Here is a 170,032-nt window from a genome sequence, read left to right on the forward strand (position 1 = left end):
CGCCAGGTGCTGGTGGTCCGGGACCCTGCCGGCCGCCGCCCGCTCCCCCGCGTGCCGGGCGGGCCACGGTTCGCTGACTGGCACGACGCCCTGACCCAGGCCCGGCCCGACCCGGCAGCAACTGCCCGCCGCTCCCCCGCCGCCCGGGACGCCGCGCAGCTGCTGTTCACCTCAGGGACCTCCGGTGAGCCGAAGGGGGTGCTCCACCGCCACGGGACCTTGAGCCGCGCCGCGGCCATGGAGGCCTCCCATCTGGGACTGACCAGCGACGACGCCGTGTTCATTCCGTCCCCGCTGGCCCACCAGACCGGGTTTCTTTACGGCATGTGGCTCTCCTTCGTGCTGGGGTGCCCGCAGATCCTGCAGGGAACGTGGGACGCGAAGCGGGCACTGCAGCTGATGCACGGCTGGCGGGCCACGTTTGTGCAGGCGGCCACCCCCTTCCTGACCGATCTGGTGCAGGCCGTGGACGCCGGGGCAGCCGCCCCCGCCAGCCTGCGCATCTTCGTCAACACCGGTGCGGCGGTTCCGCGGCACCTTGCCGAGCGGGCCACCCGCATCCTGGGCGCCAGCATCTGCGGTGCGTTCGGCACCACCGAAACCTGCCTGGGCACCCTGGCCGCGCCCCGGGACGAACCAGCCAAGGTATGGGGCACCGACGGGCGGCCGCTGGCAGGGGTACAGACCCGGATTGTCGACGACGACGGGCGCCTCCTGCCGCCCGGGGCCGAGGGCAACTTCGAGCTGACCAGCCCCACCGTGTTCGAGGGCTATCTTGACCGCCCCGACCTGACCAAGGAGGCCTTCACCGAAGACGGCTGGTACCGCACGGGCGACACCGCAGTCATGGACCAGGCCGGTTATCTGCGGATCACCGGACGGGTCCGGGACATCATCAACCGGGGCGGCGAAAAGATCCCTGTGGCCGAGATCGAACAGCTGCTCTACCGCCATCCGTCCGTGCGGGACGTGGCACTGGCTGCCATGCCCGATGCACGGCTGGGCGAACGGGCCTGCGCCTTTGTGGTTCCCGCACCCGGCGCGGTTGTGCGGCTTCAGGACCTGACCGGCTTCCTGGACCGCCACCGCGTGTCGAAGCACTACTGGCCGGAACGCCTGGAGCTCCTGGACGCCATTCCACGCAATGCCGTCGGCAAGATCCAGAAGTTCCTGCTGCGGGACATGGCCCGGCAGTTTCCGGCACCCGGCCGTCCCGGTCCGGACGCCGCGGCCGTCCCCGACCGCACCGAGCAGAATGGGAGCCCACAGTGAGCAGCACAGCCATCACCGCCGACGGCCGCGGCAGCAGCATCCCCGATTCGGAGTACCGGGACCTGCTCTCTGCAGTAACGGCTTGGGTGGAAGGTCCGGGTGAAGCCTGGGCCGAACACATCGAGGCCGCGGGGAAAGTGCCGGATGCCCTGTGGAAGGAACTGCGCGAGGCGGGCTTCCTCTCACTGGCGGCACCTGTCCAGCTGGGCGGGCGGGGCCTGAGCTTTGTCCAGTGGATGGGCCTGATGGAAGTGTTCTCCCGGTCCCACGCCTCCATCCGCATGATTGTCCACGTGGTCAACGGAACCTGGCGTGCCATGAATCCCTACGCCACCGACGCCCAGCGGGAACAGTTCCTGCGTCCGGCCGTGGCCGGGGACCTGGTGGTGGCTTTCACCCTCACCGAGCCTGGCAACGGCACGGGCGCGGACATCACGGCCAGTGTGCGCCGCGACGGGGACATGTACTACCTGACCGGCCGCAAGCACCTGATCACGTTCGGCGTGCGCTGCGACTACTGGCTGCTGTTTGCCCGGTTGCAGGGCAGCTCCGGCAAGGAGGGGACCGTGGCGCTGCTCGTGGACCGGCATGCTTCCGGCGTCGACGTCCAGGACACGTCCGAGACCCTCGGTGTGCGGGGCACCGACCATGCGTCGCTGACCTTCACAAATACCCCCGTTCCGGTGTCTCACCGGCTCGGGGCCGAAGGAGACGGCCTGGCCGTGGCGCTCGGCGGATTCCTTACTCCCAGCCGCATCTCGGTGGCCATGAGCTGCGTGGGGCTGGCACAGCGCGCCCAGCAGCTCGCCGTCGGCTACGCCTTGGAGCGCACCACGTTCGGACAGCCGCTGGCGTCCCGCCAGGCCATCGCGTTCGCCCTGGCCGAGAACGCCGCCGATATTGAAGCCGCCCGGGCGCTTACCCTCACTGCGGCGAATGCCTGGCAGGACGGCAGCGGGACGGCAGCGTCCCTGTCCTCCATGGCCAAGCTGACTGCGGTGGACATGCTCACCCGGGTCACGGACAAGGCCCTGCAGGTGCACGGCGGAATCGGCTATTGGAAGTCGATGCCCATTGAGCGGGTCTACCGGGATGCGCGGGCGCAACGGTTCGAGGAAGGAACCAACGAGATCCAGAAAACGGTGATAGCCAGAGACCTCTTCCGCCGTGCCCAGGCTCCGGCTGCCGACGACGCCGTGGCCGCCGCCGTCCCGGATCCCGCCGCTTCCCCCGCCGCCTTGCAGTGATGCCGTTCCGGACCGGGTCCTCCTCCTCGCCGTCTGCGGGTCTCACCCGCGTCTTCTCCCCCGTGGACATCGGCCGCCTGCACCTGCCGCACCGGATCGTAATGGGGTCCATGCACCTGAACCGGGAGGACGATCCGGCCGCGCTGGCCGGGTTCTACCGCGAACGCGCAGCCGGAGGGGCCGCGCTCATCGTCACCGGCGGTGCTGCAGTGAACCGCGCCGGAGCCGGCGGACCCAACTACCTGCTCATCAACGAACCGGGTGCCGGCGCACTGTTGTCCCCGGCCCTGGACGCCGTGCACGGGGCCGGCGGCCGCCTGGCCCTCCAGCTCTTCCACGCCGGCCGCTACGCGTTTGAGTCCACCTACGGCCTGCGTCCGGTGGCGCCGTCGGAGGTCTGGTCCGGTTTCTCCCGGGCGCTGCCCGCAGCCATGACGGAACAGCAGATCGAGGACACGATCGCCGCGTTCGCGGCCGGCGCTTCCACCGCGCGGGAACTGGGCTTCGACGCCGTGGAAATCATGGGCTCGGAAGGTTACCTGATCAACCAGTTCGCCTCGCCGCTGACAAATCTGCGCGAGGACCGGTGGGGCGGCGACGCCGAACGCCGGCAGGCCTTTCCCCTGGCCGTCCTGGCCGCTGTGCGTGCGGCAGCCGGGCCGGATTTTCCGGTGATCTGCCGGACCTCCGGCGCAGACTTCGTGAACGGCTCGAGCACGCGCGGGGAGTCCGCGGGGCTCGCCGTCGCCCTGGCCGGCGTCGGGGCGGACGCACTGAACATCGGCATCGGCTGGCACGAGTCCACCGTGCCTTCCGTCCAGGCCCTGGTGCCGCACGGACGGTGGATGGAAGTCTCCGGGGGTATCCGTGCCGCCGTCGCCGCGGCCGGGCTGCGCGTCCCGGTGATCGGCAGCAACCGGATCAACTCCCTGGCGCTGGCCGAGCAAGCCCTGGCTGCAGGCCACGCCGACCTGGTGTCCATGGCACGTCCGTTCCTTGCCGATCCCCGGATCATCGAGAAGACCCGGCACGGGAACGCCGGCCTGGTCAACACCTGCATTGCCTGCAACGAGGCGTGCATCGACCGCTCGCTGGGCACGGACCCGGTCTCCTGCCTGGTCAATCCCCGTGCCGGCCGGGAAACCGCGTTCCCGGTGCAGCGCCGCAGAGCGTCCCGGCAGGCCCCCGCGGTGGCGGTGGTCGGGGCAGGGCCGGCAGGTATGCAGGCCGCCGCCACGCTGGCCGACGCCGGGCACCGCGTGGACCTGTACGAGGAGGAAGCCGTCATCGGAGGCCAGTTCCGCCTGGCCGGCAAGGTGCCCGGGAAGACCGACTTCCTGGCGACCATACGGTACTTCAGCCGCGAACTCCCCCGGCTGGGGGTGCACGTGCTGACCGGGACGGCACCCGTTGCGGCGGACCTGGCCGGCTACCGGCACGTGCTGCTGGCCACGGGGGTCCGGCCGCGTCCAGTGCCGCTGCCCCGCACGGGAAGCGTCCGGGTGGTGGATTACCGCCGGGCCTTCGCCGCGCCCGGCACGCTGGGACGCCGGGTGGTGATCATCGGCGCCGGCGGCATCGGCGTGGACCTGGCCCGCCTCCTGGCGGACCCATCCTCCGGCGGCCCGCGGGACATCACCATCCTGCGCCGCGGTCCCCGGATCGGGGCGGGCATCGGCCCTTCCACCCGCTGGGCCGTGCTGCAGGAGATCCGGAATGCCGGGGTGCGGTCCCTGCCCGGAACCGTTCCGCTGGAAGTGGCACCGGACGGCCTTCGAGTCCGGGATGCAACGGGGCGCCGGGCGCTGCTGCCGGCCGACGACGTCGTCCTCGCCGCCGGGCAGGTGCCGCACAATCCGTTGCAGGCGGCCCTCGAGACCACCGGGACCGGCTGTACGGTAATCGGCGGCGCGCTGGACGCCTCGGGACTGAACGCCGTCCGTGCCTTCGAGCAGGGACTGACTGCAGCCACCAGCCTGGCCCGGACCTTGCCGCGCGGTACGGCTTCACCGCGCAGCCGGGCCCCGTCGCCTGACAGGGCCTTAACGCAGCAGGACCCCGCTGCCGAAGCAACGGGGCCCTGCTAAGAACCGAAAAGGTTCAGGCTAAACCATCAAATTACTTGATGATCTTGGTGACGCGGCCTGATCCAACGGTGCGGCCGCCTTCGCGGATAGCGAAGCCGAGGCCCTCTTCCATAGCGATCGGCTGGATGAGCTCAACGGTCATCTCAGTGTTATCGCCGGGCATAACCATTTCAGTGCCCTCGGGGAGGGTGATGACGCCGGTTACGTCCGTGGTGCGGAAGTAGAACTGCGGGCGGTAGTTCGAGTAGAACGGGTTGTGGCGTCCGCCTTCATCCTTGGACAGGATGTAGACGTTGGCCTCGAAGTCGGTGTGCGGGGTGATGGAACCCGGCTTCACGACAACCTGGCCACGCTCTACGTCTTCGCGCTTGATGCCGCGGAGCAGCAGGCCACAGTTCTCGCCGGCCCATGCTTCGTCAAGCTGCTTGTGGAACATCTCGATACCGGTAACCGTGGTCTTCTGGACCGGACGGATGCCGACGATCTCGACCTCGGAGTTGATGGCGAGGGTACCGCGCTCGGCGCGGCCCGTGACAACGGTTCCACGACCGGTGATCGTGAAGACGTCCTCGATCGGCATCAGGAACGGCTTGTCCTTGTCGCGGATCGGGTCCGGCACGTTGTTGTCAACGGCTTCCATCAGCTCTTCGACGGAAGCAACCCACTTGGGATCGCCTTCCAGAGCCTTCAGGCCCGAAACGCGGACGACGGGAGCGTTGTCGCCGTCGAATTCCTGGGAGCTCAGCAGTTCGCGAACTTCCATTTCCACGAGGTCGAGCAGTTCTTCGTCGTCCACCATGTCGGACTTGTTCAGTGCGACCAGCAGGTAGGGAACGCCCACCTGGCGGGCGAGCAGAACGTGCTCGCGGGTCTGTGCCATCGGACCGTCAGTAGCGGCAACCACGAGGATTGCGCCGTCCATCTGAGCTGCACCAGTGATCATGTTCTTGATGTAGTCAGCGTGGCCGGGGGCGTCAACGTGTGCGTAGTGACGCTTCTCGGTCTGGTACTCGATGTGCGAGATGTTGATGGTGATACCGCGCTGGCGCTCTTCAGGTGCAGAGTCGATAGCAGCGAAATCGCGCTTTTCGTTCAGATCAGGGTACTTGTCAGCAAGCACCTTCGAAATGGCAGCGGTCAACGTGGTCTTGCCATGGTCAACGTGACCAATGGTGCCGATGTTGACGTGCGGCTTAGTCCGCTCGAACTTTGCCTTCGCCACGGGTTCCTCCTAGAGAGTTAGAAGACTCAATCTCCAGCCGCGCTTTTCGCAACTGAAACTGATGTAAGTCTACTGGGGGCTGTTTATTTGATGAAATTGCCGATTTCCGCAGCAGCCTGGCGAGGCCGCTCAGTTTGGCTATGCGCCCGGTCCGGGCAGAAGCCCGGACCAGGCACACACGGCGGGTGTCCCGGCCGAAACCGTTCCACCCTCCAAGTTTTACTCGCCGCGCGTCTTCTGGATGATCTCGTCGGCAACTGCCTTCGGGACCTCGGCGTAGCTGTTGAAGGACATCGAGTACACGGCGCGGCCCTGGGTCTTGGACCGCAGGTCGCCGATGTAGCCGAACATGCCGGACAGCGGGACGTGTGCCCGGATGACCTTTACGCCGGCTGCATCTTCCATGGACTGCATCTGCCCGCGGCGGGAGTTGATGTCACCGATGACTTCACCCATGTATTCCTCAGGGGTGCGGACTTCTACATCCATCATCGGTTCCAGCAGGACCGGGCTGGCCATCCGTGCGGCTTCCTTGAAGGCCTGGCGTCCGGCAATCTTGAACGCCATTTCCGAGGAGTCGACGTCGTGGTATGCGCCGTCAAGCAGCGTTGCCTTGATGCCGACAACCGGGTAACCGGCGAGCACACCGTCGGTGAGGGCGCTCTGGATACCCTGGTCAACGCTGGGGATGTATTCGCGCGGAACACGACCACCGGTGACCTTGTTCTCGAACTCGTAGAACGTGCCGTCGGAGGTATCCAGGGGCTCGATCGCAATCTGGATCTTTGCGAACTGACCCGAACCACCGGTCTGCTTCTTGTGCGTGTAGTCGTGCTTGGCGACTGCACGGCGGATGGTTTCGCGGTAGGCCACCTGGGGCTTGCCCACGTTGGCTTCGACGCGGAATTCGCGGCGCATGCGGTCCACCAGGATGTCCAGGTGGAGCTCGCCCATGCCGGCGATGATCGTCTGGCCGGTGTCTTCGTCGAGGGAGACCTGGAAGGTCGGATCCTCTTCGGAGAGCTTCTGGATGGCCGTGGAGAGCTTCTCCTGGTCACCCTTGGTCTTCGGCTCGATGGCCACGGAAATCACGGGCTCCGGGAAGCTCATGGATTCCAGCACGATCGGGTCCTGCAGGTCGCACAGGGTATCGCCCGTGGTCGTATCCTTCAGGCCGATGGCGGCGTAGATGTGACCCGTGGTGATTTCCTCCACCGGGTTTTCCTTGTTGGCGTGCATCTGGAAGAGCTTTCCGATGCGCTCCTTCTTCTGCTTGGTCGCGTTCATGACCTGGGCGCCGGAAGCAGCGTGACCGGAGTACACGCGGATGTAGGTCAGGCGGCCGAAGAACGGGTGCGTGACAACCTTGAATGCCAGTGCGGAGAACGGTGCGTTGGCATCAGCGGCACGCTCCAGGACGATTTCCTCGTCGCGGATGTCGTGGCCCTTGATGTTCGGCACGTCCAGCGGGCTGGGCAGGTAGTCGACGACGGCGTCCAGCATCGGCTGCACACCGCGGTTCTTGAAGGCGGAGCCACACAGAACCGGGTAGACCTCTGAGTTGATGGTGAGCTTACGGATGCCGGCCTTCAGCTCGGCAACAGTGAGCTCTTCACCTTCGAGGTACTTGTTCATCAGTTCGTCGCTGGCTTCAGCAACGGTCTCGACCAGCTGTGCGCGGTACTCTTCGGCCTTTTCCTGCAGGTCTGCGGGGATCGGCTCGATTTCGTACTTGGCGCCCATGGTCACGTCACCCTTGGCGTCGCCGCGCCAGGTCAGGGCACGCATTTCGAGGAGGTCGACGACGCCCTCGAATTCGCTCTCGGAACCGATCGGCAGCTGCAGAACCAGCGGCTTGGCACCCAGGCGGTTGATGATGGTGTCCACGGTGAAGTAGAAGTCAGCGCCCAGCTTGTCCATCTTGTTGACGAAGCAGATACGCGGCACGTCGTACTTATCGGCCTGGCGCCAAACGGTCTCGGACTGCGGCTCAACGCCTTCCTTGCCGTCGAAGACAGCAACGGCGCCGTCGAGGACGCGCAGGGACCGCTCAACCTCAACGGTGAAGTCAACGTGACCCGGGGTGTCGATGATGTTGATCTGGTTGTTGTCCCAGTAACACGTGGTAGCTGCGGAGGTAATGGTGATACCCCGCTCCTGCTCCTGTGCCATCCAGTCCATCGTGGACGCACCGTCGTGGGTCTCACCGATCTTGTGATTGACACCTGTGTAGAACAGGATGCGCTCGGTTGTAGTCGTCTTGCCGGCATCGATGTGGGCCATGATGCCGATGTTGCGGACCTTGTTCAGGTCGGTAAGCACGTCCAGTGCCACGGTTTCTCCCTTTTTTGGTTTGCTTCCGTCAACGGCGCTTTATCCGGCTTGGGCCCTGCGGCCCGCTTTCGCGGGCTGCAGGGCCGGTAGCCGCTTGCCGTCGGCTGAGCTAATTACCAGCGGTAGTGAGCGAAGGCCTTGTTGGACTCAGCCATCTTGTGGGTGTCCTCGCGGCGCTTCACAGCTGCACCAAGACCGTTGGAAGCGTCCAGGATTTCGTTGCGCAGACGCTCGGTCATGGTCTTCTCGCGGCGGGCCTTGGAGTAGCCAACCAGCCAGCGCAGGGCCAGTGCGGTTGCACGGCCCGGCTTGACCTCGACGGGAACCTGGTAGGTGGCGCCGCCGACGCGGCGGGACTTGACCTCAAGGCTGGGCTTGATGTTGTCCATGGCCTTCTTCAGGGCTGCAACCGGATCCTGCCCGGTCTTCTCCTGTGCGCCTGCAAGTGCACCGTAAACGATGCGCTCTGCGGTGGACTTCTTGCCGTCGATGAGGACCTTGTTGATCAGCTGCGTGACCAGCGGGGAACCGTAGACGGGATCCAGTACGAGCGGCCGCTTGGGGGCCGGACCCTTGCGGGGCATATTACTTCTTCTCCATCTTCGCGCCGTAGCGGCTGCGAGCCTGCTTGCGGTTCTTGACACCCTGGGTATCGAGGGCACCGCGGACAATCTTGTAGCGGACACCGGGAAGGTCCTTCACACGGCCGCCGCGCACCAGCACGATGGAGTGTTCCTGAAGGTTGTGACCCACACCGGGGATGTAAGCGGTTACTTCGATGCCGCCGTTGAGGCGGACACGTGCAACCTTACGCAGAGCCGAGTTCGGCTTCTTCGGGGTGGTGGTGTAAACGCGGGTGCAGACACCACGGCGCATCGGGCTGCCCTGGAGGGCAGGAGCCTTGGTCTTGGAGACCTTGGGTGAGCGGCCCTTGCGGACCAGCTGCTGAATCGTAGGCACTTTCGTGTTCTCCGTTTTTTCTCGAGATAATTCTCTGGTTGCCCCGCCCCGCTGCCGGCTGGAAACCAACTACGGGGGCGACGCGCTTAAAGTCGTTGCCGCAATGCCCCGAGAAGTTCCGATACTCTCGCCGAAAGCGACCGTAGGCGTGCAAAAGTGTGGCATTCGTTGCGCAAGAAGCCCGCAACCCGGAAACAGGCCCGCCCATTCCTTACGGAATGCATTCCCCCGAGTATCTCACCACGGGGGGCACGCGAGCGGCCTTCATCCACTGCCACACAAACAATTGGTTTTTAGTCTAGCAGACTTAAGCCGGTCCCGGCGAAGATGAGCCGGGGATCACAACCGGTTCGCTGACGGCGATCACTGGCCGGACACTGACCGGGCCGCTAGCTGCGGGCAGCCAGGGCCGCCGTGATGGTGGCCGATGCCCGCTGCAGGTGCGGCAGCACCCGCGCCGCGGCTTCCTCCAGTGTAGGCGCATCCGTACCGAGGCCCGCCTGCATCGAGGTGTTCAGGGCCGCGACCACCTGCCCGCGGGGGTCGAACACCGGGACCGCCACCGAGCGCAGTCCCTGTTCCAGTTCCTGGTCCACTACCGCCCAACCCTGCTCGCGGACCCGCGCCACCACGTCCCGCAACCGGTCCCGGTCCGTCACGGTCCGCTCGGTCAGCGGCTGCAGCGCGACCGTGGCGGCATATTCCTCGAACCGCTGCTGTGGAAGGCCTGCCAGCAGCACCCGGCCCATGGACGTGGCGTAGGCGGGGAACCTCGTGCCCACGCTGATCCCCACGGTCATCAGGCGGCGGGTGTGGATCCGGGCCACGTAGACAATCTCGTCCCCGTCCAGGATCGAGGCGGAGGTGGATTCGGAGATGTCCCGGGACAGGTCTTCGAGCACCGGCTGGGCCAGCTGCGGCAGGGACTGTCCGGACAGATAGGAATAGCCCAGCTGCAGCACCAGGGCCGTCAGTTCGAAAGTCCGGCCGTCGGTACGCATGTAGCCCAGCTCCACCAGGGTGAGCAGGAAGCGCCGGGCGGTGGCCCGGGTCAGGCCGGTACGGCGGGAGACCTCGCTGAGCGTCATCTGCACGTGATCAGCGTCAAAGGCCCTGATCACCACCAGGCCCCGGGCCAGCGACTGGACAAACTGGTCGCTGGCCGGTGCGGTACTGCTCATGTGTCCCCCATGGTGTCTGCCTAGCTGGCGGCAGCGTCGCTGATCAGGTCAATGTCCATTCTGGCGGCGAGCTCCTCGAAGGTGGTACCGAAGGTCTCGCGGACGTGGACGCCGTCTTCCTTCAGGAGGAAGACCGCTTCATTAGTGTAGACGCGGGTGACGCATCCGACGCCGGTGAGCGGGTAGCTGCACTCCTTCACGAGCTTGCTGACGCCCTCCCGGGTGAACAGGCTCATCATCACGTAAACGTCCTTTGCGCCGGTGGCCAGGTCCATGGCGCCGCCGACGGCGGGGATGGCGTCCGGTGCTCCGGTGTGCCAGTTGGCGAGGTCGCCGGCAGCCGAGACTTGGAAGGCGCCCAGTACGCAGACGTCAAGGTGCCCGCCGCGCATGATGGCGAAGGAGTCCGCGTGGTGGAAGTAGGCGGCTCCGGGCAGTTCCGTGACCGGGATCTTTCCGGCGTTGATCAGGTCCGGGTCCACGTCGTCGCCGTGTGCTTCCGGGCCCATGCCGAGCATGCCGTTTTCCGTGTGCAGGGTGACGTTCTGTTCCGGCCGCAGGTAGTTCGAGACCAGGGTGGGCTGCCCGATGCCCAGGTTCACGAAGGAGCCGGGGGCAATATCGGCAGCAACGAGGGCCGCCAGGGCGTTCTTGTCCAGCTTTTCGGTGGTGGTGCTCATGCTGCGGCCGGTACTTTCTCCCGGTCCACGCGGACCAGGCTGTTGACGTAGATGCCGGGGGTGACCACGACCTCGGGGTCCAGTCCGCCGACGTCGACGATGTCACGGACCTGCACAATGGCGTGTTTGGCTGCGGCGGCCATGATCGGCCCGAAATTCCGTGCGGTCTTGCGGTACACAAGGTTGCCGGCCCGATCGGCCTTCAGCGCCTTCACGAGGGCGAAGTCTGCATGCAACGGGGTCTCGAACACGTAGCCGCGGCCGTCGATCATGCGGGTCTCCTTTCCCTCCGCCAGCGGCGTGCCGTAGGCGGTGGGCGTGAAGAAGCCGCCGATGCCGGCTCCGGCGGCCCGGATCCGTTCGGCCAGGTTGCCCTGCGGCACCAGCTCAAGCTCGATTTCGCCCGCCCGGTACTTCGCGTCGAAGACCTGCGAGTCGGACTGCCGCGGGAAGGAGCAAATGATCTTCCGGACCCGGCCGGCTCCGATGAGCGCGGCCAGGCCGTGTTCGCCGTTTCCTGCGTTGTTGTTCACCACGGTCAGGTCCGTGGCGCCCTGGCGCAGCAGCGCCTCGATCAGTTCCACGGGCTGCCCGGCGCGGCCGAACCCGCCGATCATAATGGTGGCGCCGTCGTGGATGGGCGCCACGGCCTCGTCCACGTCCTGCACAATGTTGAGCACTGTGTTTCCTTGCCTCTTTGGTAACGGGTAGCGGGTCAGTTTGCGTTTTCGAGCACCACGGCCAGGCCCTGGCCGACGCCGATGCAGATGGCGGCCAAGCCCCAGCGTTCGCCGGATTCCTGCAGCCGCCGGGCCAGCGTGCCCAGGATCCGGGTGCCGGAGGCGCCCAGCGGGTGCCCGATGGCCACTGCCCCGCCCCAGGCGTTCACGATGGCGGGGTCCACGTCCCAGGCGTCCAGGCAGGCCAGGGACTGCGCGGCGAAGGCTTCGTTCAGCTCCACGGCGCCAACCTCGCCCCAGCTGATGCCTGCCCGCTTGAGGGCAATGTTTGCCGCTTCCACCGGCGCGTAGCCGAAGAACTGCGGCTCGTTGGCGGCGGCTCCGCGCCCGGCGATCCGGGCGAGCGGTGGCAGGCCCAGGATGTCCGCGGCGTTTTCGCTGCCGAGCCAGGCTGCCGAGGCGCCGTCGTTCAGCGGCGAGGCGTTGCCCGCGGTGACCGTGCCGCCGGTTTCGTCGTCGGAGGCCGGGCGGAAGACGGTGCGCAGGGTGGACAGTTTCTCCACGGTGGAGCCGGCCCGGATGCTTTCGTCACGGTCCAGGTCCACGCCGTCAACGGCGACCGTGAGGTTCGCGTATTTCCCCTCGTCCCAGGCCTTGGCCGCCAGCGTGTGCGAGGCTGCGGCGAATTCGTCCTGGCGTTCCCGGCTGATGCCGTACTTCTGGCGCAACTGTTCGGTGGCTTCGCCCAGGGACACCGTCCATTCGGACGGCATGGCGGGGTTGACGAGCCGCCAGCCCAGCGTGGTGGAGGCGAGGGTCTGGTCGCCGGCCGGATACGGCTTCTCATTCTTGGGCAGCACCCAGGGGGCCCGGCTCATGGATTCGACGCCGCCAATGAGCATCAGGTCCGCTTCGTTGGTGTTGATCTGCCGGGAGGCGATCAGTGCGGCATCGAGCGAGGACCCGCAGAGCCGGTTGACCGTGGTGCCCGGGATGGAGGTGGGCAGCCCTGCCAGCAGCGTCGCCATCCGGGCCACGTTGCGGTTTTCCTCGCCGGCGCCGTTGGCGTTGCCGAACACCACCTCGTCGATCCGCTCCGGGTCCAGGCCGGGAGCGCGGGAGACCGAGGCCTTGATGACCTGGGCCGCCAGGTCATCGGGGCGCACGCCGGCCAGCGCTCCCCCGAACCTGCCGAAGGGGGTGCGGACTGCGTCATAGATATAGGCCTGGTTCACCGTTACTCCTTGGAACTGACTGGGAAGCTGACTCGGGAAAGCATGGAACGCTACTGCGCGGCGTCGATTTCGCGAAACACGGCCTGCGCCGTTTTGAAAGCGGAGTTGGCCGCCGGAACGCCGCAGTAGATGGCGGATTGGAGCACCACCTCCTTGATCTCATCCCGGCTCAAGCCGTTGCGCAGTGCAGCCTTCACGTGCATGGCGAACTCCTCCAGGTGCCCGTGGGCAATCAGGGCGGTGAGGGTGATCGCGCTGCGCATGGTCCGCGGCAGTCCGGGCCGGGTCCAGATGGTGCCCCAGGCGTACTGGGTGATCAGATCCTGGAAGTCGGTGGTGAATTCGTCCTTGCCGGCGTTGGCCCGGTCCACGTGGTCGGAACCGAGTACCTCGCGGCGTACGGCCATGCCCTCGTTGTAGACGTCCTGCCGGCTCTTGCTGCCGTCTGCGATCACTGTGTTATTTCCCTTCCTGATACTGGGCGCCGAAGAAGTCCTTCAGCAGTTCGGCCGTGCGTGCGGGCTGCTCGGCGGGCACCAGGTGTGCGGCGTCGTCGAGGACAGCGGCGCTGCCATTGGCCGCCCGGTCGGCGATGAGGTGGGCGAACGACGGCGGGGTGACCTCGTCGTCGGCGCCCGCCACCGCGAGGACGGGCACGGTGATGTCGGCCAGGCGTCCGCGGACGTCGAAGGCGGCCAGCGCCGAGCAGCAGTAGGCATAGGAGAACCGGTCGGCGTCCTGCAGCGAGTGCAGCAGGGCTGCAGCCACGGCCGGTTCCCGTTCCATAAAGCCGGGGGCGAACCAGCGCTGCCCGGATCCGACGATCTGCGTGGGCGTGCCCTGCCGGCGGACGGTTTCGGCACGGTCCTCCCAGGCCCCGGCGTCGCCGATCTTCGCACCCGAACACATCACGGCCAGGCCGTCGAACAGCGGTCCGTGGTCCAGGCCCAGCTGAAGTCCCACGGCACCGCCCAGGGACACTCCGGCGTAAAAAAGCGGTGTGTCGGCGGGGATGTCTCCGGCACCCCGGAGATCGCTGACCAGGCCGGCGACGGCGGCGGCAAGTTCCCCGATGCTGAAGGCGTCACCGGCGGCCGGGCTCGCCCCGTGGCCGGGAAGGTCCCAGCCGATCACCGTGAAGGTGTCCAGGGCGGCTGCCGCCCGGTTCCAAAGCGGCACGACGGCGGTTCCCAGGGAGGGGCCGGCAATCAGGACGGGGGCTGCGGCTCCGGCGTCGGAGAGGCGGGTGGCCGTGAGGGCGGGGAGGCTCATGCGGAGGGCTTTCCGGGGTAGGCCGCGGTGATCCGGTCGATCAGGGCGGAGCTTTCCCCTAGGTATTCGGCGGGGTCGAGGATGCTCTTGAGTTCGGCGTCGGACAGGACCGAGACCGGGACGGCGCGGCGCAGCAGCTCTTCGAAAGGCTCGGCCTGCGACCCGGCCACGGCTTCGGCAATAATGTCCTTCCCGGTGCCCGGCAGGCCGTTGTCGGAGAGGTGGCTGTCCAGCAGCGGAGCCACCACGGCCATGATTTTTTCGCTGACCACCAGCGGACCGGCGGCTGCAAGGTTCCGGGCCACGGCCCGGGTATCCACCTGCAGGCCGGCGGACAGCTCGGCGAGCTTGGCGGCCGCTCCCCCGGCCAGGCGGAGCAGGGAGCGCAGCGCCTGCCACTCCACGTGCCAGGAGCCGCTGGGACGCTCGTCGTCGGCTGCCGCGGCGGCTGCCTGCAGCTGCACGCCGTGCCCGGGAGCCGCCAGGGCTGCGCTGCGGATGAGGACGGAAAGCACGGGGTTCTGCTTCTGCGGCATGGCCGAGGAGCCGCCGCGGCCGGCGGCCCGGGGTTCGGAGACCTCGCCGATTTCCGGCCGGCTGAGCAGCAGGACGTCATTGGCGACTTTCCCGGCCGCGGCAGTGAAGTCCTGCAGGGCCGCGCCCAGGGCGGTGACGGGCAGCCGGTTGGTCTGCCACGGGGCCACAGGGTGGACCAGTCCGAGGGCATCGGCAAGCTGCCTGGTGAGCTCGAAGGTGCGTACGCCACCGGCAGCCGTGGCGAGGGCGGCGAGGGTGCCCGAGGCCCCGCCCCACTGCAGCTGCAGATTGCCGGCGGCGGCACGCAGGTTATGGGTGGCCTGGCCGACTCCGTGCAGCCACTGGGCGGCCCGCAGGCCGAAGGTGGAGGGCAGGGAGTGCTGGGTGAGGGTCCGGGCCACGCAGAGCGTTTGGGCATGCCGGCGCGCCAGTTCCGCCAGGGCAGCGGCGGCCCGGTCGGCGTCGGCGAGGATGGCCTGCAGTGCGCGGCCGGCCATCAGCATCAGGGCAGTATCCAGGATGTCCTGGCTGGTGGCGCTGCGGTGAATGGCGGCGGCAGCTGCCTCGGCGGCTGTGTGTCCGCCTGCACGGACCCGGGCGCGGAGGTCCGCAAGCAGGGGGATGACCGGGTTTCCGCCGCCCTGCGCCCGGTGCGCCAGGGACGCGGCGTCGTAGAGCGGGGCGCGGCTGGCCGCCTCCACGGCTGCGGGCGCCCCCGGGTCCGCCAGTCCGGCCCCGGCCAGCACCCGCACCCATGCCAGCTCAACATCCAGGAGGGCCTGGAGCAGCGCCCTGTCGCCCGTGAGCGAGGCGACGGCGGTGCCTGCCCACGCCGGTGCGAGCAGCCCGTAGTCGGCGCTGTCAGCGTCCGTGCCGTCCTGGTCCATGGTGCCGGTTTCCATCCTGTCCGCTTTCACTGTCTAGGCGCCCGGGTAGGCAAGGAACACGGTCTCGTTCTCGCCCTGCAGGCAGATGTTCCAGCGCAGCCCGCCGTCGGCTTCGCGGGTGGCAATGAGGGTGCGGCGGCGGTCCCGGGGCAGCGCGGACAGCAGCGCATCACGGGCCAGCGCGTCCTCGTCGTCGGGCAGGTACATCCGGGTGTGCAGCTTGTTCAGCAGGCCGCGGGCGAAAATGACAACGGAGATGAAGGGCGCGGCGCCTTCTTCGACGGGCCCGGGGTTCACGGTGGTGAACGTGTAGTTTCCGACGTTGTCCACGGCGGTGCGGCCCCAGCCGGTGAAGGTGTATCCGTCACGGACCAGCGAGCCGGTGTGCCGGGGAATGTTTCCCTCGGCGTCGGCCTGCCAGATCTCCAGCAGGGCATCGGGAATGGTGTTGCCGGCGCCGTCGGTGACCGTTCCCTGCAGCCGGACACTGCCGGGCGTGCCGGGCGGCAGCAGCTGGTTGTCCTTCTCGAAGGGCAGGGCGTAGCCGTAGAAGGGGCCGATGGTCTGTCCGGGGGTTGCGGTCAGCTTCTGATCGCTCATTACTCTGCGTCCTCGTCTTCCATCCAGGTGCGGTTGCTGCCGCTGAGCACAATGTCCCAGTTGTAGCCGGTGGCCCACTCGTGCGACGTGATGTTGTGGTCATAGGTGGCTACCAGGCGTTCGCGGGCCTTGGGGTCGGTGATCGACTGGTAGATGGGGTCCAGGGCAAACAGCGGATCGCCGGGGAAGTACATCTGCGTGATCATGCGCTGGGTGAAGTCGGTGCCGAAGAGCGAAAAGTGGATGTGCGCGGGACGCCAGGCGTTGTAGTGGTTCTTCCACGGGTACGGACCGGGCTTGATGGTGGTGAACTCGTAGAAGCCGTCATCGGTGGTGATGCAGCGTCCCACGCCGGTGAAGTTCGGATCCAGCGGCGCCGGGTGCTGGTCCCGCTTGTGGATGTAGCGGCCGGCGGAGTTGGCCTGCCAGATCTCCACCAGCTGGTTGCGCACGGGCCGGCCGTCGCCGTCGAGGATGCGTCCGCGGACAATGATCCGCTCGCCCATGGGTTCGCCGTTGTGCTGGATGGTCAGGTCGCTCTCGAGTGCGTGGACGTCCTGGTGGCCGAACGCGGGCGACCACAGTTCAATGGTCTCCGGATCCACGTGGTGCGGGTCCTTGGTGGGGTGGCGCAGGAGGGAGCTGCGGTAGGGATGGAAGTCGATGCGGGGCTGGGTTTCTACAGCCGCGCCGTCGTCAACCGTCTTGCGGTATTCACCGTGGACTTCGGCGATTTCCGCCGAGATCTGCTCCTGGGACGCTTCGGCCGCATCCAGTTTTTCGACGACATGGCTGTTCGAGAAGAGGCCCTCTTCCTGGTCCATGGTTCTTCCTTTCGATGAAGCGCGCCGTCGCGCTCCGGCTATCATCCAAGCATCGGCGTGGTCGACACCACATTACACCTGGTGTTCGTTTTAAGTACACATGTTCGTAATGCGAACGACTTCTTTACGTGTTGGGCCATCCCGTATAGGCCTCGGCCAGGTAGGCGCTGCCATGGCGGGACGCCACCACGCCGGCGAGCTCCCCCAGTGCGCGCTTGCGCTCAAAGGGACCGGCGTCCGCCCGGGTATGCAGCATCGAAGTCATCCAGTAGCTGAAGTTCTGTGCGCGCCAGACCCGCTGCAGGGCCGTGTCGCTGTAGCCCTCCAGCAGGTCGGTAGAGCCGTCGGCGTAGAAGGCCCTGATGGCCTCGAAGAGGACCCGCACATCGGCCAGTGCAAGGTTCAGCCCCTTGGCTCCCGTGGGCGGAACGGTATGCCCGGCATCGCCGGCCAGGTACAGGTTCCCGTACCGCAGCGGCTCGCAGACGTAGCTGCGGAACTTCAGGACGGTCTTGTCAAAGATGGGGCCGCGCTTGAGTTCGAATCCGTCCGGTCCGTCCACGCGGGCCTGGAGTTCGTCCCAGATCTGCTCTTCGCTCCAGGCCTCCGGGTCCTCGTTCGGATCGCACTGGAAGTACATCCGCTGGACGGTGTCACTGCGCTGGCTGATCAGCGCGAAACCCCGGTCGGAGGCGGCGTAGATCAGTTCCGGTGCGCTGGGAGGGGCTTCGGTGAGGATCCCGAACCAGGCGAAGGGGTATTCGATGAAGTTGTCCGTCCGCTCCTCCGCCGGGATGCTCCGTTTGCAGATTCCCCCCGATCCGTCGGTGCCCGCCAGGATGTCGCAATGGATTTCGTATTCCCTGCCGTCCGCGTCGGTGAAGCGGATCTTCGGGGTGTCCGTAGCCAGGTCGGCAATGGCGGTGTCAGTGACGCCGTAGCGGACATCGCCGCCGTCGCGGGCCCGGGCCGCTGCCAGGTCTGTGAAGACCTCGTTCTGCGGGTAGAGCCAGACGGACTCCCCCACCAGCTCTTCGAAGTCGATGCGGTGGCTCTCCCCGCCGAAGCGCAGGTCGATACCTTCGTGCCGGTATCCCTGGGTGAGCACCCGGCTGCCGACCCCGGTCTCGGTGAGCATCTTGACGCTGCCGTGTTCCAGGATCCCGGCGCGGTGGGTGGTCCGGATGGTTTCGTGGTCCCGCTTCTCCACCACGATGCTGGATATACCCGACCTTGCCAGCAGGTGCGAAAGCATCAGGCCGGCAGGGCCGCCGCCGACGATGCCGACCTGCGTCTTGAGGATTGTGCGTTCTGCACCCATCTGTCACTCCCTTGAACCCTGTAGCGGACACTACATCCCAGTGTGACTGCCGGCACAGAGCCACCCCCAACATCATTCTCATTGAATGGGAAAGCGGCTCAGCGCGCGTAGTAGGGTCCTGCCGCTCCCGCATGCACGCCCAGACCGCGGGAAATGCCGCGGGCCGCGGTCATCAAGGCAGGAACCGTAGCGGAAAGCTGTTCCGCGCCGGTGGGAACCACGACGCCGAGTGCCGCCACGGCCGTGCCGCCGGACCCGAACACCGGCACGGCAATACCGGTGGTATCCGGGACGACGGCGCCGGGCAGGCTGGCGCAGCCCTCGAGCCGGATACGGGTCCAGGCTCCCCTCAAGGCCTGCTCCTGCTCCGAGCCGAGGGAGCGCCGCTGCAGATAGGACTCCTGCACGTGCCGGGGCGAGTGGGCCATCATGGCCATGCCGGAGGAGGAAACATGCACCGGCAGCCGGCCGGCCACCTTGGCATGGTTCAGGACGGAGCCATGGCTGGAGAGCCGCTCGATGAACAGCACCTCGTCGAAGCGCAGCACCGAAAGCTGGGTGTGCTGGCGGACCACCGCCTGAATGTCCTCCATAAAGGGCATGGCCACCTGTTTCAGGCCGAGGGCCGCGGAGCTGCGGTTGGCCAGTTCCCAGAGCCGCAGCCCCAGCCGGACACCGCCGTCGGATTCCTTCTGCAGGAACCCGTGCCCGGCCAGTTCCTTCACCAGGCGGTGCGTGGTGGACAGCGGGAGGGATGCCCGGCGGGCCAGTTCGGCCACCGGCATACAGGCGTGGTCTTCGTCGAAGGCGCTGATGATCCGCACAATCCGGCTGGTCATCGACTCGCCGGTAGGGGAATTCGCCATGGCACCAAGTCTGGCATATCCGCGTCGAGCGCCGCCCGCGGCTTAAACGCGGCAGGTCCCGCACCCTGGGGGTGCGGGACCTGCCGTTGGTTGCGCTTTCCTTAGCGGAAGTCGCTGCCCATGTCGTAGTCATCCAGCGGGATGGCGTGGAACTCGGGGCTGAGTCCGCCGTCAACGCCGGCGTAGTCGAAGTCGCTGAAGGCGCTCGGGCCGGTGAACAGATTGGCCTTTGCTTCCTCGGTCGGCTCGACAGTGACCTCGGTGTAACGGGGCAGGCCCGTTCCGGCCGGGATCAGCTTACCGATGATGACGTTCTCCTTGAGGCCGAGCAGCGGATCGCTCTTGCCTTCCATGGCCGCCTGCGTCAGGACGCGGGTGGTCTCCTGGAAGGAAGCTGCGGACAGCCAGGACTCGGTGGCCAGGGAGGCCTTGGTGATACCCATCAGTTCCGGACGGCCCGAAGCAGGCTTCTTGCCTTCCGAAACCACGCGGCGGTTCTCGCTCTCGAAGCGGCGGCGTTCGGTCAGCTCACCGGGGAGCAGATCCGAGTCGCCGGACTCGATGACGGTGACGCGGCGCAGCATCTGCCGGACGATAACCTCGACGTGCTTGTCGTGGATACCCACACCCTGGCTGCGGTACACGCGCTGGACTTCGTCCACCAGGAACTCCTGTGCCTTGCGCGGGCCGAGGATACGGAGGATCTGCTTGGGATCCACCGCACCGAAGACCAGCTGCTGGCCAACCTCGACGTGGTCGCCGTCGGCAACCAGAAGGCGGGCACGGCGCAGGACCGGGTACGCGATTTCCTCGGAGCCGTCATCGGGAGTGACAACCAGACGCATCTGGCGGTCGGTCTCTTCGATGGTGACCCGGCCCGCGGTCTCGGAGATCGGAGCAACACCCTTAGGCGTACGTGCTTCGAAGAGCTCCTGGATACGGGGCAGACCCTGGGTGATGTCCTCAGCGGAAGCAACACCACCGGTGTGGAAGGTACGCATGGTCAGCTGGGTACCCGGCTCACCGATGGACTGTGCGGCAATGATGCCCACGGCCTCGCCGATGTCCACGGTCTTACCCGTGGCCAGGGAGCGGCCGTAGCAGAGTGCACAGGTACCGACGGCGGACTCACAGGTGAGTACGGAGCGGACCTTGATGTCGGTGACACCGGCTTCGAACAGCTTCGCGATGAGCACGTCGCCAACGTCGTCGCCGCCCTTGGCCAGGACGTTGCCCTGGGCATCGGTGACGTCGGTGGCCAGCGTACGGGCGTACGCCGAGTTCTCGACCTCTTCGTGCAGCTGCAGTTCACCGTTGGCGTCCGGAACCGCGATGGTCACGTTCAGGCCGCGCTCGGTACCGCAGTCTTCCTCGCGGACAATGACGTCCTGCGAGACGTCCACCAGACGACGGGTCAGGTAACCCGAGTTGGCGGTACGCAGGGCGGTATCGGCAAGACCCTTACGGGCACCGTGGGTGGCGATGAAGTATTCCAGCACCGACAGGCCCTCACGGTAGGAGGACTTGATCGGGCGCGGGATGATCTCGCCCTTCGGGTTTGCCACCAGGCCGCGGATACCGGCAATCTGCCGGACCTGCAGCCAGTTACCACGGGCACCGGAGGACACCATGCGGTTGATGTTGTTGAACGTGGGCATGTTCGCCCGCATTGCGGCAGCAACCTCGTTGGTGGCCTTGTTCCAGATGTCGATCAGTTCCTGGCGGCGCTCGTCTTCAGCGATCAGGCCCTTGCCGTACTGGCTTTCAACCTTGGCAGCCTGGGCTTCGTAGCCTTCCATAATGGCCGGCTTGTCGATCGGCGCGGCGATATCGGAGATGGCAACGGTGACGCCCGAGCGGGTGGCCCAGTAGAAACCGGCGTCCTTCAGGTTGTCCAGCGTGGCAGCCGTGGTGACCTTCGGGTAGCGCTCGGCAAGATCGTTGACGATTGCCGAGAGCTGGCCCTTGTCCGCAACCTTCTCTACCCACGGGTAATCCGCCGGCAGGGTCTGGTTGAAGATGACCTGTCCGAGGGAAGTTTCGATGAGGGCAGGAGTGCCCTCTTCCCAACCTTCCGGAGCGGGCTGGTCGGCGCTGGGGACAAAGCCGTCAACGCGCATCTTCACGACCGAGTTCAGGTGCAGCTCGCCCATGTCGAAGGCCATGATGGCTTCGGCCATGGAACCGAACACGCGTCCTTCACCGGCAGCACCTTCACGCTTTGTGGTGAGGTGGTGCAGGCCGATGATCATATCCTGCGAAGGCAGGGTGACCGGGCGGCCGTCGGACGGCTTCAGGATGTTGTTCGAGGACAGCATCAGGATGCGTGCCTCAGCCTGGGCTTCGGGGCTCAGCGGCAGGTGCACTGCCATCTGGTCACCGTCGAAGTCAGCGTTGAAAGCGCCGCAGACCAGCGGGTGGAGCTGGAGTGCCTTGCCTTCGACCAGCTGCGGCTCGAAGGCCTGGATGCCGAGGCGGTGCAGGGTGGGTGCACGGTTGAGCAGCACCGGGTGTTCGGTGATGATCTCTTCCAGTACGTCCCAGACCTGCGGACGGAAACGCTCGACCATACGCTTGGCGCTCTTGATGTTCTGTGCGTGGTTGAGGTCAACCAGACGCTTCATCACGAACGGCTTGAAGAGCTCCAGCGCCATCTGCTTGGGCAGGCCGCACTGGTGCAGCTTCAGCTGCGGGCCAACGACGATCACGGAACGGCCGGAGTAGTCAACGCGCTTACCCAGCAGGTTCTGGCGGAAGCGGCCCTGCTTGCCCTTGAGCATGTCGGACAGCGACTTCAGCGGACGGTTGCCCGGTCCGGTGACCGGACGGCCGCGGCGGCCGTTGTCGAACAGGGAGTCAACAGCTTCCTGGAGCATGCGCTTTTCGTTGTTCACGATGATCTCGGGGGCACCGAGGTCCAGCAGGCGCTTCAGGCGGTTGTTGCGGTTGATGACACGGCGGTACAGGTCGTTGAGGTCGGACGTCGCGAAACGGCCGCCGTCGAGCTGGACCATCGGGCGCAGTTCCGGCGGGATGACCGGGACGGCGTCCAGGACCATGCCCAGCGGGCTGTTCGAGGTGGTCAGGAACGCGTTGACAACCTTCAGGCGCTTCAGGGCACGCGTCTTGCGCTGGCCCTTGCCGTTCTGGATGATGTCGCGCAGTGCCTCGGACTCGGCCTGCATGTCGAAGTCCTCAAGACGCTTCTTGATGGCTTCGGCACCCATGGAGCCTTCGAAGTACAGGCCGTAGCGGTCACGCAGTTCGCGGTAGAGGCCTTCGTCGCCTTCGAGGTCGCCGACCTTGAGGTTCTTGAACCGGTCCCAGACCTGCTCGAGGCGCTCGATGTTGTGGTCGGCGTCGCGGCGCACCTTGGCCATCTGGCGGTCGGCGGAGTCGCGGGCCTTCTTCTTGTCGGCAGCCTTGGCGCCTTCGCCTTCGAGGCGGGCAAGCTCGCCTTCCAGGTCCTTGGCGATCGCGGCAATGTCGGAGTCGCGCTGGTCGACGAGGTGCTTGCGCTCCAGGTCGTGCTCGGCCTGCAGGTTCGGCAGTTCGGCGTGGCGGTTCTCTTCGTCAACCGAGGTGATCATGTAGGCAGCGAAGTAGATGACCTTTTCCAGGTCCTTCGGTGCCAGGTCCAGCAGGTAGCCCAGGCGGGAGGGAACACCCTTGAAGTACCAGATGTGGGTCACGGGAGCGGCGAGCTCGATGTGGCCCATGCGCTCACGGCGCACCTTGGCACGGGTGACCTCGACGCCGCAGCGCTCACAGATGATGCCCTTGAAGCGTACGCGCTTGTACTTGCCGCAGTAGCATTCCCAGTCGCGGGACGGACCGAAGATCTTTTCGCAGAAAAGACCGTCCTTCTCCGGCTTCAGGGTTCGGTAGTTGATGGTTTCCGGCTTCTTGACCTCGCCGTAAGACCATCCGCGGATTTCTTCCGCGGTGGCAAGGCCGATTCGCATGAGGCCGAACGTGGAATCGTTGGACATGGGTCCCTGTTCTCTCTTGTTCTCTAAATCTGAATGTCTCGGGTGCGGAAGAGGTTGCGTGGCCCCTGCGGGGCTTGGAACGGCGGCTACGAAATTTCCCGCTCGCAGAACTCGCGGAAAATATTAAAGCCGCCTTCCTCCAAGCCCCTCCGGGGCCGGCCGTCGGTCCGGACCGTCAGGCCCGGACCAACTTCCTGCTAAACCTCTTCGACGGAGCTCGGCTCTGCGCGGGACAGATCGATGCCCAGTTCTTCCGCGGCCCGGAAGACTTCTTCATCCGAGTCACGCATTTCAATCGTGTTGCCTTCGGTGGAGAGGACTTCCACGTTCAGGCAGAGCGACTGCATTTCCTTGATCAGGACCTTGAACGATTCCGGAACGCCGGGCTCCGGGATGTTCTCGCCCTTGACGATGGCTTCGTAGACCTTCACGCGGCCGTGGATGTCATCGGACTTGATCGTGAGCAGTTCCTGCAGCGTGTAGGCGGCGCCGTACGCTTCCAGGGCCCAGACTTCCATTTCACCGAAGCGCTGTCCGCCGAACTGTGCCTTACCACCCAGCGGCTGCTGCGTGATCATGGAGTACGGTCCGGTGGAGCGGGCGTGGATCTTGTCATCCACCAGGTGGTGCAGCTTCAGGATGTACATGTAGCCGACCGAGATCGGGTCCGGGAACGGCTGGCCGGAGCGGCCGTCGAACATCCGGGCCTTGCCCGAGGCACCGATCAGGCGGTTGCCGTCACGGGTCACGTTGGTGGAATCGAGCAGGCCGGTGATTTCATCCTCGCTGGCACCGTCGAAGACCGGGGTGGCAACCGTGGTGGGGCCGGTCTCGCGGGGCAGGTTCGGCAGGTCCTTGACCCAGTCCGGCTCGCCCTCGATCTTCCAGCCCTGCTTGGCAGCCCAGCCCAAGTGGATTTCCAGGACCTGACCGACGTTCATTCGACCTGGAACACCCAGCGGGTTCAGGATGATGTCGACCGGGGTTCCGTCTTCCATGAACGGCATGTCTTCGATCGGGAGGATCTTGGAGATGACGCCCTTGTTGCCGTGGCGGCCGGCCAGCTTGTCGCCGTCCGTGATCTTGCGCTTGTGGGCCACGTAGACGCGCACCAGCTGGTTTACGCCCGGGGGCAGCTCGTCGTCGTTGTCACGGTCGAAGATGCGCACGCCGATGACGGTTCCGGACTCGCCGTGGGGAACCTTCAGGGAGGTGTCGCGGACTTCGCGGCTCTTCTCGCCGAAGATGGCGCGCAGCAGGCGCTCCTCGGGGGTCAGTTCCGTTTCGCCCTTCGGGGTGACGCGGCCAACCAGGATGTCGCCGGCTTCAACCTCGGCACCGATGTGGATGATGCCGCGCTCGTCGAGCTGCGACAGCACCTCCTCGGAGACGTTCGGGATGTCGCGGGTGATTTCCTCGGCACCAAGCTTGGTGTCGCGGGCGTCAACCTCGTGCTCCTCGATGTGGATGGAGGTCAGGACATCGTCGGAGACCATGCGCTGGGACAGGATGATGGCATCTTCGTAGTTGTGGCCTTCCCATGACATGAATGCCACGAGCAGGTTCTTACCAAGGGCCAGTTCACCCTGGTCCGTTGCGGGACCGTCGGCGATGATGCTGTTGACCTCAACCCGGGCGCCTTCGGAGACCAGCACACGCTGGTTGTAGGCGTTGCCCTGGTTGGAGCGCTCGAACTTCATGATCGGGTAGCTGGTCTCGGTGCCGTCGTCGTTCATGACGGTGACGAGGTCAGCGGAAACCTCGGTGACAACACCGGGCTTCTTGGCGGTGACGGAGTCGCCGGCGTCCACTGCCGTGTACTTCTCCATGCCGGTGCCCACCACGGGACGCTCGGAACGGAGCAGCGGCACGGCCTGGCGCTGCATGTTCGCACCCATGAGGGCGCGGTTGGCGTCGTCGTGCTCCAGGAACGGAATCAGGGCCGTAGCCACCGACACCATCTGGCGCGGGGAGACGTCCATGTACTCGACCTCGTCGGGCTCGACGAGGACGGGCTCGCCGGAACCGCCGCGGGCACGGACGAGGACGAGGTCCTCGGCGAAGTGCTGGTCGGCACGCAGCGGAGCGTTTGCCTGGGCAATGGTGCGCTCAACTTCGTCATCGGCGGTCAGGTAGTCGACCTTGTCGGTGACGACGCCGTTTTCGACCTTGCGGTACGGGGTTTCGATGAAGCCGAAGGCGTTGATGCGGCCGTAGGAAGCCAGCGAACCGATCAGGCCGATGTTCGGGCCTTCAGGGGTTTCGATGGGGCACATGCGGCCGTAGTGGGACGGGTGGACGTCTCGGACTTCCATGCCTGCACGGTCACGGGACAGACCGCCCGGGCCCAGTGCGGACAGGCGGCGCTTGTGCGTCAGGCCGGCCAGCGGGTTGTTCTGGTCCATGAACTGTGAGAGCTGGGAGGTTCCGAAGAACTCCTTGATCGCAGCCACCACGGGACGGATGTTGATCAGGGTCTGCGGCGTGATGGCCTCGACGTCCTGGGTGGTCATCCGTTCGCGGACCACACGCTCCATGCGGGACAGGCCCGTGCGGATCTGGTTTTCGATCAGTTCACCGACGGCGCGGATGCGGCGGTTGCCGAAGTGGTCGATGTCGTCGACCTCCACGCGGATCTCGACGTCTTCGCCGTCGCGCTTGCCCGGAACGGTCTTTTCGCCGGCGTGCAGTGCAACGAGGAACTTGATCATGGCGACAATGTCGTCATTGTTCAGCACGGAGGCGTCGGAGTCCGTCAGGGGCTTGTCGATGCCCAGCTTGCGGTTGATCTTGTAACGGCCAACCTTCGCCAGGTCGTAGCGCTTCGGGTTGAAGTACAGGTTCTCCAGCAGCGTCTTGGCAGCCTCGACCGTGGGCGGCTCGCCCGGACGCAGCTTGCGGTAGATGTCCAGCAGGGCATCTTCCTGGGTTTCCGTGGGGTCCTTTTCCAGGGTGGCACGGATGGAGTCGTACTCGCCGAAGGTCTCGAGGATCTGGCCTTCGGTCCAGCCGAGTGCCTTCAGCAGCACCGTGACGGACTGCTTGCGCTTGCGGTCCAGGCGGACGCCCACCTGGTCGCGCTTGTCGATTTCGAGTTCAAACCATGCACCGCGGGAAGGAATGATCTTCGCGGTGTAGATGTCCTTGTCACTGGTCTTGTCCGCGGTGCGCTCGAAGTAGGCGCCCGGGGAACGGACCAGCTGGGAAACAACAACACGCTCGGTGCCGTTGATGACGAACGTTCCCTTGTCGGTCATCAGGGGGAAGTCGCCCATGAACACGGTCTGCTGCTTGATTTCGCCCGTGTTGTTGTTCATGAACTCGGCCTTAACGTACAGCGGGGCCGAGTACGTTGCGTCCCGGTCCTTGCACTCGGCCATGGTGTACTTCGGGTCGGCAAACTCCGGCTCCGAGAAGCTCAGGGACATGGTGCCCTGGAAGTCTTCGATCGGGGAGATTTCCTCGAAGATGTCAGCCAGACCGGAAGTGGTGGCAATACCCTGTTCGCCGGTCTCCCGTGCCTTTTCAACGCGCGCCTTCCAGCGCTCGTTGCCGACGAGCCAGTCGAAGCTGTCCGTCTGCAGGGCAAGAAGATTGGGAACGTCAAGCGGTTCGTGAATCTTTGCGAATGAAATCCGGGAAGCTGCGTTCTCCGGATTAGTAGCGGTTTCGTTATTAGAGGTGCTCGAGGCGACCAAGAGGGATCCTTCCACAGACCTTCAGGCGTGTTTCGCGCTTCCTCCCCTGCACTGCACGGACCGAGTCCGTGTGCGTCCCGGTGTCCGGCAATGGGCACATCCGAGGGTTACGGATACTGCCCGGCACGGAACATAGCCCACCGCTATATGAAGGCTGAAGGTTAACAGGAGGAAGCAAATATCCACTATAGGGCATTATGGGCAGACAAGTCTACCCGGTTTCGTCAACCCTGTTGCGCTCAACCCGGCTGGTACGCGCCGGAAGGGATTCCAGCCGCGTCCGCTCAGGGAGCTACAGGCAACACCGGCGCACCGTTCACGCATCGGATACACACACCTTACCGCAAAGATGCCGGGTTGTGGGTGCCTGAGCGTGTGCACCGCCTCCGGACGGTGTGACACCGCTCTCCCCCGCTGCGTCCGGTTGGCGTACCCTTGAGCGGAGTGTTCACTGATCAGTGCCCGCCGGGGAGCGTTCCGGTTGATGGCCGGTCGATGTCCACCCAGACTGACGCATTCAATGACGAATACACCGACGAAAGCGAATGAACCCGCCATGAGCAACTCCCAAGCCCCCGGGGCAGCCGCCATGACCGAAGTGGTAATTGTCGGGGGCGCACGTACCCCGCAGGGCAGGCTCAACGGCCAGCTGGCCCCCTTTACCGCCGTGGACCTTGGCGCCTTTGCCATTGCCGGCGCCCTGGACAAGGCCGGAGTTCCGGCCGGTGACGTCAACGCCGTCATCATGGGCCACGTGGTCCAGGCCGGCTGCGGACAGAACCCCGCCCGCCAGTCCTCCATCAAGGCCGGCATCGGCTGGAACGTCCCCACCGTCACCATCAACAAGGTCTGCCTCTCCGGGCTGGCTGCGGTGATTGACGCGGCCCGGCTGATCCGCGGCGGCGAAGCCACCGTGGTGGTGGCCGGCGGCCAGGAATCCATGACCCGCGGGCCGCACCTGCTGCCCGGTTCCCGCCAGGGCTGGAACTACGGCAACATTTCCGCCCTTGATGCCGTGGCACACGACGGCCTGACCGATGCCTTCGACAACGACTCCATGGGTATTTCCACCGAGCGCGGCAACACGAAGCTCGCCATCAAGCGGCTGGAACAGGACGAAGTGGCCGCAGCCTCGCACCAGCGGGCCGCCGCTGCCATGGCAGCCGGCATTTTTGACGCCGAAATCGTTCCCGTCACCGTTCCGCAACGCAAGGGCGAGCCCCTGGTGCTGACCAGCGATGAGGGGGTGCGCCCGGCCACCACCGTGGACACCCTCGCCGGCCTGCGTCCCGCCTTCGACCCGGAGGGCACCATCACCGCCGGCAACTCCTCGCCGCTGTCCGACGGCGCCGCCGCCCTGGTGCTGACCACGCGCGCCTACGCCGAGGAGCACGGCCTGCAGGTCCTCGCCTCGGTGGGTCTGCCCGGCCAGGTGGCAGGACCGGACAACACCCTGCACTCCCAGCCGTCCAACGCGCTCTTCGCCGCACTGGAGCGTGCCGGATGGAATGCCTCGGACCTGGACTTCATCGAAATCAACGAGGCTTTCGGCGCCGTGGCCGTCCAGTCCCTGAATGAACTGGGCATGGACCTTGAGCAGTGCAACCTGCACGGCGGAGCCATCGCCCTGGGTCATCCGATCGGTGCGTCCGGTGCCCGGCTCGCCCTCACCGCGGCGCACGAGCTGTTCCGGCGCGGCTCCGGCCGGGCCGGCGTCGCACTCTGCGGCGGAGGCGGACAGGGCGAGGCACTGCTGCTCTTCCGCGAAGAGTCCTAGGCCCCGGATACGGGGACCCGCTTCACCGGAGAAGGGCCAGGGCCGCCGTCGCCGCCACCACCGTGGCGACGGCGGCCACCCCGCTTGCGGCGATGAAGCGTCCCCAGCGCACGGCCACACCCATGGAGCGCATGCGGTCGTACCACAGGAGGGTGGCCAGCGACCCCCACGGGGTGATGATGGCGCCCAGGTTGACCCCCACCAGCAGCGCCGCCAGGCGGAGCGGGCTCTCGGCGGTTGGTTCCAGCGCCAGATAGGCGGGCAGGTTGTTCACGGCGTTGGAGGCCAGTGCCCCGGCACCGGCCAGCTGCAGCAGGTCCCCGATGCCCTCCCCTCCCCCGGCGGCCTCGGCCAGCAGGGCACCCAGGCCGTGGCTGTGCGCCGTCTGCACCAGGACAAACAGGCTCACCGCCAGGACCACCGGCAGCACCGGCAGCATGTCCCAGGTGAAGGCGCTGCGCCGGCGGAGCAGGAAACCGGCAACGAGGATCACGGCCGCCGCGGTGGCCGGAATGGCAACCTGGATCCCGCTCACCAGCGCGGGAAGCAGCAGGGCCACCACCACCCCGCTGAGCACCAGCAGTCCCCGGTCGGGGACCTGGACCGGATCCGACGGCGGGGTGTACCGGCCGTGCAGGAAGCGCCGGAAGGCAAGCCAGAGCAGCGCCGCCGGAACCACGATCCCGGCCACGGACGGAGCCCAGACCGTGGACGCGTACTCCAGCGGATGCAGTCCGGCCTTCTGCTGGGCGAGCAGGTTGGTGAGGTTGGAGACGGGCAGCAGCAGCGAGGCCGTATTCGCCAGCCATACAGTGCTGAGGGCGAAGACGATGGGCGGAAGCCGGGCTTCCACCGCCAGGGCCACCACCAGCGGGGTGATCAGCACAACGGCGGTGTCCAGGGACAGGAAGACGCTCGAGACAGTGGTCAGCGCCAGTACCAGGAGCCACAGCGCAAAGGTGCGGCCCCGCCCCAGCCGGGCGGTGAACCGGGTCAGGATCCGGAACAGGCCGGCGTCGTCGGCCAGATGGCTGACCACTGTAGCCGCCGTCACGAACAGCAGGATGGGCCCGATGCGGGCCCAGAGGGCCGCAAACTCCGGCGCCGGCAGTGCACCGGTGAGGACGCAGGCTGCCGCGGCCGCAGCCAGAACCCCCGGTATCAGGATCCGTACCATCCCCGTGCTTTCCTCGTTGTCTGCCGCTGCCTGCGGCTGGTCCGGACACAGAAAGACCCCGTCCGCCGGACGGGGCCTTTCCAGAATTCCACAGCCTGGGCTGCGAAAGGAGTACTACTTGACGGTGACGGTGGCGCCGGCAGCTTCGAGAGCTTCCTTGGCCTTGTCAGCGGTTTCCTTGTTGGCGCCTTCGAGGATGGCCTTGGGAGCGCTGTCAACCAGGTCCTTGGCTTCCTTCAGACCCAGGGAGGTCAGGGCGCGGACTTCCTTGATCACTGCGATCTTCTTGTCGCCGGCAGCTTCGAGGATGACGTCGAATTCGGTCTTCTCTTCAGCAGCGTCAGCGGCGCCGCCTGCAGCGGGACCGGCAACTGCAACAGCAGCAGCGGTGACGTCGAAGGTCTCTTCGAAGAGCTTCACGAAGTCGGAGAGCTCGATGATGGACAGTTCCTTGAAAGCTTCAATGAGCTCTTCGTTGGTGAGCTTCGCCATGGTGTGGCGTCCTTCCTATAGTTGGTGCACGCAGGCACCGGAGATTGGATGAGAAGAGTGTCTACTCTTCGGTGGCTGCTTCTGCGGCCGGAGCTTCTTCTGCAGCGGCCGGAGCCTCTTCTGCAGCGGGAGCAGCGGCTGCGCCGCCCTCCTCTTCGAGCTTCATACGCAGTGCATCGGCCGTACGTGCCAGCATCGACATCGGCGCCTTGAGGACACCGGCGACGCGTGCAAGCTGGAACTCACGGGACTCAAGGGCAGCCAGTGCGGCTACACCGGAGGCATCCAGGGCGTTGCCCTCGAAGATACCGGTCTTGATGATGAGCTGCGGGTTGGTCTTGGCAAAATCCGTCAGGCTCTTTGCAGCTGCAACTGCGTCACCCTTGATGAAGGCGATTGCAGTAGGTCCGGCAAGCTGGCCATCGAACGCGTCGATGCCGGCTTCCTTGGCTGCAATGCCAGTCAGGGTGTTCTTGACGACCGAGTACTTGGTGTCCTGGCCGAGCGAACGACGCAGCTCCTTGAGCTGTGCAACGGTGAGCCCGCGGTATTCGGTTAGGACAGCAGCGGTCGATTCCTTGAAATCAGTGGTGATTTCCTCGACTGCTGACACCTTTGTTGGCGTTGCCATAACCCTCCTTCCGGGGAAATAGTGCCGGTGGATCGGGTCCCGAACATAAAAAACGCCCCGGGCAGATGCACGGGGCTTCCCTCAACGGACTTTACGTCCGGAGTTCAGTTCGTTCACCTGCGCAGGCCGCCCTTTAGGCAAGGGACTTTCGGATGTTTCTCCAACCGGTTTCCACACGCGGAGGGCTGAAGGTTCAGCCTTGCGGTGGGATTGAATGCACATCGACCGACGGTCTTTGGTAGTTCAAGAGTACGGGAGAATCCGGTGAAGGCCAAATCCCGCCGGCGGGCGGTTGGCCGTCCGGCGGATACGGCCTCAGGCGGGCTGCAACGGGGCGTCACCCCGGGATGAGCTGCTTCTGCCACTCCCCCGCGTAGCCGACGGCGCGGAACCCCAGCTGCTCGTTGATGGAGAGCATGTACCGGTTCTCCTCGGCGTTCCAGGTGTAGACGCGTTCCGCTTCGGGAACACTTTCCTGCAGGCGGGCCAGATTCACCGCCTTCAGGAGCATGCCGAGCCGGTGGCCCCGATGGTCCGCCAAGACCAGGGTGTCGTCCTGGTAGGCCACGGACAGATTGTTGCGGAAGACCTCCAGGACGGTATGCCCGGCCAACGCACCGGACGGAATGTGGCGCACGGCGCTGACCAGCGACTCATAATCCATTTCCACGGCCCGCTCCTCTTCCTCGCGTACCCGCGCCTCATCCCAGGCCTCTTCGGCCAGGTCCAGGCCGCCCTGCGGTGCATCGGTGCTCATCTTCTGCCGCAGCAGCGCATAGGCCCCCACCAGATCCGGAGGGCATGCGCCCCGCCAGAACACCAGTTCATAACCTGCCTCTGCTGCCGCCGCGGTCTGCTCCTGAACCCGCGCCCCGCCGTCGTAGTCCGCGAGGTCCAGGCGGCTGACCCGGTCCACCAGTTCCGGCCGGAAGCCGAGCTTGGAAGCAAAGGAAGAGGCGGCGTCGTCCGGAATGAACCCGTCTGTGCCTTCACGGGCCGTGCCGGCGTCCGCCGCGTGCTCCGTCTCGGTCATCAGCATGCGCCTGCCGTCGGCGGCGGCCATCTGCTCGGCGGCACGATACAGCGCCGTGCCAATCCCCTGCCGCCGGGCGCCGGGGGCAACCACAATATTGACGGTTCCGGTGTGCGGATTGTCGGTGAGGGGAAGATTCAACTGGGCCACACCCAGGATCCCGCCCGTTTCACCGGCCCGCGCCGTCAGGAGCGTGCGCCGCCGGGTGTTCGTGCTGCTCCGGCCCGCGAGCTGGGCCTGCGCCGTTCCGTAGAAGTCGTCGTTGCCCCAGATCTCGCGTTGCTGGGCATTCATCAGCTCCGCAACGGCCAGGAAGTCCGCGCCGCCCGGCCCGTCCAAGCTGGCAGGGACCGCAAACGGTGCGATGGAAATCGGTGTCATGGGCCACATCCTGCCGTAGAACAGCCCCCGCGCAAAACCCGGTACAGGCCCGGCACGCAAAAAGGCGGCCGCAGCGAAAAGCTGCGGCCGCCTTCAACGGAAGGGAAACCCTTCCGAAGATCCTTGAAGACTATGCGTCTGCGAGAACCTTGGTGACGTTGGGGTCAACGGCGATGCTCGGGCCGAACGTGGTGGACACGGTGGCCTTCTGGATGTAGCGGCCCTTGGCAGCCGACGGCTTCAGGCGAAGGACCTCTTCCAGGGCAGCCGCGTAGTTCTCGGCCAGCTTCTGGGAATCGAAGGACACCTTGCCGATGATGAAGTGAAGGTTGGAGTGCTTGTCGACGCGGAAGTCGATCTTGCCGCCCTTGATGTCCGAAACAGCCTTGGCAACGTTCGGGGTAACCGTGCCGGTCTTCGGGTTCGGCATGAGGTTACGCGGGCCGAGCACGCGGCCCAGGCGGCCGACCTTGCCCATCATGTCCGGGGTAGCCACTGCTGCGTCGAAGTCGGTCCAGCCTGCTGCAACCTTTTCGATCATGTCATCGGAGCCAACGAAGTCGGCGCCGGCAGCGATTGCTGCTTCAGCCTTCTCGCCGGTTGCGAAAACGAGGACGCGGGCCGTCTTACCGGTGCCGTTGGGCAGGTTGACCGTGCCGCGGACCATCTGGTCAGCCTTGCGGGGGTCAACGCCCAGGCGGAAAGCCACCTCAACGGTTGCGTCGAACTTGGAAGGGTTGGTGTCCTTCGCCAGCTCTACAGCCTCGACCGGTGCGTACAGCTTGTCCGCATCGATCTTGGCTGCAGCTGCTTCATATGCTTTGCTGCGCTTTGCCATCTGCTTTTTCTCCTTGTGCAGTTGTGGTCTGTCGGACCGCGCCCGGCCCTGCCACGCGCCGGGATCCCCTTCAGGGGAACCGGCATTTATGTGAAATTGAAATGCAGGGGGCTTTAGCCCTCTACGGTGATACCCATCGAACGGGCGGTGCCGGCGATGATCTTGGCAGCTGCCTGGACATCGTTGGCGTTGAGGTCTTCCATCTTCATGGTGGCGATCTCTTCGACCTGGGCCTGGGTCAGGTTGGCAACCTTGGCGGTGTGCGGGGTTGCGGAACCCTTGGCCACGCCGGCAGCCTTCTTGATCAGCTGTGCAGCCGGAGGAGTCTTCGTGATGAAGGTGAAGGAACGATCTTCGTAAACCGTGATTTCAACCGGGATAACGTTGCCGCGCTGGGATTCCGTTGCAGCGTTGTACGCCTTGCAGAATTCCATGATGTTGACACCGTGCTGGCCAAGTGCCGGACCGATCGGAGGAGCCGGGTTGGCGGCACCTGCGTTGATCTGCAGCTTGATGAGGCCGGTGACCTTTTTCTTGGGGGCCATGAAAGGGTCCTTCTCTAAATTATGTTCCCGAAGGACAGGAGCGTCCATCCGGGTTGGTGGCCGCCATGGCTTGGTGGCCGGACGTTGCCTGCAGGTTAAAGCGGACCTGCGGACAGCGAAGTCTGAAAGCTACTGGAGCTTGGTGACCTGGCCGAAGCCAAGGGTCACCGGAGTCTCGCGCTCGAAGATGGTCACGAGGACCACCAGCTGCTGGGACTCGGGCTTGATCTCGGAGATCGTGGCCTGCAGGGTCTCGAACGGTCCTTCGTTGACCGTTACGGGTTCGCCGACCTCGAAGTCCACGGCAATGTTGGCCGACTGCTGTGCGGCAGGCTTGCCGGACTCGGTCTTCGGCGCAACAACGGTGTGCTCGAGCATCGAGAACACTTCGTTGAGGCTCAGCGGGGTCGGGTTGTGGGCATTGCCCACGAAGCCGGTCACGCCGGGGGTGTGGCGGACAACGCCCCACGATTCGTCGGTCAGGTTCATGCGGACCAGGACGTAGCCCGGAATCCGGACCCGGTTCACGATCTTCCGGGTGGTGTTCTTGATCTCGACGACTTCTTCCATCGGGACCTGGATTTCGAAGATGTCCTCTTCCATGTCCAGGGTCTGGATGCGCGTCTCGAGGTTGGACTTCACGCGGTTTTCGTAGCCGGCGTAGGAGTGGATGACGTACCAGTCACCCTCCTGGCGGCGCAGCTTGGCCTTGAAGGCAACTACGGGGTCTTCCTCGGGCTCTTGGTCAGCCGCGGAAACCTCGGAATCAGCAGCGGCAACCTCTTCGGTGGCTTCTGCTTCGTCTGCCGATGCATCAACAGCAGCGGGCGCCTCGTCGACGTCGGCTGCGGTCATTTCATCCTCGGTATCCAGATCAGCGGCATTGTCATTGATCTGTGATTCGAGTTCTTGCTCGGACACGTAGATTCCTGCTTTCTTCTTCAGAGCATTATCGGTTTTGGCACTAGCTCATGGTCTCCGGTTCCGTATCCCGCAGGCGGAACGCAGGGTCTGGGGCTAGCTTTCGCCGCCACCCTCACCGAAGATCCACAGTGCGCCGGCGCCAAAGACAAAGTCGAGAACCGTCACGATAACCATCATCACGATCACGAAGGCCAGGACCACCAGGGTGTACCTGAGCAGCTCCTTGCGGGTGGGGGTAACCACCTTCTTCAGCTCCGCAACCACCTGACGCAGGAAGAGCGCGATCGCCGCGAAGAAGCCGCGCTTCTTGGGCCCGCTGGAGGGGTGTCCCTTGGAGCTGCTGGCAGCTGTCTCGGTCACCTTCGCCTCACTCATCTGTGTAGGTACACGGTCACGGCACAAACCGGAATTGTGCGTTTCCATGAAGGACTGCTGAGCTGCCGGATGACAGTTCTGCGCAGGGCAGACAGGACTCGAACCTGCAACCTGCGGTTTTGGAGACCGCTGCGCTACCAATTGCGCCACTACCCTATGGAGGAAATACATCCCACCAGCACTATTGTAGCCACACCGATCCGGCTGATTATTCCAAAATAATCCCGACCGACGGGCACAAAGCAGTGTGGTGAGGAGAACCACCGAGGAACCAGTCTACGCAATCTTTGCGCTCACGTCGAACCGGGCACGCGGGCGGTGCAGGGACACACAACTGCAGCGCGGGAGCGGACCGCATAAACTGGGGAGCGCCGCCGTCGCCGGACCCCGGTCCGGACGCGGCGCAACGTAAGCTGCCGCCCCACATCAGACGGGAACCCCATGTCTTCCACCGGCCGTATTTCAGAGCGCATCGCGTCCATTGCCGAGTCCGCAACACTCGCAGTGGATGCCAAGGCCAAGGCACTCAAGGCCGCCGGCCGTCCGGTGATCGGTTTCGGCGCCGGCGAGCCGGATTTCCCGACCCCGGAGTACATCGTCGACGCCGCCGTCGAGGCTGCCCGCCAGCCCCGCTTCCACCGTTACTCTCCCGCGGGCGGGCTGCCCGAGCTGAAGCAGGCCATTGCAGCGAAGACGCTGCGTGATTCCGGCTACGCCGTCGACCCGGCGCAGGTCCTGGTGACCAACGGCGGCAAGCAGGCCGTCTACGAGTCCTTCGCCACCCTGGTGAACCCCGGGGACGAAGTGCTGGTGCCCACCCCCTACTGGACCACGTACCCGGAGGCCATCCGGCTGGCCGGCGGCGTTCCGGTGGAGGTCTTCGCCGGACCCGAGCAGGGCTACCTGGTCACGGTGGACCAGCTGGAGGCGGCCTGCACCGACGCCACCAAGGTGCTGCTGTTCGTTTCTCCCTCCAATCCCACCGGCGCCGTCTACCCGCCGGAGCAGGTTGCCGAAATCGGCCGCTGGGCCGCCGCCCGCGGACTGTGGGTCATTACGGACGAGATCTACGAACACCTGACGTACGACGGCGTGCCCTTCACCTCCATCGCCACGGCGGCACCTGAGCTGGGCGACAAGGTGGTTGTGCTCAACGGCGTTGCCAAGACCTACGCCATGACCGGATGGCGGGTTGGCTGGATGATCGCCGCCCCGGACGTCATCAAGGCCGCCACCAATCTGCAGTCCCACCTGTCTTCCAATGTCTCCAACGTCTCGCAGATGGCTGCCCTGGCAGCGGTTTCCGGGCCCCTGACCGCCGTGGATGAAATGAAGCAGGCCTTTGACCGCCGCCGCCGCGCCATGGTGGAGGCACTGAACTCGATCGACGGCGTGGAGTGCCCCATGCCCGAAGGCGCCTTCTACGCCTACGCAGACGTCCGCGGACTGCTCGGCCGCCGGTTCCCGGGCAAGAACGGCCCGGTGCGCCCGCAGAGCTCGGCCGAGCTGGCCGCCCTGATCCTGGACACCGTGGAGGTGGCCGTGGTTCCCGGCGAGGCCTTCGGACCCTCCGGCTACCTGCGCCTGTCCTACGCCCTGGGCGACGAGGACCTGGCCACCGGCATGGCGCGGCTGCAGGACTTCCTGGGCAGGGCCGAAGACTAGACGGGCGGAAGGCTAAAGCAGGCGGCGGTCCGCAGCCCAGCGGGTGAGTTCGTGCCGGGAGGAGAGCTGCAGCTTGCGCAGCACCGATGACACGTGGGTTTCCACGGTCTTGACCGAGATGAACAGCTCGCGGGCCACTTCCTTGTAGCTGTAGCCGCGGGCGATCAGCCGCATCACTTCCAGTTCCCGTGCGGAGAGGCGGTCCAGCTCGTCATCGACGGAGGCCACGCTCGCGGTGCCGAAGGCGTCCAGCACGAATCCGGCCAGCCGCGGGGAGAACACGGCGTCGCCGCCGGCAACACGGATGACGGCGTCGGAAATCTCCGGGCCTGAAATGGTTTTGGTGACGTAGCCGCGCGCGCCGGCCCGGATCACGGTAACCACGTCCTCCGCCGCGTCGGACACGCTCAGCGCCAGGAAGCGGGTTTCCCCGAGCAGCCCGGCACACCCGGCCAGGACTTCCGCGCCGCCTCCCCCGCTGCCGCCGGGCAGATGGACATCCAGCAGCACCACGGCCGGACGGTGCTCGGTGATAACGGCCACGGCGGATTCAACGCTGTCGGCCTCGGCCACCACGTTGATCCGCGCATCGAGGTCCGCCCGGAGCCCGGATCGGAAGATCGCGTGGTCGTCCACCACAACGACGTCGATGGGCTGGTGGGTCTGGAACGTCATTTCTGCCTTGCTTCCTGGGTGGATGGTGCTTGCGGGGCGGATGGTGCTTCCGTCGGGGACGGTTCGACGGGCTGGCTGGTGGACGCACGGTGCGTAGCGGACGCCCCGTGCGCCGCAGGTGCGGGTTTGGCGCCGGTCGCTTCCCCTGCCGGGGACGTTCCCCGGGCCGCCGCTGCATTTCGGGCGAAGCTTTCGCGGGCGCCCGCGCCAGGCGAACCGGTCCCGGATCCGTTCTCAGCGTGTCTGGGCAGCGGGAGCACCAGGCGGACTTCGGTTCCACCCGGTGTGCTGCGGATTTGTGCGCTCCCCCCGGCCCGTTCCATGCGGCCGATGATGGATCCCCGCACGCCTATCCGGTCCGGCGGAACGGCCGCCAGGTCAAAGCCGGAGCCGCGGTCCCGGACAAAAACTTCCAACTGATCCGGCCGGCACTCGACATAAACAGATACCGTGCCACCGGCGTGCTGGGCCGCGTTCAGCACAGCCGCCCGGGTGGCGGAAGCAAGGGCTTCCGTCCGTTCGTCGAGCTCTGCGTCGGAAACCGCCACCAGTTCGATCGGATGCCCGTAGGCATCCTCGATTTCCGCAGCGATACGCCGCAGGCACTGAACCAGGTGGTCCTCGGCGCGGGCCCGGTCGGAATAGAGCCACTGCCGCAGTTCCCTTTCCTGGGCACGTGCGAGCCGGATAACGTCCTGTTCGGAGCCGGCGCGTTTCTGGATCAGGGCCAGGGTCTGCAGTACTGAGTCATGCAGGTGCGCCGCTATTTCCGCGCGTTCCGTCTGCCGGATCCTGCCTGAGCGCTCCGCCTCCAGATCCCGCCAGTGCTTCACCGCCCACGGGGTGAAGACCAGTGCCACCCCGGCCAGGACCGCGGCGGAGGCCAACAGCCCGGCCATCAGCACATCCCAGCTCACGGACCCGGAAACCACCACGAGGACACCGGCCACCACCAGCAGCAGCCCGGCGGCCAACCGTACCAGGCCGGAGGCACGGTCCGCGCCGGCACTGTTCATCAGGCCGGCACGGCGCCGTTCGTCCAGCTGTGTCCACGCCAGCACGGCGCCGCCGGCAATGGCGGCGAACGGAATAAACAATCCCCAGTTCAGGTCCGCCCCGAGCCGCTGGGCCAGGAACGCGGCGGCCACCAGGAGCAGCGCCAGGCCGGCCAGCACTTCCCGCTGCCCTGCCTTGCCCAGTCCGGCGGCAAGTCCCACACCCGGCCCTCCGTTCGGGCCTCCAGTGGCAGGAGTGCCCTCCCGCAGTGCCCGGGCATAGTTATCCGCAATGCTTCGGGGACTGGCCTGGACCTGCTCCTTCTTTTCCCGTTCCTCCTGCGTGGGCACCATGATCCACAGCCACCCGTACAGCACAAAACCGGCACCGGCGCCCAGGCACATAACGGCCATGGCAATCCGGGTCAGCTTTACCGGCCAGCCCAGATGCGCGGCAAGGCCGGCGCAGACACCGGCGATAATCCGCTCGCGGGGACGCACCAGGGGTTCTCTCATGGTCCTATCCAAGCACGCAGCGGCCCCGGAACAGCGTCCCGGAGTCAACTTTCGGCGTTCTTCAGGGGCGGTTCAGGGCCCGCTCAGGGTAGTCCCTGATGCCGGGAGCGGGCGGCGCACGGAAGACTGGTTCCATGAATCCTTCCCCATCATCAGCTTCCGGACCCGAAGACCCGGCACGCGCCCCGGAACAGCAGCCGGCGGGCCCCGGTCCCGCTTCCTCCGGCACACCCGGCCGGCCCGGCGTGCACAACGGTTTCTACGCCTGGCTTCGGTCGCTCGGCGTGGTCCGCGCACCGGACCGTTGGTTCGGCGGCGTGGCCGGCGGAGTCGCCGCCAGGACCGGACTGGACCCAGTACTCATCCGCGGACTGTTTGTAGTGCTGGGCGTCTTCGGTGTGGGATTCCTGGCCTACGGTGTCGCCTGGGCACTGCTGCCGGAACCGGATGGCCGGATCCATGTAGAGGAAGCGGTCCGGGGCAACTGGACCTCCGGCATGACCGGTGCCCTGGTCTTCACGGTCCTCGGGATGGGCGGGCCGGGAGCCTCCGTCCTTGGCGGCGACTCATGGTTCGGCGCCGTCACCTGGACCCTTTTCTGGATTGGTACGGGCATCGCGGCGCTCTACTGGTTCTCCGGTGAAAAGGGCCGGGCATACGTCCAGAACCACCTGTCCGCGGGGCACAGCAGCACCTCCGCAGCCGGGCCTGCCAGGAGCAACCAGGCCTCCACGGGCCAGGCGGCCGGCGGGCATACGGTGTCGCTGGCCAAGAGCGGCATCCCAACGCCCGACCCCGCCTTCGGCGTCCCCTCCACTGAGCCGATTCCCGGCACAGCCACGGGACCCCTGCCGCCGGTCCCCGGCGCGGCTCCGGTCGAAGCGCCCGTCCCGGCGCGGGTTCCCCACGGAAACAAAGCTGCACGGACACCCGGAGCCTCGGGCCCGTACGTCGCGTGCCTCTTTGGGGCGGCCCTGCTGGCCGCCGGCGCGGTCCTTGCCCTGGATTACGTCAACGTGCTGGCCCTCGGCTCGCCTGTTTCCGTTGCCCTGGCAGCGGCCGCCGCCGTCTTCGGAATCGGCGTCGTAATCCTGGGGCTCGCCGGCCGGCATTCCGGCGGAATCGGTTCGGCTGCCGTGGCTGCCCTGGTGGCAGCACTGCTCACCCAAGGAAGCTGGGCAAATGCCAACCTTGTGGTCGGCAGCAATGCCGACTGGGCCCCTGCGGACTCAGCCCAGGCCGTGGGCGGATACACGTCCCTGGCAGCCAACGGAACGGTGGACCTCAGGGAAACCGACCTCGCCGGAGACACCGAGATTCCGGTTAGCGTGGCAGCCGGCAACCTGAACGTACTGGTTCCGGAAGATTCGCCGGTGACCGTCAGGTTCGGCATGGCCGCCGGGAATGTCGAAGTAAGCAACGGAACGGACCGCCATGATTACAGCGGTCTGTGGCAGCCCACATCCGAACGCACCATTAATGACGGCGCCGACGGCGACCGGATCACCATCGACGTCCGCGGGCTCGCCGGAAACGTACTAGTCACCACTGAAGAAAGCGACCTGTAGCCATGGATAACGAGAAGGACTACCTCGGCCGGCAGTACGCACCCAGCAGTCCGGACATGGCCGATTTGTATCCGGCCGGCCTGTACCCGGTGGGACCCGACGAAGCCCGTACCGACGCAGCCCGATCCGGCACGGCCGGTGCGGACAGTGCAGGTCCAGGCGGTGCCAGGGCGGTCCCTGCGGATCCGGCGTCGGACGGGGCACACACGGAACCTGCTCCAAAACGGCAGGTCCAGGTGGGCACTGTGGTCTGGGGCCTGGTCCTGGTGGTCCTGGCCGTCCTGCTGCTGCTGGTGAACACCGTGAACCTGTCAGTGGATCCGGTACTGCTCGTCCTTTGCCTCGCCCTGGGCGCCGGGCTGGCGCTGCTGGCGGGCGGTTTCCTGGCCGCCGCCGCGCGGGGCCGGAAGCGGTAAGCGGCCGGCGCAGCACCGCAAAAAAGTTTCCTAATTCAACACAATCAGATAAGGCTTGGTACATGGAAAAGTTCTTCGACCTCCTGCGTTCCTCCCCCATCAAACGGCGCAAGGGCTGGGCCGGCGGCATCTGCGCCGGCATTGCCGCCACCTTCGGCTGGGACGTGTCCCTGGTGCGCATCGGCGTCCTCCTCAGTTTCCTGCTCCCGTTCGTGGGTCTGGGCACCTACCTCGTGGCCTGGCTGCTGCTGCCGAAAACGGACGGAACCATCCTCCTGCAGCAACTGGTGGGTGTCCGGGCTTAGTTGCCGCCGGAAGGCTGGCTAGAATCTAGAGCAGCATCGGACCACCGCCAGCAGATCCAGGGGTAATGACATGAAGATCGGTATTCTCACCAGCGGTGGCGACTGCCCCGGACTGAACGCGGTGATCCGCGGTGCAGTGCTGAAGGGCATCAAGGAATACGAAGGAATCGAGTTTGTCGGCTTCCGCGACGGTTGGCGCGGCGTGGTGGACGGCGACATCATGGATCTGCCCCGCTCCCGCGTCCGCGGCATCTCCAAGCAGGGCGGAACCATCCTCGGCACCTCCCGCACCAATCCGTTTGAAGGCCCCAACGGCGGACCGGAAAAGATCAAGGCCACCCTTGACCGCCTGGGTATCGACGCCGTCATCGCCATCGGCGGCGAGGGCACCCTGGCTGCCGCACAGCGCCTGACCGACGCCGGCCTGCAGATCGTGGGCGTGCCGAAGACAGTGGACAACGACCTTGATGCCACGGACTACACCTTCGGCTTCGACACCGCGGTGGAGATTGCCACGGAGGCCTGCGACCGGCTGCGTACCACCGGCGAATCGCACCATCGCTGCATGGTGGCCGAGGTCATGGGCCGGCACGTGGGCTGGATTGCCCTGCATTCGGGCATGGCGGCCGGCGCCCACGCCATCCTTATCCCGGAGCACCCGGTGAGCCTGGACCAGATTGCCCAGTGGGTGAACGAAGCCCACGAACGCGGACGCGCCCCGCTGGTGGTTGTCGCGGAAGGCTTTGTCACCACCGACATGGAATCGCCGCATTCCGAGCGCGGACTGGACAGCTTCGGCCGTCCCCGTCTGGGCGGCATCGGCGAACTGCTGGCCCCGGAGATCGAAGCCCGAACCGGCATTGAAACCCGGGCCACCGTGCTGGGGCACATCCAGCGCGGCGGAGTGCCCACCGCCTATGACCGTGTCCTGGCCACCCGGCTGGGCATGGCCGCCGTCGACTCCGTGGTGGACGGCCTGTGGGGAACCATGGTCTCGCTGCACGGCACCGACATTGTGCACGTGGGATTCGAAAAGGCCCTCGGAAACCTCAAGACCGTTCCCGAGCACCGCTACGACGAAGCCGCCATCCTCTTCGGCTAGCTCCGCCCCGGGCACGGTGGACGCGGTTTCCTGTGCGTTTCATGAGTATTCCGCCGCCCCGGCCCTGCATTTGCGTGGGCGGACGGGGCGCGGTGTAGGTTGAAATGCATGAACCTGGATTCAGGAACTATCGCGATTATCCAGCTTGCCTGGTCCCGCCACCTTGGGCTGGAGGACAATGCACTGGCCGGGACGGATAGCGGCGAACGCATTTACAGCGTCCGCGACCAGGCCGAAACCGTCTGCTTCCTCCGTCTCTTCGGCACCGAGGTTTTCAGCGGTCCGGAGTGGGCTGCGGACCGGGCCCGCAGCAAAAGCGCGGCGGAGCTGACCCGCCATTCCGCCCTGGTGCAGATGTCCATGGAGCACGGAGGGCGGACGCTGGGCGCGGAGCAGCTCTTTTTCGCCGACTCCTTCCCCTCGGTGGCCCCGCTGGAGGAACTGGCCGTGGCCAATGACCCCGAACTGGCCGTGGCACTGGAACGGCTGTGCCCGCCGGACGATGTTGCCGAAGCGGGCCTGGCCGGCAAAGAGGACCACTTCATCCTCGTTGACGATTCCCTTGACGAGCCCCGGCCCGTGGCGGGTGCCGGCTACAGCATCACAGACGGGATCCTCGCGGATATGTGCGTGCTCACCGCACCCGAATACCGGCTGCGCGGCCTGGGCAGCTACATCAGCTCCATTGCCCTGGAAGACGCCATGGCAGGCGGTCTGATCCCGCAGTGGCGGGCCCGCCTCGACAATGTGGGCGCGGCCCGCACCGCCGTGGGCTCCGGATTCATTCCCGCCGGCGTGCGCACCTCGGTGGCCCTGTCCGTCTAGCCGGCACACGTTCCGCAGCTCCCGGTTTCCGTCCGGGCAGGTTCAGTGCCGGGCAGGTTCAGCGCCGGGCACATTGGAACCGGCTCAGCCGAGCATCTCCAGCATCTCGGCGCGCTTGAAGAACCCGGCGGTATCGCGCGCCGTGGGGGAACCGGCGTCGGGGTCCGCACCGGAAGCCAGCAGGATGCGGAAAACCTCCAGGTAGCCCTTGAACGCGGCACCGGCCAGCGGTGTCTGCCCGCGGTCGTTCTGCGCGTTGACGTCGGCTCCGCGTTCGGCCAGCAGGGCCGTCAGCCCGGTGTGGCCGTGGTAGGAGGCAAGCATCACCAGGTTGTCGCCGGCACCGTTGGTGAGGTTCACCGGAACCCCGGCATCCAGGTACTGGCGGATCCCTTCGATGTCACCGGCGCGGGCCGCGTCAAAGACCAGGCCGGCCAGTTCGATGACGTCGTTGTCGATTTCCGGCCGGGGTTCCGGGGCGCTCATGAATCTCCTCTTGCTGTGGGTTCGGTCTGTCGTGCGGCGGGCTACGGCCGCGGTGCCTTCAGGAAGCCCGTGGCCCGGCCCACCACGGCTCCGGCGTCCGGAGCCACAATGGGTTCCTGGGCGGCAGCGTAAAGCTCGCCGCCGTCGTCGACCACCAGCGGCACGGTCGGGTCAACGGACCGCTTGATCACGGCCAGGCCCACCGGGCCCATTTCGTAGTGCGCGCCGACGGAGGTCAGCGTGCCGACCTTGCGGTCGCCGAGCATCACCGGGCTGCCCGCTGCGGGCAGGGTGTGCTGGGAGCCGTCCAGCTGCAGGAACACCAGGCGGCGCGGCGGGTGGCCCAGGTTGTGCACCCGTGCCACGGTCTCCTGCCCCTTGTAGCAGCCCTTTGCCAGGTGGACGGCGGTGCGGATGAGGTCCAGTTCATGCGGGATGGTCTTGTCGTCGGTTTCCGCTCCCAGACGAGGACGCCAGGCGGCAATGCGCAGCGCTTCGGCGGCCATGGCTCCGGCCAGGGTGCGTCCGGAGGCATCCATGGCGGCTTCGAAGCCGTCCCGCGGAATCAGGTACTCGTGCCAGGGCCGTTCCAGCCCGGGATGGGTGTCCTCCGCGACGGCGGTGTAGGCGAAACCACCGGAACCGATGTGCGGCCACGGATCGGTCCAGCGCAGGTACTGCTCCCAGGCGGGCACTTCCGTGGTGCTGCCGGCTACCGCCCAGTCAGCGGTGGCGTCGGCAACCTCCACCCGGAGCATGAACTTCATCCGCTCCAGCCATTCGGCCAGCCCGGCGGCTTCGGCGGCTTCCACCAGCATCCAGGCCGTCTCGCCGTCGTCGATGATCCGGGCGTCGTAGTCGATGCGGCCCTGGACGCTGAGCAGCAGCAGTTCCGAGCTCGTGCCGGGCTGCAGGTTGGTCACCTGCTGCGAGGAAAGCGTGTTCAGCCAGCTCAGCCGGTCTTCGCCGCGGACGGTGACCACGCCGCGGTAGGAGAGGTCGACGACGGCGGTTCCGCGCGCGAGAGCGCGCTGTTCACGCAGCGGATCGCCGTAGTGCGCCGCGGTACCCGCGTCGAGGCCGCCGGCTTCAACGGCACCGTGGCGGGAAAGCAGGGGACTGGAATACGTCATGGAAGGTGCAACGTCCTTGCCTTGCGGGGCTATTCCCGCCGTCAGGAGGTCTTCTTGAGGATGGCGGAGGCATGGGCCTTGAGGTTTTCACCCTCCGAGGCGACATCCCAGCGCCAGTACAGATCGCCGTTGACCAGGCCGAAGATGCGGGTGGCGGCCGTGTATTCCTTGGAATTTACGCCGCGCATCACCAGGTCGGTGGCCAGCTGGATCTGTGGTCCCTTGATCTGCCCGTAGTACAGCTCGGCAATGCCGCCGGGATGCACAATGGTGGCCGTGATGTCGAAGCCGCCGTTGTCATTGCGCAGTTCTTCGACTTCGTCGGCGCTGCGCAGCGCCGGCACGATGTCGGCGGGAACCAGGCCGGGGCCGCCGTCGGCGTCGTTGAGGGGACGGTCCAGGGCCCAGAAACCGGTCTCCACTGCCAGTGGACGCAGCCGGGTGCCCTGCTCATCGGTGAGCCAGCTTTCCGCCGTGTACTGCAGGTAGGGCAGGCCGTTCTGGGTGAACGTGACCTTTTGGCTGAAGTGCTCGGAATCGGCTTCGCCTTCGCCAAGCCGCCCGGATCCTTCCCAGGTGCCGATAAGCCAGGAGAGCGGAACCAGTTCCGGCGTCAGGTCGGTGGGGATCTCCATGGGCATGGGGGAACCTGTCCTTCGGTTTTAGTGCCGGCGGGTTTCAGCCGGCCGCACGGGCTGTTTTACTTTTGGCCCTTGTACAGGCGGGAAACAACCAGGCCGGCGAATCCGGCGATAGCCAGGCCGGTGATGCCGAGCAGGGCAAGGAAGAAGATTTCGAGAGCAACCATGGCTACATCCTAACGCGCGGGAGGAACTGTTTCCTTCCCTGCCATTCGATCATGACGGGGAAGGTGCGGGCAAAAGCGGGCCCGGCAACGCGGATCAGGAACCGATGAAGCGGCCGAGGAAGTACACCACGGAGCCGATCACCAGCACCGGGGCCAGGCCCAGGGCCATCTGCCCGGCAGTGCTGGATTTGTCCGCCCGGGAGAGCACCAGGCGCCGGAAGGCCATCACGACGGCGGCAACCACCACACCGGCGAAGGCTGCAGCGGGCCAGGCAATGCCGGCCACCAGCACGGCGGCCAGGGCGGAGCACAGCCCGCCGGCCACCAGGCCCAGCGGTGCCGCCATCCGGTCCGGCAGCGGGATGAGGGACACCGCGACGGCGGCCAGCGCGGCGCTTCCCGTCACGGTCAGCAGGGCGGGGTCTCCGCTGGTGCCGGCCAGTCGGTCCGCGGCCACCCAGCCGGAAGCCATGGCGGTCACCAGCACGCCGGTAATGATGCCGACAATCGATTCAAGGCGGTGGGCCTGCCCGGTGCCGCGGAGCAGCTGGATCAGGAAAACGGCACCCACGCCGACGGCGACGGCGGCGGGCAGCCAGGTCAGCATGGCTGCCGCGGGGGCAAAGAAGGCAGCAGCTGTTGCGCCGGCACCCACCAGGGCCAGCACGGCTCCCTGCGTCTTCCGGGCCGGCACTCCGATCAGGTGCGGCCAGCACAGGCCGGTCAGTGCTGCGGCAGCACCGCCCACCAGGGCCACTGCGGGCACCGAAAGGTAGGAAGCACTCACGATACCGATGATGGCAAGCGCCGCCGGCACCGCTACGCTCCATAGTTTCACCCTAGTTATCCTGCCTTATTACGGCGTGCAGATGAAAAGCGACAGGCCCGCAAAGCCCGATGGGTATACTTTCGATCACTTCCAGCCAAGCGGATCGGCGAAGATTTTGTGCCCAACGGTGTGCGCCCAACATTCGGAGGACCTATGTCGCACATTTTGCTCCTGACCAACAGTTCAGGTGCCTCAGTGAACGTCCTGCCTGCCCTGGAGCTGCTCAACCACAAGGTCCATGTCGTCCCTGCGGAACCCACGGCCCTGCTGGACACCGAGCCCAGCGACGTCATCCTGATCGATGCCCGCAAGGACCTGGTCGGAGCCCGGTCCCTGACCCAGCTGCTGAAGGCCACCGGCCTGGGCACGCCGCTGATCCTGATCCTCACCGAGGGCGGCATGGCCGCCGTCGCGCCCAACTGGCTCTCCGACGACGTCATCCTCGACACCGCCGGTCCGGCGGAACTCGAAGCCCGGTTGCGGCTGGCCTCGGCCCGGGGCGGCAACGGCGCAGAGGATGCCGCCACCGAAATCCACGCCTCCGGCGTCGTCATCGACGAGGCGAGCTACACCGCCCGGGTGAACGGCACGGCCCTGAACCTGACCTACAAGGAATTCGAACTCCTTAAGTACCTGGCGCAGCACCCCGGCCGGGTGTTCACCCGCGACCAACTGCTCCACGAGGTGTGGGGCTATGACTATTACGGCGGCACCCGGACCGTTGATGTCCATGTGCGCCGCCTGCGCGCCAAGCTGGGCCCGGACCATGAAACGCTGATCGGCACGGTACGCAATGTCGGGTACCGCTTCACCCGCTCCCGCGCCGAAACCGCCGCCCCCGCCAGCCAGGATGCCTGACCGCCCCCGGCTGGGGTACCGGCAGGTCCACGCGGCGCAACTCCGGCCGGGCGGGCCAGGCCGCGCTAGGCTTTCGTCATGAGTGAAGAACAGCAGACAGCCTGGCCCGTAGTGGAAACCCGCGGCACGCCGGAGCCGGACGCACTGGCGGACATCCTGGCCCTGGCCGCCGCCGCCCGCGATTCGGACGGGAACCCGCCGCTTTCCGAACAGACGCTGGTAGACCTGCGCTCCCCGGACACGGACCCGGATACCCTCGCGGTCTTCACCACCTACGCCGACGACGGCGCCTCGGGCTCCGGCAGCGGCCGCTGGCTGGCCGGCGTCGCCGTCCTGGTTTCGGAGACTCCCGGCGATGCCGGCGTCCTGGAACTCGTAGTGCATCCGACGTACCGCAACCAGGGCGTGGGCACCGCCCTGGCCCGCGCCGTTGCCGAACGCGCCGCCGGCACCGGTTCACCCCGCCCCTCCGCCTGGTCGCACGGCAACCACGAGGCGGCCGTGCAGCTTGCCGCCCGCTTCGGCTACCGGCCGGTGCGTGACCTGTGGAAAATGCGCCTGGGCCGCGGTGCGCAGGCACTGCCCTCCGCCCCGTTCCCGGACGGGGTGTCGCTGCGTGCCTTTGAGCCGGGCAAGGATGAGCTTCCGTGGCTGGAGGCCAACGCCGCTGCGTTTGCGCACCATCCCGAGCAGGGCTCCATGACCCTGTCGGACCTGCAGGCGCGGATGGCCGAGGACTGGTTCGATCCCGCCGGGTTCCTCCTGGCCGTGGACGGCGACGGGCGGATCCTGGGCTTCCACTGGACCAAGGTGCACCCCGGAGCGGGAGGCCATCCGCCCATTGGCGAGGTGTACGTGGTGGGGGTCAGCCCCGCGGCCCAAGGCATGGGACTGGGCAAGGCCCTGACCATTGCCGGCATCGAGCACCTGCACGCAGCGGGTCTGGATGCGGTGATGCTCTACGTGGACGCGGACAACACCGCCGCCGTGTCCCTGTACCAGCGGTTGGGCTTCGTCCGCTGGGACCAGGACGTGATGTACGCCCCCGCTTAGATTGCACAGCTTGTAATGTTGTTGGGACAGGACACAGCCCCGGCCGCCGGGGCCGTGCCCCCTGTCCCGCCGCCAGCACCCCAGGGAGACACTATGGATTTCGATACCGCCGCCGAGCCCCGCGCGACCTTTGGGTCCGCCGAGGCCATGTCGGCGCCCCGGGCCACGCAGGACCGCATCGACATCCCCGATTTCGGACCCGCACTGGTTCCCAGCGGTGAGATCTCCCCGGAACGCTTCCTGGACCGCGAAATCAGCTGGCTGCACTTCAACGCCAGGGTCCTTGAGTTGGCGGAAGACCCGGATCTGTACCTGCTGGAACGGGTGAACTTCCTGTCCATCTTTGCCTCCAACCTGGACGAGTTCTTCATGGTCCGGGTGGCCGGACTGAAGCGCCGCATCGCCACCGGGCTGGCAGTCCCCTCCGCGGCGGGCATGAGCCCCATTGAACAACTCGAGGAAATCGTGGCGGCCGGCTACCGCCTGCAGCAGCGGCACGCCGACGTATTTGCCCGCCAGATCCGTCCCGCCCTGGCCGGCGAACAGATCTACCTGGTCAGCTGGGACGAACTCGACGACGCCGCGAAAGCGAACCTGCACAAACAGTTCGCTTCCAAGGTCTTCCCCATCCTCACTCCCCTGGCCGTGGACCCGGCCCACCCGTTCCCCTACATTTCCGGGCTTTCCCTGAACCTGGCCGTGGTGGTCCGCAACCCGGTCAGCGGCAAGGAGTTCTTCGCCCGGGTGAAGGTCCCGGACCAGCTTCCCCGGCTGATCTCAGTGGATGGCCCGCGTGCCGGCAACGTGGCCGGGCGCACTGCCCGGTTCATTACCCTCGAAGACGTGATTGCCCAGCACCTGGACCAGCTGTTCCCGGGGATGGACGTCATTGAGCACTACACCTTCCGGGTCACCCGCAACGAGGACCTCGAGGTGGAAGAGGACGACGCCGAGAACCTCCTCCAGGCCCTGGAGAAGGAACTGCTCCGCCGCCGGTTCGGTCCCCCGGTACGCCTGGAGATCACCCCGGACATGAACCCGAACATCCGTGAACTGCTCGAGCGCGAGCTGGGCGTGGAATCGGACGAGGTGTATGTGCTGCCCGCCCCGCTTGACCTGCGCGGATTGTCCGGGATCAGCCGGATCGACCGGACCGACCTGCACTACCCGAAGCAGGTTCCGCACACCAACCGGCACCTGAAGGAGTCCGAGACCTCCAAGCCGGCGAACGTGTTCGCTGCCATGCGCCGTCGGGACATACTGCTGCACCACCCCTACGATTCCTTCTCCACCTCGGTGCAGGCCTTCCTGGAGCAGGCGGCCGCCGATCCCCGGGTCCAGGCCATCAAGCAGACGCTGTACCGCACCTCGGGCGACTCCCCCATTGTCGACGCCCTGATTGATGCGGCCGAGGCCGGCAAGCAGGTCCTGGCGCTGGTGGAGATCAAGGCGCGCTTCGATGAGCAGGCCAATATCTCCTGGGCCCGCAAGCTCGAGCAGGCCGGCGTGCACGTGGTGTACGGCATTGTGGGCCTGAAGACGCACTGCAAGCTTTCCCTGGTGGTCCGGCAGGAAGTGGACGGACTGCGCCGCTACTGCCACATCGGCACGGGCAACTACCACCCACGGACGGCCCGCTACTACGAAGACCTCGGCCTGCTGACGGCAAACGAGCAGGTGGGCGAGGACCTGACCAAGCTGTTCAACCAGCTCTCCGGCTACGCCCCGAAGTCCACCTTCAAGCGGCTCCTGGTGGCGCCTCGCTCCGTCCGTTCGGGCCTGATCGACCGGATTGAGCGGGAGATCGCCAATAAGAAGGCCGGGCTGAATGCCCGGGTCATCATCAAGGTCAATTCCATGGTGGACGAAGCCATCATCGACTCGCTTTACCGTGCCTCCCAGGCCGGAGTGCAGGTGGACGTCATTGTTCGCGGCATCTGCTCGGTCCGTCCCGGTGTGCCGGGCCTGAGCGAGAACATCACCGTGCGTTCGATCCTGGGCCGGTTCCTGGAACACTCACGTGTCTTTGCCTTTGCCAACGGCGGCGATCCGGTGGTCTTCATCGGATCCGCGGACATGATGCACCGCAACCTGGACCGCCGGGTGGAGGCCCTGGTCCAGCTGGCGTCCAAGGACGACGTCGCGGACCTCGTGGCGCTGATGGACCGGTACATGGATCCAGGGACCGCGAGCTGGCACCTGGACGCGGAGGGCATCTGGAACCGCCATCACAAGGACGCCGAGGGTAACCCGCTCCAGGATGTCCAGTCCTGGCTGCTGGCTTCCCGTTCCCGCCAGCGCTCGGTGGCCCGCCGCTGATGGCAGCCACGGAGCCCGGAACGACGCAGACCGCTGCGCCCGAAGATGCACCGATCACGGTGGTGGCCGCCGGCGCGCTGTGCTGGCGCGTGCGGGAAGGCAAGCTGCAGGTCCTGATGATCCACCGCCCCCGCTACGACGACTGGTCCTGGCCGAAGGGCAAGCTGGACGAGGGCGAAACCACCCCTGAGTGCGCCGTCCGCGAGGTCCGGGAGGAAGTGGGGCTCCGCATCAACCTGGGCATCCCGCTGCCGCCCACCGTCTACCCGGTGGCCTCCGGCATGAAGATCGTCCATTACTGGGCCTCCCGTGTTGATTCGGACAAGGCCCGGCCGGACGGCAAGGAAGTGGACGGCATCCGCTGGTGCAGCCCCGAAGAGGCCACCGAGGCACTGACCAATCCCACGGACAAGCTCCCGCTGCAGGAACTGGTGATGGCCTATGACGAGCAGCGCCTGCAGACCTGGCCGCTGATTGTGGTGCGGCATGCCAAGGCCAAGCCGCGGTCCTCCTGGACCCGCGCCGAAGGCGAACGCCCCCTGGTGGCCACCGGACTCCGGCAGGCCATGGCCGTGTCCCGGCTGCTCGTGGCCTGGCGCCCCAAACGAGTGGTCTCCAGCCCCTGGGTCCGCTGCGTGCAGACCGTGAAGCCTTACGTCAAAGCCGAAGGCAGCAAATTCAAGACTGCTGATGCGCTCACCGAGCACAACGCCAAGCGGAAGCCCGGAAAAGCCCGCAACGTGATCGAGGGTCTGTTCGACAAGGCCAAGCCCGTGGCCGTGTGCACCCACCGTCCGGTCCTGCCGCTGGTCTTTGACGTCCTCGCTGCGCACATGCCTGTGGAGATGGCTGCCGGATTGCCGGGCAAGGACCCCTATCTGGCCCCGGGCGAATCGGTGATCTGCCAGGTCAGCTACGCCGACGAGGGCCGCATCGTCTCCCTCGAGAAATACCGGGCGTTCGACGACTGACGGCCCGCCGCGCACCTGCGCCTACCGGGCCGGCAGCGCGGTTTTGCTAGGCTGGCCCCGCGTTAAGGGGGCGCGCATCATGACCGAGACACAGCAACACACCACCATGCCGGGACCGGCCCGCCGCTGGTACGTAGCGGCCGGCGCCGTCGTGCTGGCCACTGCTGCGGCCGGGGCACTGCTCTACCCGGGCCTGCCACAGACCCTGCCGGTGCATTGGAACGGTGCGGGAGAAGCCGACAGCTATGCGCAGAAGTCAGTCTGGTCAGTCTTCGCGTCGCCGCTGATCGCCACCGGGCTGATCCTGTTCCTGCTGGGGACCGCGGCCCTTGTCCCCCGCCTGCCGGCCGCGTCCGCACAGCTGCACACCGCGGAGGAGCAGACCGCCAACCTCCGGGCCACACAGTTCTTCCTGGGGGCCACAACCTTCGGGCTGAGCCTGCTCTTCGCCTGGGTGACCCTGCGGGGCTGGCTCCTGCCGCCGGACGGCAGCGTCCTGGAATTCCTGCTGCCCACCCTCGCCCTGTTCCTGGCCATGGCGGGCATCGGGCTGGCGGCCCGGCGCCGGTACCGCCGGGAAGTTGCCGGCGACGGGCTTCCTGCCGGGCCGTCCACTGCCCCGCCCGGGGTTGATCCCGCCGCCGATCCCGTCTCCGACCCCGGCAACTACCGGGCCGGCATCTACGCCAACCGGGCCGATCCCCGCGTGCTGGTGCCCAAACGGCTGGGGGCAGGCTGGTCTGTGAACGCGGGCCGTCCCGCCGGGCTGGCCTTTTACCTGGTGATCCTCCTGCTCGCCGTGGCCGGGCTTGTGGCGGGAATCGCACTCCCGCTGCTGGCAGGCTGACCTGAACTAGACTGGCCCGGTGAGCATTCCTACCCCGTATGAAGACCTGCTGCGCGACGTCATGGCCAACGGTACGCAGAAGTCGGACCGCACCGGAACCGGCACGCGCAGCGTGTTCGGCCGCCAGATGCGCTTTGACCTCAGCGAGTCCTTTCCGCTGATCACCACCAAGCGTGTGCACTTCAAGTCCGTTGCCCTGGAACTGCTGTGGTTCCTGCGCGGTGATTCAAACGTGCGCTGGCTGCAGGAGCGCGGCGTCAGCATCTGGGATGAGTGGGCGGACGAAGACGGCGAACTCGGGCCCGTGTACGGCGTCCAGTGGCGTTCCTGGCCCACCCCCGACGGCGGGCACATCGACCAGATTGCCAAATTGGTGGAAGGCATCCGGAAGAACCCGGATTCCCGCCGGCACATCGTCACTGCCTGGAACCCGGCCGAGGTGGACAACATGGCATTGCCGCCGTGCCACGCCATGTTCCAGTTCTATGTTGCCGACGGCAGGCTCTCCTGCCAGCTCTACCAGCGCTCCGCGGACACCTTCCTGGGCGTGCCCTTCAACATCGCCTCCTACGCCCTGCTTACCCTCATGGTGGCCCAGCAGACCGGCCTGGAGCCGGGCGAATTCGTGTGGAGCGGCGGCGACGTCCACATTTACGACAACCACGTTGAGCAGGTCCGGGAACAGCTGAGCCGGGAACCGTACCCCTACCCGCAGCTGCGGATCCGGCGCACTCCGGAAAGCATCTTCGACTACACGCTTGAGGACTTCGAAGTCCTCGATTACCGGCACCACCCCGGCATCAAAGCTCCTATCGCGGTTTGAGAGGACATCCATGACTGAGTCACTACCCAACACGTCCGCCTCCGGCACCAGGTACTACCCGGTGGGCGGCGGGTCCGGCGAGGGGGCGTCCCTGCACGACGTACTGCAGGAACTGGGCACGGTTCCCGCCGGGGAGCCCCTGATCGGCATGGTCTGGGCGCAGACGGTCGACGGCGTGATCGGCCGGGACGGCGGAATGCCCTGGCACCTGCCGGAGGACATGGCCCATTTCAAGGCCACCACGGACGGGCACCCTGTGATTATGGGCCGGCGGACCTGGGAATCCTTCCCCGCTAAGTACCGGCCCCTTCCCGGCCGCACCAACATCATTGTGTCCTCAAGCTCCGAGCTGGCCGCCGAGGTGGCGGGTTCAGGAGCAGTGGTCGCCGGCTCCCTCGGCGAGGCCCTGGAAATCGCCGGCACCAGCCCGGGCAGCGACGAGGTTTGGATTATCGGCGGTGCGCAGCTGTACGAGGCTGCCGCCGAAGTGGCCCGGACCGCGGTGGTGACCGTCATCGACACCCAGGCCGAGGGCGACACTTTCGCGCCGGTCCTTGGATCCGACTGGACCTTCACGGGAGTCAGCCCGGCCTCCGGCTGGCGTACGGGCGGTAACGGCACGAACTACCGGATTGCGCTCTGGACCCGCGATGTGGCGGACCGTGACGCAGGCTACCGCGACGGCGGCGCCCAGCTGCCCTAAAGTGGAAACCATGACTTCCTCCTCCGTTCCCACTGCAGGTTTCATCGGCTGGCGAGGCATGGTCGGCTCCGTCCTGATGCAGCGCATGCAGGACGAAGGCGACTTCGGCCTGATCAACCCGGTATTTTTCTCCACCTCCAACGCCGGCGGTGCTGCCCCGTCCTTCGCGTCCGGTGCCGGCCCGCTGCAGGACGCGTACGACGTCGAGGCCCTGGCCAAGCTGCCGATCATTGTCACGGCGCAGGGCGGGGACTATACCTCCGAGGTCTTCCCCAAACTGCGTGCCGCAGGCTGGGACGGCATCTGGATTGATGCGGCCTCCACGCTGCGGATGAACGACGACGCCATCATTGTGCTGGACCCCGTCAACCGCGATGTCATTGACGCGGGCCTGGCCCGCGGCGTGAAGAACTTCGTCGGCGGCAACTGCACCGTGTCCTGCATGCTTATGGGGCTGGGCGGCCTGTTCCGCAACGGCCTGGTGGAGTGGGGCACGTCCATGACCTACCAGGCGGCCTCCGGCGGCGGTGCCCGGCACATGCGTGAGCTGCTGAACCAGTTTGGCACGCTCAATGGTGCGGTGGCCGCGGAACTGGCGGATCCGGCGTCGGCCATCCTGGAGATTGACCGCGCGGTGCTGGCGCAGCAGAAGGATCCCGGCATGGATTCCTCCCGGTTCGGGGTGCCGCTGGCCGGTTCCGTGATCCCGTGGATCGATGCGGACCTGGGCAACGGCATGTCCAAGGAAGAGTGGAAGGGCGGGGCAGAGACCAACAAGATCCTCGGCCGCGACGCTGCGGGGCGGATCCCGTTCGACGGCCTGTGCGTGCGGATCGGCGCCATGCGCTCCCACTCCCAGGCCCTGACCCTGAAGCTCACCGAGGACCTGTCCGTTGAGGAGATCGAAAAGATCATCGACGCGGACAACGAGTGGGCGAAGGTGGTGCCCAACACCAAGGAAGCCACCATGGCCGAACTGACCCCGGTGGCAGTCACCGGCACGCTGCAGGTCCCCGTGGGACGCATCCGCAAGCTGGAGATGGGCCCGGAGTACATCAGCGCCTTCACCATCGGCGACCAGCTGCTCTGGGGCGCGGCCGAGCCGCTGCGCCGCATGCTGCGCATCGCCACCGGCAACCTCTAGGAGCGCGGCACCGGGGGTGCCGGCCGTGGAATTGTGCCGGCCGTGGAACTGTCCCGGCCCGGAATTGTCAGAGCCGGGTGGCAGGTTGTCCTTATGGTGAATCAGCTGCCCGGTCCGGGACACAACGTGGATTTCATCCTCGACACCTTCTTCACGTTCAGCTGCGCCGGCAAGCAGATACCCACGCATGCCCGGTACCTGCGGGTCGCCGCACAGCTGCGGGCGTATCTGGAAGCCGAAGGCGCGTCCGTCCTCTGCCCCGAGGACGCCGCCCTGCTGGCGCTTGAGCGCTGCCTCGAGCCGGAGCGCGCCTTTGCCCGCCTCTTTGGCGCCGCAGAACTTGCGTACGCCCTTACCGGTTTCCTTCAGCCCCGGTGGCTGCTGCCGGACCTGCAGGACAGGCGCACCCAGATCAGCCTGACTCCGCGGCTGGTTCAGTGGCTGTGCAACTGCCATCTGCTGGATCCGGGCCGGCACCGTCCGGCCATCCGCAGCACGCGTGCCGCGGCGGAGGAAGCCAGGAAAGGGCCGGGTGCGGGGGCTGCCGGTCCAGGCGGCGGGCGCGCCGCCTAGAGGGCGCAGTTCACCAGGACCGGTTCAGGGTGCAGCCGGATCCCAAAGACCTTCTCTACGCCCCCGGCCACCGCGCGGGCGACCACCAGGAGGTCCTCCGCGGTAGCTTCTCCCCGGTTGGTGACGGCCAGGCTGTGCTTGGTGGAGAGCGAGGCCCGTCCTGAAGTGCCGTCCGCCGGGTCCAGGCCAAAGCCCTTCCGGAACCCGGCGTTGCTGATGAGCCAGGCGGCGCTGAGCTTTACCTGCCCGGGCTCCGCCACCGGGTAGCGCGGTGCCTCTGCCGGCAGCGTGGCTGCCGTGGCTTCGTCCACAATCGGATTGGTGAAGAAGGACCCGGTGCTGTACGTGTCCGGGTCCGAGGCGTCCAGGACCATTCCCTTTCCGGCCCGCAGCTTCAGGACTTCCCGGCGGACGTCGACGGCGTCGGCGCACTCCCCCAGGTCCGTGTCCAGGGCCCGGGCCAGTTCCGCATACCGGACCGGTGCGCTGGTATGGCCCTTGGCAAGGGTGAATTCCACGCTGAGCACCACGTACCGGGGTGATCCGTTGACGGTACTGCGCTTGAGCAGCGAATCCCGGTACCCGAAGCCAAGGTCCGCATTGTTAAACTCCACCACGCTGCGTTCCCGGCGGTCCCAGGCACGGACCAGCCGGATGGACTGGGAAACGTCCGCGCCGTAGGCACCAACGTTCTGCACGGGGGTGGCACCGGCCAGCCCCGGGATGCCGGAGAGGGCCTCCAGGCCGGAGTACCCCTGGGCGAGGGTGTACGCCACCAGTTCATCCCACGGGTGGCCCGCCTCGGCGCGGAGCACGGTGCTGCCGTCCGCGGCGTCGGTGATCTGCAGTCCGCGGGTGGCTATGCGGATCACTGCACCGTCAAAACCCTGGTCGGAGATCAGCAGGTTGGATCCGCCGCCGATAATCAGCAGGGGTTCCCCGGCCTCATCCGCAGCGCGCACGGCGATGATCAATTCGTCTTCGGTTTCGGCCTCGAGGTAGCGGCGGGCGGGTCCGCCCACGCGGGCGGTGGTCAGCGATGCCAGCGGCATCCGGGTCAAAGCAGTCACCAGACCCGCACCACTGCCTGTGCCTTGACCAGCACTTTCTGTCCGTTGTAGGTCACCGTCAGGTCCACGCGTGCGGTGGAGTTGTCCGGGTCCACGGCGCCGATCACGCCGGTGACCTCCACGACGGCTCCGGGTGCCCCGTCAAGGTCTTCCACCAGGACGGGCCGGGTGAAGCGGGTCTGATAGCCGATCACCGCGCCCGGATCACCGATCCAGTCGCTCACGAGCTGGACGGCGGCGCCCATGGTGAACATGCCGTGGGCAATCACGCCGGGCAGGTCCACCTCACGGGCAAACCGCTCGTTCCAGTGGATGGGGTTGAAGTCGCCGGAGGCGCCGGCATAGCGGACGAGGTCGGCACGGGAAATCTCAAGCGTCGCGGAACCGATCTCGTCGCCCTTGGACAGTTCACTCAGTGCGATGGACATGGCGGTTACTGGCCCTCTCCGCGGACGAGGATGGATGACGTGGTGGTTGCTACCTGCTCGCCCTCGGCGGTGGAGATCTCGGCGCGGGTGGTGATCAGCGCGCCGTCGCCCATGGCCCGGACGGAATCTACGTGCAGCTCGGCTACCAGTTCATCCCCGGCCACAATGGGGCGGTGATGCGTGAAGCGCTGGTCGGCGTGGACCACCCGGGAGAAGTCGATGCCGGCATCGGGGTCGGCAACCAGCAGGGCATCGGCCCGCTGGGCAATGATGATCGCGAACGTGGGCGGGGCAACGACGTCGGCATAGCCCAGTTCGCGCGCACGTGCGACGTCGAAGTGGGCCGGGTTGGTGGCCTTGACCGCTGCGGCGAACTCGCGGATCTTCTCGCGCCCCACCTGGTAAGGCTCCCCCGCCGGGTAGCTGCGGCCCTGCAGGTCGGGATTGATGCTCATTTGCTGTCCCCGGTTCCCTTGATCCGGCGGCGGGTGTCACGCGCACGGACCACCATGCCGCTCAGGTGCGTGCTCAGGCCCACCACAATCAGGGGAAGGGCGATGTACATCATCACCTGGTTATCTGTCAGTGCCCCCAGGAGCACCAGCAGGACCCCGGCGCCGCTGATCGCCAGGGCACTCACTACCAGTTTCCGATACAAGGGCGAGCCGGTTTCCCACGGGGTGTTTAGCATGCCTTCAGAATACAGGGGCGGGCACGGCGGACCAGAACCGGGCTGCCTGCGGGACCGGCACCGGGCCCGCCCGTCCTGCCCGCCGGACTATCGCAGTGCTAGAAAAGGGCTGCCTGCAGGGCCGGCACGGAGGTGCGGTAGTCCCCGGTGCGGAGCCGGCGGCCCTTGAGGCGGGAAAGGTCTGCCATAAACAGGGTCTGCTCGCCGTCCACCCGGACCAGGGCAGCGGACCCCAGGACCGCCTGGATGATCATGCCATGCTCGCCGGCGCCGGGATCGCAGGGGTAGATCCCGCTGTTTGCTTCCAGGACTGTGGCGCACTGCGCCGGCGGATCCCACCGCTCTTCGACGGTGTGGAATCCCTCGATGCCCGTTTGGTCCAGCAGGGTCCGCGCTGAATCGGCGGCCTCGGCGTTGACCGCCTCCAGTTCGGCGACGGCGAGGGGTCTGGTCAACGCCGCCGTTTTGGTTTCGGCGCGGACCGCCTGAGGCAGGCCCAGCAGGGACGTCACGGTATCTTCAAGCACCCGCACGGTCAGGCCGTTGCCGGCGCGGGCAACGTACTGTGCACGGACCGCACCTTGTTCCACCAGGCGCAGCCGCTTGCGCGGGTCCGCCGCGGTACCGACTTTGGTGGACCCGTCCGCAAAGGTGGCCACGTAGAGCCAGTGCGGTCGGTCCAGATAGTGCCGCAGGGTCTCGGGGATGCTGACGGAGCGGTGGCTGTTGTGCATGCCCCGCACCTCGTCACGGGCAAAACACAGGCCGCACTGGTAACCGCGCCCTGCCGGCGCCTGGTCCGGACACGGGCTGTGGGCCTGTCCGCCGTCGCCGGCTATCTGCCAGGAGCCCAGGCAAAAACGCGACGCCGTTCCGTCGGGCCCGGCCAGGACGGAGAACCGCAGTTCCGTTCCCCGCTCCAACCGGAGACTGGCAGGTTTCCCTTCCGGCGTATGCAGGGCCAGCCGGGGGCCGGAGGCGTCCCAGGAGGTACCGGAGCACAGGTACATGCCGGAGGTCCTGCCGGGGTTGCTGTTGAGGTTTCTGTCGGGCATGTCGTCAGGGATCAAGGGGGCAACCAAACGCCAAGGGGTGGGGTAACGGTTTCACGTTACCCCACCCCTTGGCGGTGTTTCGGGAGGCGTCAGGCGTGCTGTCCCTCGTGCTCGCCTTCGGCAATTTCCTCCACGAGCTTGTCGTTGAAGGCCGGGAGGTCATCCGGGTTGCGGCTGGTGACAAAACCCGCGTCAACCACCACTTCCTCGTCGCTCCAGTTCGCGCCGGCGTTCTTCAGGTCGGTGGCCAGCGTGTGGTAGGACGTCATGTCGCGTCCCTTGACGACGCCGGCTTCGATCAGCAGCCAGGGGCCGTGGCAGATCGAGGCAACGGGCTTATGCGCTTCGAAGAAGGCCCGGGCAAACTGCTGGGCATCCTCGTTCACGCGCAGGAAGTCGGCGTTCACCACGCCGCCGGGCAGCACCAGTGCGTCGAACTCGTCGGGATCGGCGTCCGCGACGTCGAGGTCCCTGGTGAAGGTCTCACCCTTGTCCATGCCGTCGAAGCCCTGGATGGTGCCCTGCTTCGGGGAGACCAGGACGGGTTCGCCGCCGGCATCCTTCACCGCTTCCCAGGGGCTCGTCAGCTCGATCTGCTCCACGCCGTCGGTGAGGAGGAACGCTACCTTCTTACCGGAAATGTCATGTTCTGCCATGGTGCCTCCGTTCGTCTTTGCCGGCGCCCTCCTGCGGGGCGGGCACCGGCGGTGCTTCTACGGTTTCCGGAAGCCCTGCGGCTTCCGCTGCACCCCAGCCTATGGAGCCAGGGGGATAATAAGCAACCTTATTTAGCTCTTGGAGAACGCACTGCGTCCGGCCCGCAGCCGGTTCCGGGCTGTTTACAGGCCCTCGGCGACGGCGGCAGCGGCGGCAAGCCAGGCCCGCCGTGCGGCCGGCTTCAGGGAGTCATAGCGGATCTGGCCCTTGCGCAGTGCCGCGTCGTAGGGAATGGTTACGGCCGCCCGGGCCAGCTGGCCGAAGCCCTGGGCCACGGCACGGGCCTGGCTGTCGGTTCCGTTCCGGTCGGACTGGCTCACAATCACGACGGCGTCCCGGGCCAGTTCGGCGTAACGGCCGCCGCGGACCTGCAGTGCCTCCAGCAGCAGTGCACCGGCCTCGGCATGTTCTTCCACGGTGGTGGTGGCTATGACCAGCTGGTCCGTGTGGTCGATCATGCGCAGCCAGCGTTCGGCACTTTCGTCGTTGCCGGAATCCACGATGTTGAGGCGGAAGTACTTGGACGCCACCTCATGGAGGGCATCGAAGTCCTCTGCGGTGATTTTCTGTTCGGAGGCCAGCACGTCCGGCTTGGAGCGGAGGACATCGAACTTGTCCTCGATCTGGTGGTGCACAAACCGGGCCAGCAGGGCGGACTGCGCCGAGGGCGAGAGCAGGTCGGCTGTCTGCGGAAGGAGGTCCATCACGGTAGCCTCATGCGGCCCCTGCTCGGTGCGCCAGCCGAGCGTGCCGCGGGTCTCGTTGTTGTCCCAGGCCAGGACCGGGCCGCCGCCGTTGCGGGCGAACACTGCGGCCAGCATGACGGTGGTGGGTGTTTTGTTGGCCCCGCCCTTGCCGTTGACCACGGATATGGTCCGCGGGCCGGGCCAGTGCTGGCTGACGGCACGCATGTCGCGGCGTTCCTCCAGTTCCTGGGCGGAGGGGGTCATCCGCAGGCCCAGGCCGGTCAGCAGGCCGCGGAAGCCCTTGGACGCAGGGATGGACGCGGGCTGCTGGTCCAGGAACGAGGCACGGCGGCCGCGTTCGCCCCGGGCCTCGGCACGGCTGGCCGCCTGGTGCCCTTCCGGGGCTGCGGCCCATGCCGGAGCTTCGGGCACGGCCGGGGCCACGCCTGCCGCGGCAGCCACGGCGGACTCATCCGGTACTGCGTAGTATTCCGGCTCGTCCGGCGAAGCGTAGTATTCGGGCCTTCCGTCCGGCAGGGGCGGCAGGGCCGCTACCCGGGCGGGTCCGGCGGCGGGCGGCGCGGCCGGTTCACTCCATCCTGCGGCGGCGTGCGCTGACATACCCTCTGCGACGTCGGGACCCAGGCCGTCCGCTGCGGCGGAATCCCCGTACTCCCCTCCGTCGTCACTCCGGGCCGCGAACCCCCGGCCATCGTACTCCCCGGCTTCCCCGTACAGCCGCGCATCATCGCCCGTGCCGAATCCTCCGGCACCGAGTCCGCCGTCGCCACCCCCGTAGCCGACACCGTCCCCCAGATCGCTGCGCCGGTCACCGCTGATCCCGGCACCACTGCTCGGGGGCTGGTTCCACCATTGGTTTTCACTCGCGACCTCCGCCTTCCGGCGCCTGCGCGTCGGCAGGTCGTCCGGATGCCCGGCAGTGATCGGATCGGAAAAATGCTCAGTCATGGAGGTCTTCGTCTTTCGTTCCGTGGGGGTGGCGATTGATCTGGACGGGCCCGGCCCTGGTATCCAACATATTGAGATGTACTTCTGCCCGGTGTGTGGCCTGCGCCGCACCGGCATCCGGGCAAACAAAAAGGGCAGGCACGGAAGTTTGAAAACTTCCGGACCTGCCCTGATGTGTAGCGGTGGGGAGGCTCGATCTCCCGACCTCACGATTATGAGTCGTGCGCTCTAACCAACTGAGCTACACCGCCATAAATGAGTGAAGCCCGCATTCCTAAACGGCCTCTGCAAAACAAACAGCCTTAGCAACGCGGGCCCTCCCATTGAGAGCCCCGACCGGGAATCGATCCCGGGACCTCCATCTTACCAAGATGGCGCTCTACCACTGAGCTATCGGGGCAACGACATAAAACTCTACCAGCACTTTTCGGGAAGATGAAATCGAAACCGGCAAACGTGACAAGTGCCACTTCGGCACCCTTCGCAACATGCTTCCGGGACCCTTGGGGGTAAACTGCACGACGCTTTTCTCAGTATGCTTAGGCTACGAGAAAGCGAGGGCACGTGAACACAGTGCCGAACCATGTTTCAGACGGCCTCTTCCTAGGTGGACGATACCGGCTCCTGAATCAGATCGGGGCCGGCGCCATGGGCACCGTCCACCGGGCCCGGGATGAATTCCTCGGCCGCGACGTAGCAGTGAAGATCATCCGCCCGTCGGCCACCAGCGAGGTGGATCTGCAGCGCAGCGATGCCGAGGCCAAAATCCTGGCGCGCCTGAACCACCACAGCCTTGTCACTTTGCTGGACGCAGGCTCGGACACGTCCCAACCTGAACATCCCCTGATCTATCTGGTGATGGAACTGGTCCAGGGCCTGGACCTGCGGGACCGCCTCAGGCAGGGCACCGTACCGCGCCGTCAGACGGCGCTGATTGGCTATGACCTTGCCCTGGGCCTGGACTACATCCACGGCAACGGGGTGGTGCACCGGGACGTCAAGCCCGCCAACGTGATGCTTTTCGACTATGGCAGCGACGATGCCCGCATCAGGGCCAAACTGACCGACTTCGGGGTTGCCCTGGTAGCGAATGACCCGCAGTCCCAGCACGGCACGTTCTCCGGAACAGCGGCGTTTATGAGCCCCGAACAGGCCCGCGGGCAGGCAGCCGTGCCGGCCAGCGACGTGTATTCCCTGGGGCTCGTCCTGCTCCAGTGCCTCACCGGGGCCCCGGCGTTCCCCGGCCCGGCGCTGGAAAGCGCCCTGGCCCGCCTTCTGCGCGATCCTGAGATCCCCCTGGCCCTCGGTGAGGACTGGGTGACCCTCCTGCGCGCAATGACCTCTCAGAACCCCGCACAGCGCCCCAGCGCCCACGACGTGTCGATGGTGCTGTACGACATGATTGTCCGTGCCCGCGGCAGGCACCGCGTGGATCCTGAGCTGCTCCCGGACAATGAGGCACAGCGCATGGACGCCGTGCGCCGCTACGAGCTGCTCGACACTCCCCCGGACGGCGCCTTTGACCGGGTCACCGCCCTTGCCTCCCGGGTCTTCAACGTCCCCGTGGCGATCGTCAGCGTGGTGGACACCGACCGCATCTGGTTTAAATCCCACCACGGCACGGACGTGACCGAAATCGACCGCGACCCGGGCCTGTGTGCCTCTGCCATCCTGCAGGACGATGTCTATGTGGTGGGCAATGCCAGGCAGGACCCGCGGACCCTGGCCAACCCGCTGGTGGCCGGCGAATTCGGCCTGCAGTTCTACGCAGGCGCTCCGTTGGAAACCAGTGACGGGTACAACCTGGGCACGCTCTGCATCCTGGATACGGAGCCGCGCAGCTTCTCCGCGGAGGACGCCCGCACCCTTTCGGACATGGCCGCGATTGTGATGAATGATTTGGAGATGCGGCTGGAAAGCCGCCGCGCCGCCGCATCGCACTCAGCCGACTAACCACCGGCAGCGGATACAACAACACAGGAAGGGCGCCTCCCGAAGCGGGAGGCGCCCTTCCTGGTTGCCCGGGCTTAGTGCCCGGGCGTCGCGCCGGCGTACCGGCGCAAGGTGTTCCTAGTCGCGGAAGCGCGGCTTGCGGGCACCGGTACCGGCGCTGTCGCGGAAGCCGCCTTCGCGCTTCTTGTACGGGCGGTCGCTGCCGCGGTCACCGAAGGACCGCTCGCCGTCGCGCTTCTTGAAGTCCTTCTTGAAACCGCGGTCCGCGCGGTCGTTGTAGCTGCCGCCTTCACGCTCGCGGGCCGGCTTGCGTCCCTTGTCCAGTTCCAGGTGGATCAGCTCTCCGCCGATCCGGGTGCGGGACAGGGCACGCAGCTGGTCCTTGGACAGATCCGCCGGCAGCTCCACCAGGGTGTGGTCGGCGCGGATGTCGATGCCGCCGATCTGGGCCGAGGAGAGGCCGCCCTCGTTGGCGATGGCGCCCACGATCGAGCCGGGAAGCACGCGCTGGCGGCGTCCGACGGCGATGCGGTACGTTGCGTTGCCTTCGGTCAGCGGGCGTGTCGGGCCGCGTGAGCCGAAGCCGTCGTTACGGCCTTCGGAGCGCTCGCGCTGGCGGGCCGGAGCCTGCGGGATTTCCTGCAGCAGCAGCGGGCGTCCGCCCTGGGCCATAACAGCCAGGGCTGCGGCAACCTTTTCGGCGGGAACATCGTGCTCGGCGATGTACTTGGTGACCAGGTCGGTGAAGATCGAAACATCCTCGGAAGCGAGGGTTTCGGTGATCTTCTCGGAGAACTTGGCCAGGCGCTTCTCGTTCACCACGTCAACGCTGGGCAGCTGCATGTGCTCAACCGGCTGGCGGGTGGCCTTTTCAATGGCGCGCAGCAGGTACTTTTCGCGCGGGGTCATGAACAGGATGGCGTCGCCGGTGCGGCCGGCGCGGCCGGTGCGGCCGATGCGGTGCACGTAGGACTCGGTGTCGTGCGGGATGTCGTAGTTGACGACGTGGCTGATGCGCTCCACGTCGAGGCCGCGGGCGGCAACATCCGTGGCAACCAGGATGTCGATCTTGCCGTCGCGCAGGGCCTCGACCGTACGCTCGCGCTGCTGCTGCGGGATGTCGCCGTTGATGGCGGCGGCGCTGTAGCCGCGGTCCTTCAGCTTGTCGGCGAGGTCCTCAGTGGCAGCCTTGGTCCGGACGAAGGCAATAACGCCGTCGAACTCTTCGGTTTCCAGGATGCGGGTCATGGCATCAAGCTTGTGCGGGCCCATGACCTGCACGTAACGCTGGCGGGTGTTGGCGCCGGTGGTGGTCTTGGACTTAACCGTGACCTCGGCAGCGTTGTTCAGGTACTTCTTGGCGATCTTGCGGATGGCCGGCGGCATGGTGGCGGAGAAGAGGGCAACCTGCTTCTCGGCCGGCGTGGAGGAAAGGATCTGCTCCACGTCTTCGGCGAAGCCCATGCGCAGCATTTCGTCAGCCTCGTCCAGCACCAGGTATTCCAGGTTGGACAGGTCCAGGGAACCCTTGGCGATGTGGTCGATCACGCGGCCGGGGGTACCGACCACTACCTGGGCGCCGCGGCGCAGGCCGGCCAGCTGGGGACCGTAAGCGGATCCGCCGTACACCGGCAGCACGGTGATGTCATCCATGTGGGCGGCGTAGGAGGTGAAGGCTTCTGCGGACTGCAGGGCCAGCTCACGGGTGGGTGCCAGCACGAGCACCTGGGTGTCCTTGGTTGCCGGGCGTCCGGCCATCAGGGACAGGGCGGGGACGGCAAATGCGGCGGTCTTGCCGGTACCGGTCTGCGCCAGGCCGACGACGTCGCGGCCTTCGAGGAGCAGGGGAAGGGTGGCTGCCTGGATGGGGGACGGCTTGACGTATCCGACATCCTTCAGGGCTGCCAGGACGCGCTCATCCAGGCCGAAGTCGCTGAACAGCACAGTGTTCTCTTCGGCTTCGGGGGCGGCGTTTTCGGCGGAGTTGGTGTTTTCCAGCGTGGCTTCAGACAAGAGGTAATCCTCGTTCAATCGGGACCGGGCAACCATAGGGCTGCAGGACGTAAGTCCGGCGCTGTTGCAATCCCAGGCAGGACTTTCCGTCACAGCTGTGGGCCGATTTCACTGGATTGTGCCTACGACCGGTGTGACGATTTCTTTGCCGGCGCTCCCCAAAAGATGAATCTGCCCGCAATGAAATGCGGGCCCCAACACAACGTACCGTGCAGTTTCGGTGAAAAACTCGATGAACCGCAGGAAAATAAGGGAATACCGGAGTGGGGGATGCTCTCCAGTGTACGGCATCCCGGGCGAACCTGCCGGACCGGGGGCCGGTGAGCTTCGGCACACGGCCTGCACCGGCACGCGCAGACCCCGTCAGCTCCCCGTCAGCTCCCCCGTCCGGACCTGCGCCGGGACCTCTGCCGGTACATCCGCCGGTTCGGGCGTGCGGGGCTTCCCCGCTGCCCGGGCGTCCAAGGTGCGCAGGACCTTGAGGATCTCCGGTGACAGCGTGATTTCCCCGGCATCCCGGGAGGCGCGCAGTGCGGCCGCCTGCTCGTCGTCCAGGCCGCGGAAAACGTCCCGGACACTCACCCCGTGGCTTGGCACGGTGAGGACCTCAACGGTGTCTGAGGCGCAGATACTCCCCCGGCGCAGCACCCTCAGGTAGGTGCCGACCCGGCCGGCTTCACCGAAACGGCGGGCCCAGTTCGGAACCCCCATCCGCCGCTGGAAGTTGCGGCACGGAGTGCGGGGGCAGGTGACCTCCACTTCCACCTCTTCCCCGATCCGCCAGCGTTGCCCGATCAGCGCGGAGGTGGCGTCCAGTCCGCTGATGCGCAGGTTTTCACCGAACAGGCCGGGTGGAATGTCCCTGCCCAGTTCGCGTTCCCAGTATTCGGCGTCGGCCTGCGAGTACGCATAGAGCGCTTTCGATTCCCCTCCGTGGTGCTTCCGGCTGGCCTGCAGGTCACCGGTCAACCCCAGCGGATGGACCTTCACGGGGCCCTCTGCGGGGCGCTTGTCGATGGCAGTCACGCCGGTGGCGTCCTTGGTGGGCAGGAGGCCGTGCACAATGCACACGGCCAGCAGGGAACCGGTTCTCATGGCAGCAGTCTAGGGCTGCGGCTCCGTGGCACGCATAACCTGCGACGGGTTGTTGCGCCACCAGCGGCGCGGCCGGTTCCCCCAGTACATAACGAACCACCAGGCCATCAGCCCAACGCCCCAGAAGACTCCGGCACTGGAGGCCATCAGCCAGGGTTCGGGCAGCTGGGAGTCGAGGTTCGGCGCGTTGAACAGCTCGCCGATGGTCTTGGGCGAGTAGATGAAGATGACCAGGGACGACACCAGCAGGGCCAGTCCGGTGGTCCGCAGTTTCCGCCGCCCGGGCCCGAGGTCCAGCAGGTTCCGCCCCAGCACGGGGATGAACAGGGCCACCCAGACCCAGTGGTGGGACCATGACACCGGGGAAATCAGCAGCATCAGCAGGGCAGTGGCTGCCAGCGCCGTGAATGGCCGGCCCTGGATTCCGGCCCTGCGGATGATGAATGCGGCGGCGGCGACGGCCAGCAGCGAAAGGATCAGCCAGGGCACGTCCACGGGGAAGTCGGGCCCGCCGAAATGCAGGATTGCCCCCTTGAGCGAGAGGTTGTCCACGTAGCCGGCACCGCCAATCCGGGACGTGTCCGGGAGCAGTTCCGACCAGTAGGTGCGCGATTCGCGCGGCAGGATGAGGAAGCCCAGGCCGAAGGTCGCGAGGAACCCGTAGGCCATGTTGCGCAGCCCCCGCCAGTCGCCGCGGGCCAGGAAATACAGGCCGAACACCAGTGGTGTGAGCTTCAGGCCCGCCGCCACGCCCGTCAGCAAACCGGTGGGCCAGCTGTCCCGCTTGATGACCAGGTCCGCCATGATCAGCCCGAACAGCAGGATATTGATCTGCCCGAAGGCCAGGGTCTCCCGCCAGGGGCCCAGCAGCACAATGAACCCGGCGCCGGCGACGGCGAGCGCCCGCAGCCACGGCTGGCGCAGGACATCCATGGCTGACTTCCGGGCGAAGACATAACGGACGGCCCAGACGGAGGTGGCAGCGGCTATCGCAATGGAGATAGCCGTGAAGATGTTCAGCCCCACGGTTTGTCCGAACGGTGCCAGCACCGCGAACACCAGGGCCGCAAACGGCGGATAGGTAAAGAGCAGGCTGCTGTCGGCGTCGTACTGCACCGCCTTGGTGTACAGCTCGCCGCCGGCATCCAGCACGCTCTGCCCGCCGGTGAGGTATACCCGGAAATCCAGTCCGTGGCGCGGCGACAGATCGAAAGCTGTCCAAACGAGCACTCCGGCCAGTGCCAGTGCCCCCAGGGTCGCAGCGGTCCGCATGAAGGCGGATCGGTGGATCTGGCCCATTGTTCTCCTGTAAGCACTGCCGTCCGCGCGCGGGGCGCCGCATAGCGATCTGGCGATATTGACTTGGGCCAGTCTACCGGCCACCCGCTCCCGCCCGCTCCTGCAGCCGCAGGCATTAGGCTGGCGGAAGAAGATCCGCCGGCGAAAGGTTCCCATGTCTCCCGCGTTGTTGGCCATCACCAATGCCCGCGTAGTCCCCGTCACCGGCAGCCCTTTCCACGGCACCGTCCTGGTCGCGGACGGCCGTATCCGCGAGCTCGGTCCGGAGGCCCGCGTCCCCGAGGGCGCCCAGGTGCTCGACGCCGGCGGGCAGTGGCTGCTGCCCGGGCTGGTGGACGCCCACACGCACCTCGGCGTCCACGAAGAAGGCGAAGGCTGGGCCGGCAACGACTCCAACGAAATGACCGACCCCGTCATGGCCGGCGTGCGGGCCCTGGACGCCGTGAATCCCTTTGACACGGGGTTCGACGACGCCCTGGCCGGCGGGGTGACCACGGCCAACATCAATCCCGGCTCGGGTAATCCGATCGGCGGGCAGGCGGTGGCCCTGCACACGCATGGGCGCTACTTGGAGGAAATGGTGCTGCGGGCACCCAGCGGCTTGAAGTCCGCCCTGGGCGAGAACCCGAAGCGGATCTACAGCGAGAAGAAGCAGACCCCCTCCACCCGGCTGGGCACGGCCATGGTGATCCGGCAGGCCTTTATGGATGCCCAAAACTACATGGGAAAGGCGGACCCGGACGCCCGGGACCCGCACATGGAGGCCCTGGCCATGGTGCTGCGCCGCGAAATCCCGTGGCGGCAGCACGCCCACCGGGCGGACGACATCGGGACCGCCCTGCGGCTGGCTGATGAGTTCGGGTACGACCTGGTCCTGGACCACGGAACCGAAGCGCACCTGCTGGCCGATGTACTGGCCGAACGGGGCGTGCCGGTGCTGATCGGTCCGCTGTTCACCACCCGGTCCAAGGTGGAACTGCGCGGCCGCAGCATGGCCAACCCGGGGAAGCTGGCGTCGGCCGGGGTGGAGATTTCCATCATCACCGACCATCCCGTGGTTCCCATCAACTTCCTGATCTACCAGGCCGCGCTGGCCGTGAAGGAGGGACTGGACCGGGACGATGCGCTGCGGGCCGTCACCATCAACCCCGCCAAGGTACTTGGGCTGGCAGACCGCCTGGGTTCGCTGGAGCCCGGCAAGGACGCCGACCTGGTGTTGTGGAGCGGTGATCCCCTGGACGTGATGCAGCGGGCCATGACGGTGTGGATCGGCGGCCGCGAGGTCTACCGTTACGACGCCGCCTCCCGCGAACAGATGGTCGCACCGCGGTGACGGATTCCGGTGTCCCCCCGGCCGGCGGCCGTTCTCCGCGCACTCCCCCGCCCCGGGTCATCCGGCTGGCCGCCGCGGCGTGGCTGGTGGCCGCCGCACTGCTGGCTGCAGCCGGGGTGTCCTTTGTGGTGTCGGCCCGCACCCAGCACCAGGACAGTACCGCGCTGACCATGCTCGGCATCCTGGTCCTGGTACTGGCCGCCGTGAGCATGTACAGCGTGCTGCGCCTGCGCTCGGGCAAGCGCAGCGCCCGGGAGACGCTCACCAGCATCGGCGTGATTGCCGGTTTTCCCCTGCTGTTCCGCGGGCCGGCCCTGATAGCCGTCGGGCTGGTACTGCTGGCGTGCGCCGCCGTGCTCTGGCTGCCCGACAGCAACCGGTTCTTCCGGCTCCGCGATCCAAAGAAACGGGGTCGGCAACAGCAGGACCGGCGCTAGAGCGGCACCGGCCCCGGAGCCGGCCCTTGGAACCGGCCCTTGGAGCCGGCCCAGGGCCGGACCGGCGCTAGAGCCCGGCCAGCGCCTGGTCCAGGTCAGCGATGAGGTCCTCAATGTCCTCGATGCCCACCGAGAGCCGCAGCAGGTTCTCCGGAACGGCCAGCTCGGTGCCCTTGACCGAGGCATGCGTCATTTCCGAGGGGTAGTTCATCAGGGATTCCACCCCGCCGAGTGACTCGGCCAGCAGGAACAGGCGCGTGGATTCGGCCACCTTCCGGGCTGCCGCCCCGCCGCCCTTGAAAGACACCGAAACCATCCCGCCGAAGTCCTTCATCTGGGCCTTGGCCAGGTCATGTCCGGGATGGTCCGGCAGGCCCGGGTACAGCACGTTCTCCACGGCCGGCTGGTCGCGCAGCCAGGTGGCAACCGCCATGGCGTTGGCGGAGTGCCGGTCCATGCGGACGGCGAGCGTCTTCAGCCCCCGGGTGGTCAGCCAGGCCTCCATGGGAGCGGACACGGCGCCGGCGGCGAACTGGATGAAGCCGACTTTTTCCGCCAGCGCGTCGTCATTGAGGATCACGGCACCGCCGACGGCGTCGGAATGCCCGCCGATGTACTTGGTGGTTGAGTGCACCACGATGTCGGCGCCCAGGGAAAGCGGCTGCTGCAGGTAGGGGGAAGCAAACGTGTTGTCGACCACCAGGAGGGCTCCGGCGTCGTGCGCCGCCTGCGCCGTGGCGGCAATGTCGGAAATCTTCATCATCGGGTTCGACGGCGTTTCGAGCCAGACGAGCTTCGTGTTCGAAGCTGCGATGGCTGCCGCCACGGCCCCGGCGTCGGACATGTCCACTGCCGCATTGGTGATCCCCCAGGCGCCCAGCACCCGGTTGATCAGCCGGTAGGTGCCTCCGTAGGCATCATTGCCGAGCACAATGTGGTCTCCGGGGGCCAGCAGGGCACGGATCAGTGCGTCTTCGGCGGCCAGCCCGGAGCTGAAGGAGAAGGCATGCCTGCCGCCTTCCAGGGCAGCGAGCTGCTCCTGGAGGGCATCCCGGGTGGGGTTGGTCCCGCGCCCGTATTCATAGCCGTTGCGCAGTCCGCCGATCCCGTCCTGTGCGTAGGTGGTGCTTTGGTACAGCGGCGGGATGACCGCACCGGTAGTGGGGTCCGGCGCCTGTCCCGCATGGATGGCGCGGGTGCTGAAGCTCGTCATGGTTTCCTCCTGGAGCCGGCATGGCCGGCGGGTTGGCGCTTCAAAACGGCTCTGCGGCCCGGGGTCGCCGGGGTCAGAGACTCAGGTACGAAAGTAGGTCGTGCCGGGTCAGCATGCCAACGGCGGCGCCATCGGACGTAACCATCACCGCGTCGTCGTCGGCCAGCTTTGCCCGGGCGGCCGCCACGGTGTCCCCTGCCCCCACCAGGGCGGGACGCGGGCCCATGTGTTCGCTGATCCGATCCGTCGGTTTGGCTTCGCCGCGGAACAGTTTCTCGGTCAGCGAGCGCTCGTCCACGGATCCGAGGACTTCGCCGAGGACCACCGGCGGCTCCTGGGCCAGCACCGGCAGGCAGGAGACGCCGTACTCGTTCAGGATGCCAATGACGTCGCGCACGGTCTCGTTCGGGTGAGTATGCACCAGTGCCGGCAGCGAGCCGTCCTTGGTGGCCATGACGTCCCGGACCGCGGCCGTTTCCCCGCTGTCCTGGAGGAACCCGTAGGAGCGCATCCACTCATCGTTGAAGATCTTCCCCATGTAGCCGCGACCGCTGTCCGGCAGCAGGACCACCACGACGTCGTCGGGCCCCAGGTCCCGGGCGGCCGCCAGGGCCGCGGTGACGGCCATGCCGGAGGAGCCGCCCACCAGCAGGCCTTCCTCGCGGGCCAGGCGGCGGGTCATCGCGAAGGACTCGGCATCCTTCACGGCAATGACCTCATCAGGTACGGAGGGGTCGTAGTTGTCCGGCCACATGTCCTCGCCCACGCCCTCCACGAAGTAGGGGCGTCCGCTGCCGCCGGAATACACCGAACCGTCGGGATCGGCGGCAATCACCCGGACCGGCCCGGAGGGGCGTCCGGCCGAGACCTCCTTGAGGTAGCGTCCGGTGCCGGTGATGGTCCCGCCGGTCCCTGCACCGGCGACGAAGTGCGTGATCCGGCCGTCGGTATCCGCCCAGATCTCCGGTCCCGTGGACTCGAAGTGGCTTGCCGGGGCAGACGGGTTGGAGAACTGGTCCGGTTTGTAGGCGCCGTCGATCTCCCGCACGAGCCGGTCCGAGACGCCGTAGTAGGAGTCGGGGCTGTCCGGGGCCACCGAGGTGGGGGTCACCACCACTTCGGCGCCGTACGCGCGCAGCACGTCCCGCTTCTCCACCCCCACCTTGTCCGGGGTGACGAAGATGCATTTGTAGCCCTTTTGCTGTGCGACCAGGGCCAGGCCCACGCCGGTGTTGCCGCTGGTGGGTTCAATCACCGTTCCGCCGGGCAGCAGTTTTCCTTCGCGCTCCGCCGTTTCGATCATCTTCACGGCAATGCGGTCCTTCACGGATCCGCCCGGGTTCAGGTATTCGAGTTTCACCAGGACGGTGGCGCTGATGCCCTCGGTGACGTTGTTGAGCTTCACCAGGGGCGTGTTGCCGATCAGGTCCAGGACGGTGTTGGCGTACTTCATGTGCCCCACGTTACTTCCAAACCTCCGGGTGTCCACCGGCTGCGGAACGCGGCGTAGCAATCCGCCGGCATCCAGGACCGGCGGCGGCGCAAACACCCCGTGTCCGGCGTTGCAAGCACCACATCCGCACCGTTCCAGCGCAGGAGCGGGGGTGGAGCGTGCAACCATAGTGGCATGTCCTTCACTGCCGCTGTTTCACCGCTGCAGCAGGTTCCCGCAGGGCCGGTGCGCTACTGGGATTCCCCCGCTCCGTACTGCCTGCAGACCTCGCTCCGGATCCTGGTCCGTGGCAAGGGGGATCCCACCATCCGGCTCGGTCCCGGTGTCGCCTGGCTGACTTTCCTCACCCCGGAGGGCCCGGCCACTTTGAACCTGCGCGAGGAACCCGTCCCCGCGCCCGGCGCACGGGTGCGTGCCCAGGCCTGGGGGCCGGGCTCCGAACACGCGCTGGCGTCCGTGCCCGCGCTGCTCGGTGAACACGATGACTGGACCGGTTTCGACGACGAGGGATTTTCCGCCACCCTCCCGCGCATGGTGACGGAAGCCCGTCGCCGCAACCTCTCCCTGCGCCTGCCCAGTACCGGCCGCGTCATGGACTCCCTGATCCCGGTGGTGCTGGAGCAGAAGGTCACCGTAATGGAGGCCTACTATGCCTGGCGGTACCTGGTCACCCGATACGGCACCGATGCGCCCGGCCCGGCACCCGCCGGCATGAAGGCCGCGCCTGCTCCGGGAACATGGCGGAGGATTCCCAGCTGGGACTGGCACAAGGCCCGTGTGGATCTCTCCCGCTCCAGCACCATCCTGCGGGCGTGCTCGCTTGCTTCCGGGCTGGAACGGCTGGCCGGCGAACCGCTGGGGGCGGAACTCACGGCAAAGCTCTGCTCGGTTCCGGGCATCGGCGTGTGGAGCGCCGCGGAAATCACCCAGCGTACCCACGGAGCCCCGGACACGGTTTCCGTTGGCGACTACCATCTGGCCGCCTATGTGGGCGCGGCGCTGACCGGACGCCGCACCGACGACGCCGGCATGCTGCGGCTGCTTGAACCCTGGCGGGGCCACCGTCAGCGCGTGGTGCGGATGATCATGCTCAGCGGCTACCGCAAGCCCACCTACGGCCCAAAGCTGGCACCCATGGACCACCGCCGCCGCTAGGAAGCTGCATCCCTACGGCACTGCCGGCTCGCTGCCCGCCAGTCCGCTGACGGCTTCCTCCCGCATCTGCACCTTCCGGATCTTCCCGGAGACGGTCATGGGGAAGCTGCCGCGGATCTGCACGTACCGGGGAATCTTGTAGTGCGCCAGCCGGCCCCGGCAGAACTGGGCGATGGCTTCCGCATCGGGTACCGGCGCCCCCGGGACCGGAATGATGCAGGCCATCAGTTCCTCGCCGTAGCGCTCGTCCGGAATCCCAATCACCTGCACGTCCTGGATGGCCGGGTGGGTGTACAGGAACTCCTCGATCTCCCGTGGATAGATGTTCTCACCGCCGCGGATCACCATGTCCTTGATCCGGCCCTCGATGCTTACGTAGCCTTCCTCGTCCATCCGGGCCAGGTCCCCCGTGTGCATCCACCCCTGCGCATCTATGGCTTCGGCAGTTGCTTCGGGCTGGTTCCAGTACCCGGTCATCACGCTGTACCCGCGGGTGCACAGTTCACCGATCTCCCCGTAGGGCACCGGTTCCCCTGTGCCGGGATCCACCACCTGGCTTTCCAGGTGCGGCATGGTCCGGCCCACGGTACGGGTGCGGCGGGCCAGGGAATCCCCGGGCCGGGTCATGGTGGATACCGGCGAGGTTTCGGTCATGCCGTAGCAAATGGCCACCTCGTCCATGTTCATTTCGCTGATCACCCGTTTCATGATTTCCTCCGGGCAGGGCGAACCCGCCATCACGCCGGTCCGCAGCGAGGAGAGGTCATACCGGTCGAAGTCCGGCAGCCCCAGTTCGGCAATAAACATGGTCGGCACTCCGTAAAGCGAGGTGCCCCGGTAGGACTCGACGGCGGCGAGCGCCGCGCCGGCGTCGAACGTCCGGGAGGGGATGATGGTGGCCGCCCCGTGGGAGAGCGCCGCAAGGTTGCCGATGACCATGCCGAAGCAGTGGTAGAACGGCACCGGCAGCACCACTCTGTCCGCCGGCGTGTATCCGAGCAGTTCGCCGATGAAATACCCGTTGTTCAGGATGTTGGCGTGGGTGAGCGTGGCGCCCTTGGGGAATCCCGTGGTGCCGGACGTGTACTGGATGTTGATCGGGTCCCCCGGCTGCAGCCCGGACATCCGCTCCGCCAGCGCCGACGCCCCGGCCGTTCCCGCCGCGCGGCCCGCTTCCGCCAGGGCCGCGAACCCGTCCTCGCCGTCTCCGGCGAGGAAGACCAGCCCGGTGAGGTCCGCCTCGGTTTCCAGTGCGGTCCGGGCCATGGCCTCATAGTCGTTGCGGGCATCGCTTGGGGCGGTCAGCAGCATCCGCATGCCGCTCTGCCGCACCACGAAGTCCAGCTCGGTCTGCCGGTAGGCGGGGTTCACGTTGACCAGGATGATTCCGGCCTTGGCGGTGGCGTACTGGGCGATGGTCCACTCCGGACAGTTCGGCGACCAGATGCCCACCCGGTCCCCCGCCTGCAGGCCCCGTGCGATCAGGCCCGCCGCGACGTCGTTGACGTCCTCCTGGAGCCGGGCGTATGTCCAGGTCCGTCCGCTCGGCGCGTCAATCAGCGCGGGCGCGTCCGGAAAACGGGCGGCGGTCCGCTCGAAGTTCGCGCCGATGGTTTCCTGCAGCAGGGGCGTGGACGAGGATGATGCGGCATATGAAGGCAAGGCAGACTCCTTTGGCTGCGGAACGTACGGTGGCCAGTCACGCTACCAACAGTTCCGTCCGCTGCGAAGGGTCGGCGGGGGGGGTGCGCCGTGCTCCGGCCGCGCAGGACACGGCCGGCCCGCGCCGGCCCCCTGGAGCCCGTACGGAGCGGGCGGGCCCTAAGGTGGGCACATGACTACCCCCATCAGCCTCCGCGCCACTCTCGTTCCCAACCCCGGTGAGCACCACCGCGTCAAACTTGCCCTGGACATTGCCATTGAGCAGGTCCGGTCCGAACCCGGTTGCCTGCGCTACGAAATCATCGAGGACACCGAGCAGGCCATTGTCCTGGCCGAAGAGTGGGCCAGCCGCGAGGACCTGGACCGCCATGCCCGCGGGCCGGCCCTGCAGGACCTGCAGGAATCCCTGAGTGCCCTGCTGGCCGAACCGCTGAAGGTGGAGCAGGTCTAGTACGGCGTAATGGCAAGGCGGTAGATGGATGCCGCCTCCGCGCCGAAGCGTTTCAGGACCGCGACCACGGCTTCCTCGTGTTCCTCGTCCACCGCCGCCTGGACCCGTATCCGGTCATCGAAGTCGATCCGCCTCTTCTCGGCGCGGAACACCTCGGTGCGGATGCTTCCGGTGTAGACCGCGGAGTCCGAGAGCTCCAGGGACCGGGCGCCCGCCATCAGCAGGGCATCCCGCAGTCCGTCGATCCGTTCGGTGTTCACCACGGCGCTGATCAGCAGGCGGGGCAGGGACTGCTGCGGCTCGACGGCGGGGCGGCCGTTGGTCGCTGCCCGGCCCGCGGCCGTGGGCCGGGTGGTGATGCCGCTCAGGGAGTAGCCGGATGCCCCCTGCTGGACGTGGTCCAGGTCCTCCTGCTCGGGCCCGGGTTCCCGCAGCCCGATGGTGCGGGAGATGACGGCGGCAATAATCCAGCTGAGGACAAAGGAGAACGCGACCACGCTGACTACGGCCACCACCTGGTGCCACAGCAGGGCTCCTCCGCCTCCGGAGAAGATGCCGTCGGCGCTGACCGGGTTGACGCTGTTGTCCGCAAAAAAGCCCAGCAGCAACGAGCCGAGCACGCCGCCCACAAAATGCACGGCGATCACGTCCAGGGCGTCGTCGTAGCGCAGTTTTTGCTTCAGCTGCACGGCCAGGGCACACAGGCAGCCGGCAATCAGGCCGATCAGCAGGGAGGCACCGGTGCCGACAAACCCGGCACACGGGGTGATGGTGGCCAGCCCGGCCACCGCACCGGAAATTGCACCAACCAGGGTGCTGTGGCCGTCCCGGATCCGTTCCACCACCAGCCACGCGAGCATGGCCGCAGCACCGGCAACGTGGGTATTGATCAGGGCCTGGGCGGCAATGTCGTTGGCCTGCAGCCCGTCCCCCGCGTTGAATCCGAACCAGCCGAACCACAGGATGCCGCCGCCCACCAGCATCAGCGGGAGGTTGTTGGGCGAGGTCTTCAGGTTCGGCCAGCCGCGCCTCCTGCCCACCACCAGCAGGACCGCCACGGCGGCGGCACCGGCCGATGCGTGCACCACGATCCCGCCGGCCCAGTCCTGGGCCCCCAGCTGCGTCAGCCAGCCCTTGGGGTGCCAGAGCCAGCGGGCCACCTGCGGGTAGACCAGGATGGACCATGCCGCCAGGAACACCACCCAGCCCGCGAAACGCAGCCGGCCCGCGGTGGCACCGGTCAGCAGTGCCGGCGTGATGATGGCGAACATCATCTGGTAGGCCACGAAGGCAAGCGCCGGGATGGTGACCCCGGCGGCAACGGTATGGAACTGGGGGGTGTCGACGTCGATCAGTGCGAACGCGTCAAATTCCCCGAGCACCGAATTGCCGCCGTTGCTGAAGGCCAGGGTGTAGCCCACCAGGACCCATGTGACGGTGATGATCCCCATCGGAATGATGTTCTGCATCATCATGGTCAGGACGTTGCGCACCGGCACCATTCCGCCGTAGAAGAGAGCCAGGCCGGGCGTCATAAACAGCACCAGCCCGGCACAGACCAGGACCCAGGCGGTATCGGCCCCGTTCACGTTGAACTCCCGGAAATGCCGTTGGTGAGATTGCCGCGCATGCTCTCCCCGCTTCCAACCGTGAATGTTCCGTGGCGGAGGCCGAATTCCGGCTCCGGTAGGCCAATTGAGCGTACCGCCGGCCCGGGAAGCACCAGAAGAGAGCGGCTACAAATGAAAGCCGGCAGGACCGAATTAGATTGCGGTCCTGCCGGCAGGAACTCAGGGAAAGCCCGCGCTAGTGCGAACCCACCATGTTGTTCGGGTCGATCACGTATTTGCGGGCCACCCCGGAGTCGAACTCGCGGTAGGACTCCGGCGCCTGGTCAAGGCTGATGGGCGTCGCGTTGACCGCCTTCGCAATCTGCACCCGGTCATGGAGGATGGCCATCATCAGTTCCCGGTTGTATTTCATCACCGGGCACTGTCCGGTGGTGAAGGACAAGGACTTTGCCCAGCCGGTTCCGAGGTCAAGGCTCAGGGACCCCTTCCGGGCCGCTTCATCCACCCCGCCCGGATCGCCCGTCACATACAGTCCCGGGATGCCCAGCGCACCGCCGGCGGCGGTAACGTCCATCAGTGCGTTCAGGACCGTGGCCGGAGCCTCGCTGCTTGACCCGGCGCCGTGCCCGCGGGCCTCGAATCCGACGGCGTCCACGCCGCAGTCCACTTCGGGGACACCCAGGATCTGCTCAATCTGGTCTTTGGGATCGCCCATGGAAATGTCCACCGTCTCGCAGCCGAAGCTGCGGGCCTGTGCCAGCCGTTCCTGGTTGAGGTCCCCCACGATCACAGCTGCTGCTCCCAGCAGCTGGGCCGACGCGGCGGCGGCCAGCCCCACCGGCCCGGCACCGGCAATGTAGACCGTGGAACCCACGCCCACCCCTGCCGTGACGGCTCCGTGGTATCCGGTGGGGAAGATGTCCGAGAGCATGGTCAGGTCCAGGATCTTCTCCATTGCCTGGTCCTTGTCCGGAAAGCGCAGCAGGTTCCAGTCCGCATAGGGAACCAGCGCATACTCGGCCTGGCCTCCTACCCAGCCGCCCATGTCCACGTAGCCATAGGCGCTGCCGGGGCGGTCCGGGTTCACGTTCAAACAGATCCCGGTCTTGCGTTCCTTGCAGTTGCGGCAGCGTCCGCAGGAAATGTTGAACGGTACCGAGACCAGGTCCCCCACATGGATGAACTCCACGTCCGGTCCGGTTTCCACTACTTCGCCGGTGATCTCGTGCCCCAGGATCAGGTTGGGCGGCGCCGTGGTCCGGCCCCGGACCATGTGCTGGTCCGATCCGCAGATGTTGGTGGTCACCACCTTGAGGATGGCGGCATGGGGCAGTTTCCGGCCGATGTTGGCGGGATTCACCCCCGGTCCGTCCTTCAGCTCGAAGGTGGGATAGTCGATGTCCTGTACTTCCACTACACCGGGTTCGATGTAGGCAACTCCCCGATTGGAATTCATGGCAGCCTCGCTGTCTTTCGTCGCTGTTACGTGTCGTCGTTGACTCTGCAGGACGTGCCTCCCCCGGGCGGACGACGCCCTTGCGGCGAGGCTACAACCGGCACGGGGGATGGCGGTAGACAGTAGCGATTGCGGAATTCCTTAACTGCCGAAGGCAGGCACCCTTGTACGGATACCTGCCTTCGGCTAAAGAACGGTGGCGGCTAGCCCTGGGTCGGCTGGCCGTTGGAGCCGGCTGCTGCCTCTCGCTCCTGGGCGGCAATCTGCTCGTGTACGGCCTTCATGTCCAGGCCCTTCACGGCTTCCACCAGTTCGCTGAACTGGCTGGCGTTGAGCGCGCCGGGCTGGGAGAACACCAGTACCTTTTCGCGGAACGCCATGAGGGTGGGGATGGAGGTAATGCCGGCGGCGGCTGCCAGCCCCTGCTCGGCCTCGGTGTCCACCTTGGCAAAGGTGATGTCCTCATGCTTCTGCGAAACGGAGTCGTACACCGGTGCAAACTGCTTGCAGGGTCCGCACCAGTCCGCCCAGAAGTCCACGAAGACTATGTCGTTTTCCTCGATGGTCTCGGGGAAGGTTGCTTCGGTGATGTCGATAGTAGCCATGGTTCCACGCTAGCCGGACCACGCGGCAAAGTCTCTAGCTGTTCGCTGACCGGTGAAGGGCGTCCTCCGGCGCCGGCAGCTTGCTGAGCCTGCGGACCACCGGCAATGCCGCTGCGAGCGCGCTGCGTTCCTCCGCGCTGAGCTGCTCCAACAGTGCGGCCATCAAGGCCGTGCGGCTGCCGTTGGCTTCCCGGAGCGAGGTGGTGCCCGCCGGGGTCAGCGTGACGCGGACACCGCGGGAGTCGTGCGGGTCCGGGTTGCGCACCAGCAGGCCGGCGGCTTCGAGCCGGATGATCTGCTCGGTGGCGCTGGGCACCTTCACACCCAGGTTCCGGGCAATGCGGCTGACCCGCATGCCCTCTCCCGCTGCCATCTTGAGGATGCTGACCTGTGTGGCGCTGAGGTCGGTATCCGCATCCATGCTGCGGGCAATGTAGAGTGCCAGCCGGAGGGACTCGCGGAATTCCTCCGCGAGCTCGTCCAGGGCAGGATCGGTCGTCATGCTTAGGAAGCCTAATGTTTTGCGGCCGGCTGTGCAAGGGCGGGCGGGTGCCCGGAGGCACAGAAAAACCCGCCCCCACCGTGAGGTGAGGACGGGTTGATCGGTGGCAGATGAGGGATTCGAACCCCCGTAGGCGTTGCCAGCTGATTTACAGTCAGCCCCCTTTGGCCGCTCGGGTAATCTGCCGAACGTCTTCAAGTGAAGACTTTGTCCGCAGTAACTGCGGGCAAGACAACTTTACCGAAGATTCTCGGAAGTTACGAATCGGGGCAAAAACAGGTGCCTCACGCCGCCCGAACGCCCTAGAGTCCGCGCAGTATCCGGGCGTGGATCTGTGCGTAGAAGCCATCGGCCTGCGCCTGGGTGACCGATCCCCACTGCACGGCATGACCCAGGTCCGTGCGGATGCCGGCCAGTCGCTCCCGGGCGGCCTCCGGCAGCTGTGCATCCGCCACCTGCTCTGCGCCCTCCGCCGCCCGGGCGCCGGCGTCGACGGTGTCGGCAGTGTCCGCTGAAAACGGCACGGTGACCGGGCAGCTCTCCGCCGCCTTGGCCGGGGCGGCACCGGCGGTTCCGAGTCCCGCCGCCGAGGCTGCGGCCAGGAAGGAGCCGGCCGCGGCGGTGCGGATCCGGACGGAAGCGGGACGGCGGGCGAACGGGCCGGGAACTGCCTTTGGTTTCTTTTCCACCCCCTCACCGTTCCGCACCTGTTTGGGACAACACCGGGGATTGGCTGGACGGCAGCTGGGAACCGGGCGCCTTCGGGCCGCGGACCTACTACGCTAAGAGGCAGGAAAAAGTCACTTAACTTAGAGGAGTCCTCCCCATGGCAAGCGAGTCCACGTTCGACGTCGTCAGCAAGATCGATAAGCAGGAAGTGGCCAATGCCCTGAACCAGGCGCAGAAGGAAATCGCCCAGCGCTATGACTTCAAGGGCGTAGGCGCCGAGGTGGACTTCAGCGGCGAGAAGATCCTGATGAAGGCCAACTCCGAGGACCGGGTCAAGGCCGTGCTGGATGTCCTGCAGTCCAAGCTGGTCAAGCGCGGCATCTCCCTGAAGTCGCTGGACGCCGGTGAGCCGTTCGCCTCCGGCAAGGAGTACCGCATCGAGGCCTCCATGAAGGAAGGCATCGCCCAGGACCAGGCGAAGAAGATCAACAAGCTCATCCGCGACGAAGCACCCAAGGGCGTCAAGTCGCAGATCCAGGGCGACGAGCTGCGCGTCAGCTCCAAGTCCCGCGACGACCTGCAGGCCACCATGGCACTGCTCAAGGGTGCCGAGCTCGAGGTGGACCTGCAGTTCATCAACTTCCGCTAGGTTCGGACCTCAGCGTAAAACTGATCCGCGCAGGACGTACGACGGCGCCGCTCCCCTTCCGGGGGCGGCGCCGTTCGCATGTGGCGGGAAGGTTGCTTCCGCACCCCCTCTCCCCCTGGCCGGGTCAGAGGCTGACGTCCTCTGCGGCGGGGCCGTCGTCACCGTTGTCCTCCAGCTCTTTCCCGCCCACGGCCTCTCCCATCCAGGTGAGCAGCTGCCAGGGTCCCAGGCCTCCGCCGGGCAGCTCGGGGGCCTCCATCACCACCACACCGGTGTTGCTGAGCACATTATCGACAATGAAGTCAGGCCCCACGTTGGCGGCGCGTGCGGCAGCCCAGGTCCGGATGATGGCGCCGTGGCTGAAGACCGCCGGTGCCCGCAGGCCCGCGGCGGCCAGCTCGGCAATCACGGCATCAAAACGCCCCAGCGTCGACGCGCCATCGGGACCGCCGGGCATCCGCAGGTCGGTTTCGCCCTGCACCCAGCGGTACACGGTTTTGAGGTAGGTGATGATCGAGTCCCGGTCATTGCGCATCTCCAGGCTGCCGGCGGAGATCTCCCGCAGGCCGTCCCGGATTTCCACCGGCAGCCCGAGCGCGGCAGCCAGCGGCGCCGCGGTGAGCTGCGTGCGGACGAGGTTGGAGGCGAACACACCGTCAATCGGCTCTGTCCCCAGCGCCTCCGGCAGCGCCGCTGCCTGTTCGAGGCCCAGCCCGGTCAGGCCGGGGCCGGGGACGGCGGTGTCCAGGTAATGCTCGACGTTCGAAGGGGTCTGGCCGTGGCGGACGAGTATCAGGCGCATGGTCGAAGCCTACGGTGCCTAGGACCCCAGTGCGCGCCCGGCCATACGCTCGAGCCGCTCGATGCGCTGGTCCATCGGCGGGTGCGTGGCCAGCAGGCCGCGCACACCGTTGCGGAACGGGTTGGCGATCATCAGGTGGGAGGTGTTCACCAGCTTCTGGTCATTGTCCGGCAGCGGTGCCCGCTGGGTACCGCTCTCAAGTTTCCGCAGTGCCGAAGCCAGCGCCAGCGGATCGTCCGTGAGCTTGGCACCGTCTTCGTCGGCGTCGTACTCCCGGGTGCGGCCGATGGCCATCTGGATCAGGGACGCGGCAAACGGGGCGAGGATGGCCATGGCGATGGCCGCCAGCGGGTTGGCGTTGCGCCGGTCGCCGCCGCCGAAGAAGAGCAGGAACTGTCCCAGCGAGGTGATGACGCCGGCGATGGCGGCGGCCACGGAGGAGGTGAGGATGTCGCGGTTGTAGACGTGCATCAGTTCATGGCCGAGCACACCGCGCAGCTCGCGTTCGTTCAGCAGGGCGAGGATGCCCTGGGTGCAGCACACGGCTGCGTGCTGCGGGTTACGGCCGGTGGCGAAGGCATTGGGGGCCATGGTCGGGGAGACATACAGCCGGGGCATGGGCTGCCCTGCTTTGGCGGAAAGTTCGCGCACGATCCGGTACATCTCGGGTGCCTGGGCCTCCGAGACCGGGACGGCGCGCATGGCGCGGATGGCCAGCTTGTCGCTGTTCCAGTAGCTGTAACCGGTGGTGGCCAGCCCGATGAACAGGAAGACCCAGATAAACGTGGGGCTTCCCGTTCCGGAGGAGAGCAGCGCGCCGATTCCCAGCAGGACGGCGAACAGCACGCCGAACAGCGCCGCAGTCTTAAGTCCGTTGAAATGGTGGTGCACGTGTTCACGGTCCTTTCAGGCAGGCCGGTACGGGCCTGCAGCTTACGTTGAGTCCGCTTAATTCAACGCAGAAGGTGCCGCTGCTGTTCCGCGGGGCCTCAGGGTTCGGGGTGCAGTGCGTCGTAGCGGGCGAACCGGGGCTGGGTGCGGGCCAGCACGGCCACCAACGCCAGGCAGACCAGTCCGCCGGCCACCGCCGCCCACCCCTCGCCCAGGAAGGAGGCATCGAGGCCGGCCACCAGGTCCCCCAGCCGCGGTCCGCCGGCCACCACCACCACAAACACGCCCTGCAGCCGGCCGCGCATGGCATCCGGGGTGGCGGCCTGCAGGATGGTGGAGCGGAACACGCTGCTGATGGAATCTGCAATCCCGGCGCAGGCCATGGCCGCGGCTGCGGGAATCAGCCAGCGGGACGGCACGTCGCCGTCGTTGTGCCCGGCCAGCACCACCACCACGCCGAATGCCGCCACAGACAACGCCCAGGCCGCCACGGACCACAGCACCGCCAGACCCTGCCGGCGGACCAGTCCCAGCGGACCGGAGAACAGCCCGGCCAGGAAGGCGCCCACCGCGGTGGCGGCCAGCAGCACCCCCACCGTCGTGGCGCCGCCGCCGAGCATCAGCGCACCGATGGCTGGCAGCAGGGCCCGGGGCTGGGAGAAGACCATGGCGCACAGGTCCACCACAAAGGTCATGCGGATATTGGGGCGGGTGCCCAGGAACCGGAAGCCTTCCAGCACGGATCCGAGGCCGGCTTTCTGCACCTTGCCAACCGGGGGCATGGGCGGGAGCCGGTAAAGGGCCCACATGGCGGCGGTGAATGTGACGACGTCGATGGTGTAGGTCCAGCCGTAACCCACCCGGGCCACCAGCACCCCTGCCAGCAGCGGGCCGGCGGTCATGGCCAGGCCGAAGGTGATCATGCTCAGCGCATTGGCGGCGGGGAGGAGTTCGGGGCGGACCAGCCGCGGGATGATGGCGCTGCGTGCCGGCTGGTTCAGCCCTCCGGCGCCGGCGTTGACGGCCACCAGGAAGTACAGCAGCCAGACGTTGCCCACTTCAGCCCACGCCTGTGCCGCAATGCCGATGGTGCTGCCCCAGAGCAGCAGGGAGGAGAACAGCGCCACCTTGCGCCGGTCGTAGGCGTCCACCACCGACCCGCCGTACAGCCCGGCCAACACCAGGGGCACCAGGCCCACCAGTCCCAGCAGCCCGACGTAGAAACTCGACGCCGTCAGCTCGTAGATTTCCAGGCTCACCGCTACGAGGGTCAGCTGGGTGCCGACGGCGGAGAGCGCCGTTCCGGTCCAGAGGCGGCGGTATTCGGGGCTTTCCCGCAGGGGGGTGAGGTCGGCGAGCAGTCGTGGCACCAAAGCAGTCTAGGGGCCGGCCGCGGAGATCCGGCGCACCACGCACGCAGATGAATGCGAAGCATGCTTAGGATGGGGACGGTTCGCTTTCCGTTTCCACCGCAGGAGGACTTCATAGTGTTTACCCGCAGCGTTGCCGACGGAATCCACCGGATCGAGCACGCCTACGTCAACGTGTATCTGGTCGAGGATGACAACGGCGTGGCCGTGATCGACGCCGGCCTGCCCGGGATGTGGCCGCACCTCACCGGCGCCCTGGATGAACTGGGGTACGGACCCGGCGACATCCGCGCCCTGGTCCTGACCCACGCGCACTTCGACCATGTGGGCACGGCGGCCCGGCTCCGGCAGGAGTACCGCACACCCATCCTGGTCCACGATGCTGACCGGTACATTGCCGCACACCCCTACCGGTACCTGCACGAGAACAACCGCTTTGCCTACCCCGTGCGCCATCCCCGGGCGGTTCCGGTGCTCGGTGCCATGACCCTGGCCGGCGCGCTGAACGTCCGGGGCGTCACCGACGTGCACAGCCTGACCGGGGAATCCGGCGCCGCCCTGCCCGGCACGCCCCGGATCCTCTACACGCCCGGGCACACGGCCGGCCATGTGGCCCTGCACTACCCGGACCGCGGGACGCTGATCAGCGGTGATTCACTGGTCACGCTTGATCCCTATACCGGGGCCAGGGGCCCGCAGATTGTTTCCGGAGCGGCGACGGCGGACAGCGGCCAGGCGCTCGCCTCCTTGTCCCTGCTGGCCGAAACCGATGCCCCGCTGCTGCTGACCGGGCACGGGGAACCCTGGCGGGACGGTTCGGCGGCGGCGGTTGAGCAGGCACTGGCGCGCGGCGCTTCCTGAGGTTCCGCTTCCTGAGTTTCTCGGGGCCCGGGGCCGGGCGTTGGAGATCCGAGCGTTCCCCGCCCCCGGTGCCGGCGGCCTTCCGCTACCCCGTGGCGTCGCCCAGGTCCTGCTCCAGCACCTCCAGCAGCCGGGAGTCCCCGATGGGCCGGAAATGGCCCATCGTCTCCAGCTGGATGTTCTTCGCACCGGCCAGGTGGCTGCCGGCCGGAATATGCGGATCGAAGCTGCTGTAGACGGAGGTGATCCGGGTATTGACGCCCTCGTTTCGCAGCAGCTGCTGCAGGAACGGGTTCCGGGGCGAGAAGGCGCGGATGCTGGCCAGCGGAAACAGATTGGCGTAGACGGACCCGGAGAAGGGCGTGTTGACCGCGATCATCCGGTCCACCCGGCGGCCACCCTCGGGCAGGGTCATCAGGTGCTTGCCGATCAGCCCGCCCTTGCTGTGCGCCACCACCAGTACTCGGTGCAGGTCCTGCTCCACGAGGTAGCGCTCCACCAGCACCGCCGCGTCACCGATGACTCCGCGGTTGTAGCCCAGCGGTGCCACCGTGTGGACCGGGTGCCCCCGCTCGAACAGATAGTCCGCCAGCGGCCGAAGGAACTGCCAGTTCTCGTAGACACCGGGGATCAGCACTACCGGAGCCCGCGGCGGCCCGTCCGGGTGCAGGTAGGCAGACGGGTTCCGGCGCAGCAGGAAGTTCCTCACCTGCCAGTAGCCCACGTAGGCGTAGTCCGATGCCCAGCCGCCGGCAACACGTGCCCACCTGAAAAGCCGTCCCCTGCGCCGCGGGCGGACACCGGGGCCGGCTTCCCGGGCGGGTCCCGCTCCGCCTCCGGGGACACCGCTTTCTCCGGCCCGTCCCGAGGCAGACCCGTGCGTCACCGTGCCGGGACCGCCGAGCGCACCAGGGCTGCGGTTTCCACCGGACGGGTGTACATCAGGACGTGCGGCTGGCCGGGCAGCTCCACGGTACGCGTGCCGGGCCGGGCTGCGGCCAACCGGGCCAGCCAGTCCGCCCGTACTACCGGGTCCTTGCCGCCGCGCACCAGCAGGACCGGGGGCTGCACCTCCCGGATCCGCTCCTCCACCCGGTGCCGGATCATCACCGGCAGGGTCTTCAGGTACCAGCGCGGGCCGGCACGCAGGTAGTCGCTGACGAGGATTGCATTGACGGCAGGCGGCTCGCCCAGGCAGTCCTGCAGCAGGCGCAGCGCCTGCAGGGGTGCGGAGCGTTCCGCGTTATTGATGGTCGGGCCCAGCAGCACAATGGAGGACGCCGCCTCCGGGGCAGCGAGCGCCATCTCCACCACCACCTGGCAGCCCATTGAATGACCCACCCATTGGGCACCGCGGATCCCCGCGGCGTCAAGGGCCCGGACGGCAATCCGGCCGAAGTCTTCCATCTGCAGCCGGCGGCCGGGTTTGGGCGCCGTGCCGAAGCCGGGAAGTTCCAGGGTGTGCACCGTGGCTGACCGTGCCAGTTCCCAGATCAGCGGTCCGAAGTACCGCTCCGAGGCGCCGATTCCATGCACCAGCACCACCTCAGCGGAATGTCCGGGCCAGGCAGGCGTCCCGGCGTCGTCGTAGCGGCGGTAGGTGCGCAGGTCCACCTGCACGTCTCCCTGCATGCCCTCCACGCTCACGCGCTGGAATTCCGTTCGTGCGTCTGCTGCCGACACTGTCCTGCCCTGCTTCCCTGTGTCGCCGGATATGGCCTTCCCGGCCCAGCCTACCCGTGGCCGCGGCAAGTAAGGCGGGACTTATTATGAGTAACTCAGAATAAGTGTAGGATGGGTGCCATGACCGGGACAGCAGCAGCAGCAGAGGAGACCACCGCACGGTGGTCCGCTGAGCTGCGCGCGCACGGCCGCCGGGTCACCAAACAGCGCCTGGCCGTGCTCCGGGCCGTCGACGCCGCGCCGCACACGGTGGCGGACGACGTCGCAGCGGCCGTCCGCACCGAACTGCCCGACATTACGGTGCAGTCGGTCTACGTGATCCTGGCGGACCTGGCCGAAACCGGACTGGTGCGGAAAATCGAACCGCCCAACTCCCCGGCCCGGTACGAAACCCGCGTGAACGACAACCACCACCACGCGGTCTGCACCGAATGCGGGCGGATCGAGGACGTGGACTGCGCCGTCGGCCACGCCCCCTGCCTCACCCCCGGGAACACACACGGTATGACCATCCAGATTGCGGATGTGCTCTACCGCGGGATCTGCACAGACTGCGCCGCTGCAGCCACGTAGTCCTCCTAAGCTTCTTCACCCTTTTGTCAGCACCAGAGAAAGAACAAGTATGTCCAACTTCACCACCACGCAGACCGGTACCCCGGTTGCCAGCGACGCACACTCGCTGAGCACCGGTGCCGACGGCGCCATTGCCCTCCACGACCGTTACCTGGTCGAGAAGCTGGCGCAGTTCAACCGGGAGCGGATTCCGGAGCGCATCGTGCACGCCAAGGGCGGCGGCGCATTCGGTGAGTTCACCGTCACCGAAGATGTCTCCAAGTACACCCGCGCGGCGGTCTTCCAGCCCGGCGCCGTCACCGAGACCGTCCAGCGGTTCTCCTCCGTGGCCGGTGAAATGGGCTCCCCCGACACCTGGCGCGACGTCCGCGGCTTCGCGCTGCGTTTCTACACCACCGAGGGCAACTACGACATCGTCGGCAACAACACCCCGGTGTTCTTCATCCGCGACGGCATCAAGTTCCCCGACTTCATCCACTCGCAGAAGCGCCTGCCGGGCTCCGGCCTGCGCGACGCGGACATGCAGTGGGATTTCTGGACCAACTCCCCCGAGTCCGCCCACCAGGTCACCTACCTCATGGGCGACCGCGGCATCCCGCGCTCCTGGCGTGAAATGCCCGGCTTCGGCTCGCACACCTACCAGTGGATCAACGCTGCGGGCGAGCGCTTCTGGGTGAAGTACCACTTCACGTCCAACCAGGGCAACCACGAGATCACCGGTGCCGAGGCCGAGCGCATTGCCGGTGCGGATGCGGACTACTACCGCCGCGACCTGTACGAGAACATTGCCGCCGGCAACTTCCCGTCCTGGGACCTGCACGTCCAAGTCATGCCGTACGAAGATGCCAAGACCTACCGGTTCAACCCGTTCGACCTGACCAAGGTCTGGCCGCACGCGGATTACCCGCTGATCAAGGTGGGTACCCACACCCTGAACCGCAACCCGGAGAACTTCTTCGCGCAGATCGAGCAGGTTGCCCTGTCCCCCGCGAACCTGGTTCCCGGCATCGACGCCAGCCCGGACAAGATGCTGATGGCCCGCATCTTCTCCTACCCGGATGCCCAGCGCTACCGCGTGGGCGCCAACTACAACCAGCTGCCGGTCAACGCCCCCAAGGCCCCGGTGAACAACTACTCGCAGGACGGCGCCATGCGCTTCTCCTACAACTCCCCTCAGACCCCGGTCTACGCACCGAACACGCTCGGCGGCCCGGTGGCCGACGCTGCGCTGGCCGGCGCGGGCAGCTGGGAGAGCGACGGCGCCCTGGTGCGTTCCGCGCAGACCCTGCACTCCGAGGACAGCGACTTTGTCCAGGCCGGCACCCTGTACCGCGAGGTCTACGACGACGCCGCCAAGGAGCGCTTCCTGGAAACCATCACCGGCGCCATCTCCGGTGTGCAGCGTCCGCACATCCGCGAAGCGGCGATCCAGTACTGGACTAACGTTGACGCGACCCTCGGCGAGAAGCTGCGCCTCTCCCTGGCACAGGGCGAGACCACGGCCAACGAAAAGGCCGAGTTCGTCGGCGTTGCGGAGTAATTCCCCCATAGCGCGGTAACGCAGTGCTGCAGCAGCGGCCGGTCCCTTCGGGGGCCGGCCGCTGCTGCGTCTGTCGTCGGAATGTGCCTGTTCTGGAATGTGTCTGTAGTCGGACTGTACCGGTGGTGGAATGTGCCGGTGCTGCCGTCCACTGCCGCGCCCAGTGTGCAGATAACGGGGTCAATCGATACGGATAACCCCGTTATCTGCACATTCGGCGGACGCACGCCCCCGGGCAGGTCCCGCCGGTGCCCTTACCGGGCGGGCCAGTACCAGATGATCAGCATCGTCACGAGGAAACCTGTGAGGAAGTTCAGTTTCAGGAACCGTTTCCAGCCGGCATTGGCCGCCGCGGACCCGGCGTCGGTAATCCGCAGGAACGGTACGAGGTTGAGGATGTAGGGCAGTGCCAGCAGGCCGCCCAGGGTTGCCGGCCACGGGGTGAGCAGCATCAGCAGGCCGGCTGCCAGATATGCCGCCGCGGCCACCCACACCACCGTCCGGGCACCGAGCACCGTGGCGATGGAGCCGATGCCGCCTTCCTTATCCGGAACCACGTCCTGCACCGCGCCGAAGGCCTGGCTGGCCATGCCCCACAGGAAGAACGCCCCCAGCACGGCCCACAGGCCCGGGGTAAACTCCGCACCGGCGAGGACCAGCCCGTAGACGGCAGGACTGACGAAGTGGGTGCTGGACGTCATTGAATCGAGGAACGGACGCTCCTTGAACCGCAGCCCCGGCGCACTGTAGGCGATCACGGCGAAAACGCTGACGGCAAGCACCAGCCAGGACAACGGGCTGCCCAGCAGGACCAGTGCCACGAGGAACGGCACGTTGGTGGCCAGCGCCGCCCACAGGGTGATGCGGTGGAAGCTGCGGTCCAGCACCGCGCCCTCCACGCCGCCCTTGCGCGGATTGTGCAGGTCCGACTCGTAGTCGAAAACGTCATTGATGCCGTACATGGCCAGGTTGTACGGCACCAGGAAGTACAGCGTGCCGATCACCCACGCGGCATCGATGCGGCCGGTAGTGAGCAGATAGGCCGCGGCAAAGGGGTACGCGGTGTTCACCCAGGACAGCGGGCGGGACGAAACCAGCAGCATGCGCAGGGTGCTGCCGGCCGTACGGGTGACGCCGGTACTCACGGATTCTCCTTAGTGATGGGGGCCGGCCCGCCGGGTGCCGGTGCCCGCCCGGGCAGCAGGACCCAGAGCGCCGGCAGCAGCAGCACAGCGGCCAGCGGATAGGCGAAATCTTCCAGCGGGGCGGCGCCGGCGAAGGCCCCGGAAATCCGGTCCTCGTTGTACCAGAACAGGCCTGCGCGGATCATGAGGTTGTCGAAGACCGCCGTCAGGACGAGCAGGACAACGGCGGTGACCGCAGACGCCGCGGCAAAGAACCGCGGACGACGCCGGCGGTACAGCAGCGCCGCCGCGCACACGGCTGCTGCGGGAAGCAGGAAAAAGGCGTTGAGGGTCCAGTAGGTCACTGCCGGGGCCCCTCACTCTGAGGCCCGGTACGTTCCGGCACACCCCGTTCCGCCATACCCGCCCGCTCACCGGACCGTTGCGCACCGGGCCCACCGGACGGACGCCGTCGGGCGTGTTCCGCCACCAGCCGGATGAGGCCGAACACCACCATGGTCAGGTAACACAGGAAGGCCAGGAAGAAGATCTCCTCCACCGGCAGATGCGGGGCCAGGGTCAGGCCGAGCATAAACGGGGTCTCGCCCCGGTAGAAGATGTCACTGCCGATGCCGGCCAGGTCCCACCCGGTGAAAAAGAGGACACCGATGGCGAGCACGACGGCGGCACGGCGGGCATCGGCGAAAAAGAACAGCCGGAACCGGTGGTCCAGCAGCACCATGCACCCCAGGGACAGCAGCAGGAACAGCAGGTACAGGACAGCCATCAGGCGTCCGCCCCGGGGACCGGAAGCGGGGCCGGGGACCACGGGGCCGGCTCCGGCAGCGCCTCTGTACCGGTCTCCCCGCGCAGCCGCTTCAGCACGAGTTCGGCGCTGATCAGGCACATCGGCAGGCCAATCCCCGGCAGGGTGGACCCGCCCGCGTAGAGCAGCCCCTCCACCTTCCGGCTCGCGTTGGTGCCGCGGAAGAAGGCGCTTTGCTTGAGGATGTGCGCCGGGCCCAGCAGGGTGCCGCGCCAGGAATTCAGGTCGGTGACAAAGTCCTGCGGCCCCACCGTTCGCCGGATGATGATCCGTTCGGCCAGGTCCGGGATGTTGGCCCACTCGGAAATCTGGCCGATCACGGCGTCGGCCATCTTTTCGATCCGCGGATCACCCGCGCCGTCGATGCCGCCGGCACCCAGGGAGGGGTCGGAAGGAACCGGCACCAGCACAAACAGGTTTTCGTGCCCTTCGGGTGCCGCTTCCGGATCGGTGGCGCTGGGCCGGCAGACGTAGAGGGACGCCGGATCCGGGACCGAGGGGGTCTTCCCGAAAATCTGCTCGAAATTCGCTTCCCAGTCCTTGGTGAACAGCAGTGTGTGGTGCTGCAGCTGGGGAAGCTCGCCCTTCACACCGAGGTGCAGCAGCAGCCCGCCCGGCCCGGGAACCCGGTGCTGCCAGTATTTCTCCGGGTACGTCTGCAGGGACGCGGGCAGCAGGGTGGTTTCCGTGTGGTGCAGGTCCGCTGCGGAGACCACGAGGTCCGCGTCCAGCGACGCCACCATTCCGTCCGCATCGCGGTAGTCGACGCCGGCGGCCTGCGGGCGGCGCCGCCCGGTATCCGCGGTACGGATCCGGGTAACCTCGGCTCCGGTGAGGACCTTGGCGCCCTCCGCGCGGGCCAGGTCGCCGATCACCGAGACAATCCGGTTGAAACCGCCCATGGGATACAGCACGCCGTCCGCCAGGTCGAGCCGGCTCATCAGGTGGTACATGCTGGGCGTGGTGAACGGCGAGGAGCCGAGGAACACGGCGGGATAACCGAGGATCTGGCGGATCCTCGGGTCGGTGAAGCGTTTGGCCACGAAGGTGCTCAGGGGTTCGAGCAGGAGCCGGGCCAGCCGGGGTCCGCGCCGCAGGACATCCGCGCGCAGCAGCGGCAGGAACGAGGCGAACGTCGAGTACAGGAAGCGTTTCTTCGCCATCCCGTAGACCTCTTCGGCTGATTCGAGGTATTCGGCCAGCCGGTCCCCCGCGCCCGGTTCGAGCGACTCGAACAAGGCGATGTTGGCTTCCCTGGTGGCGGCGATGTCCACGGGTTCGGGTGTGTCTTCGAACAAGACCCGGTACCCCGGATCCAGCTGCACCAGGTCCAGCTGATCTGCTGCGGACGTCCCGAGGAGCCGGAAGAAGTGGTCAAACACCTCCGGCATCAGGTACCAGGACGGCCCGGTGTCAAAGCGGAACCCGCCGGTTTCCCAGCTGCCGGCCCGGCCGCCGGTTTCCGGCTGTTTCTCCAGCACGGTGACGGCCAGGCCCTCCCGAGCCAGCAGTGCTGCCGTGGCCAGTCCGGTGATCCCGCCGCCGATCACAATGGCGGTACGTGGTCTGCTGCTGCTCATGCCTGCCTTCCGTTGCGTGCGGACGCGGGCCGGGCCGCCGTGCGCCGGGTGAGGACTGCACGGGCGGCAATGCGGGCCTTGACCGGGTTGGGCACCCGGATGCGGGTGGTTCTCAGTTCTTCGGCGGGGGTGTTCCGCAGCCGGCGGGCCAGTTCGCTGAACAGGTCCTGCGCCAGGGCGACGGCGGCGCGGCAGGCCGGCGGCAGCTCGGCCACGGCGGCACCGGAGACCACCAGGTCCGCATCGATTCCGTCCAGGATCCGGTTCTTGTCCGCTTCGCTGAACGCGGCGACGGTGATGCCGGGGAAATAGCTGCGGCCCAGGGTTTCAAAGTCCTGCGCCAGGTCCCGGAGGAAATTGACCTTTTGGAAGGCTGCCCCCAGCCGCTGGGCACCTTCGCGCAGCCGCTTGGCCTGATCATCCGGCAAGGTCCTGCCGCAGAGGAAACACTGCAGGCACATCAGGCCGACCACTTCGGCGGACCCGTAGACGTACTCGTCGAAGCTGGCCTGCGTGTGCTCTGCCTGGTCCAGGTCTGCCCGCATGGAGGCAAAGAACGGACGGGTGAGGTCGGTGCCGATGCCGGTCTGGCGGGCGGTCAGCGCAAAGGCGTGCACCACCAGGTTGGTGCTGTAGCCCGTGCGCAAGGCGCGCTCCGTGTCGGCTTCCAGCTCATCAAGCAGCAACCCGACGTCCCGGCGGGACAGCTGCGCGGCCGCGGCCACCCCGTCCACGATTTCGTCTGCCAGCCGGACCAGGGCGTAAATGGTCTCAATCTGCATCCGCGTCCGGGCGGCCAGCAGCCGGGACGCCAACCCGAACGACGTCGAGTAGTTGCGGATCAGTACGGCCGAGATCTGCCGGGACACGGTGTTGTAGAGGGCAAGGCCCTGTACTGCCGCCACGTCCTAGTGTCCCCGGTTCACGGCGTCGTCCACCACGGCCGTCAGGGCGGCGCGCAGCCCGGGAGTGACCGCGGGGCAGTCCAGGTGCTGCCGGGCCCGGTCCGCATATTCCTGTACCAGGAAGCGGGCATGGTCCCGGGCCCCGGAGGACACCAGCAGTTCCCGGGCACGGGCGGCATCACGGACCGTCAGTTCCGGGTTGCCGAGCAGGCCGGAGAGCTCTGCCCACTCCGGCTGACCTGCCGCGTAGGACACCAGGACGGTGCGCTTGCCCTCGCGCAGGTCGGAGAAACTGGACTTCCCGGTGGCACTCTCCTTGCCGAACACGCCCAGCAGGTCATCCACCACCTGGTACGCGATGCCAATGTCCTGGCCGTAGAGGCCCAGCGTGGAAACGACGTCGTCCGATGCTCCCGCAAGCACGGCACCGGCCTGCAGCGGCGCTTCGAAGGAGTAGACCGCGGTCTTCAGCCGCTCCATGTGCAGGATCTCGTCGATTGGCGGGGCGCCCGGGTGGAAGGAAAAGTCGACGTCGATCAGTTCACCGCCGGCCGAAGCGAAGACGGCGTCATCGAGGATCTCCGCCAGCCTTTGCCGCAGGTCCTCCCCCACCCCGGCGCCGTCGAGCAGGCGGAAGGCGCCGGTCAGGGCCAGGTCCCCCGCGATTACGCCGGCAGATAAGCCGCGGTGCCGTGCCGCTCCGTCCCCGGCGCCCACGGCGGAAGCCAGGTCCCGGTAGACGCCGGAAACGTTGGCGTGGCCCCGGCGGGAGAAATCCAGGTCAATGACGTCGTCGTGCACAATCAGGGCGGTATGCAGCAGCTCAAATGCGGCGCCCACGTGTGCGGCGGCCCGCGTATCGGTCCCGCCCAGATGCAGGAAGGCAGTCAGCAGGCTGCGCGGCCGCACCCGCTTCCCGCCGGCGGTGGATTCCTCCAGGGCCTGCCACAGGGACAGGTAGCTGGATCCGAGCTTCGCAGCCCGTGCCTTGGCCTGTTCGAAGAACCGGTCCAGGACAGCTTCAACAAGCTCCTGGCCGGTGGACAGCTCGAGCGGGGGGTGCGTCTGCATAGGTAAAGTAAACACGTATGGGACCAGTGGAAGAAATGACAGGCCGCGCAGAACAGGTGGTTCTGGTTGACAATGACGGCCGTGCCCTCGGGACCCGGGACAAGGCGAGTGTGCACACCACCGACACACCGCTCCACCTGGCGTTCTCCACGCATGTATTCAACCGAAGCGGCCAGTTGCTGGTGACCCGGCGCGCACTGTCCAAGCTGACCTGGCCCGGAGTGTGGACCAACTCGTTCTGCGGGCACCCGGGGCCCGGCGAAGCCAATGAGGATGCGGTCCGGCGCCGCGCGGAGCGTGAGCTGGGCCTGCAGGTCCGCGACCTGACGCTGCGCCTTCCGGACTTCCGCTACCGCGCCGTGGACGCGTCCGGGATTGTGGAGCACGAGATCTGCCCGGTCTACACCGCAGTGGCCGACGCCGACCCTGTGCCGGCGGCGGACGAGGTCATGGACTGGCAGTGGGCCGACCCCGCGCAGCTCGTCCCGGCCGTGCGGCTCACCCCGTGGGCCTTCAGCCCGTGGCTCGTCCTGCAGTTGCCGCTGCTCTACCCCGAAGCGCACTGATCCTGCGGCCCCAGCGCACCCACGGATACTCCTGCGGCCAGTGCGAGACCAGGGTGTGGAAGGCGCGGCGGAACCGCAGGACCAGATTGGCCCGGGTTTGCACCGCCCGCGGCGCCATGCCCACCACCAGGCCCGGATCCCGGCGGCAGTGCCGGCCCTGGCCCAGATGGAAGCTCAGGCAGACGTCGTCGTGCAGTTCCGCATCGTCCCGGTGCACTTCTGCGCTGACCTCCTGCCAGGTGCGCACCCGCATTGCCAGGTTGGACCCGAAGAACGGCCAGTGGGCCAGCGCCGACCCCATCGCCAGGTAGTAGGAACCCAGGTACAGGCGGGAGACCAATCGCCCGATCCGCGGCGGCATTCCGTAGAACACCCCCGGGCCGCTCAGCACCTCCAGTGCAGGATCCGCGGCGAAGGATTCCGCTATTCGCTGAACCCAGTCGGCCGGAAGGACGCAGTCGGCGTCACACCGGGCAATAATCGCGTCCGTTGCCGGGTCGCAGGTGGCGGCCGCGGCGTCGTATCCGGCGCCGGCCGCGGCGGGGATGCCGCGCATAGGTTCAAAGACCACCCGGGCACCGAACCGTTGTGCCGTTTCCGCACTGGCATCGGTGCTGTTGTTGTCCACCACCACGATTTCCTGCGGGGCCACGGTCTGTCCGGCCAGCGACTGCAGGCAGGCCTCCAGCAGCACGGCATCGTTGCGGCACGGGATCACCACGGTCACGGGCGGAAGCTCAGGGGGCATGGGCCGAGTTTAGCGCGGGCCGCTCCCCGGCCCGGCCCGGGTTTGGTGCTCCCCCTCCTGCCGTTCCGCGCGGCGGGCTACCGTATGAGGATGATTGATGCACTGCTCCGGCCGCCGGAGACCCGGGGGGAAGTTGTCGCGGACGTGGTGCGTGCCGTGGGAATCCTCAGCACTGTTGCTGCGCTCGTGCTGCTCGGGCCGGTGGAGACAGCGTTGTTCCTGCTGGTGCTGCTGGGCCTGCTGGTAGCCCGGAGCCTGGACGTGATTCCCGGGTTCGACACCGCTTACGGCCTGGTGCTGCTGCTCGCAGCTTGGAGCAGCGTGGCGGACCTGTACGCCCGGATCTCCTGGTGGGACCTGGTGATCCATTGCGCGGCAACGGGTGTGCTCGCCACTATGGCGTACTTCCTGCTGGTGCAGTTCAATGCCGTCCCTGCCGTCCGCCGCCCGCACCGCCCCTCGCGCTCACTGCCACTGGTGGTGCCCGTGCTGGTCCTGTCCCTGGGCCTGGCGCTGAGCGTCCTGTGGGAGATTGGCGAGTGGTGGGGCAACGCGTTTATTGATGAGCGGATCAATGTCGGCTATGGGGACACCATGGGCGACCTTGCCGCCGGCGGCCTCGGGGCTCTGGTGTCCGGTGCCTGCCTGGGACTTGCGGTCCGCCGCGCCGGTGCACGGATGACGGCAGCAGGCCGCGGGACGCGGATGCACCCGCAGGAAACGTAGGTCCGCCCGTGCCGGGACGGCATAGGGCAGCAAAACGCCCGGGCAGCGGTCTCGCTGCCCGGGCATTCCTGCCGCTGTTCGCCGGTTTCCGGCAGGGTTAACCTAGCGGGAGAGGTAGCGCTCGTGCTCGCTGTGCGCGCGGGCCACGGTTTCGCGGATCTCCTCGATGTCCTTGACCTTGTCGCGGTACTTGATGTCCATCTTCAGGATGTCCTGCTCCTCATCACACAGTGCCTTGTAGACGCGCTCCCGCTCGGCGGGGTCCGCAGTGTAGGAGAGGTCCAGGTAGGCATCCGCATGGCGGCGTGCGTTGTTGACGGCGGTCATGGCCTTGCCCGCCGGGCTGACCAGGGACGCGATAACGGTCACTGCCAGGACGCCCACAATGACGGAGAGCGAGAGTCCGGTGGTGATTTCGATGACCGAAACGTGCTCGCCGCCGTTGATGAAGGGCAGGGTGTTTTCATGCAGGGCGTGCAGGACCAGCTTGACGCCGATGAAGGCGAGGATGGTTGCCAGGCCGTAGCTGAGGTAGATCAGGCGGTCCAGCAGACCGTCGATGAGGAAGTACAGCTGGCGCAGGCCCATCAGGGAGAAGGCCGTGGCGGTGAAGACAATAAAGACGTTCTGCGTCAGGCCGAAGATCGCCGGGATGGAGTCGAGCGCGAAGAGGATGTCGGTACCGCCGATGGCCACCATGACCAGCAGCATCGGGGTGAGGACACGCTTGCCGTTCTCCATGGTGAACAGCTTGTCGCCGTCGTACTGATCGGATGTGTGGAAGATCTTTTTGGCGAGCCGGATGATGAAGTTGTTGGCTTCGTCGTCGCCCTCGGTGCTTTCCGGCTTGAGCAGATTGCCCGCCGTGATCAGCAGGATCAGGCCGAAGATGTAGAAGACCCAGGAGAAGGAGTTGATCAGTGCCGCACCAAGAAGGATGAAGGCGGTGCGGGCGATCAGCGAGAACACGATGCCGAAGAGCAGGACTTTCTGCTGGTCCTCACGCGGAACGCGGAAGCTCGCCATGATGATCAGGAAGACAAACAGGTTGTCCACCGAGAGCGCTTTTTCGGTGATGTAGCCGGCGAAGTACTCGGTGCCCATCTGGGCTCCGCCGAAGATCCAGACAACAATGCCGAAAACGATGGCCAGGCCCACGTAGATGGAGGACCAGATGGCCGCTTCCTTCAGCGTAGGGATGTGCGCCTTACGGATGTGGAAGAAGTAATCAAAGGCCAGAAGGGCCAGGATGACCACAATGGTCACTCCCCAGACCAAGGGGGAAACAGTCATGGAATATCTGCTTTCGTAGGGTATGCCGAAGGAGCATAGGTCTCTCCCGCCAGCCTTTGCAGGTGGCCGCTGAATCCGGCGGAGCGTCGGTGCTCCACGTGTTGACGGATATCGGCGTTTCGGGATACTCCCCTACGAAGCCATCAGTCTAACAGGACAAGGTCCGGTTCGGTGTCAACGTCCCTGCCGTCGGCGAGGTCGGAGCAGTCAATGACATCCACCAGGTCCGGGTGCGCGGCCAAAAACGCCCGGGCTCCTGCATCCGCGGAGGCGTTGCCGGGCGTCTCGGTGGCGCCGCTGCCGGGCGTCTCGGCGGCGCCGTTGCCGGGGGCGCCGCTGCGGTGAGTGTCACCGCCGCGGGCGTCACCGCCGACTGCAAGGGGCTCCAAGCTGCGGGCCGCGAGCGGGGCATCGAACAGGACCGGGTGGCCGCGCCGCAGCGTCCCCGTTTTTTCGTCCCGGTACCCCGCTGCAGTGATGCGACCCGTCGTCGCGGCGCCGAGAAGCCGGGCGACGACGGCGGGGGTCAGGCCGGGCTGGTCCACCAAGGCCACCAGCACCGCGCCCGCGGACCGGTCCAATGCCGCAGCAACCCCGCAGCGGTAGCTGCTGCCCATGCCTTCCTGCCAGTGGAGGTTTCGCACCACCGCCGCGTCCTGCAGCCGGGCTTCCGCCAGCACGTCCGAACTGCCGGCCCCCAGCACGGCCAGGATACTGTCGCAGCCGCCGTCCCGCAGCACCCGGACTTGGTGTTCAATCAGAGGCCTGCCGTGGAAAGGCAGCAGTGCCTTTGGACCGCGGCCAAGGCGCGTGCCGGCACCCGCGGCCAGCAGCACCGCCGTCGTTGTTCCCGCCATGTCCACTCTCCTCGTTATCCCTTAAAACAGGCAGCCGCCGGACCTCGGAGGGTGCGGCGGCTGCGGACGGGGCTGCTCAGCCCTCGCAGTCCTTGCAGTAAGCCAGGCCGTTCTTCTCGACGGCCAGCTGGGAGCGGTGCCGGACGAGGAAGCAGGAGTTGCAGGTGAACTCGTCTTCCTGGGGCGGTACCACCCGGACAAGCAGTTCTTCGCCGGAGAGATCGGCGCCGGGCAGTTCAAAACCTTCGGCCGCTTCGGCTTCATCGACGTCAACTACGGCAGACTGCTTGTCGGTGCGCCGGGCCTGCAGCTCCTCGATGGAGGAGGTGGTGCCGGCATCTTCCTCAGTCTTGCGCGGTGCGTCGTAATCTGTAGCCATCTTGTCGGCTCACACTCCAAATCCGTAGTTGTGTTCTTTCCGGGCACTCGATACTAGCCGAACATAACCGACGTACCGGCGCCTGCTATTCCCATTTCCCGATGTGACACCGGTATTTTTTTCCTGAGAATTTTTTTCCTGAGAATAGGGGGTCCTGACGGGCTCCTGCATACCCAACGAGTCCGGTTGCCCTCGGGTTCCGGCCTGCACCACCGGGTTTTGCAGCTGTCCGGCCGGTTCTTCGGCGGCCCGGCCGGTTCTGCGGCGGCCCGGCCGGTTCTGCGGCGGCCCCTGAAGCTCCCTGCACGGCCCTCCGGGCTCCGGCCCTTGGAAGCACCGGCCCTTGGAAGCACAACGCACCGGACGGGTGGACTTTCGTCCACCCGTCCGGTGCGTTGTCCTTCAGCACTGTGTGCTTCAGATACTGCGTGCTTCGGTACTGCGTGCTTCGGTACTGCCGGGCCGGACCCGGCTGCCGCACTTCCCGGAATCCCGCCGGCCTGGAATCCTGCCGGCCTGCCCGGGAAGGCAGTTAGGTCCGGCTGATGCTATGCCTCGGGCTGCGGTTCCGCCGGAGACATCTTCTGGTCACCGCCGTTGGTGAAGGCCCCGCTGGCGCTGGTGGAACCGGACGCCGAGCCCGTGCTGCTTGACTGGCTGCTGCCCGAGTCCGACGAGCCGGTGACCTTGGAGGCTGCATCCTTGGCGGCGCCGGTGACCTTCTCCTGCAGGCCCGGAGCCTTTTCCTTGGCCCATTCCGTGCCGTGGGACACCGTATCCTGCACCTTCGGGTCCTGCCACAGCTGCATCAGCTTCTCGCGGCCGCCCTTGGAGCCGACCAGGTAACCAACACCCATGCCGGCCAGGAATACAAATTTCTTTACCATGGTCTTCCTCTTCTCCCGCCCCTTGAAGGGCCTCGATAAGTTCCGTCCACTTGCACCCTACCGTTCGAAACGGCAGGTTCAACAGCCAGCTTACTATCTGGAAGCTAGCCGAGCAGACGGGACCGGATGAGGAAGCGTTTGCCCTCCGGCGCTTCAACGGAAAAGCCGCTGCCGCGTCCCGGAACCACATCGACGGTCAGGTGGGTGTGTTTCCAGTATTCGAACTGTTCCCGCGACATCCAGAACTCCAGTTCGTCGCCGTCCAAGTCGAAGACGCCCAGCAGCACGTCCGCGTCACCGGTCAGGAACTCCCCGGCCGGATAACACATGGGTGAGGACCCGTCGCAGCAGCCGCCCGACTGATGGAACATCAGCGGGCCGTGCTGTTGCCGCAGGCTGCGCAGCAGTTCCTGCGCGGCGGCGCTGAGTGCCACCCGGGAAAAGTCTTCCCCGGGCACCACTGCAGCAGCCTCCATCGTCGTCGCCGGTGCAGCAGCCATCAGTACCCCACCACCACCCGGCCGTCTAGCCGGCCCTGCCGCAGCTCGTCCATCACCGCATTGATCTCCAATTGGTTCACCACTGCTGCTCGCATGCTGGCCATTCGATCCTCTATTCGATCGTTGGTACGGGGAATTCAGCGTAGGCGCACCGTGTGGTGCTTAGAAGAAGCCCTGCTTGTTTTCGGCGTAGCTGACCAGGAGGTTCTTGGTCTGCTGGTAATGGTCCAGCATCATGGCGTGGTTTTCGCGTCCGATGCCGGAGGATTTGTAGCCGCCGAAGGCGGAGTGGGCAGGATAGGCGTGGTAGTTGTTCACCCACACGCGGCCCGCCTGGATGTCGCGGCCGGCCCGGTAGGCAGTGTTGCCGTCACGGGACCAGACGCCGGCACCCAGGCCGTAGAGGGTGTCATTGGCGATGGCCAGGGCCTCGCCGTAGTCGGAGAACCGGGTCACCGAGACCACCGGGCCGAAAATCTCCTCCTGGAAGATCCTCATGCTGTTCGTCCCTTCGAACACCGTCGGCTGGACGTAGAATCCTTCCGCCAGGTCGCCGTCGAGATGGGCACGGCTGCCTCCGGTGAGGACCTTCGCGCCCTCCTGCTTGCCGATGTCCAGGTAGGACAGGATTTTCTCCAGCTGGTCGTTGGACGCCTGGGCTCCCACCATGGTGTTGGTGTCCAGCGGGTTGCCCTGCACCATCTGCGCCGTGCGGGCCAGGGCGTCGGACATAAAGGAGTCGTACATGGAGTCCTGGATGAGCGCGCGGGAGGGGCAGGTGCAGACCTCGCCCTGGTTTAGGGCGAACATGTTGAAACCCTCGAGGGCCTTGTCGTAGAACGCGTCGTTTTCGCGGGCGACGTCGGCGAAGAAGATGTTCGGGCTCTTCCCGCCCAGCTCCAAGGTGACCGGGATCAGGTTCTGGCTGGCGTACTGCATGATCAGGCGGCCCGTGGTGGTTTCACCGGTGAACGCAATCTTCCGGATCCGGTTGGAGGACGCCAGCGGCTTGCCTGCCTCCACGCCGAAGCCGTTGACCACATTCAGCACGCCGGCAGGGAGCAGGTCTGCGATGAGTTCCATCAGGACCAGGATGGACGCGGGGGTCTGTTCCGCCGGCTTGAGTACGACGGCGTTGCCGGCCGCGAGCGCGGGCGCCAGTTTCCAGGTGGCCATCAAAATGGGGAAGTTCCACGGAATGATCTGGCCCACCACACCCAGGGGTTCGTGGAAGTGGTAGGACGTGGTGTTGTCGTCGATCTGGGAGATACCGCCCTCCTGCGCCCGGATGGCGCCGGCAAAGTAGCGGAAGTGGTCCACGGCAAGCGGCAGGTCCGCGGCCATGGTTTCCCGGATCGGCTTTCCGTTGTCCCAGGTTTCAGCAACGGCCAGCATCTCGAGGTTCGCCTCGATCCGGTCCGCGATGCGGGTCAGGATCAGTGCCCGCTCCGCCACCGGGGTTTTGCCCCACGCACCTGCGGCCTTGTGTGCTGCGTCCAGCGCCAGGTCGATGTCCTCGGAGGTCCCACGGGCAACTTCGCAGAACGGCTTTCCGGTGACCGGGGAAACGTTCTCGAAGTACTGTCCCTTGATCGGGGCAACCCACTCCCCGCCGATCCAGTTCTCATACCTCGGCTTGAAGGTGACTTTTGAGCCTTCGGTGCCCGGCTGTGCATAAACGGTCATTTTGCGCTCCTTGTGCGTTCGACGTCGGTGTCGGGTGCGGATGGAAAGGACGCTACGCGCCGCTACGTTGCAACCAGGTTGCAATGCCCGTCGCGGCCGCCGGAGCGGGCGGACGTCACGGCACGGGCGGATTGCCGGCCTGAGCGGCTGGCCTGACCGGATTTCTGGCCTGAGCAGATTGCCGGCCTGAGCGGATTTCTGGCCTGAGCGGATTGCTGGCCTCATCAGATTGCTGGCCTGAGCGGATTGCTGGCCTCAGCAGATTGCTGGCCTCAGCAGCGGGGCGGTCGTACAGTTGCGTGGCAACTTCTGCCGCACCCTGCATCCGGTTTCCAGCGGGCCAAGCTGCGGGGCGGCGGGTTCGGCCGGTGTCGTTGGCCTGATGGCGCGGCTTACCCAGTGCCGGGTCTCTGCTCCGCTCCCCCTGCTCCGATATATCCCGGTCCGTTTACGCGAGCTCCCGTTCGATCCGCTCGACCGCGGCCACTATCGCTGCCCGGCGCGGTGAGCGGGCTGGAAGCAAGCGCAGGGCGAGCCGCCAGGCCTCGACATCGTTGGCTGCTTCGGGCAGCTGCAGGTACTGCAGGAGCGTTTCCGGGCCGGCACCGGTGAGGACCGCTTCGCGCAGGACGGCGGAAACCCTGGCTCGGAGGTCACGGACGGCCGGGGCGTCCGACCGGGGCAGAACCGGCCCCCGGTAAAGCTGCAGGCCCTGGCGGAAGGCTCCGCGCTCCATCTGCTCCAGGACGTCCTGCGCGTCCAGCCGGAGGGGGCGGGGCAGCCGGTACGGGCGGGAAGAAGGAACCATCGCTCCTGTGCCGGCGGTTCCGGCGTCGGTGAAGGTGCTGGTTGTGGCGGTGCCGGTTGTGGCGGTGCCGGTTGTGGCGGTGCCGGTTTTGGTGGTGTCGGTTCCAGCGTCGTCGGTTGCGGTGCCGGGGGTTGCTGTTGCCGTGGCCATGGCGGCCGCAGGCTGGGCCCGCTGCGGCGGTCCGCCGTCGTCCGATGCTGCGGACAGTGCCGACATAAAGTTTCGCAGCCGCAGCATTTCCGCACGGACGGTTCCCGGCGGGGTTCCCTCGGGGTAGGCCAGCAGGCCCAGGTCTTCCGTTGTCAGGCCTTCCGGATGCAGGGCAAGGACGGTCAGTAGTTCGCTGTGCCTTGCGCTCAGCTCCACGGTCCGGAAGTTCCGGATGCCCGGACCGGACGCCAGCAGGAGCTCGGCACGGTCACGTCCGAGGATCCGCAACATGTCCTTGGCGGCGAGTGCCGAAGACCGGGCCTGGGTCCTGCCCGTGACAGCAGTCCCACTCGTGGCCGAAGTCCCGCTGAGAGGCCGGAAGGGGGTCAACGCGTGCCCGGCTGAATCTGCTGCTGCAGCCGTTGCCACCGACATTGAGGTCCGCGTAATGGGCTGCGCAGCAGTGCCGGTCGGGCGGGAATTCAGGTGCTCCTCGAGGGCCCGGATCTGCAGCACGGACTCGGCCGCCGTCACTGCGGCACGGATGAGCGCCAACGTGTTCGGAGCAACGGCGTCGGGGCCCCCCGTAACGTCCACCACGCCGAGGATCTGTCCGGTGCCCGGGTCCCGCAGGGGTACAGCGGTGCAGTTCCAGGAGTGGACCTGCCGGCTGAAATGCTCAGGACCCGCGATCTGCACATCCGCTGCCGTGGCCAGTGCCGTGCCGGGAGCGCTGGTGCCGACGGTGCGTTCGGACCACTCCGCACCCGCGACAAAAAGCATGCCCTCGGCACGCCGCCGCAAACCGTCGTCGCCGTCGACCCACAGCAGCCGGCCGAGCTCGTCGCCCACGGCGACCAGCAGTCCGGAGTCTGTTGCCGGGTCCACCAACAGGCGGCGGATCACCTGCATGACGGCGGCGAGGGGGTGGGCGGCACGGTAGTCCGGCAGGGCGGCGTCGTCGAAAACCAGTTCGGCGTGGGAGATGTCCGGGTTCCCGTGGTGCATCAGCGACCGCTGCCAGGACTCTCGGACGGACGGCCTCAGCAGGTCCAGCCACGGCTGGTCGGGACCGGAGGCAGGACCAAGGCCTTCATGGGCGCGGAACGCCCCGCGCCGGTACGTTTCTGCCAGCGCCCGCGGCAGTATCCCGGATTGCCCGGATTGTTCTGTGCGTGCTGCAATGCGCACGGCCCCCGCCTATCCACGTTGATGAGGAGACACAGTCTTGTGGACATGCTCCCATGCGCGGACCGGCGGGGGCCAGTGTAATTCGGGATGGATTCGGGCGGTTACTCGCCGCGGGAGATGCGGGTCATTTCCTCCCGGTCAACCACCTTGACACGCTCGCGGACGATCTCGCCCGTCGTCGGATCCGGGTGGATGTAGGAGGCGCCGAGGCTGCGCTCGTAGGCATCCAGCTTCAGCCAGCCTTCCCAGGTGGTGTACTGAACTCCGCGCTCTTCCAGCAGCTCGATGATCGAGGAGGGGTCCGGGTGCGACGCTGCCGGCAGGTTCATCCGGTCCTCGAGCAGGTAGCCGATGGTTTCCAGCGCATCCCCCTTGGTATGCCCGATCAGGCCCACCGGTCCGCGCTTGATCCAGCCAGTGGTGTAGATGCCCGCCACGGGGGCGCCGTCTTCATTGACCACACGGCCGCCCTCGTTCGGGATCACGCCGCGGCGCTCGTCGTACCCTACTTCGGGCAGCTCGGAACCGAAGTAGCCAATGGCCCGGTACACGGCCTGGACCGGGTAGTCCACGATTTCGCCGGTCCCGCGGACGTTGCCGGTGCCATCCAGTTCGGTGCGTTCGAACTTCATTCCGGCCACCTTGCCGGGCGCCGAGGGATCGTCGTAAATCTCCACGGGGCTGTGCAGGAAGTGCAGGTGCAGGCGGCGGGAGGCACCGGTGTCCTGCTCCTCCACCAACCAGTTGGTCAGGGTGTTGACCATGGTTTTGGTCTGGTTGTTCGTGCGGATCTGTTCATCGGACCCCTCGTCGAATTCAAAGTCCTCGGGGTACAGGACGATGTCGACGTCGCGCGAGTGCGAAAGCTCGCGCAGTTCCAGGGGCGTGAACTTCACCTGCGCCGGGCCGCGGCGTCCGAAGATGTGCACATCCGTCACCGGGGACTTCTTCAGGCCCTCGTAGACGTTCGCCGGGATCTCCGTGGTGAGCAGGTCATCGGCGTGCTTTGAAAGGATGCGCGCGACGTCGAGGGCCACGTTGCCGTTGCCGATCACGGCAACTTCCTTGGCGTCCAGCGGCCATTCGCGCGGGACGTCCGGGTGGCCGTCATACCAGGAGACAAAGTCGGCACCGCCGAAGGACCCCTCCAGGTCCACTCCGGGCACATTCAGGGGTGCGTCCTTGATGGCGCCGGTGGCGAAGATGATGGCGTCATAGAAGTGCCGGAAGTCCGTCAGCGTCAGGTCGCGTCCGTAGTTCACGTTGCCGAGGAAGCGGATGTCGCCGCGGTCCAGGACCTTATGCAGGGCGTTGACAATACCCTTGATCCGCGGGTGGTCGGGGGCCACTCCGTAGCGGATCAGGCCGTAGGGCGCCGGGTACTGGTCGAAGAGGTCAATGCTGACCTCGAAGTCCCGGTCGGCCTTGGTAAGGATGTCGGCGGCGTAAACACCGGCGGGGCCTGCACCGATGATGGCGACCCTCAAGGGACGCTGGGCGCTCTCCGCGGCTGGGTTAGTCACTGATAGTCCTTCTTCTCTTCGAAAGATCCGTAGGTGCGCAATTAACACACAGTTATTTATTCTAAATGCCGGGTTCGCCGCCGTCTAAACGGTTCCCCTCACAGGATGGGAATAGTCCCGGGGATCGGTGTGTTAATGGACACGTGCCTTTCTCAAAGCCTGTCCCCGCCCTCCGCGGCGTGCGTAACGCCGAGCCCGACGCCGATCCGGCCCGCCTTGCGGGATCCGCCGGTCCCAGCGGTCCTGCCGGTTCTAGCAGTTCTGCCGGTTCTGTCGGTTCCGGCGGTTCAGCCGGTTCAGCCGGTTCCGGCCGCGAGAATCTGCCCGGCATCCTGTTCGGCGTTGGAGCATACGGGCTGTGGGGCCTGCTGCCCCTCTACTTCATGGTGCTGAAGCCTGCGGGGGCGGTGGAAATTGTCGCCAACCGCGTGGTCTGGTCGCTGGTGTTCTGCGCCATCCTGCTGACCGTGATGCGGGCCTGGAAGCCGATGCTCGCCGCAGGCCGCAGTCCCCGCACCGTGGGGATCCTGGCCGGTGCCGCCCTCCTGATCGCCGTGAACTGGCTGACCTACTCGTGGGCCGTGCTCAATGGCCATGCCGTTGAGGCGGCACTGGGGTACTTCATCAATCCATTGGTGTCGGTGTTGCTGGGCGTTCTGGTGCTCAAGGAAAAGCTGCGTCCGCTGCAGTGGGCTGCCATGGCTGTCGGCTTTATTGCCGTTCTGGTCCTGGCGCTGGCCTATGGCACCATGCCGTGGGTCGCGCTGGCGCTTGCCTTCAGCTTCGGTTTCTACGGGCTGGTGAAGAAGGGCATCGGATCCCGGGTGGACGCCGTGTCCAGCCTGACCATTGAAACCGCTGTCCTGACGCCCATAGCCGCCGGCGTGATGATCTGGCTGTCCGTCAGCGGTGCCGCAACTCTGACGTCCAACGGTCCGGCGCATTTTTGGCTGCTTGTGGCCTCCGGCGTCATCACTGCGGTGCCCCTGATTTTCTTTGGTGCAGCCGCCCGCCGGCTGCCGCTGTCCACAGTGGGACTGCTGCAGTACCTGGCACCGACCCTGCAGTTCATCCTGGCGCTGACCGTATTCAAGGAAGCAATGCCACCCGAACGCTGGGCCGGCTTCGGTCTGGTGTGGCTGGCACTGGTGATGCTGACCGTCGACATGGTTGGCGGGCCGCGGCGTAACCGCCGGTTGCGCGCTGCTGCTGCCGCCGCTGCCTGACGCACCCGGGAATTCTTTCCCAGTCGGTCCTCCACAGCAGGGAGTTCCCCTCATGGGCGGCAATGTTTGTCCCCAACCGGGTAAAGATCTGAGCTTGTATCGGGGCCGGCTGGCAGGCTGGTCCCATGACGGAGGAACCCACGGTGCAGGCGGAGCAAACCGCTTTTACTGCTGCGCCGCCCCCGAGGATTGGGGCCCGTGTGGCGACGGACGGGACGATGGATCTGGGGAGGTGGTTAGGAACGGATGTAGTCCGCGAGGCTGAAGCAATCCTGGCTTCCGGACGTGAACTCAGCGATGTTGTCTCCGACGGATGGCAACTTCTGGGCCTCGAAGAGGCCACCGTTCTCGCGGCCAGGGTCGAAGAGTTGTCGCGCACCGTCCAGTTCCTTCAACTGGCCTTGGCGGGTGCTATCGACCGGCACCGGCCGGCAAACGCGTATGGGATCGATTCATCCGGGCGTGCTGCAGAAGCGGCCGGGGTCGATTCCTCCTTGGCTGGCTTCTCCACCCCTTCCGCGAGACCCGGAGCGGTAGAACCCCTAGCCGAACCTGTTGTCCCAGAGCCCGTCGGCAGAAATGGCTCCAGCGCAGTTTGCCGAAGCAGGTTCCGCGAGTTCCGCAGCACGGCTGATTTCCTCCGGGCCCGGTTGCGTATCTCCCGTTCAGAGGCACGACGACGGCTGGAACTGGCCGGTACCGTCCTCCCGCCGGATACATTGTCCGGCGCACCCTTGGCACCTGCTTTTCCCCGGCTCAGCGCCGCCTGTGCCGCCGGCGACCTGTCAGCAGCCGGCGCCGAGCTTATTGCCCATGCCCTTCAAGAGGCGCAGCCGCGGTTGCAGCCGGAAACTTTAGCGGCCATGGAGCAGCAGTTGACCGACATCGCGTCCCGGCAGGACCACGATTTCCTGGTCCGCACGACCCGGCACTGGCTGGCCCTGCTGGATCAGGAACAACCTCCCAGCGAGGAAGAGCTTGCAAGGTTTCAGGGCATCTTCCCCGGCCGGCGCCGAAACGGACTGAGTCACCTTCACATCTACTGCACCGATGCACAGCACGAGGCACTTGCAACCGCCATGAACAGCACTGCCAACCCGCGCACCGTAGCCCCTGTCGTCAATGAAGAACCGGTGACCACCGGCGAGGCGCGGATGCCCGTACCAACGCGGCCGCAGCGGTTGCTTGACGGACTCCTCAGTGCCGTCCGTGCTGCCCTCGCCGCCGGCGGCCTTCCTGCATCAGGCGGCCTGCGTCCGCAAGTGATGGTGACGATGAGTTATGAGTCATTGATGACAGGACTGGCCGGCGCCTCAGGCGACTTTGCTGGTTCTGGCCACGGTGCTGTTCCCGGTGTCCCTGCCGGCTCCGATAGTTATGCTGTTCCCGGTGTCCCTGCCGGCTCCGATAGTCATGCTGTTCCCGGTGTCCCTGCCGGCTCCGACGTTGGTTTCGGCAATCCACCACGCCGTATCCATGCACCGGTCGGCACTACATCCTGCGGACCATCAGGCGACCACTGGGGTGGGACCGCGAGCACCCGGAATTCTTACCCCCGCTTTCCGGGGTCAGGACTCGCAGCGTTCTCCGGCCCTATCCCGGCTGAGGAGGTCCGCCAGCTCGCCTGCGACGCTGACCTGATACCTGCAGTGCTGGGACAGCAGGGACAGATCTTGGATCTTGGCCGGGCTGCGCGGTTGTTCCCGCCGCATATACGCAAGGCGCTGCATGCCCGCGACCTCGGCTGCGCCTTTCCCGGCTGCACGGTTCCGGGGCCATGGACCGAAGCCCACCACGTCACCTTCTGGGAAAACGGAGGAGGCACCGGCGTCGGAAACGGCGCCCTCCTGTGCTCGTTCCATCACCACCTGATCCACCAGGGGAACTGGACCGTTTCCATGGATTCAGGCATCCCGTGGTTCACCCCACCGCCCTATGTTGATCCGGACCGAAAACCCCTGAGGAACACCTACTTTCACCCGTGCCTGGCTGCAGAAAGCAAGCCTTCATAACGGAACGCAATGGTGAGTATCTCGTTCACATTGGACCAACCGCGCACTCCTGGCCCGACTTTGTCCACATGCCACGAACATGCACCTACCGGAGGTACCGCCCTCATACAGGCCACTTGGGTCCGAGAGAGCATACTGGACCCAAAAGCACGGGACCCGCCTCAATGTCCGACTGGTACAAAGGGCTCTTGCTGCCACTAGGCCACATAGACCTACATCAACCGACCACAGATGCACCAAATAGCGCATCCACTCTTAGACATCAGCAAACACACGCAACGGTTCTATATTCACTCACGCTTCGGGAAGACACCTGGCACATGCCCACGTCTCTCTCCGCCCAGTGATCCGTGCCCGCCCGCTTTGCTGAACGATGTACGGCTCCCCCTGGTACCGCCCCCAAAAAACACAGCACCGGCTCCCACACACGGCACCGCCCCCAAACACAGGGGCACCGCAGCCGGGGGAAGCTGCGGTGCCCCTGCGGACTGTGGGGTTTCCTAATGGACTTCTTCGGACACGCCCTTGCGCAAGGTCTCCCCGCGGAAGAATCCGGGGTTCACCTTGTACATGAGCAGCATCAGCACCGCACCAAGCAGGATCACGCCCATGCCGAGCACAAATACCAACCCGACTCCGCCCACTGAGGAGCCGGAACCGTAGGAGGGATCCATCGAATCGCTGGCGGTTTTGAAGAACATCACGAACAGGATGACGCCGCCCAGGAGCGGAGCCAGGAATTTCAGCAGGAAGCTGCGCACCGAACTGAATGCTGACGCCCGGAAATACCAGACACAGGCCAAGGCGGTGATGCCGTAGTAGAAGCAGATCATCAGGCCAAGTGCCGTGATGGTGTCCCAAAGGGCGTTCTCGGACAGAACCCGGGTGACCGCATAGAACCCCGCCGCCGCCAGGGCCGCGGCAACGGTGGCGTACCCCGGCGACTTGTGCGCCGGGCTGATCCGGCCAAAGCCGGCCGGAAGCGCCCGGTAATGGCCCATGGCCAGCAGCGTCCGCGCCGGAGAAACGAAGGTGGACTGCAGCGACGCCGCCGAGCTGCTGAGGATCGACAGGGACATCAGGATTGCGAAGGGGCCCATCACCGGACCGGCCAGGACCGCGAAGATACTCTCCTGGTTGTCGGGGTTGCCTGCACCTAACTCCCCTTCGCCGACACCGGCATAGGCCAGCGTGGCCAGAGCAACCATCATGTAGATCACGACAATCACGAAAACGGTGACCGTTGCCGCCCGGCCCGGCGTTTTGTCCGGATTACGGGTTTCCTCGTTCATGGTCAGGGTGACGTCCCAGCCCCAGTACACAAAGATGGACAGCGACACTCCTGCGGCGAAGCTGGAGAACGATTCCACGGCAAACGGATTGAACCAGTCCGCGGTGATGGGAGTGGCGTCAAAGGCCGTCCCGTTGGCCACGTGGATAAAGGCCGCGACGGAGAACCACCCCAATACCAGCAGCTGGAAGCCGACCAGCACGTATTGGAACGTTTTGGTTGTTTCGATGCCCCGGTACGAAATCCAGCAGGCGCCGGCAATAAAGAGGCAGGTAGTCAGGATGTTCAACGGCAGGTTGGTGGTGAGGTCTGCGAGGGACTCGTTGCCGGTGATCTGCGCCAGCATGAGGTAGAAGAAGTCCACCGCCACGGCAGCCAGGTTGGACAACACAATGATGGTGGCGGCAATCAGTCCCCAGCCGCCCATCCAGCCGACCCAGGGACCAAAGGCACGGGTGGCCCAGGTGAAAGACGTCCCCGAGTCGGGCATCGCGTTGTTCAGTTCCCGGTACCCCAGGGCTACGAGGATCATGGGGATGAAACCGACCAGGAAGATCGCCGGCAGCTGGACCCCAACTTCGGACACCGTCGGGCCGAGCCCGGCCGTGAGCGTGTAGGCGGGAGCGATACAGGAAACTCCGATGACGACGGCGCCTAACAGGCCTACTGATCCTGATTTCAGTCCCTTGCGGCTCAGGCCGCTTCCGCCGGCATCTGCCTGGGCTGGCACTACTGCTCTGCTGGAGCTCATCCGGTCACCTCTTTTGTCTGTTGTGGACCGCCGGCAGCGTTGCCCCTGTCATTGCGGGGGACAACCACCATGGGTACGGGAAGGCTGCGCAGCACCTTGCTGGCAGTGGTGCCCAGAAACAACCTGCGGTTCTGGGCTAACCGGCTCGAGCCGATGAGCATGATTTCGCCCTTGTCGAATTCCAAGTCGTCAATGGCGTTTTCGATGGTGCGCCCGTGGGCAACCACCGCAGTGACCGGGCACCGGCCGTCCGCAAGTTCTTCGGCCCGGGCCTTGGCTTCCTTGGCATGCAGGTCTGCTTCTAGCAGCGGATCGTCTTTGTGCTTGCCCGCTGCGTCCAGCGCCACCAACGAGACCAGCCGAAGAGGCAGGGCGCTGGAAGCCGCGGCCTCGACGGCGGCTTCCAGTACGTCCTGGGCACCGGGACGGCTGCCGATTCCGCAGGTGATCCGGGTCAGCGGAACGGTTCGGCTGTAGCCCCGCGGCGCCAGGGCCACCGGCACCGGGGAAGCATGGAGGAGGGCGTTGGCGACGCTGCCGACCGTGAATCGCTGGAAGAGGCCGTTGCTCGCAGCTCCCACCACGATCAGGCCGGCGGCGAGGTCAGCCGCAGCATCAATCAGCCCCTGGGCGTCGGATTCCGCACGGCGGACCCCCGCCTGGGCCTGCACATCGGCCGGCACCAGTTCGAGGGCCTCGGACCGCCACTGTTCAAGTTGTTCTTCCAGCAGATCGGAAAACCCGCTTTCGGGCGGGTACACCGCCGAATAGGGGGACTGTTCCGGCTCCACCAAAACCAGGTCCAAGGCCGCGTGCTGGGTGCGGGCCAGCACAGAACCGAGGTTCAGTGCGTCCCGGCCCTGCTCATTGGCCGTATATCCGACGATGTAGCGCACGGTGTCTCCCTTTCAGCCTTGTTCGTTTGCGCCGAGGATTTTCTCGGCGGTCGCCAGGCCCATCCGTACGGCACCGTCCACGTGCTGGTAGCCCTCGGCCGCAAGGTCAGAGCAGGACCAGTAGATGGGTCCGACAGGCTTGAGCTGGTCCGGTCCGTAGCGGTGCAGTCCGCCGAGGTCATAGCTGGCGGCATAGGCCCCGCGGGTCCATTCCTCCGTGCCCCAGTCGGATTCGTAGTAGACCTCCGGTGTCAGTGCCTCTTCCCCCAAAAAGCGGCCGATGGAGGCAAGGATGGCCTCCCGGCGCTCCTCTGCGGAGAGCTCGAACATCCGGTCGGCCTTCTCATCGGACACAAAACCGACCAGCGTGCCTCGGGGGTCCTGGTGGTTTGTGTTGTCGTAGACCTCCTGCACCAGTTCGCCGGCTCCGAAGCAGGTGCCGGAGAGTCCCTTCTCCCGCCAGAAGGGGGTCGGGTAAACGGCATGGACCTTGATGACCAGGCCCAGGGACTGGTGCTGGTGCATCTGGTGCTGTCGGCGCGGCAGCGGCGGCTCATACGAGACCCGGGAGTAGAGGTTGGGCGGTACAGCCATCACGGCGTAGCGGGCATGGACCGTGACGGAGTCAGCGACGGCGGTCACGCCGTCGCCGGCGCTGCCGTCCTCGCCCGGCCAGCGCAGGAAGCGTACGGGGTTGGAAAGGAACACGTTCCCGGCCAGCTCCTCGGCCATGCGTTCGGAAACCTGCTGCATGCCCCCGGCCACTCGGCGGTCCAGGATGAAGTCCTCATCCACGAGGTTGGAGAAGGACCCGGCGGACGCGGCCATCAGCACCGCCTGCAACGCGGAGAAGGCATGGGCGGGCTTCGTCAGCATGCCCCCGGCAACGAAAAGGCCGATATTGTTGCAGGCTTCTTCATCCGAGGACTGCGCCCGCAGCCAGTGGTGGAAGGAAACGGTGTCGAGCTCGCGGGCTTTCGGGTGTGCCCAGGGAGCGGCCGGATCGGTTTCCGCAGCCAGGGTATCCAGGACCTCGATCAGGCGGAGCATCTCCTTCTCCGTCTGATCCCCTACCGGGAACATGTCTCCCGTGTAGGTGCGGCGCGTTCCGTCTGCGGAGATGTAGACCGATTCTCCGTCGCGGTACCGCTCAAAGGTCTCCAGCCCAAGTTCTTCCACCAAAGCAGCCAGCACGGTCTGGTCCGGAGAAATCCACTGGCCGCCGATCTCCAGGAGGGCACCGTTGACGGTGTCCGTCCACGTCCTGCCTCCCACACGGTCTCGGGCTTCCAGCACGGCCACGCTCAGCCCGCCGGCCTTCAGCTTCCGGGCTGCGGACAGCCCCGACGGTCCGGCTCCGATGATGACCACGTCACGTTGCAGCGTTTCCACAGATTCCTTTCCCTGCGGCCAAGGTTCGGCCGCGCATTGCTTGGTACCGCGCTTCACAGCGCATAAATGAATGGTGTTCATTTATTTAGTGGAACTGTAGCGGTCGTCACACTGAAGGGGAAGAGGGTGTGTGAATATTAAGGACCGGGCTTTTGCGGCCCGGGCTTTCTTGGGGAAGAACGGAGCAACGCGGATGACCAGGCAGCTGCCAGCGAGGCGAGGAGCCGGGCGGCCGCCGACCCGTGTGCTGACACCGGAGAAGATCGTGGCCGCGGCACTGTCCGTGATCAAGGCAAAGGGATATGACGGGCTCACCATGTCCGCCCTGGCCCGCCGGTTGAATGTGGCGCCGTCCGCCCTGTACAACCACGTGGAATCCAAGGCCGAAGTGCTGCAGTGGATCCAGGACCACGTGATGTCCGGCGTCGACACCTCCTGCTTTGCGAATATGCCGTGGGCGGACGCCGTCCGCATCTGGGCGCGCTCCTACCGGGACGTGTTTGCCCGGCACACTCCCCTGATCCCGGTGATCGCCGTCCTGCAGGTGAGCGGCGCTCCCCGGACCCTTGCCATGTACGAAGTGGTCACAGAGGGCTTCCTCCGTGCGGGCTGGCCGCGGGAACGGATTGTGCCTGCGATCGTGGTCCTGGAGTCGTTCATTTACGGCTCGGCGTACGACGCCGTTGCCCCGCAGGACATTTTCGACACCGGGGCCCTGGCGCCGGACAGCCCACTGTTCACCGCCGCGGTCGAGGAACAACTTGGCCGGGCGGAGGGCCGGGCGGCCGATACCGCATTCGATGCCGGTTTGGACGCCCTGGTTACCGGACTGGCCCGGCAGGCCGGAGTGGCCTGGCAGTAAGGCACGGCGGCCCATGGGTAAGCCGAACGCCGGCCTGCTACGACGCAGCGGCCCACCGGTACACCGAAACGCCCGCCTGCGAAGGCGCAGCGGCCCACCGGTTAGCCGAAACGGCTGAAACAGCCGTCCGGCAGTTGCTGGCCGGTGGGCCGCTGCGGGCGGTTTAGCCCTGCGCCCGGAGCGCCGCCTCCAACACCTCCAGCGCATCCAACAGCAGCTCGTCGCCGATGGTCAGCGGCGGAAGCAGCCGGATGACGTTGCCGTAGGTGCCACAGGTCAGCACAATGACACCTTCCTGCAGGCACGCGGCCGACACTGCTTTGGCGGCGGCAGCATTGGGGGCCGTGGATCCGGGAGTGACAAGTTCGACGGCGAGCATGGCTCCGCGGCCGCGGACATCGCCCACCACTCCGCCTTCGGCTGCCAGTGCCTGCAGCCGCGGCAGCACCAGTTCCTCGATATGTCGGGCCCGTCCGGCCAGGTCCTGCGTGACCATCGTGTCCATGGCAGCCAGGGCGGCGGCGCAAGCGACCGGGTTGCCGCCGTAGGTGCCGCCCAGGCCGCCGGGGTGCACGGCGTCGAGCAGCTCGGCCCGTCCGGTCACCGCGGAGAGGGGCAGGCCGCCGGCAATACCCTTGGCCATGGTGATCAGATCGGGAACAACTCCTTCATGCTGCACGGCAAACCATTCGCCGGTGCGGCAGAAGCCGGACTGCACCTCGTCGGCGATGAACACGACGCCGTTGGCCCGTGCCCACTCGGCCAGCCGGGGCAGGAAGCCTTCCGCAGGAACGATGAAGCCGCCCTCGCCCTGGATCGGCTCGATCAGCAGCGCCGCCAGCTGGTCCGCGCCGATCTGCTTCTCGATCGCCAGAATGGCCCGTTCCGCAGCTTCCACACCCGTGATCGCGGAGTTTTCCTCGCGGTACGGGTAGCTCATGGGCATCCGGTAGATTTCCGGGGCAAACGGGCCGAAACCGGTCTTGTAGGGCATGGCCTTGGCAGTCATACCCATGGTGAGGTTGGTACGGCCGTGGTAGGCATGGTCGAAGGCAACGACGGCGTTGCGGCCGGTGGCGGAGCGGGCAATCTTCACGGCGTTCTCCACCGCTTCGGCACCGGAATTGAACAGGACGGTCCGCTTCTCGAAGTCGCCGGGGGTAACCTCGGCAAGCCGCTCGGCCACGGCCACGTACCCCTCATAGGGGGTGACCATAAAGCACGTGTGCGTAAAGTGCTCCGCCTGCTGCTGCACGGCAGCTACGACGGCGGGGTCCGAGGCGCCCACGCTCGTCACCGCAATGCCCGACCCAAGGTCCGCAAAGGCGTTCCCGTCCACGTCCAGGATGATTCCGCCGTCGGCGTCGGCGGCATAGACGGGCACGCTGGAGGCAACCCCCTTGGCCACCACGGAGGCACGGCGGGCCTCGAGCGCCGCGGACTTGGGACCCGGGAAGGAGCCGGTGATCCGGCGTTTCTGTTCCAGGCGGTAAATGGGTGTGATGACGGGGGTGCTCATGATGCTGCCTTTCAAGACGTGCTGGGAAAATCCGGGGTGGTGATTCAGGCGTCCAGTGCCGTCATCACGTGCTTGATGCGGGTGTAGTCCTCTACCCCGTACATGGAGAGGTCCTTGCCGTAGCCGGAGCTCTTGAAACCGCCGTGCGGCATCTCCGCGGTGAGCAGGATATGCGTGTTGATCCAGACTGCACCGAAGTCCAGGTCCCGGGACAGGCGCATGGCCCGGCCGTGGTTGGTGGTCCAGACGCTGGAGGCCAGGGCATATTCGACGTCGTTGGCCATTTCCACGGCCTCTTCTTCGGAACCGAACTTCTGGACGGTGATCACCGGTCCGAAGGTCTCCTTCTGCACAATGTCATCGTCCTGCCGGGCTCCGGTGATTACGGTGGGCTCGAAGAAGAAACCCTTGGACCCGGCCCGACGGCCGCCGGTTTCCACCTTGCAGTGGGCCGGAAGTGCGTCGATGACGGCGTTGACCGCATTGAAGTGGTTGATGTTATTCAGCGGACCGAAGTAGTTGTCCTCGTCATTGTCGCTGCCGGTCTTCAGCTCCCGGGCAGCCGCAACCAGCTTCCCGACCAGCGCGTCATGTGCGGAATCCTCCACCAGCACCCGGGTGATGGCGGTGCAGTCCTGTCCGGCGTTGAAGAAGGCGAACTCGGCTACGGCCTGTGCGGTGCGGTCCAGGTCCGCATCGGCAAACACAACGGCCGGCGCCTTGCCGCCCAGCTCCAGGTGCGCCCGCTTCAGGCCCTTCGCGGCACCGGAGGCGACGGCGATGCCGGCCCGCACGGATCCGGTGATCGACACCAGGCCGGGCACGGGGTGCTCCACCATCAGCGCACCGGTTTCCCCGGTCCCCAACACCACATTGAGCACGCCGGCCGGGAAGATGTCCTGCGCCAGCCGGGCCAGGACAAGGGTGGATTCGGGAGTGGTGTCCGAGGGCTTCAGCACCACGGTGTTTCCGGCCGCGAGGGCGGGACCGATCTTCCAGACGGCCATCAGCAGCGGATAGTTCCACGGCGCCACCTGGGCCACTACGCCGATCGGCTCGCGCCGGACGAAGGACGTGTGCCCGTCAAGGTATTCACCGGCGGACTTGCCCTCCAGCAGCCGGGCGGCTCCGGCAAAGAACCGCAGCTGATCAGCACCCACGGCCACTTCCTCGGCAGCAATCACCGAACGGACCTGGCCGGTGTTGCGGTGCTGGGCCTCGACGAGTTCCTCTGAGTTGGCTTCAAACGCATCAGCCAGGCGGAGCAGCATCATTTGGCGCTCGCTGGGCGTGGTGCGCTTCCAGCTGCGGAACGCGGTGGCCGCGGCAGTCATGGCGGCATCGACGTCTGCCTGGACGGAGACCGGGGATACCGCCACCACCTCACCGTTGGTCGGGTTCACGATGTCGAGCACCTCCGTCCCGCGGGAGGGGACGAACTCGCCGTTGATGAAGTTCTGCAGTGTCTGCGCCATGCCGGAGGTCCTTTCGGAATCGGGCCGGGCGTACACCCGGACTACCCCAAACCTACTGTGCGGCATAGGTCACATCCAGAGCCATCCGCACAGGTTACTTCGAGCGTCACAGTGCAGTTGCCCAAAGGTCCAGCTCCTATAGTTGAGCCATGTCGATCACACTTCCGGATTTGCTGGCCGCGGGCGGACTGAACCTCACCCGCCATGGCTCTGCACCCCTGTCGGCAACGCCCATCCAGTGGGTGGCCGTGACGGAATTGGAAGATCCCTCTCCGTTCCTGGGCGGCGGCGAGGTGGTGTTGACCACCGGAGCCCGGCACGACACCGAGACCGCCCAGCGCCGCTTTGTGCAGAGCGTGGACAAGGCAGGCGCCCTGGGCATCGGCTTCGGCACCGGTGTGGGCCACGGCACCGTCCCCGCTCCCCTGCTCGCCGAGGCGGACCGGCTCGGCCTACCCGTGTTCGAGGTTCCGTACGGAACACCGTTCATGGCACTGGGCAAACTGGTGGCAGATTCCCTCTCCGCGGAACATGTGGCCCAGCTGCATCAGCTGTTGTCGGCAAACCGGGTCCTGGCGGAAGCGCTGCTCAGTGGCAAGGGCCTGCCCCGCCTGCTGGCTGAGCTCTCCGGACTGGTACAGGCCGGAGTTGCGCTGTTCCAGTACGGCGCCCAGGTCTTTGCCACCGCAGAGCCGGATGCCACCTGGCGGCGCCTTCCAGTGGCCACCGGCATGCGGGACCGCTGCACCCTGGCCATCCAGGAACCCTTTGTGCAGCCGGACATCGTGGCGTATGCGCAGAGCCTGATCGGCGTCGAACTCAGCAACCAGGCAGCAAGGCGTGCCACCAGCCGGAAGGTGACCGGCCAGCTCCTGGGAGACGTGGTGGACGGAAGGCTGGCCGGAACCGACGCCGCTGTCCGCCTGCAGGCGGCGGGTATCGATACCTCCCGGCGGCAGGTCACCCTCCTGGTGGAAGTTGCCTCCGGGCAGGTCCGCGGCCTGCCCGCCCTGCCGCTGCCGGCGCTTTTCGACGGCGCCCCCACCGCCGTGCATGAAAACCGCCTGGCGGTGGTGGTCCCGGCCGGTGAGGGCAGCAGCATGTCGGAAGCACTGAGCAGCTACATCTTTGGTGCGGGCCTGACGGCGAAAGTGGGGGTGGGCGGAGCCTATGCCGACCCCGCGGGCCTGCGCTGGAGCTACTTCGAGGCACGCGAAGCGCTCCGGCGCGGCGCAGCCGTCAACGAACCGGAACGGCTCAGCCTGACCTCCCTGCTGATGGCGGGCCGGGACGTCCCCCTGGCCGACCTCGCTGCGGAAGCCCTGGATCCGCTCGAGGCCTTCGATGCCAGGCACGGCGCGCAGCTGATCCCGACCCTGGATGCCTATCTGGCCTTGAATGGATCCGTGGCCGCGGTGGCCGCGGATCTTGGCCTGCACCGCAACACCGTGCGGTACCGGCTGGCGCAGATCGCGGACCTGACAGGTTATGACCCGGCGCTCACGGCAGACAGGGTCCACCTCTATCTGGCCCTGAGCGTTCGCCGGATGGGCAGCTAGGCGGAAGGCGGGGGTCGGCGCCGCCCGATGGCAGCTAACCCAGCCATGGCGGCTTGGGCTTCGCTGCCTGGCGGCTTGGCGTTCGGCGAGTGGCGGTTGGCGCCCGACGGTTCGCACCACACGGTGGGCATCCGGCAGATTGGCGGCCACCCACGTCCCGGCACCCCGACCGGCCGGTCGGGGCAACCAGTCCGGCCGGTCGGGGCAACCAGTCCGGCCGGTCGGGGCAACCAGTCTGGCCGGTCGGGGCAACCAGTCTGGCCGGTCGGGGCAACCAGTCCGGCCGGTCGGGGCAACCAGTCCGGCCGGTCGGGGCAACCAGTCTGGCCGGTCGGGCCCGCAGGACAGTTAACCTGTAGGAATGACTATCACTGCGCAGGCCCGGACGATCCGGTGGCAGGGGCTGGACGACCCGGACCGCAGGGACACCGCAGTGGTGTCGTTCCGGGACCGGGAGTTGGCAGCGGCGGGCACCTCCGTTACGCCGGAATACACCGCGTCCTGGACCCTTTCCACCTCTCCCGGATGGGTGACCCGGCATTTGTCCGTCTCGGTGACCGGCAACGGCTGGGCCCGGACGCTGCTGCTCGAACGCAGCACCGAGGGCCGCTGGACCGCGGAAACCACGGTCTCCGGCACCGCAGACCTGCCGCACCCGGGCATTAACGATCCGCGCCGCCTCGACGAAGCCCAGGACTGCGACCTCGGGTTGTGTCCGCTGACCAACACCATGCCGATCCTGCGCCTGGACCTGCTCAACGAGTCGGCTCCGCCCGACGAAACACAGCTGACCATGGCGTGGGTGGAAATGCCCAGCCTGCGGGTGGTTCCCAGCCGGCAGGTCTACTCCCAGGTCCGGCCCTTTTCACCCGACGCCGGACGCGCCGTCGTACTCTACAGTTCGGAGAACCGCGGTTTCACGGCCGAGCTGGGCGTGGACGGCGACGGGACCGTGATCGAGTATCCGGGACTCGCGCGCCGACTGCCCCACGCAGACAGCTAGGATTGGAATACATCCACTCACCGCACGCTTGGAGACCACATGAGTGAAATTTTCCTTGATCGCTTCCGCGCCCTGGTCCCCAAGTACCTTGAGGACAACTGGCGCGAAGAGGACGGCATCCCCGAGCCCGAGCTCGATGCGATGCTGGCCGCCCACGACTTCCGCATCCCGCTGGTGCTGCGGGAGTTCTACCTTGCGCTGGGCGGCTGCGAGGACCTGATGGAGGCGTTCCACTTCTTCTGGGACCCCGACGAGCTGGAAATCGAAGACGGTTACCTGCTCTTCCTCGAGGACGAGGACGAGAAGTTCGTTTGGGGCATCCGTGAGGACCAGCTGGACGTCCCGGACCCGATTGTCTGGCGCCGCAACAACGCCCGCGGCGACTGGCAGAGTGAAGAAGGAACCCTGAGCGAATATGTCCTGGACATGTTCGAGTGGATTTTCGAAGAGGACGAAGACGAGGACTAAGCGAGGACTGAGGCCTGGATGAGGGAAGCGCCCGGCGAAACAATTTGGCAGAGCCATGCACCGGAAGGTTACGAGTGCCCGTTCTGTGACATGGCTTCGGGAGAATTCCGGTTCCCCGGCAACCTCTGCGAGCCCGGAGACCTGGTCTATTCCGATGACCTGGTGCTCGCGTTCATCGCTTCCCATGGCTTCGACCCGGAACCCGGCCATGTCCTGGTCACCCCGCGCGACCACTACGAGTTGCTGTATGAACTGCCCGACGACGTCGCGGCGCGGATCATGCTCGTCACCAGGGACATGGCTGTGGCCATTAAGAAGGCCTGGGCTCCGGACGGAGTAACCACCCGGCAGCATAACGAGCCTGCGGGCAGCCAGCACGTGTGGCATTACCACCAGCATGTGCTTCCGCGCTGGACCAACGACGGACTGTACTTCACGCCGAAGCGGCCTATTGTGCCGCCGGACGTCCGCGCCCGGAAAGCCGCGGAGCTGCGCGCCGTCCTATAGCGGGACCTGTCGCCGGCGGCGCGCCCGCCCGGTAAAGACCGGTAGGCAAAGACCGGCAGGCAAAGACCGCCCGGCAAAGACCGGCCATGCCGTGCCTCGCCCGGCCACCGTCAGAATTGTCGCCGACAGCCGCCAGGACAAGCGGGCTGGCTAACCGGCCGTGCCGCGACCGGCCGGCGGCAGCAGAACCTAGACGTCGCGGTTGACCACTGCCCGGGCGAATGCTGCCAGGGCTTCCTTCACCACCGAGTCAGGCAGCGGCGCCAGGGCTGCCACTGCGTCTTCGGACCAGCTCCGGGCCACGGCCCAGGACTCCTCGGTGACGGGGCTGCTGCGCAGTGCCGCAACGGCCTCCGCCAGCGCTTCGTCCGAGCTCAGGTCGCGTTCCACCAGTTCCAGCACAGCAGCGGCGGCGGCATCTCCACCGGCAGCGGCACGGCGCAGCAGCAGCACGGGCAGCGTCGGAACGCCTTCACGCAGGTCCGTTCCCGGGGTCTTACCGGATTTGGCCTGCACACCAGTGACATCAATGACGTCGTCGGCCAACTGGAACGCGATGCCCACCTTCTCGCCGTATTCGACCATGATGTCGATCACCTCTTGGCCTGCGCCCGAGAACAGCGCACCGAACTGGCCGGAGGCGGCAATCAGGGAGCCCGTCTTATCGGCGATGACGGACAGGTAGTGTTCCAACGCGTCCTGCCCCTCGGCGGGGCCAACGGTTTCATGCAGCTGGCCCAGGCAGAGGCGCTCGAAGGTGCGTGCCTGGATGGCCAGTGCGGGTCCGCCCAGGGCGGATACCAGGCTGGAAGCCCGGGCAAAAATCAGGTCCCCGGTCAGCACGGCCACGGAGTTGCCCCACAGCTCGTGCGCCGTGGGGGCACCCCGGCGGTAGGGAGCCTCGTCCATCACGTCATCGTGATAGAGCGTGGCGAGGTGCGTGAGTTCCACGACGACGGCGGCCTGGATGACCTTGTCGCCGGCTTCCTCCTTGCCAAGGTGGGAGGCGAGCAGGGTCAGCAGCGGACGGATCCGCTTGCCGCCGGCCTCCACCAGGTGCCGCGAGGTGGTGTCGGCGAAGGGATCGGAGTTGGCCACGGCCTCGCGCAGCTGCGTTTCCACCTGCTCCAATGAGGCGACCATAGAGGGACCCAGCCTCGGATCCTCCGCCAGCAGGGCGAACCCCGGGGGCAGTGTGGAAATGCTGGACCCGGTCTCCGGGCTGGTGTTGGTGGATTCAGTCACTGTTCAAGACTAACTATTTGTCGGAACGGGTGGGCAATAACCGTCAGGGGTGCTGCGGGGACGGCCGGGAACTTTCCGGCCCGCCCTGGTTGCTCGCCGCCGGGACCAGCATTTCCAGTAAGGCAATCACTCTATCCTCTATGCCCTTGGAGTTGCGGTCGGTGAGGTTGGCCAGCATCCGCACCACAAAGCGCATCAGCACGGGAATCGGCATTCCGGTCCGCAGCGCCAGCTTCATCACCGCGGGACGGCCGATCATGGAGGCAAAGATGCGGCCGAGCGTAAAGTGGCTGCCCCATTCCTCCCGGACATGACCGGCGTAGGCCTGCAGCTCGACGTCGAACGCTGCCCGCGAGGACAGCAGTCCCGGAGCGAGCGCGGCACCGGACCCCTCGATGATGTGCTCGGCCGCAAAACGCGCCGATTCCATCGCGTAGGAAATGCCTTCGCCGTTGAAGGGACTGACCATGCCGCCGGCGTCACCCAAGAGGAGCAGACCGGGTGAGTAGTGTGGAGTGCGGTTGAAGCCCATGGGCAGCGCGGCGCCGCGGATTTCACCCACTTGGTTCTCCGGGGTGAATCCCCATTCGGCGGGCATGCCGGCGGTCCAGTCGCGCAGGACCTTCCGGTAGTCCAGCTTCCCGAATTCCTTGGAGGAGTTCAGGATGCCCAGGCCGACATTGGAGGTGCCGTCCCCCACGCCGAAGACCCAGCCATAGCCGGGCAGCGGATTGCCGGACGCGTCGGGCAGCTCCAGCCAGCCCTCCATCCAGTCGTCGTTGCTGCGCGGGCTTTCGAAATAGGTACGCACGGCCACGCCCATGGGGCGGTCGTCGCGTTTCTCGATACCCAGGCTCAGTGCGGTACGGCTGGAATTGCCGTCTGCGGCGAGCACGACGTCGGCGAAGAACTCGCGCTGCTCGCCGGTACGGCGGCCGTTTTCGTCCAGGACGTTGGCGACGGCGCCTTCCACCCGGCCGTCTTCGCCGCGGATGGCTGCGGTGACGGTGTGCCGCTCGAGGATTTTAGCGCCGGCGGCCTGCGCATGGCGGGCCAGGGCTTCATCGAAACCGAGGCGGGTGCGGATCAGTCCGTAGTCCGGAAAGTCCGAAAGCACCGGCCAGGGCAGTTCAAGCGTCCGGCCGCCGGCGATCAGCCGCAGTCCCTTGTTCCGGCGCCAGCCTTCGGCTTCGTCATGCGGCAGGCCGAGCAGTTGGATCTCCCGGACCGCGCGGGGGGTCAGTCCGTCGCCGCAGACCTTTTCACGGGGAAACGCGGTCTTCTCGAGAACTGTGACATCCACCCCCGCAGAAGCGAGGTAGTACGCGGCCGTGGAGCCGGCGGGGCCTGCTCCGACAATAAGGACCTTCACTTCGCCGGAGATCCTCCGGACAGGGCGGCCGGCTTGACTGCGCGGTGCACGGCAACAATGCCGCCGGTGAGGTTGCGGTAGGCCACGTCTTCCCAACCGGTTTCGGTGATCCAGGCAGCGAGCCCGTCCTGGTTCGGCCAGGCACGGATGGATTCGGCCAGGTACACATAGGCGTCCGGGTTGGATGCCACCTTGCGGGCAATCGGCGGCAGGGCGCGCATCAGGTACTCCGTGTACATGGTCCGCCAAACCGGGATGACCGGGGAGGAGAACTCGGCGACCACCAGGCGTCCGCCCGGCTTGGTCACGCGGAGCATCTCGGCCAGGGCCTTCTTGGGTTCGTTCACGTTCCGCAGCCCGAAGGAAATGGTGGTGGCGTCGAACGAGTTGTCCTCGAACGGAAGGTTGGTGGCGTCACCGGCCACAAAGTCGATGTCCGGCCGGCGGCGCTTGCCTACGGTGAGCATGCCGATCGAGAAGTCGCAGGCCACGACGTCGATCCCGGCGTCGGCGTAGGGCTCGCTTGACGTGCCGGTGCCGGCAGCCAGGTCCAGGACCCGCTGACCGGGTACGGCGCCAACGGCGTCCACCACGATCTTGCGCCAGCGGCGTGTCTGTCCCATGGACAGCACGTCGTTAACGACGTCGTATTTAGGTGCCACGTCATCAAACATGGCAGCAACTTCATCCGGGCGTTTTTCCAACGATGCGCGGTTCACCCTGTCATTGTCTCAAACAATGGGGATGCCGCCGAACCGCCACGGCGGCGGCGCTCCCGGCAGCCCGTCGGGCAACCCCGGTCGGCACGGCAGCAGGGGCCCCGGCCGCTCCGGTCAGCGCGCCGCAGGGAGGCCGCAGCAGCCTCGCAGCACGGAAGTGTGGTGTCTCAGCATGGTGTCTCGTTGCTCTCGGTCCCGGGGCTCCGGTACAGGGCGCAGCGCAGCGGCGGAGTAATGTGGAATTACTATGACCACCCTGCGTTCTGTGACAGTGCCCGTCGGTGAGCTTTCCGCCACCATCGGACTCCTGGAGTACTTGGTTCTTGACGAGCAGCTGTGCTGGATCCGACAGCAGGAAGGACTGGTGGGTTTCGGCGAGGCCGCCCGCTTCACTTCCACCGGGCCCGAGCGGTTTGCCCGCGCCGAAGAGTGGTGGCGTTCGGTCCTGGCCGGCGCCGACGTCGAAAACCCCCTGACCCTCCCCGGCACCGGACTGGTGGCCTTCGGTTCCTTTGCTTTCTCCAAGCGCTCCCCCTTCGAATCCCGGCTGATCATTCCCGAGGTTGTCGTGGGGCTGCGGGACAACGAGTCCTGGGTGACCTATACGACGTCGGACCCCGACGCCGTCCTGAACGAAGAAACCGCCAAGGCAGCACTGGCGCGCTATCTCGAAGACCTGCCGCTCTACCGCGAGCATGACCCGGCGGACAAGGTGGTCCCGGGGATGCTCAGCGAATCGGAGTGGAAGAACGCCGTGGCCCGGTCCGTGGCCCATGTGTCGGCAGGGGACCTGAGCAAGATTGTCCTGGCCCGGGACATCGCGGTGGAACTGGGGAGCCCGCTGGTCGCCTCGCAGGTGCTGCGCGAGCTGGCGGTCCGGTACCGCGACTGCTGGACCTATTCCGTGGACGGGCTCATCGGCTCGACTCCGGAAATGCTGATCCGCGTGCAGGACGGCACCGCCCAGGCCCGCGTCCTGGCAGGCACCCTCGACCGCGCCACCGCCCCGGCGGATGATCCGGACTACCCGGCCCGGGTACTCGCCGGATCGGACAAGCAGCAGCATGAGCATCAGATTGCCATCGACTCGCTGACCCGCACGCTGGAGCCCTTCACCTCGTCCATGACCTCCCACACCGAACCCTTTGTGTTGGAGCTGCCGAACGTCTGGCACCTGGCGTCGGATGTTTCGGCGCAGCTGGCGCCCGACGCCGCCGGACAGGTGCCGACGCCGCTGACCCTGGTGGAAGCAGTGCATCCCACGGCCGCTGTATGCGGGTTTCCCACCAGCGTGGCCGGGGAATTGATTAGTGAACTTGAACACATGGACCGCGGTCCGTATGCCGGTCCGGTGGGATGGATGGATGCCGCGGGCAACGGCGAATTCGGCATCGCGCTGCGGGGTGCAGTGATCGAAAGCCCCACGGAAGTCCGGTTGTATGCAGGGTGCGGAATCGTCGCCGGTTCCAGTCCTGCCGCGGAACTGGAGGAAACCTGGAGCAAGTTCCGGCCGATGCTCGAGGCTCTCGGCGTGGACCGTCCGCGCCCGGTACCGGTGCGCAGGGACGACTTCGCATCGGCCCCCGCGGCCTCCTGACCGCCCCCGGCTGAACCCGTCAGGGAGGTTCTGCATAACCGAGTGGTTCTTTGCATAAATTTGCATTGGGTAGAATAGAAACACGGAAGCAGGCGTTTCACCGCTTCCACCTGTTGCCGCTTCCGGAGACGGTTTGGTTTCCTCCTGCGGCCAAGCCCACGACCAAAGGTTCAAAATCGCCATGCAGCACAAAGCCCGCACCGCCGTCGTCGCCGTCCTGGCCGCCGGCGCACTGTCCCTGACCGCTTGCGGCGGGGGGACCGAAGAAGAATCCGGTCTCGCCATGGTCAACGACGGTTCCCTGACCGTCTGCTCCAACGTCCCGTTTGAACCGTTTGAATACGTAGTCGACGGCGAGTACACCGGCTTCGACATCGATCTCACCCGTGAAATCGCCACCGGCATGGGTCTCGAGTACCAGGTCCAGAACGTCGGCTTCGACGGCCTGCAGAGCGGCACCGTCCTGGCCGCCCGCCAGTGCGACATGATTGCTGCTGCCATGACCGTGACGGATGAGCGCGCAGACAAGCTCGCCTTCTCCGACCCGTACTACGACTCCCTGCAGTCCCTCCTGGTGAAGGCCGACTCCGGCATTGCCTCCCTCGAGGACCTGGCCGGCAAGAAGGTAGGCGTCCAGCAGGGCACCACCGGCGAAAGCTACGCACGGGACAACGCTCCGGCCGACGCGGAAGTGATGTCCTTCCAGACGGACGCCGAACTGTTCCAGTCCCTGCAGGCCGGCGGCGTGGATGCCGTGTTGCAGGACCTGCCCGTCAATCAGGACCACACCGAGGACGGCAAGTTCACCGTGGCCGCCACCTTCGAAACCGGCGAGGTCTACGCCTTCGCCATGAAGAAGTCCGGCAGCGAGGAACTGGCCGAGCAGGTCAACACCCAGCTCGCCGAGCTCCGGGAGAATGGAAAGTACCAGGAGCTCTACGACAAGTACTTCACTGAGTAGCAGCCCCTTTCGGCTTCAAGGCAAGACCCACGGCGCAAAGTAGCCGACATGTTACCGAAATATGCGGTGCGTACGCTCTAGACTGCATCCCAATACCAGTAAAGGGTGAGCCGGATCACAGCATCCGGCTCACCCGTCCCGACGTAAGGTTGTAATCCATGTTGCGTAACACCCGTACTGCCGCCCTGGCCTTCCTGGCCGTGGGCGCCTTCTCGTTGTCCGCATGCGGCGGATCCAACGACGACGCCGGTTCTGCCGCCGAAAACGAGTTCAACCTCGTCTCCGAAGGCTCGCTTACGGTCTGCTCCGACATTCCCTACGTGCCGTTTGAGTATGAAGAAAACGGTGAGTACACCGGCTTCGACATGGACATCGTCAAGGAGATCGCTACGGGCCTGGACCTCGAGCTTGCCGTCCAGGACGCCGGTTTCGAAGGCATTGCCAGCGGTACGGTCCTCGCGGCAAATCAGTGCGACCTGTCGGCCAGCGCCATCACCATTACGGCGGAACGCGAAGAAGCCATGGGATTCTCCGACCCGTACTACGACTCTCTGCAGTCCCTGCTGGTCCCTGCGGATTCCGATATTAAGTCCATCGCGGATCTGGACGGCAAGAAGGTCGGGGTGCAGGGAAACACCACCGGCGAATCCTACGCCCGGGATAACGCCACGGGTGCGGAGATTGTTGCCTTCCCGAGCGACGCCGAGCTCTTCCCGGCCATCCAGTCCGGCAACGTGGACGCCGTGCTCCAGGACCTGCCGGTGAACATCGGACACACCGAGGGCGGCGACTTCACCATTGCCGAGGAATACAAGACCGACGAGTCCTACGGCTTTGCCATGGACAAGGACAACACCAAACTGGTCTCCGCCGTCAACGAGCAGCTCACCAAGATGCGCGAAAACGGCAAGTACCAGGAGATCTACGACAGCTACTTCACCGAATAAGCCCAGAACCACCCATGAGTCGTCCCGGGCCTGCGGGCCCGGGACGACCCGTTTTCTCTTCTCCGGAAGGCTCCACACTTGAAACCCTCCACCCGCAGACGCCTGTTCCAAGGCGTCCTGTACGCCGTCTTTGTCCTCGCCGTGGCAGCCGTGGTGCTGCTGGCCGATTGGAAGGCCATTGGCGAGAACTTCTTCGATGCCGAGGTGGCCCGCAAGGCCTTCCCAACCATCATTACGGTCGCCGTCAAGAACACGATCATCTACACGGTGATCGCGTTTGCCGGCGGCCTGTTCCTGGGCCTGATCCTGGCCCTGATGAAGCTCTCCCCCGTGGCGCCGTACCGGTGGGCTGCCACCGCGTACATCGAACTCTTCCGCGGGCTTCCGGCGCTGCTGGTGATTTTCGGGTTTGCCTTCGCCGTGCCGATCGCCTTTGACTGGCGTCCGCCGGGCGGCAGCGCCGGTGCCGGCCTGCTGGCCCTGATCATCGTTTCGGGCGCCTACATTGCCGAAACCATCCGTGCCGGCATCCAGGCGGTGCCCGCAGGTCAGGCCGAGGCTGCACGTTCGCTGGGCATGAGCCCGATGTGGACCATGGTCTCCGTGACCCTGCCCCAGGCTTTCCGGATCATCACCCCGCCGCTGACGAACGAGCTGGTCATCCTGATCAAGGACACCTCGCTGCTGTTCATCGCCGGCATGGCGCTGCAGGACCGCGAGCTGACCACCTTCGCTCGCGACTCCGTTTCCCAGTCGGCCAACGCCACTCCGCTGGTCCTGGCCGCACTCATGTACCTGATCATCACCCTGCCGCTGACCCAGCTGGTGGCAAAGCTTGAACGACACAACCAGAGAGGCAGGTAGCAGCCATGAGCGTCGATAAGAACAGCGCCCCTGCCATCGAGGTCCGCAACCTTCACAAGTCCTTCGGCAGCAACGAGGTGCTCAAGGGCATCGACTTCCACGTGGACCAGGGCGAAGTGGTCTGCGTCATCGGCCCGTCCGGTTCCGGCAAGTCCACGCTGCTGCGGTGCGTCAACCGCCTGGAGGAGCCCACCAGCGGCACCATCATGGTGGAAGGCGTGGACATCACCGATGAGGACACCGACCTGGACAAGGTCCGTACCCGGATCGGCATGGTGTTCCAGCAGTTCAACCTTTTCCCGCACCTGAATGTGCTGCGCAACCTGACCCTGGCCCAGCGCCGGGCCAAGCGCCGCGGCAAGGCCGAGGCGGAGGAGGTCGCCCGGAAGAACCTGGCCAAGGTCGGACTGGCGGACCGCGCTGAGGCGTTCCCCGCCCAGCTCTCCGGCGGCCAGCAGCAGCGCGTGGCCATTGCCCGCGCCCTGTCCATGGACCCGGACATGATGCTCTTCGACGAGCCCACCAGTGCCTTGGACCCTGAGCTTGTGGGCGACGTGCTCGGCGTTATGCGCAACCTCGCCGAAGAAGGCATGACCATGATGGTGGTCACCCACGAGATGGGCTTCGCCCGCGAAGTCGGTGACCGTGTGGTCTTTATGGATGGCGGCGTGGTGGTGGAACAGGGACGTCCCGAGGATGTCCTGGGCAACCCGCAGCACGAACGCACGCGCGCGTTCCTGTCCAAGGTCCTCTAGGGGACCCGCAGCAACACCTCAGACGCGGTCCGCACCCTCCGGTGCGGGCCGCGTTTTTGTTGCCGGAAAACGTTTGGTCAGCCCGCCAAGGCCCCGGTAACGGCCGCCTGCACCCGGGCGTGCAGGGTGCGGAGCATGTCCCGGGCTACCGGCACCTCCAGCACGGACCGTCCGGTGACGGGAGCTGCAAGTGCCTCCTCCAATTCCGCTGCGGACCTGATCAGCTGGTGCCGCACCCCGTACCCGGCGCACAGGGCAGCAAGGTCCGCATGGTGCGGCGTGCCGAAGAAGCGCTCCACGAGCGCTGTGTACTTCGGGTCCTCCCCCAGCGCACCGTGTTCCAGCACGGAGAAAATGCCGCCGCCGCCGTCGTTGAGCACCACCATCTGCAGGTCCGGCTCGGGTTCGCCGTCCCCCAGCAGGAGGGCTCCGGCATCGTGCAGGAAGGTAAGGTCCCCGAGCAGCAGCCGGGTCGGGATGCCGTTGGCCAGGGCGATGCCCGCAGCGGTGGAAATGGTGCCGTCGATGCCGGCCAGCCCGCGGTTGGCGTACACGTCCAAGGGATGCCAATCCGGGGCGGCCACCAGGTCCATGTCCCGGATGACATTGGAGGACCCCAGCACCAGGTTGGCGTCCGACGCGTCCCAGACGAGGTCCGCCACGTGCAGGCCCGTCAGGTCGGCCTGCCCTTCGAGCAGGTTGTTGATGGTGGCCATTGCTGCCTCGGACGCCGCCTGCCAGCGGTGCAGCCAGCCCGGGTCTCCGGTTCCGGCGAACTCGAACAGCTTGGCGATGGTGTTGATGACGGTTTCGGGCCGCCGTCCCGGAGTAAACCAGTTCACCGGCCGGGGCAGGTACAGCGCTTTCTCGACGTCGGGGCGCGCCAGCAGTGCGGCCACGGGCCGGGAAAGGGTGGGACGGCCAAAGACCACAACACGCTCGATCTCCGGGGCAAGCCCGCCCAGCAGCAGGCGGTAGGCGCCAACCGCATTGGGGCCGAAGCGGGCGTTGGATGAAGGTTCGGCCAGCAGTGGCAACCCGGCACGCAGGGCAAAGAGGGCCGCCAGTTCCCCGGCGCCGTCGCCCGCCACCACCACCGTGCGGTGGGTTCCCGGCATGGGCGGCTCGGAGGCTGCCACCTGGTCCTCCGCAGGCACGGATGCCGCCGCCGGGAGCAGGCCCGGGGTTTCCGGCGCGTCCAGGAACAGCGGATCACTGCCGCCGGGGGTCAGCGGATCGCGGAACTGCAGGTTGACGTGCACCGGACCCACCGGAATGCCCGTGCCCAGCCGGGCCAGCGCTTCGGAGATGGGCCCGGCCGGATCTATGCCCGCTTCGACATCCGCAGCCACTGCGGGGAAACCGGCGAAGAGCCCGGGCTGCACAGTGGTCTGGTTGGCTCCGGTGCCGTGCAGTTCCGCGGGCCGGTCCGCTGAAAGGACCACCAGCGGGATGCCGGCGTGGTGGGCCTCCATTACGGCGGGCACCAGTTCACCGACGGCAGTGCCCGACGTCGTCACCACGGCGGCGGGGCGGCGTCCGCCCCGGGCGAGGCCAAGGGCGGTAAACCCGGCCACCCGCTCGTCGATGCGGACGTGGACCCGGATCCGGTCCTGGAGTTCCGCCTCCGCCAGCGCGTAGGCCAGGGGTGCGCTGCGCGACCCCGGGGCCAGGACGACGTCGCGGACCCCGGCGGAGGCCAGGGCACCAACGGCGGAGCGGGCCGCCTGCAGTGAACTCAGGTTGGTTGCTCCCGTCGGTTCCGACGGGCCTGCTGCGGAAGATGAGCTGGGGTCGTGCTGGTATCCGGTCACCTTTCCATCCTAGGGTCCGGCACCGGGCGACGCGTGGGTCAGGGACCGCCCCGGACCGTGATCCCGGAATCCGCAGGGTGTCAGGCCGGATCCGGCTGTCCACGCGTTGACGCACACCTGGGCCGTCCCTAGGCTGGCGGGCAAACCGGGGCGGAACCGTGTTTTCCACCGTTTTCCACCACCACCGCCCGGGCGTCAGCCGGCCGAGAGGGATGCCATGCCGCTCTACTCCTACCGTTGCCCGGACTGCGGCGATTTTGACGTGTCCCTGGCGTTGGGCGAAGCCGCCGGGACCTTGCCCTGCCCGGCCTGCGGATCAGTTTCCCGGCGCCGGTTCACCGCCCCGAACCTGTCCTCTGCCACCGGCAGCGCCTACCGGCTGATCGAGGGGACGGAGCGGTCGGCGTCCGAACCCGCCGTCGTCGGCCCGCCGCAGGCGAACCGTGCCGGCGCCCGGGTTTCCCCTAACCCGCTGCATCGGAAGCTTCCCCGCCCCGACTAGTTCCGTCCCCCACCAGTCAGGGGCCGCCGGCCCGGGCCCCGCAAAGGAGCAAACATGCCGAAGACCGTTTTTTCGCTGGATTCCGCCAGGAAATTCGAAGACCAGGAACACCTCGGACACAACCGCTGGCACCCGGAGATCCCGCCCGTCGCCACGGTCCGTCCCGGCGACTCCTTCCGGGTGGATTGCCGGGAATGGTTCGACGGCGCCATCGTCAATGACGACTCCGCCGACGACATCCTCAACGCTCCCCTGCTTACCGTGCACAAACTCAGCGGACCGTTCGCTGTCGAAGGTGCCCGTCCCGGTGACCTGCTGGTGGTGGACATCCTTGATGTGGGCCCCATTCCGCAGGAGGACAGCGGCCCGCTGGCCGGACAGGGCTGGGGCTATACCGGAATCTTCGCCCGGGGAAACGGCGGCGGCTTCCTCACCGACCAGTTTCCGGACGCCTACAAAGCCATCTGGGACTTCACCGGGCAGCGCGCCACCTCGCGGCACGTTCCCGGCGTCTCGTTTACCGGGTTGATCCATCCCGGACTGATGGGCACGGCTCCTTCAGCGGCACTGCTCCGGAAGTGGAACCGGCGCGAGGGGGATCTGATTGCCACGGATCCCCAGCGCGTGCCACCGTTGGCGCTGCCGCCCGAGGCCGAGCACGCGGTGCTGGGGTCGCTGCCCCGGGAAGAGTGGGCCCGGGTGGGTGCCGAGGCTGCCCGCACGGCGCCGCCGCGGGAGAACGGCGGAAACCAGGACATCAAGAACCTCTCAAAGGGCAGCAGGATCTTCTATCCGGTGTTTGTGGACGGGGCGAACCTTTCCGTGGGTGACCTTCACTTCTCCCAGGGCGACGGCGAGATCACCTTCTGCGGTGCCATCGAGATGGGCGGTTTCATCGACCTGCGGGTAGACCTCATCAAGGACGGAATGGAGACCTACGGCGTGCAGGAAAACGCGGTGTTTATGCCGGGCGAGACGGATCCGCAGTTCTCCCAGTGGCTCGCGTTCTCAGGTACCTCTGTCACTCTCGACGGCGAGCAGCGCTATCTTGACTCGCACCTGTCCTACCAGCGTGCCTGCCTGCACGCGATCGACTACCTCACGAAGTTCGGCTATTCCCCGGAACAGGCGTATCTGCTGCTCGGCGCCGCTCCGATCGAGGGCCGGCTCTCCGGTGTCGTGGACATTCCCAACTCCTGTTCCACTGTCTACCTGCCGACGGCGATCTTCGACTTCGACGTGCGGCCGTCAGCTTCGGGGCCGTTCCACATCGATCCGGGAATCGGCGCGCCGCACGCGGCCAACCGGTGAAGAGGGGCTGCTGCTGGAATGATGGCGGAGTGCGATCAGCGCGGCCCCGGCGTCGGGGCCTTCCGCATAGAACGAATCAGGACCGGCCATGCCCCTTCCCACTCCTTCCGTGGAACTGCATCCCCTCCCCGGCGACTACGTAATTGCACGCTTTGCCCCGACCTCGGAGGCTGCCCTCGAAGCCATGCCGCACGTGCTGTCGTCCACGGACGGATTCGTGTCCGTGACCCGCACTCCGCAGGAGCTGTCAATCGTCTGCCCGGCAGCGCTGGCCCCGCCCGGCGCCCAGACCGACGGACCGTGGACAGCCCTGTATGCCTCCGGGCCGATGCCGTTCGGACTGACCGGGGTGGTGGCCTCGCTGGTGGCGCCGCTCTCCGCCGCCGGCTGTCCGGTGTTTGTGGTGTCCACCTTTGACGGGGACATCCTTATGGTTCCGTCCCCGCAGTACGCCCGGGCCCGCGACTTGCTGCACGCGGCAGGACATACGCTCCGTTAGATCCCGGCTTCCGGCGGGCGGCGCGCCTGCCGGGCCGGTCCCCGCCTTCCGGGTCAGTCCCCGCCGGCGGGCCGGTTGCCCTGCCCGGATGCCAGCAGTGCGTGCACCCGCTCCAGCCGGTCAAGCCACCAGCGGGTGCGTTCAGGCGACGCGGCAAAGCGGTCCATCAACTCCTCCGATACCGGCACGTCCCGCACGGCCAGTGCGCCGCCGTCGGGCAGCAGCGGTTCTTCGCTGATGTCCCCGGCCATCAGCGAGAGCGTGCCCAGCCCGCAGGCGTAGGGCAGCTCCGGAAGCGCAGCCGCCAGGGCCACCCCGGTACGGATCCCCACTGACGTGTCGATGGCCGAACTGACGACGGCGGGCAGTCCGGCCTGCGCCACAATCTCCAGTGCCCGGCGGACTCCGCCCAGCGGCGCCGCCTTGATGATGATCAGGTCCGCGGCGTCTTCGCGGGCAACCTTCAGCGGATCCGTTTCCCGGCGCACACTTTCATCCGCAGCGATCAGCACGGGGACCTGCCGGCGGGCCAGCTCGGTCCGCACAGTACGCAGGCCCTCAATGCCGGCCACGGGCTGTTCGGCGTACTCCAGGCCGGACTCGGCCAGCCGGGTCAGTGTCTGAACCGCCGTGGGCACGTCCCAGCCGGCGTTGGCATCCACGCGGATCCCGGCGCCGGGCAGCAGCCGGCGCACTTCGGCCACCCGGGCCAGGTCCTCCTGCGGCGATTGTCCGGTCTCCGCCACCTTGACCTTGACGGCGGACACGGACCCGAAGCGGGCCAGCACGGACTCCACCTGGCTCACAGGCACCGCGGGAACGGTGCCGTTGACCGGCACCGAGCCACGCACGGGCTCCGGATAGCCCTGCCCGGCGGCTTCCAATGCCGATGCCAGCCACGGTACGGCTTCGGCGTCCCCGTATTCGGGGAACGGAGAAAACTCGCCCCAGCCGGCCTTCCCCTTAAGCAGCAGCGCCTCGCGGTGCAGGATGCCGCGGAACTTCACCCGCATGGGGATCGAAACCACGCGGGCTCCCTCGCGAAGGGCGGACAGGTCAGGACTCTTCCAGTTCGGCACCCTGCCAGCCTACGCTTTGGGCCACAGACTGCCGATGCCGCCCCGGCACAGGTAACGATCAAAATGATGTGGCAATCTGGAAGTAATGGATACTCGCAATTTGCTGGCCCAGCGCTCCCGCGCCCAACGTCCGGCTGCGCATAATCCGGCGCTCTTCCTTTTTGCCGCCCTTGTTTGTGCCGCCGGCGTCGCCGCCACCTACTGGTTCTTCGTCCGCACCACCACCGGCCAGCTGGCCGATGAATCGGCCTTCAAGGAAGCCGAGCTCATCCGTGCCGGTGATGACCTGCCGGTTATCTCCTTCCTGGACAACCTGCCGCTGATCTCGGTGTTTATCGCCGTGATCGTGGTGGTTTTCGTAACCATCCTGCGGCATCGGATTTCTCCTGCCGTGATCGCTCTGGGCACGTTCGCCGCTGCCAACATCAGCAGCCAGCTGCTGAAACGGACGGTGCTGGACCGCCCGGACCGGGGCGTGGTGACCCTGGATTTCAACTCGCTTCCCTCCGGCCACACCACGCTGGCGGCCTCTGCCGCGGCCGCGGTGTTCCTGCTGGCCTCTCCCCGGTGGCGTCCGCTGGCCGCACTGTTCGGCGGCACCTACGCCGTGCTCGCCGGTGCGGCCACCTTCCTGAACCTTTGGCACCGGCCGGCCGACGTCGTAGCTTCCCTGCTGGTGGTGGCGGCGTGGACGTTGGTGGGCGGGCTGGTGATGATGCGGACCAACCCGGAATGGAACCGCTGGCCGGTTTCCGGCCCGGCGCAGGGACAGGCGCGGGTGATTGCCGTGCTGTGCGCCGTGCCCGGTGTCCTGGCGACCGCTGTGAGCCTGGGCCTGTACTTCTACGCCCGCTGGGATTCAGCGCCCGTGGCTACCGCTGCTCCTCTGTACTTCTGGGCCGGGCTGGCCCTGATCGTGGGCGTCGGATTCCTGATCAGCGCGATGGCGTGCTGGCTCTTCAGCCAACAGGCCGGGGACCCTGCCCGGCGTTAGCGGATGCACGGGCCTTCCGCCCGGGAACCCAGCGCCACAGCACCGCGGCGCCAAGCAGGCCCAATACCGCGGTGGCACCGATGCCCGCCGAGAGCGAGACGAGGGCGGTCACAGCGGACAGCAGCCCGGGCCCGCCCATGGTGCCCAGGTCCGCCAGCAGCCGCCAGATGCCCAGGAACTGCGGGCGCCCCGGCGACGGCGAAAAGTCCGCGCCCAGCGTCATCACGATTCCGGACCCGATGCCGTTGCCGAATCCGATCAGCAGCGCTGCCAGCAGCAGCCCGGTCGGTCCTGCGGACAACGGCAGCAGCGCCAGCCCTGCACCCATGATCAGCATGCACGGCACCGCCACCGACCGCCGTCCCCAGGTGTCCATGGCCTTGCCGGCCGGATAGAAGATCAGCATGTCGATGGCCCCCGACAGCCCGTAGATCAACGCCGTGGAGGTCGGGTCCAGTCCGATGTGCTGGGCCCACAGCGGGATCACGGCCTGGCGGGTGGCGCGCACGGCCGCGATCAGCAGCACTCCGATACCGATGGTGCGGAAAACCCGGGCATGGCTGCGCAGGATGGAGCGCACGGTTGGTGCCGGTCCCGCCGGACCGGCACCCGGACCGGCACCGCCGCCGGGCTTGGCGGAGCCCCCTGCCCCGGGCCGGACGGCAAGGTCCGGAACCTGGAAACTGAGGATACCGGCTCCGACAGCGGCAACGGCTCCCACCCAGTACGCTCCCGGGGTGCCCAGGAAGTGGATGGCACCGGCGGCGGCAAACGGGCCAATGAAAACGCCGATGCGGTTGACCCCGCCGAGCGTGGACAGGGCCCGCGCCCGGAAATGCAGGGGCACGGCCTCGGTCAGGTAGCTCTGCCGGGCCAGGCCGAAGACGGACCCTGCCATGCCGACCATAAACACGGCCAGGGCAAACACCCAGAGCACGGGTACCGCGGCGGCCAGGACCATGGCCAGCGCACACCACGCGGAGGCTGCCACCAACGCCCACTTTTCGCCGAACCGGGTGGTCACCACGGTGGCCGGCACATTGGTCAGCAACGAACCGACCCCGGTAAGGGTGATAATCAGCGCGGCCAGCGCCACCGTGGCACCGAGCCCGCGGGCGGTAATGGCCACCACGGGCAGGATGGCGCCGGTGGCCAGGCCGTAGAGCAGGGTGGGGCCGTAGGCCGGAACGGCGATGGTTCGTAGGCTGAAGTCTTCCGCGGGCACGGCCCCAGACTATCCCTGCCCGGCGGCGGAGCCGGAGTCGGTTACTTCTTCAGCCACTTCCAGCGGGCAAGGGTCCGCAGCCGGGTCAGCAAGGCCCGGGACTGGTCCGGACCATACGGGAGGATGGGAATCGCCTTGGTCATGTCCACGGAGGCCTGGTCCATGGCGCTGCGCGTCACCGCGACGGCGGTGCGCATCTTGTTCATCTGGGTGCTGACAAAGTCCACGGAGACCGGGTTGCCGTGTCCCGGAACGATGACCGAGTAGAGGTCCTCGAGCGCGGTGATCTTCCCCAGGGTCCGGATCCAGTCTTTGGGGAACGAATCCTCGAACTGAGGGTCTGCGCCCTGCTCCACCAGGTCGCCGGTGAAGAGCACCTCGCCGGCGCCCACCAGCAGGTCATGGTCGGTGTGGCCGCGTCCCAGATGAAACAGGGTGACGGAGATTCCACCCAGGTCCAGGTCTGCCGGAGCGTCCTCCACCAGCTTCGTGGGCTCGGCGATTTCGGTGTGCTCGCCCATCGCGGCAGCCATTTCCGGCTCGGCATCCGCTGCCTGCGGCCGGTGGCTGTGCCCGTTTTCGCGGATGCTGGCGGCGCACCCCGCGGTGGCCCAGATGTCCTCGACGCCGTTGGCCAGCAGCAGCGCGTTGCCGAAGTAGTGGTCGAAGTGCGCATGGGTGTTCACCGCGGACAGCGGCAGGTCGGTCAGCGTCCGGACGGCGTCGTATATCTCCTGTGCCATCCCGGGCCCGGCACCGGTATCAATGAGGAGCGCACGCTCGTCGCCGATCACCAGCCCCGTGTTCACAGCGAAGGCCTTGTTGGGGCGGACCCAGATCCGGGGGGCCACCTCCTGCCAGCCCAGCTGGCCCGTCACGTGCTGCTGCGGTGTCTCGGTCATGTCAGCTTTTCCCTTTCGCCGGCCTGCTCCAACCTATCGCGGGCGGAGAAATTCGGCATGTATTACAGGTCCGCCAGGACACGGGCGGGGTTTTCGACGGCGTCGGCAACGTAGCGCAGGAATCCGCCGGCAGTTCCGCCGTCGCACACCCGGTGGTCAAAGACCAGGGTCAGCTCCGTCATCTTCCGCACCGCAAGCTCTCCCCCGACCACCCACGGTTTATCGATGATGCGGCCCACGCCCAGGATCGCCGACTCGGGGTAGTTGATGATTGCCGCACTGCCGTCGACGCCGAACACGCCGTAGTTGTTGAGCGTAAAGGTGCCCGAGGTCAGGTCGGCGGCAGTGGCCTTCCCGTCCTTTGCGGCGGTGGCAAGCCGGCCTATTTCGGCATCCAGCTCCCGCGTACTCAAAGCGCCTGCCTGCCGGACTGCAGGGACCATCAGTCCCCGCGGTGTCTGTACGGCAATGCCCAGGTTGATCCCGCTGAACGCCTCGATAAACGCCTCGCCTTCGCTGGAGCTGCTCGCCGGGGTGTCTCCGGGGACCGCTGCCGGGACGTAGCGGGTGTTCAGTTCAGGGAACCGCGCCAGTCCGGCCAGGGTGAAGCGGGCCAGGAAGGCCAGCAGCGAAGGAACCGGCTGCCCGTTCCCGGCCAAATCGGCCCGCAGTTCCATAAGGGCGGTGGCGTCGGCATCCACCCAGACCGTGGCTTCCGGGATCTCCCGGCGGCTCCGGCCGAGGGTGGCTGCAGCGGTGCGGCGCAATCCCCGCACGGGCGTGCGGGAGGCGACGTCGAGCCCGGTCCGGGCATCGCGGGTTTCCGGGTGGCCGGAGGCCGGGACCGGCAGGTCGCTTGCGGTACCCGGCAGGTCCGACGCCGGGACAAGGTGGCCAGAGGCCGGGACCGGCAGATCAGGCGCCGGGACCACCTGGCCGGGGGCAGGGACCGGCAGCGAAACCGCGTCAGGCATAAGGGCTGCCTGGCTCCGGGCCTGCAGGGCAGCGTGCACATCGCGGCGCAGGATCAGGCCGTCGCTGCCTGTGCCGGTAACATCGGCGAGCTTCAGGCCGGCATCGCGTGCCAGGCGGCGCACCAACGGGGAAACGCAGCGCGGTGCCCCGCTGGACAATCCGGCGGCGGGCAGCACCGGAACACCGGCAGGTTCTGTGGAGGGAGCGACGACGGGCGCCGCCGGAACACCGGGTCCGGAGCGGACCCGCCGCTTGGACATCCGGGACCGCCGTGCCGCGGAACCGGTCTCCGGGGTGCCGTAGCCGATCAGTACGTTTCCCGAACCCGCTTTCTCCTCCTGCCGGTAGGCTTCCCCGGCAGCGGAAACGGCGGCATCGGCGGTTCCCACAGCCGCTGCAGTCTCCAGTCCTGCAGCGGGTGCCTCAGCTGCGGTTGCGGCTGTGTCTACCGAAATCAGCGGCCGCCCGACGTCGACGCTCTGCCCGGCAGCACCGTGCAGTTGCGCCACCCGGCCGGCAAACGGGGACGGAACCTCCACCAGCGACTTGGCCGTTTCCACCTCGGCTACCGGCTGGTCCACCACCACGGTGTCACCCACCGAAACCAGCCAGGTGACCAGCTCAGCCTCGGTGAGGCCCTCCCCCAGGTCGGGCAGCAGAAAGGTACGCACACTCATCGCAGGTCCTCCGCGGTCCCGGCGCCGGTGAGCGCTGCGGTTCCGGCGCCGGTACCGTCTGTTGCCGCGGCACCGGTGCCTGCTGCAGTGTCCACGCCGTCGTCGTCCTCGTCCCACTGCAGATCGTCCACCGCGTCCAGGATCCGGTCCACCCCGGGCAGGAACCAGTGCTCCAATTTGGGCGCGGGATACGGGATATCGAACCCGGTCACCCGGAGCACCGGTGCAGCCAGGGAATGGAAGCAGCGTTCCTGGATGCGGGCCACGATCTCCGAGGCCACGGAGGCAAACCCCGGAGCTTCGGCGATCACCACGGCCCGGCCGGTGCGCCGGACGGACGCGTCCACCGTGGCGTCGTCGTAGGGCACGATCGAGCGCAGGTCGATCACTTCCAGCGAGCGGCCCTCCGCCTCCGCGGCAGCCGCCGCAGCCAGGGCGGTGGACACGGACGGGCCGTAGGCCACCAGGGTGGCGTCTGTGCCGGGGCGCGCCACGGCAGCCGTACCGATTCCGTCGGCGACGCGCCGGCCGGTACGCACGGCCTCGTCGCCGGCCCGGCGGGCAGGTCCGAGGTCCAAGGTTTCCTTGCTCCAGTAGATCTTCTTCGGTTCCAGGAACACCACGGGATCCTCCATCCGGATTGCCTCCCGCAGCAGCGAGTACGCGTCCGCAACAGTGGCCGGCGCCACCACGGTCAGGCCAGGGGTATGCGCGTAGTAGGACTCCGAGGAATCGCAGTGGTGTTCCACGCCGCCAATGCCGCCGGCGTACGGGATGCGGATGACCATCGGCAGCTTGACCTTGCCCCGGGTGCGGTTGGCCATCTTTGCTACATGGCTGACCACCTGCTCGAAGGCGGGGTACGCGAAGGCGTCAAACTGCATTTCCACCACCGGCCGAAGACCGTTCATGGCCATGCCCACGGCCATGCCCATGATTCCGGATTCGGCCAGCGGGGTATCGAAACAGCGGTCGGTGCCGAACCGGGCCGTCAGGCCGTCGGTGATCCGGAAAACCCCGCCCAGCGGACCGACGTCCTCGCCGAAGACCACCACGGTGGGATCAGCGGCCAGCTCATCCGCGAGCGCTGCGTTCAGGGCCTTGGCAAAGGTCAGGGGCTGGGGGCCGGACGCGGCGGCGGGAACGTCTGCGGCGACGGCCGGAGCCGTGCTTGCTGCCATGGTGCTGCCTTTCAGATCAGGGGGGTCAGCGCAGGGAGCCGGAGCCGCCACCAGTGTCGCGGTCCGAGTCGTCGCGGTCCAGTTCGTCGCGCAGCATTCGGGCCTGCTCGGCCAGCTGCGGGGTGCGCCGGGTATAGACGTGGTCAAACAGTTCCATCGGGTCCGGCTCGACGTCGGTGTTCAGCCCCTCGCGCATGGCTGCGGCAATGGTTTCCGCTTCCGCAGCGAGCCGGGACTCGGCGTCGTCGTTCAGCAGGCCGAGGCCGCGCAGATAGCTCCGGGTGCGGGCCAGCGGATCCCGCGGCACCCAGTGCTCGACCTCTTCGGCGGTCCGGTACCGGGTGGCGTCGTCGGCGTTGGTGTGCGGCTGCATCCGGTACGTGTGGGCTTCCACCAAGGCGGGGCCGCCGCCTTCCCGTGCGCGGCTCACTGCTGCGCCCAGGACCGAGAGGAGGGCGGCGACGTCGTTGCCGTCCACCCGCTCCCCCGGCATGCCGTACCCCACGGCCTTGTGGGCCAGGGAAGGCGCGACGGACTGGCTCCGCAGCGGCACCGAAATCGCGTACTCGTTGTTCTGCACCAAAAAGACCACCGGGACGTGGAACACCGCGGCGAAGTTCAGTGCCTCATGGAAGTCCCCCTCGCTGGTGGCACCGTCTCCGCACAGCGCGAGCACCACTGTGTCCTCACCCTTGAGCTTGGCGGCATGGGCTACGCCGACTGCGTGCAGCAGCTGGGTGGCCAGCGGCGTGGCCTGCGGTGCCACGCGGTGTTCGTACGGGTCGTAGCCGCCGTGCCAGTCTCCGCGCAGCAGGGTCAGCACCTGCAGCGGGTCCACGCCACGGGACATCACGGCAACGCTGTCACGGTAAGTGGGGAAGAGCCAGTCCTGCGTTTCCAGCACCGCGGCCGCCGCCACCTGGCAGGCTTCCTGACCGTGGGAGGAGGGATAAACGGCAAGCCGGCCCTGGCGGACCAGGGCATTGGCCTGGTCATTGATCCGGCGTCCGGCCACCAGGCGGGCATAGGCATCCAACAACTGCTCGCCGGAAGGCAGCGGATACCGGGAGTCCGCATGCACGGCGCCTTCGGCATCGATGAGCTGCACCGGGCTATCCGAGGGAAGCATGCCCTGCACCGCGGAACCGGCATCGGCTACGGCATCGGGGCGGGATGCCGGGGCGGAAGCGTGCACCGCGTCAGCGGGGGCCCAACCAGCGTGCGCCGCCTCAGCGTGGTCCGCCTCAGCGTGGTTCCGGTCAGCCGGGCCGGTAGCGGGCCGGTCGGCAGTGCGCAGCGGCCTGCCGGAAGAGATAGTCATAGCGGAGCTCCGTCCTTCAGTGCCTGCGGCGTCATTGCACACGGGAACTTCTGTCTTGCCAGTATGCGGACCGGCGCACATCGGGAGCCAGCATTGGGCCGAATCGTGGACGCATTCGATGCCCGGGAGTACTCTGGTGGACACCTTGCAAATGTGACGCCGATTACTTGGGGAGAGCGTGGACATTATGGCAGCAACACCGGCAGCAACGCTGGACGATATTGACCGGAAGATCCTGGAAGTACTGCGGGCCGATGGCAGGGCTTCCTTTACCGCCGTGGCACAGGCAGTGCACATTTCCCGTGCCCACGCGTATTCACGGATTGCGCGGCTGACCGATTCGGGGGTGCTCAGCCGGTTCACGGCGTTGGTCGATCCGGAGAAGGCCGGTCTGGGTTCTTCCGCCTACGTGACCCTGAAGGTGCGCCAGCACGCCTGGCGCGAGCTGAAGGACCGGTTGGTGGACATTCCGGAAATCCACCACATCGCACTGGTGGGCGGGTCCTTCGACGTGATCGTCCTGGTCCGGGCCGAGGACAACATCCACCTGCGCCGCATCATCTTCGACCAGCTGCAGTCCATGCCCGGCGTGCTGGATACCCAGACCTTCCTGGTGTTCGAGGAACGCGACACCCGGTAGGCGGGCCCGGCAGGCTCCCGAGCGGGCATCGGGCCGCTAGCATGGCCAGATGAATGCCGAACTGCCCCTTGCCGGGCGCACCGCCGTCATCACCGGAGTGAGCCGGCGCCAGGGCATCGGCTTCGCCGTGGCCTCCCGGCTGGCTGCAATGGGCGCAAACCTTTTCCTCCAGCACCACGTTCCCAACGACGAGGCCCAACCCTGGGGTGCCGATTCCCTTGCCGAGCTGACGGGTGAGCTACGGGGCAGGCTCGCTTCCGGCGCCGGCATGGAGCACGCCGGCATCGACCTGGGTCCGGCCGACGGCGCCGCGCAGCTCATCCGCGCAGCGCAGGACGCTTTTGGCCACCTGGACATCCTGGTCTGCAACCACGCCATGAGCGGCAGTGACGGACCGCTGCTGGAGATGACTCCGGAGAAACTGGATGCGCACTGGCAGGTGAATGCCCGCTCCACCCTGTTGGCCACCCGATACTTCGCCGAGCAGCACGACGGGCGGAACGGTGGAAGGGTGGTCTGGATGACCTCCGGACAGGAGAAGGGTCCGATGCCGGCGGAAATTGCCTACGCGACCTCGAAGGCAGCCCTGGCCGGGATCACTCCCTCGGTGGCAGATGACCTGATCGGACGGGGAATCGTCCTTAACACCGTTAATCCCGGGCCCGTAAACACCGGATACCTCAACGAGGGCACAGCCGACCGCCCCCTGGCGGAGCTGCGGGCGGTCCTGGCGCACTTCCCCGGCGGACGCTTCGGCGAGCCGGACGATCCCGCCCGGCTGATCGCGTGGCTGGTCAGCGATGAAGGCCGGTGGATGGTGGGCCAGGTGCTCAGCACCGAGGGCGGATTCCGCCGCTGGTGACCCACGGCAGCTGAACACCTAAAAGGGCGGGTGAACCCGCAAGGGCAGGGCCCGGCAGCAACATCTGCCGGGCCCTGCCCTTTGTGGTTTGCCGGTGCACGGTAATACAGACCGCCGGTATACAGGCCGCCGCCGGTCAGCCGCGGTGCGGGGCCGGGGTTCTACTCGTCGTGGCCCTGGTCGCTGCTCATCTGTCCTTCGGCGGGAGGGGTCTCTCCCGGGGGAACTCCGCCGCCCGGCTCCAGGCCGGTGATGTTGCCCTCCGCGGGATCGGGATTCGGGCTGCTCGCCTTTGCCTCGCTGTGGGCGTGGTTTCCCGTGCCCTCCTGCGTCCCGGCACCCTTCTGGGCATCCTTGGGCTTGTCCGGGTTCGCCGGGTCATTATTCGGGTTATAGCTGTCAGCCACGTTCTGCCTCCTCGGTATCTCTCTCAGAGTTTCCTAGCCCTGGCAAGCACCGTTGTAAGCATGCTTACGAGTTGCCTTCCAACCTAGCCCCCGTCCCGGCTCATCTCAAGCCGGGCTGCTAGTGGATGACGCCGCCGGGCGGACCCCCGCCTGTGGTCAGGAGGTGGCGAGCCGGAGTCCAGCCTGTGTGGTCAGGCGCCGGCCAGCCGGAGCTCAGCCGCGGAAAACCGGCTTGCGCTTGGCTTGGAAAGCGGCGAAACCTTCGGCGTAATCCGGTGTTTTACTCAACCTGACCTGCACGTCGTTTTCCGCGTCCAGGGCATCCCAGAACCCCAGCCTGCGGTCCCTGATCTCCGCCACCAGTTCCTTTGAAGCCGTAAACGCCTGCGTGGGCCCGGACGACGCCCGGCTCGCCGCCGCGCGTGTCCGCTCCAGCAGCTCCCCCGGATCCAGTGCGCGGCTGAACAGCCCGGCGGCCACCGCCTCGGCCCCGCTCATCAGCTCCGCCGTGTAGATCAGGTCCAGCGTGCGGTGCGGTCCCAGCCGCTCGGTGAACAGCCAGTGCCCGCCCGAGTCCAGGGCAGCGCCGAGGTTCGCAAAGGGCGAGCCGACCTTCGCGTCCGTGGCCAGGTAAACGACGTCGGTGGCCGCCAGCAGCCCGAGGCCGACACCCAGACAGGCACCCTGCACGGCTGCGAAGGTCGGTGCGGGGAAGGCGGACATCTTCCGCAGCAACGGCGCCACGCCGTCCACCAGGTAGGCGCGCGCGTCATCATTCTCCGGTGACACCGTGGAAAGGTCCCGGCCTGCGCAGAAGCTCCGCCCTTCCCCCCGCAGCAGTACCGCGCGCACACCGGCCGCTGCGGCGTCGTCGTAGGCCTGGCCCAGCTCGCCCAGGGCAGCCATGTCCAGTGCATTGAGTTTCTTCGGCGCGTTCAGCACTATCTCGGCGAGCCCGTCCTGAATACCCAGTTCGATCATCGGTGCCTCCTAGGCGTCGTAGTCCACGCTGACTTCGGTGCTGGTGGGCCGGCTCTGGCAGGTCAGGACGTAGCCCGCCTCCAGCTCCTCCGGTTCCAAGGCGTAGTTCTCTTCCATGTCCACGGAGCCGCTGACGAGTTTGGCGCGGCAGGTGCCGCAGACGCCGCCGGCACAGGCGAACGGCACATCGGGCCGCACCCGCAGGGCAGCATTAAGGATCGATTCCCTGGCAGGCACCGGAGAAGTCACCTTGCCCTGCAGCCCGTCCAGGCGGAAGGTGATGCCGTAATTCTCTCCGGCGCTGTCCGGAACCACAGGCCGGCCGGCAGAACCCTCCGGCCGGTCCGGACGGCCGGTGGTGAACAGTTCGAAGCGGACTTTCCGAGGATCGATGCCGCGCTCGGCGAGCGCGTCACGGCAGAGCTGGACCAGTTCGAACGGCCCGCAAAGGAACCATTCATCCACGGCTTCGGCCGGCAGCACCGACTCGATGAGCGTGGTGAGCTTTCCGGCGTCGATCCGGCCGGAGAGCAGCGGCGAAATACGCTGTTCCCGGGAGAGCACGTGGTGCAGCGCGAACCGGGACGGATACCGGTCCTTCAAATCCGCCAGCTCTTCCAGGAACATCACGTCCATGGCGGCCTTGTTGGCATAAACCAGGTCAAAGCGGGTGGTTTCCGAGGCGGCGAGAAGGGTCCGGGCAATGGCAATCACCGGAGTGATGCCGGAGCCGGCGGCGACGGCGGCGAACACCTGCCCCTGAACCTGCCCCTGCGCCTGCCGCTGTTCCAGGGCACCCGGACCCGGCACCGCCCGCGACGTGAAGTTGCCGGCCGGGCTCATCACGTCCAGGACATCCCCGGCCCGCAGATGCTCGTTGGCCCAGGAGGAGAACAGTCCCCCGAGGTCGCGCTTTATGGCCACCCGCAGCTCCCCGTCCCGGGGTTCGGCGCAGATGGAGTAGCTGCGCCGAAGCTCGGCGCCGTCCAGCACCGTGCGCAGGGCCACGTACTGCCCGGGCAGGTACCGGTAGGAGTCCACCAGTTCCGGCGGCACCGCGAACGTGACCTCGACGGCGTCGTCCGTCAGCCGGCGCACGCCGGCGACAGTGAGCGGATGGAATGCGGCACGCCGCTGGGCGGTGTCGGGAAGGACGGTCATCTTTAGAGCACCTTGAAGTAGTCGAACGGTTCCCGGCAGTCGCCGCAGACCCACAGCGCCTTGCAGGAGGTGGAGCCGAAACGCGTGAGTTCGCGGGTGTTCAGCGAAGAGCATTGCGGGCATTTGACGCTCAGACCCACGCGGACAGGTCCTGCGGCAGCGCGGCCCGACGGTGGGGCGATGCCGTAGGCATCCAGCTTTTCCTTGCCGGCACTGCTCATCCAGTCGGTGGTCCAGGCCGGGGCCAGCTCCAGCGATACCCGGACATCCGGGTATCCTGCCGCGGTCAGGGCGGCAATGACGTCGTCGGTGATGGCGTCCATGGCCGGGCAGCCGGAATAGGTGGGGGTAATGGCCACCTGCACGTGGTCCCCCGAGACCTCCACGCGGCGCAGCACCCCCAGATCCTCGATGGTGAGTACCGGAATTTCCGGATCGCAGACCGTGGCCGCAATATCCCAGGCCGCCGCGGCTGCGGGATCCGCAGGTTTGCGCTCCATGACGCTCACCATGTGGCACCGGGATGCTCGCGGGCCAATACCTGCATCTCGGCCAGCAGGTAGCCCAGGTGCTCGCTGTGCCTGCCCTGCCGGCCGCCGCCGGGGGCGGACTGGACCGCAGGCACGTCCAGTTCAGCCTCGCGCAGTACGGCCGCCACGTTGCGTTCGAAGGCCGGCTTCAGGCTGGAGGAAAGTACGGCACGGTCCCCCAGTGCAGTGACCAGGGCGTCGTCGTCGAACAGTTCCCCCACGTAGGGCCAGGTCAGTTCCAGTGCCCGGATCATTCGGCGCCGCGACTCGTCGGTGCCCAACCCCAGCCGCAGCACCCACTGAGCGCTGTGGTCCCGGTGGTAGTCCACTTCCTTGACCGCCTTGGCCGCGATCGCTGCCAGCATGGGGTCGGTGGAGTGCTGCAGTGCCTCGTACAGCTCGAACTGGTAGAAGGAAACGGCCAGCTGCCGGGCGATGGTCCGGGCAAAGTCCCCGTTGGGCTGTTCCATCAGGTGTGCGGAGCGGAACTCGGCTTCCCGCCGCCAGTAGGCCAGGTCATCCTCCGTGCGCCCGTCGGCACTGCCGGCGTAGGTGAGGAAGGACCGGGCATGGCCGATCAGGTCCAGGGCGATATTGCCCAGCGCCACGTCCTCTTCCAGCTCCGGGGCACGGGAAATCCACCAGCCCAGCCGCTGTGCCAGGATCAGCGAATCGTCGCCAAGGCGCAGTGCATACTCGGCGACGTCGGCGGGGGCACGGGTGCCGGCGGAGGCAATATCTTCCGGCCGCAGCGCATTGCCGGGCGTAATACGGGTGGCGCTGTCCGAGCTCACAGATGCTTCACCCCTTCGGACTCCGTGTAGTAGGTGGCGTGCCGGTAGTCCTTGCCCTGCGGAGATTCAAAGAACCGGCCCTTGGCATCGGGATCGCTGGCAATAACGGCCGACGCCGGAACCACCCAGAGCGAGACGCCTTCGTTGCGCCGGGTGTAGAGGTCGCGGGCGTTACGCACCGCCATGTCCGCATCAGGGGCATGCAGTGAACCGGCATGGACATGCGAGAGCCCGCGGGAGGAACGGACAAAGACTTCCCACAGGGGCCAGGCTGCGCGGTCCGACGGGGCGGGCGCAGGCGCCGTTGCTGCAGCAGGCTCCGGTGCGGCGGGCGGCGCGGCGATTGGCGCAGGCGCGGCGGCAGATGCGGAAGCCGGAGCTGACACCGGCCCGGAAGCCGAGGCAGGCGCGGCGGGAAGGGCGCCGTCGTCGCCCGTGGTTGATCCACCGGTCATGGCTAGGCCACCTCCGCTTTGCGGTTCTGCCGGGCCGCATAGGCTGCCGCCGCCTCACGGACCCACGCGCCGTCCTCGTGTGCTTCCCGGCGGCGGGCCAGCCGCTGGGAGTTGCACGGTCCGCGCCCGGCGAGTACTTCACGGAACTCGTTCCAGTCCAGGGGGCCGTGCTCCCATTTCCCGGTTTCCTCGTTGAAGCGGATCTCCGGGTCAGGCAGCGTCAGGCCGAGCACCTTTACCTGCTCAACGATCATGCCCACAAAGCGGGAGCGCAGCTCGTCGTTGGAGAAGCGCTTGATGTTCCAGGCCATGGACTGGCGGGAGTTGGGCGAATCATCGTCCGGCGGGCCGAACATCATCAGGGAGGGCGCGTACCAGCGGTTGATCGCGTCCTGCGCCATCTGCCGCTGGGCGGCCGTGCCGCGGGCGAGTTCCAGCAGGATTTCGAAACCCTGCCGCTGATGGAAGGACTCCTCCTTGCAGATCCGCACCATGGCCCGGCCGTATGGCCCGTAAGAGGCGCGGCAGAGCGGCACCTGGTTGCAGATGGCAGCGCCGTCGACCAGCCAGCCGATGGCACCCATATCCGCCCAGGTGAGCGTGGGGTAGTTGAAGATCGAGGAGTAGCGGGCCTTGCCGGCGATCAGGTCTTCGGTCATCCGGTCCCGCGGGGTGCCGAGCGTTTCGGCCGCCGAGTACAGGTACAGGCCGTGCCCGGCTTCATCCTGGACCTTGGCCATCAGGATGGCCTTGCGCTTCAGCGACGGTGCCCGGGAGATCCAGTTGCCTTCCGGCTGCATGCCGATGATTTCCGAGTGGGCGTGCTGGGAGATCTGCCGGACCAGGGTTTTCCGGTACGCCTCCGGCATCCAGTCGCGGGGCTCCACCCGGGCGTCCGCTGCAATCAGCGCGTCGAATTGCTCCTGCCCGCTGCTGTTTTCCCCGTTCATGAGAACCCCGTTCATCTGCCGCTATCCAGCGGCGCATATAATTACCGACCGTTCGTTCAGGATATGGAGGCGCAACAGAAGCGTCAAGGCTTCCCCGTATGGAAAACTGGTGCACGGAGAGTTCGTAGCCGAGAGGAATGCCATGGGTACCCCCGAACCCGACGGCGGCCGCCAAAGTCCGGGTGCCCCAACAGGAGCGCCCCCGGAGGACCGACCGCATCAGCGTTCCGCAGCCGTGGTGATTGTGCCGACGCTGCTGGGCTTGCTGGGCTTTTTCGCCGTTGCTGCGGCAGTGACCTCCGAGGCGGCCACCGTCAGCGTCACTGCGCCCGGACTGCTGCTGGCTTTCACTGCGCTGGTGGTGGCGGGAGTCAGCCCGCTGTATGCCCTAAGCCTCACCTGGCGGTCGCTGCGGCGCCCTGCCCTCCTGCTGGCGGCATGCCTGCTGGTGGAGGCCGTCCTTTTCCTCGCAGCTCCGCAGCTGGTCCTGTTTTCACTGCCGGCGCTTCCCCTTGCCCTAGGCGGCGGCGCCGTCCTGCTGTCCACCAGCCTCTGGGGCCAGTTTCGCAAGGGGCCGGCAGCGGAGCCCGTACTCCTGCCCCGCCGGGAGGTGCCGCCGCAGCCTTACACGTCCACTCTGCTGGTGGTAGCGGTGAACTGGCTGCTGTTCCTGGCTGCCGGAGCACTGTGCGCCTGGCTGCTGCTGGGAGACTAGGGATCGGGACCCGGCCGGCACCCGGGCCACACCGACTTCGGGGCGCGCCGGGAAGGATCTACCGCTCCGGCGTAAACAGCTCCTCGATGGGCAGGCCCAACACCGCGGACAGCCGGAACGCCAGCGGCAGCGAAGGGTCAAACCGGCCTTTTTCTATACTGATCACAGTCTGCCGAGAAACGCCCAGCCGCTCAGCAAGCTGCGCCTGCGACAACCCCAGGCGCAGCCGTTCCCGGCCCACCACATTCTCCACTCCTAGCCGTTCCGGCGGCGGGTTGCGGCGTACCGGAGGGTCCAGACCGCCAGCCCCGCCGCACAGTACGCAGGCAACGGCACGCCCCACCCGCTAACCACCTGCAGCACTACGCCCGCGGCGAGCAGCACCATCAGATCCGTGAAGGCCGCCGCGGATGCCTGCAGCGACCAGGCGCGCTCTACATCAGCCGCGGTGGCTGCGTCCTGCCTGTTGGTTTCCGCCGCATTCAGGACCAGGAGCCACAGGGCGGCGGCTGCCACGGGGCCCGCCGCGGCAGCGAAGACGGGCACATACAGTGCCGGGTCCCCTCCGGTCCGGAGGGCGGCAGCCCAGCCCAGCAATGCCCCGGCGCCGGCCCCGAGGACGGCGGCGAGACCGGCTTTGATCCAGCGGTCAGATACAGCTGCTTTGGTGGCCATGCATTGATTATGGCCTCGACCTGGCAGACATGTAAAGCATGCTTTACATCCGCCGTCGTACCGGGCAGGCCGCGGCTAAGCCGCGAGCATAACGGCAGCGGAGTCCTTCGGCGCCGCGGCCCGGGTGGATATATTCGAATCATGACTACTCCCCAGCCCCCGGTTGCCAAGAAAGTCCCTACCGAACGCATCCACCACTCAGACACGTTCGTGGACAACTATGAATGGCTCCGGGAGAAGGACAACCCCGAGGTGGTGGCCCACCTGACTGCGGAGAACGCCTACGCTGCCGAGATCACCGCTGACCAGGAACAGCTCCGCGAGGCGATCTTCAACGAGATCAAGAACCGCACCGAGGAAACCGACCTCTCCGTCCCGGCCCGCAAGAAGGGCTGGTGGTATTACACCCGGACCGAGGAGGGCAAGCAGTACGCCATCCACTGCCGGACGGCCGCCCGCGACACCGGCAACCTCGACGCCGGCTGGACGCCTCCGACGGTCCTGCCCGGCGTTGCCGTGGACGGCGAACAGATCCTGGTGGACGGCAACGTGGAGGCCGAGGGCAAGCCCTTCTTCTCGCTGGGCGGACTCGCGGTGACCGAGGACGGCAACCTGCTGGCCTACTCCGAAGACAATGCCGGGGACGAGCGGTTCACGCTGCGGATCAAGGACCTGCGCACCGGCGAACTGCTCCCCGACACCATCCCCAACGTCTTCTACTCCCTGGCCTTCGACCCGGACGGCAGCCGCGTCTTCTACACCGTGGTGGACGATTCCTGGCGGCCGTACCAGATCAAGGCCCACACGCTCGGCACCCCGGTGGAGGACGACGTCGTCATCTACCAGGAAGATGACATCGCCATGTGGACCGGCTTTGACCTTTCGGCGGACCGTCGGCAGCTGCTGATCGGGATCAGCAGCTCCGAATACAGCGAATACCGGGTGCTGGACTTCGACGATCCCACGGATACGGTGCGGACCCTGATTCCGCGCAGCGCACGCATCCTGTACGAAGCCGAGCCCCTGACCCTGGACGGCCGCCGGCACTACCTGCTCACCCACAACCGCGACGCGCTGAACTCCATGCTCTCGCTGGTGGACGAGGCCGAATTCGGCAAGCCCCTGGACGAACAGCAGTGGCAGACGGTGATTGCCCACGATGATACGGTCCGCGTCAACGGGGCCGCCGTCACCCGCACCCACGTCCTGGTTTCCGTCCGCAAGGACACCACCGAGCGGGTGCAGATCCTACCCGTGGAGGGCCTGGGCACCGCGGAGCAGGGCACTCCCCTGGAACCGGCGTTCGATGAGGAGCTCTACACCGCCAACCTGGCCAACGCCGAGTTCGATTCCCCGATCATCCGGCTCAGCTACACCTCCTTCCTCACCCCGCCGCGCGTCTACGACTATGTGCTGGCCACGGGTGAGCTGGAGCTGCGCAAGGAAACCCCGGTCAAGGGCGGCTACCGCTCAGAGGATTACGTCGCCGAACGCGAGTGGGCGACGGCGGCGGACGGCACGCGCATCCCGCTCTCGGTCATCCGCCGGGCGGACCTGCAGCGGGACGGCAGCAACCCGGCCCTGGTCTACGCCTACGGCAGCTATGAAATGAGCATGGACCCGGCGTTCAACGTGGCGCGGCTGTCCCTGCTTGACCGCGGCGTGCTGTACGTTGTGGCGCACATCCGCGGCGGCGGCGAGATGGGCCGTTCCTGGTACGACAACGGCAAGAAGCTGCACAAAAAGAACACCTTCACGGACTTCGTGGATGCCACGGACTGGGTGGCGGCGTCCGGCTGGGCGGACCCCGACCGGATCGCGGCGATGGGCGGCTCGGCCGGCGGGCTGCTGATGGGCGCCGTTGCGAACCTGGCACCGGAAAAATACCGCGCCATCGTGGCGCAGGTGCCGTTTGTGGACGCGCTGACCAGCATCCTGGATCCCGACCTGCCGCTGTCGGCGCTGGAATGGGAGGAATGGGGCAACCCCATCACCGATCCGGAGGTCTACCGGTACATGAAGGAGTACACCCCCTACGAGAACATCCGGGCCGTGGACTACCCCCGCATTGCTGCCGTCACCAGCTTCAACGACACCCGGGTGCTCTATGTCGAACCGGCCAAATGGGTGGCGCAGCTGCGCGAAACCACCACTGGCAGCGAGCCGATTGTCCTGAAGATCGAAATGGACGGCGGCCACGGCGGCGCCTCCGGACGGTACGAGGCCTGGAAGGACCGGGCGTGGGACTACGCCTTCATCCTCGCCGCCCTCGACGCCCGGGAGCTGATGCCTGCTGCCCGCCGGGAAAACGCCGCCTAGGCGGACGGGACATTCTGCGTAGCCCGGCGCTAAGGGCAGCAGAATGTCCCGGTAGCCTAGGCGGACTGCCGGATCACCAGTTCGGGCGGGTAGACGGCCGGCTCCAGATGCGAGCCGGGCTCCTCGATCTCCCGCAGCAGCATTTCCGTGGCCCGCCGGGCCATCTCGATCATCGGGTTCACCACGGTGGTCAGCCCGGGCTTGCTCGAGGCCGCCAACTGGTGGTTGTCGTAACCCACCAGTGCCACGTCGCCGGGCACGGACAGTCCGCGCTCACGCAGCACGTTGAGGACGCCCAGTGCCATCAGGTCCGATGCCGCGAAGATGGCATCGATCTGCGGATCGGCGTCCAGCAGCCGGGCGGCCGCCGCGGCGCCGCCTTCCGTGGTGAAGTGGCCGGATTCCACACCCGCCGGGGTCAGTCCGGCTTCAGCCAGCCCGAGCCGCCAGCCCTCGGTGCGGTCCTGGGCCGCCGTCATGTCCGCCGGCCCGCTGACCGTGGCAATCCGGCGGTAGCCGCGTTCGGTTAGGTGCCGTGCTGCCAGCAGTCCGCCGGTCCGGTTATCCGTGTCCACGAACACCAGCCCGGCACGGTCCTGCCACGGCCGGCCGATGAAAACGGCAGGCAGGGGCGCGTCGGCCAGCTCGGTCTCCAGGGCGTCCGCCTTGTGGTGCGAGACCACAATGGCCCCGTCCACGTGGCCGCTGCCCAGATACCGGATAATCTGCCCTTCCTTCTCCCCCTGCCGGGCGATCAGCAGCACCAGCTGCACCTCGGTATCCCGGAGCGACTCCGTGATGCCGTTGAGTGTCATGGCGAAGAAGGGATCCACGAGGACCCGGCCGTCCGGTTCCGGGATCACCAGGGCAATGGACCCGGCGCGGCTTGTCGCCAGGGAGCGGGCCGCCCGGTTGGGCGTGAATCCCAGCTCCCCGATGGCCGCGTCGATGGCCGCCTGCGTCCGGGCGCTCACCCGGGCACCGCCGTTGATGGCCCGCGAAACGGTGGAGCGGGACACACCTGAGAGCGCCGCCACGTCTTCAAGCGTGGGACTTCGGCGGGGCTTCACCTGCGTGGTGCGGGTGCCCTGGTTAAGGCTGCTCACTGAATCGACGATACGACATCCGGCGCGGCTGTGGAGGCCCGCTCCGGCAGGGCATTGGCCCGGGCAACCTCGGCAAACCAGCGGGCACTGGCCTTGGGCGTGCGGCGCTGCGTCGCGTAATCCACGTGCACGATTCCGAACCGCTTGGCATACCCCCAGGCCCACTCAAAGTTGTCCATCAGGGACCAGGCGAAATATCCGCGGACGTCCACGCCGTCGGCGGCGGCGTCCAGGACGGCTTCCAGATGGGCTTCGATGAATGCCAGCCGGTCCTCGTCCTGCACCACCCCGTCCACTACAACGTCGTCGTCGAACGCCGCGCCGTTTTCCGTAATGTACAGGGGCACGCCCGCCGGGCCGGTGTAGTCGCGCTGGAGCCGGAGCAGGAGACGGTGCAGGCCTTCGGGCTGGATTTCCCAGCCCATGTTGGTCACCGGCAGCCCGCGCGGCACGGAATAGACCCCGTCCGCCGCCGGGAACGGACTGGCGGTGGGCCGCTCGGCCGGGGCGGCGGTACTCAGGGCAACCGCCGGCGGCGTTTTGGTGAGCGCTTCACCGTGGTAGTAGTTCACGCCCAGGAAATCGATGGGGGTGCTGATGACGGCCAGGTCGCCGTCCCGGATGTGGTCCTCGAACCCGTAGGGAGCCAGGTCGGCCACGGTGTCTTCCGGATAGGAGCCCAGGAACACCGGGTCCGCGAACATCCGGTTGAACTGCCCGTCGATCCGGCGGGCGGCGTCAACGTCGTCGGGGTTCTGCGGATCCACCGGGTCCGCGACGGTGAAGTTCAGGGTCAGGCCCAGGTCCAGGTTCGAGTCGCGGGCCTTCAACTCCTGGGCGGCCAGACCGTGCGCGAGCAGCAGGTGGTGGTTCGCTGCGACGGCCTGGGCACGGTCCTGCAGGCCCGGTGCGTGCTCGCCGCTGGCGTAGCCAACATAGGCCGAGCACCAGGGCTCGTTGAGCGTGGTCCAGGCCTGCACCCGGTCGCCCAGCACGTCGTGGACACTCAGGGCGTATTCGGCGAAACGGTAGGCAGTGTCGCGGTTGGCCCAGCCCCCGGCGTCCTGCAGTGCCTGCGGCAGGTCCCAGTGGTACAGGGTCAGCCACGGCTTGATCCCGGCTTCGAGCAGCCGGTCCGTGAGCCGGCTGTAGAAGTCCAACCCGGCCGGATTGACCGCTTCGCCGTCGGGCCGCACCCGCGCCCAGGAGGTGGAGAACCGGTAGGACGCCAGATTCAGGGACTTCATCAGTGCCACGTCCCCGTCGAGGCGGTGGTAGTGGTCGCAGGCAACGTCGCCGTTATCCGCGTTGACCACGGCTCCGGGCACGCGGCTGAAGGTATCCCAGATCGAGTCCTTCCGTCCGTCCTCTGACGCCGCGCCTTCCACCTGGTACGCAGCTGTGGCCGCACCCCAGAGGAATCCCGGCGGAAAAGCTTCATTGTTGTGCCGCGTCATCCCTTAACCGCTCCCTGCATAATTCCAGCTACCAGATGCCGTCCTGCGACGGCGAAGACAATAAACAGCGGAATGGTGGAAAGCACCACTCCGGCCAGCACCACCGAGTAGTCCACAAAACGCGCGGACTGCAACTGGGCAAGCGCCACGGGCAGCGTCGGATTCTGCGCATTCAGCACAATCAACGGCCAGAAGAAATTGGTCCAGGTGGCCACAAAGGTAAAGAGGGCCAGCATGGCCGCCGCGGGGCGTGCCGCCGGCAGGGCAACGTGCCAGAAGGACTGCCACATGTTGGCCCCGTCCATCCGCACAGCCTCAATGAGTTCATCCGGCAGGGCGTCCTGCAGGTACTGGGTCATCCAGAAGACGCCGAAGGCAGTGACCAGTCCCGGGATGATGACCGCTCCCATGGTGCCGGTCCAGCCGAGCTTTGACATCACAATGAACAGCGGGATGACGCCGAGCTGCGTCGGGACGGCCATGGTTGCGATCACGAACACCAGCAGCACCTTGCTGCCGCGGAAGCGCAGCTTGGCGAACGCGAAGCCGGCCAGTGAGGAGAAAATCACCACGGAGGCAGCGGTAACGGTGGAAACCAGGATGCTGTTGCCCAGCGCCTTCCAAAACGGGATGGTGTCCAGCACCGTGGCTGCGTTCGTGAAGAAGTTGCCGCCGGGGATCAGGGGCACGCCCTTGGCGATGACGGTGCTGTCGTGGCTGGCTACCAGGACGGACCAGAGGATCGGCAACGCCGAACCCAGGAGTACGGCGCTCAGAAGGCCGTAGGTCAGGAATCCGGGACGGCGGTTGTAGCCACCTGTTTTGCGGGCGCGGACGCCTGCCGGGCGGGGCGGCTGCCCGCCTCCACGCTCACGACGGCGCTTGGCGGCTTCGGCGGCCTTGCGGCCGGCAGTCTGTTCAACCATGGGCACGGAAGTCATTTCCGTCCTCCCTGCGTGGCGATGCGGCGGGTAATGAGGTAGTTCATTGCGGCGATGACCACGATGATGACGAACAGCAGCCAGGCCACGGCGGAAGCCCGCCCGAGGTTACGCTGGCCCCAGCCCAGCTCCCAGATGTAGATGGTCAGGGTCTGCCACTGACGGTCGGCGCCGCCCAGTCCGTAGGTGTCAAAAACTCGGGCTTCGTCGAAGATCTGCAGTCCGCCAATGGTGGCGGTGATGACCACGAAGATGACTGTCGGGCGCAGCATGGGCACGGTAATGGAGATGAATTGCCGCCAGCGGCTGGCGCCGTCGATGATTGCGGCTTCATACATATCCCGCGGAATGGCCTGCATGGCGGCCAGGAAGATCAGGGCGTTGTAGCCGGTCCAGCGGAAGTCCACCATGGTGGCGATGGCGATGTGGCTGGCCAGGGAGTTGGCGTGCCATGGAATGGCCGGCAGTCCGATGGAGGTCAAGGCGCCGTTGATGGCGCCGGACTGGTCCGCGAAGAGGTTGCCGAAAATCAGGCCCACGGCCACGGGGGCAACGATATACGGCAGGAGCACGCCCATCCGCCAGAAGGTCTTGGCACGGAGGTTGGCGTCCAGCACCGCGGCAATGGCAATGGCCACAATGATCTGGGGCACGGCGGAGATCAGGAAGATGCTGAAGGTATTTCCCACCGCATTCCAGAAATACGGCTGGGACAGCACGAAGGTGAAATTCTCGACGCCGGCGAAGCCCTGGTTGCCACCGATGAGGTTCCAGTTGTGCAGGGAAACCCAGCCTGTGTAGATCAGCGGGAACAGACCCACGATCGCGAAGAGAATGAAAAACGGGGAGATATACAGGTACGGGGAGACTTTCACGTCCCAACGGGCCAGCCGGCTGCTGAACCCTACCCGGCGTACCGGCGTCCGCGCAGCAGGCGGCTTGACGGTGACAGCCATGGCTGACTTCCTAACGTTCAAGGGGGGACTTGGATCCGGTGCCTGCAGCGCCTTCCTGCGGACTACACACAGTGGCTGCCACAGGCACCGGAGGTTAAGGAGCTACTGCAGCGCGTCGACGCTGGCGACGAATTTCTCCCAGGAGGAGTCGGCGTCGTCCGTCTTGAGCACGTCCACGCGGTTCAGTGCCTGGGCCATGTTGGTGTTGATGGTGAAGTAGTTCGGGCCCTTGAACGGTGTCATGGTGACCGCGTTGGCGCGATCCACCAGGATCTTGCCCACCGGTGCGTCATTGAAGAACTCGTTGGTGGAATTCAGCAGGGTTTCGGACTCGTAGGCCTCGGTCTGGCTGGGGAAAGTTCCCTTGGCTTCGAAGGCCTTGATCTGCTGCTCGGGAGCCGTGAGCCACTGCGCCAGCTTGATGGCTTCCTCCTGGTTCTTGCCCTGGGTCGGAACCGTCAGGTAGGAACCACCCCAGTTGCCGCCACCGCCGGGGAACACGTTGGCGATGTCCCAGCCTTCGACACCCGCTGCGTTGCCTTCAATGCTGCCCAGCATCCAGCCCGGGCACAGGGTGGTGGCAAACGCGCCGCTCTGGAAGCCTGCTTCGTAATCATCGGACCACTGTTCCAGGTGGGCGGAAAGGTCCTTGTCCACGGAGTTCTCGAGGACCTTGGTGTAGATTTCCTTCACCTCGGGGTTCTCGGTGGCAATAACGGTGCCGTCGTTCTCCTCATAGGCGTTCTTCACCTGGTTGATCTGGCCCTGGTAGACGGCCATGGCCGAGTCGTACCACGCCGCATCGGACTTGGCGGTGAACTGCTCGCCGATCTCGAAGTAGTGGTCCCAGTCGCCCTCGAGCAGCTTCGCAACCTCTTCGCGGTCAGTCGGCAGGCCGGCGGCAGCGAAGAGGTCCGCGCGGTAGCAAACGCCCTCGGGTCCGACGTCGGTGCCGTAGCCGATCAGCTTGCCGTCAACCGTGGCGTCCTCTTCCTTCCAGTCCAGCCAGCGGCCCTCAACTTCGGGGCTGGACAGATCTGCGAACTGGTCCGCGTACTGCTTCAGTTCAGGCAGCCAGTCCACCTCGATGCCTTCGATGTCCGAGAGGCCCGAGCCGGCGGCCAGCTTGGTGTTGAGGTTGTCATGCGCATTGTCTGACGTGGCCTTCTTGTCATGCACAATCTTGATGTTCGGGTTGGCCGCTTCGTACTCCTTGAAGAGGTCCTCATAGCCGAACTCGTTGAAGGTGCTGACGCTGAGCGTCACCTTTCCGCCTTCTTCACCTGACGCGCCGTCGTCTCCTCCGCCACAGGCGGTAAGCAGAAGGGCTGCGGCGGCAACCGATGCGGCAACCGCGGGTCCCCGGCGGCGTGCGCGGCCTGCCAATGCGGGTTTGGTACTCATTGCTGACTCCTTTGTCGTATTACGAGTGCACGAGTGCTTGGCGGATTGTTCCGCGCCTGCCGTGCCATTGCCTAACGGATGCGCCCGGACGCCAGGATCGGCGGTCCCGCTGAAAAGGTGGGAGCGCTCCCACAAGCGATGCCTAATGCTCATGTGTGCTGAATCACATGTCAAGTGGGAGCGCTCCCACGACTCGTGGAAAAGTGTGGGGCCGCAGAATAACCGCAGGTCAGAGAGGGGTTTCGCCGGTGCGAGTTATCTGATCGTTATAACCCGGCGGGCGGTCCCTTCGATGACCATGTCCCGCTCGCGAGGTGCAACGTCTGCCGAACCGGGGTGAAACAACCATCCGGGCAAAACAAAAAAGGCCCGACCCCCTATGGGGTCGGACCTTGTCATCCGAGCTGGCGATGGGCCAGGCCGGGAGTTACATGCTGTCCGCGGAGGCCGCGCTCCGGTTTGGGAAATCCCTGCCGGTTTGGGAGAACGCTGCCGGCTTGGGAAATCCCTGCCGGTTTGCAGCGGAGGGTTTTCCCGAACCGGCAGCAGATTCCCAAACTGCCAGCAGAACGGACTATTCCGCGGCTCCCCTGTCCTCTGCACTCTGCTTCGACGCGGAGAAACGGCCGCCGTCAGCGGCTGCATGGCGTGCAGGCCGGCCGGCTGCTTCACTGGCCGTCCCGCGCCCGGCGGCACCGGCTGTTCCGCCCGGTGTTGCGCGGCCGTTGCCGGCAGTGCGGTTGGCAGAGGATGCGGCCGCACCGGAAACGCGGCCGCCGGCGGGCTGATCCGAAGCGTCTGCGGGAGCGTCATCGCTGTGCTTTTCGCCGGCCTTGCGTGACTGCCGAAGCACCTCGATCACGATCGGAATCACGGAGAGCAGCACCACGCCCACAAAAATCAGGTCCAGGTTTTCCCGCACAAACGGGACACGGTCGCCCAGGACGTATCCGAGCAGCGTTACCCCGACGCCCCACAGGAAGGCACCGATGACATTGAACATCACGAAGGTTTTGTAATTCATCCGTGCCACGCCGGCCACCACGGGGGTGAAGGTCCGCACCACGGGGACAAACCGGGCCAGGATCACGGCCTTGCCGCCGTGCCGTTCAAAGAACACCTCGGCCCGGCGGACGTTTTCCTGTTTGAACAGCCTGCTGTTGGGCCGTTTGAAGATGGCCGGGCCGGTCTTTTTGCCTATGTAGTACCCGGTCTGGTCACCCACGAAGGCGCAGATGAAGACCAGCAGCGCCAGCAGCCACACATTGATGTGGATGGTGCCGGTAGCCACCAGGAGACCCGCGGTGAAAAGCAGGGAGTCGCCGGGCAGGAAGAACCCGATGAGCAGCCCCGTTTCGGCAAAGACAATGCCGCACACGAGCAGGACAACCCAAGGGCCCAGGGACGGATCGGCCAGGAACACCTGGGGATCAAGCCACTCGGGCAACAGGGAGGAGGTGGGAGGCCGGACAGGCCCGGAAACGGCGGTCGCCGCGGTAAGAGTCACCTCCCTAGGTTACGCCATGGACCCTCGCGGACCCCGGGACGGACTACATCCGGCTCGTGGCCCGGTCCTTGACAGCCATCCCCTCCCCGGGATTACCTAATGAACATTCGGTAAATAAAAGGAAGGTCCCATGGCTGACAACGGTGTCGCTCCGGACGGTATTGCCGTTCACCCCATCCTGGTCTCGGACGCCGCGTCGGAGTGGCTGGGCATCAAAGTGCTCGAGGTCGGTGACGGCCGGGCCGGCATCTGCATGCGGTTGCGTCCCGAAATGCTCAACGGCTTCGGCATCGCCCACGGCGGCATGGTTTTCGCCTTTGCCGATACCGCCTTCGCCCTGGCCTGCAACCCGGGAGCCGGCGGCCCTGCGAGACAACGGGAAACAGTCACGGTTGCCGCCGGTGCGGACGTCACCTTCCTCTCCCCTGCGCTGGCCGGAGACGTGCTCACTGCAACCGCGGAACACCGGGCCGGCAGCGGCCGCAGCGGCGTGTATGACGTTGAGGTGCGGGCCGACCGGCCCGACGGAACCTCCGCCGTCGTCGCTCTTTTCCGCGGACGCTCACGGACCATCCGCAACCCCCTTCCCGAAGCCGCCACTGAGCCGGCCCCGGTCCGCACAGGAAGCCAGGCATGAAAACCACTCCCGCTCCGCGCAAATCCCCCGCAGCAGATCCCACCTCGCTGGACGCCGAGGAACGGATGAGCCGCGACGAGCTGGAGGCGCTGCAGCTGCGGCGCCTCCAGCAGACACTCGCCTACGCCTATGAGCGGGTACCCCTGTACCGGGCCAAGTTCGACGACGCCGGCGTGCACCCCGCGGACCTGCAGGAGCTGGGCGACCTCCGCCTTTTCCCGTACACCACCAAGGAGGACCTGCGTTCGACCTATCCGTTCGGGATGTTCGCCGTCCCGCAGCAGCAAGTGTCCCGCATCCACGCGTCCTCCGGCACCACGGGCCGGCCGACTGTAGTCGGGTACACCGCCGGGGATGTGGACCGCTGGGCCTCGTTGGTGGCCCGCTCGCTGCGCGCCTCCGGGGTCCGGCCGGGCTACAAGGTCCACAACGCCTACGGCTACGGACTCTTCACCGGCGGCCTGGGTGCCCATTACGGCGCGGACAAGCTCGGCTGCACGGTGATCCCCATGTCCGGCGGACAGACCGAACGCCAAATCCAGCTCATCAGGGACTTCGAACCGGACACCATCCTCTGCACCCCCACCTACCTGCTGGCCCTCGCCGACGCCATGTCCGCCGCGGGCATCGATCCGCGTTCCACATCGCTGAAGAACGCCGTGCTCGGCGCCGAACCGTGGACCGAGGAAATGCGGCACGAACTGGAAACCCTGATGGACCTGGACGCCTGCGACATTTACGGGCTCTCCGAGGTGATGGGGCCGGGCGTGGCCGGCGAATGCGTGGAGAGCAAGGACGGTGCGCACATCTGGGAGGATCACTTCCGGCCCGAGATCATCGATCCGTTTGATGACACCCGGGTGCTCGACGACGGCGAGCACGGTGAGCTGGTCTTCACGTCCCTGACCAAGGAGGCGCTGCCGATCATCCGCTACCGAACCCATGACCTCACCCGGCTGCTGCCGGGTACCGCCCGGCCGTCCATGCGCCGGATGGGCCGGATCACCGGTCGCAGCGACGACATGATCATCCTGCGCGGCGTGAACCTCTTTCCCACCCAGATCGAGGAAATCGCCCTGCGTGTGCCTGCGCTCAGCGCGCATTTCCAGCTGGAAATCACCCGCCCGGAGCGGATGGACGAGCTCACCGTGCGCATCGAACGGCGGGAAGGGACAACGACGCCGGAGGCCGTCACCGCCGGCGTCGAACTTGCCGCGCAGATCAAGGTCCATGTCGGGTCCACCTGCACGGTGGAGGTGGTGGAACCCGGCACCCTGGCACGTTCCAGCGGCAAGCTGCGCCGGATCTATGACCTGCGTCGGCAGGCCGGGACATCGCCGTCGCTGTGACGCCCCGGGGTGGCGCAGACCGCGCCGCGGCATGGGAAAATGACGCCATGCCTGCTGCCGCCGAACCCGCTCCCTCCGCCGCCCCCGTTCCCGGGAAACGCGGCCGCCCGGGCTATGACCAGCAGACGGTGCTCAACGTGGCGGTGGATGTGTTCAACCGGCACGGCTACGAGGCAACCTCCATGGGGATCCTGGCCGAAAACCTGGGCATCACGAAGTCGGCCATCTACCACCACGTGCCGTCCAAGGGGGACCTGCTGCGCCTGGCGCTGGACCATGCCCTCGACGGATTGGAAGCGGTCCTGGACGATCCGGGGGCTTCCACCGGCGCCGCCGACGCACGCCTGGAGTTCGTGCTGCGCGGCACCATCGACGTGCTGACGGCGCGCCTTCCCTTCGTTACCCTGCTGCTGCGCCTGCGTGGCAACACGGACATCGAACGCAGTGCGCTGGCCCGGCGGCGGGAGTTCGACCACCGGGTGGCGGAGTTGGTGGACGCTGCCCGGCGCGAGGGCTCGGTGCGCAGCGACATTGATCCGCGCACCACCACCCGGCTGCTCTTCGGCACCATCAACTCAATTGTCGAATGGTACAAACCCGGCGGTCCCCTGCCGGCGCAGAAACTGGCCGACAACATCATCACCATGGTCTTCGACGGCTTGCATACCCGCCGGGATTAGGGTTACGCGAAACGCCGGATCCTGTGGGCCGCCCTCTATTTCTCCACCAGGGTCAGCACGTCATAGGTAGCCACGAGTTCATCGTTCTGGTTGGTGAGGACCGCGTCCCACGCAACCTCGCCGTACCCGTCGGTTTCGCGGGGAGTGATTTTCTTGGCGGTCAGGGTGACCCGGATGGCGTCCCCGGCGGCCACCGGGGTGAGGAAGCGCAGGTTCTCCAGCCCGTAGTTGGCCAGCACCGGACCCGGTGCCGGATCCACGAACAGCCCGGCACCCCAGGACAGCAGCAGGTAGCCGTGCGCCACAATGCCGGGGAAGAACGGATTGGCCTCGGCCGCGGCGGCATCAGTGTGGGCATAGAACGTATCGCCGGTGGTTTCCGCAAAGGCACTGATGTCCTCCAGTGTCACCGTCCGCAGATCGGACCGCACGGCGTCGCCGATCCGCAGCTCACTCAGCGGCTTGCGGAAGGGGTGGCCGCCGTCGAACCGGCGGTCCGCACCGGTATGCCAGATGCCGGTGAGCGAGGTCAGCATGTTGGGTGAGCCCTGCACCGCCGTGCGCTGCATGTAGTGCAGCACCGCGCGGATGCCGCCCAGTTCCTCTCCCCCGCCGGCGCGGCCCGGCCCGCCGTGGACCAGGTGCGGAACGGGTGAGCCGTGGCCGGTGGAGCTGGCCGCATCCTCGCGGTTCAGGATCAGCACCCGTCCATGGTGCCCGGCGATGCCGGTGAGGACTTCGGCGGCCACCCCGGGATCGTTCGTGCAGACGGTCGCCACCAGTGAGCCTCCGCCGCGGGCGGCCAGCCGGACAGCGTCGGCCACACTGTCGTAGCCGACCACCGAGGCCACCGGGCCGAAGGCTTCGATGCTGTGCAGCGCATCGGCGTCGGGATCCGGCCAGGTCAGCAGCAGCGGCTCCATAAAGGCCCCCTCCGGCGCGGTACCCGTACTGCCGTCCGCCAGGACGACGTCGGGCGCCGCCAGGGAGCCCAGTGCCAGTTCCGCGCCGGCATCGATCATGGTGCGGACCGCGTTGCGGACACCCTCGAGCTGTTCCACGGAGGCCAGTGCCCCCATGGTCACATCCTGCCCCCGGGGATCACCCAGGACCACCCGCTGCCGGATACGTTCGGCCGCTGCGGACACCACCTGGTCCACCAGGTCCCTCGGCACCAGGGCCCGCCGGATGCTGGTGCACTTCTGGCCTGCCTTGACGGTCACTTCGGTGACCAGCGATTTGATGTAGGCCTCGAACTCCGGGGTGCCGGGCACCGCATCGGGCCCCAGGATGGCGGCGTTGAGGGAATCGGTCTCCGCGGTGAAGCGGACACCGCCGACGGCGACATTCGGGTGCGCGCGCAGCTTCTCGGCGGTGGACGCCGAGCCGGTGAAGGAGACCAGGTCCCGGTAGTCCAGGTGGTCCAGCAGGTCCCGGGCCGGCCCGGAGATCAGCTGCAGCGACCCTGCGGGGAGGATGCCGGATTCCACGATCAGCCGGACGGCCGCGGCGGCCAGGTAGCCGGTGGGGGTGGCCGGTTTGACGATGCTCGGCACGCCGGCGAGGAAGGCGGGGGCCAGCTTTTCCAGCAGGCCCCAGACCGGGAAGTTGAAGGCATTGATCTGCACGGCGGCGCCGGGCAGGCGGGTGTAGATGTGCTCGCCCACGAAGGAGCCGTCCTTGGAAAGCTGCTCCACCGCACCGTCGGTGATGACGGTCGCATTGGGCAGTTCGCGCCGCCCCTTGGAACCGTAGGCAAACAGGACGCCGATACCGCCGTCGATATCCACCAGCGAGTCCTTCCGGGTGGCCCCGGACCGGGCGGAGACCTCGTACAGCTCCTCCCGCCGGCTGTTGAGGAAGAGTGCCAGTTCCTTGAGCATCAGGGCCCGCTGGTGGAAGGTGTGTTTCCCCAGTTCGGCCTGGCCGGTGCTGCGCGCATGGGCGACGGCGGCGGCAGTGTCCAGCCCGTCCGTGCTGACCCGGGCCAGCAGTTCCCCGGTGCTGGCGTCCCGCACCTCGGTTCCGCTTCCATCCCCGCCCGGCGTCCACCAGGCGTCGCGGACATAGCTGGGCACGTATTCGACGTCGAGGGCTGTAGCCGTCATGGGAAACCTTTCACGGACGCGGCCGGGCACCGTTGCCCGGAATGCTGGACCTGCCGGATGACTGGACCTGTCGAATTACTGAACAGGCGGTCGGTATCTCGACAGCCTAGCGCAGAGTGACCTGCACCACACCCCCGTCCCGGCTGCGGTGTCAGGCCATGCCGCACGGAGCATGGGGATCCCGGGACACCGCGCATCCCGGGATCCCGGCGTTCCGATCCGAATTCCCCGCGTTCCGATCAGGGTTCCCCGCGTTCCCGGCACGGGATCGGTGCCCACCGATTGCCGGAGACCCGGGTGTACGGAAGACTCTTTTCCGTGAGCAGTCCGTATTCCGGCGTTTCCGCAGGAGCCCAGTGATGAGCCCGCCCCGCGTGCACGGCCGGGCGGCGCGCCTTGCCGCATTGCTGGCCGGAGTGCCGTTGCTGGCCGGAGCAACGCTGCTCGCTGGCTGCTCCGGACTGGAATCCGCCGATTCCCCGGCGACACCGTCAGTCCAGACATCATCCGGCGCAGGGACTGATCCGTCCAACAGCGCCTCCACATCGGCCGGGCCATGGCCCGCCGAACCCGTCAATTACGTGGCCTTCGGCGACTCCTACGCGTCCGGTTACGGCGGCGGCCCGGTGCTGGACGCTTGCGGCCGGACCGCCCAAGGGTATCCGGCGCTGCTGGACGCCATGGACCGCGTGGAGCTGGATGCAGATGAAACCTGCGCCGGAGCCACCGCGCTGACCACGGACCCGGTGGCACCGGAGGGACCCGTGGATCTGCCCGAACAGATAGCCGACGCCGAAGCCCGTGGCGTTCTTAATGCCGACACCGAAGTTGTCACCGTGACCATCGGCGGCAACGACGTCCGGTTCGGGTCCGTTGTGGCGGCGTGCGCCGGGGCCACGCTTCCGGCTGCCTGTGTTCCCGCCGTGGAGCAGGCGCAAATGTACGCGGCGGACGTCCTCGCCCCGTCACTGGCCGCGCAGTTGGAGCAGATCAGCACCCTGGCCCCGAACGCAACGCTGGTGGTCACCGGCTATCCGCACCTTTTCGAGCCGGGCACCGCCGGCCCCCTCAGCGCCGAAGCGGTGGACCTCTTCAACTCCGGCACCGATGCGCTCAACTCGGTCATCGCCGGGCAAGTGCCGGACGGCGCTGTGTTCGTAGACGTGGTGGACGAATTCGCCGGGCACGGCTCGGGCGCTGCCGACTCCTGGATCCGCTTGGACGGCGGCCCCTTCGACCTGCACCCCACGGAGACCGGCTACCGGGAGGGCTACACAGCAGCCGTCCTTGCGGACGCCGGCGACCTCTTCTAACCCGCGGCATCAGCCCGGCACCGCTGCGGGGCATGCTACGCGCCGAGGACCTCCGCCAGGTCGAACTTCACCGGCTCCTCCAACTGTGCGTAGGTGCAGGATTCCGGGGTGCGGTCCGGCCGCCAGCGGACAAACTGCGCCACGTGCCGGAACCGTTCGCCTTCCATATGGTCATACTTCACTTCCACCACCCGCTCCGGGCGCAGGGGGACAAAGGACAGGTCCTTCTTGCCGCTCCACCGGCTGCCTTCGGAGTTGCGTGGCGTGCGGGTACCCGCTTCCTGCTCGGCTTCCGCCCACGGGTGCCCCTCCTCCCCGGCGATCAGCGGCTGGAGTTCCTCGAACAGTTCCCGCCGCCGGTCCATGGAGAAGGAGCCCGCCACGCCCACGTTGGTGAGCTCGCCGTCGTCGTTGTAGATTCCCAGCAGCAGCGACCCGATCAGGTCCGGTCCGGACTTGTGCACCCGGTACCCGGCCAGCACGCAGTCGGCAGTTCGTTCGTGCTTGAGTTTGGCCATGGTCCGCTTGTTCGGCGCATAGGGCGCGTCCAGGGGTTTGGCCACCACACCGTCCAGCCCGGCACCTTCGAACCGCTCGTACCAGTCCCGTGCCGTGCCGGCGTCGTCCGTGGCGGCGGTGACGGAGACCGGGGCCTGGGCCGGCTTCAGCGCCTGCACCAGGGCTTCCCGCCGTTCGGCGAACGGCTTGCCGGTGTAATCGGTGTCGCCCAGAGCCAGCAGGTCGAAGGCCACAAAACGGGCGGGGGTCTGCTCGGCGAGCAGCTTCACCCGGCTGGCTGCCGGGTGGATGCGTTGCTGCAGCAGTTCGAAGTCCAGACGCGTGCCGTCCGCAGCCACCATCACGATTTCCCCGTCCATCACGCAGCGCTCGGGCAGGTTCTGCTTCAGCGCCTCCACCAGCTCCGGGAAGTACCGCGTCATGGGCTTCTCGTTCCGGGAGCCGATTTCGACGTCGTCCCCGTCCCGGAAAATGATGGACCGGAACCCGTCCCACTTGGGCTCGTAGAGGTAGTCCCCCTCGGGGAGGGAGCTGACGGCCTTGGCCAGCATGGGCGCAATGGGAGGCATCACCGGAAGTTGCATGTGCCCATTCTTATCCGATTGCGGGCCGTTCCCCCAGCCCTGCGGTGAACGCGGTCAGCAGGTCCCGGCCCTGCTCCCAGTAGCCCACGCCGGCGTCCTCGTTGATGTGGGCGAGTTCCCCGGCACAGACAAGCGGCACGTTCCAGCCCGCGGCGATGCTCTGCGCGGCGGGCAACGCGCAGTACGGATCGCTCTCGCTGGCCACCAGCAGCCCCGGCACCGGCAGCGGCTCCAGCCGGGGGTTGCGGAAGGACCCGGCCGGAGCCGGAAAGGACGCGGCCGCAGGATCGGGTGGCGTCACCAGGAAAACGCCGCGGGCGCCCCCGGGGTTGCGCAGCAGCCACTCGGCCGCGGCCAGGCAGCCAAGGCTGTGCGCCACCAGGACCGTGTCCCCGTGCCGCGCCCCGGCGGCCCGGTCCAGGGCTGCCATCCAGTCCTCCAGTTCAGGTTCGTCCCACGACAACGGCGCAAAGCGGGTGACCTGCGGCAGGTCCGCCTCCCAGCGGCTCTGCCAATGCGCCGACGACGAACCGGTGTACCCCGGGACCATGGTGATGTGCACTGTTCCTGCTTCCTGTTCACTGCTCCCGGCGACGCGGCACCAACCTGTCCCCAGGAGCGGGAATACGGCCGATTGTTCCAACGCTGTGGCTGGTATGAAACGAATAGGGTTCCTGTCCTTCGGACACTACCGGAACGCACTCGGGTCCCAAACGCCGACTGCACGGGACGCTGTGCTGCAGCAGATCGAGCTGGCGGTCGCTGCGGAGGAAATCGGCGTCGACGGCGCGTACATGCGGGTGCACCACTTTGCCCCGCAGTTCTCCGCCCCGTTCCCCACGCTCGCCGCCATGGCCGCCCGGACCAGCCGCATCGAGCTGGGCACCGGCGTGATCGACATGCGCTATATGAATCCGCTGTCGATGGCCGAGGATGCCGCCGTTGCGGACCTGATCAGCGGCGGCCGGCTGCAGCTGGGCATCAGCCGGGGATCCCCCGAGCCGGCCCTGCGGGGATATGAGTCCTTCGGTTACGTTCCGGGGCCGGATTCCTCCGACGCCGACATGGCGCGGCAGCACACCGAGGTCTTCCGTGCCGCCATTGCCGGTGCCGGGGTGGCCCGGTCCGATCCGGCCATGACCGGCACAACCGCTCCCATGTCCATCGATCCCCTGTCTCCCGGACTGCCCGAGCGCATCTGGTGGGGTTCGGGCACGCGGGCCACGGCCAAGTGGACCGGCGAGCAGGGCATGAACCTGATGAGCTCCACCCTGCTGACCGAGGACACAGGCGTGCCGTTCGACCAGCTGCAGGCGGAGCAGATCGAGGTGTACCGCAAGGCCTGGGCCGACGCCGGCCACCAGGGCACGCCGCGGGTCTCCGTGAGCCGCAGCGTCATCCCGCTGGTGACCGGGCAGGACCGGCATTACTTCGGCCTGCGTGCCCAGGCCGAGGGCCGGGACCAGGTGGGCCACCTCGACGGCGGCTTGGCGCGGTTCGGCAAGAGCTACATCGGCGAACCCGACGTCATCGCCGCGGAGCTGGCCGCTGACGCCGCTGTGCAGGCGGCCGATACGGTCCTGATTACCGTACCGAACCAGCTGGGCGTGGATTACAACGCGCATCTGCTCGAGAGCATCGTCAAGCTGGTGGCACCGGACGCCGGCTGGCGGTAACTTCTTCGCTGGAAACGTTGGCACCTACGGGGCCTGGTTCCGGCGGCAACGAAACTTCCCGCTCGCTTCAGCTCGCGGGAAGTATTAAAGCCGCCTCCGCCAGGCCCCTTCGTGTGTCCGACGCCGTTCGTGGGTGGAACATACCGGACAGGTTCTTGTTGCAGGCGGGGTTTCGGAAGCCGCAGTTACACTTTGGGGGCTGCCGGACATTAACAGGGCATGAGCTTACAAACCGTCCGGAAGGAACAACGGGACTTGGAGAGGGAGAAGCGTTTCCTGGCGGCCCACGCCGCGGGCCATGACCGCATCTACCGCTACTTCCGCCGTCGAACCGAAAATGCCGCAACTGCCGAAGACCTGTGCGCCGAGGTCTTCCGGATTACCTGGGAGAAGACCGGGCAGCAGGAGAGCCTGACCGTCATGGTGCTCTTCGGGATCGCGAGGAACGTCCTCCGCAACCATGACCGGGCCGCACAGCGGTCCGCGAGCCTCCTGGGAGCCCTCCAGCTCGAGCGGGAGCATGAGCGCGACACGGATGAATCCCGGATCCACGAGGCCCTGGCCCGGCTCGGTTCCGATGAGCGCGAAGTCCTCCTCCTGACCTACTGGGACGGATTCAGTTCAAGCGAGGTCTCAGACCTGCTTGATACCAGCGCCACCGCCGTCAGGATGCGCCTGCACCGGGCGCGCAAAGCACTTGGCCGCCTGCTAGCTACGGATTTCCAGTCAGAGGGAGCGAAATGATGAGCAAAACTAACCTGTCAGGCGGCACCGAACATCAGCTTGCCTCCGTGGACCCCGCGCGTCACCTCACCGAATCCGAACTGGCCGGCAGCCGCGCCAGGTCGCTGGCTGTAATGGGTGCCCCGCCGGCGGCGCAAAGCACTTCGCCCTCCCACCTCCACGCGGTTCCTCCACTGCCCGGACGTGCAGTGCCGGCAGCGCCCCGCGTCCGACGCCGTGTGCTGCTCGCGTCCGCCGCTGCAGCTCTGCTTGTGGGCGGCATAGTGGTGGCCGACGTCGTCCGGCCCGGCAGCCCCGGGGCCACCGCTGAGGCGGCCGAAGTCCTCAACGCCGCGGCCGACGCCACCATCCGGACCTCGGACCCGGTGGTGGGCCCCGGCCAGTACCTGTTGATTGACACAACCGAGCTGACCTGGTCCGGTATGCAGATGGCTGACGGCAGCGATCTTTCCTGGCAGGCGACCGTCACTGATCAGCTCTACATACCGGCAGACAAGAACGGGGAATGGGTCTGGGACCGCGGAGAGCGGATTCCGTTGGAGCCCTCCTCTGACGCCGTCAAGGCAGCCGCCGCCGAAATGACCAAGCTGTTGCAGCAGGGCAAGGGCGGCCTGCCGAATCCGACGGTAGGAATCCAGCGCGGGCCGGGAGGAGCTTTCTACGGGCAGGCGCCGATGGTCATCATCGGCACCCCCCTCGCGGAAGCCGGAAGCCTACCCCGGGATCCCCGGGAACTGCTGGACCTCATTTACGAGCGCACCGAAGGCAAAGGCAAAACACCGGAAAGGGAGGCATTCGTGACAATCGCGGACGGCCTGCGCACGGGGGCCGTCCCCGCTGAGCTGCGGGCTACCATGTACCGGGCCGCTGCGCTTATCCCCGGTGTGACCGTGAGCGACAAACAGGCAACGGTGGACGGCAGGACAGGCATCGCCATCGGAATCCCGAACCCGGAGGGAACATCGCGAACGGACATCATCATAGATCCGGACTCGGGACTGGTCCTCGGGGAACAGGACGTGCTGCTGCAGGACTTCCCCGACGCTCCGGCCGGCACGGTTTCAGCCTGGACCTCGGTAAAGACGTCGGTAGTGGACTCCGCCCCGTAAGGGACGCCTGACGGGTCGCCAGGCTCGGCAGTCCCGCACACAGGGGCGCCGGACGGGCCGGGTCAGGCGCTGAGATGCAGGGGCGCCGGACGGGCCGGGTCAGGCGCTGAGATGCAGGGGCGCCGGACGGGCCGGGTCAGGCGGCTTTAATAACTCTCGCGAGCTCTGCGAGCGGGAGTTTTCGTTGCCGCCGTTCCG

The 170,032-nt window shown here is 66.7% G+C and carries 159 protein-coding genes and 4 tRNA genes; 57 read left to right on the forward strand and 106 right to left on the reverse strand.

Features of this window, described 5'->3' with window-relative positions; translation table 11 throughout:
- The 3 genes from AC5RUF_RS02385 to AC5RUF_RS02395 form a co-directional block, all read left to right on the forward strand.
- A partial coding sequence (locus AC5RUF_RS02385; RefSeq protein WP_494129598.1) for an AMP-binding protein occupies positions 1-1,272 on the forward strand: 1,272 nt, incomplete at its 5' end.
- Positions 1,269-2,519, forward strand: a complete 1,251-nt coding sequence (locus AC5RUF_RS02390; RefSeq protein WP_494129599.1) for an acyl-CoA dehydrogenase family protein — start codon at positions 1,269-1,271, stop codon at positions 2,517-2,519. The genes AC5RUF_RS02385 and AC5RUF_RS02390, both read left to right, overlap by 4 nt.
- A complete protein-coding gene (locus tag AC5RUF_RS02395; RefSeq protein ID WP_494129600.1) occupies positions 2,519-4,606 on the forward strand; it encodes an oxidoreductase in 2,088 nt (695 codons plus the stop codon). Before AC5RUF_RS02390 ends, AC5RUF_RS02395 begins: the two co-directional genes overlap by 1 nt.
- A gap of 31 nt (positions 4,607-4,637) precedes the next feature.
- Here AC5RUF_RS02395 and tuf read toward each other — a convergent pair whose 3' ends face one another.
- The 17 genes from tuf to rpoB all read right to left on the reverse strand — a co-directional run bounded on the left by tuf (position 4,638) and on the right by rpoB (position 26,895).
- Positions 4,638-5,828 (reverse strand): elongation factor Tu, encoded by a 1,191-nt coding sequence (gene tuf, locus AC5RUF_RS02400; protein WP_104052739.1) that lies wholly within the window; start codon positions 5,826-5,828, stop codon positions 4,638-4,640.
- Between the two features lie 219 nt (positions 5,829-6,047).
- Entirely contained in the window at positions 6,048-8,162 is a 2,115-nt protein-coding gene (gene fusA / locus AC5RUF_RS02405; RefSeq protein WP_493996971.1) for an elongation factor G, read from the reverse strand.
- Between the two features lie 113 nt (positions 8,163-8,275).
- Positions 8,276-8,746, reverse strand: coding sequence for a 30S ribosomal protein S7 (gene rpsG, locus AC5RUF_RS02410; RefSeq protein ID WP_227903869.1), 471 nt, complete (start codon positions 8,744-8,746; stop codon positions 8,276-8,278).
- Between the two features lies 1 nt (position 8,747).
- The gene (rpsL, locus tag AC5RUF_RS02415; protein ID WP_104052742.1) at positions 8,748-9,122 is read right to left on the reverse strand and encodes a 30S ribosomal protein S12; all 375 of its coding nucleotides are present in this window, start codon (positions 9,120-9,122) and stop codon (positions 8,748-8,750) included.
- Positions 9,123-9,511: 389 nt separating this feature from the next.
- Positions 9,512-10,303: an IclR family transcriptional regulator domain-containing protein gene (locus AC5RUF_RS02420; RefSeq protein WP_493996972.1), complete on the reverse strand. Its 792-nt coding sequence runs from the start codon at positions 10,301-10,303 to the stop codon at positions 9,512-9,514.
- A gap of 20 nt (positions 10,304-10,323) precedes the next feature.
- Complete coding sequence (locus tag AC5RUF_RS02425; protein WP_493996973.1) at positions 10,324-10,983, reverse strand: 3-oxoacid CoA-transferase subunit B; 660 nt, start codon at positions 10,981-10,983, stop codon at positions 10,324-10,326.
- Complete coding sequence (locus AC5RUF_RS02430) at positions 10,980-11,663, reverse strand: 3-oxoacid CoA-transferase subunit A (RefSeq protein ID WP_494129601.1); 684 nt, start codon at positions 11,661-11,663, stop codon at positions 10,980-10,982. Before AC5RUF_RS02430 ends, AC5RUF_RS02425 begins: the two co-directional genes overlap by 4 nt.
- A gap of 35 nt (positions 11,664-11,698) precedes the next feature.
- Positions 11,699-12,898: a thiolase family protein gene (locus tag AC5RUF_RS02435; RefSeq protein WP_494129602.1), complete on the reverse strand. Its 1,200-nt coding sequence runs from the start codon at positions 12,896-12,898 to the stop codon at positions 11,699-11,701.
- Between the two features lie 50 nt (positions 12,899-12,948).
- Positions 12,949-13,353 carry a 4-carboxymuconolactone decarboxylase gene (pcaC, locus tag AC5RUF_RS02440; RefSeq protein ID WP_493998885.1) on the reverse strand — a complete coding sequence of 135 codons (405 nt, stop codon included), beginning with the start codon at positions 13,351-13,353 and terminating at the stop codon, positions 12,949-12,951.
- Between the two features lie 4 nt (positions 13,354-13,357).
- Positions 13,358-14,170, reverse strand: a complete 813-nt coding sequence (locus tag AC5RUF_RS02445; RefSeq protein WP_494129603.1) for an alpha/beta fold hydrolase — start codon at positions 14,168-14,170, stop codon at positions 13,358-13,360.
- Positions 14,167-15,609 carry a lyase family protein gene (locus tag AC5RUF_RS02450; protein WP_494129604.1) on the reverse strand — a complete coding sequence of 481 codons (1,443 nt, stop codon included), beginning with the start codon at positions 15,607-15,609 and terminating at the stop codon, positions 14,167-14,169. The genes AC5RUF_RS02445 and AC5RUF_RS02450 overlap by 4 nt, the downstream gene beginning before the upstream one ends.
- 18 nt (positions 15,610-15,627) lie before the next feature.
- Complete coding sequence (pcaG, locus tag AC5RUF_RS02455; RefSeq protein WP_494129605.1) at positions 15,628-16,194, reverse strand: protocatechuate 3,4-dioxygenase subunit alpha; 567 nt, start codon at positions 16,192-16,194, stop codon at positions 15,628-15,630.
- Positions 16,194-17,018, reverse strand: coding sequence for a protocatechuate 3,4-dioxygenase subunit beta (pcaH, locus tag AC5RUF_RS02460; protein ID WP_494129606.1), 825 nt, complete (start codon positions 17,016-17,018; stop codon positions 16,194-16,196). The genes pcaG and pcaH overlap by 1 nt, the downstream gene beginning before the upstream one ends.
- A 124-nt stretch (positions 17,019-17,142) precedes the next feature.
- Positions 17,143-18,339: a 4-hydroxybenzoate 3-monooxygenase gene (locus AC5RUF_RS02465; protein WP_493998165.1), complete on the reverse strand. Its 1,197-nt coding sequence runs from the start codon at positions 18,337-18,339 to the stop codon at positions 17,143-17,145.
- A 98-nt stretch (positions 18,340-18,437) separates the two neighbouring features.
- On the reverse strand, positions 18,438-19,205 hold the full coding sequence (locus AC5RUF_RS02470) for an IclR family transcriptional regulator (protein ID WP_494129607.1): 768 nt from the start codon (positions 19,203-19,205) through the stop codon (positions 18,438-18,440).
- Positions 19,206-19,306: 101 nt separating this feature from the next.
- Entirely contained in the window at positions 19,307-23,197 is a 3,891-nt protein-coding gene (locus AC5RUF_RS02475; protein WP_493996605.1) for a DNA-directed RNA polymerase subunit beta', read from the reverse strand.
- A gap of 197 nt (positions 23,198-23,394) precedes the next feature.
- The gene (gene rpoB / locus AC5RUF_RS02480; RefSeq protein ID WP_493996604.1) at positions 23,395-26,895 is read right to left on the reverse strand and encodes a DNA-directed RNA polymerase subunit beta; all 3,501 of its coding nucleotides are present in this window, start codon (positions 26,893-26,895) and stop codon (positions 23,395-23,397) included.
- A 556-nt stretch (positions 26,896-27,451) separates the two neighbouring features.
- Between rpoB and AC5RUF_RS02485 the strand changes: the two genes are divergently transcribed.
- On the forward strand, positions 27,452-28,672 hold the full coding sequence (locus tag AC5RUF_RS02485) for an acetyl-CoA C-acetyltransferase (RefSeq protein ID WP_494129608.1): 1,221 nt from the start codon (positions 27,452-27,454) through the stop codon (positions 28,670-28,672).
- Positions 28,673-28,694: 22 nt separating this feature from the next.
- On the opposite strand, the gene AC5RUF_RS02490 is transcribed toward AC5RUF_RS02485, so the two are convergent.
- The 9 genes from AC5RUF_RS02490 to AC5RUF_RS02530 all read right to left on the reverse strand — a co-directional run bounded on the left by AC5RUF_RS02490 (position 28,695) and on the right by AC5RUF_RS02530 (position 35,224).
- Complete coding sequence (locus tag AC5RUF_RS02490; RefSeq protein ID WP_494129609.1) at positions 28,695-29,849, reverse strand: ArsB/NhaD family transporter; 1,155 nt, start codon at positions 29,847-29,849, stop codon at positions 28,695-28,697.
- Between the two features lie 114 nt (positions 29,850-29,963).
- Positions 29,964-30,341 (reverse strand): 50S ribosomal protein L7/L12, encoded by a 378-nt coding sequence (gene rplL / locus AC5RUF_RS02495; protein WP_493996873.1) that lies wholly within the window; start codon positions 30,339-30,341, stop codon positions 29,964-29,966.
- Between the two features lie 61 nt (positions 30,342-30,402).
- Positions 30,403-30,972 (reverse strand): 50S ribosomal protein L10, encoded by a 570-nt coding sequence (gene rplJ, locus AC5RUF_RS02500; protein ID WP_493996872.1) that lies wholly within the window; start codon positions 30,970-30,972, stop codon positions 30,403-30,405.
- Positions 30,973-31,309: 337 nt separating this feature from the next.
- On the reverse strand, positions 31,310-32,386 hold the full coding sequence (locus AC5RUF_RS02505) for a GNAT family N-acetyltransferase (protein WP_493996871.1): 1,077 nt from the start codon (positions 32,384-32,386) through the stop codon (positions 31,310-31,312).
- 130 nt (positions 32,387-32,516) lie between these two features.
- On the reverse strand, positions 32,517-33,224 hold the full coding sequence (gene rplA / locus AC5RUF_RS02510) for a 50S ribosomal protein L1 (protein ID WP_227912779.1): 708 nt from the start codon (positions 33,222-33,224) through the stop codon (positions 32,517-32,519).
- Positions 33,225-33,337: 113 nt separating this feature from the next.
- Entirely contained in the window at positions 33,338-33,769 is a 432-nt protein-coding gene (rplK, locus tag AC5RUF_RS02515; RefSeq protein ID WP_146361026.1) for a 50S ribosomal protein L11, read from the reverse strand.
- Positions 33,770-33,898: 129 nt separating this feature from the next.
- Complete coding sequence (gene nusG, locus AC5RUF_RS02520) at positions 33,899-34,690, reverse strand: transcription termination/antitermination protein NusG (RefSeq protein ID WP_494129610.1); 792 nt, start codon at positions 34,688-34,690, stop codon at positions 33,899-33,901.
- 96 nt (positions 34,691-34,786) lie between these two features.
- A complete protein-coding gene (gene secE, locus AC5RUF_RS02525) occupies positions 34,787-35,068 on the reverse strand; it encodes a preprotein translocase subunit SecE (protein ID WP_493996869.1) in 282 nt (93 codons plus the stop codon).
- A gap of 83 nt (positions 35,069-35,151) precedes the next feature.
- Positions 35,152-35,224 (reverse strand) — tRNA-Trp (locus AC5RUF_RS02530).
- 285 nt (positions 35,225-35,509) lie between these two features.
- Here AC5RUF_RS02530 and AC5RUF_RS02535 point away from each other — a divergent pair.
- Entirely contained in the window at positions 35,510-36,733 is a 1,224-nt protein-coding gene (locus AC5RUF_RS02535) for a pyridoxal phosphate-dependent aminotransferase (protein WP_493996868.1), read from the forward strand.
- Between the two features lie 12 nt (positions 36,734-36,745).
- Here the strand turns inward: AC5RUF_RS02535 and AC5RUF_RS02540 are convergent, their stop codons facing one another.
- Both AC5RUF_RS02540 and AC5RUF_RS02545 read right to left on the reverse strand, forming a co-directional pair.
- Positions 36,746-37,408: a LuxR C-terminal-related transcriptional regulator gene (locus tag AC5RUF_RS02540; protein WP_494129611.1), complete on the reverse strand. Its 663-nt coding sequence runs from the start codon at positions 37,406-37,408 to the stop codon at positions 36,746-36,748.
- Positions 37,405-38,919 carry an ATP-binding protein gene (locus AC5RUF_RS02545; RefSeq protein WP_494129612.1) on the reverse strand — a complete coding sequence of 505 codons (1,515 nt, stop codon included), beginning with the start codon at positions 38,917-38,919 and terminating at the stop codon, positions 37,405-37,407. The genes AC5RUF_RS02540 and AC5RUF_RS02545 overlap by 4 nt, the downstream gene beginning before the upstream one ends.
- Positions 38,920-39,053: 134 nt before the next feature.
- On the opposite strand from AC5RUF_RS02545, the gene AC5RUF_RS02550 reads away from it, so the two are divergent.
- From AC5RUF_RS02550 to AC5RUF_RS02570, 5 genes are all read left to right on the forward strand, one after another.
- On the forward strand, positions 39,054-40,487 hold the full coding sequence (locus tag AC5RUF_RS02550) for a PspC domain-containing protein (protein WP_494129613.1): 1,434 nt from the start codon (positions 39,054-39,056) through the stop codon (positions 40,485-40,487).
- A gap of 2 nt (positions 40,488-40,489) precedes the next feature.
- A complete protein-coding gene (locus tag AC5RUF_RS02555) occupies positions 40,490-40,903 on the forward strand; it encodes a hypothetical protein (RefSeq protein WP_494129614.1) in 414 nt (137 codons plus the stop codon).
- Positions 40,904-40,965: 62 nt separating this feature from the next.
- Positions 40,966-41,208, forward strand: coding sequence for a PspC domain-containing protein (locus tag AC5RUF_RS02560; RefSeq protein WP_493997817.1), 243 nt, complete (start codon positions 40,966-40,968; stop codon positions 41,206-41,208).
- 70 nt (positions 41,209-41,278) lie between these two features.
- Positions 41,279-42,310: a 6-phosphofructokinase gene (locus tag AC5RUF_RS02565; RefSeq protein WP_493997816.1), complete on the forward strand. Its 1,032-nt coding sequence runs from the start codon at positions 41,279-41,281 to the stop codon at positions 42,308-42,310.
- Positions 42,311-42,418: 108 nt separating this feature from the next.
- Entirely contained in the window at positions 42,419-43,135 is a 717-nt protein-coding gene (locus AC5RUF_RS02570; RefSeq protein ID WP_493997815.1) for a GNAT family N-acetyltransferase, read from the forward strand.
- Between the two features lie 84 nt (positions 43,136-43,219).
- On the opposite strand, the gene AC5RUF_RS02575 is transcribed toward AC5RUF_RS02570, so the two are convergent.
- The 4 genes from AC5RUF_RS02575 to AC5RUF_RS02590 all read right to left on the reverse strand — a co-directional run bounded on the left by AC5RUF_RS02575 (position 43,220) and on the right by AC5RUF_RS02590 (position 46,400).
- The gene (locus tag AC5RUF_RS02575) at positions 43,220-43,621 is read right to left on the reverse strand and encodes an ankyrin repeat domain-containing protein (RefSeq protein WP_493997814.1); all 402 of its coding nucleotides are present in this window, start codon (positions 43,619-43,621) and stop codon (positions 43,220-43,222) included.
- A 41-nt stretch (positions 43,622-43,662) separates the two neighbouring features.
- Positions 43,663-44,754 (reverse strand): CAF17-like 4Fe-4S cluster assembly/insertion protein YgfZ, encoded by a 1,092-nt coding sequence (gene ygfZ / locus AC5RUF_RS02580; RefSeq protein ID WP_494129615.1) that lies wholly within the window; start codon positions 44,752-44,754, stop codon positions 43,663-43,665.
- 41 nt (positions 44,755-44,795) lie between these two features.
- Positions 44,796-45,395, reverse strand: coding sequence for a nitrobindin family protein (locus AC5RUF_RS02585; RefSeq protein ID WP_493998610.1), 600 nt, complete (start codon positions 45,393-45,395; stop codon positions 44,796-44,798).
- 261 nt (positions 45,396-45,656) lie between these two features.
- Entirely contained in the window at positions 45,657-46,400 is a 744-nt protein-coding gene (locus AC5RUF_RS02590; RefSeq protein WP_494129616.1) for a hypothetical protein, read from the reverse strand.
- Positions 46,401-46,544: 144 nt separating this feature from the next.
- On the opposite strand from AC5RUF_RS02590, the gene AC5RUF_RS02595 reads away from it, so the two are divergent.
- The 9 genes from AC5RUF_RS02595 to AC5RUF_RS02635 all read left to right on the forward strand — a co-directional run bounded on the left by AC5RUF_RS02595 (position 46,545) and on the right by AC5RUF_RS02635 (position 55,682).
- Positions 46,545-47,249, forward strand: coding sequence for a winged helix-turn-helix transcriptional regulator (locus tag AC5RUF_RS02595; protein WP_493998903.1), 705 nt, complete (start codon positions 46,545-46,547; stop codon positions 47,247-47,249).
- 78 nt (positions 47,250-47,327) lie between these two features.
- Complete coding sequence (mshD, locus tag AC5RUF_RS02600) at positions 47,328-48,302, forward strand: mycothiol synthase (protein ID WP_494129617.1); 975 nt, start codon at positions 47,328-47,330, stop codon at positions 48,300-48,302.
- Positions 48,303-48,395: 93 nt separating this feature from the next.
- On the forward strand, positions 48,396-50,621 hold the full coding sequence (locus AC5RUF_RS02605) for an RNA degradosome polyphosphate kinase (RefSeq protein ID WP_493997714.1): 2,226 nt from the start codon (positions 48,396-48,398) through the stop codon (positions 50,619-50,621).
- Entirely contained in the window at positions 50,621-51,592 is a 972-nt protein-coding gene (locus AC5RUF_RS02610) for an NUDIX hydrolase (RefSeq protein ID WP_494129618.1), read from the forward strand. Before AC5RUF_RS02605 ends, AC5RUF_RS02610 begins: the two co-directional genes overlap by 1 nt.
- Positions 51,593-51,671: 79 nt before the next feature.
- Positions 51,672-52,439 (forward strand): DUF1648 domain-containing protein, encoded by a 768-nt coding sequence (locus tag AC5RUF_RS02615; RefSeq protein WP_494129619.1) that lies wholly within the window; start codon positions 51,672-51,674, stop codon positions 52,437-52,439.
- 19 nt (positions 52,440-52,458) lie between these two features.
- Positions 52,459-53,262, forward strand: coding sequence for a thymidylate synthase (locus AC5RUF_RS02620; RefSeq protein ID WP_493996798.1), 804 nt, complete (start codon positions 52,459-52,461; stop codon positions 53,260-53,262).
- Between the two features lie 10 nt (positions 53,263-53,272).
- Positions 53,273-53,965 carry a dihydrofolate reductase gene (locus tag AC5RUF_RS02625; protein WP_493996799.1) on the forward strand — a complete coding sequence of 231 codons (693 nt, stop codon included), beginning with the start codon at positions 53,273-53,275 and terminating at the stop codon, positions 53,963-53,965.
- A gap of 10 nt (positions 53,966-53,975) precedes the next feature.
- On the forward strand, positions 53,976-55,109 hold the full coding sequence (gene asd, locus AC5RUF_RS02630; protein WP_493996800.1) for an aspartate-semialdehyde dehydrogenase: 1,134 nt from the start codon (positions 53,976-53,978) through the stop codon (positions 55,107-55,109).
- A 93-nt stretch (positions 55,110-55,202) separates the two neighbouring features.
- Positions 55,203-55,682 carry a hypothetical protein gene (locus AC5RUF_RS02635; RefSeq protein ID WP_494129620.1) on the forward strand — a complete coding sequence of 160 codons (480 nt, stop codon included), beginning with the start codon at positions 55,203-55,205 and terminating at the stop codon, positions 55,680-55,682.
- Here the strand turns inward: AC5RUF_RS02635 and AC5RUF_RS02640 are convergent.
- The 9 genes from AC5RUF_RS02640 to AC5RUF_RS02680 all read right to left on the reverse strand — a co-directional run bounded on the left by AC5RUF_RS02640 (position 55,679) and on the right by AC5RUF_RS02680 (position 61,698).
- Positions 55,679-56,743 carry a UDP-N-acetylmuramate dehydrogenase gene (locus AC5RUF_RS02640; protein ID WP_494129687.1) on the reverse strand — a complete coding sequence of 355 codons (1,065 nt, stop codon included), beginning with the start codon at positions 56,741-56,743 and terminating at the stop codon, positions 55,679-55,681. The genes AC5RUF_RS02635 and AC5RUF_RS02640 overlap by 4 nt on opposite strands.
- 5 nt (positions 56,744-56,748) lie before the next feature.
- Positions 56,749-57,180 (reverse strand): MaoC family dehydratase, encoded by a 432-nt coding sequence (locus AC5RUF_RS02645; protein ID WP_494129621.1) that lies wholly within the window; start codon positions 57,178-57,180, stop codon positions 56,749-56,751.
- A gap of 5 nt (positions 57,181-57,185) precedes the next feature.
- Complete coding sequence (locus tag AC5RUF_RS02650) at positions 57,186-57,635, reverse strand: FAS1-like dehydratase domain-containing protein (RefSeq protein WP_493996803.1); 450 nt, start codon at positions 57,633-57,635, stop codon at positions 57,186-57,188.
- Positions 57,632-57,871: a hypothetical protein gene (locus AC5RUF_RS02655; protein WP_494129622.1), complete on the reverse strand. Its 240-nt coding sequence runs from the start codon at positions 57,869-57,871 to the stop codon at positions 57,632-57,634. The genes AC5RUF_RS02650 and AC5RUF_RS02655 overlap by 4 nt, the downstream gene beginning before the upstream one ends.
- Before the next feature lie 98 nt (positions 57,872-57,969).
- The gene (locus AC5RUF_RS02660; protein WP_494129623.1) at positions 57,970-58,926 is read right to left on the reverse strand and encodes a DUF2797 domain-containing protein; all 957 of its coding nucleotides are present in this window, start codon (positions 58,924-58,926) and stop codon (positions 57,970-57,972) included.
- 89 nt (positions 58,927-59,015) lie between these two features.
- Complete coding sequence (locus AC5RUF_RS02665; RefSeq protein ID WP_493996806.1) at positions 59,016-59,582, reverse strand: type 1 glutamine amidotransferase domain-containing protein; 567 nt, start codon at positions 59,580-59,582, stop codon at positions 59,016-59,018.
- A 183-nt stretch (positions 59,583-59,765) separates the two neighbouring features.
- Entirely contained in the window at positions 59,766-61,298 is a 1,533-nt protein-coding gene (locus tag AC5RUF_RS02670) for a MinD/ParA family ATP-binding protein (RefSeq protein WP_494129624.1), read from the reverse strand.
- Positions 61,299-61,475: 177 nt separating this feature from the next.
- Positions 61,476-61,549 (reverse strand) — tRNA-Met (locus tag AC5RUF_RS02675).
- 77 nt (positions 61,550-61,626) lie between these two features.
- A tRNA-Thr gene (locus AC5RUF_RS02680) sits at positions 61,627-61,698 on the reverse strand.
- Between the two features lie 173 nt (positions 61,699-61,871).
- Here AC5RUF_RS02680 and AC5RUF_RS02685 point away from each other — a divergent pair.
- Positions 61,872-63,251, forward strand: coding sequence for a protein kinase domain-containing protein (locus AC5RUF_RS02685; RefSeq protein WP_494129688.1), 1,380 nt, complete (start codon positions 61,872-61,874; stop codon positions 63,249-63,251).
- A gap of 117 nt (positions 63,252-63,368) precedes the next feature.
- On the opposite strand, the gene AC5RUF_RS02690 is transcribed toward AC5RUF_RS02685, so the two are convergent.
- The 3 genes from AC5RUF_RS02690 to AC5RUF_RS02700 form a co-directional block, all read right to left on the reverse strand.
- The gene (locus AC5RUF_RS02690; RefSeq protein WP_493997589.1) at positions 63,369-65,300 is read right to left on the reverse strand and encodes a DEAD/DEAH box helicase; all 1,932 of its coding nucleotides are present in this window, start codon (positions 65,298-65,300) and stop codon (positions 63,369-63,371) included.
- A 327-nt stretch (positions 65,301-65,627) separates the two neighbouring features.
- Positions 65,628-66,359 carry an MOSC domain-containing protein gene (locus tag AC5RUF_RS02695; protein WP_493997590.1) on the reverse strand — a complete coding sequence of 244 codons (732 nt, stop codon included), beginning with the start codon at positions 66,357-66,359 and terminating at the stop codon, positions 65,628-65,630.
- A 9-nt stretch (positions 66,360-66,368) separates the two neighbouring features.
- Positions 66,369-67,658, reverse strand: a complete 1,290-nt coding sequence (locus AC5RUF_RS02700; RefSeq protein ID WP_493997591.1) for a glycosyltransferase 87 family protein — start codon at positions 67,656-67,658, stop codon at positions 66,369-66,371.
- Between the two features lie 154 nt (positions 67,659-67,812).
- On the opposite strand from AC5RUF_RS02700, the gene AC5RUF_RS02705 reads away from it, so the two are divergent.
- Both AC5RUF_RS02705 and AC5RUF_RS02710 read left to right on the forward strand, forming a co-directional pair.
- On the forward strand, positions 67,813-68,991 hold the full coding sequence (locus tag AC5RUF_RS02705) for an amidohydrolase (RefSeq protein ID WP_494129625.1): 1,179 nt from the start codon (positions 67,813-67,815) through the stop codon (positions 68,989-68,991).
- Complete coding sequence (locus AC5RUF_RS02710) at positions 68,988-69,428, forward strand: hypothetical protein (protein WP_494129626.1); 441 nt, start codon at positions 68,988-68,990, stop codon at positions 69,426-69,428. Before AC5RUF_RS02705 ends, AC5RUF_RS02710 begins: the two co-directional genes overlap by 4 nt.
- A 67-nt stretch (positions 69,429-69,495) precedes the next feature.
- Here AC5RUF_RS02710 and AC5RUF_RS02715 read toward each other — a convergent pair whose 3' ends face one another.
- Entirely contained in the window at positions 69,496-70,641 is a 1,146-nt protein-coding gene (locus tag AC5RUF_RS02715; RefSeq protein ID WP_494129627.1) for a cystathionine gamma-synthase, read from the reverse strand.
- Positions 70,642-70,714: 73 nt separating this feature from the next.
- Positions 70,715-72,094 (reverse strand): cystathionine beta-synthase, encoded by a 1,380-nt coding sequence (locus AC5RUF_RS02720; RefSeq protein WP_494129628.1) that lies wholly within the window; start codon positions 72,092-72,094, stop codon positions 70,715-70,717.
- A gap of 174 nt (positions 72,095-72,268) precedes the next feature.
- Between AC5RUF_RS02720 and AC5RUF_RS02725 the strand changes: the two genes are divergently transcribed.
- Positions 72,269-73,249, forward strand: a complete 981-nt coding sequence (locus AC5RUF_RS02725; RefSeq protein WP_494129629.1) for a DNA-3-methyladenine glycosylase family protein — start codon at positions 72,269-72,271, stop codon at positions 73,247-73,249.
- Positions 73,250-73,261: 12 nt separating this feature from the next.
- On the opposite strand, the gene AC5RUF_RS02730 is transcribed toward AC5RUF_RS02725, so the two are convergent.
- The gene (locus tag AC5RUF_RS02730) at positions 73,262-74,911 is read right to left on the reverse strand and encodes an AMP-binding protein (protein ID WP_494129630.1); all 1,650 of its coding nucleotides are present in this window, start codon (positions 74,909-74,911) and stop codon (positions 73,262-73,264) included.
- A gap of 172 nt (positions 74,912-75,083) precedes the next feature.
- On the opposite strand from AC5RUF_RS02730, the gene AC5RUF_RS02735 reads away from it, so the two are divergent.
- Positions 75,084-75,362: a putative quinol monooxygenase gene (locus AC5RUF_RS02735; RefSeq protein WP_493999209.1), complete on the forward strand. Its 279-nt coding sequence runs from the start codon at positions 75,084-75,086 to the stop codon at positions 75,360-75,362.
- Here AC5RUF_RS02735 and amt read toward each other — a convergent pair.
- From amt to AC5RUF_RS02765, 6 genes are all read right to left on the reverse strand, one after another.
- Positions 75,359-76,951, reverse strand: coding sequence for an ammonium transporter (gene amt / locus AC5RUF_RS02740; protein ID WP_494129631.1), 1,593 nt, complete (start codon positions 76,949-76,951; stop codon positions 75,359-75,361). The two genes, AC5RUF_RS02735 and amt, sit on opposite strands and share 4 nt — an antisense overlap.
- A gap of 217 nt (positions 76,952-77,168) precedes the next feature.
- On the reverse strand, positions 77,169-78,389 hold the full coding sequence (gene fdhA, locus AC5RUF_RS02745; RefSeq protein ID WP_494129632.1) for a formaldehyde dehydrogenase, glutathione-independent: 1,221 nt from the start codon (positions 78,387-78,389) through the stop codon (positions 77,169-77,171).
- A gap of 203 nt (positions 78,390-78,592) precedes the next feature.
- Positions 78,593-78,994 (reverse strand): thioredoxin, encoded by a 402-nt coding sequence (gene trxA / locus AC5RUF_RS02750; RefSeq protein ID WP_493998022.1) that lies wholly within the window; start codon positions 78,992-78,994, stop codon positions 78,593-78,595.
- A 34-nt stretch (positions 78,995-79,028) separates the two neighbouring features.
- Positions 79,029-79,496, reverse strand: coding sequence for a MarR family winged helix-turn-helix transcriptional regulator (locus tag AC5RUF_RS02755; RefSeq protein ID WP_493998021.1), 468 nt, complete (start codon positions 79,494-79,496; stop codon positions 79,029-79,031).
- A gap of 104 nt (positions 79,497-79,600) precedes the next feature.
- A tRNA-Tyr gene (locus tag AC5RUF_RS02760) sits at positions 79,601-79,682 on the reverse strand.
- 116 nt (positions 79,683-79,798) lie between these two features.
- A complete protein-coding gene (locus tag AC5RUF_RS02765) occupies positions 79,799-80,185 on the reverse strand; it encodes a hypothetical protein (protein ID WP_494129633.1) in 387 nt (128 codons plus the stop codon).
- A gap of 137 nt (positions 80,186-80,322) precedes the next feature.
- Between AC5RUF_RS02765 and AC5RUF_RS02770 the strand changes: the two genes are divergently transcribed.
- Entirely contained in the window at positions 80,323-80,814 is a 492-nt protein-coding gene (locus AC5RUF_RS02770) for a YajQ family cyclic di-GMP-binding protein (protein WP_493998948.1), read from the forward strand.
- 124 nt (positions 80,815-80,938) lie between these two features.
- On the opposite strand, the gene AC5RUF_RS02775 is transcribed toward AC5RUF_RS02770, so the two are convergent.
- From AC5RUF_RS02775 to AC5RUF_RS02785, 3 genes are all read right to left on the reverse strand, one after another.
- On the reverse strand, positions 80,939-81,616 hold the full coding sequence (locus AC5RUF_RS02775) for a histidine phosphatase family protein (RefSeq protein WP_494129634.1): 678 nt from the start codon (positions 81,614-81,616) through the stop codon (positions 80,939-80,941).
- An 18-nt stretch (positions 81,617-81,634) separates the two neighbouring features.
- Entirely contained in the window at positions 81,635-82,507 is an 873-nt protein-coding gene (gene htpX, locus AC5RUF_RS02780; protein WP_493998926.1) for a zinc metalloprotease HtpX, read from the reverse strand.
- Between the two features lie 98 nt (positions 82,508-82,605).
- Positions 82,606-83,877, reverse strand: a complete 1,272-nt coding sequence (locus AC5RUF_RS02785; RefSeq protein ID WP_494129635.1) for an MFS transporter — start codon at positions 83,875-83,877, stop codon at positions 82,606-82,608.
- Between the two features lie 117 nt (positions 83,878-83,994).
- Here AC5RUF_RS02785 and AC5RUF_RS02790 point away from each other — a divergent pair, with 117 nt between their 5' ends.
- Positions 83,995-84,738, forward strand: a complete 744-nt coding sequence (locus AC5RUF_RS02790; RefSeq protein WP_493998353.1) for an MBL fold metallo-hydrolase — start codon at positions 83,995-83,997, stop codon at positions 84,736-84,738.
- 85 nt (positions 84,739-84,823) lie between these two features.
- Here the strand turns inward: AC5RUF_RS02790 and AC5RUF_RS02795 are convergent, their stop codons facing one another.
- On the reverse strand, positions 84,824-85,447 hold the full coding sequence (locus tag AC5RUF_RS02795; RefSeq protein ID WP_494129636.1) for an esterase/lipase family protein: 624 nt from the start codon (positions 85,445-85,447) through the stop codon (positions 84,824-84,826).
- A gap of 173 nt (positions 85,448-85,620) precedes the next feature.
- Positions 85,621-86,385, reverse strand: a complete 765-nt coding sequence (locus tag AC5RUF_RS02800) for an alpha/beta fold hydrolase (protein WP_494129637.1) — start codon at positions 86,383-86,385, stop codon at positions 85,621-85,623.
- 156 nt (positions 86,386-86,541) lie between these two features.
- Here AC5RUF_RS02800 and AC5RUF_RS02805 point away from each other — a divergent pair, with 156 nt between their 5' ends.
- On the forward strand, positions 86,542-86,994 hold the full coding sequence (locus tag AC5RUF_RS02805; protein ID WP_494129638.1) for a Fur family transcriptional regulator: 453 nt from the start codon (positions 86,542-86,544) through the stop codon (positions 86,992-86,994).
- Between the two features lie 49 nt (positions 86,995-87,043).
- Positions 87,044-88,534, forward strand: coding sequence for a catalase (locus AC5RUF_RS02810; protein WP_493997339.1), 1,491 nt, complete (start codon positions 87,044-87,046; stop codon positions 88,532-88,534).
- A 254-nt stretch (positions 88,535-88,788) separates the two neighbouring features.
- Here AC5RUF_RS02810 and AC5RUF_RS02815 read toward each other — a convergent pair whose 3' ends face one another.
- Genes AC5RUF_RS02815 through AC5RUF_RS02840 form a run of 6 tightly spaced genes read right to left on the reverse strand, consistent with a single transcriptional unit; the run spans position 88,789 to position 94,040 of the window.
- Positions 88,789-89,637, reverse strand: coding sequence for a prenyltransferase (locus tag AC5RUF_RS02815; RefSeq protein WP_493997341.1), 849 nt, complete (start codon positions 89,635-89,637; stop codon positions 88,789-88,791).
- 38 nt (positions 89,638-89,675) lie between these two features.
- Complete coding sequence (locus AC5RUF_RS02820) at positions 89,676-90,023, reverse strand: lycopene cyclase domain-containing protein (protein WP_493997338.1); 348 nt, start codon at positions 90,021-90,023, stop codon at positions 89,676-89,678.
- Complete coding sequence (locus tag AC5RUF_RS02825; RefSeq protein WP_493997337.1) at positions 90,020-90,445, reverse strand: lycopene cyclase domain-containing protein; 426 nt, start codon at positions 90,443-90,445, stop codon at positions 90,020-90,022. The genes AC5RUF_RS02820 and AC5RUF_RS02825 overlap by 4 nt, the downstream gene beginning before the upstream one ends.
- Positions 90,445-92,064, reverse strand: a complete 1,620-nt coding sequence (crtI, locus tag AC5RUF_RS02830; RefSeq protein ID WP_493997336.1) for a phytoene desaturase family protein — start codon at positions 92,062-92,064, stop codon at positions 90,445-90,447. The genes AC5RUF_RS02825 and crtI overlap by 1 nt, the downstream gene beginning before the upstream one ends.
- Entirely contained in the window at positions 92,061-92,969 is a 909-nt protein-coding gene (locus AC5RUF_RS02835) for a phytoene/squalene synthase family protein (protein WP_494129639.1), read from the reverse strand. Before AC5RUF_RS02835 ends, crtI begins: the two co-directional genes overlap by 4 nt.
- Before the next feature lie 3 nt (positions 92,970-92,972).
- Positions 92,973-94,040: a polyprenyl synthetase family protein gene (locus AC5RUF_RS02840; protein WP_494129640.1), complete on the reverse strand. Its 1,068-nt coding sequence runs from the start codon at positions 94,038-94,040 to the stop codon at positions 92,973-92,975.
- A gap of 35 nt (positions 94,041-94,075) precedes the next feature.
- On the opposite strand from AC5RUF_RS02840, the gene idi reads away from it, so the two are divergent.
- A complete protein-coding gene (idi, locus tag AC5RUF_RS02845; RefSeq protein WP_494129641.1) occupies positions 94,076-94,606 on the forward strand; it encodes an isopentenyl-diphosphate Delta-isomerase in 531 nt (176 codons plus the stop codon).
- Here idi and AC5RUF_RS02850 read toward each other — a convergent pair.
- Positions 94,554-95,354 carry a glycosyltransferase family 2 protein gene (locus AC5RUF_RS02850; protein WP_493998125.1) on the reverse strand — a complete coding sequence of 267 codons (801 nt, stop codon included), beginning with the start codon at positions 95,352-95,354 and terminating at the stop codon, positions 94,554-94,556. The genes idi and AC5RUF_RS02850 overlap by 53 nt on opposite strands.
- Before the next feature lie 90 nt (positions 95,355-95,444).
- On the opposite strand from AC5RUF_RS02850, the gene AC5RUF_RS02855 reads away from it, so the two are divergent.
- Positions 95,445-96,080, forward strand: coding sequence for a DUF2238 domain-containing protein (locus AC5RUF_RS02855; RefSeq protein ID WP_493998126.1), 636 nt, complete (start codon positions 95,445-95,447; stop codon positions 96,078-96,080).
- A gap of 102 nt (positions 96,081-96,182) precedes the next feature.
- On the opposite strand, the gene AC5RUF_RS02860 is transcribed toward AC5RUF_RS02855, so the two are convergent.
- The 8 genes from AC5RUF_RS02860 to AC5RUF_RS02895 all read right to left on the reverse strand — a co-directional run bounded on the left by AC5RUF_RS02860 (position 96,183) and on the right by AC5RUF_RS02895 (position 105,354).
- On the reverse strand, positions 96,183-97,373 hold the full coding sequence (locus AC5RUF_RS02860) for a TerC family protein (protein WP_493998127.1): 1,191 nt from the start codon (positions 97,371-97,373) through the stop codon (positions 96,183-96,185).
- 143 nt (positions 97,374-97,516) lie between these two features.
- On the reverse strand, positions 97,517-98,230 hold the full coding sequence (locus AC5RUF_RS02865; RefSeq protein WP_494129642.1) for a nucleotidyltransferase family protein: 714 nt from the start codon (positions 98,228-98,230) through the stop codon (positions 97,517-97,519).
- 76 nt (positions 98,231-98,306) lie between these two features.
- On the reverse strand, positions 98,307-98,609 hold the full coding sequence (locus AC5RUF_RS02870) for a DUF4193 domain-containing protein (protein ID WP_227912721.1): 303 nt from the start codon (positions 98,607-98,609) through the stop codon (positions 98,307-98,309).
- A gap of 548 nt (positions 98,610-99,157) precedes the next feature.
- Positions 99,158-99,496 (reverse strand): YtxH domain-containing protein, encoded by a 339-nt coding sequence (locus AC5RUF_RS02875; protein WP_494129643.1) that lies wholly within the window; start codon positions 99,494-99,496, stop codon positions 99,158-99,160.
- Positions 99,497-99,600: 104 nt separating this feature from the next.
- Positions 99,601-99,996, reverse strand: a complete 396-nt coding sequence (locus AC5RUF_RS02880; protein ID WP_493997367.1) for a DUF779 domain-containing protein — start codon at positions 99,994-99,996, stop codon at positions 99,601-99,603.
- 162 nt (positions 99,997-100,158) lie between these two features.
- The gene (gene adh, locus AC5RUF_RS02885) at positions 100,159-101,682 is read right to left on the reverse strand and encodes an aldehyde dehydrogenase (RefSeq protein ID WP_493997368.1); all 1,524 of its coding nucleotides are present in this window, start codon (positions 101,680-101,682) and stop codon (positions 100,159-100,161) included.
- A 448-nt stretch (positions 101,683-102,130) separates the two neighbouring features.
- On the reverse strand, positions 102,131-103,831 hold the full coding sequence (locus AC5RUF_RS02890) for a GAF domain-containing protein (RefSeq protein WP_494129644.1): 1,701 nt from the start codon (positions 103,829-103,831) through the stop codon (positions 102,131-102,133).
- Positions 103,832-103,932: 101 nt separating this feature from the next.
- Complete coding sequence (locus AC5RUF_RS02895) at positions 103,933-105,354, reverse strand: FAD-dependent oxidoreductase (RefSeq protein WP_494129645.1); 1,422 nt, start codon at positions 105,352-105,354, stop codon at positions 103,933-103,935.
- A gap of 179 nt (positions 105,355-105,533) precedes the next feature.
- Between AC5RUF_RS02895 and rarD the strand changes: the two genes are divergently transcribed.
- Positions 105,534-106,580: an EamA family transporter RarD gene (rarD, locus tag AC5RUF_RS02900; protein WP_494129689.1), complete on the forward strand. Its 1,047-nt coding sequence runs from the start codon at positions 105,534-105,536 to the stop codon at positions 106,578-106,580.
- A 125-nt stretch (positions 106,581-106,705) separates the two neighbouring features.
- Positions 106,706-108,592 (forward strand): HNH endonuclease signature motif containing protein, encoded by a 1,887-nt coding sequence (locus tag AC5RUF_RS02905; protein WP_494129646.1) that lies wholly within the window; start codon positions 106,706-106,708, stop codon positions 108,590-108,592.
- A 500-nt stretch (positions 108,593-109,092) separates the two neighbouring features.
- Here the strand turns inward: AC5RUF_RS02905 and AC5RUF_RS02910 are convergent, their stop codons facing one another.
- Genes AC5RUF_RS02910 through AC5RUF_RS02920 form a run of 3 tightly spaced genes read right to left on the reverse strand, consistent with a single transcriptional unit; the run spans position 109,093 to position 112,922 of the window.
- Complete coding sequence (locus AC5RUF_RS02910; protein ID WP_494129647.1) at positions 109,093-110,634, reverse strand: APC family permease; 1,542 nt, start codon at positions 110,632-110,634, stop codon at positions 109,093-109,095.
- Positions 110,631-111,530 carry a universal stress protein gene (locus tag AC5RUF_RS02915; RefSeq protein ID WP_494129648.1) on the reverse strand — a complete coding sequence of 300 codons (900 nt, stop codon included), beginning with the start codon at positions 111,528-111,530 and terminating at the stop codon, positions 110,631-110,633. Before AC5RUF_RS02915 ends, AC5RUF_RS02910 begins: the two co-directional genes overlap by 4 nt.
- Positions 111,531-111,542: 12 nt before the next feature.
- On the reverse strand, positions 111,543-112,922 hold the full coding sequence (locus AC5RUF_RS02920; protein WP_494129649.1) for a flavin monoamine oxidase family protein: 1,380 nt from the start codon (positions 112,920-112,922) through the stop codon (positions 111,543-111,545).
- A 193-nt stretch (positions 112,923-113,115) separates the two neighbouring features.
- Here AC5RUF_RS02920 and AC5RUF_RS02925 point away from each other — a divergent pair, with 193 nt between their 5' ends.
- Positions 113,116-113,784 carry a TetR/AcrR family transcriptional regulator gene (locus tag AC5RUF_RS02925; protein ID WP_494129650.1) on the forward strand — a complete coding sequence of 223 codons (669 nt, stop codon included), beginning with the start codon at positions 113,116-113,118 and terminating at the stop codon, positions 113,782-113,784.
- Between the two features lie 163 nt (positions 113,785-113,947).
- On the opposite strand, the gene gabT is transcribed toward AC5RUF_RS02925, so the two are convergent.
- Entirely contained in the window at positions 113,948-115,303 is a 1,356-nt protein-coding gene (gene gabT / locus AC5RUF_RS02930; RefSeq protein WP_494129651.1) for a 4-aminobutyrate--2-oxoglutarate transaminase, read from the reverse strand.
- Between the two features lie 44 nt (positions 115,304-115,347).
- Positions 115,348-116,778, reverse strand: coding sequence for a gamma-aminobutyraldehyde dehydrogenase (locus tag AC5RUF_RS02935; protein WP_493997807.1), 1,431 nt, complete (start codon positions 116,776-116,778; stop codon positions 115,348-115,350).
- 149 nt (positions 116,779-116,927) lie between these two features.
- Between AC5RUF_RS02935 and AC5RUF_RS02940 the strand changes: the two genes are divergently transcribed.
- The 4 genes from AC5RUF_RS02940 to AC5RUF_RS02955 all read left to right on the forward strand — a co-directional run bounded on the left by AC5RUF_RS02940 (position 116,928) and on the right by AC5RUF_RS02955 (position 120,315).
- Positions 116,928-118,337: a PucR family transcriptional regulator gene (locus AC5RUF_RS02940; protein WP_494129652.1), complete on the forward strand. Its 1,410-nt coding sequence runs from the start codon at positions 116,928-116,930 to the stop codon at positions 118,335-118,337.
- A gap of 361 nt (positions 118,338-118,698) precedes the next feature.
- Positions 118,699-119,340, forward strand: a complete 642-nt coding sequence (locus AC5RUF_RS02945; protein WP_493997455.1) for a putative glycolipid-binding domain-containing protein — start codon at positions 118,699-118,701, stop codon at positions 119,338-119,340.
- A 39-nt stretch (positions 119,341-119,379) separates the two neighbouring features.
- Entirely contained in the window at positions 119,380-119,808 is a 429-nt protein-coding gene (locus AC5RUF_RS02950; protein WP_493997456.1) for a hypothetical protein, read from the forward strand.
- Positions 119,809-119,898: 90 nt separating this feature from the next.
- Complete coding sequence (locus AC5RUF_RS02955; RefSeq protein WP_493997457.1) at positions 119,899-120,315, forward strand: HIT family protein; 417 nt, start codon at positions 119,899-119,901, stop codon at positions 120,313-120,315.
- A gap of 189 nt (positions 120,316-120,504) precedes the next feature.
- Here the strand turns inward: AC5RUF_RS02955 and AC5RUF_RS02960 are convergent, their stop codons facing one another.
- Genes AC5RUF_RS02960 through AC5RUF_RS02970 form a run of 3 tightly spaced genes read right to left on the reverse strand, consistent with a single transcriptional unit; the run spans position 120,505 to position 123,651 of the window.
- Positions 120,505-121,560: a polyprenyl synthetase family protein gene (locus tag AC5RUF_RS02960; RefSeq protein ID WP_493997458.1), complete on the reverse strand. Its 1,056-nt coding sequence runs from the start codon at positions 121,558-121,560 to the stop codon at positions 120,505-120,507.
- A 43-nt stretch (positions 121,561-121,603) separates the two neighbouring features.
- Positions 121,604-122,932, reverse strand: coding sequence for a geranylgeranyl reductase family protein (locus AC5RUF_RS02965; RefSeq protein ID WP_493997459.1), 1,329 nt, complete (start codon positions 122,930-122,932; stop codon positions 121,604-121,606).
- A complete protein-coding gene (locus AC5RUF_RS02970) occupies positions 122,929-123,651 on the reverse strand; it encodes a demethylmenaquinone methyltransferase (protein WP_493997460.1) in 723 nt (240 codons plus the stop codon). Before AC5RUF_RS02970 ends, AC5RUF_RS02965 begins: the two co-directional genes overlap by 4 nt.
- 247 nt (positions 123,652-123,898) lie before the next feature.
- Between AC5RUF_RS02970 and AC5RUF_RS02975 the strand changes: the two genes are divergently transcribed.
- The 5 genes from AC5RUF_RS02975 to AC5RUF_RS02995 all read left to right on the forward strand — a co-directional run bounded on the left by AC5RUF_RS02975 (position 123,899) and on the right by AC5RUF_RS02995 (position 128,775).
- Positions 123,899-125,248 (forward strand): isochorismate synthase, encoded by a 1,350-nt coding sequence (locus tag AC5RUF_RS02975; RefSeq protein WP_494129653.1) that lies wholly within the window; start codon positions 123,899-123,901, stop codon positions 125,246-125,248.
- A 181-nt stretch (positions 125,249-125,429) separates the two neighbouring features.
- Positions 125,430-126,209 carry a basic amino acid ABC transporter substrate-binding protein gene (locus tag AC5RUF_RS02980; protein WP_493997145.1) on the forward strand — a complete coding sequence of 260 codons (780 nt, stop codon included), beginning with the start codon at positions 125,430-125,432 and terminating at the stop codon, positions 126,207-126,209.
- Between the two features lie 158 nt (positions 126,210-126,367).
- Positions 126,368-127,156, forward strand: a complete 789-nt coding sequence (locus tag AC5RUF_RS02985; RefSeq protein WP_494129654.1) for a transporter substrate-binding domain-containing protein — start codon at positions 126,368-126,370, stop codon at positions 127,154-127,156.
- 78 nt (positions 127,157-127,234) lie between these two features.
- Complete coding sequence (locus AC5RUF_RS02990) at positions 127,235-128,020, forward strand: amino acid ABC transporter permease (protein ID WP_494129655.1); 786 nt, start codon at positions 127,235-127,237, stop codon at positions 128,018-128,020.
- Between the two features lie 5 nt (positions 128,021-128,025).
- Complete coding sequence (locus AC5RUF_RS02995) at positions 128,026-128,775, forward strand: amino acid ABC transporter ATP-binding protein (RefSeq protein WP_493997142.1); 750 nt, start codon at positions 128,026-128,028, stop codon at positions 128,773-128,775.
- A gap of 77 nt (positions 128,776-128,852) precedes the next feature.
- On the opposite strand, the gene menD is transcribed toward AC5RUF_RS02995, so the two are convergent.
- Entirely contained in the window at positions 128,853-130,589 is a 1,737-nt protein-coding gene (gene menD, locus AC5RUF_RS03000; protein ID WP_494129656.1) for a 2-succinyl-5-enolpyruvyl-6-hydroxy-3-cyclohexene-1-carboxylic-acid synthase, read from the reverse strand.
- A 217-nt stretch (positions 130,590-130,806) separates the two neighbouring features.
- On the opposite strand from menD, the gene AC5RUF_RS03005 reads away from it, so the two are divergent.
- The 3 genes from AC5RUF_RS03005 to AC5RUF_RS03015 all read left to right on the forward strand — a co-directional run bounded on the left by AC5RUF_RS03005 (position 130,807) and on the right by AC5RUF_RS03015 (position 132,901).
- A complete protein-coding gene (locus AC5RUF_RS03005; RefSeq protein WP_494129657.1) occupies positions 130,807-131,091 on the forward strand; it encodes an FmdB family zinc ribbon protein in 285 nt (94 codons plus the stop codon).
- Between the two features lie 54 nt (positions 131,092-131,145).
- Positions 131,146-132,402 carry a formamidase gene (fmdA, locus tag AC5RUF_RS03010; RefSeq protein ID WP_494129658.1) on the forward strand — a complete coding sequence of 419 codons (1,257 nt, stop codon included), beginning with the start codon at positions 131,146-131,148 and terminating at the stop codon, positions 132,400-132,402.
- Positions 132,403-132,490: 88 nt separating this feature from the next.
- A complete protein-coding gene (locus AC5RUF_RS03015; protein WP_494129659.1) occupies positions 132,491-132,901 on the forward strand; it encodes an ACT domain-containing protein in 411 nt (136 codons plus the stop codon).
- 53 nt (positions 132,902-132,954) lie between these two features.
- Here AC5RUF_RS03015 and AC5RUF_RS03020 read toward each other — a convergent pair whose 3' ends face one another.
- On the reverse strand, positions 132,955-133,980 hold the full coding sequence (locus AC5RUF_RS03020) for an o-succinylbenzoate synthase (protein WP_494129660.1): 1,026 nt from the start codon (positions 133,978-133,980) through the stop codon (positions 132,955-132,957).
- 85 nt (positions 133,981-134,065) lie between these two features.
- On the opposite strand from AC5RUF_RS03020, the gene AC5RUF_RS03025 reads away from it, so the two are divergent.
- Entirely contained in the window at positions 134,066-134,974 is a 909-nt protein-coding gene (locus AC5RUF_RS03025) for a phosphatase PAP2 family protein (RefSeq protein WP_493998346.1), read from the forward strand.
- On the opposite strand, the gene AC5RUF_RS03030 is transcribed toward AC5RUF_RS03025, so the two are convergent.
- From AC5RUF_RS03030 to pdhA, 5 genes are all read right to left on the reverse strand, one after another.
- A complete protein-coding gene (locus AC5RUF_RS03030; RefSeq protein ID WP_494129661.1) occupies positions 134,940-136,199 on the reverse strand; it encodes an MFS transporter in 1,260 nt (419 codons plus the stop codon). The genes AC5RUF_RS03025 and AC5RUF_RS03030 overlap by 35 nt on opposite strands.
- 41 nt (positions 136,200-136,240) lie before the next feature.
- Positions 136,241-137,101, reverse strand: a complete 861-nt coding sequence (locus tag AC5RUF_RS03035) for an MBL fold metallo-hydrolase (RefSeq protein WP_494129662.1) — start codon at positions 137,099-137,101, stop codon at positions 136,241-136,243.
- Between the two features lie 62 nt (positions 137,102-137,163).
- Complete coding sequence (locus AC5RUF_RS03040; RefSeq protein ID WP_494129663.1) at positions 137,164-138,753, reverse strand: dihydrolipoamide acetyltransferase family protein; 1,590 nt, start codon at positions 138,751-138,753, stop codon at positions 137,164-137,166.
- On the reverse strand, positions 138,750-139,934 hold the full coding sequence (locus AC5RUF_RS03045; RefSeq protein WP_494129664.1) for an alpha-ketoacid dehydrogenase subunit beta: 1,185 nt from the start codon (positions 139,932-139,934) through the stop codon (positions 138,750-138,752). The genes AC5RUF_RS03040 and AC5RUF_RS03045 overlap by 4 nt, the downstream gene beginning before the upstream one ends.
- A 25-nt stretch (positions 139,935-139,959) precedes the next feature.
- Positions 139,960-141,063, reverse strand: coding sequence for a pyruvate dehydrogenase (acetyl-transferring) E1 component subunit alpha (gene pdhA, locus AC5RUF_RS03050; protein WP_494129690.1), 1,104 nt, complete (start codon positions 141,061-141,063; stop codon positions 139,960-139,962).
- A gap of 379 nt (positions 141,064-141,442) precedes the next feature.
- Here pdhA and AC5RUF_RS03055 point away from each other — a divergent pair, with 379 nt between their 5' ends.
- Entirely contained in the window at positions 141,443-141,895 is a 453-nt protein-coding gene (locus AC5RUF_RS03055) for an Lrp/AsnC family transcriptional regulator (RefSeq protein ID WP_494129665.1), read from the forward strand.
- Between the two features lie 49 nt (positions 141,896-141,944).
- Entirely contained in the window at positions 141,945-142,757 is an 813-nt protein-coding gene (locus AC5RUF_RS03060) for an SDR family oxidoreductase (RefSeq protein ID WP_494129666.1), read from the forward strand.
- Between the two features lie 161 nt (positions 142,758-142,918).
- Here AC5RUF_RS03060 and AC5RUF_RS03065 read toward each other — a convergent pair whose 3' ends face one another.
- From AC5RUF_RS03065 to paaA, 7 genes are all read right to left on the reverse strand, one after another.
- The gene (locus tag AC5RUF_RS03065; protein ID WP_493996950.1) at positions 142,919-143,164 is read right to left on the reverse strand and encodes a DUF6480 family protein; all 246 of its coding nucleotides are present in this window, start codon (positions 143,162-143,164) and stop codon (positions 142,919-142,921) included.
- A 213-nt stretch (positions 143,165-143,377) separates the two neighbouring features.
- Positions 143,378-144,145: an enoyl-CoA hydratase/isomerase family protein gene (locus AC5RUF_RS03070; protein ID WP_494129667.1), complete on the reverse strand. Its 768-nt coding sequence runs from the start codon at positions 144,143-144,145 to the stop codon at positions 143,378-143,380.
- Positions 144,146-144,154: 9 nt separating this feature from the next.
- On the reverse strand, positions 144,155-145,306 hold the full coding sequence (paaE, locus tag AC5RUF_RS03075) for a 1,2-phenylacetyl-CoA epoxidase subunit PaaE (protein WP_494129668.1): 1,152 nt from the start codon (positions 145,304-145,306) through the stop codon (positions 144,155-144,157).
- A gap of 2 nt (positions 145,307-145,308) precedes the next feature.
- Positions 145,309-145,806, reverse strand: coding sequence for a 1,2-phenylacetyl-CoA epoxidase subunit PaaD (gene paaD, locus AC5RUF_RS03080; RefSeq protein WP_493996947.1), 498 nt, complete (start codon positions 145,804-145,806; stop codon positions 145,309-145,311).
- 5 nt (positions 145,807-145,811) lie between these two features.
- A complete protein-coding gene (gene paaC, locus AC5RUF_RS03085; protein ID WP_494129669.1) occupies positions 145,812-146,630 on the reverse strand; it encodes a 1,2-phenylacetyl-CoA epoxidase subunit PaaC in 819 nt (272 codons plus the stop codon).
- Positions 146,627-147,085 carry a 1,2-phenylacetyl-CoA epoxidase subunit PaaB gene (gene paaB / locus AC5RUF_RS03090; protein WP_494129670.1) on the reverse strand — a complete coding sequence of 153 codons (459 nt, stop codon included), beginning with the start codon at positions 147,083-147,085 and terminating at the stop codon, positions 146,627-146,629. The genes paaC and paaB overlap by 4 nt, the downstream gene beginning before the upstream one ends.
- 2 nt (positions 147,086-147,087) lie before the next feature.
- Positions 147,088-148,050 (reverse strand): 1,2-phenylacetyl-CoA epoxidase subunit PaaA, encoded by a 963-nt coding sequence (paaA, locus tag AC5RUF_RS03095; RefSeq protein ID WP_493997454.1) that lies wholly within the window; start codon positions 148,048-148,050, stop codon positions 147,088-147,090.
- Between the two features lie 127 nt (positions 148,051-148,177).
- Here paaA and AC5RUF_RS03100 point away from each other — a divergent pair, with 127 nt between their 5' ends.
- Positions 148,178-148,750 (forward strand): hypothetical protein, encoded by a 573-nt coding sequence (locus AC5RUF_RS03100; protein ID WP_494129671.1) that lies wholly within the window; start codon positions 148,178-148,180, stop codon positions 148,748-148,750.
- A 58-nt stretch (positions 148,751-148,808) separates the two neighbouring features.
- Here AC5RUF_RS03100 and AC5RUF_RS03105 read toward each other — a convergent pair whose 3' ends face one another.
- Positions 148,809-149,003: a helix-turn-helix transcriptional regulator gene (locus AC5RUF_RS03105; protein WP_494129672.1), complete on the reverse strand. Its 195-nt coding sequence runs from the start codon at positions 149,001-149,003 to the stop codon at positions 148,809-148,811.
- 2 nt (positions 149,004-149,005) lie between these two features.
- The gene (locus AC5RUF_RS03110) at positions 149,006-149,425 is read right to left on the reverse strand and encodes a hypothetical protein (RefSeq protein ID WP_494129673.1); all 420 of its coding nucleotides are present in this window, start codon (positions 149,423-149,425) and stop codon (positions 149,006-149,008) included.
- A 141-nt stretch (positions 149,426-149,566) separates the two neighbouring features.
- Here AC5RUF_RS03110 and AC5RUF_RS03115 point away from each other — a divergent pair, with 141 nt between their 5' ends.
- A complete protein-coding gene (locus AC5RUF_RS03115) occupies positions 149,567-151,744 on the forward strand; it encodes a S9 family peptidase (protein ID WP_494129674.1) in 2,178 nt (725 codons plus the stop codon).
- A 56-nt stretch (positions 151,745-151,800) separates the two neighbouring features.
- On the opposite strand, the gene AC5RUF_RS03120 is transcribed toward AC5RUF_RS03115, so the two are convergent.
- From AC5RUF_RS03120 to AC5RUF_RS03145, 6 genes are all read right to left on the reverse strand, one after another.
- Positions 151,801-152,850 (reverse strand): LacI family DNA-binding transcriptional regulator, encoded by a 1,050-nt coding sequence (locus AC5RUF_RS03120; protein ID WP_494129675.1) that lies wholly within the window; start codon positions 152,848-152,850, stop codon positions 151,801-151,803.
- Positions 152,847-154,307 (reverse strand): GH1 family beta-glucosidase, encoded by a 1,461-nt coding sequence (locus AC5RUF_RS03125; protein WP_494129676.1) that lies wholly within the window; start codon positions 154,305-154,307, stop codon positions 152,847-152,849. The genes AC5RUF_RS03120 and AC5RUF_RS03125 overlap by 4 nt, the downstream gene beginning before the upstream one ends.
- Complete coding sequence (locus tag AC5RUF_RS03130) at positions 154,304-155,248, reverse strand: carbohydrate ABC transporter permease (protein WP_494129677.1); 945 nt, start codon at positions 155,246-155,248, stop codon at positions 154,304-154,306. The genes AC5RUF_RS03125 and AC5RUF_RS03130 overlap by 4 nt, the downstream gene beginning before the upstream one ends.
- Complete coding sequence (locus AC5RUF_RS03135) at positions 155,245-156,204, reverse strand: carbohydrate ABC transporter permease (RefSeq protein WP_494129678.1); 960 nt, start codon at positions 156,202-156,204, stop codon at positions 155,245-155,247. The genes AC5RUF_RS03130 and AC5RUF_RS03135 overlap by 4 nt, the downstream gene beginning before the upstream one ends.
- Before the next feature lie 102 nt (positions 156,205-156,306).
- Positions 156,307-157,608, reverse strand: a complete 1,302-nt coding sequence (locus AC5RUF_RS03140; RefSeq protein ID WP_493997524.1) for an ABC transporter substrate-binding protein — start codon at positions 157,606-157,608, stop codon at positions 156,307-156,309.
- 574 nt (positions 157,609-158,182) lie between these two features.
- Complete coding sequence (locus AC5RUF_RS03145; protein ID WP_494129679.1) at positions 158,183-159,115, reverse strand: DedA family protein; 933 nt, start codon at positions 159,113-159,115, stop codon at positions 158,183-158,185.
- Between the two features lie 130 nt (positions 159,116-159,245).
- On the opposite strand from AC5RUF_RS03145, the gene AC5RUF_RS03150 reads away from it, so the two are divergent.
- From AC5RUF_RS03150 to AC5RUF_RS03160, 3 genes are read left to right on the forward strand one after another with little or no spacing between them, the layout of a single operon-like run.
- The gene (locus AC5RUF_RS03150) at positions 159,246-159,752 is read left to right on the forward strand and encodes a hotdog fold thioesterase (RefSeq protein ID WP_493997823.1); all 507 of its coding nucleotides are present in this window, start codon (positions 159,246-159,248) and stop codon (positions 159,750-159,752) included.
- Positions 159,749-161,101 (forward strand): phenylacetate--CoA ligase PaaK, encoded by a 1,353-nt coding sequence (paaK, locus tag AC5RUF_RS03155; protein ID WP_494129680.1) that lies wholly within the window; start codon positions 159,749-159,751, stop codon positions 161,099-161,101. The genes AC5RUF_RS03150 and paaK overlap by 4 nt, the downstream gene beginning before the upstream one ends.
- Positions 161,102-161,148: 47 nt before the next feature.
- Complete coding sequence (locus tag AC5RUF_RS03160) at positions 161,149-161,781, forward strand: TetR/AcrR family transcriptional regulator (RefSeq protein WP_493997821.1); 633 nt, start codon at positions 161,149-161,151, stop codon at positions 161,779-161,781.
- A gap of 35 nt (positions 161,782-161,816) precedes the next feature.
- Here the strand turns inward: AC5RUF_RS03160 and paaZ are convergent, their stop codons facing one another.
- Positions 161,817-163,889: a phenylacetic acid degradation bifunctional protein PaaZ gene (paaZ, locus tag AC5RUF_RS03165; protein WP_494129681.1), complete on the reverse strand. Its 2,073-nt coding sequence runs from the start codon at positions 163,887-163,889 to the stop codon at positions 161,817-161,819.
- Between the two features lie 359 nt (positions 163,890-164,248).
- Here paaZ and AC5RUF_RS03170 point away from each other — a divergent pair, with 359 nt between their 5' ends.
- Positions 164,249-165,202 (forward strand): SGNH/GDSL hydrolase family protein, encoded by a 954-nt coding sequence (locus tag AC5RUF_RS03170; protein WP_494129682.1) that lies wholly within the window; start codon positions 164,249-164,251, stop codon positions 165,200-165,202.
- A 35-nt stretch (positions 165,203-165,237) separates the two neighbouring features.
- On the opposite strand, the gene AC5RUF_RS03175 is transcribed toward AC5RUF_RS03170, so the two are convergent.
- Positions 165,238-166,305, reverse strand: a complete 1,068-nt coding sequence (locus AC5RUF_RS03175; RefSeq protein WP_494129683.1) for an ATP-dependent DNA ligase — start codon at positions 166,303-166,305, stop codon at positions 165,238-165,240.
- A gap of 10 nt (positions 166,306-166,315) precedes the next feature.
- Positions 166,316-166,867, reverse strand: coding sequence for an RBBP9/YdeN family alpha/beta hydrolase (locus AC5RUF_RS03180; protein ID WP_494129684.1), 552 nt, complete (start codon positions 166,865-166,867; stop codon positions 166,316-166,318).
- Positions 166,868-166,961: 94 nt separating this feature from the next.
- On the opposite strand from AC5RUF_RS03180, the gene AC5RUF_RS03185 reads away from it, so the two are divergent.
- The 3 genes from AC5RUF_RS03185 (at position 166,962) to AC5RUF_RS03195 (ending at position 169,834) form a co-directional block, all read left to right on the forward strand.
- Positions 166,962-167,981, forward strand: a complete 1,020-nt coding sequence (locus AC5RUF_RS03185) for an LLM class flavin-dependent oxidoreductase (RefSeq protein WP_493998493.1) — start codon at positions 166,962-166,964, stop codon at positions 167,979-167,981.
- A gap of 219 nt (positions 167,982-168,200) precedes the next feature.
- Positions 168,201-168,725 carry an RNA polymerase sigma factor gene (locus tag AC5RUF_RS03190; protein WP_494129685.1) on the forward strand — a complete coding sequence of 175 codons (525 nt, stop codon included), beginning with the start codon at positions 168,201-168,203 and terminating at the stop codon, positions 168,723-168,725.
- Positions 168,725-169,834 (forward strand): CU044_5270 family protein, encoded by a 1,110-nt coding sequence (locus tag AC5RUF_RS03195; protein ID WP_494129686.1) that lies wholly within the window; start codon positions 168,725-168,727, stop codon positions 169,832-169,834. The genes AC5RUF_RS03190 and AC5RUF_RS03195 overlap by 1 nt, the downstream gene beginning before the upstream one ends.
- The last annotated feature ends 198 nt before the right edge of the window (positions 169,835-170,032 follow it).

It is taken from the genome of Arthrobacter sp. Y3224198, from assembly GCF_059090025.1.

Bases quoted from the DNA above. Each gene is read 5' to 3' on its own strand.
- AC5RUF_RS03190 (WP_494129685.1), top strand. From the start codon at position 168,201: ATGAGCTTACAAACCGTCCGGAAGGAACAACGGGACTTGGAGAGGGAG.
- AC5RUF_RS03100 (WP_494129671.1), top strand. From the start codon at position 148,178: ATGGGTACCCCCGAACCCGACGGCGGCCGCCAAAGTCCGGGTGCCCCA.
- AC5RUF_RS02490 (WP_494129609.1), bottom strand. From the start codon at position 29,849: ATGGTACGGATCCTGATACCGGGGGTTCTGGCTGCGGCCGCGGCAGCC.
- AC5RUF_RS02395 (WP_494129600.1), top strand. From the start codon at position 2,519: ATGCCGTTCCGGACCGGGTCCTCCTCCTCGCCGTCTGCGGGTCTCACC.
- AC5RUF_RS02855 (WP_493998126.1), top strand. From the start codon at position 95,445: ATGATTGATGCACTGCTCCGGCCGCCGGAGACCCGGGGGGAAGTTGTC.
- AC5RUF_RS02550 (WP_494129613.1), top strand. From the start codon at position 39,054: ATGAATCCTTCCCCATCATCAGCTTCCGGACCCGAAGACCCGGCACGC.
- AC5RUF_RS02910 (WP_494129647.1), bottom strand. From the start codon at position 110,634: ATGAGCTCCAGCAGAGCAGTAGTGCCAGCCCAGGCAGATGCCGGCGGA.
- pcaH (WP_494129606.1), bottom strand. From the start codon at position 17,018: ATGGACCAGGAAGAGGGCCTCTTCTCGAACAGCCATGTCGTCGAAAAA.
- secE (WP_493996869.1), bottom strand. From the start codon at position 35,068: ATGAGTGAGGCGAAGGTGACCGAGACAGCTGCCAGCAGCTCCAAGGGA.
- rplJ (WP_493996872.1), bottom strand. From the start codon at position 30,972: ATGGCAACGCCAACAAAGGTGTCAGCAGTCGAGGAAATCACCACTGAT.
- AC5RUF_RS02655 (WP_494129622.1), bottom strand. From the start codon at position 57,871: ATGCTAAACACCCCGTGGGAAACCGGCTCGCCCTTGTATCGGAAACTG.
- AC5RUF_RS02485 (WP_494129608.1), top strand. From the start codon at position 27,452: ATGAGCAACTCCCAAGCCCCCGGGGCAGCCGCCATGACCGAAGTGGTA.
- AC5RUF_RS02535 (WP_493996868.1), top strand. From the start codon at position 35,510: ATGTCTTCCACCGGCCGTATTTCAGAGCGCATCGCGTCCATTGCCGAG.
- AC5RUF_RS02815 (WP_493997341.1), bottom strand. From the start codon at position 89,637: ATGCTGCTGGTTTCGTCCCGCCCGCTGTCCTGGGTGAACACCGCGTAC.
- crtI (WP_493997336.1), bottom strand. From the start codon at position 92,064: ATGAGCAGCAGCAGACCACGTACCGCCATTGTGATCGGCGGCGGGATC.
- AC5RUF_RS03195 (WP_494129686.1), top strand. From the start codon at position 168,725: ATGAGCAAAACTAACCTGTCAGGCGGCACCGAACATCAGCTTGCCTCC.
- AC5RUF_RS03070 (WP_494129667.1), bottom strand. From the start codon at position 144,145: ATGATCGAACTGGGTATTCAGGACGGGCTCGCCGAGATAGTGCTGAAC.
- AC5RUF_RS02545 (WP_494129612.1), bottom strand. From the start codon at position 38,919: ATGAGAGAACCCCTGGTGCGTCCCCGCGAGCGGATTATCGCCGGTGTC.
- AC5RUF_RS02465 (WP_493998165.1), bottom strand. From the start codon at position 18,339: ATGGGTGCAGAACGCACAATCCTCAAGACGCAGGTCGGCATCGTCGGC.
- AC5RUF_RS02650 (WP_493996803.1), bottom strand. From the start codon at position 57,635: ATGAGCATCAATCCCGACCTGCAGGGCCGCAGCTACCCGGCGGGGGAG.
- AC5RUF_RS02810 (WP_493997339.1), top strand. From the start codon at position 87,044: ATGTCCAACTTCACCACCACGCAGACCGGTACCCCGGTTGCCAGCGAC.
- AC5RUF_RS03150 (WP_493997823.1), top strand. From the start codon at position 159,246: ATGGCTGACAACGGTGTCGCTCCGGACGGTATTGCCGTTCACCCCATC.
- AC5RUF_RS02575 (WP_493997814.1), bottom strand. From the start codon at position 43,621: ATGAGCGCCCCGGAACCCCGGCCGGAAATCGACAACGACGTCATCGAA.
- AC5RUF_RS02985 (WP_494129654.1), top strand. From the start codon at position 126,368: ATGTTGCGTAACACCCGTACTGCCGCCCTGGCCTTCCTGGCCGTGGGC.
- AC5RUF_RS02840 (WP_494129640.1), bottom strand. From the start codon at position 94,040: ATGCAGACGCACCCCCCGCTCGAGCTGTCCACCGGCCAGGAGCTTGTT.
- AC5RUF_RS02645 (WP_494129621.1), bottom strand. From the start codon at position 57,180: ATGTCCATCGCACTGAGTGAACTGTCCAAGGGCGACGAGATCGGTTCC.
- AC5RUF_RS02625 (WP_493996799.1), top strand. From the start codon at position 53,273: ATGACTGAGTCACTACCCAACACGTCCGCCTCCGGCACCAGGTACTAC.
- paaA (WP_493997454.1), bottom strand. From the start codon at position 148,050: ATGAACGGGGTTCTCATGAACGGGGAAAACAGCAGCGGGCAGGAGCAA.
- AC5RUF_RS02865 (WP_494129642.1), bottom strand. From the start codon at position 98,230: ATGGCGGGAACAACGACGGCGGTGCTGCTGGCCGCGGGTGCCGGCACG.
- AC5RUF_RS03110 (WP_494129673.1), bottom strand. From the start codon at position 149,425: ATGGCCACCAAAGCAGCTGTATCTGACCGCTGGATCAAAGCCGGTCTC.
- AC5RUF_RS02505 (WP_493996871.1), bottom strand. From the start codon at position 32,386: ATGACACCGATTTCCATCGCACCGTTTGCGGTCCCTGCCAGCTTGGAC.
- AC5RUF_RS02955 (WP_493997457.1), top strand. From the start codon at position 119,899: ATGGCTTCGGGAGAATTCCGGTTCCCCGGCAACCTCTGCGAGCCCGGA.
- AC5RUF_RS02615 (WP_494129619.1), top strand. From the start codon at position 51,672: ATGACCGAGACACAGCAACACACCACCATGCCGGGACCGGCCCGCCGC.
- paaB (WP_494129670.1), bottom strand. From the start codon at position 147,085: ATGACCGGTGGATCAACCACGGGCGACGACGGCGCCCTTCCCGCCGCG.
- AC5RUF_RS02595 (WP_493998903.1), top strand. From the start codon at position 46,545: ATGTCGCACATTTTGCTCCTGACCAACAGTTCAGGTGCCTCAGTGAAC.
- AC5RUF_RS02905 (WP_494129646.1), top strand. From the start codon at position 106,706: ATGACGGAGGAACCCACGGTGCAGGCGGAGCAAACCGCTTTTACTGCT.
- mshD (WP_494129617.1), top strand. From the start codon at position 47,328: ATGAGTGAAGAACAGCAGACAGCCTGGCCCGTAGTGGAAACCCGCGGC.
- AC5RUF_RS02935 (WP_493997807.1), bottom strand. From the start codon at position 116,778: ATGGCGCAGACACTGCAGAACTTCATCAACGGCGAGTTCGTCCCCTCC.
- adh (WP_493997368.1), bottom strand. From the start codon at position 101,682: ATGACCGTTTATGCACAGCCGGGCACCGAAGGCTCAAAAGTCACCTTC.
- AC5RUF_RS02660 (WP_494129623.1), bottom strand. From the start codon at position 58,926: ATGCCCGACAGAAACCTCAACAGCAACCCCGGCAGGACCTCCGGCATG.
- rplK (WP_146361026.1), bottom strand. From the start codon at position 33,769: ATGGCCCCCAAGAAAAAGGTCACCGGCCTCATCAAGCTGCAGATCAAC.
- AC5RUF_RS02770 (WP_493998948.1), top strand. From the start codon at position 80,323: ATGGCAAGCGAGTCCACGTTCGACGTCGTCAGCAAGATCGATAAGCAG.
- asd (WP_493996800.1), top strand. From the start codon at position 53,976: ATGACTTCCTCCTCCGTTCCCACTGCAGGTTTCATCGGCTGGCGAGGC.
- gabT (WP_494129651.1), bottom strand. From the start codon at position 115,303: ATGAGCACCCCCGTCATCACACCCATTTACCGCCTGGAACAGAAACGC.
- AC5RUF_RS02980 (WP_493997145.1), top strand. From the start codon at position 125,430: ATGCAGCACAAAGCCCGCACCGCCGTCGTCGCCGTCCTGGCCGCCGGC.
- AC5RUF_RS02635 (WP_494129620.1), top strand. From the start codon at position 55,203: ATGGTGAATCAGCTGCCCGGTCCGGGACACAACGTGGATTTCATCCTC.
- AC5RUF_RS02705 (WP_494129625.1), top strand. From the start codon at position 67,813: ATGTCTCCCGCGTTGTTGGCCATCACCAATGCCCGCGTAGTCCCCGTC.
- AC5RUF_RS02700 (WP_493997591.1), bottom strand. From the start codon at position 67,658: ATGGGCCAGATCCACCGATCCGCCTTCATGCGGACCGCTGCGACCCTG.
- AC5RUF_RS02825 (WP_493997337.1), bottom strand. From the start codon at position 90,445: ATGGCTGTCCTGTACCTGCTGTTCCTGCTGCTGTCCCTGGGGTGCATG.
- AC5RUF_RS03005 (WP_494129657.1), top strand. From the start codon at position 130,807: ATGCCGCTCTACTCCTACCGTTGCCCGGACTGCGGCGATTTTGACGTG.
- AC5RUF_RS03170 (WP_494129682.1), top strand. From the start codon at position 164,249: ATGAGCCCGCCCCGCGTGCACGGCCGGGCGGCGCGCCTTGCCGCATTG.
- AC5RUF_RS03160 (WP_493997821.1), top strand. From the start codon at position 161,149: ATGCCTGCTGCCGCCGAACCCGCTCCCTCCGCCGCCCCCGTTCCCGGG.
- AC5RUF_RS03035 (WP_494129662.1), bottom strand. From the start codon at position 137,101: ATGACCGAGACACCGCAGCAGCACGTGACGGGCCAGCTGGGCTGGCAG.
- AC5RUF_RS02555 (WP_494129614.1), top strand. From the start codon at position 40,490: ATGGATAACGAGAAGGACTACCTCGGCCGGCAGTACGCACCCAGCAGT.
- AC5RUF_RS02425 (WP_493996973.1), bottom strand. From the start codon at position 10,983: ATGAGCACCACCACCGAAAAGCTGGACAAGAACGCCCTGGCGGCCCTC.
- AC5RUF_RS02735 (WP_493999209.1), top strand. From the start codon at position 75,084: ATGACTACCCCCATCAGCCTCCGCGCCACTCTCGTTCCCAACCCCGGT.
- fmdA (WP_494129658.1), top strand. From the start codon at position 131,146: ATGCCGAAGACCGTTTTTTCGCTGGATTCCGCCAGGAAATTCGAAGAC.
- AC5RUF_RS02670 (WP_494129624.1), bottom strand. From the start codon at position 61,298: ATGACTGAGCATTTTTCCGATCCGATCACTGCCGGGCATCCGGACGAC.
- AC5RUF_RS02715 (WP_494129627.1), bottom strand. From the start codon at position 70,641: ATGACGAGCTTCAGCACCCGCGCCATCCATGCGGGACAGGCGCCGGAC.
- AC5RUF_RS02995 (WP_493997142.1), top strand. From the start codon at position 128,026: ATGAGCGTCGATAAGAACAGCGCCCCTGCCATCGAGGTCCGCAACCTT.
- AC5RUF_RS02565 (WP_493997816.1), top strand. From the start codon at position 41,279: ATGAAGATCGGTATTCTCACCAGCGGTGGCGACTGCCCCGGACTGAAC.
- AC5RUF_RS02695 (WP_493997590.1), bottom strand. From the start codon at position 66,359: ATGAGAACCGGTTCCCTGCTGGCCGTGTGCATTGTGCACGGCCTCCTG.
- AC5RUF_RS02560 (WP_493997817.1), top strand. From the start codon at position 40,966: ATGGAAAAGTTCTTCGACCTCCTGCGTTCCTCCCCCATCAAACGGCGC.
- AC5RUF_RS02755 (WP_493998021.1), bottom strand. From the start codon at position 79,496: ATGACGACCGATCCTGCCCTGGACGAGCTCGCGGAGGAATTCCGCGAG.
- AC5RUF_RS02720 (WP_494129628.1), bottom strand. From the start codon at position 72,094: ATGAAGTACGCCAACACCGTCCTGGACCTGATCGGCAACACGCCCCTG.
- rpsG (WP_227903869.1), bottom strand. From the start codon at position 8,746: ATGCCCCGCAAGGGTCCGGCCCCCAAGCGGCCGCTCGTACTGGATCCC.
- AC5RUF_RS03040 (WP_494129663.1), bottom strand. From the start codon at position 138,753: ATGAGTGTGCGTACCTTTCTGCTGCCCGACCTGGGGGAGGGCCTCACC.
- AC5RUF_RS03025 (WP_493998346.1), top strand. From the start codon at position 134,066: ATGGATACTCGCAATTTGCTGGCCCAGCGCTCCCGCGCCCAACGTCCG.
- AC5RUF_RS02585 (WP_493998610.1), bottom strand. From the start codon at position 45,395: ATGCCCATGGAGATCCCCACCGACCTGACGCCGGAACTGGTTCCGCTC.
- AC5RUF_RS02725 (WP_494129629.1), top strand. From the start codon at position 72,269: ATGTCCTTCACTGCCGCTGTTTCACCGCTGCAGCAGGTTCCCGCAGGG.
- AC5RUF_RS02570 (WP_493997815.1), top strand. From the start codon at position 42,419: ATGAACCTGGATTCAGGAACTATCGCGATTATCCAGCTTGCCTGGTCC.
- paaD (WP_493996947.1), bottom strand. From the start codon at position 145,806: ATGGAGCGCAAACCTGCGGATCCCGCAGCCGCGGCGGCCTGGGATATT.
- AC5RUF_RS02540 (WP_494129611.1), bottom strand. From the start codon at position 37,408: ATGACGTTCCAGACCCACCAGCCCATCGACGTCGTTGTGGTGGACGAC.
- AC5RUF_RS02880 (WP_493997367.1), bottom strand. From the start codon at position 99,996: ATGGCTGCTGCACCGGCGACGACGATGGAGGCTGCTGCAGTGGTGCCC.
- AC5RUF_RS03185 (WP_493998493.1), top strand. From the start codon at position 166,962: ATGAAACGAATAGGGTTCCTGTCCTTCGGACACTACCGGAACGCACTC.
- AC5RUF_RS02605 (WP_493997714.1), top strand. From the start codon at position 48,396: ATGGATTTCGATACCGCCGCCGAGCCCCGCGCGACCTTTGGGTCCGCC.
- AC5RUF_RS03130 (WP_494129677.1), bottom strand. From the start codon at position 155,248: ATGACTTCCGTGCCCATGGTTGAACAGACTGCCGGCCGCAAGGCCGCC.
- rplL (WP_493996873.1), bottom strand. From the start codon at position 30,341: ATGGCGAAGCTCACCAACGAAGAGCTCATTGAAGCTTTCAAGGAACTG.
- AC5RUF_RS02975 (WP_494129653.1), top strand. From the start codon at position 123,899: ATGACCACCCTGCGTTCTGTGACAGTGCCCGTCGGTGAGCTTTCCGCC.
- AC5RUF_RS03115 (WP_494129674.1), top strand. From the start codon at position 149,567: ATGACTACTCCCCAGCCCCCGGTTGCCAAGAAAGTCCCTACCGAACGC.
- AC5RUF_RS02470 (WP_494129607.1), bottom strand. From the start codon at position 19,205: ATGGCGAATTCCCCTACCGGCGAGTCGATGACCAGCCGGATTGTGCGG.
- trxA (WP_493998022.1), bottom strand. From the start codon at position 78,994: ATGGCTACTATCGACATCACCGAAGCAACCTTCCCCGAGACCATCGAG.
- AC5RUF_RS03135 (WP_494129678.1), bottom strand. From the start codon at position 156,204: ATGGCTGTCACCGTCAAGCCGCCTGCTGCGCGGACGCCGGTACGCCGG.
- idi (WP_494129641.1), top strand. From the start codon at position 94,076: ATGACAGGCCGCGCAGAACAGGTGGTTCTGGTTGACAATGACGGCCGT.
- paaK (WP_494129680.1), top strand. From the start codon at position 159,749: ATGAAAACCACTCCCGCTCCGCGCAAATCCCCCGCAGCAGATCCCACC.
- ygfZ (WP_494129615.1), bottom strand. From the start codon at position 44,754: ATGACGTATTCCAGTCCCCTGCTTTCCCGCCACGGTGCCGTTGAAGCC.
- AC5RUF_RS02850 (WP_493998125.1), bottom strand. From the start codon at position 95,354: ATGCCCCCTGAGCTTCCGCCCGTGACCGTGGTGATCCCGTGCCGCAAC.
- fdhA (WP_494129632.1), bottom strand. From the start codon at position 78,389: ATGAATTCCAATCGGGGAGTTGCCTACATCGAACCCGGTGTAGTGGAA.
- AC5RUF_RS02805 (WP_494129638.1), top strand. From the start codon at position 86,542: ATGACCGGGACAGCAGCAGCAGCAGAGGAGACCACCGCACGGTGGTCC.
- pdhA (WP_494129690.1), bottom strand. From the start codon at position 141,063: ATGCTTCCCTCGGATAGCCCGGTGCAGCTCATCGATGCCGAAGGCGCC.
- paaZ (WP_494129681.1), bottom strand. From the start codon at position 163,889: ATGACGGCTACAGCCCTCGACGTCGAATACGTGCCCAGCTATGTCCGC.
- AC5RUF_RS02665 (WP_493996806.1), bottom strand. From the start codon at position 59,582: ATGGCAGAACATGACATTTCCGGTAAGAAGGTAGCGTTCCTCCTCACC.
- AC5RUF_RS02860 (WP_493998127.1), bottom strand. From the start codon at position 97,373: ATGACTGTTTCCCCCTTGGTCTGGGGAGTGACCATTGTGGTCATCCTG.
- AC5RUF_RS02875 (WP_494129643.1), bottom strand. From the start codon at position 99,496: ATGGTAAAGAAATTTGTATTCCTGGCCGGCATGGGTGTTGGTTACCTG.
- pcaG (WP_494129605.1), bottom strand. From the start codon at position 16,194: ATGAGCGATCAGAAGCTGACCGCAACCCCCGGACAGACCATCGGCCCC.
- AC5RUF_RS02870 (WP_227912721.1), bottom strand. From the start codon at position 98,609: ATGGCTACAGATTACGACGCACCGCGCAAGACTGAGGAAGATGCCGGC.
- AC5RUF_RS02925 (WP_494129650.1), top strand. From the start codon at position 113,116: ATGACCAGGCAGCTGCCAGCGAGGCGAGGAGCCGGGCGGCCGCCGACC.
- paaE (WP_494129668.1), bottom strand. From the start codon at position 145,306: ATGACCGTCCTTCCCGACACCGCCCAGCGGCGTGCCGCATTCCATCCG.
- AC5RUF_RS02945 (WP_493997455.1), top strand. From the start codon at position 118,699: ATGACTATCACTGCGCAGGCCCGGACGATCCGGTGGCAGGGGCTGGAC.
- AC5RUF_RS03015 (WP_494129659.1), top strand. From the start codon at position 132,491: ATGCCCCTTCCCACTCCTTCCGTGGAACTGCATCCCCTCCCCGGCGAC.
- AC5RUF_RS02445 (WP_494129603.1), bottom strand. From the start codon at position 14,170: ATGAGCCTCCCCGCCCTCACGGCCACCCGCCTCTCCGACGCCGGAGCC.
- AC5RUF_RS03175 (WP_494129683.1), bottom strand. From the start codon at position 166,305: ATGCAACTTCCGGTGATGCCTCCCATTGCGCCCATGCTGGCCAAGGCC.
- AC5RUF_RS02940 (WP_494129652.1), top strand. From the start codon at position 116,928: ATGTCGATCACACTTCCGGATTTGCTGGCCGCGGGCGGACTGAACCTC.
- AC5RUF_RS03045 (WP_494129664.1), bottom strand. From the start codon at position 139,934: ATGGCAGCAAGCACGGCTCCGGCCGTCGCCGCAGACGTTCCCGCCGCC.
- AC5RUF_RS02775 (WP_494129634.1), bottom strand. From the start codon at position 81,616: ATGCGCCTGATACTCGTCCGCCACGGCCAGACCCCTTCGAACGTCGAG.
- AC5RUF_RS02950 (WP_493997456.1), top strand. From the start codon at position 119,380: ATGAGTGAAATTTTCCTTGATCGCTTCCGCGCCCTGGTCCCCAAGTAC.
- AC5RUF_RS03125 (WP_494129676.1), bottom strand. From the start codon at position 154,307: ATGACGCGGCACAACAATGAAGCTTTTCCGCCGGGATTCCTCTGGGGT.
- AC5RUF_RS02610 (WP_494129618.1), top strand. From the start codon at position 50,621: ATGGCAGCCACGGAGCCCGGAACGACGCAGACCGCTGCGCCCGAAGAT.
- AC5RUF_RS03060 (WP_494129666.1), top strand. From the start codon at position 141,945: ATGAATGCCGAACTGCCCCTTGCCGGGCGCACCGCCGTCATCACCGGA.
- AC5RUF_RS02450 (WP_494129604.1), bottom strand. From the start codon at position 15,609: ATGGAAACCGGCACCATGGACCAGGACGGCACGGACGCTGACAGCGCC.
- AC5RUF_RS02475 (WP_493996605.1), bottom strand. From the start codon at position 23,197: ATGTCCAACGATTCCACGTTCGGCCTCATGCGAATCGGCCTTGCCACC.
- AC5RUF_RS02420 (WP_493996972.1), bottom strand. From the start codon at position 10,303: ATGAGCAGTACCGCACCGGCCAGCGACCAGTTTGTCCAGTCGCTGGCC.
- AC5RUF_RS03055 (WP_494129665.1), top strand. From the start codon at position 141,443: ATGGCAGCAACACCGGCAGCAACGCTGGACGATATTGACCGGAAGATC.
- AC5RUF_RS02690 (WP_493997589.1), bottom strand. From the start codon at position 65,300: ATGGTTGCCCGGTCCCGATTGAACGAGGATTACCTCTTGTCTGAAGCC.
- AC5RUF_RS03140 (WP_493997524.1), bottom strand. From the start codon at position 157,608: ATGAGTACCAAACCCGCATTGGCAGGCCGCGCACGCCGCCGGGGACCC.
- rplA (WP_227912779.1), bottom strand. From the start codon at position 33,224: ATGGCAAAGCGCAGCAAAGCATATGAAGCAGCTGCAGCCAAGATCGAT.